We start from the raw sequence: 230,686 nt of genomic DNA on the forward strand, positions 1-230,686 counted from the left end.
CGCGCCAGCGCGCGATTTTGCGCCGTTCTTCGAGGTCGAGATGCAGGTAAGGTTTGGACATGGAGAATACTCCTTGATGCAATGCACTGATTTTACATCAAAGTCGCAGTTCCAACTTGAATCCACCGGTCTGAGGGTAAAACCGAAATAAGCAGAATTATGTGACCCATCCCGAAGATCCCGTCGACGGGATGGGCATTGGTTGCAGTTACTTCGCGGGCAACCCGACGCCGCCAGCGGAAGCGGCGCTTAGCGCGACGAAGTTCAGGGCCTGTTGGCGCACCGCGTTGGCCAGTTCCTGACGCGCCGAGAGAAGCGTGCGCTCGGCGTCGAGAACCGGGAAGAAGCCTGCCTCGCCCAGTTCATACGACGTGCGGGCCAGCGATACGGATTCGCTGGCATTGGCGACCAGACGTTCCTGCGCTGCGACCGAACGGCCATCGCGGTTATAGCCGGCCAGCGCGTTTTCGACCTCTTCGACGGCTTTCAGGACCGAGGCGTGCCAGGCCAGACGCGCCTGTTCGGCGCGCGCCTGTGCCGCCGAAAGCTGCGCGCGGTTCGCGCCGCCGGTGAACAAGGGCACCGAGATCTGCGGACCGAAACCCCAGGTCTTGACGCTGCCGCCGCCCGACAGGTCGATCGGGGTAACCGAACCGGTCAGGGTCAGCTTGGGATAGAAGGCCGCCTCGGCCTCGCCCACCGAGGCCACGGCGGCGGCAAGATTGCGCTCGGCCACGCCGACATCGGGACGGACGCGGACGACATCGGCGGGCACGCCGACGCTGGCACGATAGGCGGCGCGGGGCTGGCCGCTGCCTTTGCGCAGGCGCGCCGCCAGATCGGCGCTGCGCCCGGCGGTCAGTGTCGCCAGCCGGTTCACCGACTGGTCAAAACCAACCTCCAGCGCGGGCAAATCGGCCTCGGCCTGGGTAACCAATTGTTCGGCCTGCAGAACCTCGACCCGGCTGACCGAGCCCAGGAAATCCTGCTCTCGGGTCAGGGCCAAGGTGCGCTTGCGGCTGTCGAGGCTTTGCTTGGTCAGCGTCAGCGCCGTCTGGTAATAGCGCAGGTCGACATAGGCCGAGGCGACGGCACTAGCGACGGTCAGGCGGGCGACCTCGGCCGACAGATAGGCGGCATCGACTTGGGCCGAGGCCCCGCGCCGCGCCGCGCGGTTCGCGCCGAAAATGTCGATCAGCCAGGAAATCCCCAGCGTGGCCGAGCTGTTTTCCGAAATCTGCACGGCGCTTTCGCTGATGCCGCGATTGGCCGAGCCGGTGACATTGATCTGCGGCAGATCATTGGCGCCGACCAGCCGGGCATTGGCCTCGGCCTCGCGGATGACGGCGACGGCGGTTTGCACGTCCAGGTTCCGCGCCAGTCCGGCGGCAACCAGCGTGTCCATGTTCTTGTCGCGGAAGGCGGCCCACCAGGCATTCGCCCCCGCCCGACGCGCCGGGGAATCCGATGCGAAGCGCGTGGAAAGCTCGGCCTTGGGGGCGGTATAGGCGCCGGGTGAACAGGCCGCCAGCGCCAGGGTCGAGGCCAGCCCGCCCAGCATCATGCGGCGGGAGACATTCGGGTATTCGGTCATCAGGATCACTCGGGTGCAAGGAAAAGGAGCGCGGGCGAGGGGAGCCACCCCGCCCGCGCGTCGACAGGGCTTGCCTTAGCCTGCCGAAGTGGTCTGGGTTTTCGCCCCCCGCCGCGACATCTTGCTGAACAGGTTCAGCACGAAGACGAAGAAGACCGGGACAAAGAACACCGCCAGCACGGTGGCCGCGATCATGCCGCCGATGACGCCGGTGCCGATGGCGTTCTGGCTGGCCGCCGAAGGACCGGTGGCAATCGCCAGCGGCACCACGCCCAGCGTGAAGGCCATCGAGGTCATCAGGATCGGGCGGAAGCGCAGGCGCGCGGCCTCGACCGCCGCTTCGATCAGGGTCTTGCCCTCTTCGCGCAATTCCTTGGCGAATTCGACGATCAGGATGGCGTTCTTGGCTGATAGCCCGATGATCGCGATCAGGCCCACCTTGAAGTAGATGTCATTGGGCATGCCGCGCAGCATCACCGCGACAACGCAACCCAAGACCCCCAAGGGCACGACCAGCATCACCGAAAGCGGGATCGACCAGCTTTCATACAGGCCCGACAGCAGCAGGAAGACGAACAGGATGCTCATCCCGAACAGCAGCGTCGATTGCGAACCGGACTGGATTTCCTCAAGAGATTGCCCGGTCCATTCATAGCCGAAGCCCTGCGGCAGGCCCTCGGCCAGACGCTGCATCTCGGCCATGGCGGCGCCGGAACTTTGACCCGGTGCGGCCGCACCCGCGATGCGGATCGAGGGATAGCCGTTATAGCCCACCACCTGCGACGCGCCCTGTTCCCAGGTCACGCTGGCAAAACTGGAGAAGGGCACCATGCCACCGGCCGAATTGCGCACGGTCAGCTTCAGGATGTCCTCGGCCTGCATGCGCGAGCCTTCCTCGGCCTGCAGCATGACGCGCTGCATCTTGCCCGAATTCGGGAAGTCGTTGACATAGGCCGAACCCAGATATTGCGAGATCGTCCCCGAGATGTCGGCAAAGGTCACGCCAAAGGCATTGGCCTTTTCGCGGTCGATGGTGACAAAGACCTGCGCCGCATCCGGCAGACCCTCGATGCGCAACCCGGTGGCGATGCCGCCCTTTTGCGCCTCGGTGATGATCTGCTGGGCTGCGGCCTTCAGCGCCGCCTGCCCCTGCCCGCCACGATCCTGCAGCCGGAAGCTGAAGCCCCCGGTGGTGCCGAAGCCCGGGATAGGCGGCGGCGACAGGGCGAAGGCCTGCGCGTCCTTGTAGGTGAACAGCTCCATATTGGCGCCGCCCGCGATGTCTTGCGCGGAATCGGCGCGATCGGCCCAGTCCTTGAAGGTGACAAAGATCAGGCCCGCATTCGGCCCCTGCCCCGAGAAGCTGAAGCCACGGATGGCGACGACGTTCTCGACGGCATCCTTTTTCAGATACATCTCGGTCGCCGAGGCCAGCACCTCGTCGGTGCGGTTGGAACTGGCGGTCGGCGGGGTCTGGACGTCGGTGATGATGAAGCCCTGATCCTCGTTCGGCAGGAAGCTGGTCGGCAGGCGGACAAAGCCCAGACCGGTCAGCGCCACCAGCACCAGATAAAAGGCCATCATCACCAGCCGCCGCCGCGTGACCAGCGTGACGCTGGCGGCATAGCGGTCGGTCAGGCGGTCAAAGTTGCGGTTGAACCAGCCGAAGAAGCCCTTCTTCTCGTGATGGCCGTTGATCGGCTTCAGGAAGGTCGCGCAAAGCGCAGGCGTCAGCGTCAGCGCAAGGAAGGCCGAGAACAGGATCGCCGTCACCATGGTCAGCGCGAACTGGCGATAGATGATCCCGGATGAGCCGGGGAAGAAGGCCATCGGGATGAACACCGCCGCCAGCACCAGCGTGATGCCGACGATGGCCCCGGAAATCTGGCCCATGGCCTTTTGCGTGGCTTCCTTGGGCGGCAGGCCCTCGGTCGCCATGATCCTTTCGACGTTCTCGATCACCACGATGGCGTCATCGACAAGGATGCCGATGGCCAGCACCATCGCGAACATGGTCAGCACGTTGATCGAGAACCCCGCGACCAGCATGACCGCAATCGTCCCCATCAGCGCGATCGGCACCACGATGGTCGGGATGATGGTGTAGCGGAAGTTCTGCAGGAACAGGAACATCACGACAAAGACCAGAACCATCGCCTCGACCAGCGTATGCAGCACCTTTTCGATCGAAGCCTCGACGAAGGGGGTGGTGTCATAGGGGATCGAATGGCTGATGCCCTGCGGGAAGAAGCGCGACAGCTCTTCCATCTTCTGATGCACCGCTTCCGAGGTGTTCAGCGCGTTGCCGGTGGTCGACAACTGGATGCCGATGGCGGCGGCGGGCTTGCCGTTGATGCGGGAACTGAAGCTGTAGGATTCCGAGCCGATCTCGATCCGGGCCACGTCGCGCAGCAGCACGGTGGAACCGTCGGGATTGGCGCGCAGCACGATCTTGCCGAATTCCTCGGGGTCGTCCAGCTGGCCCTTCATCAGCACGGTCGCGGTCAGCTGCTGGCCGATCGGGTTCGGGTCCGCGCCGACCTTGCCCGCCGCGACCTGCGCGTTCTGGGCGCGGATGGCGGCGACGACCTCGCTTGAGGACAGGTTCAGGCCAGTCATCTTGTCGGGGTCGATCCAGATCCGCAGCGCGCGTTCCGGGGCAAAGACCTGCGCCCGGCCCACGCCCTCGATCCGGCGCAATTCCCCGGCGACGTTGCGGTTGATGTAATCGCCAAGCGCGATGTCGTCGAAGCTGCCATCCTCGGATGTCAGCGCGACCATCATCAGGAAGCCGGAACCGGCCTCTTCGACCAGCACGCCCTGATCGACCACGCTTTGCGGCAGCAGGGGTTCCACGCGGGCGACGGCGTTCTGCACGTCCACCTGCGCGCGGGCAATGTCGGTCCCCGGCTCGAAGGTCGCGGTGATCGACATGGCCCCAGAACTGTCCGAGACGGATTCGTAATAGGCCAGACCCTCGACGCCGTTCAGCTCATCCTCGATGGGCTGGGCGACGGACTGGTTGATCTCGCCGGGGGACGCCCCGGTATAGGCGGTGGAAACCGTGATCTGCGGCCATGCCACCTGCGGATATTGCGCGATCGGGATCGAGGGCAAGGAGATCATCCCCGCGATCACGATAAAGATCGACAGCACCCAGGCCAGCACCGGCCGGGTGATAAAGAACTGTGCCATGATGGATTATCCCTGTTGCCCGCTCTTGGCAGCAGCCTCGGCCGTGGCATTGGCGGGGGTGTCGGCCTGCGCGGCCTTTTCCTTGGGCTCGACCGTTTCGGGAACGACCTTGGCGTCGGGGTAAAGCTTCTGTGCGCCTGCGACGACGACGCGGTCCCCGGCCTTCAGCCCGTCCTCGACCAGCCAATGGCTGTCGGTGGTCTGGCCCAGCCGGACATTGCGGCGCTCGACCGTGTCGGCATCCTTCATCACATAGACATAGGCCTGCCCCGACTGGTCGCGCTGCACCGCCATCTGCGGGATGGTCAGGGCGTTTTCGCGGACCGCCTGTTCGATCCGGGCGCGGACATACAGGCCGGGCAGCAGATCGCCATCGGGGTTCGGGAATTCCGCCCGCAGCGTGATCTGGCCGGTGGTGCTGTCGACGCTGGCTTCCGAGAACAGCAGCTTGCCCGAATGGGCATAGGTGCTGCCATCGTCAAAGATCAGCTGCACGCGGGCCTCGTCCGAGGTCGCCATCAGCAATTCGCCCGCATCCCGTGCGCGCCGCAGCGCAAACAGGTCCGAGGAGGATTGCGTCACGTCGACATAGACCGGGTCCAGCTGCTGGATCGTCGCCATGATGTCGTTCTGGGCATTGACCAGCGCGCCTTCGGTGACCAGCGCCCGCCCGACCACGCCCGAAATCGGCGCGGTCACGTCGGTATAGCCCAGATTCAGCTGCGCTTCCTGCAAGGCGGCGCGGGCAATCGCCACATCGGCATCGGCCTGCGCCATGGTGGTGGTGGCGTTTTCCAGGTCGACCCCGGCGGTGACTTTCCGTTCGCGCAGCGCCTCGGCGCGTTTCAGCTGGTCCTTGGCGTTCTGGCGGGTCGCCTCCGCCCGTGCCAGCGTGGCCTCGGCGCTGGCGACGCGGACGGCATAGGGGGCGGGGTCGATCTTGAACAGGACCTCGCCTTCCTTGATCTGGCTGCCCTGTTCAAAGACCCGGCTGACGACGATGCCGCCGACGCGCGGGCGCACCTCGGCGGTGCGGGTCGCGGCGACGCGGCCCGGCAGCTCGTTCACGATCGGCATGGGTTCGGGTTTCAGGACCTGCACGCTGACGATGGCAGGCGGCAATTGCTGGGCGGAGGCCGGGCCCGCCATCAGGCAAAGCGCAGCCATCAGGCAGGAGAACCTGCCCGGCATTTTGTCGAAAAGCATGTGTCTGACCTTCAGATCAGGAGGGGGGGGAGGGGAGGAGGTAAAATAACTGTCAGTCTTGGAGAGGAGATGCGCCCTTATCGCTTTCCGCGATGGCCATCAGCTCATCCAGCAGCTCATTGCGGGTGGTTTCGTCAAAACGGTGCAGGTCGTAGAATTCAAGGAATGCCATGCCATGCAGCGTCAGCAGCGTGCGCAGCATCTTGTGCGGCTCGGCGGCCTCGGCGCGGATCTGTTCGGCATCGCGGCGCATCTCGTCGCGCATGATGTCGCGGCATTCGGTGCTGGCGCCCATGCCGACGCTGAGCATCAAGGCCATGGCGATGTCTTCATCGGTCGGCGCGGTGCGGAAGGTCTCGATCAGGGTGCGCAGGCAGGCATTGGGCTGGCCTTCGAAACGGGCATGGGCCTCGTCGTATTTGGCGCGGTGATGGGCCAGCTGGTAGCGGGTGAATGCCGCCATCAGCCCGGCCTTGCTTTCGCAATCATAGACGACGCTGGACTTGCTGACCCCGGCCTCCTTGGCCACGGCATCGATGCTGAGCCCGCCGATTCCATCGCGACGCGCGACGGCTTCGACAGCCTTCATCAGCTCATCCCGGTCGATCGTGCGCTTGCGTCCCATGTCGGTTCCATTATTTCAGTACGACCGTTCGTAAATAAATCGCCCGGACCCGTCAAGCGCGATGGACAGGCCGGTGTCACAGTGCCGTGACCGGGCGCCAGTGGCGCAGTGCGGCTTGAAAGCCGGTCATACCGCGCAGCGCATGCGGTTGCGACAAATGGTCGTTTCTTCGACACGGTCGGTCAAGCCAAAGGTCAGACTGCGCGGCCACGCCCGTTAAGACAGCCGCTAGGATCGAAATCAGAGTTTCCTCAATCGCCGGTGGATACATCGCATCCAATGTACATCGCGCAATTGGTGCACGTTGGACGCCGTGGCCCACTCGATTTTGATCGCCGACGGCAAGAAGTCGGCTAGGCTGCGAAAAAATTCTGCAGGCCGTGTCACATTGGCCTGCGCTGTCTCGTCAAGCCTGTGTCAGATGAAACAGGAGATCACCATGACACCCCGCATGACCGACCACATGAAACGCGCCGAAGCCGGGTTCAAGACGCTGTTCGCTCTTGAAAATACGCTCAAGACCGGCCCTCTTGAACCGGGCCTGCTGCATCTGGTGAAGCTGCGCGCCTCGCAGATCAATGGCTGTGCCTTTTGCATCCAGATGCATGTCGCCGAGGCCCTGCGGGACGGCGAGACGCAGCTGCGCCTGCATATGCTGACCGCATGGCGCGAAAGCAGCCTCTATTCCGAGCGCGAGCGTGCTGCCCTGGCATGGACAGAATCCCTGACCCGGCTTTCCGAAACCGGCGCGCCGGATCAGGATTGGCAATTGGTCGAGGCGAACTTCAACCCCGATGAGCGGGCATGGCTGTCGCTGGCGATCGGGGCGATCAACCTGTGGAACCGCGTTCAGGCGGGCTTCCGCGCGCCGCATGCGACCAGCCTGCCCGAGGCCAAGGCCGATGCCGCCTGATCCGGTTGCATTCTTTGAGGCGCAGCGACCCCGCCTGCTGCGCCTCGCCTATCGGATGCTGGGCAGCCATGCCGAGGCCGAGGATGTCGTGCAGGATGCCTTCCTGCGCTGGCATGGCGCGGCGGGTGTCGAAAACCCGCCGGCATGGCTGACCCGGACCGTCTCAAGGCTTTGTCTTGACCAGATGAAATCCGCCCGGATGCGCCGCGAAACCTATCCCGGCACCTGGCTGCCCGAGCCGTTGATCGAGCCCGAGGACGACACGCTTCGCCCCGACAACCTGACCCTGTCCCTGATGATGGCGCTGGAACGCCTGTCACCGCTGGAACGGGCCGCATTCCTTTTGCACGACGTTTTTGGCCAGCCCCTCGACGAGGTTGCAACCACGATCGAGCGCAGCCCCAGCGCCACGCGCCAATTGGCCAGCCGCGCCCGCGCCCATGTGCAGATTGATCGACCCCGTTACGACGTCCCGCGCGACAAGGGCGAGGAACTTGCCCGCGCCTTTTTCGAGGCCTGCCGTTCTGGCGATCCTGCCGTGCTTGGCGCGATGCTGGCCGAGGGGGCGAGCCTTCATGCCGATGGCGGCGGCAAGATCCATTCCTATCCCAATGTCATCACCGGAGCGGACAATCTGCTTCGCCTATTCACAAGCCTCGCGCGCAAATTCGGCGACGGCATGGAGTTTCTGGAGGCGACGATCATCGACGGGCTTCCGGGTTACGTGAGCCGTGTCGGTGGTGTGCTGCAGACCACGGCATTGGAGATCAGCGAAGGCCGGATCACCGCGATCTATATCACCCGAAACCCCGACAAGCTGACCGGTATCACCCGGCACTGAGGTTCCGCAGGCCTCCGAGAAGGTACGCCCCGGGTTCCAGATAAGCAGATGTCAGGTGAGAGGCTCTGCGCGAAACACCCATGTCATGCCCCATTGCGGAACTGGCCGTGCATCGTGCTTTCGATCAGCGCGACGAAGGGTGGCCACAGGGGTCTCGTCGCCGTCGATCTTCCCACCCGGCTGCATGAAGGCAGAGGTTCCGTGTTTCCGGACAAGCAGGGTTGCCCGATCTTCCTGAAGAATTGCGGCTGCGGCTATGCAGATCTCCATAACGGCGTCTCCCGTTGCTTACGTTTCCGACCTGTCCAGAGAGGAGGGCACAAGTTCGACCAATGCGGGACTGTCCGCATAGCGCGACCAGAGGGCCCCGCGACGCCGCCTATCGCTCGGGAGCCCTTTGCATTCGCGGCTGAGAGACGCTGCTCTGCGGCACTATTCGAAGCTTTGCAATCAACCGAGCCGCCGCGAGCTAGCGTCAATAATTGAGAAAACGCGACGGCAGACATCGCGGATGGTTCATTTTCCAACGCTTTCAGTGATCTTGCGACACCGCACTGAAGTTCCCCTCAGATATAATCCAAGAACCGGGGCGGAGGGCCATTTGGCTTTTCCAACCAGTCGAGCTTGCCCTTTAGAAAGGCCAGCATCCCGTCGATTTCGCGGCGCTGCTGTTCCAGGCGGACGATATGATCCCTCAGCAATGCGTCGGTCTGTTCAGGGTTTCCCTCTCCGGCGGCGTATCCGGTTATCATCTCGGCAATTTCTGCCAGTGAACTACCGAGCGCCTGATGCACGCGGATGATGCGTACCAACTCCACATCCTTCTCGCTAAAGATCTGATAGGGGCGTGAGCCCCCCTTGCGGCCCTGTTCGGGGCGCAAAAGACCGCGGCGGACATAATAGCGGACCGTCTCGCGGGGCAGGCCCGTTACGCGGGCGAATTCAGCAATCAGCATGCAGTTTTCCCTGTTGACTGTGGAGTACGCTACGCAGTTATAGACCCTGTTCGTCCCAATCAGGAGATGAAGCATGACGAACACCCCATCGAAAATCCCACAGGTTGCACTAGGTCGAAATGGCCCGCTGGTGGGCATTCAGGGCCTGGGCTGCATGGGGATCAGCGAGTTTTACGGTAGATCCGACCAGGTGCAGGCACGTGCCACGCTGGAACTGGCGCTGGAACTCGGCGTGTCGCATTTCGACACCGCGGACATGTATGGTATTGGCGCGAATGAGGAATTTCTTGCACCCTTTCTGCGTGCAAACCGCGATACGGTCCATATCGCGACGAAATACGGATATCGACGCAGCGCGGCTACACCCGATGACTGGAGTGTGACGAACGACCCCGGCCATATTCGGCGCGCAGCAGAAGCCTCGTTGAAGCGGCTGGGGGTCGAAGTGATCGACCTCTACTATATGCATCGACGCGATCCATCGGTGCCTCTGGCCGAGTCTATCGGCACAATGGCCGATCTTGTGACCGAGGGCAAAGTACGCGCCCTTGGTCTGTGTGAGGTCAGTGCCGCAGAACTGGCCGAGGCACATGCCATCCATCCTATCGCTGCCCTGCAATCAGAGTGGTCGGTTTTCTCGCGCGATATCGAGGCAGAAGTCTCAGGAAAGGCGGCCGAACTTGGGATTGCGATCGTGCCCTTCGCGCCTTTGGGTCGGGGCCTTCTAACGGGGCAACTGGCATTGGCGGATGATGATGCGCGGCGCAATTTCCCCCGCTTTGCCGAGGCAAATCTCTCTGCCAACATGCGCGCTGTCGAAACTGTCATCGGGCTGGCAAGGGCGCGGGGTGTAACGCCTGCACAGATCGCACTGGCATGGCTGTATGATCGCGCGCGGATCTGTGACGTCAGCGTCATTCCGATACCCGGCACCCGCAAACCGGCGCGTCTACGCGAAAATCTTGAGGCGACGGCGGTCGTGCTCACGACGGCGGAACGGGCAGCGCTAGAACCCTTGGCTGGTTTTGTGCAGGGTGCACGGGTCTGAACGACTGCTGGATTTGCTTGACGGCACATAAGCACCAGTTTATTTCCAACCGGTCGGAAATAAACTGGTGCACCCATGCCAAGACCCCGCAAACATGATCAGAACGAAATCCTTGATGCCGTGGAGCGCGTGGTGGCCCGCGACGGCATCCTGAATGTCGAGGCTGTCGCAAAAGAGGCAGGCGTATCCAAGGCCACCGTGCTTTATGAACACCCCAGTAAGCGCGATCTGATTGCGGCGTTGGTCTTGCGCACGATCAAGGCGGACAATGCCTTCAACCAGCAATGTGCCGAATACTTTGCGGCTGAACCCGATGCCCCACTGCGCGGACGTATCGAGGCGGCGCGCCGTAGCCCTCCGGTTCAAGGCGGAAACTCCGCGGTGCTGAGCCTTGTCGCGGCACTCATGCAGGACAGCGCCATGCGCCAAACCTTCCGCGACAATCAAAACAGTCTCGGGCAAGAGCTTCTGGCGACCGCCAGCGCACCGCGTGCCGCCCGTATTGCGTGGCTTGCATTGGAGGGGCTGAAATTTCAGGAGCATATGGAACTGCATGATTGGACAGAGGCCGAGCGCATCGAAATCCTGCAAGACATCGAAGCCCTTGCCCTGACCGGCATTGTGAAACAGGGCGGCCAAAATGACTGATCGCACGATCTTCATAACCGGCGCCAACGGCTATGTCGGACGCAACCTGATCCGTCATTTCATCGGCGCTGGCCGACCCGTCATTGGCATGGTCCGCAGCCAAACAGCAGCGGAACGTGTCGCCGCCCTTGGTGCAAGACCTGTGATCGGCGACATGTTGACCAGCGACCTCACGCCTTTGATGCAAGGCGCAGGTAACCTGATCCATGCGGCCGCAAATCTTGACCACGGTGCGGGTCGGGCTGCGCTTGCTGCGAACCGTGACGGCACGGCCCGCGTCATGGCGTCGGCCCAGCAAGCCGGGATCGGCGCAGTCGTCCATATCAGCACGGATTCCGTGCTTCAGGCTGGCATGCCGCTTCGGGACGTCGATGAAACGGCGCCGTATCCGGCCCGTCCGGCAGGGGCCTATTCGGCCGGCAAGGCCGAGGCCGAGCGCATCGCATTACAGGCCGCCCAAACGATGCGGGTGATGATCCTGCGCCCGCGTATGGTCTGGGGGCGCGATGACGGCACCGCGCTGCCAACGCTTGCGACGATGGTGCGAAATGGGCGCTTTGCTTGGATTTCGAACGGCAATTATTTATCTTCGACGACGCATATCGCCAATCTCTGCCATGCGGTCGATCTGGCGCTGGAAAGAGGCCAAGCTGGCAGGATTTATCATATCACGGACGGGCCGGCCCGACCGTTCCGTGATGTCGTTACCGGCCTTATGGCAACCCAAGATCTGAGCGTGCCCGAGAAGTCCGTCCCTCGGGGGGTCTTGCGCCTGATCGCAAGGTTCGGTGACGCCCTTCACAGGTTCAGCGGGGGGCGCCTGCATGGACCGCTAAGCTTCCAAGAATATGCCACGAGCGCTTTGGAAATCTCGCTGAACACTACCAGAGCGCAGCGTGAACTTGGCTACGCGCCGGTCATATCGTGGGAGGCAGGGCTGGAAGAGTTACACCTGGGCAGTTGGAGCAGCCGCTGACCCCTGTACGGTCTGAATGTTTATATGCAGACCTTTCTACCGCAGTGGCGAATGGCGGCTTCGTCCGCATCGTTGCCATCTAATCGAGGATTTGCAGCGCGGTGTCTGAGCGACCGCTTCGACGCATGCGGCAGTGCGGCACCAGTAGTGTCCGACCGGCGGCAATGGGCCGCCTTGAGTTGCTGGTTTAGGCGCATGCCCGTGGTCCCGGCGCTGCGCTCATGCAAGTCCTGCTCGGGCCCCGGTATGGTCTTTTCTATTTTCCGACGAATGGCTAGGTCATGTTCGTGCAGGGCTTCGCTCCAGCCGTAGTGGGATGAGCCAGTTCCGTTCAACCGGCCAACCGAGATGTAGTGGACGCCGGTCTAAACGAGAGGTCTTCGATCGATGTTTGAAAACCCATTGGTTCCTGTTCTGGAAACCGATCGCCTGATCCTGCGTGGGCATCGTCTTGACGATTTTCGCGACTGCGCGACGATGTGGGCTGATCCAGTGGTGGTCGCGCATATATCCGGCGTACCTTCGACCGAGGAGCAGTCTTGGTCCCGGTTGCTACGATATGCCGGGCATTGGCATCATCTGGGATTCGGATATTGGGCCGTCACCGCCAAATCCGATGCCTCCTATCTGGGAGAGGTCGGCCTTGCAGATTATCACCGCGACACCCAGCCGAGCCTGAAGGGTAAGCCCGAAGCCGGATGGGCGTTCACGGCCAGTTCCCACGGCAAGGGCTACGCAACGGAGGCGGTAACGGCGATGTTGCATTGGGCAGACGCGCATATCGAGTTTCCCCTCACCTCGACCATCATCGACCCCGCCAATGCGGCCTCTCTCAATGTTGCCAGAAAGGTGGGATATTCAAATGATATCATGGGTCGATACGGCGACCACGAGACGCTGTTCATGGAAAGGGCGCGACAGCAGCCCGTAGAACGGTTTCGGGAAGGTGATCCGATTTGATCGCCTGAAGCGCGTTGACGTAGGTATCGCGTGCAAATTTGATCGGCGCGGGGAGGTTCTTGCGTGTCAGGTCGTGGCGTGCTGAAGCTCTGAAATCCAGAAAAATCAGGTCTCTACTTCGTTCGCCTGCGCGGTGACGAACTTATCTCGGTCAATGATAATGATCCGAAGCGCCGCGAGAGAGCATCAGGGTCAATTCGAAATATCGATAAGCCGTCAACCTCCGGGCGCGCTTCGAGAGCTATTGCCGCACATTCGGTCCCGCGCGGTTGCTTCCAAGTGCTCATGCTCGACGACGGGCTGGGTGTGCTCCAGCGTCAGCTGCACGCGCATTTCCGGGGTTCCCGAATGCCGGGTTTGTCGGGCTTGGCAAATGAATGGCTGTTGGGATCCGGAAGCTGCCTTTGCGCAAGCGCTCGCAATTTGCAGAAACAAGATGGCTGTCGGCCCAAGTGCCTCTCTGACACCTGGCCGGCCAGAGCGACCGATTATAGCGTAGGTAAGGCGTCCGGTCGCTGACGTGCTTGGACTCGATGACATTCTCAGGCCGGTATGCTACGTGCAGGACCACGGCATGAGCGAACGGTTACTCGGCTTGCTTCACCACTAGGGCAAACAAAGCTCAAGCAGACTTCGGGCCATTTTTCGGGTCGTGGCAGGCGGGAGATTTGAAGATCTGGTCCGGCTGGCCGTGCGCGGCTCCACATAACACCCCTTAACGGACCAAGTACACGCAGGGGGCGATCTTGGCGCGACAAGCCACTCTGCAGGCAGCATGGTCGACCAAATTTCCCGCTCGCCGGCTTGCGATGATGCCTTTGAACGTGCCGTTCTGCTGATCAGCCGCGCGGATCAGCAGCGTTTTTTCAATCCAAGTTCTCGCAGAGCGGCGACTTGGGTATGATCAACGATGTGGTTTTGCATCAACATGAGTTTCAATCCACATCCCCGTGAAGGGGGCGACCGCCTTGTAACACGACACTGTTGAAAAACGCGAAACTCCTCCCAAAATGCGAACCTTGCGGCGGTATCCTGCCTTTTCTGGATCCGAAGGGGAAATGCCGGACCTTTCATGAGTAAAGGGGGCGAACCTCCCGCCTCCTTTCGACACGCTCCGGGTTCGCAGCCCACAGTTGGCTCAGAGGATCTCGATCAACTCGACACCGGCGGGGATCCCGGCACGTCGATACGGATCTCATAATCGTCGAAGCTCCGGGCGGGCGGAAGGCTGCTGTCCGGGCGCCCCTTCAGGGAGGCGAAATCCCCGTCGATCCTGCGGCCGATCTCGATCAGCCGCAGAAGCTTCTGGGCCGGGGCATTGCCGAACTTGCTGCCATGTTTGAATACAATGAGCTTCTGAGCGTTCATTTCCGCCCGAGCCGCCGTGCGATCATGCTCCAACATATTGGGAAGTGCCTCGGGAAGCAGGTCGAGATCGATCTGGGAGAATCCGGTCCGTCCCGAGAGATTTGCCGAGACGTAGCCATGGCAGCGGTAAAGCCCATAGGGCACGACATGCTTGCGCGCCATCGTGTGCTCCTTCACGGCATCCTTCTCGTTGGTGACGGAATATCTAGTGATAGCGATCTCGTCGGGCTGGATGGGTTCTACCGATTCCGAGAAATTGAACTGCACGGGGCCGCGCACCTGCCCGGCATGGACCTCGGTGTTGATGACCGCACCGAAGGCCCGGATATCGTAGAACTGCTGGCACATCCAGCTTGTGATCGACGGGGCATCTTTTTCCGGCGCCGGTTTTTCCGGTACGTGCTTGACCCCCTTGCTGGCATAAGCCTCAGCGTGGGCGCGGTTGAGGACGGCCTTCTCTCGCATATAGATACGGCTAGGCATCTCGTTCTCTCGCGTCATCTCGACATAGTTACGAATCTTGCGCTTGATCGCGACATCAGTGAGCAGGCCCTTTTTGGTGTCGTCATCCATGGGCGGCATGTTGTCGTTATCGGGGTCCCCGTTCGGATTGCCTGGCAAAGCTCTCGTGAACATGTTCCGAAAATGCCAGCCCTGCCGAGCCGATATCGGGGCTCCTCTGAAGCCTCAGCTGATACGAGCCGATCTCGCCAAAGCCATCCTTCTCTGTCAGTTTACGATGCTGTTCGTTCACCAGGCTGACGGGCAGAGGGGCGATTGCCAGATCCGCCATGACGGCTGCCAGTTGGCCCGCACCGGTCTCGGACGTGTAAGCGATCCGATAGGCATGCCCGCTTCTGTCAAGCGCGGCAAGCGCCGCAGCCCGCCAAGGGCAACCATGAGTGGACATGGCAAGTGGGACCGGTGTTCTGGAGAAGGCGATGCCGTCACGGGCACCGACCCAGACGAGTGGTTCTGAATGGATCAGTTGGTCCGTCGCCGGGTTGGATTGGGCCGAAACGGTAAGGATCATGTCGATCTCGCCTGCCTCGAATTTCCGGGACAGGTTTACGCTCGTTGACAGAAAAACCTCGACCTCGACAAGAGGATGGGTAGAGGCAAAGCGGGACAGGATTGCCGGCAGGTAACGCACCCCGAAATCGTCCGGCGCGCCGAACCGGATCCGTCCCTCAAGCTGGGGCACCCGGAAACGGGACAATGCTTCGTCATTGATGCGCAGAATGTCCTTGGCATGCACAAGGAATGCCTCGCCGTCTGCGGTCAGCGCCACATGCCGAGGATGCCTGACGAACAAGGCCCGCCCTAGCAGTTCCTCAAGGCGCTTGATCTGCATGCTGACCGCCGAGGGCGTCCTGAACACGCGTTTGGCCGCAACGGTGAAATTCCCGGTCTCCGAAATGGTGACAAAGGTCTTCAGCAGATCGGTTTCCAGAAGAGTGTGCTGTTGTGGTTGCATGGCGCCATAGCGTTCAATTTCTCTGAACGATACCATGAAATCTATGCGCTGTATTGACGATTTTCGACATGCGACCTTGGTGCCAGCAATGGAGGTAGCGATGACCAAGGCAACCAGCATCATGAACCCGTCCGCACCGGGCCAGTCGATAAGGGTAGCGTTCCGACCGTTGACGTCACGGTTGCGGGGCGTGTTTGAGGAGCATCGCCGCAACAAGATCAGGCGATATGCGTTCCTGAATTTGCTGCGGCTGGACGACGAGATCTTGGAGGATATCGGGGTGACGCGGGCAGAGGTCGAGGACGCGGCCCGCCTGCCGCTGCACGTGAACGCGTCGCAGGCGCTGGCCGACAAGGCGCTTGCGCGACGCAAGGGGCAGATTGGCTAGCAAAGGACAACTGGGCATTGCGGGGCCATAAGGATCGCACCGCAAGCGGTCTGAAGGGCTGATTTGGCGTTGTTCATTCCGGCAATCCTGCCGTGGCGAGACCGGCAAGCCCGCCCGGCAGGATGGCAGGGTCGGCGTAAACAGTCGCGCCTCGCCAAGCTCCAAGATCAATGCCGGAATCCTCGGCAGGTGCGGCCCTGACTTCGGCCCGAGTCTGGTCGATCTGGCCCAGCCGTACCAAGGTGATGGCATATTGCAGGCGCTGATAGGGCAAAAGCATGCGCGCGGCCTGACTTTCCCGCGCAGACTCCTTCAATCGTCCCTGCATGCGCAGCGCCCATGCCCGCAGCGCATGCTGATAATCGGCATCCGCCGGGTTACGGGCCGCGCCGAAATCGATATTTGCAAGCGCCTGATCATACGCTCCCGCAGGGGCAAGGGTCTCGGCGAGGTCGGTGATCTGGAAGGCATCATAAGGCGCGAGGCTCGCCGTCAATTCCGCCTCGCGCAAAACGCGTCCCCAATCGCCCTCGCGCATGGCAATGTTGCTTAGCAAGCCATGCAGCCCGGTCGCGATGCAAGGCGTCAGGTTGGGCGTTGCCTCGAGCTCACGTGCAAGCCGGGCTATCGAGGAAAAATCCGGCGCCATGTCGTCGCTCCAGAAGTTATAGGCGCGGCGCCAGTCGTTCCAGGCAAGCTTGAGCTTGAGATGGGCGGAACCCGTATATCTGGCCAATCCCTCCTTCAAGATGGCAGTGGCTGCCGCATTACCTTGTGCAGAATTATCGCCAAACATCCGATCATGAGCCTGCATGGCATAGTCATACTCCCCAAGGCTGGCACTGTCCTTACCGCAGACCCGGGCATATTCGGCGCGCGTGAGCTCGCCCTTGGTTACGGCAAGAGCGCTGATGATCCGACCTGCTACGGCATCAGCAAGGGCTTCGGGATCGTTGCCCCGCTCATCGAAACGCGCGGCCCAGACCTGTCGTCCGCTTTGCGTGTCATCCAGTCGGGTCGAGACATGCAATTCATCTCCATCGCGCTGTACGCTGCCTTCCAGCAGGTACCACGCCTGCAATGTCTGGCCAAGCGTGCGGACATCGCCTTCGTTGTCTCGCAGGGAAAAATGAGGATCAGCGGACGATGGTCATGATCTGTGGGGCACGGCTTAGCATCGTGATGATGGTCTCGGCCAAGCTTGCCCCAAGATGATCCGGCTCGATCGCGCCTCGTGTTTCAAAGGGCATGACGGCTATGACGGGCAGCGCAGTTGCAAGGCTCGGCGTTGCCTCCGGTCTCCATTGCACCAGTGAAGCGGCGACCACCCCGATGCTTGCAATTCCCGCCATCGCAAGCGCACCACGTTACGAAACGGCTCTGACGGGTTTGGATGCGATTATTCCTTCGGTACCCGGATCAACCCGAGAACCCCGCCGTGGAATGGTGCGCAACATGACTTGCCCCGCTGGCCCCAGCGCCCGCCGGATGTCATGGATGCATTGCACCAAACTGTCATCCGTGACCGCTATTCCCGGCCAGACGGTCGAGATCAGCTTTTCCTTGCCGACCACCCGACCATTCGCCGCGATAAGGTGACGCAATACCTCGAAGGATTGTCGGCGCAGGGTGACCGGTCGTCCTGCCGTGTCCAAGATCAACCCGGCTTCGAGATCGACCGTGACCTCTCCGATCCGAAACGCCCTCTCGCCCTGTCCGGACATTGCGCCACGACCGAGCCGAAGGCTGTCAGGATAGCGCATTTCGGCTACGAATCGTCGAATTTCGTCCCGGTTTCAGGACTTGGCACCCGGCTCGGATAGAGACTGGTACCGGTCCTGATTGGAGGATGCCTTGTTCATCCAGCTTATCATCGTTGCATGTCTCGTGGATGGAACCACCTGCCGGGATTTTCCACATCTCTACGATGCCCGCGGGGTCTCATTGCTCACCTGTATGATTGCCGCCCACCCCGAACTGGCGCGTTGGCAAGCGGAACATCATAAATGGCAGCTGCAAAAATGGTGCTGCGAGCCCATCGACCCAAGACGCAGCAAAACTTAAGCCATTGGACCCGGTGCCCAGCTGGTTGAATTGCTTGATAGCGCAGGGATGAACGACGCGCCTTAACGCCCGACATAGCTTCAGGCCAAATTTTCGCCGCTCTTGTCAAAGACCTCGCTTTGGGTATCCGCCCTATTGATATTGACCATGCCCGGTGATCCCGGATTGGGAGTTAGCTTAGTATCAGGGCAGAGGATCCTTGATGAGCAAGGGACCACGTTGCCGCTTGACGGCGGAGTTCAAGGTGCAGGTGGTTGCACGCCTCTTGTCTCCTGGTGCCACGCAGGCCCTCGTCGCGCAGGAGCTTGGCATCACCTCGTCACAGCTGAAGGGCTGGCGGCTCCATTTTCCGGCCACGACTCTGCTAGGCAGTGCGGTGCCAGAGGTAGTCGCGGGATTTCAGACCAGTCGCTAAGCTTTAGCGCCTGAGGAAGAACCGACCTCAAAATGACCAAACGCAAGCGCTATTCTGCAGAGTTCAAAGCGAAGGTGGCCCTGAAGGCCATCCGCGAAGAACTCGCGACGGCTGAACTGGCCAAGAAATATCATTATATCCATCCGACGATGATCGGCGGCTGGAAACGCACCGCAATCGAGAACATGGCCGCAGCATTCGGCGGTCCCTCGTCCACCGTGCCGCAGATCTCCGAGAAGGGGATCGAAAGCTGAATGCGAAGATCGGACAGCGCAATGCCAAACCCGCAAGGCGCTTTCTGACAAGGCTGATCGACCGGTTCGGCGAGCCACGTGTCATCATGACGGATCATTCAAACCGATCCGTGACATCGTGCCAGGCACGGAGCATCGCGCGCACAAGGACATGAACAACCGGATCGAGGGATTGGGGCGGTTCAAGTCACTCAGGCAGGCCCAAAGGTTTCTGACAGCCCACGACCAGATCAACACCTTCTTTCGCCAGCGCCGCTATCAAATTTCCGCTGTCTCGGACCGTCATGCCAGAGCCGATGCTTTCGATCTCTGGAGCGGCTATGCGGCCGAAATGAATGCCTGACAAAGCACCCGGCTCAATCATGCTCAAACAACTTGCCTATCCCCGTTGAATTGATGTGCGGCAGCACCCCATGAATAGGTGCGGTCCGGCTCTGAAGAAGTTCGTCGACGAATAGGAAATCAGCGTGATCGGCAGGTCGCCGAGTTCGGGACCGCCGCACCACTGAAGCCTTCTCCAGTGCCCGACCTTTCAGGAAAGCCTGAACATCTGCTCGTGAGCGCCAAATTGGTCGGCTCACTGCTGCTCAATGGGGGCGGTATGCGGCGGGTCATGCCATGGGCAATTCGACCCCACCTGTCGGGAAAGTCACCGTCACGATCAGTCCCGGCTGTGCATCGCCAAGGACCAGACGCGCCCCGTGCAGATCTGCGATAGCCTTCACCATCGCAAGGCCAAGGCCGGAACCCGGCGTGCTGCGGCTTGCCTCAAGCCGGACGAGGCGGCGCAAGACATCCTCTCGCCGCTCGGTCACGATTCCCGGTCCGCTATCCGACACCGACAGCACGGCTCCACGCAACGCCAGATGGATCGGCCCGCCCGGCGCATGACGCAGCGCGTTCTCGACAAGGTTCGCGATCAGGCGCGACAGCAAGTGCCGGTCGCCGATGACAATCGGCGGGTCCTCGATCCGGCAGTCAAGCGTGGCCCCGCTTTCCTCGACCGCTGGCTCGTAGATTTCCGACATGTCGCGCAGCAATCCGGCCAAATCGACAGGGGCGAAATTCTCGCGGCCCTGCCCGCCTTCAAGTTGCGCGATCTGCAGAAGGGACTGGAACGTGCCGATGATCTGCGCGGTCTCGGTCTGCACCGCCTCGACCTCGTCCCGTGTCGTCTGGGGCAGATCGGTTTCGGCCAGCCGCTCCAGCCGCAGGGCGACCCGCTGGATTGGGGTCTTGAGGTCATGCGCGATGTCCGAGCCTATTTGCCGCAACGCATCGGTCGCGGCCTCTTGCGCAGCCGCCATCCGGTTGAGATCGCGCGAGATGTCACCCAGATCCGTGTCAGGATGCGGCGCGCTCACGCGGGCTGAAAGCGTTCCTTCGGTTAGCGCATGCAGGGTGCTGCGGATCGCTTCGACCCGCGCGCTGGTCCGTCGCACGGCGACCATCCCGATCGCGCTGGTCAACAGTAGCGCCGGCAGGACACTGAAACCAAGGATGGCCACAAAGGTCTCGTTCAGCTCGGCAAGGCTGTCTCGTCCGACAAGCACGGTGATCCGGTCGGCGCCAATTTCAGCGGTGCGGACAAGATAGCTGTCCGCCCGCTCATCCTTGAGCCCGGTTGCGGTGCCCTTGACCACGCCCTCATCAAGGGTCAGCGCCGATTGATGGCCGATGCTCCTGCCGTTGATGCGGGCAGCGATCACCATCTCCTCGGGATCCATCGAAGCGGCGAATTCCGCGGCGCGTTCGGCACGTTCTTCCGGCTCGGGGATGGCGCGCAATTCGTCGATCACCTGTTCGGCGCGTGCCTCGATATCGTCTGTCAGGGTCTCATGCATCAGCGCATAGGCTGTGCCCAGTCCGGCGGCAAGAAAGCCGGTAAAGACCAGGATCAGCGCAACCGCCAATCGCAGCGGCGTCGAGCGCAAGGCGATCATTCGACGATCCGGTAGCCAGAACCGCGCAGAGTTTCGATCAGGGCGGTTTCGAAAGGCTTGTCGACCTTGCCGCGCAACCGGCTCATGTGACTTTCCACCACGTTGGTCTGCGGATCGAAATGGATGTCCCAGACCGATTCCAGCAGCATCGTACGGGTCTGCACCCGGCCCTTGCGCCGCAGAAGATGTTCGAGCAGGGCGAATTCGCGCGGTTGCAGATCAATTTCCTGCCCGGCACGAGTGACGCGTCGGGACAGCAGGTTCATCTCAAGGTCACGCGCGCGCAAAATCGTCGGCTCGTCTGACGGGGGCGGACGGCGGCTCAGTGCGTTCAGCCGGGCCGAAAGCTCTCCGAAGGCAAAGGGTTTCACCAGATAGTCGTCGGCACCGGCATTGAGCCCGCCAATCCGGTCCTCGACCCCGTCGAGCGAGGTCAGGAGCAGCACCGGCACCGGTTTCCGCGAGGCACGCAGCGTGCGCAGGATCGACATGCCATCGACGCCCGGCACCATGCGGTCCAACACCATCACGTCATAGCTGCCCGACATGGCCTGCACGAGGCCTTCACGCCCGTCGGCCACAAGATCGACCACATGCCCCTCGGCGCGCAGGCCCGTGGCCACGTAATCCCCGGTGGTCTGATCGTCCTCGATAACGAGGATATGCATGTTTGTCCCGTCCTGTGCTGACGGTCGGCGGATCGTGCCGCCGACCGGTTCCGTGATAGCGCCGCGAGGCGGGCCTGTCAGTCTTTGTCCGCCGCGCCCTTTTCGTGATGGTCGTCATTCTCTTCGGCAAGCTGGGTGATGCTGCCATCCTTGGGGTTGACGAACCAGTTCTGCACCGCCTTCGAGGCATCGGCGATCTCGACTTCGTAGCCCCAGACGCCGGCTTCGTTATCCTCCCAGCCCGCCGAGATCGCGGTGCCGCCCGTCTGCGCCACGGCTTTGTCGATGGCTTGGTTCAGCGTCATGCCGCTTTGCTGCACGGCCTGCACCTCTTCGGCATCGCTCATCTCGGGGCCGGCATGGGCGGCGATGGCCAGACTGGATGCAATCGCGGCGGCGAGCGCCGCACCGGTGGCCAGATGTTTCATGGCTGTTCCTTTCGGTCTGCGGGCCCGGCACTGTACCGTGGCCCTCATGACCCCTGATCTGGCGGCCTCGTCCGACCATCTCGTGACGGCAAGATTGATTATTCGTAATCAGGTTGTCGGCAGACATTACGGATAATCAATCTTGCCGTCAGGCGGGCGCAGGCTGTGCTTTCCAAAAAGGGCACATCAAAACCTGATGAGGCCATATCCATGAAACAGGTCCTTCTTGCCTCGGCGCTGATCCTTCTCCCCATCGCGGTATTTTCGGGGGTCAACCATTACCTTGTCGGGCCGGATCCCGGCCTCGCGGTGACCGCACCGCTTGGCGACGTCTCGCAATTCGCGTCGATTGTCTCGGACACGCAGGCCATTGCGGCGCGCGGGGATCTGACCGCCGCTGAACGCCGCATCACGGATTTGGAAAACCTTTGGGACGATGCCGAGTCCAAACTGCAACCACAGGCCCCGGTCGCATGGGGCAATGTCGATGCCGCGGCCGACGCGGCCTTCGCTGCCCTGCGGGCACCCAACCCGGATGCCGGGCAGGTCAGCACCGTACTGGCTGGGTTGCAGGCGACGCTGGCCGACCCGGCAAAAACCGAGGGCGGCATGACCGAGTCCGTCGCGGGCATCGTCGTGACCGATGCTACAGGTCACCCGCTGCCCTGCGAGATGATGCTGAACGACCTGCGTGACACGCTGCAAGCCGGGCATGCAGCACCGGACTCGACCGACAGGATCAAAGAACTGCGCGAGCGTGCCACCGAACGCTGCAATGCCGATGACGACCGCCGTGCCGACAGCTTCACTGCGCAGGCCCTTGCGCTGGTGACGCCATGAGCCCCATCCCGCAGGAGATCATCGAAATGACCCGAACCCAAACCTCTGCCCGAAACAAGGTTCCCGAAGTCACGGCCGGTTTCTGGCTCATCAAGCTGATGGCGGTGACGATGGGCGAGACTGCAGCGGATTATCTGGCCGTCAATCTCGGCTTCGGCCTGACCGCGACCTCGATGATCATGACGGTGATCCTGCTGGGTACGCTGGCGCTGCAATTCGCGACCGATCGCTATGTTCCCTGGGCCTATTGGCTGAACGTGGTCCTGATCTCGGTGGTGGGCACGCTGCTGACCGACAACCTCGTCGACAATCTGGGCGTCAGCCTTGTGACCTGCACCGCGGGATTCAGCCTGCTGCTGGGTCTTACCTTCCTTGTCTGGTACCGCAGCGAGGGCACGCTTTCGATCCATGCCGTGGATACCCCACGCCGCGAGGGTTTCTACTGGCTGGCGATCCTGTTCACCTTCGCCTTGGGGACCGCCGCCGGAGATCTGGTCGCCGAGCATTATGGCCTGGGCTACGCGGCGACGGGCATCCTGTTCGGTGCGGTGATCCTGAGCCTGTCCCTGGGGTATTTCTTCCTTGGCCTCGACAGCGTACTGGCGTTCTGGCTGGTCTATATCCTGACCCGTCCGCTGGGCGCGAGCTTTGGCGACCTTCTCTCCCAACCGGCAGACTATGGCGGAATGGGGCTTGGCACTGTGTCGACCAGCCTGACCTTCCTTGCGGTCATCGTGATCACCGTCACCGCCATGACCGTCATGGGCCGCGACACGGCGCGACAGATGGACCGGCCGACCCGATAAACTTGACGCTGCGGGCGCGCCGCGCCGCCCGCAGCCCGCCGGGGCCATTCTTGGCGGTGAGGCCAGCTGGCATACGGGGCGCTGGTTGGGCGAGCGCTGGCAGTCTCTGGACAACATGCCTTCCGTCGCGCGCACCAACTGGTGCGCGAGCGCGGTCCGCTCGCCTTGGTCATAGGCCGGTTTTTTTGACCCTGTCGCCAGCCAGCCTTGCCGCGCTTACGGCTGCCTTGTCGGGGATGGGCCGATTAGCGCCCGGATCATCCATAGATGCGGCCCCCGGCGCATCTTCCTGTCGGTCGTGCCTCTGACCGCGCTGGCATCAGTCGGAGTCGGGCTGGGGCATTCCGCCCTGTCGAATGCTGCCTGGGTCGGCGGAATGGCCATTTTCGAAGCCCTCGCCACCGTGGCCTGTCGCAACTATGTCCTGCGCACCACGCCAGCAGGCCAGGACGCCAACGCGATGAGCTCATATCTTTTCGTGATCATCTCCAGCGCATTCTGCGGATCGGTGCTTGGCGGGGTTCTGGCCGACCGGATCGGGGCGGGCCGGACCTTCTTCTTTGGCGCCTTCGTTGCCATTCTGGCCGCAGTGCTGGGGGTAAACACGATCATCGGCGCGACCATGCCAGAACTTGCGCCGAAATCGAGGACCCTGCCCCCAAACCCCGCGCCAAGGTCTTTTTCGGCTCGCCCTTGTCATCGGGATCGCGGTGCCGATGAACCTCGGCATGTCGGTCTTCATCTGGTATCTCGTGCCCGTCGTGCTTGAGGAAGGCGGCGCCCGGTCGGCGGATATCGGGCGGGTTATCATGCTTTCCTGATCCCGCTGCTGATCTGTCCAATGGCGGCGGGGCTGACCGACGGGCGTCTGGGTTGCGTGGCGCTGCTGACCTTCGGGATGGGAATGTCCGGGGCTGGCCGTCTTGGGATTGACCGTCTTTCCCGGCTTCTGGCCTATGGTGGCCGCGGTGGCGGCTCTCGGCTTTGGCGGCGCCCTGTGCGAGGTCGCGCAACACAGCCTCGCCCTGCATATCATCGGGTCGGACGCAGACCCGCCGACGCTCGACGCCAGGTTCTCGGCCCTGTGCCTGATCGAGCGTGTATCTGCCATTTTGGGGGCGGCGCTGGACAAGTCCTATGGCTATCCTGTGGCCATCGCCAGCCTGAGGCCCACGATGCTGACCGGCACCCTGCGGGCGCTGCTTGCGGAAACCGCCAATGCCGTTCTGAAGGCGAAAAAAGCCATGCGCCTGCCCGGATGATCCGGCTGCCGCCATCAGGAGCAGGGAAATGAAGCTTGTCGGTCCAGTTTTGGCATGTACCGCCTTCGCCGCCGGCGCCCCGCTGTCTGCGCCGCCGCTCAGGATCTATGACATCTGGTATGAAGGCTGCGAGGCGACAGGCCCGGGACATGCAGGACGATCTGGTCTCGACCTACGGCACCAGCCATCGGGCTGATCGGCGATGCCGGAGAGTTCATCACCGACATTCCCGTCGTCTTCATGTTCGTCCTCGATCCCATCGGTTCGGGGATCGCAAAAAGCTTCGAGCAGAGTGTGCGCTCCAATATTTGTGAACGGTCCACCTGAGGGTTTCTGTGGCAAGTAACGTCGGCGGCAAACGTCCGAGAGGGGATCCGGGATTTTCGACCAATTTTCCGCTTTGCCCGCGTCGGGACTCGTTGTCGGCTCATAGCCAGAACATGATAGTTGCAGCCAAGGCGACGGCGGAAAGGAAGACTTTCCGGCATCTGTCATAGCGTGTTGCGACCCGACGCCAATCCTTGAGCCAGCCGAACACGATTTCGATCCTGTTTCGGCGTTTGCCGTTTTGGTGGGCGACCCGCGTGACTTACGGCCCGAGATGCAAGGCGTTATGCTTTCGCCCGGCTCGTCGATCTCGCGCTCGTCGTTCGCCCACGAGCCGGCGGGCGAGACGGAGCAGAACCTCGGGTTGATGCGGCTGATCGATCGGCAATTCCTGGACACACCCTTCACCGGCGTCCGGAAGATGACCATCTGCAGAAGTCTGGGGGGTCAGCCTGCAGACGGGCGTGGCGTGAACCAGAAGCGCATCCGGCGGATGCGGCTCATGCCAGATCTGGTGCGCCGACATCACCTCTCTGCCGATGCGGCGCATGCGCCGGGATCGAACCGATGGCGCCGCGATGGCTTATTTCTGTATCCGGTGGTCCTTCACCCGCAAGGTGCTGGTCTGGCGCAAATCGAACACGCTGGAGGCCGAGTGTCTCGCGTTGAGTCGCTGAACGAGTCCATCCACCGCTATGGCGCGCCCGAGATCATGAGGTTCGCAGTTCACATCTTTTGTCTGGACTGATCGGCTGAAGCGGATCGGCATCCGGATATTGAGGGGTGGCAAGCGGCGTTGGATCGACAACATCTGCATCGAGCACCTGTGGCGGCCCCTGAAATATGAACGCGTCGACCTGCACGCCTGGCAGACCGGATCTCAGGCCAAGTACGCCATCAGCGGCTGGATTTTTCGGCCACTCTCTCGGACCGATGGCCTTCGCGGCCTCACCAGCGGCCCCACGCCGCCCACGGCAGCCGCCCGCCGTGGGTTATTGGAACAGCATCGAAACCGACCGGTAGATGCAGGCAGTAGCTGAAATCACCCCGGAAACTGGCCAAGGATGGGAAGCAGCTCACCCTGCGCGGCGAAGTACCGAAACTCGGGTTTCAGCGATAGACAAAGGTTTGCGGCGCTTCGCCCCGACGGACCGCGCCGCGATACATGCCTTCGCAATTGAAGGGCATCGCGATATTGCCCTGCCGGTCCACCGCGATGACCCCGCCCGACCCACCGTTTGGCATCAGGTCCTCCATCACCACTGCCGTCGCCGCTTGATCCAGGCTCTGCCCGGCATGGCGCAGGCGGGCCGCGATCTCGGCGCCGGCGGTCCAGCGGATGAAGATCTCGCCATGGCCCGTGGCCGAGACGGCGCAGGTGGCATTGTCCGCGAAGGTTCCCGCACCGATGACAGGCGTATCGCCGACCCGGCCCGGAAGCTTGGCCGTCATACCGCCGGTCGAGGTCGCGGCGGCGAGGTTGCCTGCAAGGTCCAGCGCCACCGCACCGACCGTACCGTGGCGGCGGGCGGGATCGGTCTCGACCGCGCCGGTGGCGCGCAGGGCCAGCGTCTCTTGCAAGGCGGTCCAGCGGGCCTTGGTGAAGAAATAGTCGCGATCCTCGAAGGGCAGCCCGGCTGCGCGCGCCAAAGCAAGCGCTGGGGGACCGATCATCATCACCTGCGGGCTGTCCATGACCAGCCGCGCGACCCGGATGGGATTGCGCGGGCCAAAGATTCCAGCCACCGCGCCGGCCTGCCGGTCGCGGCCATCCATCACGGCGGCGTCCATTTCCTGCTCACCGGCCGAGGTAAAGACCGCGCCCCGGCCAGCATTGAACAGGGGCTCATCCTCAAGCACCACCACGGCCTCGGTCACCGCGTCGATGGCCAGACCACCGTCGCGCAGGACAGACTGACCCGCCTCCAGCACCCGGCGCAGGGCGGCATGATATGCCGCTTCCTTTTCAGGTGTCATCGTGTCGCGCAGGATGGTGCCCGCGCCGCCATGAATGGCCAATGCCCAGCCCGGTGTCGTCATCCGCGCCGCTCCATTCCATGGTCCTTCGCGCAATGGCGGGCGATGTCGGCATGTGTTGCCACCCAGCAATCGCCCTTTTCAGTGATCCGGCGCAGCAATTCTTCGAGAATGAAGATGCGCGAGCGATAGCCGGTGACATGCGGATGCATGGTCAGCAGAAACAGCCCACCTTCGGCATAGGCCCCCTCAAACTCGCGCAGGAAGATGTCCAGAACGGCGGTCGGCGGGGTATAGGGCCGCTGTCCGCCAAAACGGTTCATCATGAAATAGGGCGCGTCGTCGCGGATCCACTCGACCGGCAGTTCGACAATGCCGGTCGGGCGACCATTGCTGAGGATCTCGTAGGGGTCGTCATCGGCGAAAAGCGAGCTGTCATAGACAAGGCCCAACTCCTCGGCGATGGCGAGGGTGGCGGGGCTGTAATCCCATGACGGCGTGCGCATGCCGACGGGACGAATGCCGGTGACGCGTTCCAGCGTATCAGCGGCGCGCAGCATCAACTCGCGCTCCTGCGCCGGCGGAACCTGAGTGTTCACCTCGTGGATCCAGCCGTGCAGGGCGACCTCATGACCGTCCTCGACAAGTGATTTCTGCTCATCCGGGTAAAGTTCGGCGGCGACGCCGGGCACGAAGAAGCTGGCCTTGGCGCCGAAGCGGTCCAGCACCTCGCGGATGCGGGGAACGCCCCGGCGGTTGCCGTACTGACCCCATGACAAGCGGCCAATCGAGTTGCCGCCATCGCGCAGCTCATTCGTCTCGTGGTCGCTATCAAAGCTGAGGGCGACGGCGCAGCGCGCGCCACCGGGCCAGCTTTTCGGCTTGAGCGAGCGCCCGGCGCGCACGAAATCCACCAGACCACGCCAGGTCGGCTCGTCCCAACTATGGGGCGGGGTGTCGGGCGCAAGGCTCATGGCAGTCTCCAAGGGAAAGGGGGGGGAAGTCCGCGCATGGCCCAGATATGCGGGGCCATGCGCGGACGGGATGGTTTACTTCGCGGGGTGAACGTCCATGGCGACGGTATCTTCGTCGGCGCGCGGATCGTAGGTCACCTTGTCGGCCTTCATGCCCCATGCCGAGACGTTGATCACCAGCGGCAGGTCGGGCCGGTCGGTCGAAACCAGCAGGTTGGCTTCCTCTAGCAAGGCCTTGCGCTTGGCCTCGTCCATCTCGGCGGCCGCGGCTTCGATCAGCTGGTCCATCTTGGGATTGGCATAGCCGCGCACGTTGAAGGCACCCAAGCCCTTATCCGCGTCGTTGCTGTGCATCAGCGACGACAGCGTGTAGTTCGATTCCCCCGTCAGCGTCGCCCAGGACGCCATGTACAGCGAATACTCGCCGCGCGTCTTTGCCGGGTTGAACACCGTCGCGGGCACGCCCTGCACGTCGACCGTCACGTCGATCGCGGCCAGAAGCTGGGCGATGGTCGGTCCAAGCTCGGTCGGCATGCGGTCGCTCGCATAGGCCAGCGCGACCTTGAAGCCTTCCGGATAGCCGGCATCGGCCATCAGCTGGCGCGCCTTGTCGACATCGAAGACCGGCGCGGGGATGTTTGCATTATAGCCGAAGATGTTCGGCGTCACCATCTGGGTCGAGACCTTGCCCATGCCCTCCAGCGCGAACTCGATGATGGTCTCGCGGTCCAGCGCCAGATCGAAGGCCTCGCGGACGCGGGGATCGGCGAAGGGGTTCTTTTCGACCTTGTTGCCGGCATTGTCCCAGACTTGGGGCGTATTTTCGCGGAAGTCGAACTCCAGATAGGGAATGAAGACCGAGGGCGAATTCACCACCTTCAGCGCCTCGTCCTGCTCGACGCTGGCCAGATCGGTCGCCGGGATCTTCGAGATCAGATCGACCTGCCCCGCCTTCAGCTGCGCGACACGCGCGGCGTCATTCGGGATTTCCTTGCGGATGACGTGGTCCCAGGGCTGTGCGCCGCCCCAGTAGCCATCGAATTTCTCAAGCACCAGGTCCTGCGTCGGGGCCCAGCTGACGAATTTGTAGGGGCCGGTGCCGATGGTGGCCTTGCCCGAGTTGAAGCCCTCGGTCGCGGTCTCCTTGGTCGAAAAATCCGCCGCCGCCGTATGCGAGACGATGAACAGGCGGATCAAGTCGTTGGGCAGCGTCGGGGCCGGGCCCTTGGTCTTGATGCGGATGGTGTGGGGATCGACGATCTCGACCCCCGCCACGCGGCGGACATAGATCGTTGTCGGGTTCGGCCCGGTCACGTTCGGAATCCGCTCGATCGAGAACTTGACGTCCTCGGCGGTGAAGTCCGAACCGTCGTGGAATTTCACGCCCTCGCGCAGCTTGAATTCCCAGGTCGTGTCATCGACCAGTTTCCACTCGGTCGCCAGCGAGGGCTCGATCTGCAGGTCGTTGCCCGATTTCAGCAGCGTGTCGAAGACCTGCTTGGTCGCCTCGGCATTGGCCGAGGTCGCGGTGAAATGCGGGTCCATCGAGGCCGGGCCGGACTTGGTCGCGATCACCAGATCGGCGGCCAACACCGGGAACGGCGTGGCAAGCGCGCTCATCAGCAGCGCGGTGCGAAGCATTGGCTTCAGTTTCATGCGGTCCCTCTTGGGCTAAGGTGGGTCTGCCGGTTTCGCGCCGGTCTGTTATGGGATTGCGCGGTCAGGTGTCGTCTCCGGCCGCCTCGCCGCCAAGCGATTGGGGCCATGTCCCCGAAGCCGCGACAAGCTTCGTCAAAATCTCGGAGAGGTTCAGTCTTTCAGCGGGGCTGAGGCAGTCCAGCATCAGCCGCTCATGCCCCAGCATCTCGGCCTTGACCGCCTCGACCCCTGCCCTGCCCCGGTCGGTCAGATGCAGGGTGACGCGTCGCTGATCCATGGCATCGCCCTCGCGGTCGATCATGCCAAGGCCGAAGACCTTGTTGGCGGCGCGACTGAGCGTGTTCTTGGGGAAACCCGATGCGCGGACAAGATCCGTCAGGGTCGAGGGGCCAGCCACGTAGAGCGACCACAGCACCACGAAATCCGGCCTGAGCAGTCCCAGCTTGCCCTGAATGAAGCCATAGACCGGATTGTTGAAGGACAGGGCCAGGTAGTTCAGCCGATACGAGAACCAGCAGGGATTCTCCCACAGGCGGGTCCGCAGCGGGCTGTCCTCGGCAATGCCTTCGACTGTCAGGGGCATCTCGCGACCCGCCCTTCCCTCATAAAGCGACTGACGAATGACGTCATCCATGAACGCGCCTAAGTTTTTGTCACAAGTTCCATTTGAGACGTTATTGTGAGGAATTATCTTGCGTCAATCATAATATTTGTTCCTGATGGAACCAAATTGGGATGATTCAGCGGAACTGCCAAGAAGGCGGCAATCCGCGCGGGGATGGACGGAACGAATGCGGATTCAGGACATGAACTGGGCTCAGGTCGAGGCGAGGGTGGCGCAGGACGACCGCTGCGTGCTGCCGATCGGCTCGGTCGAACAGCACGCCTATCTCAGCCTTGCCACCGACATGATTCTGGCCGAACGCGTCTCGGTCGAGGCGGCCGAGCCGCTGGGCGTGCCGGTCTTTCCGTGCCTGCCCTTTGGCATGGCCGCCGGTTTCACCGCCTATCCGGGCACGATCTCGCTGAAGCTACGGACCTATCTGGCGGTGATCGAGGATATGCTGGACAGCGTCCATCGCGCGGGCTTCCGCCGCATCCTGATCGTCAACGGCCATGGCGGCAATGCGCCGGTCAATCCGCTGATCGGCGAATGGCTGAACGATCACCGCGATGCCTCGGTCAAACTGCATGACTGGTGGCGCGCGCCGAATACCATGGCCAAGGTGCTGGAAATCGACCCCGCGGCCTCGCATGCAAGCTGGATGGAGAACTTCCCCTGGACCCGGCTGGAGGGCGCTCCGGTCCCGGACTTCAGCAAGGAGCGCATCGATTTTTCCGCCGTCAGCCGCGTCGATGCCGGGCGCAAGCGCACCCGCATTGCCGAGGGCAATTACCACGGCGTCTTCCAGCGCCCGGATGCCGAGATGCTGGCCATCTGGCAGGTCGGCGTTGCCGAGACCCGTCACGAAATCGAACACGGCTGGCACTGACGGCCCGGAGCGCGCTATGGCATCCTTCATCATCCGCCGGTTCGCGCAGGCGATGGTCGTCCTGCTGGTCATGTCGCTGCTGGTCTTTGCTGGCGTCTATGTGATCGGCAATCCGATCGACGTGCTGATCTCACCCGACGCGACACAGGCGATCCGGCAGCAGGTGATCGAACAATACGGGTTCGACCTGCCGATCTGGCAGCAATATCTGCATTTCCTGCAACGGCTGCTGACCGGCGATCTGGGCAGTTCCTTCGTCTTCAACATGCCGGTCGCCACGCTGATCGCCCAGAAGCTGCCCGCGACGCTGGAACTGACGCTGATCGCGGTGCTGTTCGCTTCCGCGGTCGGGATCCCGCTGGGTATCTATGCCGGTTACCGGCCCGACAACATTGCGGCGCGCGTGATCATGGCGGCCTCGATCCTTGGATTTTCGGTGCCGACCTTCTGGATCGGGCTGATGCTGATCATGGTCTTCGCGGTGCAATTCGGCATCCTGCCTGCCGGTGGCCGCGGCGAGACGCGGGCGCTGTTCGGGGTGCCCTTTTCATTTCTGACGCTTGACGGCTGGTCGCATCTGATCCTGCCCGCGCTGAACCTGTCGCTGTTCAAGATGTCGATGATGTGCCGGCTGGCCGCCTCGGGCACGCGCGAGGTGATGCTGACCGACACGATCAAATTCGCCCGCGCCGCCGGTATTGCCGAGCGCACGATCCTGCGGCGGCATGTGCTGAAGCTGATCTCGATCCCGCTGGTCACGGTCTTTGGACTCGAGCTTGGCTCGACGCTGGCCTTCGCGCTGGTGACCGAGACGATCTTCAGCTGGCCGGGACTGGGCAAGCTGATCGTGGATTCCATCACCTCGCTCGACCGGCCGGTAATGGTCGCCTACCTGATGCTGGTCTCGGCGCTGTTCGTGGTCATCAACCTGTGCGTGGATCTGGCCTATGCGGCGCTTGATCCCCGACTGCGCCACGGGGGGCAGTAAGATGGCGACAGCAATATCCACCGGGGCCGTTTCCCCCTTCGCCCAGTTCTGGCACGACTTCCGCCGCAACAAGGTCGCGGTGGTGGCGCTGGGTGTCGTGGCGCTGATCGTCTTCGTTGCGATTTTCGCGGCGCTGATCGTGCCGCAGGACCCTTATGACCTGAAGTCGCTGGTGCTGCGCGATGCCCGCAGGCCGCCGGGTTATGTCGGGCGCGACGGGATGCTGCATCTGCTGGGCACCGACAGTCAGGGCCGCGATCTGCTTTCAGCCATCGTCTATGGGCTGCGAATTTCCCTGCAAATGGGCCTGATGGCGGGTGCCATCGCCTTTGCCATCGGAGCCGTGGTCGGCTGCTCGGCCGCCTATATCGGTGGCCGGCTTGAGGCGCTGATCATGCGCATCGTCGATCTGCAACTGTCCTTCCCCGCGATCCTGCTGGCCTTCGTGGTGGCGGCGATCCTGGGGCAGGGGAAACAGCAGCTGATCCTTGCGCTGGTTTTTGCCCAATACGCCTATTTCGTGCGCACCGCCCATGGTGCTGCCGCCGCCGAGCGGCAGAAGGACTACGTTCAGGCCGCGCTTTCCGTGCCGATGGGCGGCTGGTTCGTCATCACCCGCCATATCCTGCCCAATGCCCTGCCGCCGCTGATCGTCGTGGCGACCGTGCAAGTGGCCTCGGCCATCTCGCTTGAGGCCACTCTGTCCTTCCTTGGCGTCGGACTGCCCGCGACCGAGCCATCGCTGGGCATGCTGATCGCGAACGGCTTTCAATACCTGATGTCGGGCCGCTACTGGATCGCGATCTATCCCGGGGTGGCGCTGATCATCCTGATCATGGCGATCAACCTTGTCGGCGACCAGATCCGTGACCAGCTGAACCCGAGGCTGCGCAAATGACCGACCTGCTTGAGGTGCGCGACCTGCGCACATGGTTCCACACCGACCGCGGCATCGTAAAATCGGTCGACGGCATCTCATTCTCGCTGAAACGCGGCGAGATCATGGGCCTTGTCGGCGAATCCGGCTCGGGCAAGTCGATCACCGGATTTTCCCTGATCGGGCTGATCGACAGGCCGGGCCGGATCGAGGATGGCAGTTCCATCCGCCTTGAGGGTCGCGAGCTGGTCGGCCTGCCTGACCGCGACTTGCGCGGCATCCGGGGCAAGGACATCTCGATGGTGTTTCAGGACCCGATGATGACGCTGAACCCGGTGGTCAGGATCATCGACCAGATCGGCATGGCGATCCGCGCGCATGAACAGGCCTCCGACGCCCAGATCCGCCGCCGCGCCGTCGAGGCGCTGGCGCGCGTGCGCATCACCGATCCCGAACGCAAGGTCGATCAATATCCGCATGAGTTTTCCGGCGGCATGCGTCAGCGCGTCGCTATCGCCATCGCGCTTTTGCACCGCCCGCGTCTGGTGATCGCGGATGAGCCGACGACGGCGCTGGATGTCTCGGTGCAGGCGGAAATCCTGAAGGTGGTCAAGGCGCTGGTGTCCGAGATGGGCACCTCGCTGATCTGGATCAGCCATGATCTGGCCACCGTGTCCTCGATTGCCGACAAGATCACGGTGATGCGGCGCGGCCAGATCGTCGAGGCGGGGCCCGTGCGCGCGGTGTTGGACAGGCCGCAGCATCCCTATACGCAGGCGCTGCTGGACGCCCTGCCCTCGCGTTCGCAACCGGGCGAATTGCTGGCCTCGGGCGCGACCGAGGCGGCGGGTAAGCTGGACCCCTCGACGCTTGGCGGATCCGCCGTGGGGGCGCCTGCCGATTCGGGCTTCGTGACCGCGCAGGGCATCGACAAGACATTCGCGCGCCGCGCCGGCAGCCTGCGGCAGCTGGGGGTCCGGCTGGGGCTGGCGTCTGAACCCGCGCAAGTCCATGCGGTCAAGCAGGCCGCGCTGACCATCGCGCGCGGCGAAATTCTGGGTCTGGTCGGCGAATCCGGTTCGGGGAAATCGACGCTGGGGCGCATTCTGTGCGGGATCATTCCGCCAACTGCGGGCACGGTGACGATCGGCGGCGAGCAGGTGATGGACGGCCTGCGCAAACGCAGCACCAAGGTCCAGATGATCTTTCAAGACCCCTTCGCCTCGCTCGATCCCCGGCGCAGCATCTTTCAGACCGTGGCCGAGGGGCCGGTCGCGCATGGTCTTTGCACCCGAGCTGGGGCGCGCGCCTATGTCGATCGCTGGCTGCGCGCCGTCGCCTTCGATCCAGCGCTGGCGAACCGCTATCCGCATCAGTTTTCCGGCGGGCAGCGGCAACGTATCGCGATTGCCCGCGCGCTGGCGATGCAGCCCGAGGTTCTGATCTGCGATGAGCCCGTTGCCTCGCTGGATGTCTCGATTCAGGCGCAGGTCATCAACCTGCTGATGGAGCTGCGCCGTCACCTGAACCTGACGCTGCTGTTCATCAGCCACGACTTGTCGGTGGTGCATCACCTGTGCGACCGCGTGGTGGTGATGCGGCATGGCGAGATCATCGAGGCGGGCACGGCGACCCAGATATTCCACACCCCAAAGCAGCCCTATACCCGGATGCTGCTGGACGCGATCCCGCGATTGCAGCCGTGAACATGTCGTCCCCGCGAGGTCGGACGGGTTGCGGATCAGACATCCCTCTCCGGCAAGACATGTCATGGGATCGTCAGAGCATGCGGTTATTCACACATAATCCGATAAAAGCTTGGTATATGCAGATAACATAGCGTTGTATGGTGAGCGACATTTATAAACGATATGACAGTCATCGCCTATAAGTTCACAGAACTATGACCAATACTCGGATCGGCTCCAGTTGAGAGAACTTTTAGTCGACCCGATATAGATTATAGGGTGACCCGAACGTGTCTGATTATGTTGCGCCACAGTGATTTAAACCGGCGTCAAACGTATCTCCTTCGTGATGCAATCTAAGGGGATATGTATCCGTATAATATCGCATAGCTATTTTCAGATTAATCTCATGCACCGTCAGGAATGTCCGTGAACATGATGTCCAGTAGATGCTGTGGTCACTTTCGGCTTTTGATCAGGTCGGCATTCTGCGTGAGGTAGTTCTGGATAAGTGTCTTTTCGAGATCGCGACATCGACCTGATCGCCCCCTCGCGAATTGCCTGAGCAAGGAGGTATCTACCTTTGGGATAATATTTTTCGTATCCTTGATGAGAAATTGCATTCTCATCACCAAAATATTGGGCCGTGATTTCTTTAATAATAGCAATGGCCTCTGGTGTGCCCGAGAGGCTGGCGGCACCCAACTTTGAGTCTATATAGGATTCAAAACTCGGCCGAGACCTCGTCGGCAGCAGCAGCCTCGCTCCCCTACCCTACTACCACGACCGAGCCCGTCGGCTACCTTCATGGGCTAGCCGCGCCAGACCTACCGGCCTAGACCTTGGCCGCAGCCACCAGCGCCGAACTCACCAGAAGACAGAACCTTGGCAAAGGCCTTCCGGGCAGCATCAGGCTCGCCCTGGTTGGTAAGGTCGACCATAATTCATTGAAATGAACGCCACCCACCCGGCACCCGTCGGGGGCTTACGGGGTTATGTCTCGCTTATCATTAAGTATGATTCAGCGCGTGGAAACCGGTAAGTATTGTTGAGGCCCCTGCCCTGGGAAATGGCCACACACCAACTTTCGGTTGCTTCTTTGATGTCGGCAACTCATGCAAGATCGGTCTGCGAAAAATCGTCACCCTCATGCAACTGTGGAACGTCGAGCACCTTGGCACAGGCATTGGAGAAAGCGTCGCCCTATTGATTTGCGCAGGATGTCCAACCACCTTCCCATACCGCGCAAGAGCTCTGCTCGCAGCTATCCCGACATCGGAACTAATGTCGATTTCGAGTGCTCCGAGCGCCACAATGAGATCATGAACGAGATCGGTGACGATCCTGAAATCATCTTCGCTTGCAGGCTCCTACCCCGCCCCTGAACGCGTATTCGCACTAAGGCAAGCACTGCCTCATGACGCAAGATCGGCGGAAATTGCACGTCAGTCCGCCCCGCCTCAATAGCCCACATGAAATCAAGCAAACACCCCCGGTCCGAACTGCCGTGGAACCATGACGGTTTAGTATCGGCGTGACGAGCGAAGTGCAAAGTTCCGCCTCAACTCGATTGAGTGGCCATCGGACCGGTTCTGATAATGGAGAGGGGGCAGACACGGTCCGCCCCCTCATACTTAACCTTGTAACTCGTTTCGCCTATTAAGCCTCTTCTTCCTGAAAGGCTTCTTCTCGGGTGCGGCGGAAGGAGGGAAGGATCATCAGGGCCAGCAGGATCACCGTGGCGATCAGCATCACCAGGCTGATCGGGCGCTCGACGAAAATACTGGGGTCGCCCTGGGTGATTAGCAACGTCCGGCGCAGGTTCGATTCCAGCAACGGCCCCAGAACAAAGCCCAGAAGCAGCGGCCCCGGCTCGCATTTTGCTTTGCGGAAGGCATAGCCCAGCAGTCCAAAGCCAGCAGCCAGGATCACGTCGAAGATGCGGTTGTTCATCGAATAGACGCCGATGCAGCAAAACAGCAGGATCGCCGGATAGAGCAGCCGGTAGGGCACCGTCAGCAGCTTCACCCACAGCCCGATCATCGGCAGGTTGATGACGACCAGCAGCAGGTTGCCGATCCACATGCTGGCGACGAGGCCCCAGAAGATCTCGGGCTGGTTGGTCAGCACGGTCGGGCCGGGGGTGATGCCGTGGATCATGAAGGCCGACAGCATCATCGCCATCATGTTGTTCGACGGAATTCCCAGCGTCAGCAGCGGGATGAAGGATGATTGCGCGGCGGCATTGTTGGCGGCTTCGGGGGCGGCCACGCCCTCGACCACGCCGGTGCCGAATTTCTCGGGGTGTTTTGAGACCCTCTTTTCCAGCGAATAGGCGCTGAACGAGGCCAGCGTCGCGCCGCCGCCGGGAAGCAGACCCAGAAGCGTGCCGATCCCCGTGCCGCGAAGGACCGCCGCCCAGGAATTGTGGAAATCCTCACGCGTGGGCCACAGGCGTGACAGGGGCGCCAGTTTTACGCCTTCGGAGCCGGTGCGTTCCAGATTGGCGATGATCTCGGAAAAGCCAAAGATGCCGATGGCGATGACGATGAAGTCGATGCCGTCGAACAGTTCGATCGCCCCAAAGGTCAGCCGCTCGGCCCCGGTCGCCTGATCCGTGCCGACCATGCCCAGAAGAAGCCCGATCAGGATCATGCCAATGGCCTTCAGAACCGGCCCGCTGGCCAGGATCGTCGCGGCCAGAAGGCCGAAGACCATCAGCGAGACATATTCGGCAGGGCCGAAGGACAGCGCAAAGCTGGACAGCGTCGGCCCGGCCACGGCGATGGCAAATGTCGCGACGGTGCCCGCAAAGAACGAGCCGAGCGCCGCTACGGCAAGCGCCGCCCCGGCCCGGCCCTGTCGCGCCATCTGATAGCCGTCGAGTGTCGTCACGACCGCCGAAGCCTCGCCCGGCAGGTTGACCAGCACGGCCGTGGTCGATCCCCCGTATTGCGCGCCGTAATAGATGCCCGACAGCATGATGATCCCCGCCAGCGGTGGCAGGAAGAACGTGATCGGCAGCAGAACGGCGATGGTCGCGGTCGGGCCGATGCCGGGCAGGACGCCGATCAGCGTGCCAAGCAGTGCGCCCAACAGGCAGAAGGCCAGGTTCGCGGGCGTGATCGCCTCGCTGAAGCCGAGAAAAAGCAGGTCAACGAATGTCATTCGATCCTCCCCAGGCGATGACGGTTGTCAGAAGGGCCACAGGGGGACTTGCACGCCCAACCCGTAGACAAAGACCAGGGCTCCGAACAGCGTCAGCCCGGCTGCCAAGGACAGCACATGGCGCCATTTGCCACCCGGATCGGCAAGCGAGCCGGCGATGACCAGCCACAGCGAGGCCAGTACGAAGCCCGCATGTGTGGCCGCAAAGGCAAAGCCGACAACGGCGATGGTAATCACCAGAAGTGGCCGCAGCCGGATCGCCTCGATCGCCTGCGCGGGCCGTTTCAGGGCAGGCAGGCCGACGGCCAGACCGACGGCGATCAGCAGCAGGCAGACCACGCGCGGCAGAAAGCCCGGCCCCATCTGCGCAAGCGTGCCGAAGTCGAGGCCCCGGCTCATCCACAGGCCAAGCGCGCCAAAGCCGATGAACAGGCCCGCTGACAGCAGGTCGGGCCCGTCGCCTTTTGCGGTGTCCTGAAGGCGGGCCATTACTGGCCGCCCTCGATCATCTTGAAGATTTCGGTAAAGCGCTCCAGCCGTGCAGGCATGTCGGCCTGCCAGTCCTTGCCGGACTTGAAGGACAGGGGCAGCGCCTGTTGCTTGGCTTTTTCCTGAAACTCGGGGTTGGCCAGCGCGGTATCGACGGCGGTAGCCAGCTTTGCGCGGATATCCTCAGGCACGTCACAGCGCGCGGCAAGGCCACGTTCGGACGACATCAGCACGTCGAAGCCTTGTTCCTTGGCGGTCGGCAGGTCGGGGGCCAAGGTCGAGCGCTGCTCGGCGAATTGTGCCAAGGCGCGGAAGGACGACCGATCGCTGGTGGTGTATTCGCCGACATTCAGGCCGATCATCGCGACATGGCCGCCCAGCAGCGCGGTCTTGGCCTCGTTCGCGCCGCCAAAGGGCACCGCGGTCAGGTCGATCCCGGCAGCCTGCTCCAGTTGCAGCATCGCCAGATGTTCGTCGGTGCCCACACCCGTGGTGCCGACCGAGACGGCGCCGGGGTTCGCCTTGGCAAAGGCCACCAGATCGGTCAGCGACTTATACTCAGAACCCGCCTGGACGATGAACGTGCCGGGGTCTTCGACAATGCGGGCGATCGGGCAGATATCGGCGGGATCATAGCGCAGCTTGCGCCCGATCTGCATGGTCAGGAAGCCCGGCGTATTCAGCGACGACACCGTGTAGCCGTCGGGGCGGGCCTGCGACAGCGCGGTATAGGCGATCTCGCCCGAGGCGCCGGGACGATTCAGCACCGGGAACTGCGCATCCAGCTCGGTCTCAAGGAACGGCGCCAGAGTGCGCAGCATGATGTCCGTGCCGCCGCCGGGTGCAAAGGCCACGATCAGCTCGATCGGGCGGTCTGTCGGCCAATCGGCCAAGGCGGCGCCTGTCCCGGCCGCCAAAAGGGTCGCGGTCAGGACCGCAGTCTTCGTGATCGTCATGATTATCTCCTCCCAGAAATCTCGCCTGCGCTCAGTTGCCCTCGGGCATGGCGCAACCCAGTCGTTTCAACGCGGCATCCACCCATGACCGGTCGTTGGTCCCGGCCTCGATAGCGGCCATCTGTCTGGCCTCGGCATCCTGCTTTGCGGCGGTCTTTGCATAGACCTCTTCGGCCGCGTCAATGGGCACGGCAAGAACACCGTCGCTGTCACCCAGCATCAGATCGCCCGGATGGATCACCATGCCATCCAAGGCAATGGGTACGTTGATCTCTCCGGGGCCGTCCTTGTAGGGGCCGCGATGCGTGATGCCCACGGCAAAAACCGGCAGGTTCATCGCGATGAACTGGTCCGCATCGCGGATCGCACCGTTCAGCACAAAGCCCGCCACGCCGCGCCGGATCGCATAGGCCAGCATCAATTCGCCCATCAGCGAGTTGGTCAGATCGCCGCCGGCATCGACCACGATCACGTCGCCCGGCTGCGCCATGTCGATGGCCTTGTGCAGCATCAGGTTGTCACCCGGCCGCGCCTTGACGGTCAGTGCCGGACCCGCCAACACGCCCTCGCGGTGCATCTTGATCAGCCGAGGCCCGCCGGCAGTCATGCGATGCATGCTGTCGCTGACATTGGCGACGGGCAGTCTGGCGAACTTGGCGACCAGATCGCTTGATACGCTGTGTTCGCGGTTGAGGATGCGAAATCCCGTGGACATGATTTTCCCTCCCAGATGTCAGGCGTCTGATTTGCCGTGCGCCAGCGCCGGGCCGTTGATGATGCGGGCGGGCGGCACCGGGCGACCCGCCAGAATGTCGATGATGCCTTGGGCGGCCTCGACGCCGACGCGGGTATTGGCGGCCTCGGTCACGCCGCCGATATGCGGGGTCAGGACCAGACGCGGTTCGGACCAGAATGGATGGTCGGCAGCGGGCGGTTCCTGAGCAAAGCTGTCGAGACCCGCCCCGGCGATGCGCCCCTCGGCCAGCGCGGCGGACAAGGCAGCCTCATCGATCAATGCGCCGCGGGCGGTATTGATGATGATCGCGCCGGGCTTCATCAGGGTCAGCCGTTCAGCATTGATCATGGCCCGCGTCTCGGGCGTCAGGGGCGCGTGCAGGCTGATGACGTCGCAGCGCGACACCAGATCGTCCAGGCTCTCGATCCGGGTGACGCCGGTTTCCATGAACGCCGCATCGGACGCGAAGGGGTCATAGGCATAGACCTCCATCCCGAAGGCCTTGGCAAAGACCGCCGTCTGCCGCGCGATAGCACCAAAGGCGACCAGCCCGATGCTGGACCCCGCCAGTTCGCGCCCCTTGAAGCCCGGCTTTTCCCAACGGCCAGCGCGCAGTCCCGCATCCAAAGGCACCAGCTTCTTGGCCACCGCGAAAAGCAGCGCCATCGCATGTTCCGCGACCGACACGGCATTGGCGCCCGTCGCGACCAGCACCGGCACGCCATAGCTGCTGGCCAGCGCGATATTGATATTGTCCACGCCGACGCCGTGCTTGGAAATGACGCGCAGATCCGGCGCGGCCTCGAAGACAGGGGCATCGATGCGGCCCATACGTGAGATGATCCCCACGGGACGCGCGCCACGGACGGCGTCGATCAACCCATCGCCCTGACTGTAGGCAGGCACATAGACAGGTTCGAGACCTGCTGCCTCAAGCAACGTGACCGCGGTCGGCGCAAGGCTCGGGCCGGTTATCAGAACTTTGTCGGTCATTTCTCCCCCTTGGTCAGCGCAGGCATGGCCGCGCCGATAGATCAGAGTGAATACCAGTAGATTTTCTGAAAAAAAGCGCTTAATTCTGGATATGATCTTAAGGAAATCTGGAATAGTGGACACGCGTCAGCTTAAGACACTGTTGGCCGTCGTGGAGTTCGGCAGCTTTTCGCGTGCAGCGGATGCCGTTCACCTGACGGTTTCTGCCGTGAGCCAGCAAATCCAGGCCCTCGAGCAGGAAGTCGGGGCGTCCTTGTTCGACCGGACATCGCGGCCCGCAGGTTTGACGGCGGCCGGGCAGCAGATGGCGGAACTGGCCGATCAACTGGTCCGAGCGGCTGAAAACGCCATCGACGCGATCTCGGGTCGCAAGCTGATCGGGACGCTGTCGATCGGTTCGGTGCGCACCAGCGCCCTGTCGCTGCTGCCCCGCGCCATGGTCAAGATGAATGCCACACATCCCGACCTGCACATCAAGCTGCGGGTCGCCTCATCAGAGACGCTGTTGCAGGATGTCCTTGCCGGTCGTATCGACGCGGCCATGATCGCCGAGCACGGAAATTTTCCGTCTGCTCTGCGCTGGCGCCCCTTCATGCGAGAGCCGCTTTGGGTCATCGCGCCCCCGGGATCGCCACCCTTGTCCGCCAAGACGTTCTTGACGACCTATCCGTTCATCCGCTTTCGCGCCAATGTGCCGCTCGCGCATATTGTCGACCTGGAACTTGCCCGCCTCAACCTGACATTGAACGAGGTGGCCGAAATCGACACGATCGCCGCCATCACGTCTTGTGTCGCCAATGGCCTGGGCGTCTCTGTCGTGCCGCAAGTTGCCATCGACGACACCGCCGCGGAACTTGTTCGGACCCCCTTTGGCGATCCGCAAATGTTCCGGCAGATCGGTCTGGTCGAGCGCCGCAGCGCTTCGCGGGTCGTGCTGATCGCGGAACTTCACAGACTGCTGGTCGAGATCTGTGGTCCGAACGGAGTTTCGAGCGACCCCCAGTAACAGCAGCCACTCTGAGATACTGTATGCCCTTCACCCGCGACGGGCATAGCGAACATACTGGACCTAGCAAGCTGCGGTGCTGCGGCCTGATACCTCCCCGACCGGAAACTATGGGTCGCCCTGTTCCGCGCGACCTCCGACTGGCCCAGACGGCCATAACTGGCCGGGCTTCATCTGAACCCTTGAGCATAGCCACGAAGGCTCAGGCCTATGGACGTGCTTAAGTCTGAGAGAGACCTTTACCTAGGGTAGCCGCCGTTCGAGCGCCCCCGAGAAGCTGCGGACCACGGGGTCAGAAACTCGGTGGTTGTGCGTCGCTGGGGCGGGGCACCGGGTCCGCTGCATCGTTGGCGGCGGCTCATGCTCCAAGCATGTTTCGACGGCAAGCTGATCACCATGCGATCCAACCCGCGCTGGTGCTTGGATGGATGCGAGATCATCGGGTGGAACGGTGCCAAGGCCTTCCCAACCCTGAAATATGACTACATTCAGATCACGCATTGCAGGACGCCGGCGTGGTCCTCGGGTTGCTCAGGGGATGGATCGAGGATTACAACGACGTCCACCCGAACTCTGGTGAACGGGGCAGGACCAATAAGGGCTTTTATGGCAATAACGGCATTCGTTTTCGGTGTACTGGCCTTACTGCTTGCGCCTGGTCCGACCAACACCCTCATGGGGCTTGCCGGTGCCCAGGGAGGCCTCTCCCGTGTTGTTCGCCTGCTCCCTGCGGAACTCGCGGGATATGTTACAACTATACTGCCGCTGTCATTTCTTAGTGCCCAGCTTTTCCAAAGCTTTCCGGGCTTCGGCGTAGCCCTCAAGATTATTGCAGCGATCTGGATCGCGCTGCTCGCGATCAGGCTTTGGACTTCGTTATCACTTGGCAAGGGTGAGAGGGAAATCAGTGCCACGCGCGTCTACATCACAACGTGCTTGAATCCCAAGGCGCTTATCTTTGGACTTGTCCTGCTGCCTTCCCCGCAAAGCGCAGAGTTCGTACCTCGATTTGCGCTGTTTGGGGCGATGGTGATTGGTGTTGCGATGATATGGGGCGGCCTTGGCGTGGTGACGCAGCTATCCGCCGCCGGAACCAAAAGACTGGCGATACTGCAACGGGTCGCGTCTGCATGGTTGCTGTTCGTGTCGCTGTCACTCATGTTCAACATCGTACGGACCTGACCGGCAGCTTTGGAACGGCTGACGTGCCGGCGAAGGCCGCTGCAGGGTATCAGTGCTCCATCTTTGCCGTGGCATGCCGCCCGTGACGTCGTGTTGCGCCACTTCTGCAAGGGGTTGCCTTTGCGGCGGAATTGGCCAACCTCAAGCCCGCTCAACAGCGAGGAGATGGATGTGTCACACGAGCGCCCGCCCTCGCCCGTTGAGGATGTCCCAGCCCCGGCTCGGCCGCTTGAGATCGTGGCCGCCCTTGGCACGGGTGGATTGCTGACGCTGATGCTGCTGTCGAACAGCACCATGGCGGCGCATACCACGCCGCTGTTTTCGTCGCTTACGGCGCATGCGGTCGGAAGCATCATCGCCGCGCTGGCCCTTTGCGCAGTCTGGCTTTTGCGGGGGACAGCGCGTGCCCTGCCCCGCCAAAACCGTGCGCCGTTATGGGCCTATCTTGGCGGCCTCTCAGGAGCGCTGACTGTGATGCTGACCTCGACCAGTGCGAACTCGGCGCTGGCATTGACCGGAACGCTGGCCATAGGCCTTGCCGGGCAGGTCGTTCTGGCGCTGGTTTTCGACCTGTTCGGGGCGATGGGGCTGGAAAGGCGGCGACCGCGAAAGCAGGACCTCATCGCGTTGCTGGCCATCATCGCGGGCGCGCTGCTCATCATCCTTGCGCGGGGATTGGGGGCATGAGCGTGATGATCCTGCTGGCCTTTCTGGGTGGGGCGCTGGTGACATTGTCGCGCCAGATCAACGGGCGGCTGGCGGTCGAGACATCGGCACTGCAATCCTCGTTCTGGAACCACTTTGTTGGCTTCGCTGCACTGGCGGCGGTGACAGTTCTTGCAGGCAGCTTCTGGCCCGAGGGAGCGGCCACGGCGCCTTGGCTGGCCTGGATCGGCGGTGCCCTTGGCGTCGCCTTTGTGGCCAGCGGCAGTTGGCTGGTCCCGCGCCTGGGGGCGGCCATGACGGGTGGGCTGCTGGTGGCTGGGCAGATGCTTTCGGGGGTGGTGCTTGACCTTGTCCGGGGGGCGGACGCCATCCTGTGGATGCAACTCGCGGGCGTTGCGCTGATCCTGGCCGGGGTAATTCTCAGCCGCCGATGATCACGGGGCATGGAAAGCGAATGTCGCGAATGCTTCCGGCCAAGGCGGTGGTGCAGGAGGCTGGGCGCGACACCACAACCTGCGGTCAGCTGGAGTTTACACCCGCAGGGTTCGCCGGAAACCACCGGTCGCCTTCAACGCCAAAGGACAGCGCAATGGCGTTGACGGCCGGTTCGGCCAGCGAAATGCCCTCAGGGGCATCGCAACATTGCCGCCAAGCTTCCAAGGGATGACGTGCTGCCGCGTGTAAGTATTTCACATAAAATAATAATTTACGGCATCCTTGATATGCCGCCTTTCACGCGACGCAATGGGATCGAACTCTCGATCGTCGAAACACCGGGAACCCGCGTCAGCCGTCCCGTCAGAAAGCTCTCGAAGTCAGCCAGACTGGCGGTGACCACGCGCAGCAGATAATCGCGGCTGCCGGTCATCAGCCAGCAATCCACAACTTCGGGAAAGGCGCGCACGGCGGTTTCGAACTTGGCCAGCGCCTCATCAACCTGCCGATCAAGCTGGACCGAGACAAAGACCGATACCCCATAGCCAAGGGCGGTCTCATCCAGCAGCGCGGCGTAACCGGTGATGACGCCGCTTTCTTCCAGCGCGCGGATGCGGCGCGCGACTGGCGAAGGGCTTAGGCCCACCTGATCGCTGATCTCCTGCACGGAGGCACGCCCGCTTTTATGCAAATGCCGCAGGATTCTTGCATCAATCCCGTCGATCTGGACGTTTGTCATAAGTCATTTCCATATTTGCACAGCTTTCCGCCAAGAATAGGCGCGGCATTGGCCGGAAACAGCGAAAAAATGCGTGGGCCGGGTGTTAAAGTCGAAGGCATCCGCGAAAGGAACGCCATGGCACAATCACATCTGAAGACCATCGAGCAGCGCCTGCTTTGGCTATCGCATTGGATGATCCATCAGGCCAACCACATCCGGCCCAAGCAGGACGGCATCAAGATCGGCGGCCATCAGGCTTCGTCGGCCTCGATGGTGTCGATCATGACAGCGCTTTACTTCTCGGCACTGCGGCCCGAGGACCGCGTGGCCGTGAAACCCCATGCCGGGCCGGTCTTTCACGCGATGCATTACCTGATGGGCAATATCTCGCGCGAGAAGATGCAGGATTTCCGCGGTTATGGCGGGGTGCAAAGCTATCCCAGCCGGACCAAGGACGTGGATGACGTGGATTTCTCGACCGGCTCGGTGGGCTTGGGGGTGGCGATCACCTCTTTCGCGTCAATGGTGCAGGATTACATTGCGGCGAAGTCATGGGGTCAGGATCGGCCGATGGGCCGGATGATCGCGCTGATGGGCGATGCGGAGCTGGACGAGGGCAATATCCACGAATGCCTGCAAGAAGGCTGGAAGCACGGCCTGCGCAACACTTGGTGGATCGTGGACTACAACCGCCAGTCGCTGGACGGGGTGGTGCATGAGGGGCTTTGGGAGCGGATCGAGGGCGTCTTTTCGGCCTTTGGCTGGGATGTGGTTCGGGTCAAATACGGGCGGCTTCAGCGCGCGGCCTTTGCCGAGCCCGGCGGCGAGCAGTTGCGGCGATGGATCGACGATTGCCCGAACGACCTTTATTCGGCACTGACCTTTCAGGGTGGCGCAGTCTGGCGCGAGCAGTTGATGAACGACCTTGGCGATCAGGGGCCGGTCAGCGCGCTGATCAAGCGGCGCGATGATGATGAGCTTGCGGCCCTGATGGAGAATCTTGGCGGCAATTGCGTCGATACCATGGCCGAAACCTTTGCCGCGATCGACCACGACCGCCCCACCTGCTTTCTTGCTTATACGATCAAGGGCTGGGGCACGCCGATTGCCGGTCACAAGGACAATCACGGCGGCCTGATGACCAAGGCCCAGATGACCGACTGGCAAAGCCGAATGCGCGTTCCGGTGGGTCAGGAGTGGGAGCCGATGGCAGGTGTCGCGGACCCCACCACGCTGCGCGCCTTTCTGGACAAGGTGCCTTTCTTTGCCGCCGGTAATCGCCGCTTTGCCGACGCACGCATTTCCGTTCCTGCGATCGAACCACCTGCCGAGCGCAAGATCTCGACCCAGCAGGCATTCGCCAAGATCCTTGACGATCTGGCCCGTGGCGACAGCGACCTGGCCGAGCGGATCATGACCACGTCACCCGACGTGACCGGCACGACCGGGCTTGGGCCCTGGGTCAACCGCCGCAAGCTGTTCGCAAGGGATGCGCGCAACGACATGTTTCGGGCACGAAACATTGCCTCGACCGCAAAATGGGATTTCGCCCCGCAGGGCCAGCATGTCGAGCTGGGCATTGCCGAGATGAACCTGTTCCTGCTGCTGGCGGCGGCAGGTCTGTCGCATTCGCTGTTTGGCAAACGGCTTCTGCCGGTGGGCACGGTCTATGACCCCTTCGTCTGCCGCGGTCTCGATGCGATGAACTACGCCTGCTATCAGGATGCCCGCTTCATGATCGTGGGGACGCCTTCGGGCATCACGCTTGCCCCCGAGGGCGGCGCGCATCAGTCCATTGCGACGCCGCTGATCGGCATGGCGCAGGACGGGCTTGCGGCCTTTGAGCCGGCCTTTGCCGATGAGTTGGCAGTGATCACCCGCTGGGCCTTCGACTACATGCAGCGCGAGGGCAAGCCGGACCTGTGCGAGCGGACCTGGCTGCGCGACGAAACCGGCGGAGCGGTCTATCTGCGCCTTTCGACCAACCCGATTGAACAGCCGGGTCGCCGCCATGATGACGCCTTTGTTCAGGGTGCGATCGACGGCGCCTATTGGTTGCGCCCGCCCGGACCCAACTGCGAGGTGGTCATTGCATATCAGGGCGTCGTCGCCCCCGAGGCCATCGCCGCCGCCGGCATGATTGCCGAGGCGCGCCGCGATGTGGGCGTGCTGGCCGTCACCTCGGCGGATCGGCTGAATGCGGGCTGGAATGCGGCGCAGCGCGTCCGCGCCCGTGGCAATCCACGCGCCATCAGCCATGTCGAGCGCCTGTTGCGGCCGCTGTCGCGGGATTGCAGCCTTGTCACGGTGATCGACGGTCATCCCGCGACGCTGTCTTGGCTGGGCTCGGTCCATGGGCATCGGACGATCTCGCTTGGGGTCGAGCATTTCGGCCAGACCGGGACCATCGGCGATCTTTATCGCCATTTCGGGATTGATGCGCAAAGCATCGTGGACCGGGTCGCAGGTCTGACGCCGGGGGCATGGATCAGCGCCCGTTCGGCCTGAAGGCATCGAATTTTCCGACCCTGCCAGCCCCGCGCCCATCGGTGCGGGGTTTCGGTTTTCCGGCATCAGGCGCTTGCCTTGGCTTACGCCAGAACAGGGCATTTTCCGGACAGATCTGCATCGAAAACAAGCTTCGGAAAAATCCTGATGGTCTGCTCGCAATTTTCATACCAATTGGTATGATCAAATGGTATGAAAATTGGCAGGACGCCACGAAGCCTGTCTTTCGCGGCGCAGCATGGGGGACAGATGAAACGTTACTGGGCGGACCATTCGAGCCTTGAGTTTTCGCAGCTTGATCGGTCCAGGCTGATCGCCGTGCTGCCTTTGGGCGCAATCGAGCAGCACGGACCGCATCTGCCGATGTCGGTCGATACCTGTTCGGTGGATGGCATCTGCACCCGGCTGGCCCGAGATCTGCCAGAGGAAAGCCCGGTGGTCTTCCTGCCGACCCAGGCTGTCACCAAAAGCAACGAACATCTGGCCTTTCCCGGCACTTTGACGCTGTCGCCTGAAACGCTGATCCGGGTCTGGTCCGAAATCGGCACCTGCGTGGCCCGTGCGGGCGTGCGCAAACTGGTGCTGCTGAACGGGCATGGCGGCAATGTCCCGGCAATGGACATCGTCGCGCGCGAATTGCGTGTGTCGCAGCAGATGATGGTGTTCTCGCTCAACTGGTACGCAGCGGGTATGCCCGAGGGTCTCTATTCGCCCGTCGAACTGGGTCACGGCATCCATGCGGGCGATATGGAAACCTCGGTCATGCTGGCCTTGGACCCCGACAATGTCCGCATGGACCGGGCCCGGAATTTCCGGTCGCGACTGCAGGACCTGCGCGAGACCCATCCCTCGATCGCGCTTTCCGGGCCGGCGCGGCCGGGTTGGATGATTCACGACCTGAATCCGGCCGGTGCCTGCGGCGAGGCGCATCTTGCCAACGCCGACAAGGGCCATGCCACGCTGGACCACGCCACAGGTCGGCTGATCGACATTTTCCACGACATCGACCGGACGCCGCTGTCATGGCTCGATGCTACCCCCGAATGGTGAGCCAATGACACAGCCAGCCCAGATCACCCTGTCCCATGTCGAAAAGCGTTTCGGCAATGGAACGCTGGCCCTGCGCGACATGAACCTGAGCATCCGCGAAGGCGAATTCGTCAGCTTTCTTGGCCCCTCGGGCTGCGGGAAATCCACCGCTTTGCGGATGATTGCGGGACTGCTTGAACCAAGCGGCGGGACGATCACCGTGAATGGCCGCGAGGCAGGCGATGGCGGCGATGTCAGCTTCGTCTTTCAGGACGCGACGTTGATGCCCTGGGCCACGGTCTTCGACAATGTGATGCTGCCTCTCAAGCTGCGGGGCCTGGGCCGGGCCGAGGCGCGCGCGCAGGTCGAAGAGGCGCTTGGAATGGTCGGGCTGACAAAATTTGCCAGCTCCTATCCGCGCGAATTGTCGGGGGGCATGAAAATGCGCGTCTCGATCGCGCGGGCGATGGTGACAAAGCCCCGACTGCTGCTGATGGACGAGCCATTCGCCGCGCTGGACGAAATGACCCGCTTCAAGCTGAACAACGATGTGCTGGAGCTATGGCGCAAGCAGGGTCTGACGGTGGTCTTTGTCACCCATTCGGTATTCGAAAGCGTCTACCTGTCCAGCCGGGTCGTCGTCATGGGCTCGCGTCCGGGCCGGGTCGTCCATGACTTGCCGATGCCCGAGGGGCCGCGGGATGAGCATTACCGAACGACTGCCCGCTATGCCGAGACCTGCCGCATCGTCACCGAGGCACTGGAAGGGACCATGGACCATGTCGACATCAACCACTGAAAGCATGCCCGTCGCGATCACGCCCACGGCCCCGTCCGCCGACCCCGCATTGCGCCGCGCGCGGCAGGAACGCCGTTTGCGACTGCTGCTGCCGGTCTGTGCCATCTCGTTTGCGCTGCTGATGTGGGAGTTTCTGGTCTGGTATAACGAGGTCCCGCATTATCTGATCCCGGCCCCCAGCCTGATCGCCCGGACCCTGGTCGAAAACTTCGGCTCGCTGATGGGCAGCGCCTGGTTCACGGTCAAGCTGACGCTGATGTCCTTGGCGCTGGCCATCTCGGGCGGGGTGGCATTGGGCATGATCTTTGCCCTTTCCCGCCCGATCGAGATGAGCCTGTTCCCCTTTGCCGTGATCCTGCAGGTGACGCCGATCGTGGCCATCGCGCCCCTGATCCTGATCTATGTGCCAGATACGTTCTGGGCATTGTTGATCTGCGCATGGATCGTTGCGTTCTTTCCGATCCTGTCGAACACCGCCATCGGCCTGCGCAGCGCGGATCACAACCTGCGCGATCTGTTCACGCTTTACCGTGCGACGCCGTTGCAGCGCCTGCGCTACCTGCTGATCCCCTCTGCCCTGCCCTATTTCATGGCCGCGTTGAAGATCGCGGGCGGGCTTGCGCTGATTGGCGCGGTGGTGGCGGAGTTTGTCGCGGGCACCGCAGGCCAGAATACCGGTCTTGCCTCGCGCATTCTGGAATCCAGCTTCCGCAACGAAATCCCGCTGATGTTTGCCGCGCTATTTCTGGTCTCGGCACTGGGGATCGTGATTTTTCTGGTCACGTCCTGGTTGTCGACCGCCGTGCTGGGTCACTGGCATGAGAGCGAGATCAAGCGGACGCGATGACCAGCATGCTGCAACGTATCGTCACCGATCTGCAGGGCGTCCGGCTGGCCGGTCGCGCGGGGCACTGGGACCTGAGTGTCGCGGATGGCCGGATCGCGGGGCTACGCCCCTCGGGGCGGAACGGGGGTGGGCTGATCACCCCGCTTTTCGCCGATCCGCATGTGCATCTGGATAAGACCTACACGCTGCAGCGGATGCCGCGCCGCGCCGGATCGTTGCATGACGCGATCGAGATGATGGCCCAGGATGTGCCGAACTGGACGCCCGAGGACATCCGGCAGCGCGCCCAACTGGCCCTGTCCCGTGCCTTTGCCCATGGCACCGGGCGCATGCGCAGCCATATCGACTGGCATGACGACCGCCCCCCCGCCGCATGGCAGGTGCTGGGCGATCTGGCGCAGGAATGGCAGGGGCGGATCAAGCTGGAACTGGCCTCGTTGACACCGCTTGACGCATTCGCCACGCATGGAGAGGCGATTGCCCGCCGGATTGCGACCTCGGGCGGCGTGCTGGGCGCCTTTGTCTATCGCAATGACAATTTGGCCGAGGGCGTGGCGCGGGTCTTCGATCTGGCCGAGCGTTTCGATCTGCCCCTTGATTTCCACGTCGACGAGGGCACCGATCCCTTGGCGCAGGGCTTCGACGCCATCCTGACCGAAACCGAGCGTCGCGGCCTTGCAGGTCGGGTGCTTTGCGGTCATGCCTGCGCATTGTCGGTGCGCCCGGCGGACGAGGTCGGGCAGCTGCTTGACCGTGCGGCGGCGGCTGGTCTGGGGCTGGTCGCCCTGCCTGCCTGCAATGCATGGTTGCAGGACGCAACGGGCGAGCGTACCCCGCGCCTGCGCGGCATCGCCCCGATCCGCGAGGCCCGTGCGGCGGGCATGCAGGTCATGTTCGGCTCGGACAATGTCTGCGATGGCTTTTTCCCGCATGGCGATTACGACCCCGCCGATGCGTGGCGACTGGCCGTGCTGCTGGGCCATCTTGAGCCCGAGGACTGGCTGGACGCCGTGACGACGCTGCCCGCTGGCTGGTCCGGTGGTGCCGCGCCCCTCACTGAGGGCGCAGCCGCAGATTTCATCCATTTCGCCGTCAACAACGCCGATGAACTGGCCAGCCGTCCGACAGCAGGCCGCACGGTCTGGCGCGACGGCAATCCCATTGCCCCCCTGAACGGAGCCATCCCATGCTGACCGAAGCACGCCCGCCGCGCGCCGCCGCCCTTGCCGCGTTCAAGGCCGAAATGGACGGAATCCGCGTCCATGACGATGAAAAGACCCTCGAACTGCGCTCGCGCGATTATTTCTGGTACAGCCCGATCCTGAACGAGCAGCTTGAGGATTGCCGGGGCGAGCTTGTCGTGATCCCGACCTCGCAGGAGGAAGTGTTCCGCGTGGCATCTGCTGCTGCCCGCCACCGTCTGCCCGTGACCATTCGCGGTGGCGGCACCGGCAATTACGGCCAATGCGTGCCGCTGGATGGCGGCGTGATCCTGGACATGACGCGGCTCGACAAGGTGATCGAGATCACGCCGGGCCATGTCCGGGTTGAAGCCGGGGCAAGGATCTCGCGGCTTGACGACGCCGTGCATGAGACCGGGCAGGAACTTCTGATGTATCCCTCGACCCGGACGCTGGCGACCATCGGTGGCTTCATTGCGGGCGGCTCGGGCGGCATCGGATCGTTTCGCAACGGCATGCTGCGCGACAATGACAACGTGACCTATGCCCGGATCGTCACCGTCGAACCCGAGCCGCAGATCATCGAACTGCATGGCGAGGCGATCAACAAGATCCAGCACGCCTATGGCACGAACGGCATCCTGGTCGAGGTCGGCCTTGGCCTGACGCCCGCGACCGAGTGGGTGCATGTCGCGGCCTTGTTCGACGGCTATGACGCCGCCTTGGATTTTGCGACCGGGGTGCAGGATCAGGGTCTGGACCTTTACCTGCTGACCTGTGTCGAGCGCCGTTTCTCGGCCTATTACCGCAAGCTCAAGGATCATTTCCCGGCGGATCGCGACGCGGTCTTCGCCATGGTCGCGCCCGCCGATCTCTCGCGCTTCCGCGCCGAGGTCGAGAACGGCGGCGGCACGGTGACATTTGCCCTGACCAAGGAGGAAATCCACCAGCAGGGCCTGCAACCGGCCTATGAGCTGGGCTGGAACCACACCACGCTGCAAGCGCTGAAGATCGACAAGGGCTGGACCTATCTGCAGGTCGCCTATCCCCACCCCTTCGACCCCGCGCTGGTCCTGCGCCAGATGCAGCGACATGGCGACGAACTGTTCTGGCATCACGAGATGGCCCGCGAACAGGGCCGCGTGCAGATCTTTGCCCTGCCGCTGGTGCGCTATCGCGGCAAGGACGAGATGTACGCGCTGATCCGCGAGCTTGAGGCGGATGGCTGCACCATCTTCGATCCGCATGTCTACACGATCGAGGATGGCGGCATGAAAACCATCGACGACACCCAGATCGCCTTCAAGAAGCAGGCCGATCCTTACGGCCTGATGAACCCCGGCAAAACCCGCGGCTGGACGCCTGAAATGGCGCTGGCCGAATGAACCAATAACCAAGAATACCGACAGGAGAGTCCCATGATCAACGGCAAGACCCTGATGCTGGCGCTGGCAGCCTCGGTCATCTCGACCACCGCATTTGCCCTGGACAAGGTGAAGTTCGGCACCAACTGGTTGGCCCAAGGCGGCCATGGCGGCTATTATCAGGCCGTCGCCGATGGCACTTATGAGAAATATGGCCTTGAGGTCGAAATCGTTCCCGGCGGTCCGCAGGTCAACAACCGGCCCATGCTTCCGGCGGGAAGGCTGGACTTCCTGATGGGCGGCAACCTGCTTCTGTCCTTTGACAACGTGCGCAACGGCATTCCGACAACGGTGGTCGCGGCAATCTATCAGAAGGACCCGCAGGCGCTGATGGCGCATAAGGGCAGCTATGCAAGCTTTGCCGATCTCGCCAAGGCGCCCAGCGTGCTGCTGGCCAAGGACGGGCAGTTTTCGTACTGGAAATGGATGGTCGACGCCCATGGTTTCCGTGACGAGCAGGTCCGCCCCTATAACTACAACCTTGCGCAGTTCCTGCAGGACAAGCAGATGGTCCAGCAATCCTATGCCACAGCCGAGCCGCTTTACGCCGCCGAGCAAGGCGCGCCGGTCGATGTGTTCCTGCTGGCCGATCAGGGTTGGTCGACCTATGCCAGCACCATCGAGACCCGCCAGCAGCTGATCGAGGAAAACCCCGAGCTGGTGGAGCGCTTCGTCAATGCCTCGATCGAGGGCTGGTACAACTTCCTCTATGGCGACCGCAGCAAGGCCTATGACGCGATCATGGCCGCCAACCCGGAGATGACCAAGGCCAAGCTGGATGCCGAGGTGCAACAGATGATCGATCTGGGCATCGTTGACAGTGGCGATACGCTGGAAAAAGGTATCGGCGCGATGAGTGAGGACCGCCTTGCCGCCTTCCAGAAGCTTGCCGTCTCGGCCGGATTGATCGACGAGGGCGCGGTTGACCTTGCCAAGGTCGCCGACCTGCGCTTCGTCAACAAGGGGACCGGTCTGGACATCCGCAAGACGCTGGCCGGTCATTGATTGCCCGCGGGCAGCGACAATCGCTGCCGCCCAGACCATGAACACCATCTGTCGGGACGCTCCCCCGCGTCCCGCAGGTCAGACAGCAGGAGAGCCATGTCCAGCGCGAAACAAAGGCGGGAAGCGATCCACGACAGCATCCGCGATGCGGCTGTGGTCGAATTCGCACGCAATGGCCTTTCGGGGACGTCGACCCAGGCCATTGCTCAGGCCGCCGGTATCACCAAGGCGCAACTGCATTATTACATCACCTCGAAAGAGGATCTTTATCAGCAGGTTCTGGGTGACATCGTGACCCGCTGGAAAGAGATCTTCTTTCTGTCCACCTCGGCGCCGGACGACCCCCGCATCGTCATCGCCGACTATGTCCGGCGCAAGATACGCCATGCATTGCATCACCCCGAAGTCGCGCGCTTCTTCGCGCGCGAGATCGCTCGCGGCGCTCCTGAAATGGCGCGGCATTGGGGTCCGTTGCGACAATCCGTGGATGAGGCCACGGCCATCATTCAGGGTTGGATCGATACCGGACGTATCCGTCCGCTCGATCCCCTGCTGTTTCAGATGAACCTTTGGGCGGTGACCCAGCATTACGCCGAATACGAAACCCAGGTCCGCATGTTGATGGACAGGCCCGCGCCGACGCTTCTGGACGAAACCCGCATCGTCGAAGAGGCAACCGCGCTGTTTCTGGGCCGCTGCGGTCTTCTGGACTGAACCAGTTCCTCACCCCGCAAGACGGAGGACGCCTTGACCCATGTCCTGATCCTTGGTGCCGGTCAGGCCGGCGCCGCACTGGCCGCGCGCTTGCGCAATCTGGGCCATGACGGGCCCATTACGCTGGTCGGGGACGAGGACGCGCCCCCCTATCAGCGCCCGCCGCTGTCGAAGAAATACCTGCTGGGTGAAATGACGCGCGAGAACCTGTTCCTGCGCCCCGAGCGCTTTTACACCGAACAGGGCATCACCTTGCGGCGCGGTCGCCGCGCCGTCGCCATAGACCGTGATCGGCATCGTGTCGATCTGGACGGGGAATGGCTGATTTACGACCATCTTGTCCTGACTACCGGCACGCGCCCGCGACTTCTGCCTGCCGCAGCGGGCGGAGATCTGGCACAGGTCCATGCGCTGCGCGGGCTTGCCGATATCGACCGTCTGGCACCCGAACTGCGCCCCGGACGGCGTGTGCTGATCGTGGGCGGCGGGTATATAGGGCTTGAGGCTGCGGCTGTCTGTCGTCGGCAGGGTCTGGATGTCATCCTGATCGAGGCTGCGCCGCGCATTCTGCAACGCGTCGCGGGCGAAGAAACCGCAGCTTTTTTCCGCGACCTGCATCGCGGCCATGGCGTCGAGATATTGGAGGGGACCGGCCTGACCGCGCTGCATCCCGGTGCGCCCGTTCGCGCGGAACTCTCCGATGGCAGCCACCGTGAGATCGACTTCGTGATTTTGGGTATCGGGGTTCTGGCCAATGACGAATTGGCGTCGGATGCCGGGCTGGCTTGTGATGGCGGCATTGTCGTCGACGCGCAGGGTCGGACCTCGGACCCGCGGATATGGGCTGCAGGCGACTGCACCCGCCTGCCCTGCCATGGCAGGATGATCAGGCTGGAATGCGTCCAGAACGCCATTGATCAGGCCGAGACCGTCGCTGCCAACATTCTGGGGGCCGAGCAGGATTACCATCCCAAGCCTTGGTTCTGGTCGGATCAGCATGACATCAAGCTGCAGATTGCCGGGCTAAGTGACGGCCATGACAGCGTGATCACCCGACCGGGGGCGACAGGGCAATCGCATTGGTATTTCGCAAGCGACAGGCTGATCGCCGTAGACGCGATGAACGACCCCCGCGCCTACATGATCGGCAAGCGCTTGATCGAAGCAGATCGCTCACCCCTGCCCGATCAATTGCGCGACCCCGGTTTCGATCTGAAAACCCTGCTCTGATCCCCATCTCCGCAAGCCAAGGACCGCAATGACCCTGACCCCGCTTCTGCCCGCCTCGATCGCCCCGCCGTTTGGAAACTATTCCCACGGGATCGGAACAGAGACGCTGGTGGTCACATCAGGCCAGCTGGCGCTTGCCGCGGATGGCTCGGTGCCCGCCGGGATCGAGGCGCAGGCCGAACTGTGCTTTACCAATATCGCCGCCATTCTGGCCGAAGCGGGTCTGGATTTCAGCCATGTGCTGCGCTTTTCCACCTATGTCACTCGCCGCGAGGACATGGCGCCCTATATGGCGGTCCGCGACCGCGTGCTGGCTGGGCTGCCGGTAAAGCCTGCCTCGACCCTGCTGATCGTTTCCGGCTTCACCCGCCCCGAATTTCTGATCGAGATCGAAGCGCTCGCCTCTCGCTAAGCCGAATTCACGGCTCCTGAGTCGAAGGTTCATCGCTGGGCGCAAAACCTCCTTCGCTGTTTTCTTGGCCTTCACGCGATGCATTGATCGCGGCTTCAAGCACCGGCCCCCAGGCGGCGAAGAAAGCCTCCGGTGGTGGCATGACCGAGACGACGACCTCGCAGCCGTCATAGGGGGGCGCGTCTGAGGCCGCCGCGAAGGTCACCCGCTGCCACGGCCCCGTTACGTCAAGACCACTGGCCGCAAGGCCGCGGGCGGCGTCGGCGGCAGCCGCCAGCAGCGCAAGGTCACCTGGTTCGTCCTCGACAAGCGTGACGGCAAGAGTGGCCCCTTCCGGGATCACCCCCGCAAAACTACCACCAGCCGGTCGCGTCATGGGGTCCACGTCGAACTGCCGCTCGGGACTGTCACCCAGCGACGGATCGGGCACAGGAAAGACCGCGTAGGGCACTGCCGGTCCCCCCGCATCAAGCTTGGCCCGTCTGAAGCAGACGATCGGAACCGGCCCGTCCCCATCGGCAAAGCGTTCGACCAGATGCAGCGACGGGATTTCGGTTTCCTCGGAATACCCCCCTTTCAGGGCCACCTGGACCGGGATGCCGCCGTCGCCAAGGACCCGTATCGCGGCAGCAACACGGGCGACCAGATCCTTGTAGCCCACTCCGGCCAGAAGTCCGGCCGGCTCGTCACCGCCGCGATAAAGCCGCGCCGCCTCTTTGTCGGACTTGCCCGGCGCGACCTCCAGATCAAGAACAAGCCGTGCAAGGAACAGGTTGTCACAGGGATCGGCAAGCATCGCCATCAATGCGTCGTCGTCGGGCATCGCGGGCAGAAGCGGACCGTTCGGTCCCATGTAGCGCATGGCGGCAGCGGTAACCGCGACCCTCGCCGTCGAAAGACGGATCTGACCGATCCCATAGGACCAGTCTGGCCAGTTTCCCGAAATGTCGCGCCACAATCGGGCGATAGACAGTTCAAGGTCACGCCGCCACGCCGGACGCGCGTAGCCCTCGGCGGTGGCGATGCCGATCGCCAGCGGCGTGCGTCCACAACGGGCAACCGCACCGGTATCGACGAAGGACCAAGGGTCGTCCGGCCCTCCTTCCTCCGGCTCCATCAACCGGACCAACCCGACACGATGCATCGAAACGACCGCAAGGCGTTCGGCCGGAGACAGCGTCATGCCCTTTGCAACCTCATCGGCGTCCGAAGCGCCAAGATACAGAAACGGCGCAAGCGCTATGGCAAGCGCCAGCGCAATCACCACCGGCGCGAACAGACGCCAGAGCGCCCGCCTCACTTCGACCCCGAGATGAGAAACGCGGCCACTCCGGCGGTGAACGCCGCACCGATCGAGCTGAGGATCGGGCGCATCAGCGGGTGATCGGCGACGGTTGCCAAGGTCAAAGGCGGCCATTCTGCCGAACGCGTCATGACGGCTTCGGCCGCCTCCGCGCCCGCCCGCGCGAATAGCGCATAGCCCGCGAAATAGATAAAATAGGCGATGAGAAACAGAAGTCGCTGCGGGGCTAAAGCCGGGTCGATCAGCAGGTCCCACATCAGGATATAGGGCCAGGCCATCAGCAGCGCCGAGAGAAAGGCCGCATATGTCAGGGTCAGGTCCAACTGCTCATCGACCAGCCGGTCGAGCATCGCCGCGGACCCCCGTAATGCAGTCTGGGCGATCCGCGCCTGATAGATCAACGCGGCGAGCGCAAAGGCCACCACAAAGGGCAGCGCAAACTTGATCACGAGCGACTGCAGCCTGAGCACCGAGCGCTCATCGAACAGGAATGACGAGAAGGTGAAATAGAAGCGATCAGGCAGAAGCAGTGCAGCCGTCTTGATCGCCGCCAGATTCAGGAATGTCGCAACCAGAAACAGATGCGGATGGATCGACTTCATTCTGCCCTCTCTGCATATGCAAAGTGCGAATTGTCGTGCCGAGTCGCGCTGATGCGCCGATCAATGCCCGCAGGTTAACACATCTGGCCAACGACCGCGCGGACGATGGCGTCGAGAACCCCGCGCAATGCAGGAGAAGACGGCGTCTGGCGCTGAACCGCCCTTAAGTCGCGTCTGGTGACCCGACGCCGTGCGGACGGCGGCTTTTCCAGTTCACCGCACACAGCGGCTGCGTCGCCGTCATCCCGCTTTGGGCGTCGGTCGCATTTCCGCGAAGCCGAATGACGACAAGCTGTGCAGGTGCAACTGGCGAATTTTTTCACAACACCGCCCCGAGGGCCGAGGAAAGTGAACAGCCCCGCGCGAATGGATGGTGGTGTCTTCAGTTGCCGATGCGAGGGGCCTTTGTTCGGGTCATGCGCACCAGCGTACCATCGCGCGACATCGCCTCGTGGAAGCCCACCATAACGACAATCAGCACGCCGGGCACCCATAGCAATCGCCATGTAACGACCACCAAGTTCGACCAGCCATCCGATATCGGGCGGGCGGGAAAGATATCGAAGCCGAAAGGTGCAAAACCCATTGGCCCGCATCAAGGCGATAACCGGCACCAGCAGTTTAACCAGATACAGCATGCCATGGCCTACGGCTGCCGCCTTGCCCAGCAACCCACCTCGATGGCTCGGTCGATTGCGTCGGTTGGCCAGCGCCCAGATCACCCGCAGTACGATCAGCACCCAAAAGAGGGTTCCGACAGGCTGATGCGATGCCAGCAAGGGCGATAGAAACGGCTGGCGGCCAAAGATCAACCGCAGCCCATCCCGAGAAATTGCCGAGCCAGCGATGCACCTGTGCATTAACCGTGTCGCGCGGCCATAGACTTCGAGCGTATCGAATAGCGATGTTCTTATCTCGGTCATGTCTAACTCACGGCTCTGGCCTGCTCTGGGTTCTAGGCTGTGGGAGCCTGAGAATGGCAGATCGTGTCGGCATGGTTCCGCGCCGCAGCAGGCGGATCTCGACGCGAAGACCATCGTGCCGCCATGGTCACGGAAGACATCCCGGGCGATGGACAGGCCCACTCTCGGTCGAGCAGCTGTCCTCGCCGCGCACGAAAGGCTCGCAGACCTTGGGCAATAATGCGGCTGGAATGCCGGGACCTGTGTCCTCGATGCGGATCAGGGCGACATCTTGGCCGTGCGACAGTCAAGGTCGCGCCTCGGCCCTTGAGAAGGTCTTTCGGTTGCGAGGCATGGCTGACCTTGCCTGACAGTTGGGCGCGGATCGCGGGGGCGGTGGGGAGGACGGCGATCCGCGCCCTTTCCCTCATGCCGCGCGTGTCAGTTTCACGCCGGGAAAATCGACCGGCACGTCCTGCGCGACATTGAGGTAATCGATGAAGAGGTTAAGGGCGACATGGGTGATGATCTCGACCACTTCCTCATCGCCCAATCCCGCAACCCGCAGGGCATCGACATCCGGGGCGGCGATACGTGGGTCGGTCGAGCGACCCGCTTGCGCCTCGACTATCTCGATACTGCTGAAACCGGCCTTGCGGCCGACGCCCTTATGCGTGGCAAGGCAGTAGGTGTAATTGTTGCGGTCGGCGATCTGCTCACCCACCTTCAGAACCAAGCGCAGCAAATGACCCAAAATGCTGCTCGGCGCGGCTGGGGAATTGGCGGCCACCTTGAACATGTCTGGGACCATGCCAAAGGCTCCGCTGATCCGGGTGAGTTGTTCGGCGGTGATACCCATCGCACTGGACGGGTCGATCAGACTGATCCGGCTCATCTGCGGTCCTTTCATCTGGAAATGGTCAGTCCAAGGGCGCCACCTTGCCCGGCAGGCTCAGATTGCCCGAGGCCACCTTGAAGACATTGCTGACGCAAAGCAGGGGCGCGTGCAGGTTGCCATTCACCTTCAACCCCGCCGTGACCCCATCATATGAGGCCCCGGCAATCCCGCCGATCAGTTGCAGGGGGATTTCGACATCCACCGCGTCGCCCTTGAAGGTCGTCGGGTATTCGGGGCTGTCGATCAGCAGCGGCACGCCCGGCCATGTCGCGGGCAGCTTCGGCTTGGCGCCTTCGGGGATGTCGATGACCTTCAGCCCGCCGCCGCAGGCCTTGTCCTCGGCCAAAACGACCCAATGCGGATGCCAGATGTCGCGATTGACGCCGCCATTCGCCGCATCGTCGAAATCGGGGTGAAAGGTCACGGCCAGCGCGACGATGCCCTGCTTGGCCTCGAACCCGATCTCGGCGCTGTCGAGCGAGGTCGGCCACACATAGGCGTAGACATCCGAGCCCTCGAACTTGCCGGTTGCGGCTGGTTTTTGCGCTCCGGCCTCGCCCCGGACGCGGGTCGAGAAAATCGCCGTCTCGTCCTTCATCGAAATCTTGGTCTCGATGATGTCGAAGGCGGCCTGCACGGCCTCGGTCGGCTCGGATTTCACGGAATGGGCATGGACCTGCCCGACCGAGGCAAGCAGCGCAAGCGAGGCGCAAAGATGGATGCGGGTCATCGGGCTTTCTCCGTATGGGTCACTGGTTACGCACGAAACTGGCAATGATATCCGCCGTAAGCTGCGGATGCTGGTGCTGCGGCCCGTGCCCGGCCTGAGGGAAGGTGACCAAGGTGACGCTCGGCAGGACCTCGTTCAGCGCGTACCAGTTCTCGACCGGGAAGATGATGTCGTGATCGCCGCCGATATGCAGGATCGGGACCCGCGTCGATTTCAGCATTTGCAGGACCGGCTCGGCGGGAAATGCCGGGCTTTTCGGACCATGCGCAAGCAAGGGACGTGCGAATTCGACCGGAACCGGGGGCGACAGATCCTCAATTCGGGCCTCGATCCGCGCCTGAGACCGCACCGCAGCCGCGCGGCTTTTCTCGGATTTCGGCTCAAAGAACAGCGCGGTGATATCCTCGATCGAATAGCTGTCCTTGCCAGCGAGGTCATAGAAAAGCTGCTCGGCCAGTTTTACCAGATCGCCCGGCGGCGTGGTGCCAATCAGCGCAAGATGGCTGATCCGGTCGGGATAAAGGGTCAGCGCGGCCTGCGCGGCCATGCCGCCCAGGGACCAGCCGCCCAGGACGACATCGCGCAGACCCAGCCCCGCAATCAGGTCGCGGGGATCGGCGGCCATCTCGATCGGGTTATAGGTCGGGGTTCCGTCCGAAAGCCCCAGCCCGGAATAGTCAAAGACGATGACCTGAAAGCCTTGCCCAACCAAGGCCTCCAGAAAGGCCGGGTCCCAGAGGTCCATCACCCCACGAAAACGGTGGCATAGAATGATCGGCCGCCCCTTGCCCATCGCGCGATAAGCGAGCGTCCGGCCATTGACCGTCAGATAATCGGTGGGCGAGGTCGTTGCGGAAATCTGCTGGATATTCATATCTTTCCTCCGATCGGCGGGGGATTGGGACAGGCAGTTCATCCAAAGCCTAGCTTTTGCCGGTGGGGGCGTATTGTAAGCGATTGCTGCGTCGGATCAGACGCGGCGCGCCCTTAGCCACCTGCCCGGAGGCAGACCGACGATATTGCGGAAGTATCTGGTGAAATGCGCCTGATCGTAGAAACCGACCGCCAGCGCGACATCGGCTAGGGTCGATTCCCGTTCCTGCAACAGCACCTGCGCCACGCGCACCCTTTCGCGGATCTGCCAGATATGGGGCGATACCCCCAGCGAGACCTTGAAGGCGCGGCAGAAATGAAAGGGCGAAAGCTGGACCAGATTGCACAGCTCGCTCAACCGGATGTTCTCGGTCAGGCGGGCGCGCATGTATTCGATGATCAGCCGCCGCTCGGCGGGTGACAGCCCGCGCGGGCGATCCTCATGCGGGCGCTCGATCCGGGCCAGGTTTTGCAGCAGGGCCAGCGCCAGCATGTCGTCCCGCAGGGTCTCGGGCTGTTTGCCACCTTCGCAAGCCGCCTCATATTGACGGGCGATGTGCAGAAGCGCCGGATCATGGAACATGTAGCGGGGGCGGAAATCCGAAGGCTCATAGCCTTCGCCAAGCTGACGGCCCAGATTGGCGACGTCGAATTGCAGGACCAGCCAGCGCAGCGGCCCCGAGGGGTGATCGAAAAATCCCCATTGCCGCGCACCGGGCGCGGCCACGGTCATCTGATGCGGCGTATCATGCGTCGGGACGGGCCTGCGGCGGCCATGCGGGCCGATCATCACGCGCGCATCCGGTTGCGACAGCATGACGATCAGCCGCGAACAATCCGCCTCATCGGAATTGACCGAGGGGCGCAGGCACGAGGCCTCGACCACCTTGGCACTGAGAAAGGTCCATGCCGAGACCGACCTGATCCCATAGGATATCCCCTCATGACGAATCGTCGAGACCTGCTGCCAGGCTTCGGGGCCAAAGCTTGGCTTTGCCTGCGCTGCTCGGGCAAGACTGGGGCGCATGCGATCTGGCCCCGGCTCACGGACCGACTGACGCCAGCCGGTCCCGCGCGGCGTCATCGGCCACGGGATCTAAGGACAGTGCTGCGGTGACGCCTGCGGCATAGGCCGGATCGGCCCGCGCGCAATTCGCGACATGGCGTTGCCTGACCTCAATGCCCACTCCGGCCATGGCGCGGGCGGTGTTCTGGAACAGGCGCTGGCGCTCGTCCAGCGTCATCAGACGGAACAACGCGCCGGGCTGCTCGAAATGGTCGTCAGCCAATCTGTGGTCGTAATGATCCACCGCACCTTCCAGCGGCAGCGCTGGGTCCGCCTGTCCCTGACTGGCCCATTCATCGACCGAGTTCGGCCAATAGGCAATGGTCGATCCCGCATTGCCATCAACCCGCATCTGTCCGTCGCGATGATAGGCATGGACCGGACAGCGCGGTGCGTTGACCGGGATGTTCATGTGATTGACGCCCAGCCGATAGCGCTGCGCATCGCCATATGAGAAAAGCCGCGCCTGCAGCATCCGGTCGGGCGAAAAGCCGATGCCGGGCACGACATTGGCCGGGCTGAAGGCGGCCTGTTCGACCTCGGCAAAGACATTTTCGGGGTTGCGGTTCAACTCCATGACCCCGACCTCGATCAGCGGGTAGTCACGCTTCGACCAGACCTTGGTCAGATCGAAGGGATCGTGGCCATGGCTGCGCGCCTGTGCCTCGGTCATGATCTGCACGCAAAGGGTCCAATACGGGAAATCGCCACTTTCGATGGCGGTATACAGGTCGCGCTGATGGCTTTCGCGGTCTTCGCCGATCAGGGCTGCGGCCTCGTCATCGCGAAGATTTTCGATGCCCTGCCCGCAGCGCCAGTGGAATTTCGTCCAGACCCGTTCATTCGCGGCATTGATCAGGCTGAAGGTGTGGCTGCCGAAACCGTGCATATGACGATAGGAACGCGGGATGCCGCGATCGCTCATCACGATGGTCACCTGATGCAGGGCCTCGGGCAGCAGCGTCCAGAAGTCCCAATTGCTATGGGCGTTGCGCATCCCGGTCCGGGGATCGCGCTTGACCGCGTGGTTCAGGTCGGGAAAGCGCAAGGGATCGCGAAAGAAAAAGACCGGCGTATTGTTCCCGACAAGATCCCAATTGCCCTGTTCGGTATAGAATTTCACCGCGAATCCGCGAATGTCGCGCTCGGCATCCGCTGCGCCGCGTTCCCCCGCGACGGTCGAGAAGCGCGCGAAGACCGGCGTCTGTTTTCCGATCTGCGAAAACAGCGCCGCGCTGGAATGGCGGGTGATGTCGCTGGTCACGGTAAAGGTTCCATATGCGCCCGAACCCTTGGCATGCATGCGGCGCTCGGGGATCACCTCGCGGTCGAAATGGGCCAGTTTCTCGATCAGCCAGATATCTTGCAACAGCGCGGGACCGCGACGGCCAGCAGTCTGGATGTTCAGGTTATCGGCCACCGGTGCGCCATTGGCATGGGTCAGGGGCTTGTCGCTCATGTCATCCGCCCTTTTCTGGGTCGAGGTTCAGACGCTGTCGAGCGCCGCGATGAATTCGTGACTGGTCAGGATCGCATGCGCATAGGTCGGGCCGTTCACATCATGCGCATTGTGCAGCGCCTCGGGGCTGGCGGCGGCGGTCGCATCGCGGATCAGCGTCACGTGATAGCCAAGCTCGGAGGCGAAGCGCCCGGTGGCTTCGATGCAGGTATTGGCGATCAGCCCGATCAGGACGACATGCGTGACCTTGCGCTGTTTCAGCAGCAGATCCAGATCGGTATTGGCAAATCCGCTGGCCCCCCAATGTTCCTTGACGACGATCTCTCCCGCCCGGGGTGCGAAATCGGGAAACCATTCCGCGCCCCAACTGCCCTTGGCAAAGACCTGATGATGCGCGGCCCCCAGCTGATAGGGCGTCGGATGATCCCAGGTCTCGAAATCGCCCTTTTCCCATTGGTGATGCGGGACGATGAAGACATGCAGGTCGGCTGCCCGCGCCGCTGCAAGAACCTTGCGCAGGTTATCGTGCAGACCCAGACCGGTCGCGACCTGTTTTACCAGGGGCCATAGCTTACCGCCCTCGGCCAGAAAATCGTTGTAAGGATCGACGAACAGCAGCGCCGTTCGGCCCGGATCATAGGATGTGGGTTGGGACATCTGCGGCAGTCCTGTACGGCGAAATTTCGGGAAAGTCTGGTCCCGCGCATTGCCAAGGGAAATTCTACGACCGTGTGGCGGGGCCAAACCTTCGGATAGGCCGGATCAGGCGGCCTTGGCGGCTTGGCCCAGATATTCATCGGTCGAAAGGGCCTTGGCATAGGCGAATGACAGCGCCGACATGAAGGCGGCATGGGCCATCGCCGCCGGGACGCGGGTGCCGTTGAATTCCAGATCGCGAGAGGCGCAGGCGTCATGGACCAGCACCACAGCATAGCCGAAATCGGCCGAGGCGCGCGTCGCCGCATCGACGCACATATGGCTCATATTGCCGCAGATCACCACTTCCGAGATGCCGTTCCCGTCAAGATGGGACTTCAGATCCGTGCCCAGATAGGAATTGATCTGGTGTTTCAGCACGACATGCTCGCCCTCAATCGGTGCGACGGACGCGTGGATTGCGGCCCCCTTGCTGCCGGGACGAAAGAAGGGGGCGGCGGCGCTTTCGAATTCGTGGCGGATATGCACGACCAGATCACCCGCTGACCGCGCCGCGGCGATCAGGCGCGCGGTATTCGCGGCAGCCTCTTCGACCCCGACCAGCGGCCAGTCGCCATCGGGGAAATAGTCATTCTGGATGTCTATGACGATCAGGGCTTTGGGCATGACGCGCACCTCGCATTCGGGATGGGTTGATCAGCTTTGGAAGAAGGCAAGCAGGTCGGCATTGATCACGTCGGGATGCGTCGTGCACATGCCGTGATCGAAACCGGGATAGGTCTTGAGCACCCCGTTTTTCAGCAGCTTCGCGGAAAGCGGGGCCGAGTCCGCATAGGGCACGATCTGATCGTCATCGCCATGCATCACAAGGACGGGGACGCTGATCGCCTTCAGGTCCTCGGTGAAGTCGGTTTCGGAAAAGGCCTTGATGCAGTCGTAATGCGCCTTGGCCCCGCCCATCATGCCTTGCCGCCACCAGTTCTCGATCACGCCCTGACTGGGCGTCGCGCCGGGGCGGTTGTAGCCATAGAACGGCCCCGAGGGCACGTCCTTGAAGAATTGCGCCCGATTGGCAAGGAAGGCCGCGCGAAAGCCGTCGAATACCTCGATGGGCAGGCCGCCGGGATTGGCCTCGGTCTTGACCATGAGCGGGGGGACCGCGCCGATCAGCACGGCCTTTGCGACCCGGCCCGGCTTTGCCCTTGCGACATAGCGCGCAACCTCGCCGCCACCGGTCGAGTGGCCGACATGGATTGCACCCTTCAGGTCAAGCTGGTCGGTCAGCGCCGCGACATCGGCGGCATAGGTGTCCATCTCATTGCCAGTAAAGGTCTGGGTCGAGCGGCCATGTCCCCGCCGGTCATGAGCGATGACCCGGAACCCCTTGTCCAGAAAGAACATCATCTGGCTGTCCCAGTCATCCGACGACAGCGGCCAACCGTGATGAAAGACGATCGCCTGAGCCTCTCGCGGGCCCCAGTCCTTGTAGAAGATTTCGGTGCCGTCGGAGGTCGTGACATAGGACATGATGAAATCTCCCTGTTTGGTGGTGGCATCGGCGAGGGCCGGAAAGGGTGGCAGCATAGTTGCGGTCAGCGCCGCGCCACCTGCGATCAGGATACCACGCCGCGTGGCGTCGGGGAAAATCGGTGGATTGCGGGTCATGGGCACCTCGGGGCTGTAGGGCGGTGGGATGCGGCTTGGTCATGCTGGGCAGTAAGGGGCGAACTGACGAGTAAATCGTCGCAAAAAATTGCAAAGCAGGGACATGCCGGGACAAGGCGATAGCTGCCGTCGCGGATGGCCTTGGTGATCGCTACGCGGTTCCAGATGCTCTCAGGGCGCGCGGCCGAGCAGTTTTCGCCGGTTTGCCAGCGCCCGCTTGATGCCAAAGCCGAGATCATCACTCAACAAGAACCGCCGATCCTCGACCGGCAGATTTTCCGGCTTCGCGCTTGGACCAAAGACATGCGGCCGACATCGTCATGGGTAATCGGGTAGCCCCGCTTACAACAATCACCCAAGGTCTCGCCCGACTTGTAGGGCAAAGGCCTGGGTAAGGATGGGCTTGGTGAGATGAACCGGCTCGATCCCGGCCATCTTGAGGTTGTCGGCCAGCCGCCTGATGCGGGGCTGGAAATTCCAGCCCCGCACGGTTGTCGATCAGGACTCCCGCGCGGATCAGCGGGACATTTTCTTGCACGCTCCGAATGCACCGCCCTCAAATGCTGCCGGATTCGGCCCGCTCCTCAGGAGTGGCATTGGGCAGCAGCATCTCGGGTGATAAGTCTAGGAAACGCCCTTAAAGGCCCGAAATTCAGCAAAATTCAAGCCTATCAAACGCCATCCTCCCCTGCGTGAGGTTATCGCCGGCAAGAGGCTGCGGTCGTTGCAGTGGACGATTTGTAATAGCCACGCCATTCCGCGCATTGGCGATCAAGAGGGGCGAATAAAATAGGGCAGCAGGCGATTCCACGCAATATCGTACTTCGGAAGGGCGACAGCGCTGCGCATGGCCATTAGCATTCCACCATCGATCCCTGATTTCGGTAATGAGGTGAGTGGTGGAAGGCGCGTTTCAGTCCTCCGGAACGGGATATGAGGTCCGCTTCGGAGAATATCGTTTCCTTCCCGGCTCGGGCGTCCTGTTGCGGCAAGACAGCCCGGTCAGGATTGGCAGCAGGGCCAGGATGCTCCTGCGGACGCTCGCGCAGAACCCAGGAGAGACGATCGGCTATGCCGAGCTGATTTCCTCGGCCTGGCCCGGAATTCATGTCGATGAAGCGAACTTGCGCGTGCAGATGTCGGCGCTCAGGCGGTTGCTCGACGCCGGGTCGTCGGGGCCGTCCCATATCTCGAACACTCCCGGTCGGGGATATGCGCTGACCTGTCCGCCAGTCCCCAACCCTGAAAATCAGCTTGGGGCTGGCTTGAACGCAATGGGCCTGATCTCGCCCCTGTCCTCGATGATAGGCCGGGGTGAGGATGTTGCCATTGCCCTTGACCGCCTGCAGCGGCATCGTTGCCTGAGCATTGTGGGACCGGGTGGGATCGGCAAGACCCGCCTTGCTGTCGAACTGTGCTGGTGCCTTGCCGATGACGATCAATTTCGGATCTGCTTTGTAGATCTGGCGCCGCTCGCTTCCGCTGATCTCGTGCCGGCAGCCATCGCCGCGACGTTTGGTGGGACGGGCGATCCGCATAACGCGCCTGAACAGCTTATCCTTGCGGCGGTCAGGGCGACCCCGACCCTGCTGGTCCTCGACAATTGCGAACATGTGCTGGACGTGACTGCTGCGCTTGCCGGACGCCTGTTGCTGCAAGCGCCGGACCTGCGCATTCTGGTCACGAGCCGCGAGCCGTTTCTGATCGATGGCGAGGCCGTCCTGCGTCTTGGCGGACTTGAGCTACCCCCCGAAGGCACCATGCCCCCGTCGCTTGTCGAGGCGCTCAACTATCCCGGTATTGAACTGCTGGTCGAACGGGCGATGGCCGCGCAAAGCGTTTCTTTCTCGGATCAGGATGTGCCCGCGCTGGTCCAGATTGCGCGTCGCCTTGACGGCATTCCACTTGCCATCGAACTGGCTGCCGGTCGGATCGAGGCGATCGGCGTCGAGGCCCTTGCCCATGCGCTTGAGGGGCAGATCAGCCTTCTTGACGGCGGCAAGCGCACGGCATTGCCGCGTCATCGCACGCTGGCAGCAACGCTCGAATGGAGTTTTAACCTGCTATCCGAGGATGAGCGGAACCTGCTGGTGATGCTCAGCGTCTTTCAGGGCGAATTTCAACTGGAGGCCGCCGGGCAGGTTTCAAAAAGTGAATTCGAGAGCCTTCTGCGTCTGGTCGCCTCGCTGGTCACGAAATCCTTCGTGATCGTCAGCCGCTCGGGCCAATCGGTGCGCTACCGCCTGCTGGAGACGACGCGCGCCTTTTGCGCCTCGCGGCTGGCGGACAGAGCGGATGCGCCCGAAATCCAGCACCGCCACGCCGCACATCTGGTCACCGAACTGGCGCAGGCCATCCGGATCGGCGGCACCAATGCAGAGGGCAGAGGCGACCACAATGCCGAATTGCGCCGGATCGCGGCCGATATCCGCGCGGCCATCGCCTGGGGGTTGCGCGAGGGCGGAGATGCACGGCTAGCGGTGCAACTGATCGTCGAGAGTGGCCCGATGTGGCTGCGGCTTTCGATGCTCAAGGACTACGCTCTGGTCATCGAACGGGCGATCGACATTTTCTCGAACCATCCCGATCTTGACGAAACCGATCTGGTCTGGCTTGCGCCCAGCCTGCACAAGGCCTGGTACAATTCACTGGGCCTGTCGCCAAAGGTTCAGCCGATGCTGATCAAGGCCATTGATGTGGCACATCGGACGGAAAACCGAAGCTGCCATCTTGACTGTCTCTGGGCGATGTTTGGGACCCGCCTGACCCAAGCCAGATATGGCGATGCCCTGATCTATGCCCGCGAATTCCAGCAGGTCGCGGAGGCCTCGGGCGATACGGCGCAGATCGCGATGGCACATCGCATCGTCGCGCTCAGCATGTGGCGGGACGGGAATCTTGTCGATGCCGCGCGTCATGGACGGGCGGCGTTGCGATCGAATGCGCAGATGACGGCCCATGTCCAACTGGACCTGATGTACAAGCAGGGCGTGACGTCGCGGGCGAACATGTCGAACCTGCTATGGCTGACCGGTCAGGCCGATGCCGCGTTGGACTTGGCACATGAGGCGGTGACGGTCGGGTTGTCGGGCGATCTGCTTGGGCTGGCTTATGGCCTGGGAATGATGATCATTCCGCTGACTTTCTGGGTCGGGGACATCGAGCAGGCCGAGTCGCTTTCCGCCCTGCTGATGAAGATCTCGGCCGAGAACGATTACAGCTATTGGGGGCGCTGGGGTCGAACCTATCAAAGCGCGGTCCACCGCCTCAAGCACGGAGTGGCGGCGCCCGACGATGCCATCATTGCTTACGCGGACGAATTGGACGGGCTGCACCGCCATATCCTTGCTACGATCCTGCCGGGCCTTCCCATGGCATGGATCACGCAGATGGACGGAGAGGAAAAACGGCACCATCCCCATTGGAGCACCGCCGAATTGCAGCGTATCGCAGCGATGCAGCTTCTTTCCGGCGGTGATGCCGAGGGCGCACGCGCGCAGTTGGAATTCGCGTTTGAGACAGCCCGTAGTCAGGGCGCCATGGCCTGGGAGCTTCGCATTGCAACAAACCTGGCCGAACTGGACCTGCATAGCGGGTATCAGACCTTGGCGCGAGACAGACTCTCCGAGAGTCTCAGGCGCATGACCCAAGGCACGAAAACTCAGGATGTAAGGCAGGCGAGGCGGCTGCTGTCGGCCATAAAGTGAAGCTCGGCGGCGTCTTTACTGCTGTTTGGGCAGGAAAGGCTGACCGGATCTTCAAGCATTCCGTGGCCAGAACTGATCATACCCAACTGGTGACCAATTGGGGAATACCGCAGCGCTGCAGGCTTTGATCGCAGATCGTCGGTAGATACCCGCAACGCTTCACTGCCATTGCAAACGGCCAAGATTGACGCGTCGCCAAGGGCTAACAGCCCTCGCTGGTCATGTCCTTCCGCGTGGTGTCATTTTTGGGATGGCCTGAGATCATGGTCAGGCGGTTTGAGCGGTGATGCTGGGAATGGGGATCTCCTCCTTGGCGATCTGGGCCACGGCCTCGTCCATCGATGGCGCGGCGGGCAGCCGCTATAATACCTTCCTGCCCGAGCACCTGCTGAAGATCGCGATCATTGTCACCTGCCCGACGATCAATGGCGCATCGGCGGGGCGCTGCGTCTGCAAAGCACCTCGGGTAGAATGGCGTCTTTGATCCGCGTCTGGCCGAGTCCCCGATCCGTCAGGGCGGTTACGGCACTCTCGACCTGACCGCAGGCGGGAATATCCAGATGAACGCGAACGACGTGTCCGCCCGCGATTACCACGGGGTCGTCGATTCCTATTCTTGTAGCAATCTCGTGGGCGATCCCACGTTCTGATTGGCGAGGGAACGGCATCGAGGTGTGCCGACTGCCGCTACTTTGCTACGCCACTCATGAGCAATGTTTGGGCAGAATTCGCTAGTCCGGCATGCGTGATGGATGACGGAAAGATTGGGCTTCTGCCGACGAATACACCCGTCCAATAGAAAAACCCCGCCCTGCACCTGCAGAACGGGGTGATTTTTGCCGGGTTTCCCGGATCAGGTCACCGGGGCGGGGTTGAAGACCGCCAGCGCGTTATGGATGCCCCAAACATCCGACCACGGCTTCTTGCGACCGCTGGCCACGTCAAGGATCAGCTCGAACAGTTGCTGGCCGACTTCCTCGATGGTGGCCTCGCCGGTGGCGACGGGGCCGGCGTCGAAATCCATCAGGTCGTGCCAGCGTTTCGCCAGATCGGTGCGGGTCGCGACCTTGATGACCGGCGCGGCGGCCAGACCGTAGGGCGTGCCACGACCGGTAGTGAAGACCTGAAGCGTCATGCCCGAGGCCAGCTGCTGCGTGCCGCAGACGAAATCCGAGGCAGGCGTCGCTGCAAAGATCAGGCCCTTTTTCGTCACCCGCTCACCCGGCGCCAGCACCTGAGAGATCTTGCTGCTGCCAGATTTCGCAATCGAACCAAGAGCTTTCTCGACGATGTTCGACAGTCCGCCCTTCTTGTTGCCGGGCGAGGGGTTGGCGCTGCGGTCGGTGCGACCCTGCGCCAGATAATCGTCATACCATTTCATCTCGCGCAGCATGGCGCGGCCGGTTTCCTCATCGGCGCAGCGGGGCGTCAGCAGATGCACCGCATCGCGCACCTCGGTCACTTCCGAGAACATCACCGTGCCGCCTGCCCGCACGATCAGGTCGGCGGCATAGCCAAGCGCCGGGTTCGCGGTCACGCCCGAAAACGCGTCCGAGCCGCCGCATTGCAGGCCAACCACCAATTCGGATGCCGGGACGGTTTCGCGGGTGCGGCGGTTCAACTGCTCCAGCCGTTCCTCGGCCATGGCCAGAATGCCGTCGATCATCGCCTGAAAGCCGGTGAAGCCTTCGTCCTGCAGGCTAAGGACATTGCGCATGGCAAGGTCCGAGGGCAGTTCGGGCATCAGGGTCTCGGGGCGCAGCTTCTCGCAGCCAAGGCCGACGACCAGAATCTCGCCGCCGAAATTCGGGTTCCGGGCCAGGTTCTGCAAGGTGCGGATCGGGACCACGGCCTCGGGGGCGTTGATCGCCACGCCGCAGCCGTAAAGGTGGTTCAGGCCGACCACGTCATCGACATTGGGGTATTTCGGCAGCAGGCGTTCCTTGATGATGCGGACGGCGTGATCGACCACGCCCGCCACGCAATGCACCGAGGTCGAGATGCCCAGCACGTTGCGCGTGCCCACGGTTCCGTCGGCATTGCGGTAGCCCTCGAAGGTATAGCCTTCCAGCGCAGGCAGATCGGCGGGAACCTTGGTCGCCAGCGGCAGGCTTGCCAGTTCCGGCGGCGTGGGCAGTTCCAGCAGCAATTCGTTGACCCAGGACCCGCGCGGCAGGGCCTTGATCGCATAGCCGATGACCTCGCCATAGCGGGTGATCGCGCCGCCTTCGGGGATATCGGCCAGCGTGACCTTATGGGCCTGCGGGACGTGATCGATCAGGGTGATGTCACCCATCTGCGTCCCGGCGGGCAGGCCGCCGGAATTGACGACGATGGCCACGTTGTCGCTGGGGTTCAAACGGATCGAACGGGGGGCTTCCATGGCTACCTGCTGGTTCATCTCGGGCTCCTCGGGTTGCGCCGGAACCGGCGCAGGAATGTCACGTAAATGGCGGCAACCCGAGGGCCGCCGCCAAGACTGTCATCACGCGTTTTGCGCGACCAGCGATTTCTTCAGCTCGACCCGCTCGATACGACCGACAAAGACCAGCATCATGAACAGGGCGACTGCGGCGCTAAGACCGACAAAGACCAGCGCGCTGTTGAACGACCCGCCGCTGGCCTGCACCAGATAGCCGATGACGATCGGCGTCACGATGCCGGCCGAGTTGCCGAAGGTGTTGAACAGGCTGCCCGAGATGCCGCCGGCTTCCTTGGGCGAGGTATCCGACACGATCGCCCAGCCCAGCGAGCCCACGCCCTTGCCGAAGAAGGCCAGCGACATGAAGAAGATGACCAGCGCGTTCGAGTCGACATATTCGCAGGCCAGCATCGACATCGCCAGGAACATGCCGATCACGATCGGCGTCTTGCGGGCGACGGTCAGCGAATAGCCGCGTTTCAGCATCTGGTCCGACAGCCAGCCGCCCAGCAGCGCACCGGCAAAGCCGCACAGCGCCGGCAGCGAGGCGACAAAGCCCGCCTTCAGGATCGACATGCCGCGTTCCTTGACCAGATAGATCGGGAACCAGGTCAGGAAGAAATAGGTCAGGATGTTGATGCAGAACTGGAACATATAGACGCCCAGCAGCATGCGGCTGGCCAGCAGTTCCTTGATGCATTTCATCGTGTCGACGGTCTTGGGCTTCGCCTCGGATGCGGCATAGTCCAGATCGACCAGCGCGCCGCCCTCACGGATATAGTCCAGCTCGGCCTGATTGACGCCCGGATGCAGGCGCGGCGGGAAGATGAACTTGCCCCAGACCGCAGCCAGCACGACGCCAAGCGCGCCGATGATGTAGAACACTGCCTCCCAGCCGAAGGTGTGGACGATGAAGCCCATCAGCGGCGCGAATGCGGCAGTGGCGAAATATTGCGACGAGTTGAAGATCGCCGAGGCAAACCCGCGTTCCTGTTTCGGGAACCAGGCCGAGGTCAGCCGGGCATTGCCGGGGAAGCAGGGCGCTTCAGCGGCACCCACCGCCAGACGCAGGCCGAACAGCAGCGCGACAGCGGCGCCACCGGTCAGGAAGCCGACCAGGCCTTGCGCCATGGTGAAGACCGACCACAGCAGCAGACCCCAGAAATAGACTTTGCGCGAGCCGTGCTTGTCCAGCATCGTGCCCATCGGCAACTGCGCCAGCACATAGGACCAGGCAAAGGCCGACATGATGTAGCCCATCTGGACCGAGGACAGGCCAAGGGCCGCGCTCATGTCCTTGCCCGCCATCGACATGGTCGCGCGGTCGGCATAGTTGATCGTGGTCGCGATGAAGAGCATCGCAAGAATGCCCCAGCGGGCATTGGTGCGCCGGGCCTCTGCCGCAGCAGAGCCCAGATGTGTGGACATATCCAAAGGCTGTTCCTCCCGAGCCTGTATCAGTTCCAGACGACCTGAGCGGCGCGGGTCGCGCATTATCCGCTGGATCAGGGCGCGGGGATTCGTCCCGTCGCAAGCCGTTGAACCGGTTGGATTTTCAGGTCGCCATGCAGTTACATGTCATACAACTATGCGATTCACCGCCGGTTTGACAATACAAATAATACAAGTTGGCGAGACGCCGCCCGCGATCCCTGCCGCAGCCCCCTTGCCACAGACCCTGCCCCGCACAAGGCGCGCCCCTACACATGGGGCGCGCGACGGACTATCTTTCGCCGCGGAGGAGGCGTCGCACCCGTCGCGACGCAAGGAAATACAAGTGGAAAGCAGATTGAGGGACGACAGGACCATCCCGGACGAAAGCGCGCGCGGCGCAGGCGCGGCCACGCTGGCCGACCAGATCTATGACGAGATCCTGCACCTGATCCTGAACAAACCCCTACCCGAAGGCAGCCGTCTGCCGACCGAGGCGCAGTTCTGCCAGATGTATTCGGTATCCCGGACCGTCGTGCGCGAGGCCCTGTCGCGGCTGAAGATCGACGGCATCGTCACCTCGCGTCAGGGTCAGGGCAGCATGGTGCTGCGCAAGCCCAATGCGGGCGTGCTGGATTATCCCGATATCGGCAGCATCGCCACGATGCAGCGGCTGTTCGAATTCCGGCAGGTCATCGAATGCGAGGTCGCGGGTTTTGCGGCGACCCGCCACACGCCCGAACAGCTGGCCCGGATCGAGGCCGCGCATCGCGCCGTGGACGTGGCCCTTGCCGCCGGTGCGCATGGGATCGAGGAAGACCGCCTGCTGCATCTGGCAATTGCCGAGGCAGCGCATAACGCCTTCCTGCTTGCGGCTTTGGCCTCGGCCGGGCCGCAATTCGTCAAAAGCATCGAATTTGCCCGCAGCTTGTCAGGCAGGCTCAGCCCCGGCCGCATCGCATTGGTCAGTCAGGAACATGCTGCCATTGTCGAGGCAATCCGTGCCCGCGATGCGGAAGCCGCGCGGGCCGCGATGGCCGAGCATCTGACCCGCACCCGGACCCGCGTCTTCCTTGAGGAATAGGGCGGTTCAGCCGGCCAAGCTGGCCGCCTTGCGGGTAGCCGCGGCGAAACCTTCCTGAAGCGCGGTGTCAAAGCCCAGCCGCTGCGCCTCAAGCAGGCCAGCGGCGGTGGTCCCGGCGTAATCGACATAGCTTTGCACCATGGCCTCGGCCTCGGCCATGCGGCCCGACAGCAGGCGCGCGGCGTCGCAGATGACGGCCTCGGCGGCGTGTTCGGCGACCGAGCGGGGCAGCCCCTGATCGGTCAGATAGCGCATGATCGCCACCGCCATCAGCGCCGGATAGGCCGGACCGGCACCGGGCACGGCGGTCATCAGGTCCAGTTGCGATTCCTCGGTCAGTTCTTCCTCGCGCCCGATGGCCGACAGAATCGCGGCGATCCGCGCCCGGTCCTGCCGGGTCACGTCCGGCCCCGCCACCCAAGGCGAATAGGACGCCCCGATCTCGGCCGCGGCATTGGGGATGGCGCGGACGGTGCGCGGCCCGATGGCCGCGATCGGCACCCCCGCCATCACCGACAGCACCAGCCGCCCCTGCCCCGCGAAATCCAAGCCCGGCCAGTCCTGCGGGCGCACCGACAGCACGACGACCTCGGAGCGCTCGACCAGATCGCGGCAATCGCGCGCCCATTGGACCTTATGGCCGAAATAATCCTCGCGCGGGCCGGAGCGGTTCAGGATCACCAGATCCTGCGCCTCGACCGTTTCGGTCGCCAGCAGCGCCCGCCCCAGTGCCGCGCCGATCCAGCCGGTGCCGCCAATGATGCCGATGGTCATGAGGCCTCCTCCAGTCCCGCCCGGAACCGCGCCAGTTCCGCCGCATCGGGGCGGCGTCCGGTATAGATTTCGACGTAATGCGGAATGCGTTCAAGCCGCGTGGTCAGGCTTTCGCGCGTCTGCATCGAGATATAGCCGATCTGCACCAGATAGACCGTCCGCGCCCGGACATCGGCGTCCTTCGGGTCATGGCCCCAGCGCATCAGCAGGGATTCGATCGCGGATAGCCGCGCGGCATCGGCTTCCTGCAACCGGACCATCATCGCCCCATCGCTTAGCGCCCAGCTGCGCGCGGCGAATTCCAGCCTTGCGTCGAAACGCTCGCTCAGGAAACAGCCGATCAGGTTCAGCATCGCCTCGGTCTCGGTCGCGGCAAAGGCATGGCTGGCGGCGACCAGCGGCGCGGTGGTGCGTTCCGCCCACAACCCGGCCAAGGCGTCCAGGAGCGCCGCCCGATCCTTGAAAAACCAGTAGAACGAGGTCCGCGACAGCCTCAGCCGCGCCGCCAGGGGCTGGATCTTGACCGCATCGACGCCGTTTTCGATCAGCGCGTCATAGGCCGCACCCAGCCACAAATCGGGCGAGCCGCGCCAGCCTGCATCCTGTTCCTGAACGCTATCCATGCATCCAGACTAGGGCCGCCCGCGTGCTTGGGCAAGAAAATGTTCAGTCATGAACGAAAACTTGACACATATGAACAGTTTTGGAATCCTGCCTTCAGCAACCGGAGGCCGACATGTCCCGCGACCCGCTTCTGCAGCCGTTTCAGCTTCGTCATCTGACGCTGCGCAACCGCATCATGATCACATCCCACGAACCCGCCTATGCCGAGGACGGGATGCCCAAGGAACGCTACCGCGCCTATCACGTCGAACGGGCGCGGGCGGGCGTGGCGATGACCATGACGGCGGGCTCGGCCAGCGTGGCGCGCGACAGCCCGCCCGCCTTCAACAACATCCTTGTCTGGAAGGATGAGGTCGTCGGCTGGATGCGGCAGCTGGTCGACGAATGCCACGACCATGGCGCGGCGGTGATGATCCAGCTGACCCATCTGGGGCGGCGCACCCGCTGGGATACCGGCGACTGGCTGCCCGTCCTTGCCCCCAGCCACGAACGCGAGGCCGCGCATCGCGCCTTTCCCAAACGCATCGAGGATTGGGACATCGCCCGCGTCATCAGCGATTTCACCGATGCCGCCGAGCGGATGAAGGCCGCCGGCGTCGACGGGATCGAGCTTGAGGCTTACGGCCACCTGCTGGAACAATTCTGGTCGCCGCTGACCAATGATCTGGAGGCACCCTATGGCGGATCGCTGGACAATCGGCTGCGCTTTGCGATGCAGGTGCTGGGGTCCATCCGCGACCGCTGCGGGCCGGATTTCATCGTGGGCCTGCGCTATACCGGCGATCAGGATCTGCCCGGCGGCATGGGCAAGGCCGAGGGGCTGGAGGTCAGCCGCAAGCTGCGCGACAGCGGGCTGGTCGATTTCCTGAACGTGGTGCGCGGCCATATCGACACCGATGCCGGCCTGACCGACCTGATCCCGATTCAGGGCATGCGCAACGCCCCGCATCTGGATTTCGCCGGAGAGATCCGCGCCGCGACCGGGATGCCGACCTTTCACGCCGCCAAGATCCCCGATCTTGCCACCGCCCGCCACGCCATCGCCAGCGGGCGGCTGGACATGGTCGGCATGACCCGCGCCCATATGGCCGACCCGCATCTGGTCCGCAAGCTGGTCGAGGGGCATGAGGACGACATCCGCCCCTGCGTCGGCGCGAATTACTGCCTCGACCGTATCTATCAGGGCGGCATGGCCTTGTGCCTGCACAACCCCGCCACGGGCCGCGAACTGACGATGCCACATGTCGTGGCCCCCGCGCCCTCCCCGCGCCGCGTGACGGTGGTCGGTGCCGGACCGGGCGGGCTTGAGGCCGCCCGCGTGGCAGCCGCCCGCGGCCATCAGGTGACGGTGTTCGAGGCCGCGTCCGAGCCCGGCGGCCAGATCCGCCTGACCGCGCAGGATGAAAGACGGCGCGAGATGATCTCGATCATCCGCTGGCGCTATGATCAATGCATCAAAGCGGGTGTCGGATTCCGGTTCAACACCTATGCCGAGACCGACACGGTTCTGGAAAGCGATCCCGATATCGTGGTCATCGCCACCGGCGGCCTGCCCCATACCGAGGTGCTGGCGCAGGGCAATGATCTGGCCTGCTCGGCATGGGATATCCTGTCGGGTGATGTGAAGCCGGGGCGCGAGGTGCTGGTCTTTGACGATGCGGGCGATCATGCCGGGCTGATGGCCGCCGACCTGATCTCGGCCAGCGGGGCGCGGGTGGAAATCGTCACTCCCGACCGCAGCTTCGCCCCCGAGGTGATGGCGATGAATCTGGTGCCCTATATGCGCGCGATGCAGGGCCGCGACACCACCTTTACCGTGACGTGGCGGCTGGTCGGGTTGGCACGCGAAGCCAACCGCATCCTTGCCACGCTGAGCAGCGATTACGGCCCGGTGACCCGCGAAAGGCTGGTCGATCAGGTCGTGATCAACCACGGCACCCGGCCGCTGGACGAGCTGTATTTCGATCTGAAGCCCCTGTCCCGGAACTTGGGTGAAGTCGATTACGAGGCGCTGGTGGCGGGTCAGGCGCAAGGGCTTGCCGCCAATCCGCAGGGCCGCTTCCAGCTGTTCCGCATTGGCGATGCGGTCTCGGCGCGCAATACTCATGCGGCGATCTATGATGCATTGCGGCTGATGAAGGATCTGTAATTTCACTGAAAAGACGACAAAATATAATTTGAATTGCAAATCAATTTAAAGTCGCCATATTGGCGGGATGACACAGGATTCCCCCTCGGCTCGTTCGCGCTTCGGCATTCGTTTTTCGCTTCTGGCCCGGCGCTGGCGGCGTGCCATCGACCTGCGGCTGGCCGCGGCTGGCCTGTCTGACGCCAGCTGGGTGCCGCTGGTCCATCTGCGGGAAACCGGCGGCGGCATCTCGCAAAAGGAACTGGCGGCGCTGGTGGGCGTCGACGGCTCCAGCCTTGTGCGGGTGCTGGATTTCCTGTGCCGCGAAGGTCTGGTCGAACGTCGCCCCGACGCCAGCGATGGCCGCGCCAAGCTGATCCACCTGACCCCCGCCGGTGAGGCCCGCGTCACCGAGATCCGCCGCGAGCTTGGCCGCGCCGAGGACGAATTGCTGGCCGATCTGGCCGATACCGACATTGCCGCGATGCTGGGCCATTTCGACCGGATCGAGGCCCGGATGGTTTCCCCGACCGAGGGCAAGCGATGACCCAGACCCTGTCCCGCCGTGCCGCCACCCGCCATCTGCTGCGGCCCCTGCATCTGCGCGACAGTCTGACGCTGGCGCGGCAGCCGTCTTTGCGCAATGCGGCGCTGGCCGGGTCTCAGGCGGCGCTGACGCTGGCGATTGCCCTGCCGCTGGTGCATCTGTCGCCATGGCACGGGCTGACCGGCTTTGCCGCACTTGGCGCGCTGGTCGCCCTGTTTGGCCGCTTCGCGCCCGAGGGGCAGCGCGCCCGGGTGCTGCTGCAAAGCGGTGCGCTGCAGGTTCTGGCGGTGCTGTCCATGTCGCTGGCGGTCTGGCTGGGCCTTTCGGCCAATGGTCAATTGACCTTGCTGGCGCTGGCCAGCGGGGTGCTGTTCTTTGCCACGACGACATGGCGACTGGGACCGCCGGGGGTGCTGATCTTTGTCTTTGCCGCCGGGGCCGCGATGGGGCATCCGGTCACCCTGCCCGAGATATTCGGCCGGGTCGCGGCGACCGGTCTGGTCGCGGTCCTCGCCTGGGCGGTCTGCACCCTGACCGAGGTGCTGCGCCATGCCGCCGGGCCCGACCGGCCCTTGCCGGTCGAACCGGTCCGCCCGCTGGGACATCGGCTGACGGCCTCGGCACGGGTGGTGCTTGGCGCGGGGATCGCGGCATTTGCCAGCGACATGGCGGGCGCGGCGCATCCGGCCTGGGCGGCGATGGGGGCGATCGTGGTCATTCAGGGCCCGTTCTTGCATGTCAGCATGTCCCGCGCCCTGCAGCGGATGGCGGGAACGGTTGCCGGGGCGCTGCTGGTCTGGCTGATCCTGCAGGCTGACCCTTCGTTCTGGGTGCTGATCGTGGTGCTGGCCATGCTGCAAATCACCACCGAGCTGATCATCGGCACGAATTACGGGCTGGGACAGATCCTTGTGACGCCGATGGCCCTGCTGATGAGCTATCTGGCGATGCCGCAGGCCTCGGGCGCGGCGATGGCGTCGGAACGGGTGCTGGACACGCTGGCGGGCGTGGTGATCGGCATGCTGGTCGCCATCGTCCTTTCGACGCTGGACGACCGGGCGCATCTGGCCCGCCATCACGACGCGCGTATGGCGGGCTGACGCCTAAACCATAAGTCGCAGTTCATCCGCGTTGACAAAATCGTGATCTCTCCCGCACCCTTCCGTTGGTTTCCACCGGGAGAGGAGCCCGCGCGGAAACGCTTCAGGAGGGGGGATCATGACTCGCAAGGGACTTCTTGCCGGGCTTTGCCTTGGCACGCTTCTGTCCGGGCCGCTGGCCGCGCAGGACAACATGGACAAGCTGACCAGCATGAAGCGCACGGATGCGACCTTTACCACCGTGCCGCAGGACGATGACCGCGCGACGGCACTGAAGGACATCGTGCCGTTCATCAAGGTGCCCGACGGGTTCGAGGCCAGCCTTTACGCCGTCGTGCCCGATGCGCGCTCGATGGCGGTGGCGCCGCAGGGCACGGTGACCTTTGTCGGCACGCGCAAGGACAAGGTCTGGTCTGTGGTCGATCGCGACCGCAACCGCATCGCCGATGAGGTCAAGGATTTTGCCCCCTCGGTCACCTTCGACCTGCCGAACGGTCCCTGCTTTTCGCCCGACGGCTTCCTGTTCATCGCCGAGCGCAACCGCGTCCTGACCTTCCCGGCGGCCGAGTTCTTCTTTGAGGGGCCGGACCCCGCTGTCGGCGTCGTGGTGGACAAGGGCAAGCTGATCCCGGCCGAGGAGGAAAGCTTCAACCACACCGCCCGCGTCTGCCGGGTCGGGCCGGAAGGCAAGCTGTATATCTCATTGGGGCAGCCGCATAACATCCAGCCGGTCGACAAGCATCAGATGTATGACGAAACCGGCATCGGCGGCATCATCCGCATGAACAAGGACGGCACCGGGCGCGAGGTCTTTACCCGCGGCATCCGCAACTCGGTCGGGCATGACTTCAACCCGGCCAATGGCGAGCTGTGGTTTACCGACAATCAGGTCGACGGCATGGGCGACGACATCCCGCCCGGAGAGTTGAACCGCCAGACCAAGCCCGGCCAGCATTTCGGCTTTCCCTGGGTGAATGGCGCGGTCGAGATCCCCGAATACAAGGACGTGCCGCGTCCCGAAGGTGTCGAATTCACCGCCCCCGCCGTGGAAATGCAGGCCCATGCCGCCGATCTGGGCATGCGCTTCTATGTCGGCAAATCCTTCCCACAAAAATACCACGGCGGCATCTTCTCGGCCCAGCACGGGTCGTGGAACCGCACCAAGCCGGTCGGCGCAAGGGTGATGTTCACCCCCGTCGATGCCGAGGGCAAGGCCGGCACGCCCGAGGTCTTTGCCGAGGGCTGGCTGGACGAGGAAACCGGCGAATATCGCGGCAGGCCGATGGACATCGCCTTCCTGCCCGATGGCTCGATGCTGGTTTCGGACGATTTCGCCGGGGCAATCTGGCGGATCGCCGCGAAAAAATGAGGGGGATGCTTTCCCTGGCTCTCGGCGGGCTGCTGCTTGCCGGGGGCGCGCTGGCCGATCCGGTGGGCAACCGGGCTGACGGGCGCAAGCTGGCCGGGCAATGCCGGACCTGCCACGGGCTGGACGGCAAGTCCCAGATGCCGGTCGCCCCGAATATCGGCGGCGAATCCGAGACCTATATCCGCGCGCAGCTGACCGCCTTTCGCGATGGCAGGCGGGTGAACGAGATGATGACCATTGTCACCCGCAACCTGAACGACCAGCAGATCGCGGATCTGGCCGCATGGTATGCGGGCCATCGGATCACCGTCACCATGACCGCCGATCCGACGGGCGCGCCCGAGCAATGCGTGACCTGCCACGGCGCGGATGGCATCAGGCTGATCGACGAGGCCCCGAACCTTGCCGGTGAGAACAACATCTATATCGACACCCAGCTCAAGGCCTTTCGCAGCGGCTCTCGTCCCAGCGAGATCATGGCCCCGGTCGCGGCCGAGCTGACCGATGCCCAAATCCGCGCGGTGGCCGATTGGTACGGGGCGACACAGATCGCCATCGAGACGGTCGAATAAGCACCGCTGCGGCCCTGTCCGGGTCGCGGCGGGTGGCGCGGGGCTTGACCCGCTGGGGTCGGGCTGCTTCATGGCGGGGACCACATCGCGAAAGGGGCGGCAATGGCCTTTACCATCAGGCAGTTGCGCTATTTTCTGGCCGCCGCCGAAAGCGCGTCGGTTTCCGGGGCGGCGCAGGCCTTGGCGATTTCGCAATCCGCCGTGACCGAAGCCATCCGTGATCTTGAAGCCGATCTGGGCGTGCAACTTTTCGAACGTCACCCGCGCGGCCTGGACATCACGCCCCGTGGCCATCAGTTCCTGCGCCATGCCCAGACCATCCTCGCCTCGGTCTCGGATGCGCGGCAAGCGATGGTGGCCGAGGCCAAGCAGCTGTCGGGCAAGCTGAATATCGGCGTGACCTCGCTGGTGGCGGGCTATGTCATCTCGGACGTGCTGGCGCGGTTCCGGCGCGCCAATCCGGGCGTCGAGGTCGCGGCGCTGGAGGATTCGGGCGAATATCTGGAACACCTGCTGATCGGGGGCGAACTGGACGCGGCGGTCATGGTCACGTCTAACCTGCGCGACCGGCTGGCCTTGCAGGCCGAGATCCTTGAGGTCTCGCCCTATCAGCTATGGCTGCCGAACGGGCATCCGCTGGCGTCCCAGCCCTCGGTCTCGATCGAGGATCTGGCGCAGGAACCGATGATCATGCTGCGGCTGGACGAAACCGAACAGCCGACCCGGCGCCTGCTGGACGCATTCGGGGCAAGGCCGCGCATCGCCTTTCGCACCCGGTCGGTCGAGGCGGTGCGCTCACTGGTGGCGACCGGCGCGGGGATCGCGCTGCTGCCCGCGCTGATCTATCGCCGCTGGTCGCTGGAGGGCGATCCGATCGTCTCGCGCGATGTGTCCGGCGCGCTGCCGGTGGTGCAGGTGGGCGTGGTCTGGCGCAAGGGCGCACCGCTTTCGCCGGCGGTGCGCGAGTTCATTCGTACCGCCCAATCCCAGCGTTTCCGGCGCTAGAAGCTAGCTATCGGTTTTTCCGATAGCGCCCTTCTGACAATTGAATTTGCGAAAACGCACTTGTGCGCACATGCTTTCCCGCAAGGGGCCCCAAAGGTCTCGGATCAACAGGGAAAACAACATGAACAAGCTGCTGAACGCGCTGGCCTCGGGTCTGGCGCTGGTTGCTGCTGGCGCATTGCCGGTCTCGGCCGAGATGCTGACCAAGCTGGGTGAGCCGGAAGGCGCGCTGTCGATCGTCGCTTGGCCGGGCTATATTGAGCGCGGCGAGACCGACAAGGCCTTTGACTGGGTCACCAAGTTCGAGGAAAAAACCGGCTGCAAGGTCGAGGTCAAGACGGCGGGCACCTCGGACGAAATGGTCTCGCTGATGAACCAGGGCGGCTTCGATCTGGTCACGGCCTCGGGCGATGCCTCGCTGCGGCTGATCGCGGGCGAGAAGGTCCAGCCGATCAATACCGACCTGATCCCCAGCTGGAAAACCGTCGATGACCGCCTGAAGGACGCGCCTTGGCACACGGTCGACGGCACGCATTACGGCACGCCCTTCATGTGGGGCCCGAACGTGCTGATGTACAACACCACCATCTTCAAGGAAGCGCCGAAAAGCTGGGACGTGGTCTTCCACGAACAGACCCTGCCCGATGGCAAGTCGAACAAGGGCCGCGTTCAGGCCTATGACGGCCCGATCTACATTGCCGACGCGGCGCTGTTCCTGATGAAGCACAAGCCGGAACTGGGCATTACCAACCCCTATGAGCTGAACGAGGACCAATATGCGGCAGCGCTGGAGCTGCTGAAGGGTCAGCGCCAGTTGACCTCGCGCTATTGGCATGACGCCATGGTCCAGATCGACGACTTCAAGAACGAAGGCGTCGTGGCATCCAGCACCTGGCCGTTCCAGGTGAACCTGCTGGCTGCCGACAAGGCCCCCGTCGCCAGCACCATCCCCGAGGAAGGCGCGACCGGCTGGGCCGATACGCTGATGCTGCATACCGAATCCAAGCACGCCACCTGCGCCTATCTGTGGATGGAACATTCGCTGGCCTCGAACCTGCAATCGGACCTGTCCGTGTGGTTCGGCGCAGTGCCTTCGGTTCCGGCCGCCTGCACCGATGGCCGTGGCCAGCAGACCGCCGAGGGCTGCAAGACCAACGGTTACGAAGACTTCGACAAGATCTGGTTCTGGCGCACCCCTACCTCGAAATGCGAGGCCGGTGGCTGCGTGCCCTATCATCGCTGGGTGTCTGACTACATTGCCGTCATGGGCAGCTGATACCATCCGGTCCGGGCCACGCGTGCCCGGACCCCCTTCTTCAGGAATACGAGTATGACAGAAGCTGTGAGTTTTCGCGGCGTGTCGCGCTATTTCGGATCGGTCCGCGCCGTGGATGGCGTCGATCTGGACATCCGCGACGGCGAGTTCTTCGCCATGCTGGGGCCGTCCGGCTCGGGCAAAACCACCTGCCTGCGGCTGATCGCCGGGTTCGAGCAACCGACGGCGGGCGACATCAAGATTTACGGCGAACAGGCTGCGGGCGTGCCGCCCTATCGCCGCAACGTGAACACCGTTTTCCAAAGCTACGCGCTGTTTCCGCATATGAATGTGCGCGACAACGTGGCCTTCGGTCTGCGGGTCAAGGGCGCGGGAAAACCCGAACGCCACAAGGCCGCCGAGGACGCCTTGGCCATGGTGGAACTGGCCGGGTTCGGCGACCGCCGCGCTGGCGAGTTGTCGGGCGGCCAGCGTCAGCGCGTGGCCTTGGCCCGGGCGCTGGTCAACAAGCCCAAGGTCCTGCTGCTGGACGAACCGCTTGGCGCGCTGGACCTGAAGCTGCGCGAGCAGATGCAGGAAGAACTGCGCAGCCTTCAGCGCGCGCTTGGCCTGACCTTCGTCTTCGTCACCCATGATCAGGATGAGGCCCTGTCCATGGCCGACCGCGTTGCCGTCTTTGCCAATGGCAAGATGCAGCAGGTCGGCACCGCCGAGGACATCTATCGCCGCCCGAACAGCCGCTTTGTCGCGGATTTCGTCGGCTCCTCGAACGTGGTTCCCGCCGATTTCGTCGGCGCGGGTCCGCATGATCGCTGGGCCAGCCTGCGCCCCGAGGATATCCGTCTGGACCCGCTGGGCCATGAGGCAGTGGTCACCTCGCGCGCTTTCCATGGCCGGGTGATCAAGCTGGGCCTGAAGCTGGGCAATCAAAGCCTGACCGCGCTGATCCCCGCGACCGAGACCCTGCCGCAGCCGGGCGACAAGGTTCGCGTCGGATGGGACCGTGCCCGCGTGCATGTGATGGGGAATGGCGCATGAGCGCCGGGGCCATCCTTCCCGCACGCGGAGGGCTTGCGCCACGCCTTTTGGACTGGATGATGCGCCACCCGGCGATGTTCACCTTCCTGCTGGTGCTGCCGATCGTGCTGTGGCTGGGCATCGTCTATATCGGCTCGCTGATCGCGCTGCTGATGCAAAGCTTCTTTTCCATCGACGAATTCTCGGGCGTGGTGAAGCACGAATTCACCCTGTCGACCTATGCCGAGCTGCTGCGTCCGGCGAATTTCGACATCATCCTGCGCACCGTGGTCATGGCGGCGGCGGTGACGCTGGCCTCGGCCGCGATTGCCTTTCCCATCGCCTATTACGCGGCGCGTTACGCCAAGGGGAAATGGAAGGCGCTGTTCTATATCGGGATCATGCTGCCCCTTTGGTCCAGCTATCTGGTCAAGGTCTATGCCTGGAAACTGGTGTTGGCCAAGGAAGGCATCCTGACCTGGATCTTTGAAAAGCTGCATCTGATGTGGCTGCTTGACGGGCTTCTGGCCCTGCCGGTGGTGGGCGGCAACTCGCTGTCGGTCAGCTATCTGGGGACCTTCATCGTCTTCATCTATATCTGGCTGCCCTATATGATCATCCCGGTCCAAGCCGCACTGGAACGCGTGCCGGGCGCGATGATGGAGGCCGCATCCGATCTGGGCGCGACGCCGGGGCAAAGCTTCCGCATGGTGCTGTTCCCCTTGGCGCTGCCGGGGATCGTCGCGGGCTCGATCTTTACCTTCGCGCTGACCTTGGGCGATTACATCATCCCGCAGATCATCGGCTCGGGTCGGCTGTTCATTGGCCAAGCGGTCTATGTCCAGCAGGGCACCGCCGGAAATATCCCGCTGGCCGCGGCCTTTACCGTCGTCCCCATCGTCATCATGGGCGTCTATCTGTGGGGCGCACGCAAAATGGGGGCATTCGATGCACTCTGATACCCGCACACCCTTGCCCCTGAAGATCGCCGCCATCGGTGGGCTGGTCTTCCTGCTGGCCCCGATTGCGCTGATCTTCGTCTATGCCTTCACGACTGAGGAGAAAAGCTTCCAATGGCCGCCGCCGGGCCTGACGCTTAAATGGTTCGGCGTCACCATGGGCCGCGCGGATGTCTGGGAGGCGCTGTTCCTGTCGCTGCGGGTCGCCGCGATCTCGACCGCGATTGCGCTGGTCTTGGGCACGATGACGGCGGCGGCAGTGGCCCGCACCCGCTTCTTTGGCCGCGAGACGATCTCGCTGCTGGTCATTTTGCCCATCGCTTTGCCGGGGATCATCACCGGGATCTCGTTGCGCTCGGCCTTCTCGCTGCTGGATATTCCCTTCAGCACCTGGACCATCGTCTTGGGTCACGCGACCTTCTGCATCGTCGTCGTCTATAACAACGCGGTCGCGCGGTTCCGCCGCACCTCGGGCGCGCTGATCGAGGCGGCGATGGATCTGGGCGCGGATGGGTTGCAGACCTTCCGGCTGGTGATCCTGCCGAATATCGGGACCGCGCTGCTTGCGGGCGGAATGCTGGCCTTTGCGCTGTCCTTCGATGAGGTCATCGTCACCACCTTTACCGCGGGGAACCAGTCCACCCTGCCGATCTGGATGCTGGAGGAGTTGATCCGCCCGCGCCAACGCCCCGTCACCAATGTCGTCGCCATGCTTGTCGTGCTGGTCACGGTGTTCCCGATCCTTGCGGCCTATTGGCTGACCAAGGAAGGCGAGCACACCGAAGGCGCCGAGAAATAAAGAAATTCAGGGAGAAGAACATGCAAACCCAGATGCTGATCGGAGGCTCGCTGGTTGCGGGCACGGAAACCGAGGAACAGGTCCTGAACCCCCGCACCGGCGAGGTGATCCTGACCCTGCCCGAGGCCTCGATTGCGCAAGTCGAATCCGCCGTCGCCGCTGCCAGCAAGGCTTTCACGACTTGGTCGCGCACCACGCCGGCGCAGCGCTCGGGCTATCTGCTGAAGATCGCCGACCGGATCGAGGCCAAGGCCGCCGAGTTTGCCTCGCTTGAGGCGCTGAACTGCGGCAAGCCCGGCCATTTGGCGCTGAATGACGAATTGCCCGCGATCATTGACTGCTACCGCTTCTTTGCCGGGGCGGTACGCAATATGTCGGGGCCGGTCGCGGGGGAATATCTGCCCGGCCATACCTCGATGATCCGCCGCGATCCGGTGGGGGTCGTGGCCTCTATCGCGCCGTGGAACTATCCGCTGATGATGATGGCATGGAAGATCGCGCCTGCGATTGCGGCGGGCAACACGGTCGTCTTCAAGCCGTCCGAGCAGACCCCGCTGACCGCCCTGAAAATGGCCGAGATCTTTGCCGAGGTGCTGCCCGAGGGCGTCGTCAACATCATCCTTGGCCGTGGCGACACCGTGGGTGCGGCGCTGATCGACCATCCCGCCATCGCCATGATCTCGATCACCGGCGACATCGCGACGGGGCGCAAGATCATGGAGGCCGCGACCAAGACCATCAAGCGCACCCATCTGGAACTGGGCGGCAAGGCCCCGGTCATCGTGCTGGACGATGCCGATCTGTCAGCCGTGGTCTCGGGCCTGCGCGCCTTCGGCTATTACAATGCCGGTCAGGATTGCACCGCCGCCTGCCGGATCTATGCCCATAGCGCGATCTATGACCGGTTCGTCGCCGATCTGACCGATGCCGTGTCCTCGATCGGCTTTGCCAATACCGATGACAGCCTGAATGAGATGGGGCCGCTGATTTCCCCCCGCCAGCGCGACCGCGTCGCCAGCTTTGTCAGCCGCGCGCGGGAATCGAACCATATCGAGGTCACCACCGGCGGCGAGATCCATGACGGCCCCGGCTTCTTCTACAAGCCCACCGTCATCGCCGGTGCCCAGCAGAAGGACGAGATCGTCCAGCGCGAAGTTTTTGGCCCGGTCGTTTCCGTCACCCGCTTCGATGAGGTCGAGACGGCGGTGAAATGGGCCAATGATTCCAATTACGGGCTGGCGTCGTCGGTCTGGACGCGGGATGTGGGTAAGGGCCTCGATCTGTCGTCACGCCTGCAATACGGCTGCACTTGGGTGAACACGCATTTCATGCTGACCAATGAAATGCCGCATGGCGGGATGAAGCATTCCGGTTATGGCAAGGACATGTCGGTCTATGCGCTGGAGGATTACTCGGTCGTCCGCCACGTGATGATCGCGCATTGACCCTTTGGCGCGGCGGTCCTGCCGCCGCGCCTAAACCGGAATCGCGGTCTGGTGCTTCACCCGCCGCAGCACAAAGATCGAGGACGAGCTGGCGATGACCTCATGGTCAAGGATGCCATGCATCAGCACGCGTTCGTAATCGGCCACGTCCTCGGCCACGACATGCAGCAGATAATCCCAGTCGCCGCTGATCGAATAGCATTCGACCACGTTTTCCTGCGCCTCGATAAAGGCCTCGAACGCCGCGCGCTGGGTGCGGCTTTGCGACTTCAGCCGGATCTGGCAGAACACGTCCAGACCCCGGCCCAAGCGCGCCGGATCGACCAGCCGCACCGTCTGTTTCAGGATGCCCGCCTGCTCCAGCGCCTTGACCCTGCGCCAGCAGGATGCGGCGGATGATCCGACCCGATCGGCCAGTTCCTGACTGGACAGCCCGCCATCCTGCTGCAATTCCGCGATGATCTTGCGGTCGATGGAATCGATCTGGGTCATTTTATTCGCCGTGTCTGGATATGTGAAACGTATGTTTCACAATACGCGCAAATCCCGACACGATTGAAAGAAAAATTCGCCGAAAAAGGGTCAGAATCCATTCCAGAAATGGGAGGAATTCATGCCGTCACGCGCCACCGTCACCGCCTTGCGCCACGCGCCTTCGCCCAGCGTGGACTGGACCCGCGTCCTGCGTCACATGGCGCTGAGCCGCGCGCTGGACGAGATGGAGGAGACCCGGCTGGTCCCGGAAAAAAAGGTGCTGTATCAGTTCTCGGCCCGTGGCCATGACATGGCGCAGATCCTGCTGGGGCTGCAACTGGACGGGCCGCATGACGCGGTCTGCGGCTATTACCGCTCCCGTCCCCTGCTGCTGGCGCTGGGGGTCGACCCCGAGGACGCGCTGGGATCGGCAATGGGCCGCGCGGGCGGCTATTCGGACGGGCGCGACATTGGCGTCGTCTTCAACCATCCCAATCCCGGCGGCACGGTCGCCCTGCCGATGAGCGGCGGCGTCGGCGCGCAATATACCCCGACGGCGGGCTGGGCGCAGGGGCTGGATTACCACGCCCGCGTGCTGGGGTCCGACGAACACGCCCGCTCGGTCGCGGTGGTGCTGGGGGGCGATGCCTCGGTTGCTTCGAACGGCTTCTGGTCGGCGCTGACCGTGGCCACGACGCAGAAGCTGCCGATGCTGTTCTATATTGAGGATAACGGCTTTGGCATCTCGGTCCCCTCCACCTTCCAGACGCCGGGCGGCAATATCGCCGCCAATCTGGCCGCGTGGCAGGGCCTGCGGATCATCGCGGGCGACGGCACCGAACCCGCCGAGGCCGCCGCCCTGATCGAGGACGCCGTGGCCCATGTCCGCCACGCCCGCGCCCCGGTGCTGCTGCGCCTGACCGTGCCGCGCCTGCAAGGGCACAGCTTTCAGGACACCCAGACCTACAAGACCCCCGATCAGGTGCAGGCGGAATGGTCGCGCGACCCTTGGGCCAAGCTGAAATCCTATCTGGTCCCCGCCCGGATCAGCGAGGGGGACTGGCAGGCCGAAATCAGCGCCGCCCAAACCCGCGCCGAGGCCGCGTTGACCGCCGCCGAGACCCGTCCGCTTCCCGATCCGGACGCCGTGATGCGCCATGTCTTCTTCGAGGACGAGATGCAGCAGGTCGGTGGCCTCCGGGACAGGCCGACTGCGGAAGTGACCGACCGCCCCGCCCCCGAGGGTCAGCGCATCAACATGGTCACCGCGATCCGCCGTGTGCTGGATCAGGAACTGTCCCTGAACCCGCGCATGGCGATCTTTGGCGAGGATATCGGCGCGAAGGGCGGCGTCCATGCCGTTACTCTGGGCCTGCAGGAAAAATACGGGCCCGACCGGGTCTTTGACACCTCACTCTCCGAGGAAGGCATCATCGGCCGCGCCACCGGCATGGCGCTGGCCGGGCTGCTGCCGGTCCCGGAAATCCAGTTCCGCAAATATGCCGAGCCCGCGACCGAACAGTTGAACGATTGCGGCTCGATGCGCTGGCGGACGAACAACCGCTTTGCCGCGCCGATGGTGGTGCGGATGCCGGTGGGCTTCTTCAAATGCGGCGATCCGTGGCACAGCCAGACCAATGAGGTCGCCTTCCTCCACAGCCCCGGCTGGATGGTCGCGCAGCCCTCGAATGCCGAGGATGCCGTGGGCCTGCTGCGCACGGCGCTTCGCGGCAATGACCCGGTGATCTTTCTGGAACACCGCGCGATGCTGGACCATGCTTGGGCGCGCAGGCCATGGCCCGGCGACGATTTTGCCCTGCCCTTCGGCAAGGCCCGGTTGGTGGCCAAGGGCACGGACGCCACCATCGTCACCTGGGGCGGCATGGTCGAGCGCTGCGAGGCGGCGGCGGCAGGCCTGTCGGTCGATGTGATCGACCTGCGCACGCTGATGCCTTGGGACTGCGAGACGGTGCTGGCTTCGGTCAACCGCACTCATCGCTGCCTGATCGTGCATGAGGACCTGCAGACCGCCGGCTTCGGGGCCGAAATCGCCGCTGTCGTCGCCAAGGACGCCTTCACCGCGCTGGATGCCCCGGTCGAGCGGCTGACCATGCCCGACATTCCCAGCCCGCATAATCCGGTGCTGCTGGACCACGCCGTGCCCTCGGTCGCGGCGATCCGCGCGCGCCTGACCGATCTGCTGGGGTTCTGAGATGACCGATATTCTGGTGCCGCTGGAACAGGAAGGGACCGAGGCCGTGGTCTCAAGCTGGCTATGCGCGGTGGGTGACGTGATCGCGTTGAACGATCCGCTGGTCGAACTTGAAACCGACAAGGTCTCGGTCGAGGTGCCCTCGCCGATTGCCGGGCGGCTGGTCGAGATTCTGGTGCAGCCCGGCGGGCAGGCGCGGCCGGGCATGGTGCTCGGACGGGTCGAGCCGGTCGCCACCGCGCCGGCGGGGCTCGATGCCCCGCTGGGCGCGGCGCCCCCGTCCCCGCCGCAACCTCAGCCGCGGGACATGTCGGATTGGCATTCCCCGGCCGTGCGCAAGGCGCTGGCCGAAAGCGGCCTTGATCCCGCCAGCATCCGTGGCACCGGTCGCGACGGGCGACTGACCCGCGCCGATGTCGACCGCGCCATCGCCGCATGGGCCGACAAACCGAAAGCCGCCTCAGGCATCACAGGCAGATCCATTCCGCATGACCCGATGCGTCTGGCTATCGCCCGCAACATGCTGAAATCCGTGCAAGAGGCCCCACAGGTCACCGCCGTGTTCGAGGCCGATTTCAGCGCCATTGCCGCCCATCGCGCCCGCCACAATCCCGACCTCAAAGCCGAGGGTATCGCTTTGTCCTACACCGCCTATCTGGTCATGGCGGCAGCCCGCGCGATGCAGGCGGTGCCGCAGGTCAACAGCCGCTGGCACGAGGACCGGCTGGAGGTCTTTTCCGACATCAATATCGGCATCGGCACCGCGCTTGGCGACAAGGGGCTGGTCGTCCCCGTCATCCGCGGCGTGCAGGACCTGTCGCTGCGCGGCGTCGCCACGCGCTTGCAGGACCTGACCACCCGCGCGCGCGCGGGCCAGATCACACCTCAGGACATGCGCGGCGGCACGTTCACCATCTCGAACCACGGAGTCTCCGGCTCGCTTCTGGCGGCACCGGTGATCATCAACCAGCCGCAATCGGCGATCCTTGGCGTGGGCAAGCTGGAAAAGCGCGTCGTCGTGCGCGAGGTCGGCGGCATCGACACCATCCAGATCCGCCCCATGGCCTATGTGACTTTGACCATCGACCACCGGGTGCTGGACGGCCACCAGACCAATGGCTGGCTGACCGCCTTTGTCGCCGCGCTGGAAAGCTGGCCCATCGACGCTCCGGCTTAAAGCTTGGCTCGCGCGATCACCGCAAGCCCGGCTTCGAACGGTTGCAGGTCCGCCCCCAGCAGGGCCTGCAACTCGGATTGAAAGGCTTGCGCCAAGGGCGCCAGCCGCGCCATTACCGCGCGGCCCTCGGGCGTCAGCGACAACATGACCAGCCGCCGGTCGCCGGGATTGACCTGCTTGCGGATCAACCCTTGGCTTTCCAACCGGGCGGCGGCGCGGCTGACCTTGGATTTCTCCATATCGGCGCGGGCCTCGATCTCGCGCACGGATACCTCGTCCTGCTGCGACAGATGCGCCAGCACCCGCCATTCCGGGACCGAGATCCCGGCCTCGGCCCGGTAGCGCCGCTCAAAGGCCCGGCTGACCCGCGCGGCAGCGACCGCCAGCCGATAGGGCAGGAATTCGTCAAGCTGGAACGCGGTCATCGGCCACCCGTCGGATCGTCGCAGCCATTCAATCTTGACTTCGTTGCAAATGCAACAATCATGGAGATATCGGAATCGGAGGAGTTCCCGATGACCCAAATCGAGCTACCGCAAGGCCTGATCCGCGCGCCCTCGCTTGACGGGCCGCATGCGGGCTACATGCCCGGCTTCGGCAATGACTTTGAATCCGAGGCCCTGCCGGGCGCGTTGCCACAAGGGATGAACTCGCCCCAGCGCTGCAATTACGGGCTGTATGGCGAACAATTGTCGGGCACCGCCTTTACCGCGCCCGGCCATCAGAACGAACGGACATGGTGCTATCGCATCCGTCCCAGCGTCCGTCATACCCACCGCTTCCAGCGCATCGAGATGCCCTATTGGAAATCCGCGCCCTGCATCGACCCGGAGATCGTCAGCCTTGGACAGTATCGCTGGGACCCGGTCGCGGTGCCGGATGAGGCCCTCGACTGGATCAGCGGCATGCGGACCATGACCACGGCGGGTGATGTGAACATCCAGACCGGCATGGCCAGCCATATCTATCTGGTCACCCGCTCGATGCGGGACGAATATTTCTACTCCGCCGACGGCGAATTGCTGATCGTGCCGCAGGAAGGCCGCCTGCGCTTTTGCACCGAACTGGGCGTCATCGACCTTGAACCGCATGAAATCGCCCTGATCCCGCGCGGGCTGGTCTACCGCGTCGAGGTGCTGGAGGGCCCGGCGCGCGGTTTCGTCTGCGAGAATTACGGCCAGAAATTCGCGCTTCCGGGGCGCGGCCCGATCGGGGCGAATTGCATGGCGAACCGGCGCGATTTCAAGGTGCCGGTGGCGGCCTTTGAGGACCGCGAGGTGCCCTCGACCGTTACCGTCAAATGGTGCGGCCAGTTCCACCGCACCGAGATCGGGCATTCGCCGCTGGACGTGGTGGCCTGGCACGGCAATTACGCGCCGGTGAAATACGATCTGCGCACCTATTGCCCGGTCGGCGCGGTGCTGTTCGACCATCCCGACCCGTCGATCTTTACCGTGCTGACTGCGCCCTCCGGCGTCGAGGGCACGGCGAATATCGATTTCGTGCTGTTTCGCGAACGCTGGCTGGTGGCCGAGAACACCTTCCGCCCGCCTTGGTACCACAAGAACGTCATGTCCGAGCTGATGGGCAATATCTATGGAACCTATGACGCCAAGCCCAAGGGTTTTGCCCCCGGCGGCATGAGCCTGCATAACTGCATGCTGCCGCATGGCCCGGACCGCAATGCGTTCGAGCGGGCCTCGGCGGTGGAGTTGAAGCCCGAGAAGCTGGACGAGACCATGTCCTTCATGTTCGAGACCCGCTTCCCGCAGCATCTGACCCCGTTCGCGGCGCAGGCCGGGCATCTGCAGGAGGATTACATCGATTGCTGGGCCAGCCTTGAGAAGAAATTCGACGGCACGCCCGGAGTGAAGTGATGCCGCCGGGGGCTTCGCGCCCCCGGACCCCCGCGGGGTATTTTCAAAACGGAGAATGAGGCAAGGATGGTCCTGATCAGGTCGTGGCTGCGTTCGGCGAATGCGCCGGGCTGCCCCTTTCCCCTGAACAACCTGCCTTGCGGGGTGTTTTCGGTGGGCGAGGTCGCGCCGCGCTGCGGGGTGGCGATCGGGGACATGATCCTTGATATGGCGGCGGTTGAGGGGCTGCTGGGGTTGACGGGGCCGTTGTTCGACGCGCCAAGCTGGAATGCGGTCATGGCGGCGGGACCGGATGTTTGGGCGGGATTGCGGGCGCGGCTGCTGGATTTGCTGGTCGAGGGCGCGGTTGAGCAGCCCATGATCGCGCCGCATCTGGTGCCACAGGCGGGTGCGCGGCTGCATCTGCCCTTCCGCGTCGCGGAATACACCGATTTCTATGCGGGTCGGCATCACGCGCAGAATGTCGGGACCATGTTTCGCGGGGCCGAGCATGCCCTGCCGCCGAACTGGCTGCATATGCCGATCGGCTATAACGGGCGGGCGTCCTCGGTCGTGGTTTCCGGCGAGGAGGTGCGCCGGCCTTGGGGGCAGGTGAAGCCTGCGGGCGAGGATGCGCCACGCTTTGCCCCCTCGGCGCGTTTTGATTTCGAGCTGGAGTTGGCGGCGGTGGTCGGCACGCCCTCTGACAGGCCGGTGACCGTGGCCGAGGCGGATGCGATGATCTTTGGCTATGTGCTGCTGAACGATTGGTCGGCGCGGGATATTCAGGCCTGGGAATACCAGCCTTTGGGGCCGTTTCAGGCCAAGGCGACGGCGACGACGATCAGCCCGTGGATCGTGACGCGCGCGGCGCTGCAGCCGTTCCGGGTGCCGGGACCGCCGCCGGACCAGCCGCTGCTGCCCTATCTGGCCGAGCCGGGACCGATGAAATACGACATCGCGCTGGAGGTCGCGCTGACCCCGGAAGCCGGGCCCGAGACGGTGATCTGCCGCACCAACGCGGCCCAGCTTTACTATTCCGCCGCCCAGCAACTGGCGCATCACGCCAGTTCCGGCTGCCCGATGAATAGCGGCGACCTGCTAGGCTCGGGCACGATTTCCGGCCCCCTGCGTGACAGCCGTGGCAGCCTGCTGGAGCTGAGCTGGGGCGGGCGTGATCCCTTGGCGATCAAGGGCGGCACCCGGTGTTTTCTGGAGGATGGCGATTGCGTCACCCTGCGCGGCGCGGCGCAGGGCGATGGTTATCTGATCGGTTTCGGCGAATGCAGCGGCAGGCTGCTTCCTGCCCGGCGCGATCCCTACGCCCGGCCCTAGCTGGCGGGTCGGGTCGCGGCAAATTCAGTCCGTCAGCGGATCGAAGCCGCGGGCCAGCACGACCTGGCTATTGGTCGTCGAGCCGTGGCGGAACTGCTTGATCTCGTTCTGATAGGCATCGCTGTTGAAGCACGCCAGTGCCTGTTCCTGCGACGGGAAGCGGATGATGGCATGCATCATATTGCGCTCACCCTCGATCTGCAGCGCCTCGGTGTCCGAGACCAGAAGCTCGCCGCCATGTTCCTGCAACAGGTCCCAGACGCGCGGGGGGTAGTTCTGGAACATATCGAAATCGACGATGTCGTAGCTGATGATGAAATAGGCGGACATGGGCTTCCTTTGCAGTCTGGGTGCCTTGGCGGCGATGCAGGATGCCGGGCGGTCAGGCCCGGCATCATTGATCCCCGAACTAGCCATTCCAACGGCGAAGTTTTAGCCCCTTTGTCGGATTCAAGCCTATGACGCCTTGAGAACGCCACGTTCAATCTGGTCCTGCTCGATGCTTTCGAACAGGGCGCGGAAATTGCCCTCTCCGAAGCCGTCATCGCCCTTGCGCTGGATGAATTCAAAGAAGATCGGGCCGATCACGGTTTTTGAGAAGATTTGCAGCAGGATGCGCGTCTCGCCGCCATCGACCACGCCTTCGCCGTCGATCAGGATGCCGTGTTCCGACATACGATCAACGGGTTCCGCGTGATCCTTCACCCGGTTTCGAGATTGCTCGTAATAGGCCAGCGGGGGCTTGGGCATGAATTTAAGCCCGCGCGCAGCGATGGCATCGGTCGCGGTATAGATGTCATCGGTGCCGACGGCGATATGCTGGATGCCCTCGCCCTTGTAGCGCTTCAGGTATTCGACGATCTGGCCGGTCTCGCCGCGATCCTCGTTGATCGGGATGCGGATGCGGCCGCAGGGGCTGGTCAGGGCACGGCTGAAAAGCCCGGTGAATTTGCCCTCGATGTCAAAGAAGCGGATCTGGCGAAAACCGAAAAGCTTGCCGTAGAAGTTGAACCACTTGTCCATATTGCCCTTGTGGACGTTATGGGTCAGGTGGTCGAGATAGTGGAAACCGACCCCCGCGGGCTTGGGCGGGGCGATGAAGTCGAACGCGTCGGCATAGGGATTGGCGTCCCCGCCGTATCGGTCGGTGAAATAGATCAGCGAGCCGCCGATGCCGACAATCGCCGGCCAATCCAAGGTTTTGCCGGGACCATCATAGGCCTCGGCGCCATTCAGGACCGCATGGTCAAAGGCATGGCGGGCATCCGCCACGCGCCACGCCATCGAGGGGGCGCAGGGGCCGTGCTGATCGACGAAATCGCGGGCATGGCTGCCGGGTTCGTCGTTCAGCACATAGGTGATGTCGCCCTGCTGCCACAATTCGATCGCTTTGGATTTGTGGCGGGCAGTCAGGACATAACCCATCCGGGCGAACAGCGCGCGCAGCTCCTCGGGTTCAGGATGGGCAAATTCGACGAACTCGAACCCGTCGGTTCCGGCGGGATTGCGTTCGGAAATCGTGGCGCGCGGGGCGTCATGTGGAAAGGGGCCCATGTGATCCTCCGTCAACGGCCTGTATGACGATGATCGCACCGCGTCCGGGCGCAAAGCGCGCAAAATTCGGTTCATTTGGGGGCTTCTATGCGTCAGGATGACGCATCAAGCACATCTGACGCGGATTTCACGCATGATCGATCCGACCGATTCCCGCCTGCTGGCCGCGGTCCAGCGCCGGGCCGATATCACCGCGCAGGAACTGGCCGAGGTGCTGAACCTGTCGCCCTCGCAAGCCGCAAGGCGGCGTGCCCGACTGGAGGCCGAGGGGGTCATTCTGGGTTATTCGGCGCGGCTGGATGCGGGCAAGCTGGGGCTGACGGTGCAGGCGTTTGTGCAGGTGCAGATGGCGGCGCATAATGCCGACAATGCGCTGGGTTTCGCGCGGCTGGTCGCCACCCTGCCCGAGGTGGTCAGCTGCTGGACCCTGACCGGAGAGGCCGATTACCTGCTGCGCGTCTGGTGCGCCGACCTGCCCGCATTGAACCGGCTGATCCACCACCGCCTGCTGCCGCATCCCGCCGTGGCGCGGGTGCAAAGCCAGATCGTCATGGACCAGCCCAAGCCCGATGCGGGCCTGCCGTTGTAGGGGGCCAAAACGCTTGGATAGACGGGTGGAGGATACTTCCATGGCGTCTCGACCGAGCATAGGAAGGTGCGACATTCGTCGTCACGGTTAGTCTGTGATCCAGCCTGACGCTGTCATTCAGGCGCTGACAGCTTGACGCCCCGGCACTGAGAAATAACCCCCAAAGACGCGATAGTCCTCGGCATCGAAGTCCAGAAGCGTGTTGATGTCCTGACTGCCCAATGCATCGATACCGATCTTGGGGCCACCGGTCTGCAGGCGCGCCAACGTCAACAGTCGTCCAACGACTGCCGAGATATCGCTGACCATATCGCCGATCGCGAGCATCCTGTAGATGCGGGAATAATATCCTGCGCCCCACCCGCGTAGTCGACGAGAGGACGCGGGTGATGATTGATCGTCTCGACCGCGCGGGCGTATTGCGGCAGCTTGGCGATGAACTCCTGCAGGCTCGGAGTCGGGGCAAGGTCATGCTCGGTCAGCTGCTTTTGCGCCTTTCCCGGGGAACGCTCGTGGTGATGGACGACACGATTGCTGTAGGCCGAAAGGAGCCTCTGCAGAGGGTCGCGAACAAGAATGATCCGACGGCTGATCTCGCCCAATACGACCAAGGGCTTATCGAGGTTGCGCGGCGACAGCGCGGGTTGGGCTTCATCAGAAGGAAGCCGCCCGACAGCAGTGGCCCGCCGCTCCCATTGAACGGGCATTGTCGCATCGCGAAGGGGCGAACCTTTGGCGATGCGACGATGCTTCACTTCGGCAGGTCCTGAACGGCCACGCCGTCAGGCTTGCAGCGGACTATGCTGCGGGAATCCGGAGGCCTTTTCATAGGCATGGGCCAGTTGCAGCACCTGCAGGTCGGCGCGGGCGGGGCCGATGATCTGCAGGCCCATCGGCTGGCTGGCGCCTTTGGGGCCGAAGCCTGCCGGGACCGCGGCGACCGGCAGGCCGGCCAGCGTGGCCGGAATGACGACCTCCATCCAGCGGTGATAGGTATCCATCTGGCGGCCGGCGATCTCTTTGGGCCAGGGCTGTTCGGCGTCGAAGGGGAAGATCTGCGCCGTCGGCAGGATCAGCACGTCGTAGCGCGCAAACAGCGCCAGCATCGCCTGATACAGCGCCGAGCGGTTGGCGCTGGCGGCAAAGACCTGCGCCCCGGACAGCTTCAGGCCATTCTCGATCTCCCACACGGCCTCGGGTTTCAGCAGAGCGCGGGTCTTGTCGTCCTGATATAGCTTGCCCGCGACCCCGGCGATGGAAAAGCCGCGCAGCGTCAGCCAGGTCTGCCAGGCGACATCCATGTCAAAGTCCAGCCGGGCCTCTTCGACGTGACAGCCCAGATCCGTGAAATGGCCAAGCGCGCTGGCGCACAGGTCCATGACCCCCGGCTCGGTCGGCAGGTAGCCGTTCAGATCGCCCAGATAGCCGATCCGCGCGCCCTTGAAATCGCGCGACAGGTCTTGGCGGAACTGCAGCGGGTCCACCTCGCGCGACAGCGGCGCGCGCGGGTCATGGCCCGCCTGCACCGAGAGCAGCCAGGCCGTATCGGCGACGGTGCGGCCCATCGGCCCCTCGATGCCCAGCTGCTGGACAAAGACCTCGGCCGCCGGGCCATAGGGCACCAGCCCCTGTGTCGGCCGGAAGCCCACGACATTGTTCCAGCCCGCAGGGTTGCGCAGCGATCCCATCATGTCGCTGCCATCGGCCACCGGCAGCATGTGCCGGGCCAGCGCTACCGCCGCCCCGCCGCTGGAGCCGCCCGCCGACAGCGCCGGGTCCCATGCGTTGCGCGTCGTGCCGAAGACGGTGTTGTAGCTGTGCGAGCCCAGCCCGAATTCCGGCGTATTGCTGCGACCGACAAAGATCGCGCCTTCGCGGCGCATGCGCTCGGCCATGATGCTGTCGGATTTGGGCACGAAATCCTTGAAGATCGGCGAGCCCTGCGTGGTGGCGATCCCGGCCACGGCGGTCAGGTCCTTGGGGGCCTGCGGAATGCCATGCAGCGCGCCCGTCGCCTGCCCGGCGGCAATCGCGGCATCGGCACGGTCGGCCTGTTCCAGCAGCTTTTCCGGGTCCTGACGCGAAACGATGGCATTATAGGTCGGGTTTTCGGCATCGATGCGGTCAAGACAGGCCTGCATCACCTCGCGGCAGGAAACTTCCTTGCCCCGGATCGCCTTGACCAGATCGACCACCCCCAGCGCCATCGGATCGCTGGCCTGTGCCCCGGCCAGCACCTTGCCCGCACGCAGGCCGATCAGCGAGGCGGCGGCAAGGCCTCCGGTGGTGTTCAGGAAGGTTCTGCGGCTCATGGCGGATTGGCCCTCTCGGTCGTGCTTGGTCATGGATGCTCTTTGTCTGGGGGTGGGACGATGCCTTGGCAAGCAGTCTTGGCCCTGTCCGGGCATCCGTCTTGGACCGTTGCGCCAGAATCACGGACTGCTGCGCCACTTCGCGGCAGGCGGTTGCCTTGGGTGGGGGCGATGCGGCAAGGGACGTAGCACGGTCAGGCGGCGACAGGGGGAACCCAGATGACGGTTTCAGGGCAACCAAAGGGAGGGCCCGGCATCCTGTGGCTCAGCCGCGATTTCCGCTTTCAGGACAATCCCGCGATGCTGGCAGCGCTGCGGCAGGGGCCGCTGCTGCCGGTCTTTGTCCTTGACGGGCAGACGCGGGCGCAGGGCGCGACCAGCCGCTGGCGCCTGCAACAGGCGCTGATCGCCTTTGACGCCGAGCTGCGCCGCCGCAGCGGGCATGGCCTGACCCTGCTCGAGGGCGAGGCCGACCGCGTCCTGCCCGAGCTGATCCGCCAGACCGGCGCGGTCGAGGTCCATCAATCCGACTGGCCCGCCCCGCAGATGCGGCGGGTGCAGGACCGGGTGCGCGCGGCGCTGAAACCTTTGGGCGCGACGCTGGTGCTGCATCCGGGGCACCTGCTGGCCCATCCTGCCAGGGTTCGCACCGGCGCGGGTGGGGCCTATCGCGTCTACACCCCCTTTGCCCGCGCGCTGCGCGCCTTGGGACCGGACCTGCCTGTGGCGGCGGTAGGCGCGCGGATCAGCGTGCGGGACATGCCCGCCATCCCGCTTGATCGGCTGGAACTGGCCCCCGATATGGCGCGGGGTGCGGCGGTGCTGGCGGAACATGCCCTGCCCGCGGGCGAAGCGGCGGCGCTGGCCCGGCTGGAGGATTTCCTTGACCACGCCGCCGATTATGCCACGCAGCGCGACCGGCCCGATCTGGACGCCTGCTCGGGCCTGTCCGAGCATCTGGCGCTTGGCGAGATCAGCCCGCGCACCGTCTGGGCCATGGCCTCGGACCGGCTGCGGGGCGACGCGGGCGGAATCGCGAAATTCCTGTCCGAGCTGATCTGGCGCGAATTCGCATGGCATCTGCTGATCGCCTTTCCGCAGATGGCCGAACGCGCATGGCGGCCGGAATGGGACGGCTTTCCGTGGCGCGGCGCGGGACCGGACCTGACCCGCTGGCAAAGGGCGGAAACCGGGATGGCGCTAGTCGATGCCGGCCTGCGAGAGATGTGGGTGACCGGGCGCATGCATAACCGCGTCCGCATGGTCGTGGCCAGCTACCTGACCAAGCACCTGCTGACGGACTGGCGGCTGGGGCTGGCGCATTTCGAGGATTGCCTGACCGATTGGGACCCGGCCTCGAATGCGATGAACTGGCAATGGGTGGCGGGCTGCGGGCCGGATGCCGCGCCGTTCTTTCGCATCTTCAACCCCGAAAAGCAGGCCGCTCAATATGACCCGCAGGGGACCTATCGCCAGCATTGGCTGAAGGGCGACGGCGCGCAGGCCTATCTGCGGGCCACGCCGCCCCGCTGGAACCTGCCGCCCGACTGGCGCGAAAGCGGCGGGCTAGAGGCCGGGCGTGCCCGCGCGCTGGCGGCCTATGGTGCCTTCCGCGAGGGCTAAAGGATCTCGCCCCCGTCGATCACCAGCGCCAGCCCGGTGACAAAGCTGGACCGGTCCGAGGCCAGATAGACGATGCCATCGGCGATTTCCTCGGGGCTGGCCCAGCGGCCCATCGGGATGGTGTCGGCGACATAGGATTCCAGCGCGCTGCGCCCGCCCATCTGGTTCTCGAAGCCCGCATTGAAGGGGGTGTCGACGAAGCCGGGGCAAAGCGCGTTGAAGCGGATCCTGTCGCGGGCGTAATCCGCCGCCATCTGCCGCACCATCGCCACCGCCGCATGTTTCGTCGTGGCATAGGAAATCATCCCGCGATCATACTGACAGCCCGAATTCGAGGCCGTGATGATGACCGAGCCGCCACCCTGCGCCCGCATCGGCCCGACCACCTCGCGCGCCAGCACGAAATGCGCCCGCACGTTCAATTGCCATGACAGGTCCATCTGCTCGGGCGTGATATCCTCAAGCCGCCCGGCGATCTGGATGCCGGCATGGGAATGCAGGACGTCGATGCGCCCGTGCCGCGCCAGCACCCCCGCCACCAGCGCGGCAATGGCGGCATCATCGCGGGCGTCCAATGCCAGCCCCTCGGCCTGACCACCCGCGTCGGTGATGGCGGCGGCGGTGGCCTTGGCCAGATCGGCACGCAGGTCGGTGACGATGACCGTCGCCCCCTCGGCCGCCATGGCCAGCGCACCGGCGCGTCCGATCCCCGAGCCTGCGCCCGTGACAAGGGCGATCCGCCCCTCAAGACAAGCTGTCATGGTATTCTCCTAGTGACCGGGGGCTTTGCCTCGCCGGAGCGTCAGTTGCGCGATGACCAGCAGCATGAGCGATGCCCCCATCACCATCGTACCGATGGCGTTGATTTCAGGCGTCACCCCCCGCCGGATCGACGAAAAGATGTAGATGGGCAGCGTGGTCTCGGACCCCGCGACAAAGAAGGCGATGATGAAATCGTCAAAGCTGAAGGTGAAACTCAGCAGGAACCCGGCCATGATCGCCGGGGCCAGCATCGGCAGCGTCACCTGCCAGAAGGTGGCCAGCGGCCCTGCCCCCAGATCGCTTGAGGCCTCGATCAGCGCGCGGTCCATGCCCTCGATCCGGGCGCGCACGATGATGATCACCAGCGACATGGTGAACAGCACATGCGCCGCGATCAGGCTGCCATGGCCCATCGACAGCCGCCAGCCGGTCGCGGCCTCCAGCCACGGGTTTACCGCGTCGAATACGGTGACCAGCGCGATCAGCGTGGCGATGCCGATGACGATGCCGGGGATCATCACCGCGATATAGATCAGCGCGTCGAACAGGACGCGGACCCGCCCCTTCATTCCCGACAGGGCCAGCGCGGCCATCGTGCCAAAGACCGATGCCAGAATGGCCGAGATCAGCGCCACCGTGGCCGAGGTCTTCAGCGCGTCGATCACGAAGGGGTTCGACAGCGCCTTCGCATACCATTGCGTGGAAAACCCCTGCATCTGGCTGGCCGAGCGTCCGGCGGAAAAGCTGAACAGCGCGATGATGCCGATGGGCAGGTACAGGAAGACATAGACGGCAAGGGCGTAAATTCTCATGGCTGTCTCACATCAGGCCGACATCGTCGCGCGCCGCACCGATCCGGCTGAGGAAGCGCATGTAAAGCGTCACCGTGACCAGCATGACCGCGACCAGCGTCACCGCCATGGCCGAGCCAAAGGCCCAGTTCCGCGATTGCAGGAACAGGTCGACCAGCGCATTGCCGACGAAGAAGACCTTGCCACCGCCCAGCATCTGCGGGATCAGGTATTCCCCCATCAGCAGGATAAAGACCAACATCGACCCCGTGGCGACGCCCGGCAGCGACAGCGGCAGCGTCACCTGCAGAAAGCTGCGCCAAGGCGGCGCGCCAAGGTCGGATGACGCTTCCAGCAGGCGCTTGTCCAGCCGCTCAAGGCTGACATAGATAGGAAAGACCATCAGCGGCAGGTAGCCATAAACGATGCCCACCAGCACCGCGAAGGGCGTGTTGATCAGGCGGATATCGCCCAAGCCCAGATCGGCCAGCAGCGCCGGGATACCGCGCCCGCCCAGCAGGAAGATCCACGCATAGCTGCGGATCAGGATCGAGGTCCAGAAGGGCACGATGACCAGCACCAGCAGCGCCGTCCGCCAGCGCGGATTGGATTTCACCGCCAGAAAATAGGCCAACGGATAGGCGATCAGCAGCGCCGCCAGCGTGCCCACGGGCGCCAGGACCAGCGTGTTCTGAAAAGCCGTCCAGCGGCTTCCCAGATTGGCATATTGGGCCAGGGTCAACGCCGGGGCATATCCGCCCGCCGGCGCCCTTTCGCCAAGGGAATAGACCAGCACCACGGCCAGCGGCAGCACCAGCAGCGCCGCATACCACAGGCCCGCAGGTCCAAGAAGCAGCCAGCGGGCGCGGGCCTTGGTCATGGTCATCCCCTCCTCAGGCCGATTTGAAGCGCGCCATCAGCTCGGCGCGGTTCGGGTCGGTCAGGGTCGCGGCCGCGCCGAATTCCTGCACGTTCAGCAGATCGGCGGCCGGATACAGGATCGGGTCGGCCAGCACTTCCTTGGGCAGCAGCGCGTTGACGCGGCTGTCGGCCACCGGGAAGCCATGCGCGGTCGCCTCGCGGGCGTTCACCTGCGGGTCGATCAGGAAGTTGATCAGCGCATAGGCCGCCTCGCGATGCGGGGCGTTTTTCGGGATGGCGTAGTAATCCGACCAGATCTCGCCGCCCTCTTTGCCAAGGGCGAAGTGGATTTCCGGGATGTCGCGGTTCATCTGCTTGCCCTCGCCGGTCCAGCACATGGTCATCCACGCATCGCCATTGCGCATCGACGGCTGGTAATCCGAGCTGATCGCGAACAGATGCGGCTTGACCTGCAACAACAGCTTTTCGGCATCGGCCAGTTCCTTCGGGTCGACCGAGTTGAAGGAATAACCGTAATATTTCAAAGCATTGCCGATGGTGGTCAGCTGGTAGTCATGCACCATGGTCCGACCCGAGAAATCGGTCATGGTCAGGTCGAAGAACTCCTTCCAGCTGGTGAAGGGGGCCTTGGCCTTGGTGCTGTCCCAAGCCATCCCGGTGGTGCCCCAGTTCTTGGGCACGGCATAAAGCTTGCCATTGACCGTGCCCGCATCGGCAAAGCGCGCATCAAAGGCCGCCGCGTCGTAATTGGGCAGCTTGGACAGGTCCAGCGGCTCGATCAGGTCGGCATCGACATAGGTGGTGATGGTGTAGTTCGTCGGCACGAACACATCCCAACCCGAGCCGCCTGCCTGCAATTTCGCCAGCATTTCCTCGTTCGAGCCAAAGACGTTGACCTGCGTCGCGACCCCGGTTTCCTTCTGGAAGATCGCGAAGTTTTCCACGTCGTGATAGTTCGGCCATGTCGCCAGCACGGCGCGGTCGCCCAAGTCAGCGGCATGGGCGCCGCGCGGGCGCAGCATCGGCATGGCACCCGCCATCACCGCCATGGCCGTTCCCAGACCCGTCACCCCAAGGAAGTGCCGGCGCGAGACCGAGCCCTTGCGGTAGCGTTCCAGTTCTTCTGCGAATTTCCGACGCGAGATCGGTGCGTTATCGTCCTGCATCTGTCGCTTCCCTTGTTGGAGATGTCAGTCTTGACCAAGGATCAGGCCATTGCCCTGATCCCAAAGGACGTGAAGCTGGGTGCCCACATCCACGCCCGGCAAGGCTCTTTCGGCCTGTCTCGGGACCATGACCTGCAATTCTCCCAAGTCGGGATGGCGCAGCAGGTATTCCACATGTTCGCCAAGGAAGGTCATATGCGCGACCGTGGCGGTGATGTCGGGCAGGCCCGGTTCCGCAGCAGTGCCAAGGCGCAGGGCCTCGGGGCGGATGGCGATGTCGACCTTATCACCGGGGCTGACCGGGCGCGGGGCCTCGACCACGACATCGTGGTTCGAGGCCAGCCGCACCAGCGCATGTTCCCCGATATTGCGGATGACGGTGCCGGGCAGGATGTTCGCGCGCCCGACGAAATCCGCGACATAGCGGTTGGCGGGGCGGTCATAAAGCTCGCGCGGGGTGCCGATCTGGCTGATCCGCCCCTTGCCCATGATGCAGATGCGGTCAGACATCGACAGCGCTTCCTGCTGGTCATGGGTCACAAGGATGAAGGTGATGCCAAGCTTCCTTTGCAAGGACAGCAGTTCCATCTGCATCTGGCCGCGCAGTTTCGCGTCCAGCGCCGCCATCGGTTCGTCCAGCAGCAGGATCTTCGGCTCATTGACGATGGCGCGGGCCAAGGCAACGCGCTGCTGCTGGCCACCCGACATTTCCCAGATGCGACGCGGGCCGAAATCGCCCAGACGCACCGTGTCCAGCGCGCGGGCGACGCGGGCGGCGATGTCATCCTTGGCCAGCTTGGGGCGGCGCTGGCGCAGCCCGTAGCCGACGTTTTCGGCCACCGTCATATGCGGGAACAGCGCGTAATGCTGAAAGACCATATTGACCGGGCGGCGATGCGCGGGTTCCGCGCCGATATCCTGCCCGTCGATCAGGATGCGGCCCTCGGTCGGCGGCTCAAAGCCCGCCAGCATCCGCAAAGCCGTGGTCTTGCCGCAGCCCGAGGGGCCAAGGAAGGACAGAAATTCGCCCTTGCCGATCTTCAGGTTCAGCCGATCCGCGGCCAGCACCTTGCCGAAGCGCTTGGTCGTGTCGACGAATTCGGCGATGGTCTCGCCGCCCTCCGCATATGCCATGCTTACGTCTTTCCCTGACGATAGTCCTTGACGCGGGCTATCCCTTGATTTGAGAAATTCGTAAGAAAACTTGCAGATGCTGTATATACCACAAAAGGCATAGTGCCGCTGTCCCCACTCGAAAGGTGACGAATGAACTGGATCGAGGCAAGCGCGCATGTGGTCGAAACGCTGGGCACGCCCGATTTTGCGGCAGCGCTGGTCGCGGCCCTGCGCTGCGTCGCGCCGTTCGAGCATAGCGTCACCTTTGCCTATTATCAGGACCGCCGCCCGATCGCGCTGCATGACGAATTTCCGGCGTGGAAACGGCAGGTCATGGTCGAGGATTATCAGGCCGGGCCTTACCTTCTGGACCCGTTCTATCTGCACCCGCCCGGCCCCGGTCAGGCCAAACTGGTGCGGCTGCGGGAACTGGCCCCCGACCGCTTCTATCAGGCCGAATATTTCCGCAACTACTATGTCCAGACCGAGCTTGCCGAGGAAATAGGCTTCATGCTGGACATGGGGCAAGGCGTGCATGCGGTGATTTCGGCCATGCGCGCCAGCCGCGCCTTTTCGGCACGCGAGTTCCGCGAACTGGCCGCCGTCCTGCCCTTTGTCGCCGCATCGGCGCGCAAGAACTGGCCCGACCTGCGCCCGCGCTTCGCCGACCAGCCCCAGGCGGCGCAGGGCGCGCTGGCCGGGCGCATCGACGCGGCCTTTCGCAATGTCGGGCGCAACCTGCTGACCCCGCGCGAAACCGAGGTGGTCGAATACACGCTCAAGGGCCATTCAGCCGAGGCGACGGGCCGCGCCCTGGGGATTTCCCCCGGCACGGTCCGCATTCACAAGCGCAATATCTATGCCAAGCTGAGGATCGGCTCGCAGGGTGAGCTGTTTTCCAATTTCATCGCCGCGCTTGAGGATCTGCGCTGACCTGATGCGGTCACCGGCCAGCCCCATGCCTCGATCTGGGTCAGGGCCGGGAAAGGCGACGGATCGTCGGCGCGGGTCAGCTGTTCCAGCCGCAGCCATGTCACCTGTCGCGGCGGAATCGCGAAGGCCTGCCGCTGACCGGTCTTATGCAGCGTGATCCGGGCCTCGGGCCCGTCCGAGAACACGATGGTCGCCCGTTCCCACCAGCTGTCATGGGGAAAATCCGCGCGCAGCCGCAGCGCGATTTCGTCCAGCCACACCGCCCGCCCGAAATCCAAGGTCAGCGAGGCATGCGGGTCGCGGTTGATGCCCCAGCTGGTATAGGGCCAGAAGCCGTGATCGTGATTGGCAATCTCGCCGTCGATGGCATTGCGGGCGGCAAAACCCGCCTCATTCCGTGTTTCCACATTGGCAAAGGCATGAGGGAAAAAGGCGTCATTCAGCGCCGAATCCGCCGGGTTCAGCGCCAGATTGCGCCGGATATGCGCCTCGGACGGCAAGGCGGGCCGGATCGAGATGCGATGCAGCGGCCCGGCAAAGGCCTGCGCCGGATAGGCCACGCGGGCGCTGTCGAAGGGGATGGCAAAGCGATAGATCGGCCCGCCCGCATGGACCAGCGCCGGAGCAATCGCCGCATCCAGTTGAAGGACGGCATCAAAGCCCGCGCCGTCGCAGGCGATCTCGATCATGTCGCCGGGGGCATAGGTCAGGTCATGGACCAGCACGGCCTCGGTTTGGCCAGATTGGCGGGCACGCGTCATGCCCTCGGCGCTGACGATCCTGATTTCCAGATTCACGGCATTCTCCTGATTTGGCGGGGTTGGTCGGCATGGATCTGGCGCAGCAGCGGCTGCCCGCCCCGCCAGACCTGTTGCAGCTGCAGGTCATGGCCCAGATGCACCAGATCGGCGGTCGCGCCGACGCGCAGGCGACCAGCCGCGGAACCGATCAGATCGGCGGGGGTCGCGGTCGCCATGCGCAGCGCCTGAAGCGCATCCACGCCCCATTTCCGCAGATTGGCCAAGGCCTGCGGCAGGGTCAGATCGGCCCCGGCCAGCGTGCCATCGCCCAAGGTCAGCCTCCCGGCACTGCGCCGGATCAGCCGCCCGCCAAGGCGCATGCCCGGCAGCTCGGACCCGGCAAAGGCCATGCAGTCGGAAACCAGATACAGCCCCCGTGGCCGCAAGCGCAGCGCCATCCGCACGATTTCGGGCGCGACATGTTCGCCATCCGCGATCAGCCCCGCGGCCAGATCGCTGTCCAGAACCGCGCCGACCAGCCCCGGTTCTCGGTGACCAAGGGGTGACATGGCGTTGAACAGATGCGTGGCCGAGCGCGCGCCCTCGGCCATGGCGGCGCGGGCCTCGGACAGAGAGCAATCGGCATGGCCAAGGCTGACGGTCACGCCGCCCGCGACCAGCCGCCGGATCTGGCCCGGAGTCACTGCCGCCGGGGCCAGCGTCACCATCAGCGCGGGCAGTTGCGCGCGGGCGGCCAGCAGCGCCTGCAGGTCGGGCTCAAGCATCGGCCGGATCAGGCCGGGGTCATGCGCGCCCTTGCGCCGGGGGTCCAGATGCGGACCTTCCAGATGCAGGCCCAGAAAGCCCGGCACACCCGCCCATGCGCATTTGATCCCGGCGGCGATGACGCGGGCGGTGGTTTCAGGCGTGTCGGTGATCAGCGTCGGCAGGATGCCGGTCGCGCCCAGCCGGGCATGGCTGTCGCAGATCGCGGCCAGATCGGCGGCGGTGGTGCTGGCACCGACCTGCCGCCCGCCGCCGCCATTGACCTGCAGATCCAGCAGCCCCGGCGCAAGAATGCCGCCGGGCAATGCGACGGGCTGGCCAACCGGTCCCCGCCCCGCGGGCAGGATCGCGGTGATGCGGCCATGCGCGACCACCACCGATGCGCCGTCATGCAGGGCCTCGCCATCGAAAACCGAGGCCCCGGTCAGGGTCATGCTCATACTGTCTGGGTCACTTTCTGCAGAAAGGCGGGCTGGTCTGGGTTCAGCCCGCGCTGCCGCGACAGGCGCTCGACCGTGGCGTACCAGATGGCCAGATGCACCAGCGGCGCGACCAGCGGATGCAGGTCGGGGACCACCGGCAGGGTCGTCGCGCCGGGAACCGCGATCCCGGTGACAAAGACATCCGCCCCCTGCCCGGCCAGACGTTCCGTCGTGGCGCGTAGTTGCGGCAGGGATTCGTCATCGACCGCAAAGACCAGCACCGGAAAGCGGTCGCGGGCAATGGCCGAAGGACCGTGCAGGACCTCGGCCGCGGAATAGGCCTCGGCATGCAGGCGGCAGGTTTCCTTGCCCTTCAGCGCGGCCTCGGCGGCGATGGCAGAGGCCGCACCCCGACCCAGAACGAACAGCGATTGCGCGTCAGTCAGTCGGTCCTCGATCACCTGCCAGTCCAGCCGGGCGGCCTGCGCCAGCGCCTCGGGCAGGTCCGTCAGCGCCGCCTGCAGTGCCGGATCGGGCCGCCATTCCGCCACCAGCCACAAGGCCGCCAGCAGCGAGGCGACAAAGGTCTTGGTCGCCGCGACCGAGCGTTCCGGCCCGGCGGCCAGCGGGATGACATGATCGACCGCCCCGGCCAAGGGACTGGCGATGTCATTGGTAAAGGCCAGCGTTCTTGCCCCGCCCGCCGCCGCGCTGCGGATCATCGCCAGAATGTCGGGGCTTTGCCCGGATTGCGAAATCCCGATGCAGGCCGCGCTGTGCAGTCGCAGCTGGCGCGCATAGATCGAGGCGATCGACGGCCCGACCGAGGCCACCGGAATGCCCAGCTGTAATTCGACCAGATATTTCAGGAAACTCGCCGCGTGATCGGATGAGCCGCGTGCCACGGTGACCAGCAGCGCGGGTTCGGTCAGCCGCAGGGCGGTGGCGGCGTCGCGGATCGGGTCGCGGGACTGGCGGATGAATGCGCGTGCGATGTCGGGCAGCTCCGCGATTTCGCGGGCCATATGGGTGGGCTGCAAGGGGTTCTCCTTTATGCGCGGACAGGTCCCGCGTCGCGATCAGTTGAGATGGCCAGCCGCAGCGCGCCATCCAGCGCCGAGCCGATGGGCCGGGCCGTGTTCAGCCGCCCCGAAAGGCGATTGTGATAAATCTCGCCCAAGCCCCCGATGAAGGTCACGGGCAGGGCCGCGCCCGCCTGAAGCGTGGCGATGGCGGTCATGATCTCGGCCTCGGCCTCGGCCATGATGTCGGGATCGGCGGCGGCGATGACCTCGGGGGCAAGGCGAGCGAAATCGGCAGGGCTGGCGGCATAGGCAAAGCCGATGATCCCCGCCGCGCCGCCAAAGCGCGCCAGCAGGTCGCGCAGCCATGGCGTCATCGGGACCAGCCCGTCATCCGCCCGGACCGCCTGCGTCAGCGCCCTGCGGCCCAGCCACGCCCCCGAGGCGCAATCGCCCAAGACCAGCCCGTGCCCGCCGATCTGGCAAAACCGCCCGGCCTGCTGGCGGCCAAAGACCGCGCCGGTGCCGATCACCGCCGCGATCCCGTCGCGGTCGCCCAAGGCCCCCAAGGTCGCGGTCAGGGCGTCGGTTTCGATCCGCACGTGCCGGGCTGGCAGGGCACCCTGCAGCGCCAGATCCGCGCCCGCGGCATTGGCCCCGGCCAGACCCAGCCCGACCGCCGCGGCCTCGGTTGCGCCCAGCCCGGCCAGCAGGCCCTGCACGATGCCGATGATGGTGTCGCGGGCGCCTTTGGGGTCGCTGGCGATATTCGCGGGGCCGGCTTCGGCGCGGGCCAGAATTCGGCCCGCCCTGTCGGCGATGGCGGCGCGGCACCCTGTCCCGCCACCATCTATGCCCAGATACAGCGCCATCTTAGCCCTTGAGGATGGCATTGGCCTGCGAGACCAGTTCCTCGCCAGCTTCAGTGGGGGTGATCTGACCAAAGGCCATCCGGTCGGCCACGGTGCGATAGACGCGGTCCTCGAGTTCCGAGGCGCCGACCGGGACCTGCGCCGGGAAGGGACCGACGACATCCGCAATTCCCTCGACATAATCGAAGGAGCGCTTCTGGGTCTCATCCAGCGCGGGCGCGATGGCGGCGCGCACGTCCAGATTGATCGGGACGCCACGCTCAACCCCAAGGATCTGCCCCGCCGCCAGATCGTTGACGAAGAAATCAAGGAAACGCGCCGCACGCTCGGGATCGGGGCTATTCTTGGCAATGCCGAAATGCAGCCCGGCGCGATAGAACAGCCCCGAGGCCCCGCCCTTTTCCGCAACCGGCAGCGTGGTGATGCCGACCGGGTTCTTTTGCAGCGCCTGATAGCCGACCAGCATGTTGGAAAACGCGATGGCCATGACCGCATTCCCGCGGCTCATCGGGTTGGAATCGATCTGGATCTTGTCCTGCGCCTGCACATCGGCAGGAACGCAGCCGCCCTTCTTGGCCAGGCTTTCCCAATAGCCATACCAGTCGGTCGCGTCCTTGGCATCGAAGCCGATCTGGCCGTCCTCACGATACAGTTTCTTGCCCCGCTGCAGCAGGAAGGCCTCGAACGCATAGGAATAGCGGGCGGCATTGCCGACGGCCCAGACGCCCTTCTTGCCGATGGCCTTGGTCATGTCGGTGCAGAGCCGGGCGAAATCGTCCCATGTGGTGTCGCGGCCCGGCGGGGTCAGCCCGGCCTGCTGGAAGGCGACGGTGTCGTAAAGCAGCGCGAAGGCGTTGTTCGACAGCGGCATCCCCGCCACCTTGCCCTTGACCGTGCCCAGTTCCAGCGCGCCGGGCAGCAGGCGGTCGGTGCGGATGGTTTTGCCCAGATAATCGTCCAGCGGCAGCATCGCGCCCCGGCCCGCGTAATCGGCAAAACGCCCCGGCTCCAGCTGGAAGATGTCGGGCGCATTGCCGCCCGCCAGCATGGTGGTCAGCTTGGACCAGTAGTCATTGCCGCCGACCTCGCCCAGAACGGTGGTGCCGGGATTGGCGGCCTCGAACAGCTTGGCCACGGCCAGCGTGCGTTCCGCCCGACCCGGAGAGCCGAACCAGAACAGCCGCATGTCCGATCCCGAGGCCCGCGCGGCGCGGCCCAGCAAGGGCATGGTGGTCGCGGCCAGCGCACAGGCAAGGCCACTGTTCAGGAATGCGCGTCTGTTGATCATGTCATGTCCGATCTTGAAACGTGAGGGGTTGTTCCCCGACCGCATCCGGGCCGGGGCAATGGTTCGTCGCATGGGCCGGGCTGCGGCCTAGCTTTGCAGGATTTGATTGGCCTGAGCCACCAGCGTCTGCCCGGCCTCGGCAGGGGTGATCTGGCCGAAGGCCAGCTTGTCGGCGATGGCGCGATAGACCCGTTCCTCCAGCTCGCCGGCGCCGACCGGCACTTGCGGCGGATAGTCGCCCGAGATGTCGGCAATCGACTGGATATAGTCGAAGGATCGCTTCTCGACCTCGTTCAGGGTGCCCGCGACGGCGGCGCGGACATCAAGGTTGATCGGCATGCCGCGCTCCAGCCCCAGCGCCTTGCCCGCCGCAATGTCGTTAAGGAAGAAGTCCAGAAACTGGGCCGCAAGCTTGGGGTTTTTCGCAGTCTTGGCGACGCCGAATTGCTGACCCGCCTTGTAGAACAGCCCCGAGGGGCCGCCCTTCTGGGCCACCGGCAGCACGGTCAGCCCGACCGGGTTTTTCTGCAGGGCTTGATAGCCCACCAGCATGTTGGAAAAGGCAATCGCCATCACCGCATGGCCGGTGCTCATCGGGTTGGAATCGATCTGGATCTTGTCCAGCGCCTGCACCTCGGCCGAGACGCAGCCGCCGTTCCGGGCAAGGCTGTCCCAATATCCGTACCAGTCGGTGGCGTCAGTGACATCGAAACCGATCTGGCCGTCCTCGCGGTAAAGCCGCTTGCCGCGCTGCACCAGAAACGCTTCCAGCGCGTAACTGTAGCGGGCGGCATTGCCGATGGCCCAGACGCCCTTCTTGTCGATCGCCTTGCTCATCTCGATGCAAAGCCGGGCGAAATCGTCCCATGTCGTGTCGCGACCCGGCGGGGTCAGTCCGGTCTGCTGGAAAGCCACCGTGTCGTAAAGCAGCGCAAAGGCGTTGATCGACAGCGGCACGCCATAGGTCACGCCCCTGACCTGCCCCAGCCTCATCACCTCGGGCATCATCCGGTCGGTGCGGATCACCGGACCGATATAGTCGTCCAAGGGCAGCATCGCGCCCCGGCCCGCGTAATCGGCATAGCGGCTGGGGACCAGCTGAAAGATGTCGGGGGCATTGCCGCCCGCCAGCATCGTCGTCAGCTTGGACCAGTAGTCATTGCCGCCGACCTCGCCCAGAATCTTGACGCCGGGATTTGCGGCCTCGAACAGGCGGGCCACGGCCAGCGTGCGTTCCGCCCGCGCGGGCGAGCCGAACCAGAACAGCCGCATGTCCGTCGTGGCCGCCGATGCCGGACCGCATAGTGAGGCGGCGGCACCAAGGGCCAGACCGCCCCGGATGAAATCTCTGCGTTTGAGCATGTTATTCCTCCTCCCCAACTTGTGGCCGGTCAGGCGGCGCGTGCCGCCACGCGTCGGCCATCGGCGTCAAAGACATGGCAGCGCGCCAGATCGACCCGCAGCGGCAGTTCCTGACCGGCTTGGACCGATTGCTGGCCGTCCAGCGTCGCCACGATCTGCTGCCCGTCGGACAGGCGGCCGTAAACGATGGTCTGGCCACCCAGTTGTTCGACATGGGTCACGGTCATCGCGCCAAGGTCCGCGCCCTGATCCGAGCCAACCCGCAGATGTTCGGGGCGCACGCCCAGCGAGGCCGTCGCCTCAAGCCCCCTGCCGCCATATCCCGCCAGAGCCACCGACGTTCCGGCAAGATCCAGCGCCAGATCACCGCCCGAGGACAGCACCCGCGCCTCAAGGAAGTTCATCTTGGGTGAGCCGATGAAGCCCGCGACGAAGCGGTTGGCGGGGGCGTTGTAGATCTCCAGCGGGGTGCCCGCCTGCTCGATCCGGCCACCGCGCAGGACGACGATGCGGTCGGCCAGCGTCATCGCCTCGACCTGATCATGGGTCACATAGATCATGGTCGCGCCGATATCGGCATGCAGCTTGGCGATCTCGACGCGGGTCTGCACGCGCAGTTCCGCATCAAGGTTCGACAGCGGCTCATCGAACAGAAACACCGAAGGCTCGCGGACGATGGCGCGGCCAATGGCGACGCGCTGGCGCTGGCCGCCCGACAATTGCTTGGGCTTGCGGTCCAGAAGCTGGGTGATCTGCAGGATCTCGGCGGCCTTGCGGACGCGGCTGTCGATTTCCGCACGCGGCATCCGGGCGGTTTCCAGCCCGAAGGACATGTTCTTGTAGACGGTCATATGCGGATAAAGCGCATAGGACTGGAACACCATGGCAATGCCGCGTTCCGAAGCCGAGCGTTCGTTCATGCGCTGGCCACCGATGCGCAGCTCACCGCTTGAGATCGGCTCCAGCCCGGCGATCATGCGCAGCAGCGTGGATTTCCCGCAGCCCGAGGGGCCGACAAAGACCACCAGCTCGCCGGGTTCGATCTTCAGATCGACGCCCTGGATGATGTCGATATTGCCGTAGCTTTTCTTGATGTCTTGAAGGGTCAGAGAGGTCATGTCGGGCTCGCTTTTCTTGATGGCGGGCAATCAGCGTTTCATTCCGGTGGTCGCGACGCCCTCGATCAGCAGGCGCTGGAACATCACGAACAGGACAAAGATCGGCAGGACGGTCAGGGTGGACATCGCCAACAGCGCGCCCCAGTCGGATTGGGCGGTGGCGTCGACAAAGGTGCGCAGGCCCAGCTGGGCGGTGTATTTCTCGATGTCGTTCAGATAGATCAGCGGGGCGAAGAAATCGTCCCATGTCCAGATGAAGGAAAACACCGCCGCCGTGGCCAGAACCGGGGTCGAAAGCGGCAGGATCACCTTGAGGAAGATCCGCAGCGGACCGGCCCCGTCCATCAGCGCGGCCTCGTCCAGCTCGCGCGGGATGCCGCGGAAGAACTGGATCATCAGGAAGATGAAGAAGGCGTCGATGGCCAGGAATTTCGGCACGACCAGCGGCAGGATGGTGTTCACCCAGCCAAAGTTCAGGAACATCAGGTATTGCGGGATCAGCACCGCATGCTGGGGCAGCATCATCGTGCCCAGCATCAGCGCGAACCAGAACTTGCGGCCCTTGAACTGCAACCGGGTAAAGGCATAGGCCGCCATCGAGCATGAGATCAGGTTGCCCGCCACCGCCAGCACCGAGACCACGGCGGAATTCAGGAACATCCAGCCAAAGCTGACGCTGAGCCCGTTCCACCCGCGTGCATAGGCGTCCGTGGTGAAGTTTTCCGGGATCAGCGAGGTGGTCGAGAAGATCTCGTTTTCCGGCTTGAACGAACTCGAGACCATCCACAGCAGCGGGTAAAGCATCACGAAGCTGATGGCTGCAAGGGCGGCATAGGCAAATGCGCGCTTCAGTCCCTGCGGCATGGTTGCCTCCTTGGTCAGCGGCGGGGCGATTGCGGTCTCAGTCATCGTAATGCACCCAGTATTTGGCCGAGAGGAAGGACAGGGCGGTAAAGCCCGCGATGATCGCCACCAGCACCCAGGCCAGCGCCGAGGCATAGCCGAAGCGGAAGTTGGTGAATGCCTCCTGGTACAGGTACAGCGTGTAGAACAGCGTCGAGTCGATCGGCCCGCCCGAGCCGTCGCTGATGACAAAGGCCGGGGTAAAGGCCTTGAACGCGTCGATGGTCAGGATGACGGCGTTGAAGAAGATCACCGGGGTCAGCAGCGGCAGGGTGATCTTGAAAAACTGCCGGGTGCGGCTGGCCCCGTCGATGCTGGCGGCTTCGTACATGTCTTGCGGGATCTGGCGCAGACCGGCCAGAAAGATGATCATGGACGACCCGAACTGCCACACGGCCAGCGCCACCAGCGTATAGATCGCGGTCGAGGGATTGGCGATCCAGCTGGGGCCTTCGTAACCGAACAGCGTCATCAGCACCTGATTGATCATGCCGTCGCTGGCAAAGACCTGCCGCCACAGCACCGCGATCGCCACCGAGCCGCCGATCAGCGACGGCAGATAGAAGATCGCCCGGAACCAGTTCAGCCCGCGCATCCCCTTGTTCAGCAGGACCGCAACCGCCAGTGCAAAGACCAGCTTCAGCGGCACCGACAGCAGCACATAGGTGAATGTGACATTCATCGCGGCCCGAAAGCGCGGATCGTCGCTGGCGATCTGGGCGTAGTTCGCGCTGCCAACCCAATGGGGCTGCGACATCAGCGAATAATCGGTGAAGGACAGGTACAGCGACGACATCGCCGGACCCAGCGTCAACACAAAGAAACCGATCAGCCAGGGGGACAGGAACCCGTAACCGGCAATCTGGCGGCGCAGGCGTGACCAGATCGGCACGCGAAAGGGCATATCGTCAGTGACGGACATGCGAAACCTCCTCTTTACGCCTTGCTCCGGCGCAACTCTTGATGACGTCAAAATGACAAATCGAAATTTCACCGTCAACTGAAATGTTTCGTGCTTGACGAAAATTGCGAAATACACGAAAACTTAGGGCAACCAGGAGGATGCCCATGAATATCGAGGCCAACAGCTACTTCGCCGCCGCCGAACCGGCCTTTGTGACCCGCCATGCCCAGCGTCATCAGCAGGCGATCGAGCGCTGCGTGGACAAGCTGCGCCAGACGATGCCGGTGATCGGGCTGCGCAATCCCAAGATCGGGACGGCCTCGAATCACTGGACCTATTGCGCGCCCTTTGACTGGGTGGTCAGCTTTCAGGCCGGGCAGCTGTGGCTGGCGCTGCAATTGACGGGGGACCCAATGTTCCTGAACGCGGCGCGGGCGCGGCGGCCGGTGTTTCGTGCGATTCTGGCGCATCGGCAGGCGCAGGATCACGATCTGGGTTTCCAGTTCTCGCTGGGCTGCGTGGCCGACTGGCTGATGACCGGCGACCGCGAATCGCGCGGCATGGCGCTGGAGGCCGCGCGGCTGCTGTTGGACCGCTATCGCCCCGAGGGCCGCTATATTCAGGCATGGAACGCGGTCGCACCGCATGGCCGGGTCGATCCGCATCATGCCGCCGGGCGCATCATCGCCGACACGCTGCAAAACCTTGCGCTGCTGTATTGGGCGCATGGCGAAACCGGGCGCGCCGATTTCCGCCATGCCGCCGATGGCCATGCCGAAACCGCGCTGGCGCATCTGGTCCGCGCGGATGATACCAGCTTTCACACCTTCCTGTTCGATCCGGTGACCGGCGCCCCCCTGCGTGGCGAGACCCATCAGGGCTATGACGACGCCTCGTGCTGGTCGCGCGGGCAGGCCTGGCTGATCCACGGCTATGCGCAAAGTGCGCTGGCGACGGGCAACCGCGCCTATCTGGACGCCGCCCGTCGGCTGGCGGCGCGGGCCGAGGCACTGATGGGCGACGATACCGTCCCGGCATGGGATTATGCCGCCCCCGGCAATGCGGTGCATCGCGACAGCTCGGCCGGTGCGGTGATGGCGGCGGGGGTCTACATGATCGCCCAGCAAATGCCGCTTGAGGCCGGGCGCTGGCGCGATTTCGGCGACCGGCTGCTGGGCGGGCTGCTGGACACCTGCGACCTGACGAATGACCCGCAGGCGCTGGGGATGCTGGCGCATGGCGCGGCGCATGTCGCGTCGGGTTTTGCCGACAACATGCTGCCCTACGGCGATTATTACTTCATGGAGGCCCTGATGCGTTCGTTGGGTCACACGCAATTCTTCTGGTGAGGCCACGCCCCCACAGGGTAACAGTCCAATCTGAAAATGCCGAGGAACCTCATGTCCGACACCCCACCCGCCACTTTGCGCGACATTGCCGATGCTGCTGGCGTCTCGGTCGCCGCCGCCTCGAAGGTGCTCAACAATCGCGGCGGCGTCAGCGAGGAAAACCGCCAGCGCGTTTTGGCGGCGGCGGATCAGCTGGGCTATCAGGGCCGCTCGGCCCGCGCCATCCAGCGCGCGGGCGTGGGGGCCGCGACCATTATCATGCCCGCCGCCTATTACTCGGATTCGCTGTTCTATGAGGACATCGTCAAGGGCGTGCTTGAGGAATGCGCCGCAAGCGGCCTGTCGGTCGAGGTCCGTCTGGTCGCGCCCATCACCGAGGGCGGCCAGGCGGAAATCGAAAGCATCCTTGCCGATCCGGCCAGCGGCGCGATCATCGCCATCGGTCTGGACGATGCCGTTCTGATCGACCGGATCGCGGCGGCTGAAACTCCGGCGGTGCTGATCAACGGCATGGACCGCTCGATGCGGATCGACAGCGTGCTGCCGGACAACTGGTCGGCGGGGTGGCTGGCGACCCAGCGCCTGCTGGCGGCAGGACATCGCCAGATCATGCATGTCACCCTGCCCCACCGCCTGACCATGCGCCGGCGTCTGGACGGCTTCCGCGTGGCCCTGACCGAGGCCGGCTTGGGTTTCGATCCCGACCGGCATGTGCTGGATCTGGGCCAGATGGGCTTTGCCGAGACCCAGACCCGCAACGCCATCATCGCCGCGCATCAGCAGGGCCGCCTTGAGGGCGTGACCGCGTTCTTTTGCAGTTCCGACATGGTGGCCTTCGGGCTGATGCAGGGGCTGCAATCGCTGGGCTTTGCCGTTCCCGACGATTTCTCGGTGATCGGGCTGGACGATGTGGCGCTGGCCGGGAACAGCCGCCCGCCCTTGACCACCATGCGGATCGAGCGCGCCGAACTGGGCCGCAGCGGCGCAAGCCTGCTGCTGGGCCGGATCACCAATCCCGGCCGCAGCGCCATCCGCATGAACATGGGGGTCGAACTGATCGAGCGCGCGACCGTCGCCCCGCCGCGCGGCAATCCCGGCCTTAGATCGGGTCGCGCACAATGAGTGCGCCGCATCTGGTCGTCATCATGGCCGACCAGTTGCGCCATGACCTGATCGGGCCGGAACATACCCCCCATATCGCCGAACTGGCCGGGGAAAGCACGGTCTTTCCCAATGCCTATTGCGCCTCGCCGCTATGCGTGCCGTCGCGCGGGGCGTTCTTTACCGGGCGCTATCCGAACCAGACCGGCTGCCTGATCAACCCATGGGTCCCCGAGGACGCCGCCCATGGCATGGTTGCCGAGGGCACGCCGAACCTTTACGGCCTGCTGGCCGGGCGCTGGGACGGCCACCACGTGGGCAAGCAGCATCTGTGCTATGACCCGCCGCTGGAACGGCGCGGGGGCGGCATCCACTGGCAGACGCTTGAGGACACCTATGCCCCCGCCCTTGCCGCGCGCGGCCATGCCCCGCCGGGCGGGCCGGATTTCCGCGCCGATCTGCCCGAACAGGTCGGCGGACGGCGGACATGGCTGGGCAGCGGCTCGACCCCGGCGACGGGCTGTTATCAGCCGGGCTTCGACAGCTTCTTTGACGGCCATATCCTGAACGGCGCGCTGTCGGCGATCGACGGGCGCGACCGCGCAAAGCCGCTCTTTCTCAGCGCGATGTTTCTGGCCCCGCATCCGCCCTTTCACATCCCCGAGCCGTGGTATTCCATGGTCCGCGACATCCAGATGCCGCGCAATGTCGGGCGCTGGAGCCCCGGCCAAAGCCCGCTGCAGCTTTACAACATGACCGGCATCATCGGCACCCGCTACAGCCGCGACGACTGGCGCGAGGTCTGGCGCGTCTATGCCGGGCTGGTCCGGCTGCTGGATCATTGCGTGGGCCAGATCGTCGCGCGGCTGAAGGCGCAGGGCATCTATGACGATACCGCGATCCTGCTGACCAGCGACCATGGCGAGATGCTGGGCTCGCACCGCTTGTTCCAGAAGATGTGCATGTATGAGGAAGCGATCCGCACCCCCGTCGTGCTGAAGCTGCCCAAGGGCGGCGGTCAAGGCATCGATCCGCGCCTTGTCGGCCATATCGATGTGCTGCCGACGCTATGCGAGGTGCTGAACCTGTCCCCGCCCGCTGGCCTGCCCGGCCTGTCCTTGCTGCATGATACGCCGCCGCGCCCGGTCTTTGTGCAATATGACGGCAATGGCGCGCTGGGGAATGCCTCGCGCGCGGTGATCCGGGGGACCGACAAGCTGATCGTCGACAGCTTCAAGGATGAGCGGTTCTTTGAGCTTTACGACCTTGCCCGCGACCCGCAAGAGGAACACAACCTGATCGCAACCCAGCCCGCGCGGGCCGCAGCCCTGCTGGCGCTGCTGGGCGACCATATGCGGGCGACCGGCGATCACATGGCGCTGGATCAGGGCGATCTGGACCGCTTCCGGCATGAGCACGGGATGCAAGCAGCGGATTAGCACGCCTTTTTCCCTTGCAGGGACGGCGCTTGCCATCAGAAATGATGCGCAATGAATCACGCCAAGAACATTCCCAGCAGGAGACTTCCGACCATGCGGCGCCTTGCCCTTTCCACCGCCTTGATCATGTCGATGCTGCCGCTTGCGGCGCAGGCTCAGGAGCCGCTGAAGATCGGCGTCCTGCTGACCCTGTCCGGCCCGCCCGCCGTTCTGGGCGAACATGCCCGCGACGGCGTGCTGCTGGCCGAAAAGACGCTGGGCGACAAGGTCGGCGGCCGCGAGGTCGAGCTGATCGTCGTCGACGATGAGGGCAAGCCCGACATCGCCGCCCAGAAGGCCCGCGATCTGGTCGAGGCGCAGGGTGCCGATTTCGTCATCGGCCCGATCTTTTCCAACATCATGAACGCCATTGCCGGACCGGTGACCTCGGGCGGTGCGATCCTTGTGTCGCCCAATGCCGGGCCGTCGAATTTCGCGGGCAAGGACTGCAACCCCGACATCTTTGTCGTGTCCTACCAGAACGACCAGATGCCGCGCACCTTGGCCGAGCACATGAACCGTCAGGGCGTGGCCAATGCCTATCTGCTGGCCCCGAACTATCAGGCGGGCAAGGACAGCCTGAACGGCTTCAAATCCGTCTTCAAGGGCGAGGTCGCGGGTGAACTGTTCGTGCCGCTGGGGCAGCTGGATTTCTCGGCCGAGCTGGCGCAGATCGCGGCCAGCCAACCCGCCGCCGTCTATGCCTTCATGCCGGGCGGTATGGGCGTGAACCTGGTCAAGCAATGGAGCCAGGCGGGCCTGGGCTCGATCCCGTTGATGTCGGCATTCACGGTGGATGAGACCACCTTGCCCGCCGAACAGGATGCGGCGGTGGGGATGCTGACCGGATCGAACTGGGCGCCGGACCTGCAGACGCCCGGCAATGCCGAATTTGTCGCCGCCTTCCAAGGGGCTTATGGCCGCGTGCCCTCGCTTTACGCGGTCGGCGGCTATGACGCCCTGATGCTGATCGACAGCGCCGTGAAAAAGGCCGGGACCGAGGACCGCGAGGCCCTGCGCGCCGCCCTGAAACAGGCCGATTTCCAAAGCCTGCGCGGCAGCTTCAAATTCTCGACCAACAACTTCCCGGTGCAGGATTTCTACCTGACCAAGGCGATCAAGGCCGAGGACGGGACCTATCGCACCTCGGTCGTCGAAAAGGTCTTTACCGCCGCCGCCGACAGCTATGTCGGCGAATGCCCGATGAAGTAAGGCCCTGACGGGCTGACACGGCACGACGCCCCTTTTGATCCGTCAAAAGGGGCGTTCCGTTCGACGGAAAGACAAGATGTTCAACCTATTCCTGCTGCAACTGCTCAACGGCGCCCAGTTCGGCATCCTGCTGTTTCTGGTGGCGGCCGGGCTGACGCTGGTTTTCGGCATCATGGACTTCATCAACCTTGCGCATGGCGTGCTGTACATGATCGGCGGCTATGTCATGGCGGCGCTGTCGGCGGCGACAGGCAATTTCTGGCTGTCGCTGGCGCTGGTCCTGCCGGTGACGCTGGCGGTGGGGCTGGTGCTGGAGCTGCTGGTGTTTCGCAGGCTTTACGACCGTTCCCACCTGGATCAGGTGCTGGCGACATTCGGGCTGGTGCTGGTGCTGTCGGAACTGGTCAAGATCCTGTGGGGCGCGGCACCGCTTTCCGTCGCCATGCCCGAGGCACTGGCGGGCTCGATCCCGCTGGCCGGGCTGATGCGCTACCCGGTCTATCGCATCGCGGTGATCGGCGCGGGGTTGGGCGTCGCGCTGGCGCTGTGGTTCGTGATCGCGCGGACGCGGGTGGGCATGCTTCTGCGCGCGGGCGCGGCGAACCGGGCGATGGTCTCGGCGCTGGGGGTGGATATCAACCGGCTGTTCATGCTGGTCTTTGCCGCTGGCGCGATGCTGGCCGGGTTTGCCGGGGCGATCGTCTCGCCGATCCTGTCGGTCGATCCGGGCATGGGGGATTCCATCCTGATCCTGACCTTTGTCGTCATCGTCATCGGCGGCGTCGGATCGGTGAAGGGCGCGTTCCTTGCCGCGCTGCTGGTCGGTATTGTCGACACGATGGGGCGGATGTTCGGGCCGATCCTGCTGAAATCGCTGATGGAGCCCGCCGCCGCCGCGCAGGCCGGGCGCACCATCGCGCCGATGCTGGTCTATATCCTGATGGCGGCGGTGCTGTTCTGGCGACCCTCGGGCCTGTTCGGGCGGAGCGTGGCGCGATGACCGCCATGCCCCCCCGCCTAAGGGCCGCACTGGCGATCTTTGCCCTGCTGGCGCTGGTCCCGCCGCTGGCCCATTGGATCGGCCAGCCCTTTCTGATCGTCATTGCGACGCGGATGGTGGTCTTTGCCATCGCCGCCCTGTCGCTGGACCTGATCCTTGGCTATGGCGCGATGGTGTCCTTTGGCCATGCCGCCTATCTGGGGATCGGGGCCTATGCCGTGGCGGTGCTGTCGCGGGCGGGCGTCACCGATTTGACGCTGCATCTGCTGGCGGCTATCGGAGCAGCCGGGATCTTCGCACTGGTCACCGGGGCGATTTCGCTGCGGACGCGGGGCGTCTATTTCATCATGATCACGCTGGCTTTCGGGCAGATGGCCTATTTCTTTTTCGTCTCCTTCTCGGCGCTGGGGGGCGATGACGGCACCGCGCTGGCGGCGCGCTCCACCGTGCTGGGGCAGGATTGGCTGCGGTCGGAACCGGGGCTGTTCTATGCCACGCTGGGGCTGCTGGTGCTGATCTTTGCCGGGCTGTACCGGCTGACGCTGTCGCGTTTCGGGCGGGTGCTCAGCGGCACGCGGGAAAGCGCGCTGCGCATGCAGGCGGTGGGCTTTCGCCCCTTTCCCTATCAGCTGACCGCCTATGTCATCTCGGGCTGTCTTTGCGCGGTGGCGGGGGTGATGCTGGCCAATCAAAGCGCCTATGTCTCACCGTCCTACATGAGCTGGCACCGCTCGGGTGAGCTGATCGTGATGCTGGTCTTGGGCGGTATCGGCAGCCTGACCGGGGCCATCGCCGGGGCACTGGCCACCGTCGCGCTGGAGGAGGGCCTCGCGAAATATTCCGAGCATTGGCGGCTGGGCTTTGGCCTGATCCTTGTGCTGGTCGCCTTGGCCGCACCGGGCGGGATTGCCGGGCTGATCCGACGGCTGAAAGGCGCGCCCGCATGAGCGCGCCGCTGCTGCAGGTCCGGAACCTGTCGAAATCCTACGCCGCGCTGAAGGTCACCGACGACGTGTCGCTGGACGTGCATCCGGGCGAAATCCACGCCATCATCGGCCCCAATGGCGCGGGCAAGACCACGCTGATCGCCCAGCTTTCAGGGCAGTTGCGGCCCGATTCCGGGCATGTCCATTACATGGGTCAGGACATCACCCGCCTGCCGATGGCGGCGCGGGTGCGGATGGGGCTGGCGCGGTCGTTTCAGCTGACGACGCTGCTGCCGGGCTTCACCGCGCTGGAAAACGTGGCCATCGCGGTGCAGGCGCGCGAGGGGTCGTCCTTCCGCTTCTTTCGCGCCGCCGCGTCGGAACGCGCCCTGAACGATCAGGCGATGGACGCCTTGCGCGATGTCGGGCTGAACAGCCGCGCCACGCAACTGGCCGGATCGCTGAGCCATGGCGAGAAACGGCAGCTGGAACTGGCGGTGGCGCTGGCGACCCGGCCCCGGCTGCTGCTGCTGGACGAACCCCTTGCCGGGACCGGGCATGAGGAAGCGACGCTGCTGATCGCGCTGTTTGCCCGGCTGCGCAGCCGGGTGACGATGATGCTGATCGAACATGACATGGACGCGGTGTTCCGGCTGGCCGACCGGGTGTCGGTGCTGGTCTATGGCCGGATCATCGCCAGCGGCACGCCCGCGGAAATGCGCGCCGACGCCGCGGTCCGCGCCGCCTATCTGGGCGAGGAGGAGGGCTGATGCTGCAGGTCGAAGGGCTGATGGCCTCATACGGGGACAGCCGGGTGCTGTTCGGGATCGACCTGCATGTCGCGCGCGGCGAGGTGGTGACGCTTCTGGGCCGCAACGGCATGGGCAAGACGACGACGGTGCGTTCGGTCTTTGGCCTGCTGCGCCCGCGCGCCGGTCGGGTCAGCATCGACGGGCGCGACCTGACCGGGGCCGCGCCGCATCTGGTCGCCCGCGCCGGGCTGGGGCTGGTCCCCGAGGGGCGGCAGGTCTTTGCCCCCCTGACGGTCGAGGAAAACCTGATCGCCACCGCCCGTGGCGGGCCGCGCGCCAAATGGAGCCTGCCGCAGGTCTATGCCCTTTTCCCGCGCCTGCATGAGCGCAGGCGGAACATGGGCGACCAGCTTTCGGGCGGCGAACAGCAGATGCTGGCCATTGGCCGCGCGCTGATGACCAACCCGGCGCTGCTGGTGCTGGATGAGGCGACCGAGGGGCTGGCCCCGCTGATCCGCGAGGAAATCTGGTCCTGCCTGCGCCATCTCAAGGACCGGGGCGAGGCCATCCTTGTCATCGACAAGAATATCGAGGCCCTGACCCGTCTGGCCGACCGCCATGTCGTCATCGAAAAGGGCCGCGTCGTCTGGACCGGGACCACGCCGGAGCTGATCGCCACGCCCGATGTGAAGACGCGCTTCCTGAACGTCTAGTTCTCGCGGAAGGCGCGGGACAGGCTGTCCTCGATGGGTTTGACCAGATATTCAAAGAAGGTGCGGGCAGAGGTTTCGATCATCACCTCGGCGGGCATGCCGGGGGTGGGGTGAAAGCCCGGAACCCGCTGCAACTCGCTCATCGGCAGCGATACGCGCGCCAGATAGATCTCATGCCGGACGCCATCGGTTTCCGTCGCCAGCGCATCGGCCGAGACATAGACCAGCGTGCCCTGCAGCACCGGCGTCGTGCGCTGATTCAGCGCGGTCAGCCGCACCGCCGCAGGCTGGCCCACCTCGACATCGTCGATATCCCCGCGCGAGATCTGGGATTCGATCACCAGCGGCGCATCCAGCGGCAGGATTTCAAGGATCGGTTTGCCCGCCTCGATCACCCCGCCGGGGGTGTGATAATACAGCCGGACGATGGTGCCCGAGACCGGAGACAGGATTTCCGCCCGTTCCAGAATGTCCTGCGCCTTCATCGACTGTTCGCGCACGCTGTCCAGATCGGCCTCGATCGACTGGCTTTCATCCATCGCGGTCTGCATGTGCTGGTTGCGGGTCTGGGCGATTTCGCGTTCGGCCTTGCGGATGGCTTCCTCGGTCTCGGCGATCTCGGATAGCAGGCGGCCGATCTGGCCATCGGCATCGGCAATGGCGCGGGCCAGCGTGTTCACGTCGCTGCGCCGCACCAGACCGCGCTTGAACAGGTGTTCGCGCGTGGCGTGATCCTCGCGCAGCAACTCGGCCTGAATGCGCACCGCCTCCAATTCCTGCTGAAAGCCTTCGATACGCGAACGACCGGCAGCGATATTGCTTTCCAGCAGCCCGATTTCGCCGTCCAGCTTGGCGCGGGCGGCCCGGAACGCCCCCATCTGTTCGCTCATGATCGCGGCAAAGCTGGGGTCCTCGCTGCGCTGCACCAGCCAGTCGGCAAAGGCCGGCTGCTCGGTATGGTCATATTCGGCGCGCAGCCGGGCGCCAATGGCCTCAAGCCGGGCGCGGCGCAGCTCCAGCTCGCGCTGGTTGGCCTGCGCGGCGGTGCCGTCCAGCCGCAGCAGCACCTGACCTTCGGTGACGCTGTCGCCCTCGCCCACAAGGATTTCATGGATGATGCCGCCTTCAAGGTGCTGGACGATCTTGTTCTTGCCGGTGGCGACGAAAGTGCCGGGCGACATCACCGCCGCAGCCAGCGGCGCACGCAACGCCCATGTGCCGAAGCCGCCAAAGGCCAGCACCAGCAGCACCAGCCCGACCGTCAGGTGCCAGCGGACCGAGCGCGGCACCTGCGCATAGATCTGGTTGTCGGTATGCAGCATCATGGCTTGGCTCCGGTTGGGCCGGGTGCGGGGGGCGCGGGGGGCGCGGGCGGGGCCGGGCGTGCGGCATTGGGCAGCACGTCCTCGGATTGCCGCTGCCGGGCCAGTTTTTCCAGCATCTGGTCGCGCGCGCCGAACATGGCGATCTGCCCGTCGGCCAGCAGCATGATATTGTCGACGTCGCGCAGCACCGCCTGTTTCTGGGTGATGACGATCATGGTGATCCGGTCGCGCTTGGCCAGCGCCATTGCCCGCGACAGCGCCCGGTCGCCCGCCGTATCAAGGTTCGAGTTCGGCTCATCCAGCACCACCAGCCGGGGATTGCCAAAGAACGCCCGCGCCAGCCCGATCCGCTGCTTCTGCCCGCCCGACAACGGCGAGCCATCGGCGGCCACCATTGTCTCATAGCCTTCGGGCAGCTTGGCGATCATGTCATGGACATCGGCCAGCACTGCCGCCTGATAGATGTCCTCATCGGTGGCATCAAAGCGCATGCGCGCGATATTGGCCTTGATCGTGCCGGGGAACAGCTGCACGTCCTGCGGCAGATAGCCGATGGACTGGCCCAATTGCCGCTGATCCCAGTTGCGCAGGTCCATCAGGTCCAGCCGCACGCTGCCCGAGGTGGGCAGGATCGAGCCGACCAGCATCTTGCCCAAGGTGGTCTTGCCCGCGCTGGACTTGCCGACAATCGCCAGCGAGATCCCCGGCTGCAACGAGAAGGTGACCGAATTCAGCACCACCCGCTTGGTCCCGATCGGCACGTAAAGCAGCCGCTCGACATCCAGCCGCCCCTCGGGGCGGGGCAGTTGCAGCCTTTGCTGGTTCAAGGGCGAGGATTTCAGCAGGTTCTGGATGCGCGAATAGGCCGAGCGCGACAGCGAGACGCTGTTCCAGCCCTCGATCGCACCTTCGATCGGGGCCAGCGCCCGGCCCGCGATGATCGAGGCGGCGATGACCATGCCGCCGGTCAGTTGTCCGTGCAGCGTCAGGTTCGCGCCCCAGCCCAGCAGCCCCACCTGCGTCAGCAGCCGCACCCCGCGCGACAGCCCGGCGAAAAAGATGTTGCGGTCCTGCGCCTTGACCTGTGCCGCCATCGAGCCCGCGGCGTCCCGGCCCCAGATCGTCACCGCCTCGGGGATCATCGCCAGGGCATTGATGATCTGCGAATTGCGCGCCATGGAATCCAGATGCAGGTTGGCGCGGCTAAGATGACGGTTCGCCTCGGCAAAGGGTTTGGCGGTGAAGCGCTGGTTGATCAGCGCGATCACCAGCAGCAGGATCGCCGTCGCCAGCACGATGAAGCCCAGCTGCGGATGCACCAGAAAGATCGCAAGGATGAAGACCGGCGTGAAGGGCAGGTCCAGCATCGACAAGAGCGTCCCCGAGACAAGGAAATTGCGCAAAGTCTGCAGATCGCCCAGCGTCTGGTATTCCTGCCCATTGCTTTGCAGCGACGCCCGCGCCGCAGCCGACAGGATCGGTGCCCCCAGCCGGGCCGACAGATCGACCGAACTGCGCAGCAGCATGCCGCGCCGGATGCCGTCAAAGATCACCTGCAGCAGCACCGCGCCGATGATCAGCACCGTCAGCATGATCAGCGTGTCGATCGAGCGGCTGGTCAGCACCCGGTCCGAGATCTGGAACAGATAGATCGGGATCGCCAGAACCAGAACATTGGTGACGCCGCTGAACAGCAGCACGCCAAGGATATTGGCCCAGATCTGGCGCAGGCTGGCCTGCAACGCATGCGAGATGTCGGGCTCGGCCACCCGCTTGTGAAATCCGGCAGACTTGCCGCCCGGACCGGCGGGCAGATCGGGCAGCCGCCCGGCCTGCTGGTCGATGATCGGCCCCTTGCCCAAGGGCGCGCTGCTGGGCGGGCGCGGCGTCTGCTGCTGCCAATCCGGCCCCAAGCCATGCCCCATGTTTTGGGCGGTGTCCTGTCGCTGTCCCTGCCCTGTCTGGGCATTGCGCCCGAAGGGTCCCTGCGTTCTGTCTTGTGTCATGCCAGCACGGTTTCCATGATATCGGCCGGAACGGCCCCGTCATGATGCAGCGGACCGACATCGCGGTCGCCATCATCCTGAGTCAGCATGCCATCGGCCAGAAACAGCACCGCCTCGCTGGCCAATGGCGCGGGCCCGTCACCCATCTGGAGCGGCCGGTCAGTGACCAGCTCGGCCTGATGCAGCAGGGCGTCAGAGTAATAGCCTCCTCCGGAATGGATCGTCGCATCGACGCCGAATTCGGTGATCTGCGCCGTGTTGACCAAGGTGTTCGATCCGGTGACCACGCGGACATCGCCGCCAAGCTGCGCATCCGACAGATAGGTCTCGATCTGGTCGGCATCGCCCAGCACATTGGTCTGGCGGATCATGTTGACCGAAACCAGATCGCCCTTGATATGCAGCACGCGCAGCACATCCAGCCCCTCGAAGGCCGGATCGTTCAGGATCGAGGCCGGCAATATCACCCGCCCGTCCGCCGCCAGACGCATCATCGCGTCATAGGCATCGTTCGATCCGGCGAAATTCTCGCGGCCGATCTGGTTGATGGTCGCGTCATTGACCAGCAGGTTGTCGCCGGAACTGATCCTGCCACCGCCCGCACCCATGCTGATGCTGTCATTGTCCAGCATCACATTGGTCTGCAGGATGGCGTTCAGGTTCAGGATGTAGCCGTCGATGATGATCAGGTCGAATTGCGAGCCCAGCTCGGCCAGCGAGACATGGTTCACCGCGCCATTATCCCCGATCAGCAGCAGGGTCTGATCGCCATGCAGCGTGAACGAGGTGATGTCGTCATCGCTGATGAAATTGTACTGGTCGATCCAGTTGACGCTGACCAGACTGCCTTCAAGCGTCGCGGTCAGCCAAAATTGCGGCGCATCGCCGTCGCCGCCCGCATGCGCAGCCGGATTGGCGGTCAGGCTGTATGAGGCAAAGTTAAGCGCATTGGTCGGGGTCTGGTCCACATTCAGCGCGCCATCGGGCGACAGGATGCGGTCAAGATCGCTCCAGACATTGACCTGGCTGATGATCGTATAGCTGTAGACCCCCTGCGCCGCCGTCAGCACCGGGGCAGCGATCCAGGCCGAGGTGATATTCGCCTCATTGACCAGCATGTTATGGCCAACGACGACCTCATGCTGGGTGGTATTCTCGCGCCAGTCCTCGTCCTGCCGTTCCTGCGAATAGGCAGGCAGCAGCGCGTCCAGATCGGGGCGTTCGTCGACGGCCAGACCGTCCTGATACTTGCCCAGCACATCCTGACCCAGCCGGGTCCAGCTTACTGCGCCTTCGGGCAGGTCGTCCGGGGCCTCGGCGTCGCGAAACAGCTGCGCCATCGCCAGAAAGGCGTCATCTTGCGAGGGCAATTCCAGCGGCAGCGACACGCCCAGCTGCCCCGCCTGATCGTAAAGCACCTGCAAGGGCGCATTCGCGCCATCCACGCCAAAGGGAATGTCGCCCCGCAGCACCAGATCGCCGTCGTAAAGGACCGATTGCTGGAAATTGTACAGCGCCACGGAATCCGGGACCGGCAGCTCCCATTCGTGGGTCGGCGGCTCGGGCGGCTCGGGCCTGGGGGGCGGGGGCGGATCAGGCGGCTCGACAGGCGTCTGGAAGGTCGGGCCGTTCCAGACCGTCGGGGTATAGCTGTCGCTGAAGGGCAGTGACGGCAGGCTGAAGGGGATCGGATCGCGCGCCACATCCACGAACAGATAGGCCGCTTCCGGGGTCAGCCCCTCAAGCGTCGGAACCGGCGGGGTATAGTCCAGGCCGGGCACGAAATCCGGGATCTCGAAGGGATAGACCGTTGCCAGATCCTTGGGGATGATATGGCCGGGATCGAAGTCGGGCCGGTTCGGGTCCAACGCTTCGTAATTGATCCTCAGCCTTACGATTTCGTCGGTGATGTGAAAAATGCCGATGAAATGCCAGATTGCTTCGTCCGCCGCATGTATCAATAGCATGTCGTGATCCTTCCCAGACGAGTCCCTCGGCGGTCGGTCCGAACGGGCTCTCGCTACATGCGTCCTGCGCGAAGGGGCTTCGCGCAGGATATTGTTTCAGATCTTGGCCGCTCAGGCGTCGTCGCCGACCACGCTGGAGTTCAGATCGCCACCGACGACAGTCATGTCGACCGAGTTGCCAAGGATATTGGCACCCATGACGATGCTTTGGTTGAACGCCGTCGTGTCCAGAACGCCATCTGCCGAGGCGGTCGAGGTCCCGGTGACATAGCCGTCATCACCGTTGCCCGAACCCCAGGTGCCCGCATTGGCCGAACCGCCATTGCCGGTCGCGATGTCGCTGATGTCGCCACCATTGCCACTATCGGCATTGGCACCGTCACCGCCACGCGACCAGCCACCGGCAGCTGCGGCCCAACCGCCGTCGCCACCCAGGGCGCCGGCTGCGCCACCCGTGCCGTCGCCGGCTGCCGCGCCACCGAACCCGGCGCCATAGCCACCTGCGTCGCCACCAGCACCACCCGTCGAGTGGGCTGCACCAAGGCCAAGACCAGCCGCATCGCCGGACGTCGCATCGCCGCCAGCGCTTGCCGCTGCTGCCAGCGCCGCGCCAAGGCCATAGCCATCGCCGCCGTCGCCGCCCGCACCGCCATTGCCGCTTTCGCCGCTGGCTCCGCCTGCGCCGCCAGCGCCGCTATTGCCGCTGTCGCCGCCTGCGCCGCTATTGCCGCCATAGCCGCCTTCGCCGCCATAGCCACCTTCGCCGCCATAGCCGCCTGCGCCACCAGCACCGCCGTCGCCGCTGTCGCCGCCGTCACCGGCATCGCCCGAGTCGCCAGCGTCGCCGCTGGTTCCACCCGAGGCCGCGCCGACCCCTAGGCCAAGCAGCGCGCCGATGCCGACGCCAATGCCGCCAAGGGCTGCCGAACTGCCGCCGTCGCCGGTGTCGCCACCGTCGCCTGCGCTGCCGGTGTCGCCGCCGTCGCCGCCATAGCCGCCTTCGCCGCCATAGCCGCCTTCGCCGCCGTCACCGCCATAGCCACCTTCGCCGGTGTCGCCACCGTCGCCGGTATCGCCGCTATCGCCGCCGTCGCCTGCATCGCCGGTATCACCGCTGCTGCCACCGGCAGCACCAGCACCGCCAACACCTGCGCCCAGACCCAGCGCACCCGCACCGGCTGCGCTGTCGCCGCCGTTTGCATCGCCGCTTTGACCCGCGCCAAGTCCGACGCCAAGCGCTGCGGAATCGCCGCCCGAGGCATCACCGCCCTGACCGGCACCAATGCCCACGCCAAGGGCCGAACCGCCGACGCCGATACCGCCAAGTGCAGCAGCACCTCCGCCCGCAGCGCCTGTGGCCGAGCCGCCATAGGACGTCGAGCCACCACCCGCCGCATCGGCATAGCCTTCGCCGCCGACCGCGAGCACATGGCCGCCGTCGCCGCCGGTGCCGCCGGCATCAATGCCGTCGCCCGAATCCGCGTCGCCGCCATTGGCGTTGCCATTCTGGTTGAACTCGGAATTGTTGGTCACGTCCGGGTCGGTCAGGCTGTCTTCGTCATTGATCTCGCCGACCTGATTGTTGACGGTGCCGACACCGTCGCCGATGGTGATGTTGTCAAGCCGCACGTCATGCGTGCCGACATTCACCTCGCCGTCGCGGTTGACCAGCACATCGCCCATCGTGCCATAGGCATTGTCGATATCGACAAAGTCATTGTCCGAAGGTGCCCAGCCATCCAGATCCAGCGACACGTCCACCGTGGTCGTCACATTGGTTTCGACATCGGTGTAGTTGTTGGCTTCGTTCGTCGCGCTGTTGCTGGACGAATTGCTGTTCGAAGCGCTGTTGCTGGCCGCGTTCGCCGCTGAATTGGCGGCGTCGTTCGAGGATTCGTTGCTGGCCGAATTATCGGCCCCGTTCGTTGCGCCGTTTTCCGCGCTGTTATGCGCGCCATTCGCGGCGCCGTTCAGGGCAAGGTTGCCTGCCCCGTTCAGCGCAAGGTTGCCTGCGCCGTTATGGGATTCCGAGTTGCTCTCGTTGCTGTTCGAGTTCTCGTTCCCATTGGTGTTTTCATTGCTTTGGGACTGTTCCTGGCCTTGTCCCTGACCTTGTCCCTGGCCCTGACCCTGCCCTTGCAGGTTCAGCTGGCCCTGGCCCTGGCCTTGACCCTGGCCTTGTCCCTGACCTTGCCCTTGACCCTGCCCTTGGTCCTGATCCTGACTTTGACTGTCGAAGGGCCAGGCGAACAGGTTCGTACTACGGCTGTCAGCCATCGTGCTCACTCCCTACGGGTGGGCGGGTACGGTCGATGCATTCGCAGACACGTCATCCCGTCCGGGTTGGTGGTGAAGTGACAGCAAACCGAGTCCGACCGCTGAGCCCTTGCTCACCGTCTGACGGCGCGACCGTCCGCGTTTTGCTGAGGTTACAAGTCGCCGCCCCTCCACCTCGAGCGACTTCCGATGCGGTCACGGTAACGATGCCCGTGCCAACATCAGCGAAAATACGCCGGTCGCACGGTTGCTTCATAGCCGCTCGAAGGGGCTAGGCCCGGCCCTGCCCGATGGGCCATATCCGCGCCCGGTGGCTATAGCCATTCGCCCGATGGGCCACCCTATCCCATGCGGAAGGCTTAATATTTTCGGCTATAAATCCTGCGGCTATAGGGATGTATGGAACGGCTACTGTCTTTTCGGTCTAGATTCTGTCCAAGCCTTTGGCGAGCCTGCCTAGTTATGCTACATTTCTAGGGCCGAAACCCGCTATCATCTTCTGCGACGCAGCAAAATCCTTGACACGACCTCGGCAGGGATAGCGCCGCACAAGCGACCAGAACGGAGCGCGATGATGATTCCCTATCGTAACGAATCGCCGGCACTCGCCCTTGAGGTTCCTCCTCCTGCGGTCGAGATGGTTTTTGTCGGTAATCACTGCAATTTTTCGGGCTGCCTCATCACCACCACGATTCAGGAACTGGGTGGAATCACCTCGGCGGCCCTGACCACGTTTCCCGAGTTTCAACGTTTCGTAAGCAGCACCGGCGCAGCGCCGGAAGTCCTGCTGCTGGATGAGCCATTGATGCGCGGCCTGACCGATGCCGAACGCGACTGGGTGCTGGATCTGCCCGGCCTGAAGCTGGGCATCGCCTATAGCACGATGGAATTCGCATTGGCCTGCCATGCCGACCCGGCGCTGCGGCAGCGCTCGGCCAGCATATTCCCGCTGAACGTGCGGCTGGATGTGTGGCTGTCCATCGTCAAGCTGATCGTCCATGGCGGCAGCTATGTCTGTCCCGAAGTCATCGCCGCCCGCCCGACCGAGGATCGGGCCGAACCTGCGGGCATCTCGGGGTTGACGCAAAGGCAGCTGGATGTGCTGCAACAGGTCGCCGATGGCCATTCCAACAAGCGCATCGCCGAAAACCTGGGCCTGTCGATCCACACGGTCAAACTGCATCTGCATAATGGCAGCCTCCGGCTGGGCGCGCGCAACCGGACCGAGGCCGCGATGCGCTATCGAGAGATGCATCCGTGACCACACCCTTGCCCGAAACCGACGACATCCCCGGCCCGATCCCGGTCGGAGAGGCCGGGCTGGACGCGATCCTGCTGCGGGTCGGGCGGCTGAACTATGCCTGGAGCAATACCGAAAGCCTGCTGGTCCATCTGATCGCCGGGCTTTCGGGCATGGCCAAGGATGCGGCGGTGGTGGTGTTCCTGTCGCTCAGTTCGACCCGCGCCCGGATCGAGCTGGTCGAAAGGCTGGCCAAGCTGCGGCTGTCATCAGGCCATGAGCGGCACGAGCTTCTGGACCTGATGGCGCGGTTCGGCCGGCTGTCGGCGGTGCGCAACCGCTACAATCACAGCCTGTGGTCGTTTCAGGATGACGGCTCGATCGCCACCATCCTGATGCGGATCGCCGACCGGCGCGACCGTATCCGCATGGGCCAGCGCCAGCCCCTGACCGCCGAGGAAATGGCCCGGCTGGATCAGGATCTGGACGACCTGTCCGAACTGAACCGCGCGATCTGGCGGTTCCTGCAGGACAACGGCTACCCGATCGCCTGATCGGACAGCATCTCGGACATGGAACGCACGGCGGTCGGATAGCCACGCGGGCCCAGACCCGCAATGACCGCCGTGACCACGCCCGACATCAGCGACTTGTGATAGATCGCCTCGCGCCGGTGGATGTTCGAGATATGCAGTTCGATTACCGGGCCGGGGAACATCTTCAGCGCGTCCATCACCGGGACCGAGGTAAAGGTCAGCCCCGCCGGGTTGATGATGATGCCGCGCGCCCCGCTATCGATGGCCTCATGGACCCAGTCGATCAGCTGGTGTTCGGCATTGGTCTGGCGAAAGACCACCTGAATGTCGCCGGCAGCGGCGCGCGACCAAGCCTCGACCTCGGCCAGGGTGGTGTGGCCGTAGATCTCGGGCTCGCGCTTGCCCAGACGGTTCAGGTTCGGGCCGTTCAGGATATGAATGCTCATGTCGCGTTCTCGGGGTTCAGCCGCCATACCCGGCAAGGCGCGGCAGCCACAGGGTCAGGCTGGGGAAAAAGGTGATCAGCCCAAGGCACAGCACCATCCAGCCAAGGAAGGGCAGGCAGTCGCGGATGATCAGCCGCATCGGCGAGCCCGATATATTGGTGACGATGAACAGCAGCAGCCCGTAAGGCGGCGTTACCAGCCCCAGCATGATGTTGACGACGACCACCACCCCGAAATGCACCAGATCGATCCCCAGCGCCTGCGCCGTCGGGATAAAGACCGGGATGATGATCAGCAGGATCGCCGTCCCTTCCAGCACGCAGCCCAGCAGCAGCAGGATCACGTTCACCAGGATCAGGAACTGGATCGGGGTCAGCTCCCATCCGGTCATGATCTGGCGCAGGGTCTCGGGGATGTTCTCGATGGTGACGACATAGTTGAAGACCATGGCACCGCCGATCATCATCCCGATCGAGGCCGAGGTCTTGGCCGACAGGCGCAGCGCGGCATAGCCCTCGCGCCAGCTGAGGCTGCGATAGACGACGGTCGATACCAACACCGCATAGGCGGCGGCCAGCGCGGCGGCCTCGGTCGGCGTGGTGATCCCGCTATAGATGCAGCCCAGCAGGATCACCGGCATCAGCAGCGTCGGAAAGGCCGACATGGTGATGCGCGGCACCTCGCGCAGCGGCACGCGTTCCTCGACCGGGAAATTGTTGCGCCGCGCGTCGATATAGACCTGCACCATCTGCATCGCGGTCATCAGCAGGCCCGGAACCACACCCGCCAAGAACAGGTAGCCGATGGATGCATCAGAGACCAAGGCATAGACCACCATCGGGATCGAGGGCGGCAGGATCGGCCCGATCACCGCGGTCACCGCCGTTAGCGCGGCGGCATAAGACGGGGTGTAGCGGTTTTCCCGCGTCATCATGTTCTGCATCATCCGGCCCGAGCCCGCGGCATCGGCCACGGCGGAACCGGACATGCCGGCAAAGATCAGGCTTTGCACGACGTTGATCTGCGCCAGCCCACCCCGGAAATGCCCGACCAGCACATTGCAAAAGCGCAGCAGCCGTTCGGTCATGGACCCCGAGTTCATGATCTCGGCGGCAAAGATGAACAGCGGCACGGCAAGTATGATGTAATTCGAATACATCCCGTTCAGGAATTGCTCGGCCACCGTGCCCATGTCCATGCCGGTCATGAACAGATAGCCGACCGAGCCGACCATCATCGCCAGACCGATGGGCAGGCCCAGCAGCGCCAAGGCGGTGATGGCGAAGATGGTGATCGAAAAGGGACTGGTCAGGTTCATAGGCCGGAACTCGGTTTCAGGGGATCGGGGGTCTCGGGTCCGGGGCCATAGATGGCGCGGAAGCCGATCCAGATATGGCGCAGGATCATGGCCACGGCGAAAATCACATAGATCGAATAGAGCCAGTCGAACCGGATGCGCAGATAGGCGGATTTCTCGACCTTCATGAAGGTCACGTAATCCCATGTCGCGGGCAAGGCGACGGCAAAGGCGATGACGGTGGCGATGGACGATGCCACCACCATGCCCCGCCGCGTGCGCTCACTGACGCCGCGATAGAACAGGTCGAACCGCATCTCCTCATCATCGCTGATGACGAAGGCGGCGCCGAACAGCACCAGCCAGATCCACAGCATGACGCTGACCTCATGCGTCCAGCCGATGGGCCAGTTCAGCAGGTAGCGCGACACGATCTGCAGCAGAAAGACCAGAAACATCGCGGCCAGCATCGCGACCAGCACGTTTTCGGCCCGGCGGGACAGCCAGCCATAAAGCCTTGCAAGGGCCATGGATCACCTTTGGGAAAAGCGGCCCGCGCGGTCAGGCGCGGGCCTTGTCGAAATCAAAGCGCCGAGATGCGGTCCACAAGACCCTCGGGCCAGTCCTTGGCCAGCGTCGATTCCAGATAGGCTTTCTGGACATGGGCGCGGAAGGCCTCGACATCGGGCTTGTAGACCTGCAAGCCGCGCTCGGCGAAGGATTTGGCCAGCTCTTCCTCGCGCTTGACATGTTCGGCGGTGGAAAACGCGATAGCCTCGTCGGCGGCTTTCTGGACGGTGGCCTTCTGTTCGTCCGACAGCCCCTCCCAGACCTTGCCGGACAGGGTCAGCAGGTCAAAGGCGACCAGATGCGAGGTCATCACGATCTGCTTCATCACCTCGAAGAACTTCATGTTCTCGACGTTCGGAAGCGGGTTGTCCTGACCGTCGATCGCGCCGGTCTGAAGCCCGGTATAGACCTCGGCATAGGCCATCGGCGTCGGGTTCGCGCCAAGCGCCTGACCCAGGAACTGCCACGCCTCGCCGCCCGGCATGCGCAGCTTGATCCCGGCCATGTCGGCGGGGGTGGTGATTTTCTTGTCGTTGTTCAGGCCGACCTGACGCGTGCCATAGAAGGTCGGGCCAAGGATCTTGATGCCCAGCTGGTCTTCGGCCAGCTTCTTCATCTCGGCCCCGACATCGGACGCAAAGAACTTGGTCAGATGCGCGGAATCGCGGAACAGATAGCCCGAGGTCAGTGCCGACCAGGCCGGAACCTGATTGGACACGTCCTGCGGCGCGATGTTGGACAGCTCAAGGTTGCCGCGCTGCAAGGCGACCAGTTCGGTCCCCTGCTTGAACAGCGTGCCGCCGTAGAAGCCTTCATAGGCAAAGCCCGGCCCGATGCCCTCGACGAATTTCTTCATCATCTGGGCGCGGATGTCCTGCTCAGAAAAGACGGCAGAGAAGCGCAGCTTCACCGGGTCTTGCGCATGGGCCATCCGGGCCAGCATGGGCGCGGCCAGCGTGGCGGCGCCCAGAACGGCGAAACCGCGCCGCGTCAATGTGTTGGTCATGTTTTCCCTCCCTGTGGGCAGCGGCGCAACCTCCCCTTCGCGCCGCCGCAAGGGCAGCATGGCATCGGAGCTTTCACCGATCAACAAAGAATTCACCGATCATATGATGAAATTTGTTTTCTAATATGATGTGGCTTGTTTCGGGGATCTTGCGCTTCGTCATCTCCTGCGCTGAAATGGTGGCAAGGGAGGACCAGAATGGATGCGGCGATGCAAATCACCGGCTCGCCGGGCGATGCGACCCATCAGCGGCTGCGCGACGACATCATCTTTGGCAGGCTGCCGCCGGGGCAGAAGCTGCGGCTGGAACGGCTGCGCGACGATTATGCCGTCAGCGTCACCACCCTGCGCGAGGTGCTGGGCCGTCTGGTCGCCGAGGGGCTGATCCTGTTCGAGGCGCAGAAGGGCTTTGAGGTCGCGCCGATCTCGGTCAGCGACCTGCGCGAGATCTCGGACATGCGCGCCCTGCTGGAATGCCACGCCATCGGCCCGTCCTTCGCCGCCGGCGATCTGGAATGGGAGGCGGGCGTCGTCGCCGCCCATCACAAGCTGGCCCGGATGGAGGCGCGGATGCTGGCGGGCGATCGCAGCATCACCGCGACATGGAAACGCTATGACCGCGAATTCCATCTGGCGCTGATCGCGGCCTGCGGCTCTGCCGAGCTTCTGGCGGTGCATCAGCGCATCTTCGACCGCTTCCAGCGTTATCAGGTGCTGCTGGTGATGTTCCGGGGCGAGGGGGCGACCCGCGAACATGACGCCCTGCGCGAAGCCGCGCTGACCCGCGACACCGAAACCGCGCGCAGCATCCTGCGCCGCCATATCGGGGCCTGCATCGACTATACCGTCGCGCATGGCCTGATCCCCACAGCCGAGGCGCCATGACCATGACCGGACCCCAGACCGTCGGCCCGCAGACCGTCGGGGCAGGCATCTATCAGCGGCTGCGGCAGGACATCATCATGGGCCGGTTGCGCCCCGGCCAGCGCCTGCGTCTGGATCAGATGAAGCTGGACTACCCCGCCGGGGCCAGCACGCTGCGCGAGGCGCTGTCGCGGCTGGCCGCCGACGGCTTCGTTCTGGCCGAGGGGCAGCGCGGCTTTCAGGTCGCCCCGGTGTCCCCCGACGGCCTGCGCGAGATCGCCGACCTGCGCCTGTTGATCGAGGAAGCCGCCCTGCGCCTGTCATTCGCCAATGGCACGCTGGATTGGGAGGTCGCGGTCATCGCCGCCCATCACCGTCTGGATGCGCATGAGGAGCAACTGGAGGACGGCGTGACCGACCAGATCGCCGAATGGCGGCTGGCCGACTGGCGCTTTCATCAGGCGTTGATCTCGGCCTGCGGCTCGGCGGTGATGATGCAGACCCATGCCGAGGTTTTCGACAAGTATCTGCGCTATCAGATGGTGGCTTTGGCCTTTCGCCCCGCCGCCTCGCGCCCGGAACATCAGGCGCTGAAGGATGCGGCGATTGCGCGTGACGCCGATGCCGCCGTGGCTTTGCTGCGCCACCACCTGTCGGCGGGCGTGGCGCAGGCGCTGGCCTTGGCCGGGTCTTGGGCCGAGGTCACGCCTTGACGATATGCGCCCCGCTGAAGCCCGCCCGCGCCATGACATTGCGGGTATCGACGACCAGCGCCGCCCCCGCGACCAGCGGGTAATCCACCCCGTCATGGTCGGTGGCGATCAGCACCACATCGACCCCCGCCAGCAGCTCCGCCGTCAGCGGCGCGGATGCACGGCCCTTGAAGGCCCCGTATTCGCGCGTCGCCGGAATCTCAGGGATATGCGGGTCGTGATAGATCACCTTCGCCCCGCGTTCTTCCAGCAGCTCCATCAGCTTCAGCGAGGGGCTTTCGCGCAGGTCCGGCACGTTCTTCTTATAGGCCATGCCAAGGATCAACACGCGCGAGCGGCTTAAAGCCTTGCCCAATTGCCGATCCAGCGCCTCGGCCAGACGGCCGACCACATGGCGCGGCATGGCGGCGTTGATTTCGCCCGCCAGCTCGATGAAGCGGGTCGGCAATTCGTATTCGCGGGATTTCCATGTCAGGTAAAACGGGTCGATCGGGATGCAATGCCCGCCCAGACCCGGCCCCGGATAGAAGGGCATGTAGCCGAAGGGCTTGGTCTTGGCCGCCTCGATCACCTCCCAGATGTCGATGCCCATCGCGTCATAGACCACCTTCAATTCATTGACCAAGGCGATGTTGACGGCGCGAAAGATGTTTTCAGTGATCTTCACCGCCTCGGCGGTGGCATTGGTCGAGACCGGAACGACCCGCGCCACCGCAGGCGCGTAAAAGGCCGCGACCAGCGCCTGCGCAGCCGCCCCGTCGCCCGACACCACCTTGGGGATGGCGGCGGTGGCATAGGCACGGTTGCCAGGGTCCTCGCGCTCGGGCGAGAAGCCAAGAAAGAAGTCCCGCCCCGATTTCAGCCCCGATTCCTCAAGGATCGGGCGCAGCACGGTGTCGGTGGTGCCCGGCCATGTCGTCGATTCCAGCACGATCAGCTGGCCGGGGCGCAGGCTGCGGGCAATGTCGCGGGTGGTCGCCTCGACAAAGCGCAGGTCGGGTTCGCGATGCGCGGTCAGCGGCGTCGGCACGCAGATCGCGATCACGTCGCATTCCGACAGGCGGGTCAGGTCGCAGGTTGCCTCGAACTTCTGGGCCTCCAGGGCTGCCGAGAGGGTGTCGGGCGTCACCGCCTCGATATAGCTATCGCCGCGATGGAGCGCCTGAATCTTGGGCGGGTCGATGTCGAAGCCCAGCACCGGGTAGCCGCCCGCGACCAGCGTCATCGCCAGGGGTAACCCGACATAGCCCAGCCCGATGACGCCCGCTTTCGCCTGTTTTGCGGTGATCCGGGTCATCAGGTCGGCGGCAATTACATCGGACATGGCAAGATCCTTGACTGATTTGCCAGACGGTTGAGAATTGCCCCGATACTGTCAAGCATGCGCTGCAATTTCCCACGTCAAATCAAGCGGAACCAAGCGGGTTCTGCGCAAAGCCCAGCGAGGACCGATGCGACCATCCTGCCTGTGCCTGACCCTGGCCCTGCTTTTGACCCCCGCCACGCTGCTGGCCGACAGCGCGGTGCTGGAGGACGGCTTCGAGGGCACGGATTTCGCCCCCGAAGGCGGGCTGTATTACCGCGAGAATTTCGAACAATCCGCCGGCAGCGTCCGCTTTCAGTCCCGCATCACCCGCAGCGGACAGGGCGCGCTGGAGCTTTCGGTCAAGCCGCTTTGCGCCCCGGATGCCGAGGGTTGCAGCGAAAGGGCCGAGATCTGGGAACGCACCGCCCTGCGCGTACCCTATGACCGGGGCGTCTGGTATGCGTTCTCGCTGCGCTTCGCCAAGCCGGTGCCCGATGACGACCACCGCTATGTCATGGCGCAGTGGAAACGAGAGATCGGCCCCGATGCGGTCGGCGATTTCAGCCCCTTCCTTGCCCTGCGCATGCGTTCTGGCGTGAATTTCGCCACCGCCGAGACGAATTTCGTCGCCCCGCCCGACGATGCCCCCCGCCCCGAAAACGGGCTGTGCCCCGAAGGCTGGACCCCGGTCTGGCTGCGGCCCGAAACCCGGCAGATGCGGATGCTGATTGCGCGCGATGCGAACTGGACGCCCGAGGTCACGTCGGAATTCGACCATTGCACCGATCAGCTGCGGGTCAGCGGGCCGGGCATCCTGCCGGGGGCCGAGGCAGAATGGCACGATTACGCCTTTTACACCCGCCCCGGCCCGGATGGCGACGGGCTGATGTATCTGGTCGCGGATGGGGCGCGGGTCGCCAAGGTCGAAGGCCGCATTGGCCATGACGATACCGGGCTGGGCGCGAACCAGTATTTCAAATTCGGCCCCTACCGCGATGCGGGCGACGGGGAATGGACGCTGTATTACGACAATTTCCGCCGCGCCCCCGATTGCGAGGACGCTCTGGATGCCGGGTTGTGCGGCCTGATCAATTGAGAGTAGCCTTTTACGCACCGCTGAAACCGCCCGATCATCCGACCCCGTCGGGCGACCGGCAGGTGGCGCGGCTGCTGATCGCGGCGCTGACGCGGGCCGGGCATCAGGTGCAGGTCGCGTCAAAACTGCGCGCCTATCTGCCCGATCCCGGCGACGGCGCGGCGCTGTCCGGGATGATGGCCGAGGCGACAGCCGAACGCGACCGGATCGCGACGCTTTGGCAGGTTCAGGGCGCGCCGGACCTGTGGTTCTGCTACCACCCCTATTGCAAATCCCCCGACCTGATCGGCCCCGAACTGGCCCGCCGCTTTGCCCTGCCGTGGTTCAGCGCCGAGGCCTCGTTGTCCTCGCGCCGCAATGTCGGCATCTGGGCGATGACGCAGGCGGCGGTGGCCGATGCGGTGGCGGGGGCTGCGCAGAATTTCGCCATGACCCGGCGCGACCAGCAGGGCTTGCTGACATGGCTGCCCAAGGCGCGGGTGACGGCGCTGCCGCCGTTTCTGGACCTTGACGCCCTGCCCCCTGCCGCGGCGTTGAATGGCAACCGGATCGTCACCGTCGCGATGATGCGGTCCGGCGACAAGATGGACAGCTACCGCGCCCTTGCCGCGACGCTGGCGCGGCTGGAGCATCTGGACTGGCGGCTGGCGATCGCCGGTGACGGTCCGCTGCGTGATCAGGTCAGGTCGCTGTTCCCGGCAGGCCGCGTTGACTGGCTGGGCCAGCTTTCGCCCACCGAGGTCGCGGCGCATCTGGCCCAAGGGTGCCTTTACCTGTGGCCCGGCTGCGGCGAGGCTTACGGGATGACCTATCTTGAGGCCGGGGCGGCGGGCCTGCCGGTGGTGGCATGGGCCACGGCGGGCGTCCCCGAGGTGATGACGGATGGCGAAACCGGGCTGCTCGCCCCCGAGGGCGACACGGCGGCACTGGCCGCGCATGTCGCGCGGTTGCTGGCCGATCCGGCGCTGCGGCAGCGGTTGGGACAGGCGGCGCGGGCGCGGGTGCTGGCGCGGCATGGGTTGGACGGGGCGGCGGCGATATTGGACCGCGCGATGAGGCAGGCATGAGCAAGGCAAGAACCATGGCCGCGCAGGCCTTGGCGCTGCGGGCGGATCAGGGGCAACCGCTGGCGCTGTGGTGGCGCGATGACGATGCGGTGCAGCCCTCGGAACCGCTGGACCGGCTGTTGCAGATGACCGCAGAAGCGGGCGCGGACCTGACTTTGGCGGTCATTCCCGCGCCATGGGACGGGCCGCGAACCGGCAGGGCGCTGGCCGCGCGTCTGGACGATCAGCCGCATGTCCGGGTCGCCGTGCATGGCTGGTCGCATCAGAACCACGCAGCCCCCGGCGCAAAAAGTCAGGAGCTTGCCGCCCACCGCCCCTTGCCGCAGATGCGCGACCAGTTGCGCGACGGGCTGGCCTTGCTGCAGGATTTGCACGGCCCGCGCGCTCTGCCGCTGCTGGTGCCGCCATGGAACCGGATCGCCCCCGATCTGCTGCCGCATCTGGCGCGGGACGGATTTGCGGCACTGTCGACCTTTGGCCCCGAAACACCGGTGCCGGGGCTGGCCATCGTCAACACCCAGCTTGATGTGATCGATTGGCATGGCGGACGCAGCCTGCGCGATCCTGATGCGCTATGGCGTGATCTGGCCCAACTGGCCGGATCGGGGCGCGCTCATGTCGGGCTGCTTACGCATCATCTGGTCCATGACGCGGCGATCTGGGATTTTCTGCAGGACGTCATCGCGCTGGCCGCGCAGAATGGCGGCCAATGGCGCAGCGTCGCGGATCTGATGGAAAAGCCTTAGCTGGTGCTGGGATGCGGCTTGCTGTCGGCCAGCTGCGCCCCCAGCGAACGGATGACGCCTTCGCTGCTTTTGCGGCACGAGGTCATCAGCTGCATGAAACAGCTGCTGTTAATGCACAGCACCTCAACGGGCGTCAGCGCCGTCACCGTGGCCCGGCGCGGCAGGTCGTTCAGCATCGAGGACTGGCCGACAATCGCCACGCCTTCCTCGGAGCCGGTGCGGATTTCATGGCTGTCGTCGGACAGTTCATGGACATCGACCTTGCCCGACAGGATGACATAGGCGCCCGAGCTGGGCTCGCTTTGGTGGAACAGCACCTCACCCGGCTCGAAGCTTTCGCGCGACGAGGCAAAGCACAGCACTTTCAACCGGCATGGATCGACACCGGCGAACAGCGGAAGCTTCCGCAACAGGGCGACTTCATCCTCGAGCAGCATCATGGCCTCATTCAACGTGGATGCCCTTCGATATTGCACCGTTCGTACCATTCCGGCAACGGGGCTCATTCTCCGGCTTTAAGTTCGGTGACGACCTGTTGCACAAGACGCCCTTTCGCGAACTCTGCCGTCTTACTGAAATGGTGGGCGAAGGCCGGATTTGCAAGCACCCAGACCACCCCGGCGGGCTGCGGCTGGGCCGCCAGAAAGCCCAGAATGTTGCCGATGATGCGTTCCTGAAACGCCGGATCGATCCCGCCCAGAGGTTCGTTGAAGACATAGAAATCGGACCGGCGCAGCAATGTCCGGGCCAGTGCCAGCCTTTGACGCTGCAGCAGGCTTAACCTGCGCCCGCCCGCGCCCACGTCATAACCCAGCCCCAGCGACAGCACGTCGTCGCTGAAGGCACGGTTGCCCTTCATCGTCTCGCGCAGCACGCCGCGCACGGTGTCGATGATCCGGTCCTCGGCCCGACCGACGCGGCGGTTGATCTTGCCAAACAGCACGTTCTGCAGGATCGAGGCGCGCTGCATATAGGCGTCGGGATCATAGGGTTGCAGGTGGTCGCGCAGATCCTCGGGCATGCGCTCGGCCAGCACCTTGCGACCCTTGACCAGCAGCGCGCGCAGGTCATCGTCCAGCAGGCTGAAACGGTATTTCGGCTCGATATAGAACATGGCCAGCCGGATCAGCCGGATGCGCTGCTCCAGCGTCGCCTTGCCGATGCCGCCGGGCTGGTAATGGGTCAGGATATGCTCGAATTCGGGCATTTCCTCGGGGGTCATGTAGGTCAGCCATTGCAGCAGGTCGGGATTGTCGGCCAGCCCGCCGAACAGGTCCAGCGTCACCCGCGCGAAACGCCAGCCCAGATCGAACAGCCGATGCGCAAGGCCCAACTCCATCAGCACATCGCGGAAGAACGGATGGGTGACGATGGCGTTGATCGAGGCATCGCGGTCGGTCGGAATGCCGAAAAGCAGGTTTTCCGAAATCGTTGCCTCGGCATTGTAGCCGTCGGGATCAAAGGGCAGAATTGCCCCGGTCAGGTTCTGCGCGGCCAGCCTTTCGCGCAGCTTGCGGCGCATTTCAAGCACCGGCTGTTCGATCTGCGGCACCAGAGTCGAATTGACCGGCGCATGGACGGCAAAGCTGATGACATCGCTGGACAGGCCCACCACCTCAAGGACCTCATGGATCGCGCCCAGCAGGTCGCCATCCTCGCGGCCGGGCTGGATGGCGTTGTAATCGATCCAGTCGGTATCCTTGTCCAGCAGCGGATTACCGGCCAGACGGGCCTCGTGCCAGCGCCATTCCCGGTCGGCGCGCAGCTCGGGCGGCTCATCCTCGGGCGGGTCGCCGGGGCGGCGGCGCAGGGCATAGGTCACGTTTTCCAGAACCGTCCCGCCCAGCAGATGGATCGCCGGACCGGCATAGCCGATGGCGCGGCCGGTGACCCGTTCCGGCAGCTGCGCCAGATCGCGCCCGCCCAGCGTCACCCGCCCCATCGAAGGCGGCATCACCCCGGCCAGCACATCCCCGACCAGCGGCGCCCCGCCCGAGGCATCGCCGATCACCGCCAGCGTCTCGCCGGGGGCCACCTCAAGCGAGACATCCTCAAGCAGCGGCGTGCCCAGATCATTGCGCAGGGACAGGCGATGCAGCGCCAGCGGGCCCAGCACGTCGGGCGGGACCTCGGCATCAAGATCGTGGCGGGCGGGATCAAGCAGCCCTTCGGCCTCGAATTGCTCGATGACCTGTTCGTATTTCACCTGCATGTCCTGCCGCGCCAGATCCCAGTCGATCAGCTCTTTCAGCGGTCCCGGCAATTCCTTGTAGGCGTTGATCACGGCAATCAGCTGGCCCACGTCCAGCGTGCCCTTGATCGTCAGGTATCCGCCGATGGAATAGAACAGAAAGGGCGTCATCTGCGCGATGAAGTTGTTGAGGAACTTCACCAGGAATTTCCACTGGTAGATGTCGTAGCGGATGCGAAAGATCCGACCCAGACGGGCGACGATATCGGCCCTTTCCCAGTTTGTCGTGTCATTGCTGTGGATGGTCTGGATGCCATCGACGATCTCGGCCACGCGGCCGGCCAGTTCGCGGGCGGTGATCTGGCGCTGGCGGCCCAGCACGATCAGCCGTCGCCGCATGCGCGGGATGATCGCGACCTGCACCGCCGCCATGGCTGCCGCGACCATACCCAGCCAGAAATGCTGCATGAAGATGAAGAACATCGCCGTCAGCGCCTGCCCGCCCAGCAGCGCGGGCTGGGTAAAGGCATCGGCGGCGAAACCGCCCAAGGGCTCGATTTCGTCCTTGACCAGACTGGCGATCTCGCCCGACTTGGCCTGCCGGAAGCGCTGGGGCGGAAAGCGCAGCACGCGGTCGACCAGCTCATAGCGGGTGCGGCGCAGCAGGCGTTCGCCAAGGCGGCCTTTCTGGACGTTGATGTAGAACTTGAACAGCCCGTTGACGATGACCAGCGCCAGAAAGGTCAGGCTGAGCGCCAGCAGCAGTTGCAGCCGTTCAAGCTGGATGCCTTCGGTCAGGGTGACATGGCCGAAATAGGGCAGGTCGAAGCCGATCTGCATGAAGGGCTGGGTGTCGCCGGGATTGGTGAAGCCCTGCCCCTGGATGGGGCGGTTCACGATCTGCTTGGGCAGATCGAAGGCCATGTAGAACGGGATCATCGAAACCGCGATGACGAGCACGATGAAGATCTGCTCGCGCCGTGTATGCATCCAGATATATCTGAAGATGTTTGGTTCCATCGGCGGTCAGCTCACTTCCGTCAGGCGGTGATCGGCCAGATGATACAGGATGTCGGCAGTCCGCCCCGCCCCGTCAAGGTCAAGCCCCTGACGACTTGGCACAGGCGCGGCCAGCGCCTGCCTGATCGCGGCGGCCAGTGACGGACCGTCCAGCGCGGATTCCGGCAGAATATCGGCCCAGCCCTTGGCGGCAAGGCGGGTGGCGCGGGTGGTCTGTTCGGTCTCGCCCCCGGTGGCGAAGGGGATCAGGATGGCGCGGCAACCGGCCTGCAGCACGTCGCAGACGGTGTTATAGCCCGCCTGCGACACCGACAGCCGCGACGCCGCCAGCAGCGCCGCGAAATCCGGGCGGAAGGTTTCGACCAGAAGCCGCCCTTGCGGCAGGGCATTGAGCCCCGCCGCAAGGGCCTGCCGCGGCCCCGCGGGCAGGTTCGGTCCGGTGATCAGGCAAAGGCGCAGGTCCGGCAGTTCCGCCGCGGCGGCAAGCGCGGCAGTGGCCAGCCCCTCGCCCACCGCGCCGCCGCCCGCCGACAGCACCACGTCGAAGCCCTGCGCGGCGGGGCGGGGAGCAGGTGGCGCGACCAGTCCGGTATGGACCACCCGATCCGCAATCCGGTCGGCCAGCGGAAAGGTATCGCCCAGCCGCGCAAAGGCCGGATCGCCATGGACCAGCACGCGGTCGTAATGGGCCAGCACCAGATCCACGGTTTCGGCATCGCGGCCGGGCTTGGTCTTTTCCTGCAGGATGTCGCGCAGCGAGCAGCACAGGATCGGTTTGGGCCGCATTACCGCGATGGCCTCAAGCAGCGGCAGCAATTCGAAACGCATCTGCCGGCGGCCGAAGGGAAAGGCCTCGGTGATGACGATATCGGGGGCGGCGCGGTGCAGGGTGGCCAGCAGCAAGTCGCGGCGGCGGTCCAGAAGTTCCGGCGTCGCGGGGTCGCCATGGGCATCGGCAAGGCCCGAGAAGCCCTCGCCCGCGGTTTGCAGCGCGGGCAGCGCGATATGGTCCAGCCCGGGCGGCGGGAAACCCGTCACCGGCAGACCGCCCGTCACCAGCGTCACCCTTGCCCCCCGCGCGATCAGCGCCTGCGCGATGCGGCTGGCGCGGGCCAGATGGCCGATCCCCAGCAAATGCTGGACATAGAACAGGATGCGCGGCGCGGTCATGGCTGGTCCCTCCAGCTTTGGCGGAACAGTCGCGTCAGGTCCGAAATGCTGGCGGCAAAGTCGAATTCCTCGCGCGCCAGCCGCATCGCGCCTTCGCCCAGACGGTCGCGCAGAGCGGGATCGGTGATGGCACGCTGCAGCGCCACGGCCAGCGCCTGCGGGTCGTCGGGGGGGACCAGCAGACCGGTCTGGCCCTCGCGCAGGAATTCGGGAATGCCCGAAAGCGTGGTCGCGATGCAACAAAGGCGCTGGCTGGCGGCCTCGACAATGACGTTGGGCAACCCGTCGCGGTCGCCATCGGGGGTGATGCGGCTGGCCAGCACGAACAGGTCGGCCCGGCGATAGGCGTCCAGCACCTGCCGCTGGTCCAGCGCGCCGCGCCAGTCGATGCGCGCGGCAATGTCCAGCCGCGCCGCCTGCGCCCGCAGACGCGGCAATTCCCCACCGCCGCCGACATGGGTCAGGTGCCAGTTCAGGTTTTTCGGCAGCAAGGCCAGCGCGTCCAGCAACACGCCGAAGCCCTTTTTCGGGACAGCGCGACCGATGGTCAGCAGACGCACCGGATCGTCGGGGCTTCTGCCATCGCGGGGCGGACGCATCAGGTCAGGGGTGGGAAAGCGCGCGTGGTCCAAGCCGTGATAGGACAGATGCACCGCTGCGCCGGGCGCAAGCCCCGCCAGATGATCGCGCCCGGTCGCGGTGCAGGTGACGGTCCAGTCGGCATCGCGCATCTTCTCGGCCAGTTCCCAATCGGGCGAGGTCCAGATGTCCTTGGCATGGGCCGAGACGGTAAAGCTTTGCCCGAGGATCGCCGCGCCGTAGCGCGTGACCGAGGCCGGGGTATGGGCGAAATGCGCGTGCAGCCAGACCGGCCCTTGCGGCATTTCCGCGGCCATGACCAACGCCTGCCCGAAACGGCGGACCCGGTTCGGGGTCGGATCGCGCAGCAGATCGCGCAGGAACAAGCCTCCGGCCCGCCAGAAGCCGCGCCGGGGCAGGCAGGCACCCAGCCCGCGCAGCACCCGCATCGGTTCCTGATACAGGTATTCGGGCAGGTAGCTGACCTTGGCGCGGATCTCGTCATGGACGGGATGGCGGCTTGTGTCGGTCGGATGGCGCAGGGACACGATCCGCAGCCGCAGCCCGGCGCGTTCCAGCCCCAGCAATTCCTGGGCGATGAAGGTCTCGGACAGGCGCGGATAGCCTTTGACGACCACGACCAGCAGGGGATCTTGTGCGACGCTCAGGATTGCACCGCGCGCAAGGCGGGCTGGCGCGGTGCCATCAGCCATTCACCGACATCGCGGGCGATCTGGGCCTGACCGTCCAGCGCCATGAACCCGGCCTTGGCCGCCGCCCGCGACTTGGACGGGCGGGGCGCATCGGGCAGCGCCCGCAGCGCCGCGGCAAAGGCGGCGGGATCGACAGTGTCCTCGGCGGGCATCATCCGCACCAGACCCAGTTCGGCGGCGCGCTCGGCCCGGATTGCCTGTTCCAGCCGGGGCTGGGTGCGCGGCACGATCAGCGCCGGGCGGTCAAAGCTGAGGATCTCGCAGAAGGTATTATAGCCGCCCATACCGACCACGCCCGAGGCCCCGGCGACCAGCTCCTCAAGCCGGTTGTCGAATTCGATCGTCTCGACATTGGGCAGGGTCTCGGCCTCGGCCAGCAGCTCGGCGCGTTCGCGGGCGGGCAGATAGGGGCCCAGCACGGCCAGCGTCCGCCCGATGCCGGGATCGTGGCGATGCGCGGCAAAGACCGCGCGGAACAGGTCGGCCCCGTCGCCGCCACCCCCGGTCGTGACCAGCAGGTAGCCATCCGCAGGACGATGCGCGGGCGTACCCATCTTGGGGATCGCGCGACGCAGAAAGCCGGTATAGCGCACGCGCGCGGTGACGGCCTCGGGGACGATCAGCCCGGCCAGAGGGTCGTGGAACCCCTCGGGGCCATAGACCCAGATGCGGTCGTAATAGGTCTCGATCTTGCGCAGCACGTCCTTGCGCGCCCATTCCGGGCCCAGCAATTCCGGCGCGTCCATCACGTCGCGCAGGCCAAGGACCAGATGCGTGCCCTGCGATTTCAGGAAGGCCAGCGTTTCCTCGATCTCGCCATGCAGGCCCATCGGTTCCTTGTCGGTGATGAAGATGTCGGGGTGAAAGCTTTGCGCGGTCTGGCGGATGATGGCGCGGCGCATTTCCAGCGTGTCCTCAAGCGAGGTGTGCTGTGCCATCGACTGGTATTCGCCGTTGCGCAGCTTGATCACGCTGGGGATTTTCACGAAATCGACGCGGACCCGGTAATCGAAGGCCCCGGCGATGGTGGTGCCGGAAATGATCATCACTGACAGCCCGCGATAGGCCGCGACCAGCGCATGCGCGATCTCGCGGCAGCGGCGCAGATGGCCCAGCCCGAACGTGTCGTGGCTGTACATCAGGATCCGCGCGTCTTCCAGTCTGGGGGTCATGGACGATCCTTTTGGCAAATCTTGATCGGTCATCTATAGGGGTCGGCCGCGTCGCGCAGCCCGTCTCCAAGAAAGTTGAACGCAAGGATCACCAGCACCACCGGCACCATCGGCCATAGCAGCCACGGATACAGCGCGACGATATTGATGCCGCGCGCCTCGGTCAGAAGGATGCCCCAGCTGGTGACCGGGGGGCGCAGGCCAAGGCCAAGGAAGGTCAGCGCGGTTTCGCCCAGGATCATGCCGGGGACAGACAGGCTGGCACTGGCGATCAGATGCGACATGACACCGGGGATCAGGTGACGCGAGATGATTCGAGGGCTGCGCGCACCCATGAGTTCCGCAGCCAGAACATAGTCCTCTTCGCGCAACGCGAAAAGCTTGGATCGCACGGCGCGGGCCTGCCCGGTCCAGTCCAGCATGCCCAAGATCAGGGTGATGCCCAGATAGACCAGAAGCGGGCTCCAGCTAAGGGGGATGATCGCGGCCAGCGTCATCCATAGCGGGATCGAGGGGATCGACTGGATCACCTCGACCATGCGCTGCATCCCGTGGTCGAACCAGCCACCGCGATAACCGGCAATGCCGCCGATGACGATGCCCAGCGTGAAGCTGACCAGCGTGCCCAGCAGCCCGATGGTCAATGAGATCCGCGCCCCGTGCAGAATGCGCGAGAACACGTCCCGCCCCAGCCGGTCGGTGCCCAGCAGGTTGAAGCGTCCGCCTTCGGCCGGGCAGACCAGATGCCGGTCGGCAGGGATCAGCTTCCAGAACAGATAGGGCTCGCCACGACAGAAGAAGCGCAGTTTCTGCGGATCGGTCGGGTCGTCGGTATAGACCCGGCGCAGCTCGGCCATGTCCAGCCGCATGGTCTGGCCATAGACGAAGGGGCCGATGAACTGCCCGTCATGGAACAGATGCACCCGCTGCGGCGGCGCGTGGATGAAATCCAGATTGCGGGTGTCCAGCCGGTAGGGGGCCAGAAACTCGGTGATCAGCAGCGATCCATACATCAGCAGCAGGAAGATCCCCGAGATCAGCGCCACCCGGTGACGGCGGAACTTGATCCAGATCAGCCGCAGCTGGCTGGCATTGCCCAGCCCGAAGGCCGGGCCAGCCGGTTCCCGCGACGGGTCGAACGGCGCATCCGACACGTAATGCGGCAGGGCGGCGCCGGGCGGCGGCAGGGGGTTCGGCTCGCTCATCCCCGCCTCCCCGTCAGGCGGATGCGCGGGTCAAGCAGGCTCAGCGCCACGTCTGACACCAGCACCCCCACCACCGTCAGCGCCGCAAGGAACATCAGGAACGATCCGGCCAGATACATGTCCTGACTTTGCAGCGCGCGGATCAGCATCGGGCCGGTGGTTTCCAAGGACAGGATGATCGCCGTGACCTCGGCCCCCGAAATGATCGCGGGCAGGATCGAGCCGATATCGGCGACAAAGAAGTTCAGCGCCACCCGCAGCGGATATTTCAGCACCACGCGGGCGGGCGACAGGCCCTTGGCGCGGGCGGTGGTGACATATTGCTTGCCCAGCTCGTCCAGCAGGTTGGCGCGCAGCCGCCGCGCCATGCCCGCCGTGCCCGCGGTGCCGATGATCAGCACCGGTATCCAGATATGGCTGAGGACCGAATGGAACTTGGCCCAGCTCATCGGCTGGTCCAGATATTCCAGATCCATGATATGGCCGATCGAGACCCCGAACCAGATATTGGCGAAATACATCAGGATGATCGCCAGCATGAAATGCGGCACGGCAATGCCCATCAGCCCCAGCAGCGTCAGCCCGTAATCGCCCCAGCTGTATTGATGCGTGGCCGAATACAGCCCGATCGGAAAAGCCAGAAGCCAGGTGAATGCGATGGTCACGACGCTTAGCACCACGGTCAGCCACAGCCGGTCGCCCACCACCTCATTGACGGGCATGCGGTATTCGAAGCTGTAGCCGAAATCGCCATGCAGCATGCCGGTGACCCAGTGCCAGTAGCGCACCGGCGCGGGCGCGTCGAAATGGTAGCGCGCCTTCAGCGCCTCGATTTCCTGCAGATCGGTCGGCTCGCCCAGCATCTTCAGTTCCTGGACGTAGCTTTCGAAGTAATCCCCCGGCGGCAATTCGATGATGGCGAAGACCAGCACCGAGATCACGAACAGCGTCGGGATCATGATCAGCAGGCGGCGGAACAGGTAACGCAGCATGCCCTAGCCCTCATCCAGCCAGAAGGTGTCGGGCATGTAGATGCCCAGAACCGAGGTCGGCTGATAGCCGATCAGCCCGGTTTCCGGCAGGTTCTGCAACTTGGCGGCGCGGACGACCGGCTGTTTCGCGCCATTGACCGTGCCGATGGTAAAGACCTGATCGGCATGGATCGCCAGCATCCGGTGCCAGATCGACAGCTTTTCGTCATGGCTTTGGCTGAGCCGCCAGCGGCCGACCAGATCGACCAATTCGCGCGCCTCGGGCAGTTCGGGCGCTTTGCCCTGCTTGCCCTTCGAGGCGTAATACACCCCCCATTGCGACCAATGATACTGGTCCTCATTGGTGGGGGCCAGTTCATAGGGCGGCATCTCGGGGGTGGGCACGGCATTGTCCAGACCCATCCAGACCGCCATGCTGGTCAGCCCGGCCATGGTCCGGCTGCGGAACAGGTCGCGCTGCGACACCCGCACCCACAGCGCGATACCGACGCGGCGGAAGTGATCGGCCACCAGTTCCAGCACGTCGGTTTCCACCGTGCTTTCGCCCGCCGTCTCGGCAAGGATGCCCGCGACCTGACCGTCGGGCAAACGGCGGAAGCCGTCGCGGCGCGGCGCGGACAGGCCCGCCTGATCCAGCAGCGCATTGGCCTGTTCGGGATCGAACTGCGTCCATGCGCGGGCATATTCCTGCCGGAACAGCACGCTTTCGGGCATGATCGTATTCGCGCTTTCGCGGGCAAGGCCAAAGAACAGCGCCTTGTTGATCTCGGTTCGGTCGATGGCCAGAGACAGCGCGCGGCGCACCCGCACATCGCGGTAAAGCGCCCGCCAGACCGGATCGGCGCAGGTCAGGTTCGGATACAGCGCCACGCGCGCGCCTTGGGTCCGCGTCCACAGATGCACCCGGATCGGAAAGCGATGCTCGGCCTCTTTGACCAGCGTGTAATCGGAAAACTCGACCCCCGCCGGTTGCAGATCGCTTTCGCCGGTCGCCACCTTGGCCGGGATCAGGTCGTAGCTGGAGACATTCATCACCACCCGGTCGATATAGGGCAGTTGCAGCCCGTCCTGATCGACGCGGTGAAAGAATGCGTTGCGCTCAAAGACGAATTGCTGCGCCGGAGGCAGAGTGCGCGGCCGCCACGGCTCCAGCGTCGGCAGGTCGGGATTTTCCGGCCGGGTCACGCGGCTCATTTTCTGGTGCAGGCCCTGCCAGTCGTCGACGCGCTGTTCGACCACCAGCCGGGCCAGCGTGTCGGCGGGCGTATAGTCGGCGTGAAAGCCCTTCATGTAATGCGCGGGCATGAAGATGCGCAAAGGCGAGGGCGCGGCCAGCCCCGGCAGGAAATCCGGCAAGGGCGCGTGCCAGCTGTAGCGCAGGGTCAGCTCGTCCAGCATCTCGAATTCGGGGCCCTGCCCGTCCAGCTGCATCTCGGGCGGCATGCCGCCCAGATCGTCGCGCAGCGTCACGTCCTGCCAGCAGTAGCGGAAATCCTCGGCGGTGAAGGGATGGCCGTCCGACCAGCGATGCCCGCGCCGCAGCCGCAGGGTGAATATCCGCCCCTCCTGCACCTCCCATGACTTCAGGATGTCGGCGACAAGGTTCAGCCCAAGGTCAAAGCCCACCAGCCGCGAATAGCCGTTGATCGGCATGTAGCGGATGTCGCGCTGGCCGCCGATCAGCATGCGGATGGTGCCGCCGTGTCGCCCGGCATTGCGGCCAAGCGCGGGCAGGTCCATGACGCGCGGCTCCAGCGGCAGGCGCTCGGCCACGGCGGGCAGCTCACCGGCCAATTCGCGGGGTTCCAGATAGGTGGGGCCGATATAGGTGGGAATGGTCAGCGCGCGGGCAGCATGCGGGGCCGCGATGAACCCCGCGCCCAGCAGCGCCAGCGTATCCCGACGGGTCAAGGGCGTCCTGCTCATCCGCTGGCCCTTTGCTGGAACATCTGTTCGGGATGGGCCAGTTCCTGCATGCGCACCCGGTGCCCGGCCCCCAGATCGACCATGCGCGCTGGCTGGCCCGGCACCTCGCGGAAGACGGCGGGCCATTCGGCCTCGGCCCGCGCGGTGGGGATGCGGGCGCGCGGGTCCAGCGGGCGGGCGGGATCGGGAACCGGGATCGCGGCCAGAAGCGCGCGGGTATAGGGATGGACCGGTGCCTCCATCACCAGATCGCGGGGGCCGATTTCCACCAGACGCCCGCGCCACATCACCGCGATCCGGTCGGCCATGTAATTCACCACCCCCAGATCATGCGAGATGAACAGATAGGTCAGGTGCAGTTCACGCTGCAAATCCTTGAGCAGGTTCAGAATCTGCGCCTGAACCGAGACATCCAGCGCCGAGACCACCTCATCGCAGATGATGAATTCCGGGGTCAGCGCCAAGGCCCGCGCAATGCCGATCCGTTGCCGCTGCCCGCCGGAAAAGCTGTGCGGAAAGCGCGCCGCCGCCCCCTGCCCCAGCCCGATTGCCGACAGCAGCGCCGTGACCAGCCGGCGGCGTTCCTCGGGCGTGCCGCGACGGTGAATCTCCAACGGTTCGGACAGGATGCTTCCGACCGTCATCCGCGGCGACAGCGAGGAAACCGGGTCCTGAAAGATCATCTGCACCCTTGAGCGCAGATCATCCAGCGCCGGGCCTTGCGCCTCGGCGATGTCGATGACCTCGGTGCCGTCGTCAAAGATGATCGTGCCCGCATCCGGGGTCATGGCGCGGACCAGCAGCTTGCCGATCGTGGTCTTGCCCGAGCCGCTTTCGCCGACCAGCCCCAGACATTCGCCGCGCATGATGTCCAGACTGACCCGGTCCACCGCCGTCACCGGCTGCGCATTCGAGGAGATCAGCGACCATGACTGATGGCGCGGTAAAAACGCCTTGCTGACCTCGCGCAGGGATACCAGCGGGCGCAGGCTTGGTTCGTGTCGCCCCTCGGGGCGGCCCAGCCGTGCCAGTTCGCGAATGCCGTCGGGCGGGATTTCGCGCAAGGGGCGCAGCCGGGCGCGGCCGGCATGGCCCAGCACCGGCACCGCCTGCATCAGCCCGCGCAGATACAGGTGCTGCGGGTTGTGAAAGATCGTGGCGGTGTCGCCCGCCTCCATCACCTGACCGCGATGCATCACCACCACCTCATCGGCCAGATTGGCGACCACGCCCAGATCATGGGTGATCAGCAGCACCGCCATCCCCAGTTCCTGCTGCAGATCGCGGATCAGCCCAAGGATCTGCGCCTGAATGGTCACGTCCAGCGCCGTCGTCGGCTCGTCCGCGATCAGCAGGTCCGGGCCGCAGATCGCCGCCATGGCGATCATCGCGCGCTGGCGCATGCCGCCCGACAGCTCGAACGGATACATGTCGAAGACCCGGCCGGGATGGCCGAAACCGACGCGGGCCAGCATCGCTTCGCAGCGCTCGCGGGCCTCGCGCTTGGTCAGGGGGCGGTGCAGGCGCAGGGCCTCGGACAATTGGTTGCCGATGGTGTGCAGCGCCGAGAAGCTGGTCATCGGTTCCTGAAAGATCATCCCGATGCGGTCGCCGCGTATCGCCCGGATCTGCCGCCCGTCTCGCGGCAAGGTCAGCAGGTCCAAGGGCGGGCCGCCGGCCTCACCCTCGCCGGGATTGAACCAGATCCGGCCCGAGACCCGCGCCTGACTGGGCTGCAACCCCATGATGGTCTGGCCGGTGATGCTTTTGCCTGACCCGCTTTCGCCGACCAGCGCCGTGATCCGGCCCGGCAGCACGCGCAGGCTGGCCCCGTCCACTGCCGTCAGGTCACCCCCCAGCAGCGGGAATGAGACCCGCAACCCCTCGACCCGCAACAGGTCCCGCGTCGCCGTCAGCCGGTCTTGCAAGCCTTTCTCCTGACTGGCGGCGCCTGCCGCGTTTGCGCATCCGTCCGCTAGGACAAAAGCATGGAATCACCGTCTTGCGTGAATTATCTTGAACGATCGTAACGGATACGGCCACAAATTGCCGAAAGCGGAGGGCATGATGTCGGCAAAAGACAGGCTGATCGCGGAAATCGACGCGGCGCTGGCGCTGGCACGCGCGGGCGGGATGGATCAGGCCCGATTGAAACAGGCATGGGCGGCGCTGGACCGGATCGCCGCCGATCCGCAGGTCGGATTGCTGGGTCAGCCGACCCAACTGGGCCTGCCGCGCAAGCTGCATTCGGCCCGGCTGCGGCTGGCGAAACTGGCGGGCGATCCGGTTCAGATGACCGGACTGCGCGCCACCGCCGTCCCGCCACAAGATCTGCTGGCCGACCTGTTCCCCGCCGATCCCGCCACCCGCGCCGCCCATGCCCGCGCCGCCGGGCAGCCGGTCACGCGCATGGTGCATCAGCTGTGGGTGGGCGGCCCGGTGCCGCCGAATTGCGGGATCTGGCGGGCCTGGGCCCTGCGGCATGGCTGGGATTACCGGCTGTGGCAGGAAACCGATCTGGCCCGGCTGGGCGTCACCAGCGACCCCCTGTATCTGGCGATGCGGGCGGCGGGCGATCTGCCCGGCGCGGTCGACGTGGCGCGCTATCACGTGCTGGCGCATTGGGGCGGGCTTTATCTGGATTGCGACTGGTACCCGATTCGCCCCGAACTGTCGCCCGAGGACATCCTGCCACCCTATGGCCTTTCGGCGATCCCCGAGGCCGGGCCGCGACTGGTCGGCGGCGCGGGAATGCTGCTGGCCAATGGGACGATCGCCACGCCGCCGCAGCACCCGGCGATTCTGTGGTTGCTGCAGGTGCTGCCGGAATTCGCCGCCCGCCTGCCCGGCACCCCGGCATGGTGGCAGACCGGCCCCCTGCCCTTCACCCTTGCTGCCAGACGCGGCCCGGTCAATGTGCTGGATATCGGATTGCTGGGCGGATCGGTGCCGCGCGGCACGCCCTTGGCCGAGGTGCAGGCCAAAGCGCAGGAACTGGCCGCCGGGCCGGGCGCGGAATTCCTGCTGGAATGGAAAAGCTGGTAGGGGTCAGTCCAGCCGCGTCTCGGACCCATCCGGGCCAAGGGCAAAGACCGCATTCTGCGCCGCATCCAGCAGCAGGGCCTCGGGCAAGGGCAGGTTTCGGTGCAACCCGCGCAGCAGCCGACCGGTGACGCCATGCCCGACAAAGATCACATCCGGCAGGCTGGCGGCATCGGCCAGCAGCGCGCGCAAACGGTCCAACACCTGTTCCAGCCGCTCACCGCCGGGGGCGTGGAACATCCATTGCCGGGGTGGATGGGCCTTGCGGGTGCCGGGCCAGCCGGATTCGATCTCGGCCCGGGTCAGCCCGTCCCAGACCCCCATGGAAATCTCGCGCAGACGCGGATCAAGGCGCAGGTCCAAGGGCGGCAGGGCGCGCGCGACCAAACCTGCCGTCACCTGCGCGCGCGGCTGCGGGCTGCACCAGAGCGGCGGCAGCCGCCCGTCCAGATGCCGCTGAAGGATGCGCCCGCAGGTCAGGGACTGGCCCTGCCCACGCTCGGTCAGGGGCGAATCCGCGGCGCCCTGATAGCGGCCCTCGCGGTTGAACTCGGTCTCTCCGTGCCGCAGCAGATAGATCACGCGACCGCCCTCATGGCGAAGCCACCATCGAATAGCCCGGATGAAAGGCCAGCCGGACCGAGGTGATCGCGCCCTGATCGTTCCATGTCGTCCGCTGCAGGATCAGCAGCGCCGTGCCCTGCCGGGTTTCCAGCAGGCGCGCGTCGCGGGCATCGGCATTCTCGGCGGAAAAGGCGATGTCGCCGCGCAGCCAGGGGAAATTCCGCACCAGCCATTCGTTGGGGTTGATGCGCTGGAAGTCGACATGCTCGGCCCCCGGGGCGGCCTTGGGATTGATCCAGCGGTCCTCGACCTGAAACGGCTTGTCATCGCCGTAATGGACGGTGCGCAGATGGATCATCATCGTGCCCTCGGCCTCGGCCATGCGCGAGGCAATGTCGGCGGGCGCGGGGCCGTGCTTTTGGGCGATGATGCGGTGGCTATAGGCCATGCCCGCACCCTCGATCTGCTCGCGCACGATCGGGATGGTCAGCGTGGCCTTGCGGGCGGGGTTCACGGTGACATGAGTTCCCGCCCGACGCTTGCGGTCCAGCAGCCCCTCTTCGGCCAGCAATTGCAGGGCCTTGTTCACCGTGGCGCGGGCGACGCCGAATTCGACGGCCAGTTCGACCTCATCGGGGATGCGGTCGCCCTGCCGCCATTCGCGCTCGACAATGCGGCGGCGCACCTCGGTCACGATGGCATGGGCCTTGGAAGGGTTGGTGGCGGGTCGGTCGGTCACATGCGATCCTGAACGCGGGCGATGGTCGCCAGATACTCGGCCATGATGCGGTCGCGGTCCAGATGGCGGCCCGATTGCACGACATGGCGTCCCGCCGACCAGACATCGCGGACCAGCCCGTCATGCCCGGCAAAGATCAGGCTGTCCAGCAACTGGTCGTCCTTGCGCCCGGCCATGACCGGATTGTCCGTGTCGATGGCGACCAGATCCGCCCACAGCCCTTGCGCAATCGCCCCGGTCTCGCGGCCCGCCGCCGTCGCGCCGCCGTCCAGACCGGCTTCATAGATGACCCGCCCGGTCGAACGCCCCGGCTGCGCCAGAATCGCCCGGCCCCGGTCGCGCAGGCGCTGGCTGTATTCCAGCGTGCGCAACTCTTCGACCAGCGAGATGCGGATATTGCTGTCCGAGCCAAAGCCCAGCCGCCCGCCGGCCTCGGCCCAGATCGTGCCGTTGAAGATGCCATCCCCCAGCGAGGATTCGGTGATCGGGCACAGACCCGCGACCGCGCCACTGGCAGCAAGGCGGCGGGTCTCGTCCTCGGTCATGTGGGTCAGGTGGATCAGCGTCCAGCGGCGATCGGGGGCGAAATTGTCCAGAACCCATTCGACCGGGCGGCGGCCATAGGCGGCGCTGATCTCGTGGATTTCCGGGATCTGCTCGGCCAGATGCATATGCAGCGGGCGATCCGGGCGCAGTGCCACGCACATCTGCAATGCTTCGGGCGACACGGCGCGCAGCGAATGAGGGGCGATGCCGATGCCGCTATCGCCGTCCAGATGTGCCAGCGTACCCTCGGCCCCTTCCAGCAGGCGCTGGAATTCCTCGGGGGTGGTGCCGAAACGGTCCTGACCGGGGATCAGCGCGCGGCGGTCGGTGCCGCCGAACTGGTAATGCACCGGCAGCAGGGTCAGGCCGATGCCCGTCCGGCTGGCCGCCGCCGCAATCCGCGCCGCCATTTCCGCGATATTGTCGTAATGCCCGCCGCCGACGCCGTGATGCAGGTAATGGAATTCGACATTGGTGGCATAGCCCGCCTCCAGCATCTCCATCTGGACCAGCGCGGCGATGGGTTCGACATCATCCGGGGTCAGATGCTCCAGAAAGCGGTACATGATCTGGCGCCATGTCCAGAAAGTGTCGCGCGGCTCGGGGCCCCTGGCCTCGCTCAGACCGGCCATCGCGCGCTGAAAGGCGTGGCTGTGCAGGTTCGCCATTGCGGGCAGCAGCAGCCCGACGCGATGCCCCTCGGGTGCAGACCCGGCGGTGACCGCGGTGATGCGGCCATCCTCGACCGTCACCGATACGTTTTCCGCCCAACCTTCGGGCAACAAGGCCCGCTCTGCCCAGATCCGAACCATCCGCTTGCCCCTTTTCACGTCAAAATAAGTTTAGACATAGATGCTGATTAAGTTTAGACATAGAACGAAGAAGAAATCAATGACGGAGCGTCGGGATGCTGCTTCTGATGCAGGGGAATTTCGCCGGAATGTCGGCTGAATCAGGTGGTTACGACCTGATCCAGCAGGGCGCGATGGTGCTGGATGGCGACCGAATCGTCTGGGTCGGACCTGAGACCGCGCTGCCCGGCGAATATGCCGATTTGCCGCGCCATGATCTGGGTGGGCGGCTGGTCACGCCGGGGCTGATCGACTGCCATACCCATGTCGTCTTTGGCGGCGACCGTGCCCGCGAATTCGAGATGCGGCTGGAAGGCGCCGGCTATGAGGAAATCGCCCGCGCCGGTGGCGGCATCCTCTCCAGCGTCCGCAATACCCGCGAGGCGGATGAAGAAGCCCTGCTGGCCCAATCCCTGCCCCGCGTCGATGCGCTGCTGGCCGAGGGCGTGACCACGCTGGAAATCAAGTCGGGCTATGGCCTGACAGTTCAGGATGAACTGAAAATGCTGCGCGTCGCGCGTCGCATTGCCGAAGTCCGCGCCGTCACCGTGCGCACCACATGGCTGGCGGCCCATGCCCTGCCCCCCGAATACAAGGACGACCGCGCGGGTTATATCCGCGACGTGGTCATCGCCGGAATGCAGCAAGGCCATGCCGAAGGGCTGATCGACGCGGTCGACGGCTTCTGCGAGGGCATCGCCTTTTCCCGCGAGGAAATGGCCGCGATCTTTGACGCCGCCGCCCAGCTTGGCCTGCCGGTCAAGCTGCATGCCGAACAGCTCTCGGACCTTCACGGTGCCGAAATGGCCGCGCAGCACGGCGCGCTTTCCGCCGATCACCTCGAATGGCTGGGTCAGGACGGCATCGACGCCATGGCCGCATCCGGCACCGTCGCGGTGCTGCTGCCCGGCGCGTTCTATACCCTGCGCGAGACGAAATACCCGCCGCTTCAAGCCCTGCGCGACGCGGGCGTGCCGATTGCGCTGGCGACCGATTGCAACCCCGGCACCTCGCCGCTGACCTCGATCCTGCTGACGATGAACATGGGCGCGACGCTGTTTCGCATGACGCCGGTGGAATGCCTGACCGGCGTCACCCGCCATGCGGCCACCGCCCTTGGCCTGCGTGATCGCGGCCAGCTTTCCCCCGGAATGCGCGCCGATCTGGCCATCTGGGACATCACCCATCCCGCCGAGCTGACCTATCGCATCGGCTTCAATCCCCTTCATGCCCGCATTGTCGGAGGCGAATTTGTCTGAACTGATCCTTACCCCCGGTGAAACCACTCTGGCCCAGCTGGAATCCGTCTGGCGCAAGGGGCTGGCCGTGCGGCTGGCCGACAGCGCCCGCCCCGGCATCGCGGCCTCTGCGGCCCGTATCCAAGCGGCGGCCAATGGCGACGTGCCGGTTTACGGCGTGAACACCGGTTTCGGCAAACTGGCCTCGATCAAGATCCGCTCCGAGGATACCGCCACCCTGCAACGCAACCTGATCCTGTCGCATTGCTGCGGCGTGGGTGAGCCGGTCGAGCCGGAAACCACCCGCCTGATCATGGTGCTGAAGCTGCTGTCGCTGGGTCGCGGCGCTTCGGGCGTCCGCCCCGAGGTCATCGCGCTGATCGAAAACATGCTGGCCCAAGGCGTGCTGCCGGTGATCCCGTCGCAGGGCTCGGTCGGCGCTTCCGGCGATCTGGCGCCGCTGGCGCATATGGCCGCGACCATGCTGGGCGAGGGCCGCGCGACCCATAAGGGCCGCGAGATGGCATCCGCCGAGGCGCTGGCTGCAGCAGGGCTTGCCCCGGTCGTGCTGGCCGCCAAAGAGGGTCTGGCGCTGATCAACGGCACGCAGGCCTCGACCGCCTTTGCGCTGGCCGGGCTGTTCGACGCATTCGCAAGCGCCCGCGCGGCGCTGGTCACCTCGTCGCTGTCGACCGATGCGATCATGGGCTCGACCGCGCCCTTCCTTGAGGAAATCCACACTTTGCGCGGCCATCGCGGCCAGATCCTTGCCGCCCGCGCCATCCGGGGCCTGATGGATGGCAGCGAAATCCGCGAAAGCCACCGGGTCGGCGATACCCGCGTGCAGGACCCCTATTGCATCCGCTGCCAGCCGCAGGTGACCGGGGCCTGCATCGACCTGCTGTGGCAGGCCGCCCGCACGCTGGAAATCGAATCCAATGCCGCGACCGACAACCCGCTGGTGCTGACCAGTCAGGACCTGATCGTCTCGGGCGGGAACTTCCACGCCGAACCCGTGGCCTTTGCCGCCGACCAGATCGCGCTGGCGATCGCGGAAATCGGGGCGATTTCCCAGCGCCGCATCGCGCTGATGGTGGACCCGGCCCTGTCCCATGACCTGCCCCCCTTCCTGACCCCCGATCCGGGTCTGAATTCGGGCCTGATGATCGCCGAAGTCACCAGCGCCGCGCTGATGAGCGAGAACAAGCATCTGGCCAATCCCTGCTCGACCGACTCGACGCCGACCAGCGCCAACCAAGAGGACCACGTGTCCATGGCCGCCCATGGTGCGCGTCGCCTGAAGCGGATGAACGCGAACCTGGCCCATATCATCGGGATCGAGGCGATGTGCGCTGCCGCTGGCGTCGAATTCCGCGCGCCGCTGACCACCTCGGCCCCGCTGCAATCGGTGATCGCCACCCTGCGCGCGACGGTTCCGGCGCTGGATCAGGACCGTTACATGGCCCCCGATCTGACTGAAGCCGCGCGTCTGGTCCGCGAAGGCGCGCTGGTCGCAGCCGTCGCCCCCGAACTGCTGGCCGAGGTGACGGCGTGACCCCGGTCGAAGTCACCCAAGGCGACAGCCCGGTCATCCTTGGCCTGCCCCATACCGGGACTTGGCTGCCCGAGGAAATCCGCGCGCAACTGAACCCGCGCGGGCAGGTTCTGGCCGATACCGACTGGCATATCGAACGGCTTTACGATGGGCTGCTGCCCGGCGCGACCACGGTGCGGGCAACCTTCCACCGCTATGTCATCGACGCCAATCGCGGCGCGGATGATGCAAGCCTGTATCCCGGCCAGAACACCACCGGCCTTGTTCCCGTCACCGATTTCGACGGCGAGCCGATCTGGATCTCTGAGCCCACGGCCGAGGATATCGCCGACCGCAAGGTCCGCTTCCACGCGCCCTATCACGCGGCCTTGGCGGCGGAAATTCAGCGGGTCCGGGCCAAGCATGGCGTGGCGATCCTGTATGATTGCCACTCGATCCGCAGCCACATCCCCTTCCTGTTCGAAGGCACGCTTCCCGACTTCAACATCGGCACGAATAGCGGTGCTGCTTGCGCCCCGCGCATCGAAAAGGCCGTGTTCGACATCTGCGCCGCCACCGGCCAGACCCATGTGCTGAACGGCCGCTTCAAGGGCGGCTGGACCACCCGGCATTACGGCCAGCCGGGCACCGGCGTCCATGCGATCCAGATGGAGCTGGCGCAATCCACCCATCTGGCCACGGAAACCCCACCCTTTGCCTATGACGACGCCAAGGCCGCCGGCCTGCGCGTGACCCTTTCCCATATCCTGCACCAACTCGCGGCGCTTGCCGCCGAACTGAAGGCATGACCCAGATGGACAACCCCCGTCACAATACCCGCGACGTCTATCCCGCCACCGGAACCGAGATCACCGCGAAAAGCTGGCTGACCGAGGCCCCCTTGCGGATGCTGATGAACAACCTGCATCCCGACGTGGCCGAGAACCCGCATGAGCTGGTCGTCTATGGCGGCATCGGCCGCGCCGCCCGGACCTGGAAGGATTTCGACCTGATCGTCGATAGCCTGCGCGCTCTGGAAGAGGACGAGACCCTGCTGGTGCAATCCGGCAAGCCGGTCGGCGTCTTCAAGACCCACAAGGACGCGCCGCGCGTGCTGATCGCCAACTCGAACCTGGTGCCGCATTGGGCGAACTGGGACCATTTCAACGAACTGGACAAGCGCGGACTGGCCATGTACGGCCAGATGACCGCCGGTTCGTGGATCTATATCGGCACGCAGGGCATCGTTCAGGGCACTTATGAAACCTTTGTCGAGGCCGGTCGCCAGCATTACGGCGGCGACCTGAAGGGCAAATGGGTGCTGACCGGTGGTCTTGGCGGCATGGGCGGCGCGCAGCCGCTGGCCGCCGTGATGGCCGGGGCCTGCTGTCTGGCCGTCGAATGCGACGAGACCCGCGCCGATTTCCGTCTGCGCACCCGTTATGTCGATGAAAAGACCCACGATCTGGACGAAGCTCTGGCGATGATCGACCGCTGGACCAAGGCCGGAGAGGCGAAATCCGTGGCGCTGATCGGCAACGCCGCCGATGTCTTCCCGGAACTGGTCAAGCGCGGCGTCCGCCCCGATCTGGTCACCGACCAGACCAGCGCCCATGACCCGGTGCATGGCTACCTGCCGATCGGCTGGACCGTCGCCGAATGGCGCGCGAAACAGGAATCCGACCCGAAAGCGGTCGAAAAAGCCGCTCGTGCCTCGATGCGCGTGCAGGTCGAGGCCATGGTGGCCTTTGCCGATGCCGGGATCCCGACCGTCGATTACGGCAACAACATCCGCCAGATGGCGCTGGAAGAGGGCTTCACCCGCGCCTTTGCCTTCCCGGGTTTTGTCCCCGCCTATATCCGCCCGCTGTTCTGCCGCGGCATCGGTCCCTTCCGCTGGGCGGCGCTTTCGGGCGACCCCGAGGACATCCGCAAGACCGACGCCAAGGTCAAGGAACTGGTCGATGACGCGCATCTGCATAATTGGCTGGACATGGCGCAGGAACGCATCGCGTTCCAGGGTCTGCCCGCGCGGATCTGCTGGGTCGGGCTTGGCATTCGCCACAAGCTGGGCCTTGCCTTCAACGAAATGGTTCGCAATGGCGAGCTGAAGGCCCCGATCGTCATTGGCCGCGACCATCTGGACTCTGGTTCGGTCGCTTCGCCCAACCGGGAAACCGAGGCGATGCAGGACGGCTCGGATGCCGTGTCCGACTGGCCGCTGCTGAACGCGCTGCTGAACACCGCATCCGGCGCGACCTGGGTGTCGCTGCATCACGGCGGCGGCGTCGGCATGGGCTTTTCGCAGCATTCGGGCATGGTCATCTGCTGCGACGGCAGCGAGGATGCCGACCGCCGCATCGCGCGCGTGCTGTGGAATGACCCAGCAACCGGCGTGATGCGTCATGCGGATGCAGGCTATGACATTGCCATCGAATGCGCCAAAGAGCATGGGTTGAACTTGCCGGGCATTCTCTGATTCAAGGGGGCGACGACGCAACGAAACGACGTCGCCCCGTCACCTGTCCAACTAGGAGAAAGACATGAGTTTCCACATGAGCCTGAAGGCCGCATTTGTCAGCCTGATCGCGCTTGGCGCGGGCACGGCCGCCTCGGCCGACCAGCTGGCCGATGTCAAGGCCGCGGGCAAGATCGTCACCGCGACCGACATGCACTATGCTCCCTTCGACATGCTGACCAACGGCACCTATGAGGGGCTGACCAAGGACCTGTTCGACGAAGTGTCGAAGGAAATCGGCGTCGAGCCGCTGTATCAGGACATTCCCTGGACCGCCGAACTGCCGGGCCTTGAGGTCAAGAAATTCGACATCGTCATCGCTCCGGTGACCATCACCCCGGAACGGCTGGAGCGTTACACCTTCACCCTGCCGATCGCCGATGCCACCGTCGCGCTGGTCAAATCTGCGTCCAGCGACCTGAAAAAGCCCGAGGACATCAAGGGCAAGACCGTCGGCGTCCAGCAAGGCACCGCGCAGTTCAAGCAGCTTGAAGCCTATGGCGCCAGCCTTGGCGGCGTGACCATCAAGGAATACGGCACCACCGACGAGGCCTATGCCGATCTGGCCGCCGGTCGTCTGGACGCCGTCGCCGGTTCGCTGCCGAACCTGACCTATCTGGTCAAGAACCGCCCCGAGACCTTTGCCCTGTTCGAACCCGCGAAATTCGGCGAGGCCAAGTATTTCGCCTGGGTCCTGCGCAAGGATGCCGACAGCGAGCCCTTTGCCAAGGCGATCAACGACGCCCTGCTGAAGATGACCGACGATGGCCGCGTCAAGGCGATCCAGGAAAAATGGCTGGGCACCTATACCGAGCTGCCGCGCGAAGTGCCTGCGAAATAAGCCTTTCTTCATAGGCGGGGATATGCAATCCCCGCCTTTTTTTTCGGCCAAGACGAGACCCGCATGTTTTCCCTCCCCGTCTTCCTCGAAAGCTTCGGGCCGCTGATCTGGGCGGCGCGCTACACGCTGCTGATATCCTTTCTGGGCATTGGTCTGGGGCTGGTGATCGGCGCGCTGATCTGCGCTGCGCGCCTGTCGCCCTATATTGCCCTGCGCCGCTTCGCCGCCGTCTGGGTCAGCTTCCTGCGTGGCGTGCCGCTGCTGGTGCAGCTGCTGGTATTCTACTACACCCTGCCCGTGATCGGGATCGACGTTCCGGCGTTTGTCGCCGCTGTGGTGACCGTGGGCATCTGCGCCAGCGCCTATATTTCGGAAATCTGGCGCGGTGCCATCGCCGCCCTGCCGAAAGGCCAGTCCGAGGCCGCCACCGCCATCGGCATGGGCCCGCGCGACATCTGGACCCGCGTGATCCTGCCGCAGGCGGTGACCATGTCCCTGCCCGCGCTGATCAACGAACTGATCCTGCTGGTAAAGGCCAGCTCGCTGGTCTCGGTCGTCGGCATCCTTGAGATCACCCGCGCCAGTCAGGCACAGGCCGCGACCACCTTCCGCCCGCTGGAAGTCTATATCGCCGCCGCCTGCATCTATCTGGCGATCAACCTGTGCCTTGCGGTGCTGGGACGCTACCTTGAACACAGGACGGCCGTGTGATGGATTTCAGCATCTTTCAGCAATACGGCCCCGCCCTGCTCAAGGGCTTTGCCAATACCATCCTGTGCTGGGCACTGGGGACGGTCCTTGGCATGGCGCTGGGACTGGTCATCGCGCTGATCCAGCGCTACGCCCCGCGCCCGGTGCGCTGGATCGTTCAGGCCTATATCGAGATCATCCGTGGCACGCCGTTTCTGGTGCAGCTTTTCGTCCTTTACTATGGCGGCCCGCTGATCGGGCTGCGGCTGGACGCACTGCCTGCGGGCCTGCTGGGCCTGACCATCTATGGCAGCCCCTATTTCGCGGAAATCTTCCGTTCCGGCTTCCGCGCCGTGCCGCATGGCCAGATCGAGGCCGCCCGCGCCATCGGCATGACCGAAATGACCATCGTGCGCCGCATCCTGCTGCCGCTTGGCCTTGTCTCGGCTTTGCCCGCGCTGATCAACTTCTCGATCATCCTGACCAAGGAAACGGTGATCCTGTCGATCATCACCGTGCCGGAACTGATGTATCAGGTGAACCGCATGTCCACGGAAACCTTCCGCTATCTGGAAGCGAACCTCGTGCTGGCACTGTTCTTCTGGGTTCTGGTCGAAACCATCTCGCGCGTTGGCCGCCGGCTTGAGACGCGCATCACGAAACACCTGATCGAAAGGACCTGACGATGCAGGCTTCCTCCGTCGAGATCCGCAAGGTCAACAAGTTCTACGGCCCCTTTCACGCGCTGAAGGACGTGGACCTGAACATCCTGCCGGGCAAGGTCACCTGCCTGATCGGGCCCTCCGGCTCGGGCAAGTCGACGCTACTGCGCTGCGTCAACTTCCTTGAGGAATACGATTCAGGCGAGGTCCGCATCGACGGCCAGCTGATCGGCTATGACGCGCCCGGCAAGAAGATGTCGGGCCGCAAGCTGCGCGAGATGCGCCGTTCCATCGGCATGGTGTTCCAGCAGTTCAACCTGTGGCCGCATATGACTGCGCTGGAAAACGTGGCCGAAGGGCTGATCCGCGTCCGCGGTCTGCCAAAGGCCGAGGCACAAGAGCGCGCGAGCGCCGCCCTGACCAAGGTGGGTTTGGCGGACAAGATGCAGAACCACCCCTCGCGCCTGTCGGGCGGCCAGCAGCAGCGCGTGGCCATTGCCCGCGCCATCGCCATGGAACCGCGGCTGATGCTGTTCGATGAGCCGACCTCGGCGCTTGACCCCGAACTGGTCGGCGAAGTGCTGAACGTGATGAAGACCTTGGCCAGCGAAGGCATGACCATGGTCGTCGTGACCCATGAAATGGGCTTTGCCGCCCATGTCGCCGATCAGGTGGCCTTCATGGAAAAGGGCGAGCTGGTCGGCTGCGACACCCCCTCGCGTATCCTGCACCAGCCCGACGATCCGCGCATCCAGTCCTTCCTGCGCACCTATCATGAGCGCAACAGCTTCTAAGACATGACGACGACGCCCGTGGCTGCGGGCGTCGTCGAACTGATATGGTGGCGGTCAGCCTGCGGCCTGCACCTCGCGCAGCCCCACCAGCCGGTCGCCGGTCGCAACCAGCGCCCGCACCGCATCCGACAGGTCGGTATCGGTGGTGCGGTGATTGCAGATCGCCGCGCGCAGCCCGTGTTCGCCATGCACCACCGTATCCGAGAAGGCGGCGATGCCGTCCTCCTGCAGGCGCATCATGATCTCGGTATTCAGCGCCACCAGCGCATCCGCGTCCATGTCGCCGGGATCGTAGCGGAAGCAGACGATGTCCAGCGTCACCGGGGCCAGCCGGGTCAGCCGAGGCTCGGCGTCGATCCTTGCCGCCATCCGCTGCGCCTGCGCGATATTGCGACCGATGATCCGGCCAAAGCGCTCCGCGCCATGTTCCTTCAGCATCATCCACACCTTCAGCGCCCGGAACCCGCGCGAGGTCTGCAGGCCGTAATCGAACAGCCAGCCCCCGGCGGCGATGCCGCGCTCCATCGGGTCCAGATAATCGGCATGCAGCGCAAAACTGGACAGATGCAGGCTTTCGTCGCGGACCAGCACGCAGCCGACATCGAAGGGCGCGTGCAGGCTTTTATGCGGGTCCAGCGCCACGCTGTCGGCGCGCTCGATGCCCTCCAGCAGCCCGGCATGGCGGGGCGACAGCCGGGTCAGCGCACCGATGCAGCCATCGACATGGAACCACAGCCTCTCATCACGGCAGATCGCGGCCAGCGTTGCCAGATCGTCGACGGCGCCGGTATTGACCGTGCCGGCATTGCCGATCACGCAGATCGGCCGGAACCCCGCCGCGCGATCCTCGGCAATGGCGCGACGCAGCGCGGCAAGGTCGATCCGGCAATCCTCGCCGCTGGGGATGCGGCGCAGGGCATTATTGCCCAGACCCAGCAGCTCGACCGCCTTCTGGTGGCAGCCATGCACCTGATCCGAGGCATAGATCCGCAAGGGCTGCGGCAGCGCCGCCACGCCGTCCTGCCGGATATCCGCGCCCGCCAGATGGTTGCGCGCCACCGCAAGGCCAATCAGGTTCGCGACCGAGCCGCCGCTGGTCAGCGTCCCGCTGGCGGTTTCGGGAAATCCCATCACCTGCTTCAGCCAGTCGATCACCTGCCGCTCGACCAGCACGGCGGCATGATTGCCCCCGCCCAGATTCGAGCCATCGACCGCAGCCAGAAAATCCGCCAGCGCCCCGGTCATGTCCGAGGCCCCCATGTACCACATCCAGAACCGCGGATGGGTATTGCCCATGGGATAGGCCAGAACGGTTTCCCATGTCTCATCGACCACCTGCGCCAAGGGCGTCGGGCCTTGCGGCAGGGGCTGGCGCAAGCGCGCCCGCACCTGATCGGTCATCGGTCGCCAGACGGGACGGTCGCGCAGCCCGGCGGTCGCCGCAATGGCGCGATCGACCGCCTGATGCATCACCCGGCCGTATTCCCCCCAGTCGCCCGGATCGAGCGTTTCGAAATCCTCACACATGGCATGCCCCCGTCAGCTCATCCGGAAGCCGGGGGTGGACATGGACAGGGCCGTTTCTTCTTCGTCCATGTCCTCGGGGATGTCCTGGAACAGCGGCGTCGACAGGTAGCGTTCGCCCGTGTCGGGCAGCATGGCCAGGATCGCGGTGCCCGGCGCGGCCTTCTCGGCCAGCCGCATCGCCACGGCGAATGTCGCCCCGCCCGAGATGCCGGTCAGGATCCCTTCACGCGCGGCCAGTTTTTTCGCCCAAGCCACGCCCTCGGGACCGGGAACCGGGATCAGGTCGTCATAGCCGCCGTGGTCCAGGGCCTCTTGCAGGACCAGCGGAATGAAATCCGGGGTCCAGCCCTGAATCGGATGCGGCTCGAACGCCGGGTGGCTGACGGCGGGGCCGCCATCCGGTCCGCGTTCCTGCGCGACGCCACTGCTGACCAGCGCGGCATTGGCCGGTTCGGTCAGGATGATCTTGGTTTCCGGGCGCTCGCGGCGCAGCACGCGCGACAGGCCGGTGACGGTGCCGCCGGTGCCGTAACCGGTGACCACGAAATCCAGACGGCGCCCGGCGAAATCGCCGATGATTTCACGCGCGGTGGTGCTTTCGTGGATATCGGCATTGGCCGGGGTCTCGAATTGCCGGGCCAGAAACCAGCCGTGCTTTTCGGCCAGCTCGACCGCCTTCATGTACATGCCGGTGCCCTTCTGGGTGCGCGGTGTCAGCACCACCTTGGCCCCCAGCATCCGCATCAGACGCCGCCGTTCGACCGAAAAGCTGTCGGCCATGGTCACCACCAGCGGATAGCCCTTCTGTGCGCAGACCATGGCCAGACCGATCCCGGTATTGCCGCTGGTCGCCTCGACCACGGTCTGACCGGGGGTCAGGGCACCGGAGCGTTCGGCGGCCTCGATGATGTTCAGCGCCAGCCGGTCCTTGACCGAGGCGGCCGGGTTGAAGAACTCGGCCTTGACGAAGACCTCGACGCCATCGGGCGCAAGGTTGTTGACCCGGATCACCGGGGTATCGCCCACGGTGTCGAGGATGCTGCCGAAGATGCGGCCGCGTCCGTTGGTCGTCCGTATCGTTTGCATTGCGATGCCTCTTTTCAACGAAGTCGGGGAGTGTTCGCGCCCCGCCCACACCATCGCATGATTCCGCCCCTCGCGCTTGATCCCCTCATGAAGAAATCATGCAGAGGGCGTGGATTTCGGTTAGATTTGCGCATGATCTGGTGCTGCGGCGATCTTCGTCTGGACGATCAGCGCTTCGAGCTGCTGCGAGGCGGGCAACCGGTTGCGCTTGAACCACAGGTGTTTCTGGTCCTTTGCGCGCTGATGCGGGCGGCGGGACGGCTGGTCAGCAAGGATGAACTGATCGAGGCGGTCTGGCAGGGCCGCGTGGTGTCCGACGCCAGCATCGCCAGCCGCATCCGCGCCGCCCGCGCCGCCATCGGCGATGACGGCGACAGCCAGCGCATCATTTCCACCGTTCATGGCCGGGGTTTCCGCCTGCTGCCGCCGGTCACGCAGGCCATGGACGGCACGCCCGAGCCGGTGCAGATACCGCCGCGCGGGCGGCCATCATTGGCGGTGCTGCCCTTTCGCCCCATCGCCCTGCCCCCCGGTCAGGCGCTGCTGGCCGAGGCGCTGGCCCATGAGGTGCTGCGCGCCCTGTCGCTGATGCGCTGGATGACGGTCATCGCGCGCGGGTCCTCCTTTCGTTTCGCGGGGGCGGGGCAGGATCTGAAGCGCATCGGGGAAATCCTGGCCGTGCGCTATATCCTGACCGGGACGCTGGCGGTCGAGGGCCGCTTGCTGGCCGTCTCGGTCGAGCTGGTCGAGGCAGCGACGGCCCGGCTGCTATGGACCGAGCGGCTGGCGCGGCCCTTGGACGAACTGGCCGGGCTGCAATACGCGATCGTCATGGCCGTCGCCTCGGCGCTGGAACTGCATGTGCCCCTGCACGAGGCCAAGCTGGCCGAGGGCAAGGATATCGAGCGTCTGGATGCTTGGGAAAACTACCATCTGGGCCTGCGCCAGATGTTTCGCTTTTCCGCCGAGGGCAACCAGCGCGCCGCCGGTCATTTCGCCGAGGCCGTCCGGCTGGACCCCAGTTTCGCCCGCGCCCATGCCGGCCTGTCCTTCACCAGCTTTCAGGAGGCCTTTCTGCGCTACGGTCCCGACCGCGACGCTGCCTGCGCGCGGGCGCGGGCACAGGCCGAGACCAGCTTTGATCTGGACCCGATGGACCCGTTTGCGGCCTTCACGCTGGGCCGATCATTCTGGCTGACGGATGAGATGGACAGCGCCTCGGGCTGGCTGGAACGCGCGACCGAGTTGAACCCGAATTACGCGCAGGGCTATTATTCGCGGGCGCTGACTTCGGTCCTGATGACCCAGACGCAGGCCGCCAGCGACGAGGTCGAACAGGCGCTGCGGCTTAGCCCGCTGGACCCGCTGCTTTACGGCATGTACGGGACGCGGGCACTGTCGCTGATCCAGCAGGGGGCTTACGATCAGGCCGCCGACTGGGCCGACCGGGCGGCATCCTCGCCGCATGCGCATTTCCTGATCGGCATGGTGGCGGTCTCGGCCAATCATCTGGCTGGCCGAGAAGAACGCGCGCTGCACTGGCTGCGCCACACCCGCGCCATTCGCCCCGATGCCAGCGCAGGCCTGTTCTTTGCCGCCTTTCCGCTGCGCGACACCCGGACAAGGGCGCGGCTGGAACAGGTTCTGACGGGCTATGGGTTCGGCTGACGCCCCCGCCAGCGCAGCAGCGGACGCCGCAGGCGCAGGTCGAACAGCGTGAACAGGCTGGCGGCCAGCACGCCCACGCACAGCGCCCATTTCGACAGCGGCTCCATCGTGCCTTCGATCTGCAGGGCATGGATGATGGTGGCCAGCACCGCGACCAGCGCCAGCGCGTTATGGGCCATGCGCCAGACCGGCAGGGTCAGCCCCAGACGGCGGCGCAGAAGCACCAGCAGCCCGGTGGCAAGGATCGCCCACATCGCCGTCACGCCATAGACCGAAAACGGCGTCGGCGCGACCAGCAGCAGCGCATCCAGCGTGTCATCCGGGCTGGTCAGGAACAGCCCGCCCACATGCAACGCCGTGCCCAGAACGATCCCGGCACCCAACCAGCGATGCCAGCACCGCGCCCGCGCCAGACCCGGCCCCGGCAGATAGCCCGCCGCCAGCAAGGGTTGCAGCAGCATCAGCGCCAGCGCGCCGATGCCTGCGAAGCTGGCGATGACATAGGCGGGATTGCGATAGGACAGCCAAGGGCTGGTCGCGGCCAAGGCGACCGGCAGCCCAAGCGCCAGCAGCACCGCGCCCCATGCGCAGATCGCGGCAAGGCGCGGGTTCCGCCGCATCCGTCGGCGTCAGGCCGGCGCGAGGACGAATTCGGTCTGCACCGAGCGGTCCTTGGGGCTGCCCAGAACCGGGCGCAGAAACACCGTCTGGAAGCGGCCATCATCATAGGCCAGATGGGCATGGGGCTGGCCGAAATTCGGCACGATCTGTTCCATCTCAAGGCGGAAGCTGCCATCGGCGGCGGTCAGCACGCTGCCGTGGTTGCGCGGCTCGCGCTCGCCTCCCAATGTGGTTGCGGCCCAGATCTGGATGCGCACGCCCTTGAGCGGTGCGCCGTTGCCCGCCTGCCGAACCATGCCCGACACGATGAAACCCGATCCAAGGGCGCTGACCAAAGGCGCATTGGGCCGGTAATTGTTGCTGCCGCCGCGCATCGTCCGGGTCGGCGCAAATCCATTCGCGCGCGCCGGAACCAGCAGCCCCAGCGGGGCCTGCGTCATCGCAAGCCCCGCGACCGAGGCCGCGACCAGAAACGAGCGGCGGGCATAGGTGGCTGGGATCATCTCGGCTTCTCCCTGTTTTCCGCCGGGTCGTCGCCGCCCGCACGCTATAGCCCGGAGACAGGTCGACGCGGGTGACACCCGACGGATCGCCCCGATTATGCCGCAGAAGGGCGGGATCGCGGGCGCACAAATCCGTGACCTCGGACCGGCCTAGACCGTGTCGAACAGCGGCTTGATCGCATTGTGGAAACGGACCGCGCGCCGGGCGATGCCCTCTCCGATCGTGGTGCCGTAGCGGTTCGAGAACAGGTCGCGATCCGCATTGATGATCGAGCGGGCGCGGTAGAAGTCATAGCCGCCCGAGCCCGCATATTTGCCCAAGACCCGGTTCGCCCCGCGAAAGCCGACCTTGGCCATGCCAAGAACAAGGATACGGGCGGCATGTTCGGGATGGGCGGCCAGATCGGGATCGTCCTCAAGCGGCAGCCGCAGCTGGCCGCCAAAGCTGCGGTAGTTCAGCCGCCCGGTCAGCTGGACATAGCCGCGCCCCAGATAGCGCTTGCCGTCGCCGGGACGCAGGTTGAGGCTCATCCGTTCATATTTCAACTGCTGGGCGGAAGGGCCCCATTTCTCGATCATCGAGCGGCCCAGATTGGTCTCGTGCTGGGCGGTGGCAAGGACATAGGCGATCTGGGCCGGATCGCGGATGCCATGTTCGAACAGCGCCCGCACGATCAGCGGCACGGCACGGGCGGCCTCGGGGGCCAGCCCGGCATCGACATGGGGCGCGACCGCCTGCGCGATGCGTTCGGGCAGGTCGTCATCGCTGGGCTCGGGCGGGCCATCGGGGGCCAGCAGCACCTCGCCCACGCGCAGGGCGGCGGCGCGAAGCTGGTCCAGCGCGGTCCCGTCGGGCAGGCGCAGTTCCGTCCAGCGCGAGGGATCGCCCAGTTCGCGCCGGGCAATGGCGATGGCCCCGTCGCCGCGCCGCACCACCACCGGGCGGAAACCGGCGACGCTGACCGAGGGACGCTCGATCCGGCGACCGTCGCCCGGATCGACGGCCAGCACCAGATCCAGCGCCTCGGCCAACTCGCTCAGATCCAGCACGATATTGGGATCGTCGGGGCGCAGCGGGACCGCGATCTCGCGCCCATCGACCAGCAATTCGATGTCGCGACCGGGGGCGGTGTCGGTCCGGCCCCAGCCCAGCGTGGCGATCAGCGGCTGGACCGGGGCCCAGTCCTCGCCATTGCTGGAGAAGCCGCCGCCGGGGATCACCTGCCCCAGCACGGTCAGCGGGAAGGGCTGGATTTCCGGGTCGGGCAGCGCCGCCGGCGGGGCTGTGGGCTGGGTCGGGCGCAGGGCCTCGCCGACCATCTGGCGCAGGGAATCCCCCACCGCCAGGGTGCCAAGCGAGCGGTCCCAGGGCAGCACCAGCGGGTCCCATTTTCCGGCCTGCGGGCGGTTGCAGAAGCGCTCGACCTCGCCATGGGCCAGCACGGTCTGGCGGGTGACGGGGATGCCGTAGCGGCGGCAGATCTGCGCAACCAGCCGCGCCAAGACCTGCACCTGTTCGCGGGTGATCGGGCTGGAGCCGGGAAAGAACGGCCGCTCGCGCGCATTGGCCATGCCGCACAGCGCCACCCCGACCGAGCCGGTGTTGAAGCCGCGGGTATGGGCGGCATAGCGTCCGTCCGAGGTATTGTCGTTATCCGCGATGCTGAAGCGCCCGCGCACCACCGTGCCGTCCTGTTCGACCATGAAGTGATAATGCTGGCGGTCCAGCGCCGAGGCCCTTGCCCCGCCCGCCGTCCAATGCATCACCACCCTTTGCGCCCGCGCATCGGGCAGATCGGCGGGGTTGGCGGGACCGGACAGCGGCGGCCCGGAAACCGGTGCCGCGCCACCCTGAACGGGGGCCGGGGTCACCGCGCCCTGTTGCAGCCGCGTCAGGGTCACCGCATCCACCGTGCCGGTGGGGTTCAGCCTGGCCCGGATCTGGAACGCCTTGACCGCCCGCGCCGTCTGCGGCCCGAACAGCCCGTCCACGCCTTCGCGCGGCAGCAGGTTAAGGGCGGCCAGCGCCGCCTGCACCCGCGTCACATCGGCCCCGCGCCGCATCGGCAGGCCGAAGAACCCAAGGACCGAGGGCGCGTTCATCGGCTGCATCCCTGTGCCGGGGCGGCCAGCCGCGCCGCAAGGCTGCGCGCCGCGCCGCGCTGGTCGGCGGGGGCGCTGGCGGCAGTGGCCGCAGCATTGGCGCGCGATTGCGCCTCGACCAGTTCGGCGCAGGACGGCTTGTCGCTGCCGAATTGCCGCCGCCAATCCACCGCGCTGGCCCAGTAATAGCCCGCCGCCGGGTCAGATACCGCGCCCGCGCGGGCCTGAAGCTGCCGGTTGAATCCTGCCGCCTCGGGACTGCGGGCGGTTTCCCGCTGCAAACGCAGCGCCTCAAGGCCGCGCAACTGCACCGACGCGCCGCTCAGGTCGCGGTAGCGGCTTTCGGCGCAGGCGGCGCGGCGCGCGGCCTCGGCGGTCTGGCGCGCGGCCATCGCCTGCTGGGCAAGGGCCAGACAGGCATCGGCGGTCATCTCATGGACCTGCGGGCAGCCCGGCTGGGCGATCCGGCAGGTGGGCGTGTGATCGGCGATGGCCTGTCGGTCCCCCGCCGCCGCAAGGGTCTGCAATTCAGACAGCTCGGCCACGCCCGGATCGGCGATCTGCGCCACCGGGGCGCAGCCCAGAAGGCCCGCCAGCAACAAGGAAATCAACGGATGACCACGCATACCCCTCTCTCCTATCCCGTCGGGCCGGGCGCCGGGGCGCTGGCGCGGGCCAAGGCCTGATCGAACAATTGCCGGATCTCGGGCGAGGCATCGCGGGTGGCCGAGGCCAGCAGCAGGATGCGCTCGATCTCGGCGCGGGGCTCGATCTGGGCCACCAGCCGGTCGAACAGCGCCAGCAGCGACTGGCCGTCGGGCCTGCCGGTGTCGCGCAGCGCCTCGGGCGGGGTTTCCTCGGCGACCTGCGCGCCAAGCGCCGCCATCCGCACCGCTGCCAGCCCGTCACGCAGCCGCGCCACCGCCTCCAGATAGACCTGCGCTTCGCCCGAGAATTCCGCGCCATAGCGGCTGAGGACCTCGTCCGCCTCCAGATCCAGCGCGGCGCGGCCGAATTCATTGAGCAGCCCCATATCCCCGGCATCGATGCCCAGGGCCTGCCGCGCATCGTCGCCCAGTCCGTTCATCACCTGCAGCACGGCCCCGGCATCGATCGGGTCGACCGCCATCAATTCGGGCGCGTAATCGGCCCCCAGCACGCGGATCTTCCAGCGGCGATAGGCGTCGGCGGCCTCTTGCGTGGCAATGACGACAATCGCTCCGGCCAGTCCGGCGGGGGTCACGCCCAGACCCGAAAGCGGCCCGGCCAGACGGCCAAGGCTTTTCGTCAGCGCCGCCCGCAACGGCCCGCCCACCCCCGAGCTGGCCGCCAGCCGCAGCGCCTCGGCCACGAAATCGCCGTCCTGCGTCAGCCCGTCCAGCCGCCCCAGCCCGTCCGAGATCCGCCCCAGCTCGGCCCGCAGCCCCGGCTGATCGCTTTCGGGCAGCAGATCGACGATCCGGGCAAGGAAATCGGCCCGCGCCCGCAGCGTGGCGATCGCGTCCTGCGCGCCCTCGATCTGCGCGCCGCTGGCAGGCACGGGCATCGCAGGCGCGGGCAGCCCCGCCATCCGCGCCGTCAATGAGGTCAGCACGACCTCGCGTGCTTCCGGGCTGCTTGCGTCGCGCAACTGTGCCAGCAGCGCCACCTGATCGGCAGAGCGCTCCTCGGCCAGACGGTTCAGGCGGGCGGCGGCGGCCTCTTCGGCCTCCTTGGCGGCGCGGGCGATGGCCTGATTGCGGTCCTCCTCAAAGATGCTTTCCAGCGCCGTCACCAGTTTCGACAGCACGTTATAGACCAGCTGACCGCTGAAGCCGCCGACCACGGCCAGAACCGGCCGCCCGATCGCCGTCCATTCGCCGCCATCCTTGGCAGGCAGCACCTGCGACAGCAGGATGCCCGCCATCAGTCCCAGCCCGATGCGGATGCCGTAATTCTGCCCCAGCCGCGGATCGTAGCTGCCCTTGGCGATGTAGCCATGCGCATCGAACAGGACATAGAAACACGCCCCTATTCCGGCCAGCGAGGCGAACAGCGCCAGCAGCGCCGCGATGGTCCCGCGATCCTCGGGGGCGACCGGCGCGACAGCGTTTGCAACTGACGCTACATTGTTGAAGGCGGGCAAGCCCCCAGCGACCTGCTGCATGGTCAGCCCGGAAAAGATGATCACCGCAAAGAAGACGCAAAAGAAAAACAGCGCCATCCAGATCACCTTGCGGACCGCACCGACCGGCGCGACCCAATGGCTAAGACCCAGCATGTTCGGCAGGCGCGTGCCGCCATGGGTCAGGTAGCTGGTCTGGCGTCCCGCCTCCCATAGCAGCAGTTCCAGCGTCTCGGGCAAAGCGGGGCTGACGGCCTGGGCCAAGGCGGCGTGCAGGCGCAGGATCTCGGTCAGGCGGATGTCCTCGATGCCTCCGGCCGTATCCAGCAGCGCGATGCGTCCGGACAGATCGTCGTTCAGCGCCAACCCGCGCGAGGCAAGGCTGGCGGTCATCGCTTCGCATTCCCGATAAAGCCGAGTCTTCAGATCGACCCGCGAAATTCGGGATGCGCGATCAAGTTGCATGACAGCACCGTGGGAAGGACGCGACAGGCACGATGCGGCGGCATAATTCGCGCCACCGCCTTGGATAACCATATGCGGAACTTACACCAATGCGCCAATTCCGACAAACGGAACCGCAGCACTTGTGAATTCTTCACCAAAAGGACAGGCGCGATCTGGTGTTATTCTGGGCAGAATGGAACGCGCCGATTTATCGCCATGAATTTCGTCATATTCAGAGGCTTGGATGAATATGCCTGCTGACGTCCTATTTTCAAATCGAAACCAATTTACCAAATCTGGCGGGACAATTCGCAAGAAACACCACATATGCGATTGAGTGAACGCAGCGCCCGCGACTCGCCTTATGGATTAACAGCGTCTCCGGTTCATGCTAGATTATTCAGACAGATACGGAGGCTCGAAATGAGAATCCTTGTACTTTGCCTGACCATCTTTCTTTCCGCAGGGGCAGCCACGATCCCGGCCGAAGCCGGACCCTGCGACCCTAATCTTCAACGCTGCTGATGGCAGCCGGGCCTGATCCCCAAGGTCGGGCCCGGAGGCATGATTGACGAGTATCGGAGGTTTCATGGAGGACCCATGGCCTGCGGGTGTTCCTTTATCGCTCTGGACCTATAATCAGCTTCGCGCCGAGGAACTGGTCCAGGTTCCGATGATGGGCATAAGATTTGCCCCGGGATTTCTATATACATTCGCATTCGGCTGCATTTTCATCGCGTTCTTCGCGTGGAAACGATTTTCCGTCCAGTCGGACGTGAAATCGGTGTCGCGCGCGCTTAGCGAACTCAGCCCCAGCGACATGGGCGGAAGCGGCGCGTTGATCCGGGCCTATTTCATCTATGCCGGTGCGATCCTGCTGCTTTACGTGTCCTTCACCTTTTTCGGGCGACTGATCCTGCAATCCAGCCAGATGGTGCCGGTGGTCGGCATTCAGGTCGATCTGAACAAGCTGCAATTCGACAGCATGCAATGGCCATTGATGCTGGCATTCGCCTTTGCCGGGCTGGCCGAGATGCTGCCACCGATCAAGATCACCGAAGGCTGGCTGCGCAACCGCGCCTATCGCGCCGTGGGCATTCCGGTGCGGCTGGAGCAGACCATGCGCAACCTGATCGTGACGCTGGACCGGGCCTGCCTTCCCGATCAGCCCGATCCCGGCCCGCTGGCGCAGAAGCTTGCGATCTATCGCGACCGCTGGACCGAGACCGTCGCCAATCACGCCTGGGCCACCGAAAGCGGCACCCAGCGCCGGTCCCGCCAGGACGAGGCCGTGTCGCTGCTGGCCCAGCTGGAATTGCTGGTCTATTGGGCCAAGGCCGCGCGCGGCAGTTGGCCGGGGCACGAGGTCTCGCAATCGGTCCGCCAGCAAGAGCGGAACTATGTCGATGACGCCGTCGCGCTTATGGACGACATCCACAAGCGCATGCTTGAAACCCCGCAAGAGGGCGGCGATGCCGGCTCGATCGCGCGCAAGGCCCGCTTCGGCGAATATCTGGGCGAAACCATCCGCAAGGCCGAGGCGCTGCGCTTTGATCTGGTCGGCATCCTCGCGATCTTTCTGGAACGCGATCTGGACATCCCGACCGAGGCCGTGGCCACCCGCCCCGATCCGCGCAGTCCCGCCACCCCCGCCCAGCCCGAGCGGATCGAACCGGCGCTGAACCAGCTTCTGGCCCTGACCGAGCGGCCCGATACCGCCGGGACCGGACCCGAGGCCGGGATGTTCCTTGCCCTGATCGCGGTGTTCCTGATCTATGCGGCGGCGGCGTGGCGCGGGCTGCAGGAACCGATCGGCCAGTTCATCGAGACCTCGAACATCTACGGCGTTTTCGTCACCGCGCTAGTGGAGACGCTGCGCATCGCCGCGCTGACATGGCTGCCGCTGCTGGCGGCCTTTTCGCTGCGCCAATATCTGTGGGACAATGGCGACTGGGCCAAGGCCACCAAGACGCAGCGCCGCTCGGGCTATGCGATGCAGATCTTCGGCTGCCTGTGCCTTGGGGTGACGGTCTCGATTCTAGCGCTGCTGGGGGTGGCGGCGCTGCGGGCCTTCTTTGTCGCGCCCAATGCCGCCTATTTCTTCAACCTCTATGTCGGGAATGTCGCGCCCTTCGTGATCTATTACCCGACGCAGGCGATCATCCTGCTGGTGCTGATCCCGGTCTCGATCATGTCGGCGGACCTGCGCAAAAGCCCGGCGACGCGGATGTGGTACGGCGTGCTTTGCGCCCTTGGCGTGGCGTTTCTGTCGATCCAGCACCTGAACTACTGGAACGCGTCGCTGGCGCGCGACTGCCCCGGGCTGGTGGTGATTTCCTCGCTGGATTGTGCGCGGCGCTTCGATCTGGTCGGCCATGTCGTGCTGGCCGTGCTGGCCTTTCTGGCCGCAGGGGTGCTGGGCGAGTTGCCCGAACGCACGCGCATGGCCAAGCCCCGCTGGGCCCAACCGCAGACTGCGGCCAGCGCAATCCTGCTGCTGCTGTTGCTGCTGCCCAGCCCGGCAGGCGCGCAGATGGTATCCCAGCCCGCCCCATCCCAGAAACGCATGGTCTATGTCGGATTCCGCGCCGACACCCCGCCGTTTTCCTCGGCCGTCTATGGTGCCGAGAACAAGCAGGCGCGCTCCTATAAAGGCTATCTGGCCGATATGTGCTTCGACATCTTTGCCGGAGATGCCAATTACGAAATCGTCCCAGTGCCGATCACCGCCGACAACCGTTTCCGGCTGCTGCGCAAGGGCAGCAGCCCGTCAAGCCCGACCAGTCTGGACATGCTGTGCGATGCGGTGACGATGCGTTTTTCGGATCTGGAACGGGCGCTGCCCAGTATCTTTTCGCCGGTGGTATTTGCCTCGGGCGTGTCGTTTCTGGAGCGGACCGGCAACAACCTGCATACCGAGATCGGCTATATCGGCAACAGCACCGCCCGCGACATTGCCCGCAAGGCCTGCGAAATCGACTATTTCAAGGCGCTGCTGCCATCCGAACGCAAGGCGCTTTACCAGCGCTGCCGCATGCTGTGGAGCGCCGCCGTCACGAACCATCTGATCCGACGACGGAACACGGAACCGCAATTCATCCTGTCCGCCGCCGAGGAGAAACCGACCGCGATCAAGCAAAGCCTCGTCGATCTCAAGGAGGCCGCGGACAGGCTGAACCAGATCGTCGGGGAAAGCGGGATCACCCGGCTTTTCCCCGAGACCCAGAAGCTGATGGATATCATCGTCGCCAAGCAGCCTGCCCCGCCCGCCCCCGCATTGCCTGCCCTGACCTGCGATGAAAACAACCCGACCGACGATTGCAAAGCGGTTCTGAACATTCTCGAAGACCCGTTCTGCGCGGGGAAACTGCCCCAGCAAAGCAATCTCCCGGTCGAGGACCGGCCTTGGCTGGACTACCATTTCTGCCCGCAGCAATCGCATGACGATCTGGTCGAATGGTTCTGCACCGCGCCGCCCGGCCATCGCCGCATCTATATGGGCGACCGAGAGCTGATCCTTGGCAAGCTGGCGGTCTGGACCCGCGCCAATGGCCCCTGCAACATCGAGCGGCCGCAGGGCTCGGAATACCTGTCCTACGAACCCTATGCCTTTCCGATCTCGATGAGCGATGCCGAACTGATCCAGTTCGTCCAGCGCCGGATCTATGAGATCTTCTCGCATCGGGTCGAGATGATGAGCCGGTTTCAGGCCAGCTTCGGCGGCCACAAGATGTCCCCGGCGCTGGCCTATCTGTTCCTGCTGAACGCGGTGGAAAATGAGGAAAACCTTGGACCACGCCCGCCCTCGCCTGCAGACAAACCCGAAGCAATATCCGCAACCCAATCGGGCCGGTAAGTCCCCGGCGGGGGCGCGGCAATGAAGATCACGGTGCAGGGGGAAAAGCTGCCGCCCGGCGGCTCGGACTCGGCGGCGGTGGCCGGGGTCACGGTTCGCGACAGCGTCGGGCTGACCACGGCACGGGCGGGAACCGGGCCGGTCGGGCTTGACCTTGCCCCCGGCGAGCTGCTGGAAATCGAGACCGCCGACGGCGCGCTTCTTTGGCTGCGCGAGGATGAGCTGGCCGAACAGCTTGGCCCCAGCGGCGCGATGGAGCGCGGCGTCGCCGGGGCCGAGGACAGCCTGTATCTGCGCGGTCTGGTCCTGCCCGCATCAGCCGATGGCGACGGCCCGGCGCGGGGTCTGCTGGACTGGCCGCTGAAGCGCCTGTCGGTGCTGAAGGTCGATGGCGACCTCAAGGCCGTCGCGCGCGACTTCGAGGGCCCCGAGGCAAGGATGGGCCTGCGCCGCTGGGGCATGGATGGCGCGCTGACCCCGATCACCTTGCAGGAAATCACCGCCGGGCGTCCGTGGCTGCTGTTCCTGCATGGCACGGCATCGACGACCCAGCGCTCATTCGGGCGGCTGATGCAGGACCGCCCCGAGATATGGGCCCAGCTTCACGCGATGTATCCCGGCCGGATCATCGCCTATGAACATCGCACCCTGTCGCTGGACCCGGTGCAGAACGCGCAGGACCTGCTGGACCTGCTGCCCGAGCGGGCGCAGCTGCATCTGGTCAGCCACAGCCGCGGCGGCCTTGTCGGGGAACTGATCGCGCTGTCGCAACTGGCCGAGCGGCAGGGCGGCTCGGTCCTTGACCGCGACGATCTGGCGATCTTTGCCCCCGCCGATCAGCCCCGGATCGAGGCGCTCGGCCAAGCGCTGGCCCAGAAGGATCTGTCGATCGCCCGCTTTGTCAGGGTGGCCTGCCCGGCGCGCGGCACCAGCCTTGCCGGGGGGCGGCTGGACCGCTGGCTGAACCTGCTGTTCAACGCCGCCCGCTTCGGGGCGGTGGCAGCGGGCGACGAGGCCCGCGACCTGGTCGACGGGCTGCACCGGCTGGCGCTGGCGGCCTCGGCCAATCGCGACAACCCCGAGGCGCTGCCGGGTATCGCCGCGATGGCACCCGAATATTCGCCGCTGCTGTCGGTGCTGAACCGCCCGCGCAAGCTGCGCGCCAGCGACGGGCTGGTGGTGATCGCGGGCGATATCGAGCCCTCGGGCGTGGCGCAGCGGCTGGGGATCTGGTTCGCGGATGCGTTTTTCGGCAGCGACCACGATCTGGTGGTCAATACCGGTTCGATGACCGGCGGCGTCAACGATCCTGCGATGACGCGCGGCGCGGCGCTGGTCATGGACCGGGGCCAGAATGTCAGTCATTTCCGCTATTTCACCAATGGCCTGACGGCGGGGCGGCTGCTGGCGGGGCTGCGCGATCCGGCCAGCGCCGGGCAATGGCAAAGCCCGGAACTGCGTCTGCGCAGCGCCGAGGAACCGGTGATCCAGCGCTCTCGGGCGGCCCAGCCCGCCGGTGAGACCGCCAATGACGGCGTCGTCGCCATGCCCGGTCCCGCCGTCCAGCGCGGGCGCGGCGCGCCGCTGGCGGTGATCCTGCCCGGCATTTCCGGCAGTCATCTGGGCACGCAGGACCGCCTGATCTGGTGCAATCCGCTGGGCATCTGCACCGGCGGCATCGGTGAGCTGGCGATGGGCAAGCCCATCCGCCCCTATGGCGTGATTGAGACCTATTACGGGGGCCTGCGCGACTATCTGGGCACGACGCACCAGACCCTGACGCTGGCCTATGACTGGCGGCTGCCGATCCAGACCACTGGGGCCGCGGTCGCACGCCTGCTGCTGGACCGGCTGGCCGAGGATGAAAGCCGCCCGATCCATATCGTCGGCCATTCCATGGGCGGGTTGCTGGCGCGCGTGGCGCTGACCAATGCGCGCCTGATGCAGGGTTTCCTTGCCCGGCCCGGCTCAAGGTTCCTGATGCTGGGGACGCCGAATGGCGGATCACTGGCGATGGCGCTGGCGCTGCTGGGGCATGGCACCACCGTCCGGGCGCTGGCCGCGCTGAGCCTGTCGCAAGACCGGTCCCAGATCGCCGCCATCCTGCGGGCCTGGCCGGGCGCGGTGCAGTTGCTGCCGCCGAACCTGCTGGAGCCCTCGGAATGGGCGGCGCTGGCCGGGGATCAGCCGCTGGATTCGGCGGCGCTGACGCAGGCGCGCGAGTTCTGGCGGCTGATGGCCGACCGGGCCGGGCTGCCCGCCGGGCGTTGCCTGTATCTGGCCGGGATGGGATCGACCTGCGACCAGCTTTTCGCGGCGGGACAAAGGCCGGACGGGCCGGACCTGCGCATGACCAGCACGCCGCGCGGCGATGGCACGGTACTTTACAGCACCGGTATCCCCACCGATGTCCCGGTCTGGTTCGCCCCTGCCGCGCATGGCGATCTGCCCAAGGACCGCCGCCTGCACCCCGCCATCGCCGAATTGCTGCTGGAGGGGCGGACCGACCGGCTGGCCCGCCAGCCCGCGACCCGCGATGCGGCGGGAGAGCCGACCGATGCCGCCGCCCCCACGCGCAAGGCCACCGCCCCCGAGACGCTGGCGATGATCCCCTCGCCCCCGGAGCTGCTGGCCATGGTCATGGGCGGCCGCCCCCCTGCCGCCATCGAGGAAGACCGCCCCAGCGCCGTGGTCGTGCGCATGGTCCATGGCGACCTGCGCCATGCCCGCCACCCGATCCTTGTCGGGCATACGCTGGGCGACGGCATCAACGGCGCCGAAAGGACGCTGGACGGGCGGCTGAACGAACGCCTGACCCGGCGCAACCGGCTGGGTCTGCATCCCGGCCTGATCGGCAACAATGACGTGCATCTGCGCTTCATGCCGGGCGGGCCGGTGGCGGGGGCGGATGTGGTCGGGGCCTTTACCGGCGGGATCGTCGTCGGTCTGGGCGTCGCCTCGGGGCTGACCACCGGCGGGCTGACCAGCACCATCCGCAACGGGCTTCTGGCCTATGCCGATGCCGTGGACGACCGCCGCCGCCGCGAGGAAGCCGCCCGCCTTGAGTCCCCGGACGCGACCCCGCCCGACACGCCCAGCCAGACCGCGCTGGCCGCGCCGTTGGGGGTCTCGGCGGTGCTGGTGGGCAGCGGCAACGGCGTCGTCTCGGTCGCGGACAGCGTCTGGGCGCTGCTCAACGCGGTCGAACAGGCCAACCGGCTGCTGGACCCCAGCCTGCAACTGCGCGAGGTCGAGGTCATCGAGGCGGTCGAGCAGGTCGCCGTCACCGCATGGCACGCCGTCCGGAACCGGGTCGACCGCATGCAGGGCACCTTCCAGTTGGCCGGGCGGCTTGAGGAACGCGAGGGCCGCTATCGCCGCACCGGCCCCGAGGCCAATCCCGACAGCTGGATGGAAATCACCATCACCGCCCCCGACCCGTCCGGCCAGCCCGGCGCGCCGCCCTCGGCCATTGGGCCGCTGCATTACCTGCTGGTCGATGGCCGCGCCCGCGTCGAGGCCGAGACCGTCGCCACCAACCGCCGTCTGGTGCGCCATTTCGCCGCCCAGATCCCCAGCCAGCCGGGCAGCGGCGACGCCAGCGGCATGTCGGCGGGGCGCACCCTGTTCGAACTGCTGTGGCCGGCGCGGCTGAAACAGCACAGCCTTGAGGATCGCAACCTGCGGCTGGTGCTGGACCGCCAAAGCGCCGCCATCCCATGGGAGATGCTGGACGACCGCCGCGCGGACGAGGACGGGCTGGTATCGGGGCTGCTGCGCCCGCCCTCGGTCCGTTACGGGGTGCTGCGGCAGCTGGTCTCGCAGATGGGTCGCCCCGCGCCGCCGCGCCGGCATGGCCAGCGCCGCGCGCTGGTCATCGGCGATCCGCGCGGCGGCGGCAGCCCGCTGCCCATGCTGCCCGGTGCGCGGCGCGAGGCCGAGACCGTCGCCTCGCAGCTGGAGGCCAATGGCTATACCGTCCAGCGCCTGATCGGCGAGGCCGCCCAGCCGCAAGACGTGGTCGCGGCGCTGTTCTCGCGCAGCTGGAGCGTGATCCATGTCGCCGGGCACGGCGTCGTCGATTGGCAGCCCCGGACCGATGAGCCGCCGATGACCGGCATCGTGCTGGGCGCGCCGCCGCTGGACGTGCTGGAGGCCCCGCTGCTGGCACAACTGCCCGAGCCGCCCGACCTGTTCTTTCTCAACTGCTGCCATCTGGGCGCAATATCGGAGGCCGACCAGATCTCGGCCGCGCTCAGCCGCGACCGGCCCGGCTTTGCGTCCAGCCTTGCGGTGGGGCTGATCGAGCGTGGCTGCCCGGCGGTCATCGCCTGCGGCTGGCAGGTCGATGACAGCGCCGCCCTGCGCTTTGCCGCGACCTTCTACAGCCTGATCGGCGCGGGGGCGGATCTGGGCGCGGCGCTGAAGGACGCGCGGCAGGCCACCTTCCAGTCCAGCATCGATGCCGGTGGCCGCGACAATACCTGGGGGGCCTATCAATGCTACGGCCATCCCGGCTTCACCCTGACCGACGACCGCCGCGACCCCGACAAGCGCAAGCCCGACCCGGCCTCGGCCAATGAGGCCTTGGCGCTGTTGCAAGCCGAAACCGCCCGCAGCACGCCGATGCTGGACCGGGTGGACGATATCGCCGCCCGGATCCGCGAATATGGCTGGCAGGGCCGCTCGGACCTGATCAGCGCGCTTGGCGATGCCTATGCCGCCAGCGGGCGTCTGGACCTTGCCATCGACAGCTATCGTCAGGCCGCCACGGCCGAGACCCCCTCGATGCCGGTCAGCGCCTTGCAGGAATCGCTGTGGCTGCCCTTGCGGCTGGGCGAGGACGGTCCCGATCTGGGTCCGGCCATCGCCGTGCTTGAGGCGCTCAACCGCAGCAGCGGGGCCAGCCTGCGCCGCCTGATCCTGCTTGCCGACCTGCATCAGCGGCAGGCCAGCCTTGCCACCGCCGCGCCCGAACGCAGAAAGGCGCTGGAGGCGATGCTAATGGTGCTGGATCAGGCCATCGCGCAGGACGCTGGGCGCGACGATGCGGCGCTGGACCAGTTGCGGCTGCGCGCCCTGCTGGGCCGCCTGCTGCTGGCCCGAGCGCCCAATGCCGAACTGTCCGAGGCCGCCATGCGTCAGGCCATGGCCGCAGCATCGCATCCGCTATGGCCGCTGATCCGCGCCCTGTCCGAGGCCGATCCCGCCCTGCTGCCCGGCCCGGCGCAGGTCGCGGGGCTTGATCCCGTCGCCCGGCGCGACCTGCTGGGGGCCATGCGGCTGGCCCATGCCACCTTGCGGGCGAATGCACCGCTGGCCCAGCCGCTGAAAACCTTGCTGGAAACGATGCGCGGGGTGGGGCCATGACACCGCAGGGTTGACTCAAATCCCGGATGTCATATCCTGATTGCGTATCAGGACGATCCACATTTCCGCCCATCGCGCCCGGCCCTTATCGGCCCCGCCCGATCCGGGTCATGGCGGGCGTCTTTGCCCGTCGCTTCTAGGACTTTCCTGCCGCAAGGGCCGCTTTGGCCCCCAGGCCATGCATGTCTGCCCCGGCCACGCGGCCGGACCGGAAGGCCGGACCACCCAAGTTCTTACATCGTCGCAGCCAGCGCGGGCGGGACGGGGCATTCGGCCTCGGCCCCGGCTTCTGTCCCCCGCGATCCGTTGCCGACAGCAGCAAGGATCATGGATCATGACCACCCCCCTGACTCCGGGCGTCTATGTCCGCGAGGCCCCCGGCGGATCGCGTGCCATCGAGGCCGTGCCCACCGCCGTCACGATCTTTGTCGGCGAAACCGAGCGTGGCCCGGCGACGCCCACCGCGATCTCGTCCGAGATCCAGTTCCAGCGCATCTTCGGCGGCTATTTCCGCAATGACGGCGCAAACGGGACGGCGCGGCTGTTCATGCCCTATGCGGTGCGGGGATTCTTCGAAAACGGCGGCCCGCGCGCCTATGTGCTGCGGCTGGTGCCCGGAGTGGGCAATGCCGCCGCGACCGTGGCGCAGCTGGCGCTGGACGCCGAACGCGCGATCAACCTGACCGCCGCCGGGGGGGCAAGGGCGCGGATCGTGCAGGCCCGCGCGCCCGCCGCCAATGAACAGATCCGCATCATCATCGCCAATGCGACCGATGCCGATCCGCAGCATTTCAACCTGACGGTGCGCGTTTCCACCGACAATGGCGCGACCTTTGCCGACCGCGCCGCCAATCCGACCTTCACCAACCTGACCACGGTGGCCGGGGATGCCAACAACGTCCTGACCCGGCTGGCGGCGGACCCGGACATCCGCTGGGCCGGACCCGCGATCCGCCCGACCAATATCGCCGCCGGTCCCGCCGGCACCTTGCTGCCGCCCGCAGGCGCGGCAGGGGGCTCGTCCCTGCGGGCGCGCGGGCCGGGGATCTGGGGCAATGGCTTGCGCGCGGCGCTGACCGACAGCACCGATGGCGACCCGGCGCGCTTCAACCTGACCGTCTATTACCGCCCCGTGGGCGAGACGAACTTCACCGAGGTCGAGCGTTTCGAGGGCCTGTCCCCCGACCCCGCCGATGAGAAATACCTGATCGACCAGATTGCCCGCTCGGCCTATCTGGCCTGGGGCAATGTCGATCCGCCGCTGGCCTTCCGCCCGCGCAATCTGGGCCTGACCACCGGCACCACGCCGGGGGTGGAACTGGCGGGCGCGACCGGCGGCAATGCCGCATTCGGTGCCGCCAATTACCCCGCCGCGCTGTCGCGTCTGGACGGAATCGACGATGCGGCGCTGATCGTCTGCGCCTCGGACGGGTTGCTGAACGCGGCATCCGACGCCGAATATAACGGGCTGGTCAACGCGGTCTTGACCTATGTCGAGGCCCGGCCCCAGCGCGATCTGTTCCTTGTCGCCGACGCGCCACGCTCGAATGCCAGCGCCGACCCGGTCGGCACGGCGGTCGATCACGCAAGGAACGGCATCACCGGCTCGGATTTCCGGGCGCTTTACTGGCCGCGCATCGTGGTGCCCGACCCGGCGGGACTGGGCCGCAACCCGGTCCGCGCCATCCCCTCGGCGGGCCATGTCGCCGGGCTTTACGGGCGCACCGACGGGCGGCGCGGGGTCTGGAAGGTCGCGGCCGGGATCGAGGCCGCCATTTCCGGGACCGTGGGGCTGGATATTCAGGTGCTGGACCGCGATCAGGACCGGATGAACCCGCATGGGCTGAACGCGCTGCGCACCGTGCCGGGCGCGGGCCGCGTGGTCTGGGGCGGGCGCACCGGGCGGCCATCGACCGAATGGCGCTACATCAACGTGCGCCGCACCGCGATGTTCTTGCGCAAGTCGATCTTCAACGGCATCCAATGGGCCGTGTTCGAGGGCAATGACGAAAGGCTGTGGGCGGCGCTGCGGGCCTCGATCGGGGCCTTCATGGAGGCGCAGTTCCGCAACGGCGCCTTTGCCGGCGAAACCTCGCGCGAGGCCTATTTCGTCAAATGCGACGCCGACACCACCACGCCCGACGATCAGGCGGCGGGGGTCGTGAACGTGCAGGTGGGCTTTGCGCCCCTGCGCCCGGCGGAATTCGTCATCGTCACCCTCAGCCAGATCACCCGCCGATAGGAGGCAAGCATGCCGACCTTCAACGTCAACGCGCATCGCATCGACCCCTACAAGAACTTCCGCTTCCGGGTCAGTTGGGACGGGCGCATCGTCGCGGCACTCTCCAAGATGTCGGCGGTCAAGAAGGCGACCGAAGCCATCGAATGGCGCGCCGCCGCCGATGCCGGGATCGTGCGCAAGATGCCCGGCCGCACCAAGTTCGAGCCGGTCACCTTCGAGGCCGGTCTGACGCATGACCGCCAGTTCCTTGAATGGGCCAATCAGGTCAACAACCCGCAGGGCGAGGCCGCCAACAGCCTGCTGAACTACCGCAAATCGGTCCGGGTCGAGGTGCTGAACATGCAGGGCACCCCGGTCATGGCCTTCAACCTGATCCGCGCCTGGGCCAGCGAGTTTCAGGCCCTGCCGGAATTGGACGCCAATGCCAATGCCGTGGCGATCCAGACGCTGAAAGTCGAATACGAGACCTTCGCGCTGGACGAATCCGTCGTCGAGCCGGCCGAAAGCTAGGGCGCGGGGCCCTGCCATGCGCAGCCTTTGCGGACAGGACGAGATCGCCTTTCACGCCCCCGCGCCGGGGATGGGTCCGCATGGGCGGCTGGCCCGGCTGGCGGCGGATCTGGACCATGGGCCGCCGGATCTGGCGGCGCTGGACCTTGCGGCATGGGAGGCGCTGCTACTGGATCTGCGCGCCGCGCTGATCGGCCCGCGCATCGACGCCGAGGCCCGTTGCGAGGCCTGCGGCACCGGCAATGCGCTGATCTTTCCGGCCGCCGATCTGCCGCGCGCGCCCGGTGATCCGCCCGTGCTGGATGGCCGCGCCCTGTCCCTGACCCTTGGCGACCTGCTGGCGCATGAGGCGCGCGGGCTGACGGGCGAGGCCGCCCTGACCGCGCTTCTGGCCGCTGCAATGGGCCTGACGCCCGATGCCGCCGCCCAGCGGCTGGCGCGGCCCGACCGCGGCAGGGTGGTGGCGGCGCTGGAAAGCGCGGCCTCGGGGCTGGGTCTGGAGATTGCCAGCACCTGCACCGCCTGCGGCGCGGCGCTGGTGCTGCCCTTGGATGTCGCGACCTATCTGGACGCCGAGCTGCAATCCCGCGCCGCGCGCCTGCTGGACGAGGTGCATCTGATCGCCCTCACCTATCATTGGTCGCAGGCCGAGATCCTGTCCCTGCCACTGGCCCGCCGTCAGGACTACCTGCGCCGGATCATGGCCAGCCGCACGCTGGGCGATGTGGCGACCGGCTGGCCCGGCATCGGAGGCATGTGATGCTGGGACCGCGTCTTTCGGCCCTGCTGGGGCCAGCACCTGCCGCGCCGATCGGCCTGCGCCCGGCCAGCGCCGCACCTGTCGCCGCCGTGACCGCCGCCGGGGCTGCCGCAGATCCGGTCGAAAGCGCGCCGCCGTCCGAAACCACCCCAAGCGCCGCCCCTGACAGCGCGCCACGGCCCGCGCCCGATCCGGCCCCGAAACGCGCCCCCGCGCCGCCGCGTCCTGCGCCGCCACCCCCGCCCGAGCCCGACTACCAGCCGCCGCCGGTCGAAAAGCCAGTGCCAAGGCCGCCGCAGCGCCGCGAGACCTCTCGCCGCCTTGCCCCGGACCCAAGGCCGACGCCCCCGCCATCGGTCGACAGCACCCCGCCCGCCCGACCCAAGGCCCCGCCCGTGGCCCCCGCTCCGGTCGAAGCCGCGCCGCCCATCGCGCCGCAGACTGTCGCGCTGCCGCCCGTGACCGCCAAGGCCTCTGTCGCGCCCAAGCCGCCCGCCGACCCCAAACCGCCAGCGCCGCCGGCTGCACCCACCGCCACCCGGCCCCGGCCCGCATTCGGCCTGCCCGACGATCCCGCCCGGCTTCAGGCCACCGCCGCGCGGCTGGGGCTGCAGGCGCCGGAACCCCAACCACCCCCGCCGCAAGCCCGGACCAAGCACGAACCCGCAGTGCCCGCGCCGCCGCCTTCGCAGCCTCAGGCGCGCGCGACCCCTGTTGAGCCACCCGCACCCCCGGCCCTGCGCCCCGCTGCGCCGCCCGTTCCCCCCGCGCCGCCCATGCTGCGTCCCGCCCCCGCGCCCGGCCCGGCGCTGCCTGCGCAGCCGCCCCCCGCCCAGCCCCGGCTGCGGGTCAGCATCGGCGCGCTGACCATCGTCACCCGGCCTGAACCCAGCCAACCGGGTGCGCAGACAGCGCCCTCGCGGCTTGGCCCGGTGATGCGGCGCGGACCCCGCACCCATTCCATCCCTCGCCCGGACGGAGGCTAGGCGATGGCGCGCTTTACCAACCTGCACGACGCGGGCCGCGCGCTGGCCGCCCATCTGCGGGCCCGGATTGCCCCTGCCTTGGCCGATATCACCGCCGCCCCGCCGATCGAGAACCCCGCGACGCAGGGCGAGGCGATCCGCATTTCCCTGTTGTGGGTGACGCCCCAGCCCACCCATCGCAACGACCCGTGGTATCTGGCCGAGGATGGCCAGCGCCGGGCACCGCCGCTGTCGCTCTCGGCCTATTTCGTGGTCACCGCCTATGGCAATTCCCCGGCGGGCGAACCGGTGCAGGCGATCAACCGGCTGGGTCAGGCCCTGCAGGTGATCGAGACCGCCCCCGACATCGCCCTGCCGATCCCCGCCGCGCCGAATATCGACCCGGTCCCCGGCTCGGGCCGGATGAGCGTGACGCTGGTCCCCGTCGCCGCCGACCTGATGGAGAAGATCTTTACCCCCCTCCAGATGCGCCACCGCCCTTGGGCCTTGGTCGAGCTGGGCCCGGTGCAGCTGGAACGCCTGCACGCGCCCTTGCCCCCGCCCGATCTGGTCGCGCCGGGCGGCGTCCGGCTGGCCGGGCCTGCGCCCCTTGCCCGCCCCGCGATCACCGCGCTGCACCCCGCGCCGCTGGGGGCGGGACGACGGCTGCGTCTTGACAGCGCGCAGGCAGCGAGTGCTACCGCGCTGCGCATCGGGGCCGAGGTGCTGGTCTTTGCCGATGCCCCCGGACCGGGCCAGATCGCGCGGCCCGACAGTCTGGGGCGGATCTTTGCGACCTATCCCGCCGCCGGGGCGACCGGGGCCGTCGATGTGGCGCTGATCGGGCCGGATGGGGCCTCGGATCCGCATCCGGTCAGCATCACCGCCGGGCTGGCGGCGCTGGACGCGCCCACGGACCCGCTGGCCACCGGCGCGGATCTGGTCCTGACCGGCGCGGGTTTGGCGGCGACGCAGCGGGTGTTCCTGTGGCCCGCGCGGGGCATCCGCTCTCCGCTTGAGGTGATCGACTTGGCCCCCACCACCGCCACCGCAGGGCAGGTCACGCTGGCACGGGCGCTGCTGGACGCGGCGGGCCTGCGCGCGATCCCGCATCTAGTCGCGCTGCGGATCAGTCAGAACCGCTTCACTCCGGCGGTGCTGCTTGAGGTCGCGCCATGACCGAGGCCCGCGCCCTTTGCCCCGGCCCCGCCGCCGCCCCCGCCGCCGACTGGATGCATCAGGCGGCACTGCTGGCAGTCCGACATCATCTGCAGGATTCGCGTGAGGATGCCTTGCCCGACAGCCGCGACGGCTGGTCGAACCGGCGCGCGGATTGGCAGGACTTGGCCGCTCAAGCCGCGCAGATGCCGCTGTCGCCCGCCGCATGGGCCGAGGCCGCGGCGCTGGCATCTGAGCGCTACCCCGATGCTGCGGCGGCGTTTTCGATCCTTGCCGACAACCCCGCGCTGCATCTGCCGACACCCGCGACTTTTGCCCGGATCGCGGTGGCCGGTCTGGGGCTGGATTATGACGCGGCGCTGGCGGCGGTGCTGGCCGCCGCCGAGGAGGGGGGCGCGCTGGAACTGGCCGCGCCGCCCGGCGCGACCCTGCCCGCCGCGCAATGGGGGCTGCGGCTGTCGGCGCTTGGCCGTGCACGCGCCTTTCGCCATGCCCCGCCGCCACGCGGGCGCTTTGTCATCGCGACCCATGCCCCGATCCTTGCGCGTGAGGCCCGCGCCGGGGCCCGCATCCTTGCCAGCGACGGCGTGCTGTGGCTGCGCAGCGCCTCGCGCCGGATGGCCCGGCAACTGGCCTGCGATCTGGCCGCCCTGACCCCCGCCAAAGGCCATGAGCTGATCGAGTTGCGCCCCGGCGAGGACATCCCCCTGCCCGAACCCGGCGCCGCCCCGTTGGTCGTCGATCTGTTCGCGCTGGATGCGGCCCCTCGGTTGCCCACCGTCTCGGGCGGGGATCTGGTGCTGCTGGCCCCCGACCGTTTCGATGCGGGACCGCTGCGGGCCGTGGATGCCCGCCCCTTTACCCCTGCCGAAAACCTTGCCGCATGGCAGGCCGCGGGCATCGACCCCGCCACTGCGGCCACGCTTGCGCCGCGTTTCCAGCTGACCCTGTCGGAACTGATCGCCACCCGGCATGAGGCCGAGATGCTGGACACCCTGTCCGACGCCGCCCCTGACCGCTTTGCCGCCGCCATCTGCGCGGCGGGCGCGCGGCGTATGGGGCCTTTCGTCACCACGCTGCACACCCGTGTCACGCTGACCGATCTGGTCGCGGGGCCTGAACCGATGGGCCAGCTGCGCGACGCCATCGCGTGGCGGCGCAGCCAGAACCGCGTCTGGACCACGATGGGCCTGCCCCGCGACGCGGGCGAGGCGCAGGGGCTGGCCTTGCTGTTTTCCGGCCCACCCGGCGGCGGCAAGACCTTTGCCGCGCGCTGTCTGGCCAATGAGCTGGGCTTGAACCTGTACCGGATCGATCTGTCGCAGGTGGTGTCCAAATATATCGGAGAGACGGAAAAGAACCTGTCGCGCATCTTCGACGATGCCGAGGCGGGCCATGGCATCCTGTTCTTCGATGAGGCCGACGCGGTCTTTGGCAAGCGCTCCGAGGTCAAGGATGCCCATGACCGCTATGCCAATATCGAGGTCGGCTTCCTACTGCAAAGGCTGGAAACCTTTAACGGCATCACCGTTCTGGCCACCAACCTGCGCGCCAATCTGGACCCGGCCTTTACCCGGCGCATGCAGTTCATCGTCGATTTCCCGATGCCCCAGCAGGCCGAGCGCGAGGCCCTGTGGCGTCGCAATCTGCCCCTTCCCGACTGGCGTGAACCCGATCTGGACATCTCCATGCTGGCCGAGCGGTTCCGCTTTGCCGGTGGCAATATCCGCAATGCCGCCGTCGCCGCCACCCATCTGGCCGCTGCCGAGGGCGCACGGCTGGGCCATCGCCATCTGGCCCGCGCCATCCTGCGCGAGCTGGAAAAATCCGGCCTGCCGCGCGGGGCCGAGGATCTGGGCCCGCTGGCCCATTGGCTGGAGCCCGCGCCATGACCCCGGATGTGTCCATCGACATCGCCACCCTGACCGTTGAGGGCGCCAGCCCCCGCGACGCCACCCGCCTGCGCGCCGTGATCGAGGCCGCTTTCGCGCAGGTGGCGCGGCAGCTTGCCGCCCGTCCCGGCAGCGGCCCGGCGCAACTGGACAGCATGCGGCTGGACCTCGGCGAAATCCGCACGCTGCTGGCCCCCGGTGCCGAAACCGAACTGGCCCGCCGTCTGGAATCCGCGATCCGCGCCGCATGGGAGGATGCAAGATGACCGACGCCATCAACTTCACCCGCGGCGCCTTCGCCGTCTACAATCCCGATGACAGCGCCGTCATGTCGGGCTTCATCCCCTTCCGCTTCAACCCCGAAAGCCTGACCCGGCAATTGCAACTGGAACAGGCCAAGTCGGAAACCGGCGGGGCCGCCGCCAGCGGCGGAGCCGCCCAGTCAGGCAGCGGCGAGCAGGGGGCGGATGCCTCATCGGGGACATTGAAGGAAAGCTTCAGCGTGCTGTTGCGCTTCGATCTGGCCGAGAGGGAGGAGGCCAAATCATCCCTGCCGGTCGAATTCGGGGTGCTGCCGGAAATCTCGGCGCTGGAGGAGTTGCTTTACCCCATCGAATCCGAATCCGAGGCCCCCTCGGACGGCAGCGAACCCGTCCGCGCCCGTGGCCGCCGCCCGATCGTCCTGTTCATCTGGGGCGAACGCCGCGTCGTTCCGGTCAAGATCACCGGCATGTCGATCGCGGAAACCTTCTTCAACGGCATGCTCTACCCGGTCCGCGCCGAGGTCGAGGTCGGGCTGGAAGTGCTGGGCGATGCCGAGGCCCGCGACAATGCAAGGGTGAAATCCTCGCTGGGTTTCACCGGCGCGAACCGCCGCAAGATGGCGCGGCTGTATCTGGATACGACCGCCGATCAGGGCACTTCGATCAACCTGCCGCAATAGAAAGGGCAACCGCATGGCCGTGGACCGAAAAAGCCGATACGCCACCGCCCCCCGCGTGCCATGGCAGCGCGCCGACGGATCGCTGGTGGAACTGATCGCGCCGATGCCGCGCCCGGCCCGCGCCGCCGTCTTTGCCGCCACCGCGACCGATATCGACCGGCTGGATACGCTGGCCGCTCGCTATTACCGCGACCCGCTGAAACTGTGGCGCATCGCCGATGCAGCAGCCGCCCTTGACCCGTTCGACGCGGTGGTGCCGGGCATGGCCATCGCCATCCCGCCGGACAAATAGCCATGGCCACACCGCGCTTTTCCATCCAGATCGACGGCAACCGGCTGAATGCGGCGCTGATGGGCCGCATCACCGGCTTTGATCTGACCGAGGCCGATGACGCGCCCGCCCGCCTTGCGTTGCGTCTTGGCCTGCGGCAGGGCGCGGACGGGACCTATGACCTGCTCGATGCCGGCCCGTTCGAGCCGGGGGCGGAAATCCGGCTGGTGCTGGCAGCACCCGGCGGCTCGGATCAGGCGATGTTCACCGGGCATCTGTCGCATCTGCGCCCGCATTTCGAGGAACCCGAGGCGAATTCATGGCTGGAGGTGCTGGCCAGCGACGCCGCCATGCTGCTGGCCGCCGAGGAGCGCGTCGCCAGCTACCCCGATGCGGGCGACAGCGACGCGGCCTCGGAAATCCTTGGGCGCTACGGGTTGCAACTGGATGCGCAGGACACCGATGCGAAACTGGCCGCCGATGACATGCTGCTGATCCAGCGCGCCGATGACTGGTCCTTCCTGCGCCATCTGGCGGGCCGCAACGGCTTTGTCACCTATTTCGAACCCGACCCGCAAAGCGGCGATCCCATCTGCCATTTCCACCCCCGCCGCTTTGATGAACCGCCGCAGCCCGACCTGACCATCCTGCGCGAGAATGCCAATCTGGACTGGATCGACTTTTCCATCGCGCTGGACCGCCCCGAAAAGCGGCTGGCCCATGCCATCGACGGCCCTGCCAAGCGTCTGGTCCATGCCTTGGGCGAGGCCGAGGATGAATTGCTGGGCGAAGCTTTGCTGGCGGGGGATGCGGCGCAGGGCTTGGCGCGGGCCGGGGCCACCGGATCGGTGCGCTTCCTGCGCGGGGGGCTGCCCCGCGACGCCGCGCTGACGGCGCATGCGCGCGGGCGCGGGCAGGCCGATCACCTCAGCGTCGAGGCGCGCGGCCAGTTGGACCCGGCGCGCTATCGCGGGCTGCTGCGCGCGCATCGCTGCGTGCTGATCAAGGGCGTCGGCGACCGGCTGGGCGGCAGCCATTACGTGCGCGAGGTCCAGACCGAACTGGCCGACGGGAACCTGCTGCAACGCTTCACCGCCGTCTCGAACGCGCTGGGACGGCGCGGGGCCGAGGAATTCGGCCAATCCGCAGAAGAGGAGCCGCCAACATGAGTAGCCCGGCATGAGCGGCCCCTCGAACCCCATCAATCCGGGCCGCGGGCTGTCGCCCGAGATCCTGCGCGCGCTGTCCGATCTGATCGGAGAGGCGGGGCGTGCGACATTCTGGGGCAAATATGCGGGCATCGTCACCAATCGCGACGATCCGAAATCCATCGGCCGGTTGCGCGCCCGCGTCCCCGAGGTGTTCGGGATGGATCAGGAGGCCGGTTGGGCCTTGCCCTGCCTGCCTTGGGGCGGCGGCAAGAACCGTGGCTTCTATGCCCTGCCCGAGGTCGGCGACACCGTCTGGATCGAATTCGAGGCGGGCGATCCGATGCGCCCGATCTGGACCGGCACCTTCTGGGGCGCACCCGAAAGCAGCGGCGGTCAGGACGATCTGGGCACGGAAACCGGGGCCGAGACCCCCGAAGGCCCGGATGGCCCGGCCAAGCCCGGCCTGTATATCCTGCGCACCAAATCCGGCCATGTCGTCAGCCTTGATGATGATGGCGGGCTGATCGTCATCGCCGAGGCCTCGGGCGCGGAAATCCGCATCTCGGGTCAGGGAGAGATCACGCTGAAGGCCGACAAGATCACCCTGGGCGATGGCGGCTCCGAGGCACTGATCCTGGGCAACAGCTTCATGCAGATGTTCAACAGCCACACCCATCCGACCGGGGTCGGGCCATCCGGCCCGCCTGCGCAGCCAATGACCTCCAGCCATCTCAGCCAAGTGTCCAAGACGAAATGAGGGTTCCCATGCCGCTGATCCCCGCGCTTTTGTCGCAGTCGCTGCAGGCCGACTGGCTGCCGCGTGATCAGGACGGGCCGTTTGCCGATGACGCGCAGGCCTCGGCCCGCGCGCTTGGCGGGGCGATTGCGGATTGGTTCGGGCAGGCGATGGCGGCGGGCATTCCCTGCGCCACCGCAGCCGCCCGCAAGGGCCAGTTGCAGTCGCAGCTGACCCCGGTGCTGCAATCGGGGGCGGCGGCGGCGATGGGTCAGGGGATCGCGCTGTCCTTCATGGCCTATGTCGCAGGCCAATCCTTTGGTCCCGGCGTCGCCGCGCCCCCCGCCGCCACCGCCGCTGCAGGGGCGGCGATCACGGCGGCGCTGTCGGACCTGCAATCGCCGCAATCGACCCGTGCCGACCTGATCGCGCAGGCCCTGCAATTGCAGGCGCTGTCCGCCATCGTTACATTCCCGCCGCCCATGCCGCCCGCACCTGTGACCTGAAGGGACAGAACATGTCGCCGCGCTTCATCGCCGATCCCTTTTCCCTTGGCCCGCCGCTGGTTCGCGCCGGCACCGGCCTGCGGCGCGAGGGCATCTCCGAGACCGGCGATTTCCGCACCCATGTCCGCGACCGGATCATGGCGGTCTTGTTCACCCGCCCGGCGGAACGGGTCATGCGCCCCCGCTTTGGCGCCGGGCTGGATGCGCAGGTGTTCCAGAACATCTCGCCTTTGGCGCTGTCGGCCATCGAATACCGCATCCGCGAAAGCCTTGAGGCGGTCTTTGGCGACGAGGTGCTGCTGGAGGACCTGACCGTATCCGAGGGCGAGGATCAGGGCAGCATCCTTGTCACCATCGACTATGCCCTGAAACGCGACCGCGCTCCCGAACGGCTTGAGGTGGTGCTATGACCGAACCCGGCGCCTATGGTCTGGAATGGTCCGAGGCCGAGATCACCCCCGGCTGGCAGGGCATTACCGCGCTTGGCTTTGCCGACCCCGCCCCCGCTGGCTATGCCGTGGAACTGCTGGTGACGCTGGCCAAGGCGGCATCGGGGCTGACGGCGGCGGATCTGGCGGTCTTTGCCCCGGATGGCAGCCCCTATCCGGCCGAGGCGCTGCCGGTCTCGAACGGGGACGGGCTGATTGCGGTGCGCTTTGCCGCCCTTGGCCCGCGCGGCGCGATGCAGGTGCGGCTGCTGTCGGGGGGCAACGATCCGCTGAACCCGTTCTTTGCCCGCTCGGATTTCGATTTCTTCATCGCCTGCCCGGCGGGCGATTGTCACGAACCCGACCCACCGCGGCCCCCGCCGGGGCCGCAGCCCGCCATCGACCTTGCGACCAAGGATTACGCGGGCTTTCTGAAGGTGATGCAGGATTGGGCGCTGGCCTCGGACCCGAACTGGGCGGCGGCCAACCCGGCCTCGACCGAGGTGATGCTGTCGGAACTGCTGGCCTATGCCGGGGAATTCCTGTCGCTGCATCAGGACCGGGTGATGCAGGAAGCCTTTATCGACACCGCGCGGGAACGGGTCTCGATCAGTCGCCATGCCCGCGCCTTGGGGCTGGCGCTGGACGAGGGCGACAGCGCCCGCGCCGTGGTCGCCGTCGATCTGCCTGCGGGCCGCGCCGGGTATCTGCCCGCCGGCACCCGTTTCGTCCGCGAGGAAGCCATGGGCCGGATCACCGCCACCTTTGTCAGCGCCGAACCGGCGCTGCTGGATGCGGCGTGGAATCCGGGGCTGGCGCGGGACACGGATCGCGGGCAACTGGCGCTGGCGGCATGGCCGGGCGCGCCCGATGCCGTCCTGCCTGCGGGCACGGCGCGCATCCTGCTGTGGGGCTGGGGCGCGAACCTGCTGCCCGGCCAGCATATCGCCCTGACGCAGGGTCGCGCCGCCCATGTCGCCCGCATCACCGATCTGGCGGAAATCCTGCTGCCCGGCTGGGCGGCCAGTCCCGCTGACCCCGCCCATAGCGCCCCGCGCGAGGTGACCGAGCTGCGGCTGGACCCGCCGCTGGCCCTGCCCTTCCGCCCGTGGTCCGATCCCGCGGGCGCGCCGATGATCCTGACCGCCAATCTGGTCGAGGCGCTGCATGGCGAACCGATCAGCGCCTCGAATGCCGAAGGCGCGGATCTGGGCTTTGGCACCGGGCGCGCCGATCTGGTCACTGCCACCGACCCGCTGACCGGGACGGTGATGATCCGCGCTCTGCGCACGCCGCGACCGCAGGTGCTGTGCGACGCAGGCCAGCCCTCGGTCCGGCTGACGGTCGGCCCCGACATCTGGCAGGCCCAGCCCTCGCTGATGAACTCCGCGGGCTTTGACCGGCATTTCGCGGTCGAAACCGAAGAGGACGGCTCGGTCTGGCTGATGTTCGGGGACGGCACGCGTGGCCATGCTTTGCCTTTGCCGCCCGGCTCGGATGGGGTGGCGCTGGGGGTGCAGCCCGCCGACCGCCGCATCCGTCTGGACTGGCGGCAGGGCGAACCCGAGGCCGGAAATCTGGGGGCCTTTGCCCTGACCGGGCTGCGCCCGCCCGTATCCGATGATGCGGGTGCGGCGGATGATTTCGCGACGCTGGCCCCCTTGGCCGCGACCAACCTCCTGCCCGCGACCGGCGGGCGGGGCCGCGTGCCGCTGGAGGTGGCGCGCGCCCTGATCCCGGAATCGATCCGCCATCCCGACCGCGCCCGCTGCGTCACCGCCAGCGATTACGCCCGCGCCGCCGAGGATGTGCCAGGCGTCGCCCGCGCCGCCGCGACCGCGCTGGGGGGCATCTTCAACACGGTGCTGGTGCTATGCGCCCCGGATCAGGGCGAGGCGCTGGACGGCGCCACCTCGGCCGCTGTTCATGCCCGGCTGGACCGGCTGCGCATGGCCGGGCGCGAACATGTGCTGGGCCAGCCCGATTACGTCGCGCTGGATATCCGCCTGCTGATCTGCCCGCATGGTCAGGCGGGCGCGGCCCTGATCCGCCGCGCGGTGCGCGAGGCGCTGGCGCCGGGTTCGGCCGTTCGGCCCGGCTTCTTTCACCCGTCGCGCCGGGGCTTTGGCGACCCGATCCGCCTGTCGGAACTGCTGGCCCATGTCGCGCGGCTGCCGCAGGTCGGCGCGGTCAAGGCCGAGATCTTTCGCCCGCTGGGCCGCGCCGGTGCGCCCGATGTCGCCCCGGTCATCGCCCTTGGCCCGACCGAGATCGCGCAGTTCCTTGGCGATGAGGCCCGCCCCGAAACCGGCCGCCTGTCCATAGCCGTGCTGGGCACCGACACCATTCCGACCGGCGAGGGCTTCGTCATCGCCGGTCCCGCCCCCGAAACCGCAGGGTGATCCCATGTCACGCCCGCCGATCCATCGCCCCGTCCCCTCGCCCCGCGATCCCGAACATTACTTCGGCCCGGATTTCACCGCCTTGGTCGCGCTGGCCGAAAGTGTCGCCCGCGATGCCCATGGGATCGAGATCCCCGCCAAGGGCCGCGGCCTTGCCCGCACCCTGATCGAGCTGCCCGCCCTGCTGGCCCATATCCTGGGCGAACATCAAAGCCTTTACGCGCGTGAGGCCAGCCCCGGCACCGCGCGTCTGGCCGAGCATCTGACCCGCCACGCAAGAAAGCTGGCCTATGCCCCCGATCCGGGGGTGGCGGCGGTGGGCCTTGCGGCATTCACCGTCAAGCCGGGCCTGTCGGGCAGCCTGCCTGCCGGTTTCGCGCTGATGACCTCGGCCTTGGGCGAAGAAAAGGCGCGGGTGATCGAGACCATCGAGGACACCCGCATCGACGCCGCATGGAACGCCATGCGCCCCGCCGATGCGGCGCTGGTCAATCCGGTGCGAACCGATCGCGGCTATCTGCAATTGCCGCTGAAGAAGCGCCACGGGCTGGCCCGGGACGAGGTGGTGCTGCTGGTGAACATGAACCGCGCGGGCCTGTTTCGCGTCACCGATCCGATGACGGATGCCCCCGCGCCGATGATCGGGCTGACATGGCTGGGGGGCGATTTCTTCAACCGGACGGGAACGCAGCAGGATTGGGATGCCGGCTACCGCCTGCATGTGCGGCCCAAAAAGACCTCACGGCTGTTTGGCTGGAACGCCGCCGCCCTGTGGCCCGCCAGCTCGCTTGCCAATCCCGCAAGTTATGCCGCCCCCGCAACGACGGCGACGGTGGGCACCCGCACCTATGGCTATGAAAGCCCGGCCAGCCCCGGCGCGGGTTTGATGTTGGACGACGCCATTCCCCCCCTGCCCAATGGCGCCTATGTCGCCGTGATCGGCCCCGCAGCCGCCACGCCCTATTGGGTCGAAATGAGTGGTGAAACCGTGGTCAGCTTCGTGCGCGGCGAGGTGACCGAACAGCCGCAGGTCTCGACCAATACGGCGGGCGTGGTCAGCGTCACCGCGATCCGCGTGGTGACGGAAACCCGGCTGTCGGCGCGGGTCAGCACGCTTGCGCTGAACACCATCCCCTTGGCCGCGTCGGCGCGGACATGGACGACATTCCCGCTGGACGCGCAGATCCTGTCCGGCTGGACCGAGGCGCTGGAGCTATTCCCGACCGTGCCGAATCCGGGCCCGCTGCAACCCGACATGACCATCGCCGCCGATCTGTCCGCGATGCGGCCGGGGCGGCCCGCGATCCTGCGCCGCATTTCCACGGGTGAGGCCCGCGCCGCCACCCTTGCCGCGCTGAAGGCGCCGACCAGCGCCGTGGCGCCGTGGCAGGTCAGGCTTGAGGTCGCGGGCGGCTTCCCCTCGGGCTGGGCGCTTGGCGATGTCGAGATCCTTGGCAATGTCACTCGCGTCAGCGACGGCGAGACCAAGACCGAGATCCTTGGCAGTTCCGACGGGGTGACGCCGCATCAGTCCTTTGCGCTGAAGAACGCCCCCGTCACCCGGCTGGCCGGGGCCGAGGGGGCGCAGATCGCGCTGGATGTGCGCGTCGATGGCGTCGCATGGCAGGGGGTGCAGGATTTCCACGGACAGGGCGCGGATGCCCGCATCTATGTCACCCAGACCGATGCCGATGGCCATGTCACCATCCGTTTCGGCGGCGAGGGGCGCGGCGCGATCCCACCCTCGGGGCGGCGCAACCTGACCGCCAGCTATCGGCAGGGTCTGGGGGGCTTGGGCAACGCCGGCAAGGGGCGGCTCAGTCGCATCCGCAAATCCTCGCCGCTGATCGAGGCAGTGACGAACCCGCTGCCGATCCTTGGCGGAACCGACCCCGCCGGGGCCACCGACATTGCCCGGCAGGCGGTGCGGCCGGTGCGGGTCTTTGACCGCGCCGTCTCGGTCGAGGATCACGCCGATCTGGCGCTGCTTTATCCCGGCATCACCCGCGCGCAGGCCCGCTGGCGCGACGGCACCGGGATCGAGCTGGTCGCCGCCGATGCCGAAGGCAACGGCCCCGCCGATCTGGCCGGGTTCATGGGGTTCATGGACGCGCGCCGCGACAGCAGCCTGCCCTTGCAGGTGGTTGCCCCCCAGCCCGTCGACATCACGCTGGCGCTGCGCATCGAACGCGACCCGGCATGGCTGTCCGAGGCCGCCCGCCGCAGCGCCGAGGAAGCCCTGCTGGGCGCGGCGGGGCTGTTCACATTCGCCGGGCGGGAACTATCCGCGCCGCAATCGCTGTCGGGGGTCTATGCGCTGTTGCTGTCGCGCCCCGGCATCGCGGCGGCCATGGCCACGCGATACCGGCTGGCGGGCGACCCCAGCAGCGCGCCGCAGCGGGTCGACATGATCCATGCCTCGACCCGGCAATGGCTGCGCCTGCTGCCCGCCGCGCTGGAGATCCAGATGCTGGACCCCGGCGGGCTGGACCGCGCGGCACTTGGGGGTGCGCCATGACCTATCCCTATGACCGCGATCATCTGGACCGCATGGCCGGGCTGCTTTACGCGCTGATCCCGGAATTTCACAAGCGCCGCGACCGGACCGCCGCCGCCTCGGTCCCGCCCGAGGCGCAGGAGCTGCGCGCCATGGTCGAGGCGCTGGCCGCACCCTTGGCCGCGATCCAGCAATCCATCGAGGAGCTTTACGCCGATTTCTTCGTCGAAACCGCCGGAGAGGCGATGCTGCCCGGCCTTGCCGCCGCCATCGGCCTTGACCCCGCCTTTCGCGACCCCGAGGCCAACCGCCGCGACCTTGCCGCCGCGATGGGCTGGCGCAGGCGCAAGGGCACGCCCGCCATGCTGGAGGAAATGGGCCGCGTGCTGCTGGACCGGCAGGTGGCGCTGGCCGAGGGCTGGAAATCGGTGATGCTGGTGCAGGATCTGAACCTGATCCGCACCAAACGGATCATCGCCGGTCTGCGTCCGGCCTCGGTCGCGGAACGGGCGCAGGGGCCGCTGTCGAACCTGATGCGGCTGATCGATCCGCGGCCCATCGGCCCGGATAGCGGCCATGTCCATCCGCTGCATCTGGTGCATTGGGCCTTTCCGACCCGGCTTTACCCGCTGACCCGCGCCGCCTGCCATGAATTGCCGCCCGGCGCGGGCGACCGCCGCTTTGCCTTTGACGCGGATGATGCGTGGCGGGCGCTGCGGGTGCGGGCCACCGGCTTTGACGACCGCCCCGGCACCGACCGCGTGCCGGACGGGCTGTTTGCCGAAAGCCCCGGCGACTGGTTCGGGCGCGAGGGGCGCTTCAGCATCCGCCTGACCGGGGTTCCGGCGGCGGCCTCGCCCCCCGACGCGCCGATCCTGCGCAATGCCCGCCGCATCCCCGCTGACAACGCCCTTGGCCGCTCTCCGGCCGAGGTGACGCTGATTGCCGCCGATACCGCGCGCTATTCGGGCGAGGTCGCGGTGATGCTGGTTTCGGCCCCGCTGGCAGGCGCGCTGCCCGATCTGGCGCAGGCGGTGGATCGGGGCGGGTTGGGCATTGGCCCGGCCGGGGCAGGCGCGGCACTGCCCGGCGCGGGGAATGTGGCATCAAGCCATGTCATGCTGCTGCGCCTGTCGCCCACGGGCGCGGCATCCAGCCGGATGGTGGGCGAAACCGTCATCAGTGTGGCGGGCTCTGCCGCCATTGCCCGGCGCGCCGCCACCGCTGCCGAGCTGGCGCAATCGGGCTATGCCCGCGGCGCGCTGTATCTGCGCATCCCAGAACGGCGGGTGACCGGGGACGTATATTTCTGGATCGGCGCCGATGGCAGCCTGCATGAACTGCTGGCGCTTGAGGGCGGCGATCTGCCCGCGCGGGCGCTGGTCTCGGCCCCGGTCGGCCCGGTCTGGCCCGAGACGGCGGAAACCGCCGAGCGCCCGCCCTTTGCGCCCTCGCTTGTCGCCCCCGGCGCGGCCCCCGCCTTGCTGCACGGGGCCGAGGTGCTGCGCGCCAATTCCGCCGGGCTGATCGGCGCGGGCGTGCGCAATGCGCTGGTGCTGGCGCTGGGATATTTCGCGGGCCAGCGCCGTTTCTCGCCGATGCTGCGGCTGCGCTGGAACGGGCCGGACCCGCGAACGGCGCAATGGCAGGCGGTGGGGGCGGACGGCGCACCGATTGCCGCAGCGGGCCTTGCCGCGCATCTGGCGGGGCTGGCGCGGCTGGCGGCATCGGGGCCGTCGGATCTGGCGCTGACGCTGCGGTTTGAATCCTCGGTTCCCGGCGCGATCATGGTGCCGGGCGAGCTGGCCTTTACCGCCCATGACGGCAGCGCCGTGCTGGTCCACCTGCCCGAGCTTGCCGCCTCGCAGACACTTGAGGCCGCGCCCGATGGCAGCGGCTTCTGGCCGCGCGGACCGGCCCCCCTGACGCGGCACAGCGTGGCGGTGCAGCTGGGGGCGGATGGCTCGACCTGGCTGGCCGGGACGACGCGGCTGATGCGGCGGGGCTTGGGCAATGCCGCCCCCCTGCTGGACCCGCGACCGCTGCGGCGGCGGCAGGCGGGCTGGCGGCGGCTTTGTCCGTGGCAGAATGAAACCGCCGTGGACAAACTGGAGCCGACCCGGCCCGCGCGGCTGGACATCGACCCGCGCTTTGGCCTGTTCGCGCTGAATGGGGGCGATCAGGTCGTGCCCCATCCCCCCGGCATGGGCGTGCCGCCCCCCGGCCCGGTCAGCGTGGACATGCAGATGGGCGCGACCATGCCCCTTGGCGCGCTGCCGCTTGACCATCGCCGCCATCTGGGCCTGCCGCTGCCGCCGACGCGGCTGGTGTCGAACATGGGGCATCTGGGCCCCGACGCCACGCCCGACCTGCTGGACCTGCCGCTGCACCGATCCCTTCACGCGGCGCTGCAGGCGGCCGGGGCCTCGGGGCTGGAGGACGAGATCATCGAGATCCGCGATTGCGGCTTTTACGGGGCCGAGGCGCTGGACTGGCCCGCGGGCCCCGCGCGGCTGGAAATCCGCGCCGCACCCTTGGTCTGCCCGGTGATCCAGATCGCCTCCAGCACGCCGGGGGCAGCGGGCTATGCGCGGCTGCGGCTGGCGGGGCTGGCCCTGACCCGCGAGGGTCTGGCCGAGGTCACGCTGGACCTGCCCCCCGCCCAGCAGGTCGAGATGGATTTCCTGACCGTCCTGCGCATCGGCATCACCCTGCGCGCGCAGCTGCTGGAAGCCGCCGGTGCCGAGCGCATGACCCTGCGCCGCTGCCTGCTGGGGCCGCTGCGCATCGACGATCCCGGCGAATTGCTGATCGAAGACAGCATCCTGTCGGCCGGAAATGACACCTCGCACGCGCTGGACGCCGCCCTGATCCGCACCGAGACCAGCCGCGTCACCATCGCCGGGCGGCTGGAAGCGCGCGAGGTCGAACTGTCGGACACGATCGTCACCGGCACGGTGCTGGCGCATGAAAGGTTCCGCGGCTGCCTGCGCTACTGCCTGATCGCGCCCGGCAGCCTGACCCCGCGCCGCCACCGGGTTCTGGACGCCGAACCGACGGGCCGTCCGATCCGCGCCCCGTTTGAGTCCCGCGACCGCCGCGATCCGGCCTTTCTGCGGCTGGATGCGGGCGGCGATGCTCGGGTGCTGCACGGGGCCTCGGACGGCGGAGAGATCGGGGCCTTCAACGCCGCGACCTTGGGCGAATTGCAATCCGGGCTGGCCCGGCGGCTGGCCGAACATACGCCCGCGGGCCTTCGAGCGGGAATCGTGACGCGGCCCTGACCGCTGCACAACTGGGACAGAAGAAGGAAAAGGAGAAGCGCCATGGAAGGGGATTTCTCGCGCGGGCACCGGCCCGATGCCAAGCGGGGCCGCAGCTATCGCCGCGTGCTGGCGCGGCAGGGTGCGGCGCTTCTGGACAGCGACCTCAATGCGCTGATGGATCTGGGCGACCGCATCGACCGGCAGGGCATCACCCATCTGGCCTGCGCGGCGGGCTCGACCGATCTGGGCTTTCTGGTCACGCCGGGGCGGATGCTGGCGATTTTCGACCCCGAGCTGGGCCAGCCCTTTACCCCCACCGCGCCTGCGACAGCGGTGCGGGATTTCTCGCGCAAGTATCTGGACCGCTTTCCCGGCCTGCGGATCAATGGCGGCGGCGGCAGCGTCGCGGTGACCCTGCGCGCGCCTCTGACCGCGGCGACCGCCTGCCGGGTCTGGCTGCGCGCCGATCAGCCGGTCAGCGCCACGGTCGGCGGCACGGTCATCGCCCTGCCCGGAGGCGGCAATTTCGCGCCCTATCCGGTCACCCTGAACGGCGCGACCGTGACCCTGCTGCCCGGCCCGCAGCCCTATGCGCTGGCCCTGATCGAGACCGCCGCCCCGGTGACTGGCCCCGCCGTGCTGAACTGGTGTGCGGGCGAATACCAGATCGGCGGCCTGATCGCGCCCGCCACAGACGCGGCATGGCCCGATCTGTCCGGCCCGGCGGGGGCGGCGATGCTGGCGGCATCGGGGGGCGCGGTGGGCGCACGGCTGGTTGCCTATCTGGAACTGTCCGAGCGCGTCGTCACCGCCATCGAGGACCCCGGCCTGCGTGAACAGGCGCTGGGACCGGGACGCGAGACCACCAGCCGCAGCGCCCTGCTGGCGCAGGTCAAGCTGGCGACCGTCAGCGGGTTGACCGACGCGGCGGTGGCGGGCGCGTTTGCGCGGCAGGTCCAGCCCTCGGGGCGGGTGACCTTCGGGACCAGCGCCGGGGCGGATGCGGCGGATCCTTGCGACCTGCCGGTGCCCGGCGGCTATAGCGGCACGGAAAACCGCCTGTATCGGCTGCAGGTGCATGAGGCCTCGGCCGCGATGACCCGGTTCAAATGGTCGCGCGACAATGCGGCGGGGCTGTGGCCCTGCACGCTGATGCCCGACCAGCCGCCCGGCGCGATGGTGACGCATGTGCGGGTCGCCGCCTCGGATCCGCTGCGCGCGGGCGATCTGGTCGAGCTGACCTCCGAGGCAGTGGAACGCGGCGATGCGACCCCGGCCAGCCTTGACGCCGCCGGTCTGCACCGCCCGCTGCGTGCGCAGGGGCGGCTGTTCCGGCTGGAGGGCGGGGAAATCGTCGCCGGTTCACAGCGCGAATTCCAGCTGCTGGACCCAGCGACCGAATTGCCGGTGTCACCCTTCGACCCTGCGCCTTTCGGCACGCTGGGGCTGAAGCTGCGGCAATGGTCGGGGCTGCTGGAACGGCCCGGTACCGGCGCGGCCAGCCTGACGCTGGAATCGGGCCTGATCGCCGATGTCACCGGCGCGTTCGAGCCGGGCGACTGGTGGCAGGCCGAGGCCCGCGTGCTGGCCCCGCAGGCCAATGGCCCCGCCGTCACCACCGCCCACGGCCCCGAACGCCAGTTCGCGCCGCTGGCTTTGCTGGAACGTGGTGCGGCCAATACGCCGCTGATCCTGCTTGCATGGCTGGACACCCGCTCGCGCAAGCTGTGCCAGCAAGAGGCCGATTTCACCGGTTATGACGGCGACCGCGTCGGCTCTGACGCCGATACCGTGCAAGAGGCGCTGGATGAGCTGTTCCTGCGCCTGTCCGACGGCTGCGGCGAAATCGCGGTGCCGCTTGGCGCGCCGGTTCAGGCGGTGATCGACACCATCCCGGCGGGGGGGTCCGCCCGGATCTGCCTGAACGCCGGGACCCGCACCCTGACCGAGACCATCGTGGTTGCCGACAAAGGCGACCTGATCGTCGGCGGCATCGGGCCGGGGACGGTGCTGACCGGCAACCTGCGCCGACTGATCCGGTTTGAGCGCTGCGCCTCGGTCGATCTGCGCGATTTCGCGCTGGCGGCACAGGGGACCGGCCCCGGCGCGGTCGTCGATTTCGTCGATTGCGGCGAGGTGCGGATGGACCAGATCCGCATCACCGCCGCCGGTCCGGTGCCTGCCGGGGCCTCGGCCGTGCGTCAGGTTTCCGGGACGGCGCGACCGACGCGGGGCTTTGCCATGCGGCGCTGCACGCTCTCGCTGGGGATGCATGACACCGGCGTCACCGCCAGCGATCCCGGCCATGCCGAGATCGCGGATAATGACATCCTCATCCGCCCCGAGGCGCTGAACTTCCCCGCCGCACTGCAGGCGGGCGGGCCGGTCCTGCAGGCGGCGGGGGCGGTAATGATGGACCGGCTGCATTTCTATGACGACGATGGCGGCTTTGATTTCGTCGGCGGGCCGTCCTTGGACATCGCCCTGCCGGGCTTCACCATGGCGCGGCACGGCATTGCGCTGAGCAACGCGATGTGGGGCCGCGACACGCTGTCATTCGGCACGCATGTCACGCTGGACGCGCATCTGTGGGAACATATCAGCGAGTTGAACCAGCCGCCGGGCGGCAGTTCCGAGCCGCCCGAATCCATGGATGACTTCCTGCAAGGCTTCCGGCAGCGGCTGGTGCTGACGCTGTTCGGACTGGGCGGCGGCGCGCAGATCCCGGCCGATCTGCTGGGCAATTTCAACACCGTGCGCAGCGGTCTGACCGCCAGCAACCAGACCATCCATGGCAGCGCGGGCATTGTCGTCGCCGCCAGCCGTGGCCCGAAACGCGCCGAGCCGCGCAACCAGCCCATCGCGGAACTGCTGGCGACGCCCGGCCAAAGTGCGCGGATCACCGGCAACCGTGTATCCGGCTTTGCCCAAGGGGTGCGGGTCGCTGCTTCGGGCAATGGCAGCGACCGAAGCAATTTCCTGTTCTTCGAAAGCGTCGAGGTCAGCGAAAACCGCATCTCGCTGCGGCTGCCTTGGCAGGCGCGCCAGCGCGGCGGCATCCGCATCGGCCATGCGCTGGGGCTGCGGGTCATCGGCAACCGGGTGGTCGATCCCTTCTATGTCGCCCGCTCGGATGGCGAGCCGCCGATAGGTCTGGATAGCGAGGGCATCCGCCTGTGGGGCTGGTATGGGCCGATGGTCGAAACCCGCGGCAATTTCAGCCACGGGGTCGCGGTCGGCATCCGCTGGCACCCGCTTGGCCGGACCGAGCCGCTATGGGGCCGCCCCGATGTGTTCATGCGCCGGTTTGACGCCAATGCCTATTCCGGCATGGGCCAGTCCAGCGAACCCGCAATCCTGCCGTGACGGAGAAAGGCTTTGGTCCCGCGCCCCGGAAATGATAGGCTGAAGGCGATGCGAAACCGGGCAACCGCAGACGCATCGACAACGATCATTGGTCGGCTGTTCGCCGTTGGGTTCAAGTCCCTGGGACAGGATCGGTCACAAGCCCGATCCTGTCTCTATTTCGGCGTATCGGGTCGAAGGGGGGCGGGATGAAGACGGCGCAAGGCCCCGTTTCCAGCACCCAATCCGGTCCGCATAGCGCCGCACCCACGCCTGCGCCCGCGCCCGTTTCCACGGCCTCGCCCGGACTGACCGGATTGCGCGGCGGTCTGTCGGGCGGCTCGCCTTTGCCCGCCGATCTGCGCAGCCGGATGGAATCGGGCTTTGGCACCTCATTCGCCGATGTGCGCGTCCATACCGGGGCCGCCGCCGCGCAGGCCACCGGGCAGTTGCGCGCCGAGGCCTTTGCCACCGGCCCCGACATCGCCTTTGCGCCGGGACGCTACCGGCCCGGATCGCAGGCGGGTCAGGGGCTGATCGCGCATGAGCTGGCCCATGTCCTGCAACAGCGCCGTTCGGGCGGGGGCGGCGCGGTGCAGGCGAAATCCTTGGTCTCGACCCCCGGCGACGCCGCCGAGACCGCCGCCGACAGCGCCGCGGCAACGGTGATGGCGGGCGGGCGGGCGCAGGTCGGCGCGGTCGGCCAATCGCTGCGCGGGCGGATCATGCGCCGGGCCATGGCGGGGATGGGGGCGCTGTCCTTGTCGCCCGCCGCGTCACTGGCCCCGGCACGACCCGGCGCGGTGGCCCCCGGCGCAGGTCCGGTGCTGACGCCGATGATGACGGCGCAGGTCTCGGCGGCGGGGGGTGCGATCACCGGGCTGGCCAAGGGAACGACCCGGCCCGGCGATCCGGCCCCCACCGCCAAGGCCCCCGACGACGCCCAGACCGCGCGCGGCGAAAACCCCGCCGAGGCCGCCGCCGCGCCCTCGGTCGGCATTGCCGGGGCCCCTGCCGGAGCAGCCGCCGAACCCGAGGCCGCGCAAGGCGGCAAGAAAAAGGACAAGAAGCGCAAGGGCGAACGCGAGGACAAGGCCAAGGGCGCTGCCTCCGAGGAGGCCGCCGCCCCCGCCCGGATTGGCGGCGGGGGTGGGGGTGGGGGCACCAAGCGCTTTGGCCAGAATCTGGGCGACCGGGGCGAGGCCGCCGCCGATGAGGCCCGCGAGCGCCTGACCCATCGCGCCCATGCCCTGGAAACCAATGAGGGCGCAGGCACCCGGATCGGGGCCGCCCGCGCCGCCGCCGAACCCGCCCCCACCGCCGCCGATGCCGACGGCCAGCGCCAGCAGGCGGGAACCTTGGCCGAAGCCCCCGTGGCCAGCCCCGACACCGCCACCGCCGGGCAGAATGCCAAGGCCGCGCTGAACGGCGTCGCCCCCACCACCATCGAGGAACTGGACGATTTTTCCGGCCCCGCAGGTGCCGCGACCCGCGACGGTCTGGCGCAATCTGTCGCCTCTGAGGCCGCGGGACAGGCCACCCCGGTGCAGACGGCGATGGCCGCGGTGCGTAACCCGCCGCCGGGCGCGGCCCCGCCCGCTGCCATGCCGCAGCCCGACCCGATCCCCGCCCCCGCCAGCGCCGCCCCCGATCTGGCCGCCGCCAGCCCTGCGCCGGTCCCCGAGGAATCGCTGGATGCCAGCGAATTCAAGGACTCGGCCGATACCGCCTTGGCCGAACATGACGTGGATGACGCGACGCTGGCCCGCGCCGACGAAGGCCCGCTGCGCGAGATCGGGACCGACAAGACCAAGCTGAACGAAAACGTCGACGGCGCCGCATCCGATGCCCGCGCGACTGAGTCCGCCGCCACCGGCACCGCTACCGCCGAACTGGCCGCCAGCGATGCCCAATCCGGTGAGGCCATGCAGGGCGGCCGCCATGCCGGGCAAGAGGCCGTCAGCGCCGAACAGCAGGCCACCCGCGGCACCGAGGAAACCGGCAGCCTGACGCTGGCCGAACAGATCAACGCGCTTTATTCCACCGCCGAGGGCGCGGTGAACGAAAAGCTGGCCTCGCTGGAAAGCGACGCCGTGCAGGCGTTCCGCGAAAAGCAGGGCGCGCGGGTCGAGGCCTTCGCGACCAATGTCCGGGCCGAGCTTTCCGCCTTCAAAAGCCGCCGTTACCGGGGCGCGCGGGGCCTTTATCGGCGCGGGCGCGACTGGCTGCTGTCGATCAACAGCCTGCCCGAGGTCAAGGCGCTTTATGAGCGCAACCGGCAGGCCTATATCGCCGATATCGACGCGATGCTGTCCCAGATCAAGGACAGCATCCAGACCACCATCGATGGCTGTAAGACGACCTTGGCCGAGGCGCGGACCGCCATCGACCAGCTGGTCGAAAGCAACAAGGGCCAGCTGGACACGGAAGCGCAGGCCGCCCTGACCCGCGCCCGCCAGCAATTCGGCACGATGGAGGCCCGGATCGAATCCACCCGCCGTTCCGCCCTTGCCGCGCTGGACCGCGAGCGCGAGCGTGCCATTCGTGAAATGGACGCGAAACTGGCCGAGATTCAGGCCGAGAATGCCGGTCTGGTCGACCGCATCGCCGCCGCGATCAAGGCCCTCGCGCAATTGCTGGGGCAGTTCATGGCGCTGCTGGCGCGGGTGACGCGGATGGGGGTCGGCACCTTCCTTGGCGCGGCGGGCAGTCAGGCGCGCGAGGGGGTCAGGAACAACCTGTGGGACCAGTTGCAGGAGGCCTTCAAGCAATGGTTCTTCAACAAGGTTCCCGGCCTGCAACTGATGATGAACTTGCCGCCGAACTGGCTGGAAATGATGGCCGTGCTGGCCACCAGCCTGATCGGCCTGCTGACCGAAAACCTGCCCGCCATGCTGCCCGCCATCGGCATTGCCGCGATGACATGGCTGGCGACGCAACTGGCGCTGAAGCTGATCCCCGGCGCGGGCGCGATCATGGCGGTGATCGACGCGATCCGCGCGGCATGGGGGCTGGTGCAGTCGCTGTTTTCCGCCGCCGGGGCGTTTCTGGAATTCGTCATGCAGGTGGCGGCGCGCGGCAATGGCGCGGTGGCTTTCGCGCGGGCCTTGGCCCATGGCATCGTCGCGGCGGTGGATATGGTCCTAACCTTCCTTGGGGTCGATGCGCTGATCAAGCGGGTGTTGGGCGCGATCCTGCGGCCCTTCCAGCGCATCATCGCGCGTCTTCAGCAGCGTTTCCGCCAGTTCATGCAGCGCCGCCGCAGCCGCAGCGAAAGGGGTGGACGCGACCGCAAGCGGTGGCGCGACGATGGCGACGACCGCGGCGGCGACGCCCATGCCCGGCGCAGCGCCCGTGACCGCGCCGACCGCGACCGCCGCGAGGGGGACCGCCGCCAGCGCGACCGCGAGCGTGGTCAGGACCCCCGCCGCAACCGCCAGACCGAGGCCGAACGCCGCCGCCGCCGCGAAGAGGACGAGGCCCGCCGCCGCCGCGAACGCCGGGACGAGGCCGTGCGCAATATCGGCCCCAGCGTCGACAGCCTGCTGGGGCGCGGCGTCTCGCGTCTGCGGCTGCGGGCGCAGCTGGGGTTGTGGCGGCTGCGCTACCGGCTGCGCAAGCTGGCGCTTGAGGATACCCGCGTGGTCGCCGGAAACAGCGACGACGTGACCGTGCGCCAAGTACTGCGCGACAATCCCGAGGGCGTCTACCGCATGGTCCATGACATTGGCCGCGACCGCTTCCGCCGGGCCGAGGCGCGCAATGCTGCCCGTCCCGCCGCCCGGCGTGGCGCGCTGGATGTGCAGCCCGGCGACGATCCGACCCAGCTGGGCGCGAACCTGCAGAACCGCCCCGCCAGCGCCATCCCCCGCACCGCTGAAAATCCCGAACGTGCGGGCGGCGGCGTGCCCCTGCAGGTCGGCGGCACCACGGTTCCGGCCCAGCAGGGCTTTGGCCCCGCCGCCTCGCCCGCCGTGCAGCGCAACCTGAAGATCCCCGGACTGGGCTCCTACCCCGAGATCACCGCGCAACTGGCCGCCGAAGGGTTGCAGGGCCCCGCCGTCACGCAAGCCATCCAGCAGGCTTTGCGCACCGGGCAGGGCTCGCCCACGATCATGCGGCTGATCGCGCTGATGTTCGGGCGCGAGGTGCTGCAATCGCAAAGCTCGGCCGCGACCTCGGTGCTGGCGCTGCAGGCGATGGGCGGGGGCGCGCCGACCGGGACGATCTTTGGCCAGCCCGGCGCGGGGCCGGTGCAGGGGACGCTGTTCGGCACCGAAAAGGTCGATCCCGAAATCGGCAAGGGCGACAATCGCCGCCATGTCGGCGGCGGCGTCGCGCCGTTTTCACCGGTCGGGGCCGCGGCGGATCAGCGCCGGGCCGAGGCCGCCTTTGACAGCGACAATCCCAGCGCGCTGAACACCAATACCGACCGCGGACGGCGCGCGCAGGCCGAGATGCTGCGCACGGTCGAACTGGTCTATCACGCCGTGCTGCAGATGGAGTTTCGCGACACCACCGGGCTGCGGCGGGAAATCCTGCGGCTGTTCGACATGTTCGACCGCGCCTCGGGGGTGCGGGGATGACGCGATTCCTTGCCGCCATCGGCCCGATGGGCCAGCCGCCGACCACAGCATGGCTGCTGTTTCCGGGCGACCCGGAACAACCCGCCGTCATGGCCCCCAGCCTGACCTCGGCGCTGCCGGAACTGCACCGGATCGCGCGCGGCGGTGCCATCGTGGTGGAACCGGCACTGGCGGCACGCGGCGCGGCCTGCGGGCTGTCAGTGGGGACGTGGCACGAGGACGCGCGGGCCGATTTCACCGCCATCGCGCTGGACATCGCGGGCCGCGCCAGCTTCTCGCGCATCGACGACTCCGCGCTGATCCTGCGCTTTTGCCGGGCGGCGGCGGGCTTTGCCGCACGTCCCCCCGCGCGGGGGCAGCACGGCCCGGTCTTGGTCATCGACGGGCCGGGGCTGGTGCTGCCGGACCGGCCGGGCAAAATCGACGGACTGTCGGTGCAGTTCAACCCCGGCGAAGCGGCGGTGATCGACGCGCTAAGGCGCTCTGTCGGGCTGGACCGCGTGCCCCAGCCCTTCCGCCTGCGGGACGACAACAAGCTGCCGGTGTCGGAGGCCGAATTGATCCTGCTGACCGATACGCTGCTGGCCGTGACGCAGGCCTAGCGATGCGCAACCTGCGGGAAATCGGCGGGCGTCAGGGCGATATCGGCGATGGTGCAGGACCCCAAGGCGGCCAAAAACCCCTCCAACGCCTGCTGAAGCGGCGCGATCAGGCGGCAACTGCCGGTGATGACGCATTGGTTGCCGGTGCGCATGCATTCGACCAGCCCGAAATCCCCCTCCAGATGGCGGACCACCGCGCCGACGCTGATCTGGCCTGCCTCGCGCGACAGCCTGAGCCCGCCCGAGCGTCCACGCTGCGCGGTCAGGAACTGACCCCGCGTCAGTGCATTCACCACCTTCATCACCGTGCTGCGCGGCAGGCGGTAGACGGCGACGATCTCGTCAATCGTGAACAGCCGGTTGCAGGTCGCCGCAAATATCATGATCCGCAACGCGATGTCGGTGCTGTCGTTCAGCCTCATCTTCATGCCCTCGGGGCCGCGGGACAGAATGTCGCAGCCCAATAAGATACCTTTTAATGGAATCTTTTCTCGAATGCATTAAATTCCTGCCCAAGCTACTGCCGAACGTCAGGAGGACGTCATGCCGAAAGCCCTTTCCGAAGATACCCTGAAGCTGATCGAGGCCACCGCCCCCGTCGTCGCGGCGCATGTCGACCAGATCGTGCCGGCCATGTATCGCCGCCTGCTGGCCGATCCCGAAATCCGGGCGCTGTTCAACATGTCCCACCAGCAGGGCAACTCGCCCCAGCACAAGGCGCTGGCGGGCGCGCTGGTCGCCTATGCCACCCATATCCGCAACCCGGCCGTGCTGGGCGCCGCGATCGAGCGCATCGCGCAGAAACATGTCGGCCTGCAGATCCTGCCCGAGCATTACCCGCATGTCGCAACCGCGCTGCTGGGTGCCGTGTCCGAGGTGCTGGGCGATGCCGCCACCCCCGATATCCTTGCCGCCTGGGGCGAGGCCTATTGGTTTTTGGCCGATGTGTTGATCGGGCGCGAGGAACAGATCTATTCCGCATCCGAGGCCGCGCAAGGCGGCTGGCGCGGCTGGCGGCGCTTCAAGGTGGCCGCGAAAACCGTGGAAACGCCCGAGATCACCTCGTTCCGGTTGCAGCCGGTCGATGGCGGCCCGGTCGCCACCCATCGCCCCGGCCAGTATCTGAGCTTTCGTTTCCAGCCCGAAGGCACCGATGAATTCCGCCGCAACTACTCGATTTCCTCGGCCCCGAACGGGCGGGATTACCGCATCACCGTCAAGCGCGAGCCGGGCGGGCGGATCTCGAACTGGCTGCATGACGGGGTCGATATCGGCGCGGAATTCGATGTCTCGGCACCAGCGGGCGAGTTCTTCCTTGATCCGACCGGCAAGCGAGAGGTCGTGCTGCTGTCCGGCGGTGTCGGCCTGACGCCGATGATCTCGATGCTGGAAAGCCATGGCGGCGGCGATCTGCGGATGGTCTATGTCCATGCCACCCGCGACGCCCGCCACCACGCCATGCGTGAACGTCATCAGGAACTGGCCCATGAAAGCCATGTCTTTTATGAAACGCCCGATGCGGCGCTGACCGGGAATGCCCGCGCCGGGCGGGTCAACCCGGACTGGCTGGCCAGCGTCAGCGATCCGCGCATTGCCGATTACTTCATCTGCGGCCCGACCGGCTTCATGGAGGCGATGATCCGCGGGTTGCGCGCCGCCAACGTCCCCGATGACCGGATTCATTACGAATATTTCGGCCCGGCCTCGGCCCAGCTGGGCTGAACCGTCAAGGGCGGGCGGGGGGTCACTTCCCCCGCTCGGCCAGCAGACCCAGAAACGTGCCGCCGACGATCAGCGCCGCCCCGCCAAGACGCAGCGCCGTGACCGGCTCGGCCAGCAACAAGGCGGCCAGCGCAAAGCCAAAGATCGGCTCGGTCCCCAGCAGCAGCGCGACGCGGGTCGGGCTGGCGCGGCGCAGCGCGGCGTTCTGCACATAGAATGCCCCCAGTGTGCAGAACAGCACCAGAAAACCCAGCGCCGCCCAGAAACCGGTCCCGCCGCTGATGCCCAGTCCGGCCCCACCCGCCAGCAGCACCATGCCCGACGCCAGCGTCACCGCGCCCGCCTGCAGCGCGGTCAGCGCCGCCGAACTCAGCACCGTTCCGGCAATGACCCGCCGCGTCGCCACCACCATCACTGCGCGCAGCCCCGCCGCGACCAACACCAGCAGATCGCCCGGCCCCAGCGCGCCCGCGCCCCCGGCCAGCACGCCCACCCCCGCGACCGCGATGCCCGCGCCAAGGATGACGCCCGCAGGCGGCAGCCGCCTTTGCTGCCCGAAATCCAGAAACGGCACCATCACCGTGCAAAGCGAGATGATCAGTGCCGCGTTCGAGGCCGACCCCAGCGCGATGCCCCATGTCTCGGCCAGAAATATCCCGAACAGCACCAGCCCGGTCGCAGCCCCGGCCAGCCGGTCGCGCCGCGGCGCCGCCGCCAGATCGCGCCATGCCACGCCCGCCATGACCAGCGCCGTCGCCAGAAACCGCAGAAAGATCAGCGTGATCACTGGCGCATGGGCCAGCGCGCCCTTGGCGACCGGGTAGCTGGCCCCCCAGACCAGCGCCACACCCAGCACCGCCAATTCCGCCCCCAAGGCCTCGCGCCGCGTGCCCGCCCCAATATCCGTCGCCGTCATTGCCGTCATTCCCCTGTCAGTCGCAGGGCCGGGATCGCATGGGCCGGCGCGGCCGGGATAGAACAAAAGCGCGGTCCCTCAGCCGCGGGCGTAAACACCGGGCGTCACCCCAAGTATGGCGCGGAAATGCCGGGTCAGGTGGCTTTGATCGGCAAAGCCGGTGGCGGCTGCGACCTCGGCCGGGGGCATGCCCTGCGCCAGCAACCGCCTTGCCCGCGCGATGCGCTGCTGGATCTGCCAGGCGTGGGGCGGCAACCCGGTCTGACGGCGAAACGCCTCGATCGTCTGGCGGCGGCGCAGGCCCGCGATTTCCGCCAGACGCGCCAGCGGCACGTTATCCTCGGCATGGGCGGCCAGATATTCGACCGCATCCGCAATCCGCCCGCTGGGACCGGGCCGCCGCGCGGGCAATGCCGCCGGGGCCAGCTGCGCCAGCACCGCGCGCAGCAGCGCGTCCAGCGCCTGATCGCGGGCCAGTGCCTCGCCGCCATGCAGCACCCGGTGCAGCGCCGACAGCTGTCGTGCAAGACTTGGCCGGGCATGGAAGGCCGCCGCGAAATCCAGCACCGCAGGGCCCGACCCACCCGCCACATCCGCGAGCAGTTCCGCCAGCGCAGGCTCGGAGAGGTACACCATGCGCTGGTGCCAGCCCCGATCATCCGCCGCGCCGCCGTGATGGATGTCGCCGGGCCGCATGGTGACCACGGTGCCGGCTGGGGCAAGATGCATCTCGCCGCGGCACCAGACGGCATGGGTCCCGGCATCGATCACGCCAAGGATGTATTCATCATGCGCATGGGGCCGGAAATTCTGCCGCAGGTAGCGGGCCGACAGCGTCTCGATCCCCGGCAAGTCCTGATGCCGCGCCATGCTGGCGCGGTCGGTCATATCCGAAGCAGAGGGCGAATTCGCGGTCGTCATGCCTTGACATTATCGACCTGCGGCGGCTCTGCACACGCCAGAATTGGCGGAAGGGAAGAACCATTGATGAATCTGGATAATCTGGAAAATATTCTGGGTCAGATCGGCGGCATTGTCTGGGGCCCGTATCTGCTGATCCCGCTGCTGCTGGGGACCGGACTTTACCTGACCCTGCGGCTGGGCGGCATCCAGCTGCTGCAACTGGGGGCGGCTTTGCGCCTTGGCCTGCTCAAGCGCAAGGATGACGATGCCGAGGGCGACATCTCGCAGTTTCAGGCGCTGACCACCGCGATGGCCGCGACCGTCGGCACCGGCAATATCGTCGGCGTCGCCACCGCCATCGGCGTCGGCGGCCCTGGCGCGCTGTTCTGGATGTGGGTGACCGCGATCCTTGGCATGGCCTCGAAATATTCCGAGGCGTTTCTGGCCGTGCGCTTCCGCACCACCGACGAGGTCGGCGAAAAGAACGGCGGCCCGCAATATTACCTTGAGCGCGGCATTCCCGGCATCTTCGGCAAGGTGCTGGCCCTGTCCTTTGCGGTTTTCGCGGTCTGTGCCTGCTTCGGCATCGGCAACATGACGCAGGGCAATTCGATCGCCTCGAACCTGCAAAGCAGCTTCGCGATCCCGCATTGGATCACCGGCGCGGTGCTGGCGGCGCTGACGCTGGTCGTGCTGGTCGGCGGCATCAAGTCGATCGGCAAGGTGACGGCGGGCCTCGTGCCGGTGATGATCGTGTTCTACGTTCTGGGGGCGCTTTACATCCTGCTGGTGAACATCACCGCCGTCCCGGCAGCCTTTGCCCAGATCTTTGCCCAGGCCTTTACCGGCACCTCGGCAGTGGGCGGCTTTCTTGGCTCGACCATCATGATCGCGGTGCGCTACGGCGTGGCGCGCGGCATCTTTTCCAATGAATCCGGCATGGGTTCGGCGGCCATCGCGGCGGCTTCGGCCCAGACCACCCATCCGGTGCGCCAGGGGCTGGTGTCGATGACCCAGACCTTTATCGACACGATCATCGTGGTGTCCTGCACCGGTCTGGTCATCATCACCACCGGCGTCTGGAAAGAGGTCGATGCGACGGGCCAGCAGATCTCGGCCTCGATCATGACCGGTCAGGCCTTCAGCCACGGGCTGCCGGGCCATTGGGGCCATTGGATCGTGACCATCGGTCTGGTGATGTTCGCCTATTCGACCATCCTTGGCTGGGCCTATTACGGCGAGCGCAACGTCGAGCGCCTGCTGGGCCACCGCGCCGTCATGCCCTTCCGCGTGCTGTTCTCGCTGGTGGTCTATTTCGGCTGCACGATGCAACTGGGCGTGGTCTGGAACTTCTCGGACGTGATGAACGGGTTGATGGCTATTCCGAACCTGATCGGTCTGCTGATCCTGTCCGGCCTGATCGCGCGCGAGACGCGGCACTACCTGAAGCACGACCCGAAACTGGAAGCCAACCGCGCCCAGATCGAAGCCTTCATGGCCGGTGAGCCCGGCTGGGAGGAATGGAAAGCCAGTGAGCGCGCCCGCTGATCCCCGTGGCCGGGGCGCGCGACTGCGACGCCCCGGCTATCCCTTGGTTTAGTCGCTCCAGCCGATCCGACAATTTTCCGCGCCCGCGCTTCGGTCCATCCTGCCCCTGTCCCGCGACAGGAGGATGCCATGAACGCGCCCACCGCCCCTGACTCTGCCGCCACCACGCCCACCCGCTTCATCGAGGCCAAGGGCCGCACCCTGGCCTACCGCGAGATCGGCTCGGGCCCGCCTCTGATCCTGTGCGTGCGCTTTCGTGGCATCCTCGACAGTTGGGACCCGGCCTTTCTTGACGCGCTGGCGCAAAACTTTCGGGTCATCACCTTTGACTATTCGGGCCTAGGCCAGTCGACCGGCAGCGCCAGCTATCGACCCGAAAGGCTGGCGGCGGATGCCATCGACCTTGCCGATGCGCTGGGGATTGCGGAATTCGTCATTGGCGGCTGGTCGCTGGGCGGACTGGCCGCGCAGGTGGTGACGGTGCAGGTGCCCGACCGGGTGACGCATCTGGTGCTGATCGGCACCTGCCCCCCCGGCCCGCTGGACCCTCCGTCGGAACCGATCTTCCTGCAGACCGCGCTGAAGCCGATCAACGATCTGGCCGATGAGACCATCCTGTTCTTTGAACCCGAATCCGCCGCCAGCCGCGCGGCGGCGGCGCTGTCCCATGACCGGATCAACGCGCGTTCATCCGACCGCAGCCCGCCGATCCCGCCCGAGACCTATCTGGCCTTGCTGCAGGACCGCGCCGGGCAGGACATCTTTGCCGACACGGCCGGTTACGCGGATTTTCTGGCCACCTGCGGCATCCCGATCCTTGTCATCACCGGCGACCATGAAATCGTCTTTCCCGCGCCGAACTGGTTCCGGCTGAACCGGGTCTGGAAAAGCCTGCATCTGCTGGTCCTGCCGCAGATGGGTCATGGCCCCCAGCACGAGGTTCCCGACATGGCCGCCGACCTGATCGCCAGTTTCGTGAAGAACCGCGCCAAGCGCTAAGGAGACCCCATGTCCAACACCATCATGCTGATCCACGGCGCCTGGCTGAACTCGCTAAGCTGGGAGCATTTCAAGGCCCGCTATCAGGCGGCGGGCTTTACCGTCATCGCCCCGGACTGGCCCTATGACGACCGCCCGCCCGCGGAACTGCGCGCGCAGCCCAAGGCCGAACTGGCCAGTCTGAGCCAGCGCCAGATCGTCGATTCCTATGCCGCCAAGATCGCGGCTCTGGCAGAGGAGCCGATCCTGATCGGCCATTCGCTGGGCGGCGTCATCGTCCAGCACCTGCTGGATCGCGGGCTTGGCGTCGCAGGCGTGTCCATCGACCCGGCGCCGACGCCGGGCGTGCCGCTTTATCCGCAGGCCATCCGCTCGGCTTTGCCGGTGTTCATCGACCCGTTCAGCTGGCGCAAGGCCAAGGTGATGTCGCGCGGCTTCTTTGCCAACCGCTTTGCCCAGACCGCGCCCCGCGATCAGGTCGATGCGCTTTACGACCGCTACATCGTGCCAACGCCGGGCCGGGTCTATTGGAACGGCGTGGTCAACCCGATGAAGATCCGCTGGGACAATCCCGCCCGCGCGCCCCTGCTGATGATCGGCGGCGAACTGGACCTGATTGCGGACGCCAAGATGACCGAGGCCATCTATCGCAAGCAAAGCGCCGCGCCATCCCGCACCGATCTGCGGATCTTTCCCGGCCGCTCGCACTGGACCTGCATGGATGAGGGCTGGGAAAAGGTCGCGGATGCGGCGCTGGACTGGGCCACGGCCAATGCCCGCCCCGCCCGTCAGCCCAAGGGCGCAAGGGTCGCCTGACCCCTACCCCGCCAGCGGCAGTTCGAAGTGAAAGACCGCGCCCCCGCCCGGCGCGGTTTCGGCCCAGATGCGCCCGCCATGCGCCTCGATGCAGCTTTTGCAGATGGCCAGACCCATGCCCATCCCGCCCTCACGCGTGGAATAGAAGGGCTGGAATATCGTCTGCAACCGCTCGGGCGCGATGCCGGGTCCCTTGTCGCGGATCGCGACCCCGATGCCGCCCGGCACCGGGCGCAGGGCAATGGTCAGGTCGCGCTGGCCGGGCGCGTCCTCCATCGCCTGCGCGGCGTTCATCATCAGATTGACCATCACCTGCTGGATATTCACCCGGTCGGCCATGACCGGAGCCAGCCCCTCGGGCGCGTCGATATGGGTCGAGACGCCATGCGCGCGCAATTCGCGTTCGATCAGCGTCACCGAATCCCGCGCGATTTCCGCCATGTCCTGCGGCGCGGCCTTTTGCGAGGCATTGCTGAGGAAAGCGCGGGTCTGCTCGACCACCACCCGCGCGCGGCTGGCGGCGGCGACGACATTGCCGATGGCCTCACGCGCTTCCGGCAGGTCGGGCGTGTCGCGGCCCAGCCAGCGAAGGGCTGCCTCGGCGCTGGACATGATCGCGGCAAGGGGGGAATTCACCTCATGCGCGATCGAGGCGGTCAGCGCGCCCATGGTGCTGACCCGCATGGCACGGGCCAGATCCTGTTCGGCCTGCGCCAGCAGCGCCTGCGTCGTCTTATAGGCAGTGATGTCCAGATCGCTGACCAGAATATCCTCGAATTCCCGGTGGTTTCCGGGCAGGCCCGCAGTGAACAGCGTGTCGACCTCTTGCCCGTCGGGCATGGTGATATGGGTTTCCGAGCGATAGAAGCTGTCGCCATTGGCGAAGGCCACCAGCCATTGCACAAAGGTCTGGTCGGTATCGGGCAGCAGATTGTCCAGCGAGCCCAGAAGCTGTTCCTTGCTGTCCGCGCCCGCGCGCAGCACCGCGAAATCGTTCACGTCCTTGATGATGACCCCGCGCCGGATCGCGCGCAGCTGGTCGGGATGGGCGGCGAAATGGGACTGCATGTCGCGCACCCCCTGCCCCAGCAGCTCCAGCACCGCGTCGCGGGCATGCGACCAGTCCTCGCGCCAAAGGGAAATGCCGCTGCGCTGAAACAGCGTGTCGTTCCAGCGCCGGCTGTCTTCCAGCGCCTGTTGCAACGCGGCGATGCGGCGGCGATGCGTGGCAATGGCAAGGGCGGCCAGCCCGATGGCAAGGGCGCAGATCAGGCTGGTGGCGATGGTCAGATGCAGCCCGTCCGCGACCAGCAGCCCCAAGGCCAGCACCGGCAGCGACGCCACCCCCAGAAACAGCCAGTCCTGCCCGGTCCAGCGCGCGGCCTGCGCCGCCGGTCCCTTTTGCCCGGCCCAGCCCGGCATGCCATCGGGGGCAAGATTGCGCCGGGGCGCGGCATGGTCGCCCGTCGGCCAGAGGGTGAAAACCTGACGCATCGACTGGCCCCCATGCACCGCCAAGGGACGGAAATTTCGCGGCTGAACCTAAGTATAATTGCCTGCCGCGCCATTCGACAACAGTTTTGGAATCAGGCCCTTGGCACATGATTGCCCGCAACGGCCGGTCGCAAGCTTGGGGAAGCGGGCGGCCGCGGCCTTGGCGACTGTCCGGGGCCGATTGGAAAGGGGCAAAGTGGGGCAGATGGACCAAGGTCCGCATATAGCCATCGTCGATGACGACGATGCGATCCGGCGTGGCCTGTCCAGCCTGCTGCGCGCGCAAGATTTCCGCGTCGCCCTGTTCGACAGCGCCGAGACCTTTCTGGACAGCCTGCGCATCGGCCTGCCGCAATGCCTGCTGACCGACATCCAGCTGCCGGGCCTGAGCGGGCTGGACCTGCAATTCCGGCTGCGCGCCGAACACCCCGCCCTGCCGGTGCTGGTGATGACCGCCTATCCCGAAACCAGCCTGCGCGATCAGGCGCTGGCGGCGGGGGCTGTCTGTTTCCTGAGCAAACCCTTTGACGACCGCGACTTGCTGCGCTGCCTGCGCCGCGCCGTCGGGGGTGCGGGCCGAAATTGATGTGACTTTATCGGCCGTTGCCCTTATCGTCTGACCCCGGAAGCCGACGGGGAACGGATGTCACAGCAGCTTTCGGCAGTCCATGTCATCGACGATGACGCCCAGCTTTGCGCCGGGATCGACTCGCTTCTGCGCTCGGTCGGGCTGGCCTGCCACAGCTATCCCGGCCCGGATGCGTTTCTGGCGGCCAGCCTGCCGCAGGTCGCCTCCTGCCTGCTGCTGGATGTGCGGCTGCGCGGCGAAAGCGGGCTGGATTTCCAGACCCGGCTGGAACGGCTGGGGATCGGCCTGCCGGTGATCGTGATGACCGGCCATGCCGATGTGCCGATGTCGGTGCGCGCGATGAAGGCCGGCGCGGTTGATTTCCTGACCAAGCCCTTTCGCGATCAGGACCTGCTGGACGCGGTCAGCGCCGCCATCGCCCGCGACCGCCTGCGCCGCGAGGCCGCAGCCGAACACACCGCCCTGACCGCCCGCTTCGACGCCCTGTCCGAACGTGAGCGGCAGGTGATGGAACTGGTCACCGCGGGCCTGCTGAACAAGCAGGCCGCGCATCGGCTGGGCCTGAGCGAGATCACGGTGAAGCTTTACCGCGCCTCGGCCATGAAAAAGATGGAGGCGCGGACGCTGGCCGATCTGGTGCGGATGGCCGGGCGGCTGGGCATCGGGGATTAATGCGGAAAGATCAGTGCCTTGTCGGGGTCGAAGCCGATTTCGACATGCTCGCCGGGCATCAGGTCGGAATGCCCCGGCGCGCTGCAGCGCAGATAGGAGGCATGGCCGGGCAGCTTCAGTTCGATGACGTTTTCGCGGCCAAGGTTCAGCACGCGCAGCACATGCGCCTGACCCGAGGACCGGGTGCCGCGTCGCGCCGCCAGATGTTCGGGGCGGAATGCGGCATGGACGCGCGTGCCCTCGACCACGCCGGGCACCGGCAGGTCACCGATCGGCGTGCCGACATGGCCTTGCAGAACCCGGCCGGAAAACACGTTCAGTTCTGACAGGAACCCGGCCACCGCCAGATCGACCGGGCGGTGATACAGGTCCAGCGGCGCGCCTTCCTGCAGGATGCGGCCCTCGCGCATGATGGCGATGCGGTCGGCCATCATCATCGCCTCATCGGGGTCATGGGTGACCAGCACCACCGCCGCCCCGGCCTCGCGCAGCAGGTCCAGCGCCAGTTCGCGCATCTCGACCCGCAGGCGCTGGTCGAGGCTGGAGAAGGGTTCATCCAGCAGCATGACGCGGGGCTGCGTCGCCAGCGCACGGATCAACGCGATGCGCTGCTGTTCACCGCCCGAAAGCTGATGGGGGTATTTGTCGGCATGTCCGGGCAGGCCCACACGTTCCAGCAGATGCCCGATCTGCGCCGCGCCGCGCCCGCTGCGCGGCAGGCCAAAGCCGACATTCTGCGCGATGGTCATATGCGGAAACAGCGCCAGATCCTGAAACACCATGCCCACGGGCCGCTTTTCCGGCGGAACATCCGTGCGGGCATCGGCAACCACCTGTCCGGCAATGCTGATCTGGCCCGCATCCACCCGCTCGATCCCGGCAATCATCCGCAGCGTCGTGGACTTGCCGCAGCCGGATGGACCTAACAAACATGTGACCTCGCCCGGCCAGACGGTCAGCGAGACACCCTGCACACCCGACGATCCGGCAAAGCGGCGTTCGACCGCGTTGATCTCCAGCATGGGCTGGCCGCGCACATGACGCCCGACCGGCCTCTCGCCCAGAAAATCGGTATGTTCCACGCGGTTCTTCCCTCGTCCTGGCATCTGGCTTGGACCATTAAGTAATCTTTACTTATTCTCTTGGGATAATAGAAGCGTATTAGTCAAAAACGGAGGACGTGGAATGCAGACGAGACTTCTGGGACTGCTGGGTGCGGCATTTCTTGCGCAGGCAGCCGCCGGGGCCGCCGGCGCCGAAGAGCTGAACCTTTACACGACGCGCGAACCCAAGCTGGTCGAGCCGTTGCTGGAAACCTTCACCAAGGATACCGGCATCAAGGTCAACACGATCTTCCTGAAAGACGGCCTGCCCGAGCGTGTGGAACAAGAGGGCGCGGCATCCCCCGCCGATGTGCTGATGACCGTGGATATCGGCAATCTGGTCGATCTGGTCGATCGCGGCCTGACCCAGCCGGTCGATTCCGAGGCGCTGAAGGCCGCGATCCCGGAAAACCTGCGCGACAAGGACGGCAACTGGTTCGCCCTGTCGCTGCGCGCCCGTGCGCTTTACGCGGCCAAGGATCTGGACCTGTCCAGCTTCACCTATGAGGATCTGGCCAAGCCCGAATGGAAGGGCAAGGTCTGCATCCGTTCCGGCCAGCACCCCTATAACGTCGCGCTGACCGCGGCCTATATCACCCATCACGGCGCCGATGACACCAAGGCGTGGCTGGAAGGCGTCAAGGGCAACCTCGCCCGCAAGGCCGGTGGCGGCGACCGCGACGTGGCCCGCGACATCATGGGCGGCATCTGCGATATCGGCATCGCCAACACCTATTACGTCGGGCTGATGCGCAGCGGCGCTGGCGGCCCCGAGCAGGAAGAATGGGCCAAGGCGATCAAGCTGGTCCTGCCGACCTTTGCCGATGGCGGCACGCAGGTGAACGTCTCGGGCGCGGCAGTGGCCAAGAACGCCCCAAACAAGGATCAGGCGGTCAAGCTGCTGGAGTTCCTCGTCTCGGATGAGGCGCAAAAGATCTATGCCGAGGCCAATTTCGAATATCCGGTGAAGCCCGGCATCCCGGTCAGCCCGCTGGTCGGCGAATTCGGTGAACTCAAGGTAGACGCCACCGACCTGACCGCCATTGCGCGCGAACGCAAGGCCGCCAGCGAATTGGCGGAAGCCGTCGGCTTCGACAACTGATCCGTCGCAAGACCGATATATCGCGCCCCCCCGACCCGTCGCGGGGGCGCGACCCTGAGGAGACACCCATGTTCCTGAAAACCGGCACGGGATGGCAGATCGCCGCCATCCTGATCGCGGCCCTTGTTCTTCTGCCGGTCGCCGTGCTGGTCGGATTTGCCCTGCAGGGCAGCATCGGGCTGTGGCCGCATCTGATCCGCAATGTGCTGGCCAATGCCCTGATGCAGACCGCGATCCTGCTGGCCGGGGTGGGCAGCATCGTCGCCGTCATCGGCACGGTGACGGCATGGCTGATTGCGGGCTTCGACTTTCCGGGCCGCCGCCTGCTGGGCTGGGCCTTGCTGCTGCCCCTGGCGGTGCCGACCTATATCATTGCCTATGCCTATCTGGACATCCTGCACCCGGTCGGCCCGGTGCAATCCCTGATCCGCGAGATGCTGGGCTATGCCAGCCCGCGCGATTTCCGCCTGCCCGACATCCGGTCGATGGCGGGCTGCATCCTGCTGCTGGGCTTTGTGCTTTACCCCTATGTCTACCTGCCGGTGCGCGCGCTGTTTGCCACGCAGGCCGCGAACCTGCTGGAGGCCTCGCGCACCTTGGGTGCGGGGCCGGTGCGGGTGTTCTGGCGCATCGTCCTGCCACTGGCCCGCCCGGCCATCGCCGTCGGCATGGCCCTAGCGCTGATGGAGACGCTGAACGACATCGGCGCGGCCGAGTTTCTGGGCGTGCGCACGCTGACCGTTTCCGTCTATTCGACATGGATCAACCGCACCGACCTGCCCGGAGCGGCGCAGATCGCGCTGGTCATGCTGGCGATCGTCGTGGCGCTGGTCATGATCGAGCGTCGGGCCCGGCGCGGGCAGCTTTATGCGGGCAGTTCACGCCGGTTGCTGCCGCTGTCGCGGGTGCGGCTGCGCGGGGCTGCGGCATGGGGCGCGACGCTGTTCTGCGCCCTGCCGGTGCTGATCGGCTTTGCCGCCCCCGCCGCCTATCTGGTCCGGCAGGCGTGGCGGCGCGTGGCCTTTTCCGGCATCCCGTCGCGGATCTGGGTCGAGGCCGGGCAGACCGCCGCGCTGGCGCTGACCGCCACGCTGGTCGCCGTGGGGCTGGGCCTGATCATCAGCGCCGCACCCCGACTGCATCCGAACGCGCTGACCCGCGGGGCGGCGCGGGTATCGACGCTGGGCTATGCGGTGCCGGGCACGATCCTTGCCATCGGGCTGCTGCCGGTCATCACCTTTGCCGACCGCCAGATCAGCGGCGTCCTTGGCTGGTTCATGGACAGCACCCCGCAACTGATCCTGCTGGGCTCGGGCGCGGCGCTGATCCATGCCTATGTCGCGCGCTTCCTTGCCATCGCCAGCGGCGGGATCGAGGCCGGGATGACCCGCATCCCGATCAGCCTTGACCATGCCGCGCGCAGCATGGGCCAGAACCCCTCGGGGGTGTTTCGCAATATCCATGTGCCGCTGTCGCGCGCCTCGATGGCGGCGGCGGGGCTGCTGATCTTTGTCGATTGCGTCAAGGAACTGCCCGCGACCCTGCTGCTGCGCCCGCTGAATGTCGAAACGCTGGCCACGCATCTGTATGGCGAGGCCGCGCGCGGCACCTATGAGGACGCCTCCATCGCGGCCCTGCTGATCGTGCTGATCGGTATGCTGCCCGTGGCGCTGCTGTCGCGCAGCATCCGGGCCTGAAAAACCGGTGATCTGTAAAGCCTTATACTAAAATATATTTGGAAACTCATCAGAATAGGGCAATATTTCCCGTGGGAGATAAGTCCATAATAATCTGGGAGGAATTAAATGGGACTTGCAAGAATGCTGCTGATCGGCGGCACGATACTGGCTGCGGGGGCGGGGGCCGCCGTCGCTGCCGATTGCGAAATCAACCTGCGCTCGGCTGACACCCACCCCGCCGGTTATCCGACGGTCGAGGCCGTGCGCTGGATGGGCGATCAGGTCAAGGAACGCAGTCAGGGCCGCATCTGCCTGGAAGTGTTCCCGGCATCCGTGCTGGGCGAGGAAAAGGACACCATTGAACAGACCCAGTTCGGCGTCATCGACATGGTGCGTGCGTCCTTCGGCCCGTTCAACAACCTTGTGCCGGAAACGCAGATCGTTTCGCTGCCCTATATCTTCCGTTCGCCCCAGCACATGTACAAGGTGATGGACGGCGCGGTTGGTGAGCAGATCGCCGAAGGGTTCGCCCAGCATGACCTGATCGTGCTTGGCTATTACGACGGCGGCGCGCGCAGCTTCTACAACGGGCAGAAGCCGATCAAGTCGATCGACGACCTGAAGG

201 protein-coding genes and 2 pseudogenes (1 of these 203 cut by a window edge) are annotated in these 230,686 nt (G+C 65.5%); 111 read left to right on the plus strand and 92 right to left on the minus strand.

The features are described 5' to 3' along the window. Window positions 1-208 precede the first annotated feature (208 nt). The 4 genes from GL300_RS08725 to GL300_RS08740 form a co-directional block, all read right to left on the minus strand. Window positions 209-1,594, minus strand: coding sequence for an efflux transporter outer membrane subunit (locus GL300_RS08725; RefSeq protein ID WP_155039251.1), 1,386 nt, complete (start codon window positions 1,592-1,594; stop codon window positions 209-211). A gap of 75 nt (window positions 1,595-1,669) precedes the next feature. After that, window positions 1,670-4,789: an efflux RND transporter permease subunit gene (locus tag GL300_RS08730; RefSeq protein ID WP_155039252.1), complete on the minus strand. Its 3,120-nt coding sequence runs from the start codon at window positions 4,787-4,789 to the stop codon at window positions 1,670-1,672. Window positions 4,790-4,795: 6 nt separating this feature from the next. Then, window positions 4,796-5,995, minus strand: coding sequence for an efflux RND transporter periplasmic adaptor subunit (locus GL300_RS08735; protein WP_246195121.1), 1,200 nt, complete (start codon window positions 5,993-5,995; stop codon window positions 4,796-4,798). A gap of 52 nt (window positions 5,996-6,047) precedes the next feature. Then, window positions 6,048-6,620, minus strand: coding sequence for a TetR/AcrR family transcriptional regulator (locus tag GL300_RS08740; protein WP_155039253.1), 573 nt, complete (start codon window positions 6,618-6,620; stop codon window positions 6,048-6,050). Window positions 6,621-7,059: 439 nt separating this feature from the next. On the opposite strand from GL300_RS08740, the gene GL300_RS08745 reads away from it, so the two are divergent. Further along, complete coding sequence (locus GL300_RS08745; protein ID WP_155039254.1) at window positions 7,060-7,533, plus strand: carboxymuconolactone decarboxylase family protein; 474 nt, start codon at window positions 7,060-7,062, stop codon at window positions 7,531-7,533. Further along, window positions 7,523-8,374: a sigma-70 family RNA polymerase sigma factor gene (locus GL300_RS08750; RefSeq protein ID WP_155039255.1), complete on the plus strand. Its 852-nt coding sequence runs from the start codon at window positions 7,523-7,525 to the stop codon at window positions 8,372-8,374. The genes GL300_RS08745 and GL300_RS08750 overlap by 11 nt, the downstream gene beginning before the upstream one ends. Before the next feature lie 566 nt (window positions 8,375-8,940). Here the strand turns inward: GL300_RS08750 and GL300_RS08755 are convergent. Next, on the minus strand, window positions 8,941-9,330 hold the full coding sequence (locus GL300_RS08755; RefSeq protein WP_155039256.1) for a helix-turn-helix domain-containing protein: 390 nt from the start codon (window positions 9,328-9,330) through the stop codon (window positions 8,941-8,943). A gap of 73 nt (window positions 9,331-9,403) precedes the next feature. Here GL300_RS08755 and GL300_RS08760 point away from each other — a divergent pair, with 73 nt between their 5' ends. The 4 genes from GL300_RS08760 to GL300_RS08775 all read left to right on the plus strand — a co-directional run bounded on the left by GL300_RS08760 (window position 9,404) and on the right by GL300_RS08775 (window position 12,962). Beyond that, the gene (locus tag GL300_RS08760; RefSeq protein ID WP_155039257.1) at window positions 9,404-10,378 is read left to right on the plus strand and encodes an aldo/keto reductase; all 975 of its coding nucleotides are present in this window, start codon (window positions 9,404-9,406) and stop codon (window positions 10,376-10,378) included. Between the two features lie 75 nt (window positions 10,379-10,453). Continuing rightward, window positions 10,454-11,026 carry a TetR/AcrR family transcriptional regulator gene (locus GL300_RS08765; protein WP_155039258.1) on the plus strand — a complete coding sequence of 191 codons (573 nt, stop codon included), beginning with the start codon at window positions 10,454-10,456 and terminating at the stop codon, window positions 11,024-11,026. After that, complete coding sequence (locus tag GL300_RS08770; RefSeq protein WP_155039259.1) at window positions 11,019-12,002, plus strand: NAD-dependent epimerase/dehydratase family protein; 984 nt, start codon at window positions 11,019-11,021, stop codon at window positions 12,000-12,002. Before GL300_RS08765 ends, GL300_RS08770 begins: the two co-directional genes overlap by 8 nt. Window positions 12,003-12,389: 387 nt before the next feature. Continuing rightward, on the plus strand, window positions 12,390-12,962 hold the full coding sequence (locus tag GL300_RS08775) for a GNAT family N-acetyltransferase (protein ID WP_155039260.1): 573 nt from the start codon (window positions 12,390-12,392) through the stop codon (window positions 12,960-12,962). A 1,152-nt stretch (window positions 12,963-14,114) separates the two neighbouring features. On the opposite strand, the gene cas7c is transcribed toward GL300_RS08775, so the two are convergent. Beyond that, complete coding sequence (gene cas7c, locus GL300_RS08780) at window positions 14,115-14,903, minus strand: type I-C CRISPR-associated protein Cas7/Csd2 (RefSeq protein WP_246195122.1); 789 nt, start codon at window positions 14,901-14,903, stop codon at window positions 14,115-14,117. A 16-nt stretch (window positions 14,904-14,919) separates the two neighbouring features. Beyond that, window positions 14,920-15,930 carry a LysR substrate-binding domain-containing protein gene (locus GL300_RS08785; protein ID WP_246195123.1) on the minus strand — a complete coding sequence of 337 codons (1,011 nt, stop codon included), beginning with the start codon at window positions 15,928-15,930 and terminating at the stop codon, window positions 14,920-14,922. Between GL300_RS08785 and GL300_RS08790 the strand changes: the two genes are divergently transcribed. After that, a complete protein-coding gene (locus GL300_RS08790; protein ID WP_211594992.1) occupies window positions 15,908-16,195 on the plus strand; it encodes a DUF1127 domain-containing protein in 288 nt (95 codons plus the stop codon). The genes GL300_RS08785 and GL300_RS08790 overlap by 23 nt on opposite strands. A gap of 73 nt (window positions 16,196-16,268) precedes the next feature. Here the strand turns inward: GL300_RS08790 and GL300_RS08795 are convergent, their stop codons facing one another. Both GL300_RS08795 and GL300_RS27395 read right to left on the minus strand, forming a co-directional pair. Beyond that, a complete protein-coding gene (locus GL300_RS08795) occupies window positions 16,269-17,225 on the minus strand; it encodes a hypothetical protein (protein WP_155039261.1) in 957 nt (318 codons plus the stop codon). Between the two features lie 337 nt (window positions 17,226-17,562). Further along, window positions 17,563-17,799, minus strand: coding sequence for a winged helix-turn-helix domain-containing protein (locus GL300_RS27395; protein WP_394206533.1), 237 nt, complete (start codon window positions 17,797-17,799; stop codon window positions 17,563-17,565). On the opposite strand from GL300_RS27395, the gene GL300_RS26625 reads away from it, so the two are divergent. The 5 genes and pseudogenes from GL300_RS26625 to GL300_RS26630 all read left to right on the plus strand — a co-directional run. Next, window positions 17,689-18,018: a hypothetical protein gene (locus GL300_RS26625; protein ID WP_246195124.1), complete on the plus strand. Its 330-nt coding sequence runs from the start codon at window positions 17,689-17,691 to the stop codon at window positions 18,016-18,018. The two genes, GL300_RS27395 and GL300_RS26625, sit on opposite strands and share 111 nt — an antisense overlap. A 31-nt stretch (window positions 18,019-18,049) precedes the next feature. Beyond that, window positions 18,050-18,259, plus strand: a complete 210-nt coding sequence (locus GL300_RS26345; protein ID WP_155039263.1) for a hypothetical protein — start codon at window positions 18,050-18,052, stop codon at window positions 18,257-18,259. 202 nt (window positions 18,260-18,461) lie between these two features. Then, window positions 18,462-18,674 carry a transposase gene (locus GL300_RS08810; RefSeq protein ID WP_155039264.1) on the plus strand — a complete coding sequence of 71 codons (213 nt, stop codon included), beginning with the start codon at window positions 18,462-18,464 and terminating at the stop codon, window positions 18,672-18,674. A gap of 32 nt (window positions 18,675-18,706) precedes the next feature. Next, window positions 18,707-18,928 carry a transposase gene (locus GL300_RS08815; RefSeq protein ID WP_155039265.1) on the plus strand — a complete coding sequence of 74 codons (222 nt, stop codon included), beginning with the start codon at window positions 18,707-18,709 and terminating at the stop codon, window positions 18,926-18,928. Window positions 18,929-18,942: 14 nt separating this feature from the next. Then, window positions 18,943-19,271 (plus strand): annotated as a pseudogene (locus GL300_RS26630) (IS6 family transposase); the annotation flags it as partial. A 268-nt stretch (window positions 19,272-19,539) separates the two neighbouring features. Here the strand turns inward: GL300_RS26630 and GL300_RS08825 are convergent. The 3 genes from GL300_RS08825 to GL300_RS08835 all read right to left on the minus strand — a co-directional run bounded on the left by GL300_RS08825 (window position 19,540) and on the right by GL300_RS08835 (window position 21,967). Next, a complete protein-coding gene (locus GL300_RS08825; protein WP_155039266.1) occupies window positions 19,540-20,871 on the minus strand; it encodes a sensor histidine kinase in 1,332 nt (443 codons plus the stop codon). Next, complete coding sequence (locus GL300_RS08830; RefSeq protein ID WP_155039267.1) at window positions 20,868-21,539, minus strand: winged helix-turn-helix domain-containing protein; 672 nt, start codon at window positions 21,537-21,539, stop codon at window positions 20,868-20,870. The genes GL300_RS08825 and GL300_RS08830 overlap by 4 nt, the downstream gene beginning before the upstream one ends. A 77-nt stretch (window positions 21,540-21,616) precedes the next feature. Further along, window positions 21,617-21,967, minus strand: coding sequence for a PepSY domain-containing protein (locus tag GL300_RS08835; protein ID WP_170297632.1), 351 nt, complete (start codon window positions 21,965-21,967; stop codon window positions 21,617-21,619). A gap of 210 nt (window positions 21,968-22,177) precedes the next feature. Here GL300_RS08835 and GL300_RS08840 point away from each other — a divergent pair, with 210 nt between their 5' ends. From GL300_RS08840 to GL300_RS08855, 4 genes are all read left to right on the plus strand, one after another. Then, the gene (locus tag GL300_RS08840; protein WP_155039269.1) at window positions 22,178-22,807 is read left to right on the plus strand and encodes a hypothetical protein; all 630 of its coding nucleotides are present in this window, start codon (window positions 22,178-22,180) and stop codon (window positions 22,805-22,807) included. Window positions 22,808-22,833: 26 nt separating this feature from the next. Continuing rightward, window positions 22,834-23,613 (plus strand): COG4705 family protein, encoded by a 780-nt coding sequence (locus tag GL300_RS08845; protein WP_155039270.1) that lies wholly within the window; start codon window positions 22,834-22,836, stop codon window positions 23,611-23,613. Window positions 23,614-23,857: 244 nt separating this feature from the next. After that, entirely contained in the window at window positions 23,858-24,382 is a 525-nt protein-coding gene (locus GL300_RS08850) for an MFS transporter (protein WP_343042975.1), read from the plus strand. Between the two features lie 154 nt (window positions 24,383-24,536). Then, window positions 24,537-24,875 carry a hypothetical protein gene (locus GL300_RS08855; protein ID WP_155039272.1) on the plus strand — a complete coding sequence of 113 codons (339 nt, stop codon included), beginning with the start codon at window positions 24,537-24,539 and terminating at the stop codon, window positions 24,873-24,875. A 427-nt stretch (window positions 24,876-25,302) separates the two neighbouring features. Here GL300_RS08855 and GL300_RS08860 read toward each other — a convergent pair. Then, window positions 25,303-25,437, minus strand: a pseudogene (locus tag GL300_RS08860) (transposase); the annotation flags it as partial. A gap of 51 nt (window positions 25,438-25,488) precedes the next feature. Between GL300_RS08860 and GL300_RS08865 the strand changes: the two are divergent. Then, window positions 25,489-25,950, plus strand: a complete 462-nt coding sequence (locus tag GL300_RS08865; protein WP_155039273.1) for a hypothetical protein — start codon at window positions 25,489-25,491, stop codon at window positions 25,948-25,950. A 362-nt stretch (window positions 25,951-26,312) separates the two neighbouring features. Here GL300_RS08865 and GL300_RS08870 read toward each other — a convergent pair whose 3' ends face one another. From GL300_RS08870 to GL300_RS08885, 4 genes are all read right to left on the minus strand, one after another. Beyond that, complete coding sequence (locus GL300_RS08870; RefSeq protein ID WP_155039274.1) at window positions 26,313-27,242, minus strand: isoaspartyl peptidase/L-asparaginase family protein; 930 nt, start codon at window positions 27,240-27,242, stop codon at window positions 26,313-26,315. Beyond that, complete coding sequence (locus GL300_RS08875; protein WP_155039275.1) at window positions 27,239-28,153, minus strand: polysaccharide deacetylase family protein; 915 nt, start codon at window positions 28,151-28,153, stop codon at window positions 27,239-27,241. Before GL300_RS08875 ends, GL300_RS08870 begins: the two co-directional genes overlap by 4 nt. Before the next feature lie 75 nt (window positions 28,154-28,228). Next, window positions 28,229-29,809: an ABC transporter substrate-binding protein gene (locus GL300_RS08880; protein WP_155039276.1), complete on the minus strand. Its 1,581-nt coding sequence runs from the start codon at window positions 29,807-29,809 to the stop codon at window positions 28,229-28,231. A 64-nt stretch (window positions 29,810-29,873) separates the two neighbouring features. Beyond that, window positions 29,874-30,446, minus strand: a complete 573-nt coding sequence (locus GL300_RS08885; RefSeq protein WP_155039277.1) for a MarR family winged helix-turn-helix transcriptional regulator — start codon at window positions 30,444-30,446, stop codon at window positions 29,874-29,876. Between the two features lie 172 nt (window positions 30,447-30,618). Between GL300_RS08885 and GL300_RS08890 the strand changes: the two genes are divergently transcribed. From GL300_RS08890 to GL300_RS08905, 4 genes are read left to right on the plus strand one after another with little or no spacing between them, the layout of a single operon-like run. Then, window positions 30,619-31,305, plus strand: a complete 687-nt coding sequence (locus GL300_RS08890; RefSeq protein ID WP_246195125.1) for a creatininase family protein — start codon at window positions 30,619-30,621, stop codon at window positions 31,303-31,305. 16 nt (window positions 31,306-31,321) lie between these two features. Next, a complete protein-coding gene (locus tag GL300_RS08895; RefSeq protein WP_155039279.1) occupies window positions 31,322-32,293 on the plus strand; it encodes an ABC transporter permease in 972 nt (323 codons plus the stop codon). Window position 32,294: 1 nt separating this feature from the next. Beyond that, window positions 32,295-33,191: an ABC transporter permease gene (locus GL300_RS08900; protein ID WP_155039280.1), complete on the plus strand. Its 897-nt coding sequence runs from the start codon at window positions 32,295-32,297 to the stop codon at window positions 33,189-33,191. Further along, complete coding sequence (locus tag GL300_RS08905) at window positions 33,188-34,876, plus strand: dipeptide ABC transporter ATP-binding protein (protein WP_155039281.1); 1,689 nt, start codon at window positions 33,188-33,190, stop codon at window positions 34,874-34,876. Before GL300_RS08900 ends, GL300_RS08905 begins: the two co-directional genes overlap by 4 nt. 1,641 nt (window positions 34,877-36,517) lie before the next feature. Here GL300_RS08905 and GL300_RS08910 read toward each other — a convergent pair. The 5 genes from GL300_RS08910 to GL300_RS08930 are packed head-to-tail and all read right to left on the minus strand — an operon-like array spanning window position 36,518 to window position 41,200. Then, entirely contained in the window at window positions 36,518-38,026 is a 1,509-nt protein-coding gene (locus GL300_RS08910) for a tripartite tricarboxylate transporter permease (RefSeq protein ID WP_155039282.1), read from the minus strand. A gap of 27 nt (window positions 38,027-38,053) precedes the next feature. Further along, complete coding sequence (locus tag GL300_RS08915; protein ID WP_155039283.1) at window positions 38,054-38,515, minus strand: tripartite tricarboxylate transporter TctB family protein; 462 nt, start codon at window positions 38,513-38,515, stop codon at window positions 38,054-38,056. Next, window positions 38,515-39,471 (minus strand): tripartite tricarboxylate transporter substrate binding protein, encoded by a 957-nt coding sequence (locus GL300_RS08920; protein WP_155039284.1) that lies wholly within the window; start codon window positions 39,469-39,471, stop codon window positions 38,515-38,517. Before GL300_RS08920 ends, GL300_RS08915 begins: the two co-directional genes overlap by 1 nt. A 31-nt stretch (window positions 39,472-39,502) precedes the next feature. Beyond that, complete coding sequence (locus GL300_RS08925) at window positions 39,503-40,186, minus strand: RraA family protein (RefSeq protein ID WP_155039285.1); 684 nt, start codon at window positions 40,184-40,186, stop codon at window positions 39,503-39,505. Window positions 40,187-40,204: 18 nt separating this feature from the next. Next, entirely contained in the window at window positions 40,205-41,200 is a 996-nt protein-coding gene (locus GL300_RS08930) for a hydroxyacid dehydrogenase (protein WP_155039286.1), read from the minus strand. Window positions 41,201-41,291: 91 nt separating this feature from the next. Here GL300_RS08930 and GL300_RS08935 point away from each other — a divergent pair, with 91 nt between their 5' ends. The 4 genes from GL300_RS08935 to GL300_RS08950 all read left to right on the plus strand — a co-directional run bounded on the left by GL300_RS08935 (window position 41,292) and on the right by GL300_RS08950 (window position 44,488). Then, window positions 41,292-42,206 (plus strand): LysR family transcriptional regulator, encoded by a 915-nt coding sequence (locus GL300_RS08935; RefSeq protein ID WP_155039481.1) that lies wholly within the window; start codon window positions 41,292-41,294, stop codon window positions 42,204-42,206. A 606-nt stretch (window positions 42,207-42,812) separates the two neighbouring features. After that, on the plus strand, window positions 42,813-43,388 hold the full coding sequence (locus GL300_RS08940; RefSeq protein WP_155039287.1) for a hypothetical protein: 576 nt from the start codon (window positions 42,813-42,815) through the stop codon (window positions 43,386-43,388). Window positions 43,389-43,559: 171 nt separating this feature from the next. After that, on the plus strand, window positions 43,560-44,075 hold the full coding sequence (locus tag GL300_RS08945) for a DMT family transporter (RefSeq protein WP_343042953.1): 516 nt from the start codon (window positions 43,560-43,562) through the stop codon (window positions 44,073-44,075). After that, entirely contained in the window at window positions 44,072-44,488 is a 417-nt protein-coding gene (locus GL300_RS08950) for a DMT family transporter (RefSeq protein WP_155039289.1), read from the plus strand. The genes GL300_RS08945 and GL300_RS08950 overlap by 4 nt, the downstream gene beginning before the upstream one ends. A 272-nt stretch (window positions 44,489-44,760) precedes the next feature. On the opposite strand, the gene GL300_RS08955 is transcribed toward GL300_RS08950, so the two are convergent. Next, on the minus strand, window positions 44,761-45,228 hold the full coding sequence (locus tag GL300_RS08955; protein WP_155039290.1) for an Lrp/AsnC family transcriptional regulator: 468 nt from the start codon (window positions 45,226-45,228) through the stop codon (window positions 44,761-44,763). Between the two features lie 117 nt (window positions 45,229-45,345). Here GL300_RS08955 and GL300_RS08960 point away from each other — a divergent pair, with 117 nt between their 5' ends. The 10 genes from GL300_RS08960 to GL300_RS09005 all read left to right on the plus strand — a co-directional run bounded on the left by GL300_RS08960 (window position 45,346) and on the right by GL300_RS09005 (window position 56,359). Further along, window positions 45,346-47,718, plus strand: a complete 2,373-nt coding sequence (locus GL300_RS08960) for a transketolase (protein WP_155039291.1) — start codon at window positions 45,346-45,348, stop codon at window positions 47,716-47,718. Between the two features lie 249 nt (window positions 47,719-47,967). After that, window positions 47,968-48,768, plus strand: coding sequence for a creatininase family protein (locus GL300_RS08965; RefSeq protein WP_155039292.1), 801 nt, complete (start codon window positions 47,968-47,970; stop codon window positions 48,766-48,768). A 4-nt stretch (window positions 48,769-48,772) separates the two neighbouring features. Continuing rightward, the gene (locus GL300_RS08970) at window positions 48,773-49,546 is read left to right on the plus strand and encodes an ABC transporter ATP-binding protein (RefSeq protein WP_155039293.1); all 774 of its coding nucleotides are present in this window, start codon (window positions 48,773-48,775) and stop codon (window positions 49,544-49,546) included. Next, window positions 49,527-50,393 (plus strand): ABC transporter permease, encoded by an 867-nt coding sequence (locus tag GL300_RS08975; protein WP_211594998.1) that lies wholly within the window; start codon window positions 49,527-49,529, stop codon window positions 50,391-50,393. Before GL300_RS08970 ends, GL300_RS08975 begins: the two co-directional genes overlap by 20 nt. Window positions 50,394-50,398: 5 nt before the next feature. Beyond that, a complete protein-coding gene (locus GL300_RS08980) occupies window positions 50,399-51,586 on the plus strand; it encodes an amidohydrolase family protein (protein ID WP_155039483.1) in 1,188 nt (395 codons plus the stop codon). Further along, window positions 51,580-52,959 carry an FAD-binding oxidoreductase gene (locus tag GL300_RS08985; RefSeq protein ID WP_155039294.1) on the plus strand — a complete coding sequence of 460 codons (1,380 nt, stop codon included), beginning with the start codon at window positions 51,580-51,582 and terminating at the stop codon, window positions 52,957-52,959. The genes GL300_RS08980 and GL300_RS08985 overlap by 7 nt, the downstream gene beginning before the upstream one ends. Before the next feature lie 33 nt (window positions 52,960-52,992). Next, window positions 52,993-54,003 (plus strand): ABC transporter substrate-binding protein, encoded by a 1,011-nt coding sequence (locus tag GL300_RS08990; RefSeq protein ID WP_155039295.1) that lies wholly within the window; start codon window positions 52,993-52,995, stop codon window positions 54,001-54,003. Between the two features lie 96 nt (window positions 54,004-54,099). Further along, the gene (locus GL300_RS08995) at window positions 54,100-54,717 is read left to right on the plus strand and encodes a TetR family transcriptional regulator C-terminal domain-containing protein (RefSeq protein WP_155039296.1); all 618 of its coding nucleotides are present in this window, start codon (window positions 54,100-54,102) and stop codon (window positions 54,715-54,717) included. Window positions 54,718-54,750: 33 nt separating this feature from the next. After that, window positions 54,751-55,947, plus strand: coding sequence for an NAD(P)/FAD-dependent oxidoreductase (locus GL300_RS09000; protein ID WP_155039297.1), 1,197 nt, complete (start codon window positions 54,751-54,753; stop codon window positions 55,945-55,947). Window positions 55,948-55,975: 28 nt separating this feature from the next. Beyond that, window positions 55,976-56,359 carry a RidA family protein gene (locus GL300_RS09005; RefSeq protein ID WP_155039298.1) on the plus strand — a complete coding sequence of 128 codons (384 nt, stop codon included), beginning with the start codon at window positions 55,976-55,978 and terminating at the stop codon, window positions 56,357-56,359. A 7-nt stretch (window positions 56,360-56,366) separates the two neighbouring features. On the opposite strand, the gene GL300_RS09010 is transcribed toward GL300_RS09005, so the two are convergent. The 11 genes from GL300_RS09010 to GL300_RS09060 all read right to left on the minus strand — a co-directional run bounded on the left by GL300_RS09010 (window position 56,367) and on the right by GL300_RS09060 (window position 66,514). Continuing rightward, a complete protein-coding gene (locus GL300_RS09010) occupies window positions 56,367-57,659 on the minus strand; it encodes a hypothetical protein (protein ID WP_155039299.1) in 1,293 nt (430 codons plus the stop codon). Beyond that, on the minus strand, window positions 57,656-58,264 hold the full coding sequence (locus GL300_RS09015; protein ID WP_155039300.1) for a hypothetical protein: 609 nt from the start codon (window positions 58,262-58,264) through the stop codon (window positions 57,656-57,658). The genes GL300_RS09010 and GL300_RS09015 overlap by 4 nt, the downstream gene beginning before the upstream one ends. 74 nt (window positions 58,265-58,338) lie before the next feature. Next, window positions 58,339-59,187 (minus strand): hypothetical protein, encoded by an 849-nt coding sequence (locus GL300_RS26635; RefSeq protein WP_246195126.1) that lies wholly within the window; start codon window positions 59,185-59,187, stop codon window positions 58,339-58,341. Window positions 59,188-59,593: 406 nt separating this feature from the next. Continuing rightward, window positions 59,594-60,061 (minus strand): carboxymuconolactone decarboxylase family protein, encoded by a 468-nt coding sequence (locus GL300_RS09025; RefSeq protein ID WP_155039301.1) that lies wholly within the window; start codon window positions 60,059-60,061, stop codon window positions 59,594-59,596. 25 nt (window positions 60,062-60,086) lie between these two features. Then, window positions 60,087-60,794: a hypothetical protein gene (locus GL300_RS09030; protein ID WP_155039302.1), complete on the minus strand. Its 708-nt coding sequence runs from the start codon at window positions 60,792-60,794 to the stop codon at window positions 60,087-60,089. A 19-nt stretch (window positions 60,795-60,813) separates the two neighbouring features. Continuing rightward, window positions 60,814-61,668, minus strand: coding sequence for an alpha/beta fold hydrolase (locus GL300_RS09035; protein WP_155039303.1), 855 nt, complete (start codon window positions 61,666-61,668; stop codon window positions 60,814-60,816). 96 nt (window positions 61,669-61,764) lie between these two features. After that, window positions 61,765-62,694, minus strand: coding sequence for a helix-turn-helix domain-containing protein (locus tag GL300_RS09040; protein ID WP_170297633.1), 930 nt, complete (start codon window positions 62,692-62,694; stop codon window positions 61,765-61,767). A 16-nt stretch (window positions 62,695-62,710) separates the two neighbouring features. After that, complete coding sequence (locus GL300_RS09045; protein ID WP_155039305.1) at window positions 62,711-64,192, minus strand: catalase; 1,482 nt, start codon at window positions 64,190-64,192, stop codon at window positions 62,711-62,713. Between the two features lie 27 nt (window positions 64,193-64,219). Further along, window positions 64,220-64,849, minus strand: coding sequence for a cysteine hydrolase family protein (locus GL300_RS09050; RefSeq protein ID WP_155039306.1), 630 nt, complete (start codon window positions 64,847-64,849; stop codon window positions 64,220-64,222). A gap of 105 nt (window positions 64,850-64,954) precedes the next feature. Then, window positions 64,955-65,515 carry a cysteine hydrolase family protein gene (locus GL300_RS09055; protein ID WP_155039307.1) on the minus strand — a complete coding sequence of 187 codons (561 nt, stop codon included), beginning with the start codon at window positions 65,513-65,515 and terminating at the stop codon, window positions 64,955-64,957. Between the two features lie 30 nt (window positions 65,516-65,545). Then, the gene (locus GL300_RS09060; protein WP_155039308.1) at window positions 65,546-66,514 is read right to left on the minus strand and encodes an alpha/beta fold hydrolase; all 969 of its coding nucleotides are present in this window, start codon (window positions 66,512-66,514) and stop codon (window positions 65,546-65,548) included. Window positions 66,515-67,413: 899 nt separating this feature from the next. On the opposite strand from GL300_RS09060, the gene GL300_RS09065 reads away from it, so the two are divergent. Then, the gene (locus tag GL300_RS09065; RefSeq protein ID WP_343042956.1) at window positions 67,414-70,221 is read left to right on the plus strand and encodes an ATP-binding protein; all 2,808 of its coding nucleotides are present in this window, start codon (window positions 67,414-67,416) and stop codon (window positions 70,219-70,221) included. Window positions 70,222-70,516: 295 nt separating this feature from the next. Then, complete coding sequence (locus GL300_RS09070; RefSeq protein ID WP_155039310.1) at window positions 70,517-70,705, plus strand: hypothetical protein; 189 nt, start codon at window positions 70,517-70,519, stop codon at window positions 70,703-70,705. Window positions 70,706-71,074: 369 nt separating this feature from the next. Here GL300_RS09070 and garD read toward each other — a convergent pair whose 3' ends face one another. Both garD and GL300_RS09080 read right to left on the minus strand, forming a co-directional pair. After that, on the minus strand, window positions 71,075-72,622 hold the full coding sequence (gene garD / locus GL300_RS09075; RefSeq protein WP_155039311.1) for a galactarate dehydratase: 1,548 nt from the start codon (window positions 72,620-72,622) through the stop codon (window positions 71,075-71,077). 84 nt (window positions 72,623-72,706) lie between these two features. Continuing rightward, window positions 72,707-74,071: an MFS transporter gene (locus GL300_RS09080; protein WP_155039312.1), complete on the minus strand. Its 1,365-nt coding sequence runs from the start codon at window positions 74,069-74,071 to the stop codon at window positions 72,707-72,709. A gap of 349 nt (window positions 74,072-74,420) precedes the next feature. Here GL300_RS09080 and GL300_RS26155 point away from each other — a divergent pair, with 349 nt between their 5' ends. Next, a complete protein-coding gene (locus GL300_RS26155; RefSeq protein ID WP_170297634.1) occupies window positions 74,421-75,158 on the plus strand; it encodes an FCD domain-containing protein in 738 nt (245 codons plus the stop codon). 6 nt (window positions 75,159-75,164) lie between these two features. On the opposite strand, the gene GL300_RS09090 is transcribed toward GL300_RS26155, so the two are convergent. After that, the gene (locus GL300_RS09090; RefSeq protein WP_155039314.1) at window positions 75,165-75,932 is read right to left on the minus strand and encodes a pyrroline-5-carboxylate reductase family protein; all 768 of its coding nucleotides are present in this window, start codon (window positions 75,930-75,932) and stop codon (window positions 75,165-75,167) included. Next, window positions 75,929-76,555: a TetR/AcrR family transcriptional regulator gene (locus GL300_RS09095; protein ID WP_155039315.1), complete on the minus strand. Its 627-nt coding sequence runs from the start codon at window positions 76,553-76,555 to the stop codon at window positions 75,929-75,931. The genes GL300_RS09090 and GL300_RS09095 overlap by 4 nt, the downstream gene beginning before the upstream one ends. A gap of 113 nt (window positions 76,556-76,668) precedes the next feature. Between GL300_RS09095 and GL300_RS09100 the strand changes: the two genes are divergently transcribed. From GL300_RS09100 to GL300_RS09150, 11 genes are all read left to right on the plus strand, one after another. Beyond that, window positions 76,669-78,705 (plus strand): NADH:flavin oxidoreductase, encoded by a 2,037-nt coding sequence (locus tag GL300_RS09100; protein ID WP_155039316.1) that lies wholly within the window; start codon window positions 76,669-76,671, stop codon window positions 78,703-78,705. A 67-nt stretch (window positions 78,706-78,772) separates the two neighbouring features. Further along, entirely contained in the window at window positions 78,773-79,231 is a 459-nt protein-coding gene (locus GL300_RS09105; RefSeq protein WP_155039317.1) for a MarR family winged helix-turn-helix transcriptional regulator, read from the plus strand. Then, window positions 79,228-80,331 carry an FUSC family protein gene (locus GL300_RS09110; protein WP_155039318.1) on the plus strand — a complete coding sequence of 368 codons (1,104 nt, stop codon included), beginning with the start codon at window positions 79,228-79,230 and terminating at the stop codon, window positions 80,329-80,331. Before GL300_RS09105 ends, GL300_RS09110 begins: the two co-directional genes overlap by 4 nt. Window positions 80,332-80,449: 118 nt before the next feature. Next, complete coding sequence (locus GL300_RS09115; protein WP_155039319.1) at window positions 80,450-81,700, plus strand: PQQ-dependent sugar dehydrogenase; 1,251 nt, start codon at window positions 80,450-80,452, stop codon at window positions 81,698-81,700. Then, on the plus strand, window positions 81,697-82,272 hold the full coding sequence (locus tag GL300_RS09120) for a c-type cytochrome (RefSeq protein WP_155039320.1): 576 nt from the start codon (window positions 81,697-81,699) through the stop codon (window positions 82,270-82,272). Before GL300_RS09115 ends, GL300_RS09120 begins: the two co-directional genes overlap by 4 nt. Before the next feature lie 102 nt (window positions 82,273-82,374). Then, window positions 82,375-83,277: a LysR family transcriptional regulator gene (locus tag GL300_RS09125; protein WP_155039321.1), complete on the plus strand. Its 903-nt coding sequence runs from the start codon at window positions 82,375-82,377 to the stop codon at window positions 83,275-83,277. A 121-nt stretch (window positions 83,278-83,398) separates the two neighbouring features. After that, complete coding sequence (locus GL300_RS09130) at window positions 83,399-84,553, plus strand: ABC transporter substrate-binding protein (RefSeq protein WP_155039322.1); 1,155 nt, start codon at window positions 83,399-83,401, stop codon at window positions 84,551-84,553. Window positions 84,554-84,607: 54 nt separating this feature from the next. Further along, a complete protein-coding gene (locus GL300_RS09135) occupies window positions 84,608-85,591 on the plus strand; it encodes an ABC transporter ATP-binding protein (protein WP_155039323.1) in 984 nt (327 codons plus the stop codon). Next, a complete protein-coding gene (locus GL300_RS09140; protein WP_155039324.1) occupies window positions 85,588-86,529 on the plus strand; it encodes an ABC transporter permease in 942 nt (313 codons plus the stop codon). The genes GL300_RS09135 and GL300_RS09140 overlap by 4 nt, the downstream gene beginning before the upstream one ends. Continuing rightward, window positions 86,519-87,328: an ABC transporter permease gene (locus GL300_RS09145; RefSeq protein ID WP_155039325.1), complete on the plus strand. Its 810-nt coding sequence runs from the start codon at window positions 86,519-86,521 to the stop codon at window positions 87,326-87,328. The genes GL300_RS09140 and GL300_RS09145 overlap by 11 nt, the downstream gene beginning before the upstream one ends. Window positions 87,329-87,348: 20 nt before the next feature. Next, window positions 87,349-88,773 carry a gamma-aminobutyraldehyde dehydrogenase gene (locus GL300_RS09150; protein WP_155039326.1) on the plus strand — a complete coding sequence of 475 codons (1,425 nt, stop codon included), beginning with the start codon at window positions 87,349-87,351 and terminating at the stop codon, window positions 88,771-88,773. A 30-nt stretch (window positions 88,774-88,803) separates the two neighbouring features. On the opposite strand, the gene GL300_RS09155 is transcribed toward GL300_RS09150, so the two are convergent. After that, on the minus strand, window positions 88,804-89,265 hold the full coding sequence (locus tag GL300_RS09155; RefSeq protein ID WP_155039327.1) for an Lrp/AsnC family transcriptional regulator: 462 nt from the start codon (window positions 89,263-89,265) through the stop codon (window positions 88,804-88,806). 121 nt (window positions 89,266-89,386) lie between these two features. Between GL300_RS09155 and GL300_RS09160 the strand changes: the two genes are divergently transcribed. Both GL300_RS09160 and GL300_RS09165 read left to right on the plus strand, forming a co-directional pair. Then, a complete protein-coding gene (locus tag GL300_RS09160) occupies window positions 89,387-91,459 on the plus strand; it encodes an alpha-ketoacid dehydrogenase subunit alpha/beta (RefSeq protein WP_211595000.1) in 2,073 nt (690 codons plus the stop codon). 1 nt (window position 91,460) lies between these two features. Next, window positions 91,461-92,636 carry a dihydrolipoamide acetyltransferase family protein gene (locus GL300_RS09165; protein ID WP_155039328.1) on the plus strand — a complete coding sequence of 392 codons (1,176 nt, stop codon included), beginning with the start codon at window positions 91,461-91,463 and terminating at the stop codon, window positions 92,634-92,636. Here GL300_RS09165 and GL300_RS09170 read toward each other — a convergent pair. Further along, entirely contained in the window at window positions 92,633-93,061 is a 429-nt protein-coding gene (locus GL300_RS09170) for a MarR family winged helix-turn-helix transcriptional regulator (protein WP_155039329.1), read from the minus strand. The genes GL300_RS09165 and GL300_RS09170 overlap by 4 nt on opposite strands. A 90-nt stretch (window positions 93,062-93,151) precedes the next feature. Between GL300_RS09170 and hmgA the strand changes: the two genes are divergently transcribed. After that, entirely contained in the window at window positions 93,152-94,513 is a 1,362-nt protein-coding gene (gene hmgA / locus GL300_RS09175; RefSeq protein WP_155039330.1) for a homogentisate 1,2-dioxygenase, read from the plus strand. A gap of 66 nt (window positions 94,514-94,579) precedes the next feature. Further along, on the plus strand, window positions 94,580-95,827 hold the full coding sequence (gene fahA, locus GL300_RS09180; protein WP_155039331.1) for a fumarylacetoacetase: 1,248 nt from the start codon (window positions 94,580-94,582) through the stop codon (window positions 95,825-95,827). 24 nt (window positions 95,828-95,851) lie between these two features. On the opposite strand, the gene GL300_RS09185 is transcribed toward fahA, so the two are convergent. Next, a complete protein-coding gene (locus tag GL300_RS09185; protein ID WP_170297635.1) occupies window positions 95,852-96,157 on the minus strand; it encodes a DUF1330 domain-containing protein in 306 nt (101 codons plus the stop codon). 126 nt (window positions 96,158-96,283) lie between these two features. Then, window positions 96,284-97,381 carry a 4-hydroxyphenylpyruvate dioxygenase gene (gene hppD / locus GL300_RS09190; protein WP_155039333.1) on the minus strand — a complete coding sequence of 366 codons (1,098 nt, stop codon included), beginning with the start codon at window positions 97,379-97,381 and terminating at the stop codon, window positions 96,284-96,286. Between the two features lie 133 nt (window positions 97,382-97,514). On the opposite strand from hppD, the gene GL300_RS09195 reads away from it, so the two are divergent. Next, window positions 97,515-97,970 carry an Lrp/AsnC family transcriptional regulator gene (locus tag GL300_RS09195; protein WP_155039334.1) on the plus strand — a complete coding sequence of 152 codons (456 nt, stop codon included), beginning with the start codon at window positions 97,515-97,517 and terminating at the stop codon, window positions 97,968-97,970. A gap of 117 nt (window positions 97,971-98,087) precedes the next feature. On the opposite strand, the gene GL300_RS09200 is transcribed toward GL300_RS09195, so the two are convergent. The 3 genes from GL300_RS09200 to GL300_RS09210 all read right to left on the minus strand — a co-directional run bounded on the left by GL300_RS09200 (window position 98,088) and on the right by GL300_RS09210 (window position 100,315). Next, the gene (locus GL300_RS09200; RefSeq protein ID WP_170297631.1) at window positions 98,088-98,297 is read right to left on the minus strand and encodes a hypothetical protein; all 210 of its coding nucleotides are present in this window, start codon (window positions 98,295-98,297) and stop codon (window positions 98,088-98,090) included. After that, window positions 98,240-98,677: a sulfotransferase family 2 domain-containing protein gene (locus GL300_RS27400; protein ID WP_394206534.1), complete on the minus strand. Its 438-nt coding sequence runs from the start codon at window positions 98,675-98,677 to the stop codon at window positions 98,240-98,242. Before GL300_RS27400 ends, GL300_RS09200 begins: the two co-directional genes overlap by 58 nt. 75 nt (window positions 98,678-98,752) lie before the next feature. Further along, complete coding sequence (locus tag GL300_RS09210; protein ID WP_246195129.1) at window positions 98,753-100,315, minus strand: amidase; 1,563 nt, start codon at window positions 100,313-100,315, stop codon at window positions 98,753-98,755. Between the two features lie 186 nt (window positions 100,316-100,501). On the opposite strand from GL300_RS09210, the gene GL300_RS09215 reads away from it, so the two are divergent. Next, complete coding sequence (locus GL300_RS09215) at window positions 100,502-101,905, plus strand: cryptochrome/photolyase family protein (RefSeq protein WP_155039337.1); 1,404 nt, start codon at window positions 100,502-100,504, stop codon at window positions 101,903-101,905. On the opposite strand, the gene GL300_RS09220 is transcribed toward GL300_RS09215, so the two are convergent. The 5 genes from GL300_RS09220 to GL300_RS09240 are packed head-to-tail and all read right to left on the minus strand — an operon-like array spanning window position 101,902 to window position 106,640. Beyond that, window positions 101,902-102,666: an SDR family NAD(P)-dependent oxidoreductase gene (locus GL300_RS09220; protein WP_155039338.1), complete on the minus strand. Its 765-nt coding sequence runs from the start codon at window positions 102,664-102,666 to the stop codon at window positions 101,902-101,904. The genes GL300_RS09215 and GL300_RS09220 overlap by 4 nt on opposite strands. 9 nt (window positions 102,667-102,675) lie before the next feature. After that, window positions 102,676-103,479, minus strand: a complete 804-nt coding sequence (locus tag GL300_RS09225) for an ABC transporter permease (RefSeq protein WP_155039339.1) — start codon at window positions 103,477-103,479, stop codon at window positions 102,676-102,678. Between the two features lie 7 nt (window positions 103,480-103,486). Beyond that, window positions 103,487-104,344: an ABC transporter permease gene (locus tag GL300_RS09230; protein ID WP_170297636.1), complete on the minus strand. Its 858-nt coding sequence runs from the start codon at window positions 104,342-104,344 to the stop codon at window positions 103,487-103,489. A 7-nt stretch (window positions 104,345-104,351) separates the two neighbouring features. After that, window positions 104,352-105,506: an ABC transporter substrate-binding protein gene (locus GL300_RS09235; RefSeq protein WP_155039340.1), complete on the minus strand. Its 1,155-nt coding sequence runs from the start codon at window positions 105,504-105,506 to the stop codon at window positions 104,352-104,354. 24 nt (window positions 105,507-105,530) lie between these two features. Further along, window positions 105,531-106,640 carry an ABC transporter ATP-binding protein gene (locus tag GL300_RS09240; protein ID WP_155039341.1) on the minus strand — a complete coding sequence of 370 codons (1,110 nt, stop codon included), beginning with the start codon at window positions 106,638-106,640 and terminating at the stop codon, window positions 105,531-105,533. Between the two features lie 132 nt (window positions 106,641-106,772). On the opposite strand from GL300_RS09240, the gene GL300_RS09245 reads away from it, so the two are divergent. Beyond that, entirely contained in the window at window positions 106,773-107,555 is a 783-nt protein-coding gene (locus GL300_RS09245; protein WP_155039342.1) for a helix-turn-helix transcriptional regulator, read from the plus strand. Here GL300_RS09245 and GL300_RS09250 read toward each other — a convergent pair. From GL300_RS09250 to GL300_RS09290, 9 genes are all read right to left on the minus strand, one after another. Beyond that, window positions 107,480-108,352 (minus strand): carbohydrate-binding protein, encoded by an 873-nt coding sequence (locus GL300_RS09250; RefSeq protein ID WP_211595002.1) that lies wholly within the window; start codon window positions 108,350-108,352, stop codon window positions 107,480-107,482. The genes GL300_RS09245 and GL300_RS09250 overlap by 76 nt on opposite strands. Continuing rightward, a complete protein-coding gene (gene nagA, locus GL300_RS09255) occupies window positions 108,349-109,521 on the minus strand; it encodes an N-acetylglucosamine-6-phosphate deacetylase (protein WP_155039343.1) in 1,173 nt (390 codons plus the stop codon). The genes GL300_RS09250 and nagA overlap by 4 nt, the downstream gene beginning before the upstream one ends. Then, the gene (locus GL300_RS09260) at window positions 109,518-110,543 is read right to left on the minus strand and encodes an SIS domain-containing protein (protein ID WP_155039344.1); all 1,026 of its coding nucleotides are present in this window, start codon (window positions 110,541-110,543) and stop codon (window positions 109,518-109,520) included. The genes nagA and GL300_RS09260 overlap by 4 nt, the downstream gene beginning before the upstream one ends. A gap of 11 nt (window positions 110,544-110,554) precedes the next feature. Then, window positions 110,555-111,397 carry a glucosamine kinase nucleotide-binding domain-containing protein gene (locus GL300_RS09265; protein ID WP_155039345.1) on the minus strand — a complete coding sequence of 281 codons (843 nt, stop codon included), beginning with the start codon at window positions 111,395-111,397 and terminating at the stop codon, window positions 110,555-110,557. 1 nt (window position 111,398) lies between these two features. Next, window positions 111,399-112,685, minus strand: coding sequence for an ABC transporter substrate-binding protein (locus GL300_RS09270; RefSeq protein WP_170297637.1), 1,287 nt, complete (start codon window positions 112,683-112,685; stop codon window positions 111,399-111,401). An 87-nt stretch (window positions 112,686-112,772) separates the two neighbouring features. Further along, entirely contained in the window at window positions 112,773-114,047 is a 1,275-nt protein-coding gene (locus GL300_RS09275; protein WP_155039347.1) for an ABC transporter substrate-binding protein, read from the minus strand. Window positions 114,048-114,076: 29 nt separating this feature from the next. Further along, window positions 114,077-115,165 carry an ABC transporter ATP-binding protein gene (locus GL300_RS09280; protein ID WP_155039348.1) on the minus strand — a complete coding sequence of 363 codons (1,089 nt, stop codon included), beginning with the start codon at window positions 115,163-115,165 and terminating at the stop codon, window positions 114,077-114,079. A 30-nt stretch (window positions 115,166-115,195) separates the two neighbouring features. Further along, the gene (locus tag GL300_RS09285; RefSeq protein ID WP_155039349.1) at window positions 115,196-116,074 is read right to left on the minus strand and encodes a carbohydrate ABC transporter permease; all 879 of its coding nucleotides are present in this window, start codon (window positions 116,072-116,074) and stop codon (window positions 115,196-115,198) included. Beyond that, a complete protein-coding gene (locus GL300_RS09290) occupies window positions 116,067-116,990 on the minus strand; it encodes a carbohydrate ABC transporter permease (protein ID WP_170297638.1) in 924 nt (307 codons plus the stop codon). Before GL300_RS09290 ends, GL300_RS09285 begins: the two co-directional genes overlap by 8 nt. A gap of 146 nt (window positions 116,991-117,136) precedes the next feature. Between GL300_RS09290 and GL300_RS09295 the strand changes: the two genes are divergently transcribed. The 8 genes from GL300_RS09295 (at window position 117,137) to GL300_RS09330 (ending at window position 125,503) form a co-directional block, all read left to right on the plus strand. Continuing rightward, complete coding sequence (locus GL300_RS09295) at window positions 117,137-118,321, plus strand: glycoside hydrolase family 88 protein (RefSeq protein WP_170297639.1); 1,185 nt, start codon at window positions 117,137-117,139, stop codon at window positions 118,319-118,321. A gap of 51 nt (window positions 118,322-118,372) precedes the next feature. Then, the gene (locus GL300_RS09300; protein WP_170297640.1) at window positions 118,373-119,443 is read left to right on the plus strand and encodes a LacI family DNA-binding transcriptional regulator; all 1,071 of its coding nucleotides are present in this window, start codon (window positions 118,373-118,375) and stop codon (window positions 119,441-119,443) included. Then, on the plus strand, window positions 119,440-120,861 hold the full coding sequence (locus GL300_RS09305; RefSeq protein ID WP_155039352.1) for a sulfatase family protein: 1,422 nt from the start codon (window positions 119,440-119,442) through the stop codon (window positions 120,859-120,861). The genes GL300_RS09300 and GL300_RS09305 overlap by 4 nt, the downstream gene beginning before the upstream one ends. A gap of 93 nt (window positions 120,862-120,954) precedes the next feature. After that, complete coding sequence (locus GL300_RS09310) at window positions 120,955-122,112, plus strand: ABC transporter substrate-binding protein (protein ID WP_155039353.1); 1,158 nt, start codon at window positions 120,955-120,957, stop codon at window positions 122,110-122,112. A 76-nt stretch (window positions 122,113-122,188) separates the two neighbouring features. Continuing rightward, window positions 122,189-123,112, plus strand: a complete 924-nt coding sequence (locus tag GL300_RS09315) for a branched-chain amino acid ABC transporter permease (RefSeq protein WP_155039354.1) — start codon at window positions 122,189-122,191, stop codon at window positions 123,110-123,112. Further along, entirely contained in the window at window positions 123,109-124,059 is a 951-nt protein-coding gene (locus tag GL300_RS09320) for a branched-chain amino acid ABC transporter permease (RefSeq protein ID WP_155039355.1), read from the plus strand. Before GL300_RS09315 ends, GL300_RS09320 begins: the two co-directional genes overlap by 4 nt. Then, on the plus strand, window positions 124,056-124,808 hold the full coding sequence (locus tag GL300_RS09325; protein WP_155039356.1) for an ABC transporter ATP-binding protein: 753 nt from the start codon (window positions 124,056-124,058) through the stop codon (window positions 124,806-124,808). Before GL300_RS09320 ends, GL300_RS09325 begins: the two co-directional genes overlap by 4 nt. Further along, the gene (locus GL300_RS09330; protein WP_155039357.1) at window positions 124,808-125,503 is read left to right on the plus strand and encodes an ABC transporter ATP-binding protein; all 696 of its coding nucleotides are present in this window, start codon (window positions 124,808-124,810) and stop codon (window positions 125,501-125,503) included. The genes GL300_RS09325 and GL300_RS09330 overlap by 1 nt, the downstream gene beginning before the upstream one ends. On the opposite strand, the gene GL300_RS09335 is transcribed toward GL300_RS09330, so the two are convergent. The 4 genes from GL300_RS09335 to GL300_RS26645 all read right to left on the minus strand — a co-directional run bounded on the left by GL300_RS09335 (window position 125,500) and on the right by GL300_RS26645 (window position 133,078). After that, window positions 125,500-126,828 carry an HlyD family type I secretion periplasmic adaptor subunit gene (locus GL300_RS09335; RefSeq protein WP_155039358.1) on the minus strand — a complete coding sequence of 443 codons (1,329 nt, stop codon included), beginning with the start codon at window positions 126,826-126,828 and terminating at the stop codon, window positions 125,500-125,502. The two genes, GL300_RS09330 and GL300_RS09335, sit on opposite strands and share 4 nt — an antisense overlap. Then, window positions 126,825-128,834 carry a type I secretion system permease/ATPase gene (locus GL300_RS09340; protein ID WP_225612163.1) on the minus strand — a complete coding sequence of 670 codons (2,010 nt, stop codon included), beginning with the start codon at window positions 128,832-128,834 and terminating at the stop codon, window positions 126,825-126,827. Before GL300_RS09340 ends, GL300_RS09335 begins: the two co-directional genes overlap by 4 nt. Continuing rightward, the gene (locus GL300_RS09345; protein ID WP_155039359.1) at window positions 128,831-130,801 is read right to left on the minus strand and encodes a hypothetical protein; all 1,971 of its coding nucleotides are present in this window, start codon (window positions 130,799-130,801) and stop codon (window positions 128,831-128,833) included. The genes GL300_RS09340 and GL300_RS09345 overlap by 4 nt, the downstream gene beginning before the upstream one ends. A 111-nt stretch (window positions 130,802-130,912) precedes the next feature. Further along, window positions 130,913-133,078 carry a hypothetical protein gene (locus GL300_RS26645; protein ID WP_155039360.1) on the minus strand — a complete coding sequence of 722 codons (2,166 nt, stop codon included), beginning with the start codon at window positions 133,076-133,078 and terminating at the stop codon, window positions 130,913-130,915. Window positions 133,079-133,649: 571 nt separating this feature from the next. Here GL300_RS26645 and GL300_RS09355 point away from each other — a divergent pair. Beyond that, window positions 133,650-134,339, plus strand: coding sequence for a helix-turn-helix transcriptional regulator (locus GL300_RS09355; RefSeq protein ID WP_155039361.1), 690 nt, complete (start codon window positions 133,650-133,652; stop codon window positions 134,337-134,339). Beyond that, a complete protein-coding gene (locus tag GL300_RS09360; protein ID WP_343042959.1) occupies window positions 134,336-134,872 on the plus strand; it encodes a hypothetical protein in 537 nt (178 codons plus the stop codon). The genes GL300_RS09355 and GL300_RS09360 overlap by 4 nt, the downstream gene beginning before the upstream one ends. On the opposite strand, the gene GL300_RS09365 is transcribed toward GL300_RS09360, so the two are convergent. From GL300_RS09365 to dctP, 4 genes are read right to left on the minus strand one after another with little or no spacing between them, the layout of a single operon-like run. Further along, entirely contained in the window at window positions 134,857-135,300 is a 444-nt protein-coding gene (locus GL300_RS09365; RefSeq protein ID WP_155039362.1) for a type II 3-dehydroquinate dehydratase, read from the minus strand. The two genes, GL300_RS09360 and GL300_RS09365, sit on opposite strands and share 16 nt — an antisense overlap. A 16-nt stretch (window positions 135,301-135,316) precedes the next feature. Then, a complete protein-coding gene (locus tag GL300_RS09370; RefSeq protein ID WP_370576873.1) occupies window positions 135,317-136,612 on the minus strand; it encodes a TRAP transporter large permease in 1,296 nt (431 codons plus the stop codon). A gap of 2 nt (window positions 136,613-136,614) precedes the next feature. Continuing rightward, entirely contained in the window at window positions 136,615-137,127 is a 513-nt protein-coding gene (locus tag GL300_RS09375; protein ID WP_155039364.1) for a TRAP transporter small permease, read from the minus strand. A 53-nt stretch (window positions 137,128-137,180) separates the two neighbouring features. Then, on the minus strand, window positions 137,181-138,173 hold the full coding sequence (dctP, locus tag GL300_RS09380) for a TRAP transporter substrate-binding protein DctP (RefSeq protein ID WP_155039365.1): 993 nt from the start codon (window positions 138,171-138,173) through the stop codon (window positions 137,181-137,183). Between the two features lie 198 nt (window positions 138,174-138,371). Between dctP and GL300_RS09385 the strand changes: the two genes are divergently transcribed. Next, window positions 138,372-139,058 carry a GntR family transcriptional regulator gene (locus GL300_RS09385; protein WP_246195130.1) on the plus strand — a complete coding sequence of 229 codons (687 nt, stop codon included), beginning with the start codon at window positions 138,372-138,374 and terminating at the stop codon, window positions 139,056-139,058. 2 nt (window positions 139,059-139,060) lie between these two features. After that, window positions 139,061-139,750: a GntR family transcriptional regulator gene (locus GL300_RS09390; RefSeq protein WP_155039366.1), complete on the plus strand. Its 690-nt coding sequence runs from the start codon at window positions 139,061-139,063 to the stop codon at window positions 139,748-139,750. Here GL300_RS09390 and GL300_RS09395 read toward each other — a convergent pair. Further along, window positions 139,740-141,074 carry a nucleotide sugar dehydrogenase gene (locus tag GL300_RS09395; RefSeq protein WP_155039367.1) on the minus strand — a complete coding sequence of 445 codons (1,335 nt, stop codon included), beginning with the start codon at window positions 141,072-141,074 and terminating at the stop codon, window positions 139,740-139,742. The two genes, GL300_RS09390 and GL300_RS09395, sit on opposite strands and share 11 nt — an antisense overlap. A gap of 127 nt (window positions 141,075-141,201) precedes the next feature. Here GL300_RS09395 and GL300_RS09400 point away from each other — a divergent pair, with 127 nt between their 5' ends. The 3 genes from GL300_RS09400 to GL300_RS09410 are packed head-to-tail and all read left to right on the plus strand — an operon-like array spanning window position 141,202 to window position 143,965. Beyond that, window positions 141,202-142,152 carry a polysaccharide lyase family 20 protein gene (locus GL300_RS09400; protein ID WP_155039368.1) on the plus strand — a complete coding sequence of 317 codons (951 nt, stop codon included), beginning with the start codon at window positions 141,202-141,204 and terminating at the stop codon, window positions 142,150-142,152. Further along, on the plus strand, window positions 142,149-143,219 hold the full coding sequence (locus GL300_RS09405) for a glycosyltransferase family 4 protein (protein WP_155039369.1): 1,071 nt from the start codon (window positions 142,149-142,151) through the stop codon (window positions 143,217-143,219). Before GL300_RS09400 ends, GL300_RS09405 begins: the two co-directional genes overlap by 4 nt. After that, window positions 143,216-143,965, plus strand: a complete 750-nt coding sequence (locus tag GL300_RS09410) for a polysaccharide deacetylase family protein (RefSeq protein ID WP_155039370.1) — start codon at window positions 143,216-143,218, stop codon at window positions 143,963-143,965. Before GL300_RS09405 ends, GL300_RS09410 begins: the two co-directional genes overlap by 4 nt. Here GL300_RS09410 and GL300_RS09415 read toward each other — a convergent pair. From GL300_RS09415 to GL300_RS09455, 9 genes are all read right to left on the minus strand, one after another. Beyond that, window positions 143,962-144,405, minus strand: a complete 444-nt coding sequence (locus GL300_RS09415; protein WP_170297641.1) for a cyclic nucleotide-binding domain-containing protein — start codon at window positions 144,403-144,405, stop codon at window positions 143,962-143,964. The genes GL300_RS09410 and GL300_RS09415 overlap by 4 nt on opposite strands. A gap of 62 nt (window positions 144,406-144,467) precedes the next feature. Next, the gene (locus GL300_RS09420; protein WP_155039372.1) at window positions 144,468-147,176 is read right to left on the minus strand and encodes an ABC transporter transmembrane domain-containing protein; all 2,709 of its coding nucleotides are present in this window, start codon (window positions 147,174-147,176) and stop codon (window positions 144,468-144,470) included. Between the two features lie 6 nt (window positions 147,177-147,182). After that, a complete protein-coding gene (locus tag GL300_RS09425) occupies window positions 147,183-148,346 on the minus strand; it encodes a glycosyltransferase family protein (protein ID WP_155039373.1) in 1,164 nt (387 codons plus the stop codon). Next, window positions 148,343-149,638 (minus strand): glycosyltransferase family 4 protein, encoded by a 1,296-nt coding sequence (locus tag GL300_RS09430; RefSeq protein WP_155039374.1) that lies wholly within the window; start codon window positions 149,636-149,638, stop codon window positions 148,343-148,345. Before GL300_RS09430 ends, GL300_RS09425 begins: the two co-directional genes overlap by 4 nt. Continuing rightward, the gene (locus GL300_RS09435) at window positions 149,590-150,810 is read right to left on the minus strand and encodes a glycosyltransferase family protein (protein WP_155039375.1); all 1,221 of its coding nucleotides are present in this window, start codon (window positions 150,808-150,810) and stop codon (window positions 149,590-149,592) included. Before GL300_RS09435 ends, GL300_RS09430 begins: the two co-directional genes overlap by 49 nt. Before the next feature lie 29 nt (window positions 150,811-150,839). Continuing rightward, on the minus strand, window positions 150,840-152,015 hold the full coding sequence (locus GL300_RS09440; RefSeq protein ID WP_155039376.1) for an ABC transporter permease: 1,176 nt from the start codon (window positions 152,013-152,015) through the stop codon (window positions 150,840-150,842). Then, a complete protein-coding gene (locus tag GL300_RS09445; protein ID WP_155039377.1) occupies window positions 152,012-153,007 on the minus strand; it encodes an ABC transporter permease in 996 nt (331 codons plus the stop codon). The genes GL300_RS09440 and GL300_RS09445 overlap by 4 nt, the downstream gene beginning before the upstream one ends. A gap of 3 nt (window positions 153,008-153,010) precedes the next feature. Further along, a complete protein-coding gene (locus tag GL300_RS09450; protein ID WP_155039378.1) occupies window positions 153,011-154,933 on the minus strand; it encodes an ABC transporter substrate-binding protein in 1,923 nt (640 codons plus the stop codon). Beyond that, window positions 154,930-156,861 (minus strand): dipeptide ABC transporter ATP-binding protein, encoded by a 1,932-nt coding sequence (locus GL300_RS09455; RefSeq protein ID WP_211595004.1) that lies wholly within the window; start codon window positions 156,859-156,861, stop codon window positions 154,930-154,932. The genes GL300_RS09450 and GL300_RS09455 overlap by 4 nt, the downstream gene beginning before the upstream one ends. A 139-nt stretch (window positions 156,862-157,000) precedes the next feature. Here GL300_RS09455 and GL300_RS09460 point away from each other — a divergent pair, with 139 nt between their 5' ends. Beyond that, the gene (locus GL300_RS09460; protein WP_170297642.1) at window positions 157,001-157,978 is read left to right on the plus strand and encodes a glycosyltransferase family 32 protein; all 978 of its coding nucleotides are present in this window, start codon (window positions 157,001-157,003) and stop codon (window positions 157,976-157,978) included. Between the two features lie 3 nt (window positions 157,979-157,981). Here GL300_RS09460 and GL300_RS09465 read toward each other — a convergent pair whose 3' ends face one another. The 3 genes from GL300_RS09465 to GL300_RS09475 are packed head-to-tail and all read right to left on the minus strand — an operon-like array spanning window position 157,982 to window position 160,636. After that, window positions 157,982-158,557: a histidine phosphatase family protein gene (locus GL300_RS09465; RefSeq protein ID WP_155039380.1), complete on the minus strand. Its 576-nt coding sequence runs from the start codon at window positions 158,555-158,557 to the stop codon at window positions 157,982-157,984. Between the two features lie 10 nt (window positions 158,558-158,567). After that, the gene (locus tag GL300_RS09470; RefSeq protein ID WP_343042962.1) at window positions 158,568-159,278 is read right to left on the minus strand and encodes a histidine utilization transcriptional repressor HutC; all 711 of its coding nucleotides are present in this window, start codon (window positions 159,276-159,278) and stop codon (window positions 158,568-158,570) included. Next, complete coding sequence (locus GL300_RS09475; protein WP_155039382.1) at window positions 159,275-160,636, minus strand: formimidoylglutamate deiminase; 1,362 nt, start codon at window positions 160,634-160,636, stop codon at window positions 159,275-159,277. Before GL300_RS09475 ends, GL300_RS09470 begins: the two co-directional genes overlap by 4 nt. A gap of 95 nt (window positions 160,637-160,731) precedes the next feature. On the opposite strand from GL300_RS09475, the gene hutI reads away from it, so the two are divergent. From hutI to GL300_RS09515, 8 genes are all read left to right on the plus strand, one after another. Continuing rightward, complete coding sequence (gene hutI / locus GL300_RS09480; RefSeq protein WP_155039383.1) at window positions 160,732-161,934, plus strand: imidazolonepropionase; 1,203 nt, start codon at window positions 160,732-160,734, stop codon at window positions 161,932-161,934. Further along, on the plus strand, window positions 161,903-163,468 hold the full coding sequence (gene hutH / locus GL300_RS09485; protein ID WP_211595007.1) for a histidine ammonia-lyase: 1,566 nt from the start codon (window positions 161,903-161,905) through the stop codon (window positions 163,466-163,468). Before hutI ends, hutH begins: the two co-directional genes overlap by 32 nt. Further along, on the plus strand, window positions 163,465-164,256 hold the full coding sequence (gene hutG, locus GL300_RS09490) for an N-formylglutamate deformylase (protein ID WP_343042963.1): 792 nt from the start codon (window positions 163,465-163,467) through the stop codon (window positions 164,254-164,256). Before hutH ends, hutG begins: the two co-directional genes overlap by 4 nt. A 5-nt stretch (window positions 164,257-164,261) precedes the next feature. Further along, window positions 164,262-165,926, plus strand: coding sequence for a urocanate hydratase (gene hutU / locus GL300_RS09495; protein ID WP_155039385.1), 1,665 nt, complete (start codon window positions 164,262-164,264; stop codon window positions 165,924-165,926). A gap of 64 nt (window positions 165,927-165,990) precedes the next feature. Further along, window positions 165,991-166,806, plus strand: a complete 816-nt coding sequence (locus tag GL300_RS09500; protein WP_155039386.1) for a transporter substrate-binding domain-containing protein — start codon at window positions 165,991-165,993, stop codon at window positions 166,804-166,806. 63 nt (window positions 166,807-166,869) lie between these two features. Further along, window positions 166,870-167,517 carry an amino acid ABC transporter permease gene (locus tag GL300_RS09505; RefSeq protein WP_155039387.1) on the plus strand — a complete coding sequence of 216 codons (648 nt, stop codon included), beginning with the start codon at window positions 166,870-166,872 and terminating at the stop codon, window positions 167,515-167,517. After that, window positions 167,517-168,179 carry an amino acid ABC transporter permease gene (locus GL300_RS09510; RefSeq protein WP_155039388.1) on the plus strand — a complete coding sequence of 221 codons (663 nt, stop codon included), beginning with the start codon at window positions 167,517-167,519 and terminating at the stop codon, window positions 168,177-168,179. Before GL300_RS09505 ends, GL300_RS09510 begins: the two co-directional genes overlap by 1 nt. A gap of 2 nt (window positions 168,180-168,181) precedes the next feature. Continuing rightward, window positions 168,182-168,952, plus strand: coding sequence for an amino acid ABC transporter ATP-binding protein (locus GL300_RS09515; protein ID WP_155039389.1), 771 nt, complete (start codon window positions 168,182-168,184; stop codon window positions 168,950-168,952). 54 nt (window positions 168,953-169,006) lie between these two features. Here the strand turns inward: GL300_RS09515 and GL300_RS09520 are convergent, their stop codons facing one another. Together GL300_RS09520 and GL300_RS09525 are read right to left on the minus strand one after the other, a co-directional pair. Continuing rightward, window positions 169,007-170,479 (minus strand): pyridoxal phosphate-dependent decarboxylase family protein, encoded by a 1,473-nt coding sequence (locus GL300_RS09520; protein ID WP_155039390.1) that lies wholly within the window; start codon window positions 170,477-170,479, stop codon window positions 169,007-169,009. Window positions 170,480-170,491: 12 nt separating this feature from the next. After that, on the minus strand, window positions 170,492-171,571 hold the full coding sequence (locus tag GL300_RS09525) for a PLP-dependent cysteine synthase family protein (protein WP_343042976.1): 1,080 nt from the start codon (window positions 171,569-171,571) through the stop codon (window positions 170,492-170,494). A gap of 126 nt (window positions 171,572-171,697) precedes the next feature. Here GL300_RS09525 and GL300_RS09530 point away from each other — a divergent pair, with 126 nt between their 5' ends. Next, window positions 171,698-173,233: a winged helix-turn-helix domain-containing tetratricopeptide repeat protein gene (locus GL300_RS09530; RefSeq protein WP_170297644.1), complete on the plus strand. Its 1,536-nt coding sequence runs from the start codon at window positions 171,698-171,700 to the stop codon at window positions 173,231-173,233. On the opposite strand, the gene GL300_RS09535 is transcribed toward GL300_RS09530, so the two are convergent. The 5 genes from GL300_RS09535 to GL300_RS09555 form a co-directional block, all read right to left on the minus strand. After that, on the minus strand, window positions 173,218-173,853 hold the full coding sequence (locus GL300_RS09535; protein WP_155039393.1) for a ferric reductase-like transmembrane domain-containing protein: 636 nt from the start codon (window positions 173,851-173,853) through the stop codon (window positions 173,218-173,220). The two genes, GL300_RS09530 and GL300_RS09535, sit on opposite strands and share 16 nt — an antisense overlap. Before the next feature lie 9 nt (window positions 173,854-173,862). Further along, window positions 173,863-174,357, minus strand: a complete 495-nt coding sequence (locus GL300_RS09540) for a peptidase associated/transthyretin-like domain-containing protein (RefSeq protein ID WP_155039394.1) — start codon at window positions 174,355-174,357, stop codon at window positions 173,863-173,865. Window positions 174,358-174,507: 150 nt separating this feature from the next. After that, window positions 174,508-176,460 carry an N-acetylmuramoyl-L-alanine amidase gene (locus GL300_RS09545; RefSeq protein WP_211595010.1) on the minus strand — a complete coding sequence of 651 codons (1,953 nt, stop codon included), beginning with the start codon at window positions 176,458-176,460 and terminating at the stop codon, window positions 174,508-174,510. Beyond that, window positions 176,457-177,086: a hypothetical protein gene (locus GL300_RS09550; protein ID WP_155039396.1), complete on the minus strand. Its 630-nt coding sequence runs from the start codon at window positions 177,084-177,086 to the stop codon at window positions 176,457-176,459. The genes GL300_RS09545 and GL300_RS09550 overlap by 4 nt, the downstream gene beginning before the upstream one ends. 11 nt (window positions 177,087-177,097) lie before the next feature. Beyond that, window positions 177,098-178,957: a hypothetical protein gene (locus tag GL300_RS09555; protein ID WP_155039397.1), complete on the minus strand. Its 1,860-nt coding sequence runs from the start codon at window positions 178,955-178,957 to the stop codon at window positions 177,098-177,100. Between the two features lie 643 nt (window positions 178,958-179,600). On the opposite strand from GL300_RS09555, the gene GL300_RS09560 reads away from it, so the two are divergent. The 21 genes from GL300_RS09560 (at window position 179,601) to GL300_RS09655 (ending at window position 216,518) form a co-directional block, all read left to right on the plus strand. After that, entirely contained in the window at window positions 179,601-182,867 is a 3,267-nt protein-coding gene (locus tag GL300_RS09560) for a type 2 periplasmic-binding domain-containing protein (RefSeq protein WP_155039398.1), read from the plus strand. 21 nt (window positions 182,868-182,888) lie between these two features. Continuing rightward, a complete protein-coding gene (locus GL300_RS09565) occupies window positions 182,889-188,237 on the plus strand; it encodes a CHAT domain-containing protein (protein ID WP_155039399.1) in 5,349 nt (1,782 codons plus the stop codon). A 334-nt stretch (window positions 188,238-188,571) separates the two neighbouring features. After that, entirely contained in the window at window positions 188,572-190,479 is a 1,908-nt protein-coding gene (locus GL300_RS09570; protein ID WP_170297645.1) for a phage tail sheath family protein, read from the plus strand. A gap of 9 nt (window positions 190,480-190,488) precedes the next feature. After that, window positions 190,489-190,989, plus strand: a complete 501-nt coding sequence (locus tag GL300_RS09575) for a phage tail protein (protein WP_155039401.1) — start codon at window positions 190,489-190,491, stop codon at window positions 190,987-190,989. 16 nt (window positions 190,990-191,005) lie between these two features. Beyond that, window positions 191,006-191,749: a hypothetical protein gene (locus GL300_RS09580; protein WP_155039402.1), complete on the plus strand. Its 744-nt coding sequence runs from the start codon at window positions 191,006-191,008 to the stop codon at window positions 191,747-191,749. Continuing rightward, on the plus strand, window positions 191,749-192,735 hold the full coding sequence (locus tag GL300_RS09585) for a hypothetical protein (protein ID WP_155039403.1): 987 nt from the start codon (window positions 191,749-191,751) through the stop codon (window positions 192,733-192,735). Before GL300_RS09580 ends, GL300_RS09585 begins: the two co-directional genes overlap by 1 nt. 3 nt (window positions 192,736-192,738) lie before the next feature. Then, window positions 192,739-193,893 carry a Pvc16 family protein gene (locus tag GL300_RS09590; RefSeq protein ID WP_155039404.1) on the plus strand — a complete coding sequence of 385 codons (1,155 nt, stop codon included), beginning with the start codon at window positions 192,739-192,741 and terminating at the stop codon, window positions 193,891-193,893. After that, the gene (locus GL300_RS09595) at window positions 193,890-195,785 is read left to right on the plus strand and encodes an AAA family ATPase (RefSeq protein WP_155039405.1); all 1,896 of its coding nucleotides are present in this window, start codon (window positions 193,890-193,892) and stop codon (window positions 195,783-195,785) included. The genes GL300_RS09590 and GL300_RS09595 overlap by 4 nt, the downstream gene beginning before the upstream one ends. Beyond that, on the plus strand, window positions 195,782-196,051 hold the full coding sequence (locus tag GL300_RS09600) for a hypothetical protein (RefSeq protein WP_155039406.1): 270 nt from the start codon (window positions 195,782-195,784) through the stop codon (window positions 196,049-196,051). The genes GL300_RS09595 and GL300_RS09600 overlap by 4 nt, the downstream gene beginning before the upstream one ends. Further along, window positions 196,048-196,728, plus strand: coding sequence for a hypothetical protein (locus tag GL300_RS09605; protein WP_155039407.1), 681 nt, complete (start codon window positions 196,048-196,050; stop codon window positions 196,726-196,728). The genes GL300_RS09600 and GL300_RS09605 overlap by 4 nt, the downstream gene beginning before the upstream one ends. Window positions 196,729-196,741: 13 nt before the next feature. Next, window positions 196,742-197,020, plus strand: coding sequence for a hypothetical protein (locus GL300_RS09610; RefSeq protein WP_155039408.1), 279 nt, complete (start codon window positions 196,742-196,744; stop codon window positions 197,018-197,020). A 2-nt stretch (window positions 197,021-197,022) separates the two neighbouring features. After that, window positions 197,023-198,168 carry a hypothetical protein gene (locus GL300_RS09615; RefSeq protein ID WP_155039409.1) on the plus strand — a complete coding sequence of 382 codons (1,146 nt, stop codon included), beginning with the start codon at window positions 197,023-197,025 and terminating at the stop codon, window positions 198,166-198,168. Window positions 198,169-198,178: 10 nt separating this feature from the next. After that, complete coding sequence (locus GL300_RS09620) at window positions 198,179-198,907, plus strand: phage baseplate assembly protein V (RefSeq protein ID WP_155039410.1); 729 nt, start codon at window positions 198,179-198,181, stop codon at window positions 198,905-198,907. 8 nt (window positions 198,908-198,915) lie between these two features. Beyond that, window positions 198,916-199,392 carry a hypothetical protein gene (locus GL300_RS09625; RefSeq protein ID WP_155039411.1) on the plus strand — a complete coding sequence of 159 codons (477 nt, stop codon included), beginning with the start codon at window positions 198,916-198,918 and terminating at the stop codon, window positions 199,390-199,392. Between the two features lie 11 nt (window positions 199,393-199,403). Further along, the gene (locus GL300_RS09630; RefSeq protein WP_155039412.1) at window positions 199,404-199,802 is read left to right on the plus strand and encodes a GPW/gp25 family protein; all 399 of its coding nucleotides are present in this window, start codon (window positions 199,404-199,406) and stop codon (window positions 199,800-199,802) included. Next, window positions 199,799-202,222 (plus strand): baseplate J/gp47 family protein, encoded by a 2,424-nt coding sequence (locus GL300_RS09635; RefSeq protein WP_155039413.1) that lies wholly within the window; start codon window positions 199,799-199,801, stop codon window positions 202,220-202,222. The genes GL300_RS09630 and GL300_RS09635 overlap by 4 nt, the downstream gene beginning before the upstream one ends. 4 nt (window positions 202,223-202,226) lie before the next feature. Then, entirely contained in the window at window positions 202,227-204,740 is a 2,514-nt protein-coding gene (locus GL300_RS26160) for a baseplate J/gp47 family protein (RefSeq protein ID WP_170297646.1), read from the plus strand. Further along, window positions 204,737-208,003, plus strand: coding sequence for a phage tail protein (locus GL300_RS09640; protein WP_170297647.1), 3,267 nt, complete (start codon window positions 204,737-204,739; stop codon window positions 208,001-208,003). The genes GL300_RS26160 and GL300_RS09640 overlap by 4 nt, the downstream gene beginning before the upstream one ends. A gap of 42 nt (window positions 208,004-208,045) precedes the next feature. Further along, window positions 208,046-211,351 (plus strand): hypothetical protein, encoded by a 3,306-nt coding sequence (locus tag GL300_RS09645; RefSeq protein WP_155039415.1) that lies wholly within the window; start codon window positions 208,046-208,048, stop codon window positions 211,349-211,351. A 188-nt stretch (window positions 211,352-211,539) separates the two neighbouring features. Then, window positions 211,540-215,916 carry an eCIS core domain-containing protein gene (locus GL300_RS27065; RefSeq protein ID WP_155039416.1) on the plus strand — a complete coding sequence of 1,459 codons (4,377 nt, stop codon included), beginning with the start codon at window positions 211,540-211,542 and terminating at the stop codon, window positions 215,914-215,916. After that, window positions 215,913-216,518: a hypothetical protein gene (locus GL300_RS09655; protein WP_155039417.1), complete on the plus strand. Its 606-nt coding sequence runs from the start codon at window positions 215,913-215,915 to the stop codon at window positions 216,516-216,518. The genes GL300_RS27065 and GL300_RS09655 overlap by 4 nt, the downstream gene beginning before the upstream one ends. Here the strand turns inward: GL300_RS09655 and GL300_RS09660 are convergent. Further along, window positions 216,515-216,940: an RrF2 family transcriptional regulator gene (locus tag GL300_RS09660; RefSeq protein WP_155039418.1), complete on the minus strand. Its 426-nt coding sequence runs from the start codon at window positions 216,938-216,940 to the stop codon at window positions 216,515-216,517. The genes GL300_RS09655 and GL300_RS09660 overlap by 4 nt on opposite strands. Before the next feature lie 121 nt (window positions 216,941-217,061). On the opposite strand from GL300_RS09660, the gene hmpA reads away from it, so the two are divergent. After that, on the plus strand, window positions 217,062-218,240 hold the full coding sequence (gene hmpA / locus GL300_RS09665) for an NO-inducible flavohemoprotein (RefSeq protein WP_155039419.1): 1,179 nt from the start codon (window positions 217,062-217,064) through the stop codon (window positions 218,238-218,240). A 22-nt stretch (window positions 218,241-218,262) separates the two neighbouring features. On the opposite strand, the gene GL300_RS09670 is transcribed toward hmpA, so the two are convergent. Then, complete coding sequence (locus GL300_RS09670) at window positions 218,263-219,165, minus strand: DMT family transporter (protein ID WP_155039420.1); 903 nt, start codon at window positions 219,163-219,165, stop codon at window positions 218,263-218,265. A gap of 69 nt (window positions 219,166-219,234) precedes the next feature. Next, window positions 219,235-220,077, minus strand: coding sequence for an AraC family transcriptional regulator (locus GL300_RS09675; protein WP_211595013.1), 843 nt, complete (start codon window positions 220,075-220,077; stop codon window positions 219,235-219,237). 66 nt (window positions 220,078-220,143) lie between these two features. Here GL300_RS09675 and GL300_RS09680 point away from each other — a divergent pair, with 66 nt between their 5' ends. From GL300_RS09680 to GL300_RS09690, 3 genes are all read left to right on the plus strand, one after another. After that, the gene (locus GL300_RS09680) at window positions 220,144-221,607 is read left to right on the plus strand and encodes an alanine/glycine:cation symporter family protein (protein WP_155039421.1); all 1,464 of its coding nucleotides are present in this window, start codon (window positions 220,144-220,146) and stop codon (window positions 221,605-221,607) included. A 129-nt stretch (window positions 221,608-221,736) separates the two neighbouring features. Next, window positions 221,737-222,606 (plus strand): alpha/beta fold hydrolase, encoded by an 870-nt coding sequence (locus tag GL300_RS09685; RefSeq protein WP_155039422.1) that lies wholly within the window; start codon window positions 221,737-221,739, stop codon window positions 222,604-222,606. 9 nt (window positions 222,607-222,615) lie between these two features. Continuing rightward, entirely contained in the window at window positions 222,616-223,422 is an 807-nt protein-coding gene (locus GL300_RS09690) for an alpha/beta hydrolase (protein WP_155039423.1), read from the plus strand. Window positions 223,423-223,425: 3 nt separating this feature from the next. Here GL300_RS09690 and GL300_RS09695 read toward each other — a convergent pair whose 3' ends face one another. Beyond that, window positions 223,426-224,916 carry a sensor histidine kinase gene (locus tag GL300_RS09695; protein WP_155039424.1) on the minus strand — a complete coding sequence of 497 codons (1,491 nt, stop codon included), beginning with the start codon at window positions 224,914-224,916 and terminating at the stop codon, window positions 223,426-223,428. 205 nt (window positions 224,917-225,121) lie between these two features. On the opposite strand from GL300_RS09695, the gene GL300_RS09700 reads away from it, so the two are divergent. Further along, window positions 225,122-225,502: a response regulator transcription factor gene (locus GL300_RS09700; protein ID WP_155039425.1), complete on the plus strand. Its 381-nt coding sequence runs from the start codon at window positions 225,122-225,124 to the stop codon at window positions 225,500-225,502. Between the two features lie 57 nt (window positions 225,503-225,559). Next, complete coding sequence (locus tag GL300_RS09705) at window positions 225,560-226,177, plus strand: response regulator transcription factor (RefSeq protein ID WP_155039426.1); 618 nt, start codon at window positions 225,560-225,562, stop codon at window positions 226,175-226,177. Here GL300_RS09705 and GL300_RS09710 read toward each other — a convergent pair. Beyond that, window positions 226,174-227,259, minus strand: coding sequence for an ABC transporter ATP-binding protein (locus GL300_RS09710; RefSeq protein WP_343042966.1), 1,086 nt, complete (start codon window positions 227,257-227,259; stop codon window positions 226,174-226,176). The two genes, GL300_RS09705 and GL300_RS09710, sit on opposite strands and share 4 nt — an antisense overlap. A gap of 103 nt (window positions 227,260-227,362) precedes the next feature. Here GL300_RS09710 and GL300_RS09715 point away from each other — a divergent pair, with 103 nt between their 5' ends. The 3 genes from GL300_RS09715 to GL300_RS09725 form a co-directional block, all read left to right on the plus strand. After that, the gene (locus GL300_RS09715) at window positions 227,363-228,382 is read left to right on the plus strand and encodes a Fe(3+) ABC transporter substrate-binding protein (protein WP_155039428.1); all 1,020 of its coding nucleotides are present in this window, start codon (window positions 227,363-227,365) and stop codon (window positions 228,380-228,382) included. Between the two features lie 68 nt (window positions 228,383-228,450). Next, the gene (locus tag GL300_RS09720; RefSeq protein WP_155039429.1) at window positions 228,451-230,079 is read left to right on the plus strand and encodes an ABC transporter permease; all 1,629 of its coding nucleotides are present in this window, start codon (window positions 228,451-228,453) and stop codon (window positions 230,077-230,079) included. Window positions 230,080-230,187: 108 nt separating this feature from the next. Further along, on the plus strand, window positions 230,188-230,686 hold the 5' portion of the coding sequence (locus tag GL300_RS09725; RefSeq protein WP_246195131.1) for a TRAP transporter substrate-binding protein. 488 nt of this gene lie beyond the right edge of the window; 499 of the gene's 987 nt are visible here — the first part of the coding sequence; the start codon lies at window positions 230,188-230,190; its stop codon lies off the right edge, out of view.

It is taken from the genome of Paracoccus litorisediminis (assembly GCF_009711205.1).
GTDB classification, from domain to species: domain Bacteria; phylum Pseudomonadota; class Alphaproteobacteria; order Rhodobacterales; family Rhodobacteraceae; genus Paracoccus; species Paracoccus litorisediminis.

Bases quoted from the DNA above. Each gene is read 5' to 3' on its own strand.
- GL300_RS08725 (WP_155039251.1), bottom strand. From the start codon at position 1,594: ATGACCGAATACCCGAATGTCTCCCGCCGCATGATGCTGGGCGGGCTG.
- GL300_RS08730 (WP_155039252.1), bottom strand. From the start codon at position 4,789: ATGGCACAGTTCTTTATCACCCGGCCGGTGCTGGCCTGGGTGCTGTCG.
- GL300_RS08735 (WP_246195121.1), bottom strand. From the start codon at position 5,995: ATGCTTTTCGACAAAATGCCGGGCAGGTTCTCCTGCCTGATGGCTGCG.
- GL300_RS08740 (WP_155039253.1), bottom strand. From the start codon at position 6,620: ATGGGACGCAAGCGCACGATCGACCGGGATGAGCTGATGAAGGCTGTC.
- GL300_RS08745 (WP_155039254.1), top strand. From the start codon at position 7,060: ATGACACCCCGCATGACCGACCACATGAAACGCGCCGAAGCCGGGTTC.
- GL300_RS08750 (WP_155039255.1), top strand. From the start codon at position 7,523: ATGCCGCCTGATCCGGTTGCATTCTTTGAGGCGCAGCGACCCCGCCTG.
- GL300_RS08755 (WP_155039256.1), bottom strand. From the start codon at position 9,330: ATGCTGATTGCTGAATTCGCCCGCGTAACGGGCCTGCCCCGCGAGACG.
- GL300_RS08760 (WP_155039257.1), top strand. From the start codon at position 9,404: ATGACGAACACCCCATCGAAAATCCCACAGGTTGCACTAGGTCGAAAT.
- GL300_RS08765 (WP_155039258.1), top strand. From the start codon at position 10,454: ATGCCAAGACCCCGCAAACATGATCAGAACGAAATCCTTGATGCCGTG.
- GL300_RS08770 (WP_155039259.1), top strand. From the start codon at position 11,019: ATGACTGATCGCACGATCTTCATAACCGGCGCCAACGGCTATGTCGGA.
- GL300_RS08775 (WP_155039260.1), top strand. From the start codon at position 12,390: ATGTTTGAAAACCCATTGGTTCCTGTTCTGGAAACCGATCGCCTGATC.
- cas7c (WP_246195122.1), bottom strand. From the start codon at position 14,903: ATGGATGACGACACCAAAAAGGGCCTGCTCACTGATGTCGCGATCAAG.
- GL300_RS08790 (WP_211594992.1), top strand. From the start codon at position 15,908: ATGACCAAGGCAACCAGCATCATGAACCCGTCCGCACCGGGCCAGTCG.
- GL300_RS08785 (WP_246195123.1), bottom strand. From the start codon at position 15,930: ATGATGCTGGTTGCCTTGGTCATCGCTACCTCCATTGCTGGCACCAAG.
- GL300_RS26625 (WP_246195124.1), top strand. From the start codon at position 17,689: ATGGATGCATTGCACCAAACTGTCATCCGTGACCGCTATTCCCGGCCA.
- GL300_RS08810 (WP_155039264.1), top strand. From the start codon at position 18,462: ATGAGCAAGGGACCACGTTGCCGCTTGACGGCGGAGTTCAAGGTGCAG.
- GL300_RS08815 (WP_155039265.1), top strand. From the start codon at position 18,707: ATGACCAAACGCAAGCGCTATTCTGCAGAGTTCAAAGCGAAGGTGGCC.
- GL300_RS08825 (WP_155039266.1), bottom strand. From the start codon at position 20,871: ATGATCGCCTTGCGCTCGACGCCGCTGCGATTGGCGGTTGCGCTGATC.
- GL300_RS08830 (WP_155039267.1), bottom strand. From the start codon at position 21,539: ATGCATATCCTCGTTATCGAGGACGATCAGACCACCGGGGATTACGTG.
- GL300_RS08835 (WP_170297632.1), bottom strand. From the start codon at position 21,967: ATGAAACATCTGGCCACCGGTGCGGCGCTCGCCGCCGCGATTGCATCC.
- GL300_RS08840 (WP_155039269.1), top strand. From the start codon at position 22,178: ATGAAACAGGTCCTTCTTGCCTCGGCGCTGATCCTTCTCCCCATCGCG.
- GL300_RS08845 (WP_155039270.1), top strand. From the start codon at position 22,834: ATGACCCGAACCCAAACCTCTGCCCGAAACAAGGTTCCCGAAGTCACG.
- GL300_RS08865 (WP_155039273.1), top strand. From the start codon at position 25,489: ATGCTTTCGCCCGGCTCGTCGATCTCGCGCTCGTCGTTCGCCCACGAG.
- GL300_RS08870 (WP_155039274.1), bottom strand. From the start codon at position 27,242: ATGACGACACCGGGCTGGGCATTGGCCATTCATGGCGGCGCGGGCACC.
- GL300_RS08875 (WP_155039275.1), bottom strand. From the start codon at position 28,153: ATGAGCCTTGCGCCCGACACCCCGCCCCATAGTTGGGACGAGCCGACC.
- GL300_RS08880 (WP_155039276.1), bottom strand. From the start codon at position 29,809: ATGAAACTGAAGCCAATGCTTCGCACCGCGCTGCTGATGAGCGCGCTT.
- GL300_RS08885 (WP_155039277.1), bottom strand. From the start codon at position 30,446: ATGGATGACGTCATTCGTCAGTCGCTTTATGAGGGAAGGGCGGGTCGC.
- GL300_RS08890 (WP_246195125.1), top strand. From the start codon at position 30,619: ATGAACTGGGCTCAGGTCGAGGCGAGGGTGGCGCAGGACGACCGCTGC.
- GL300_RS08895 (WP_155039279.1), top strand. From the start codon at position 31,322: ATGGCATCCTTCATCATCCGCCGGTTCGCGCAGGCGATGGTCGTCCTG.
- GL300_RS08900 (WP_155039280.1), top strand. From the start codon at position 32,295: ATGGCGACAGCAATATCCACCGGGGCCGTTTCCCCCTTCGCCCAGTTC.
- GL300_RS08905 (WP_155039281.1), top strand. From the start codon at position 33,188: ATGACCGACCTGCTTGAGGTGCGCGACCTGCGCACATGGTTCCACACC.
- GL300_RS08910 (WP_155039282.1), bottom strand. From the start codon at position 38,026: ATGACATTCGTTGACCTGCTTTTTCTCGGCTTCAGCGAGGCGATCACG.
- GL300_RS08915 (WP_155039283.1), bottom strand. From the start codon at position 38,515: ATGGCCCGCCTTCAGGACACCGCAAAAGGCGACGGGCCCGACCTGCTG.
- GL300_RS08920 (WP_155039284.1), bottom strand. From the start codon at position 39,471: ATGACGATCACGAAGACTGCGGTCCTGACCGCGACCCTTTTGGCGGCC.
- GL300_RS08925 (WP_155039285.1), bottom strand. From the start codon at position 40,186: ATGTCCACGGGATTTCGCATCCTCAACCGCGAACACAGCGTATCAAGC.
- GL300_RS08930 (WP_155039286.1), bottom strand. From the start codon at position 41,200: ATGACCGACAAAGTTCTGATAACCGGCCCGAGCCTTGCGCCGACCGCG.
- GL300_RS08935 (WP_155039481.1), top strand. From the start codon at position 41,292: ATGATCTTAAGGAAATCTGGAATAGTGGACACGCGTCAGCTTAAGACA.
- GL300_RS08940 (WP_155039287.1), top strand. From the start codon at position 42,813: ATGGCAATAACGGCATTCGTTTTCGGTGTACTGGCCTTACTGCTTGCG.
- GL300_RS08950 (WP_155039289.1), top strand. From the start codon at position 44,072: ATGAGCGTGATGATCCTGCTGGCCTTTCTGGGTGGGGCGCTGGTGACA.
- GL300_RS08955 (WP_155039290.1), bottom strand. From the start codon at position 45,228: ATGACAAACGTCCAGATCGACGGGATTGATGCAAGAATCCTGCGGCAT.
- GL300_RS08960 (WP_155039291.1), top strand. From the start codon at position 45,346: ATGGCACAATCACATCTGAAGACCATCGAGCAGCGCCTGCTTTGGCTA.
- GL300_RS08965 (WP_155039292.1), top strand. From the start codon at position 47,968: ATGAAACGTTACTGGGCGGACCATTCGAGCCTTGAGTTTTCGCAGCTT.
- GL300_RS08970 (WP_155039293.1), top strand. From the start codon at position 48,773: ATGACACAGCCAGCCCAGATCACCCTGTCCCATGTCGAAAAGCGTTTC.
- GL300_RS08975 (WP_211594998.1), top strand. From the start codon at position 49,527: ATGTCGACATCAACCACTGAAAGCATGCCCGTCGCGATCACGCCCACG.
- GL300_RS08980 (WP_155039483.1), top strand. From the start codon at position 50,399: ATGCTGCAACGTATCGTCACCGATCTGCAGGGCGTCCGGCTGGCCGGT.
- GL300_RS08985 (WP_155039294.1), top strand. From the start codon at position 51,580: ATGCTGACCGAAGCACGCCCGCCGCGCGCCGCCGCCCTTGCCGCGTTC.
- GL300_RS08990 (WP_155039295.1), top strand. From the start codon at position 52,993: ATGATCAACGGCAAGACCCTGATGCTGGCGCTGGCAGCCTCGGTCATC.
- GL300_RS08995 (WP_155039296.1), top strand. From the start codon at position 54,100: ATGTCCAGCGCGAAACAAAGGCGGGAAGCGATCCACGACAGCATCCGC.
- GL300_RS09005 (WP_155039298.1), top strand. From the start codon at position 55,976: ATGACCCTGACCCCGCTTCTGCCCGCCTCGATCGCCCCGCCGTTTGGA.
- GL300_RS09015 (WP_155039300.1), bottom strand. From the start codon at position 58,264: ATGAAGTCGATCCATCCGCATCTGTTTCTGGTTGCGACATTCCTGAAT.
- GL300_RS26635 (WP_246195126.1), bottom strand. From the start codon at position 59,187: ATGACCGAGATAAGAACATCGCTATTCGATACGCTCGAAGTCTATGGC.
- GL300_RS09025 (WP_155039301.1), bottom strand. From the start codon at position 60,061: ATGAGCCGGATCAGTCTGATCGACCCGTCCAGTGCGATGGGTATCACC.
- GL300_RS09030 (WP_155039302.1), bottom strand. From the start codon at position 60,794: ATGACCCGCATCCATCTTTGCGCCTCGCTTGCGCTGCTTGCCTCGGTC.
- GL300_RS09035 (WP_155039303.1), bottom strand. From the start codon at position 61,668: ATGAATATCCAGCAGATTTCCGCAACGACCTCGCCCACCGATTATCTG.
- GL300_RS09040 (WP_170297633.1), bottom strand. From the start codon at position 62,694: ATGCGCCCCAGTCTTGCCCGAGCAGCGCAGGCAAAGCCAAGCTTTGGC.
- GL300_RS09045 (WP_155039305.1), bottom strand. From the start codon at position 64,192: ATGAGCGACAAGCCCCTGACCCATGCCAATGGCGCACCGGTGGCCGAT.
- GL300_RS09050 (WP_155039306.1), bottom strand. From the start codon at position 64,849: ATGTCCCAACCCACATCCTATGATCCGGGCCGAACGGCGCTGCTGTTC.
- GL300_RS09055 (WP_155039307.1), bottom strand. From the start codon at position 65,515: ATGCCCAAAGCCCTGATCGTCATAGACATCCAGAATGACTATTTCCCC.
- GL300_RS09060 (WP_155039308.1), bottom strand. From the start codon at position 66,514: ATGACCCGCAATCCACCGATTTTCCCCGACGCCACGCGGCGTGGTATC.
- GL300_RS09070 (WP_155039310.1), top strand. From the start codon at position 70,517: ATGGGGATCTCCTCCTTGGCGATCTGGGCCACGGCCTCGTCCATCGAT.
- garD (WP_155039311.1), bottom strand. From the start codon at position 72,622: ATGAACCAGCAGGTAGCCATGGAAGCCCCCCGTTCGATCCGTTTGAAC.
- GL300_RS09080 (WP_155039312.1), bottom strand. From the start codon at position 74,071: ATGTCCACACATCTGGGCTCTGCTGCGGCAGAGGCCCGGCGCACCAAT.
- GL300_RS09090 (WP_155039314.1), bottom strand. From the start codon at position 75,932: ATGACCATCGGCATCATTGGCGGCACCGGCTGGATCGGCGCGGCACTG.
- GL300_RS09095 (WP_155039315.1), bottom strand. From the start codon at position 76,555: ATGGATAGCGTTCAGGAACAGGATGCAGGCTGGCGCGGCTCGCCCGAT.
- GL300_RS09100 (WP_155039316.1), top strand. From the start codon at position 76,669: ATGTCCCGCGACCCGCTTCTGCAGCCGTTTCAGCTTCGTCATCTGACG.
- GL300_RS09105 (WP_155039317.1), top strand. From the start codon at position 78,773: ATGACACAGGATTCCCCCTCGGCTCGTTCGCGCTTCGGCATTCGTTTT.
- GL300_RS09110 (WP_155039318.1), top strand. From the start codon at position 79,228: ATGACCCAGACCCTGTCCCGCCGTGCCGCCACCCGCCATCTGCTGCGG.
- GL300_RS09115 (WP_155039319.1), top strand. From the start codon at position 80,450: ATGACTCGCAAGGGACTTCTTGCCGGGCTTTGCCTTGGCACGCTTCTG.
- GL300_RS09120 (WP_155039320.1), top strand. From the start codon at position 81,697: ATGAGGGGGATGCTTTCCCTGGCTCTCGGCGGGCTGCTGCTTGCCGGG.
- GL300_RS09125 (WP_155039321.1), top strand. From the start codon at position 82,375: ATGGCCTTTACCATCAGGCAGTTGCGCTATTTTCTGGCCGCCGCCGAA.
- GL300_RS09130 (WP_155039322.1), top strand. From the start codon at position 83,399: ATGAACAAGCTGCTGAACGCGCTGGCCTCGGGTCTGGCGCTGGTTGCT.
- GL300_RS09135 (WP_155039323.1), top strand. From the start codon at position 84,608: ATGACAGAAGCTGTGAGTTTTCGCGGCGTGTCGCGCTATTTCGGATCG.
- GL300_RS09140 (WP_155039324.1), top strand. From the start codon at position 85,588: ATGAGCGCCGGGGCCATCCTTCCCGCACGCGGAGGGCTTGCGCCACGC.
- GL300_RS09145 (WP_155039325.1), top strand. From the start codon at position 86,519: ATGCACTCTGATACCCGCACACCCTTGCCCCTGAAGATCGCCGCCATC.
- GL300_RS09150 (WP_155039326.1), top strand. From the start codon at position 87,349: ATGCAAACCCAGATGCTGATCGGAGGCTCGCTGGTTGCGGGCACGGAA.
- GL300_RS09155 (WP_155039327.1), bottom strand. From the start codon at position 89,265: ATGACCCAGATCGATTCCATCGACCGCAAGATCATCGCGGAATTGCAG.
- GL300_RS09160 (WP_211595000.1), top strand. From the start codon at position 89,387: ATGCCGTCACGCGCCACCGTCACCGCCTTGCGCCACGCGCCTTCGCCC.
- GL300_RS09165 (WP_155039328.1), top strand. From the start codon at position 91,461: ATGACCGATATTCTGGTGCCGCTGGAACAGGAAGGGACCGAGGCCGTG.
- GL300_RS09170 (WP_155039329.1), bottom strand. From the start codon at position 93,061: ATGACCGCGTTCCAGCTTGACGAATTCCTGCCCTATCGGCTGGCGGTC.
- hmgA (WP_155039330.1), top strand. From the start codon at position 93,152: ATGACCCAAATCGAGCTACCGCAAGGCCTGATCCGCGCGCCCTCGCTT.
- fahA (WP_155039331.1), top strand. From the start codon at position 94,580: ATGGTCCTGATCAGGTCGTGGCTGCGTTCGGCGAATGCGCCGGGCTGC.
- GL300_RS09185 (WP_170297635.1), bottom strand. From the start codon at position 96,157: ATGTCCGCCTATTTCATCATCAGCTACGACATCGTCGATTTCGATATG.
- hppD (WP_155039333.1), bottom strand. From the start codon at position 97,381: ATGGGCCCCTTTCCACATGACGCCCCGCGCGCCACGATTTCCGAACGC.
- GL300_RS09195 (WP_155039334.1), top strand. From the start codon at position 97,515: ATGATCGATCCGACCGATTCCCGCCTGCTGGCCGCGGTCCAGCGCCGG.
- GL300_RS09200 (WP_170297631.1), bottom strand. From the start codon at position 98,297: ATGCTCGCGATCGGCGATATGGTCAGCGATATCTCGGCAGTCGTTGGA.
- GL300_RS27400 (WP_394206534.1), bottom strand. From the start codon at position 98,677: ATGCCCGTTCAATGGGAGCGGCGGGCCACTGCTGTCGGGCGGCTTCCT.
- GL300_RS09210 (WP_246195129.1), bottom strand. From the start codon at position 100,315: ATGACCAAGCACGACCGAGAGGGCCAATCCGCCATGAGCCGCAGAACC.
- GL300_RS09215 (WP_155039337.1), top strand. From the start codon at position 100,502: ATGACGGTTTCAGGGCAACCAAAGGGAGGGCCCGGCATCCTGTGGCTC.
- GL300_RS09220 (WP_155039338.1), bottom strand. From the start codon at position 102,666: ATGACAGCTTGTCTTGAGGGGCGGATCGCCCTTGTCACGGGCGCAGGC.
- GL300_RS09225 (WP_155039339.1), bottom strand. From the start codon at position 103,479: ATGAGAATTTACGCCCTTGCCGTCTATGTCTTCCTGTACCTGCCCATC.
- GL300_RS09230 (WP_170297636.1), bottom strand. From the start codon at position 104,344: ATGACCATGACCAAGGCCCGCGCCCGCTGGCTGCTTCTTGGACCTGCG.
- GL300_RS09235 (WP_155039340.1), bottom strand. From the start codon at position 105,506: ATGCAGGACGATAACGCACCGATCTCGCGTCGGAAATTCGCAGAAGAA.
- GL300_RS09240 (WP_155039341.1), bottom strand. From the start codon at position 106,640: ATGGCATATGCGGAGGGCGGCGAGACCATCGCCGAATTCGTCGACACG.
- GL300_RS09245 (WP_155039342.1), top strand. From the start codon at position 106,773: ATGAACTGGATCGAGGCAAGCGCGCATGTGGTCGAAACGCTGGGCACG.
- nagA (WP_155039343.1), bottom strand. From the start codon at position 109,521: ATGAGCATGACCCTGACCGGGGCCTCGGTTTTCGATGGCGAGGCCCTG.
- GL300_RS09265 (WP_155039345.1), bottom strand. From the start codon at position 111,397: ATGGCGCTGTATCTGGGCATAGATGGTGGCGGGACAGGGTGCCGCGCC.
- GL300_RS09270 (WP_170297637.1), bottom strand. From the start codon at position 112,685: ATGATCAACAGACGCGCATTCCTGAACAGTGGCCTTGCCTGTGCGCTG.
- GL300_RS09275 (WP_155039347.1), bottom strand. From the start codon at position 114,047: ATGCTCAAACGCAGAGATTTCATCCGGGGCGGTCTGGCCCTTGGTGCC.
- GL300_RS09280 (WP_155039348.1), bottom strand. From the start codon at position 115,165: ATGACCTCTCTGACCCTTCAAGACATCAAGAAAAGCTACGGCAATATC.
- GL300_RS09285 (WP_155039349.1), bottom strand. From the start codon at position 116,074: ATGACTGAGACCGCAATCGCCCCGCCGCTGACCAAGGAGGCAACCATG.
- GL300_RS09290 (WP_170297638.1), bottom strand. From the start codon at position 116,990: ATGTCCGTCACTGACGATATGCCCTTTCGCGTGCCGATCTGGTCACGC.
- GL300_RS09295 (WP_170297639.1), top strand. From the start codon at position 117,137: ATGAATATCGAGGCCAACAGCTACTTCGCCGCCGCCGAACCGGCCTTT.
- GL300_RS09300 (WP_170297640.1), top strand. From the start codon at position 118,373: ATGTCCGACACCCCACCCGCCACTTTGCGCGACATTGCCGATGCTGCT.
- GL300_RS09305 (WP_155039352.1), top strand. From the start codon at position 119,440: ATGAGTGCGCCGCATCTGGTCGTCATCATGGCCGACCAGTTGCGCCAT.
- GL300_RS09310 (WP_155039353.1), top strand. From the start codon at position 120,955: ATGCGGCGCCTTGCCCTTTCCACCGCCTTGATCATGTCGATGCTGCCG.
- GL300_RS09315 (WP_155039354.1), top strand. From the start codon at position 122,189: ATGTTCAACCTATTCCTGCTGCAACTGCTCAACGGCGCCCAGTTCGGC.
- GL300_RS09320 (WP_155039355.1), top strand. From the start codon at position 123,109: ATGACCGCCATGCCCCCCCGCCTAAGGGCCGCACTGGCGATCTTTGCC.
- GL300_RS09325 (WP_155039356.1), top strand. From the start codon at position 124,056: ATGAGCGCGCCGCTGCTGCAGGTCCGGAACCTGTCGAAATCCTACGCC.
- GL300_RS09330 (WP_155039357.1), top strand. From the start codon at position 124,808: ATGCTGCAGGTCGAAGGGCTGATGGCCTCATACGGGGACAGCCGGGTG.
- GL300_RS09335 (WP_155039358.1), bottom strand. From the start codon at position 126,828: ATGATGCTGCATACCGACAACCAGATCTATGCGCAGGTGCCGCGCTCG.
- GL300_RS09340 (WP_225612163.1), bottom strand. From the start codon at position 128,834: ATGACACAAGACAGAACGCAGGGACCCTTCGGGCGCAATGCCCAGACA.
- GL300_RS09345 (WP_155039359.1), bottom strand. From the start codon at position 130,801: ATGCTATTGATACATGCGGCGGACGAAGCAATCTGGCATTTCATCGGC.
- GL300_RS26645 (WP_155039360.1), bottom strand. From the start codon at position 133,078: ATGGCTGACAGCCGTAGTACGAACCTGTTCGCCTGGCCCTTCGACAGT.
- GL300_RS09355 (WP_155039361.1), top strand. From the start codon at position 133,650: ATGATGATTCCCTATCGTAACGAATCGCCGGCACTCGCCCTTGAGGTT.
- GL300_RS09365 (WP_155039362.1), bottom strand. From the start codon at position 135,300: ATGAGCATTCATATCCTGAACGGCCCGAACCTGAACCGTCTGGGCAAG.
- GL300_RS09375 (WP_155039364.1), bottom strand. From the start codon at position 137,127: ATGGCCCTTGCAAGGCTTTATGGCTGGCTGTCCCGCCGGGCCGAAAAC.
- dctP (WP_155039365.1), bottom strand. From the start codon at position 138,173: ATGACCAACACATTGACGCGGCGCGGTTTCGCCGTTCTGGGCGCCGCC.
- GL300_RS09385 (WP_246195130.1), top strand. From the start codon at position 138,372: ATGGATGCGGCGATGCAAATCACCGGCTCGCCGGGCGATGCGACCCAT.
- GL300_RS09390 (WP_155039366.1), top strand. From the start codon at position 139,061: ATGACCGGACCCCAGACCGTCGGCCCGCAGACCGTCGGGGCAGGCATC.
- GL300_RS09395 (WP_155039367.1), bottom strand. From the start codon at position 141,074: ATGTCCGATGTAATTGCCGCCGACCTGATGACCCGGATCACCGCAAAA.
- GL300_RS09400 (WP_155039368.1), top strand. From the start codon at position 141,202: ATGCGACCATCCTGCCTGTGCCTGACCCTGGCCCTGCTTTTGACCCCC.
- GL300_RS09410 (WP_155039370.1), top strand. From the start codon at position 143,216: ATGAGCAAGGCAAGAACCATGGCCGCGCAGGCCTTGGCGCTGCGGGCG.
- GL300_RS09415 (WP_170297641.1), bottom strand. From the start codon at position 144,405: ATGATGCTGCTCGAGGATGAAGTCGCCCTGTTGCGGAAGCTTCCGCTG.
- GL300_RS09420 (WP_155039372.1), bottom strand. From the start codon at position 147,176: ATGGAACCAAACATCTTCAGATATATCTGGATGCATACACGGCGCGAG.
- GL300_RS09425 (WP_155039373.1), bottom strand. From the start codon at position 148,346: ATGACCGCGCCGCGCATCCTGTTCTATGTCCAGCATTTGCTGGGGATC.
- GL300_RS09430 (WP_155039374.1), bottom strand. From the start codon at position 149,638: ATGGCTGATGGCACCGCGCCAGCCCGCCTTGCGCGCGGTGCAATCCTG.
- GL300_RS09435 (WP_155039375.1), bottom strand. From the start codon at position 150,810: ATGACCCCCAGACTGGAAGACGCGCGGATCCTGATGTACAGCCACGAC.
- GL300_RS09440 (WP_155039376.1), bottom strand. From the start codon at position 152,015: ATGAGCGAGCCGAACCCCCTGCCGCCGCCCGGCGCCGCCCTGCCGCAT.
- GL300_RS09445 (WP_155039377.1), bottom strand. From the start codon at position 153,007: ATGCTGCGTTACCTGTTCCGCCGCCTGCTGATCATGATCCCGACGCTG.
- GL300_RS09450 (WP_155039378.1), bottom strand. From the start codon at position 154,933: ATGAGCAGGACGCCCTTGACCCGTCGGGATACGCTGGCGCTGCTGGGC.
- GL300_RS09460 (WP_170297642.1), top strand. From the start codon at position 157,001: ATGTCGGCAAAAGACAGGCTGATCGCGGAAATCGACGCGGCGCTGGCG.
- GL300_RS09475 (WP_155039382.1), bottom strand. From the start codon at position 160,636: ATGGTTCGGATCTGGGCAGAGCGGGCCTTGTTGCCCGAAGGTTGGGCG.
- hutI (WP_155039383.1), top strand. From the start codon at position 160,732: ATGCTGCTTCTGATGCAGGGGAATTTCGCCGGAATGTCGGCTGAATCA.
- hutH (WP_211595007.1), top strand. From the start codon at position 161,903: ATGCCCGCATTGTCGGAGGCGAATTTGTCTGAACTGATCCTTACCCCC.
- hutU (WP_155039385.1), top strand. From the start codon at position 164,262: ATGGACAACCCCCGTCACAATACCCGCGACGTCTATCCCGCCACCGGA.
- GL300_RS09500 (WP_155039386.1), top strand. From the start codon at position 165,991: ATGAGTTTCCACATGAGCCTGAAGGCCGCATTTGTCAGCCTGATCGCG.
- GL300_RS09505 (WP_155039387.1), top strand. From the start codon at position 166,870: ATGTTTTCCCTCCCCGTCTTCCTCGAAAGCTTCGGGCCGCTGATCTGG.
- GL300_RS09510 (WP_155039388.1), top strand. From the start codon at position 167,517: ATGGATTTCAGCATCTTTCAGCAATACGGCCCCGCCCTGCTCAAGGGC.
- GL300_RS09515 (WP_155039389.1), top strand. From the start codon at position 168,182: ATGCAGGCTTCCTCCGTCGAGATCCGCAAGGTCAACAAGTTCTACGGC.
- GL300_RS09520 (WP_155039390.1), bottom strand. From the start codon at position 170,479: ATGTGTGAGGATTTCGAAACGCTCGATCCGGGCGACTGGGGGGAATAC.
- GL300_RS09530 (WP_170297644.1), top strand. From the start codon at position 171,698: ATGATCTGGTGCTGCGGCGATCTTCGTCTGGACGATCAGCGCTTCGAG.
- GL300_RS09535 (WP_155039393.1), bottom strand. From the start codon at position 173,853: ATGCGGCGGAACCCGCGCCTTGCCGCGATCTGCGCATGGGGCGCGGTG.
- GL300_RS09540 (WP_155039394.1), bottom strand. From the start codon at position 174,357: ATGATCCCAGCCACCTATGCCCGCCGCTCGTTTCTGGTCGCGGCCTCG.
- GL300_RS09545 (WP_211595010.1), bottom strand. From the start codon at position 176,460: ATGAACGCGCCCTCGGTCCTTGGGTTCTTCGGCCTGCCGATGCGGCGC.
- GL300_RS09550 (WP_155039396.1), bottom strand. From the start codon at position 177,086: ATGCGTGGTCATCCGTTGATTTCCTTGTTGCTGGCGGGCCTTCTGGGC.
- GL300_RS09555 (WP_155039397.1), bottom strand. From the start codon at position 178,957: ATGACCGCCAGCCTTGCCTCGCGCGGGTTGGCGCTGAACGACGATCTG.
- GL300_RS09560 (WP_155039398.1), top strand. From the start codon at position 179,601: ATGGAGGACCCATGGCCTGCGGGTGTTCCTTTATCGCTCTGGACCTAT.
- GL300_RS09565 (WP_155039399.1), top strand. From the start codon at position 182,889: ATGAAGATCACGGTGCAGGGGGAAAAGCTGCCGCCCGGCGGCTCGGAC.
- GL300_RS09570 (WP_170297645.1), top strand. From the start codon at position 188,572: ATGACCACCCCCCTGACTCCGGGCGTCTATGTCCGCGAGGCCCCCGGC.
- GL300_RS09575 (WP_155039401.1), top strand. From the start codon at position 190,489: ATGCCGACCTTCAACGTCAACGCGCATCGCATCGACCCCTACAAGAAC.
- GL300_RS09580 (WP_155039402.1), top strand. From the start codon at position 191,006: ATGCGCAGCCTTTGCGGACAGGACGAGATCGCCTTTCACGCCCCCGCG.
- GL300_RS09585 (WP_155039403.1), top strand. From the start codon at position 191,749: ATGCTGGGACCGCGTCTTTCGGCCCTGCTGGGGCCAGCACCTGCCGCG.
- GL300_RS09590 (WP_155039404.1), top strand. From the start codon at position 192,739: ATGGCGCGCTTTACCAACCTGCACGACGCGGGCCGCGCGCTGGCCGCC.
- GL300_RS09595 (WP_155039405.1), top strand. From the start codon at position 193,890: ATGACCGAGGCCCGCGCCCTTTGCCCCGGCCCCGCCGCCGCCCCCGCC.
- GL300_RS09600 (WP_155039406.1), top strand. From the start codon at position 195,782: ATGACCCCGGATGTGTCCATCGACATCGCCACCCTGACCGTTGAGGGC.
- GL300_RS09605 (WP_155039407.1), top strand. From the start codon at position 196,048: ATGACCGACGCCATCAACTTCACCCGCGGCGCCTTCGCCGTCTACAAT.
- GL300_RS09610 (WP_155039408.1), top strand. From the start codon at position 196,742: ATGGCCGTGGACCGAAAAAGCCGATACGCCACCGCCCCCCGCGTGCCA.
- GL300_RS09615 (WP_155039409.1), top strand. From the start codon at position 197,023: ATGGCCACACCGCGCTTTTCCATCCAGATCGACGGCAACCGGCTGAAT.
- GL300_RS09620 (WP_155039410.1), top strand. From the start codon at position 198,179: ATGAGCGGCCCCTCGAACCCCATCAATCCGGGCCGCGGGCTGTCGCCC.
- GL300_RS09625 (WP_155039411.1), top strand. From the start codon at position 198,916: ATGCCGCTGATCCCCGCGCTTTTGTCGCAGTCGCTGCAGGCCGACTGG.
- GL300_RS09630 (WP_155039412.1), top strand. From the start codon at position 199,404: ATGTCGCCGCGCTTCATCGCCGATCCCTTTTCCCTTGGCCCGCCGCTG.
- GL300_RS09635 (WP_155039413.1), top strand. From the start codon at position 199,799: ATGACCGAACCCGGCGCCTATGGTCTGGAATGGTCCGAGGCCGAGATC.
- GL300_RS26160 (WP_170297646.1), top strand. From the start codon at position 202,227: ATGTCACGCCCGCCGATCCATCGCCCCGTCCCCTCGCCCCGCGATCCC.
- GL300_RS09640 (WP_170297647.1), top strand. From the start codon at position 204,737: ATGACCTATCCCTATGACCGCGATCATCTGGACCGCATGGCCGGGCTG.
- GL300_RS09645 (WP_155039415.1), top strand. From the start codon at position 208,046: ATGGAAGGGGATTTCTCGCGCGGGCACCGGCCCGATGCCAAGCGGGGC.
- GL300_RS27065 (WP_155039416.1), top strand. From the start codon at position 211,540: ATGAAGACGGCGCAAGGCCCCGTTTCCAGCACCCAATCCGGTCCGCAT.
- GL300_RS09655 (WP_155039417.1), top strand. From the start codon at position 215,913: ATGACGCGATTCCTTGCCGCCATCGGCCCGATGGGCCAGCCGCCGACC.
- GL300_RS09660 (WP_155039418.1), bottom strand. From the start codon at position 216,940: ATGAGGCTGAACGACAGCACCGACATCGCGTTGCGGATCATGATATTT.
- hmpA (WP_155039419.1), top strand. From the start codon at position 217,062: ATGCCGAAAGCCCTTTCCGAAGATACCCTGAAGCTGATCGAGGCCACC.
- GL300_RS09670 (WP_155039420.1), bottom strand. From the start codon at position 219,165: ATGACGGCAATGACGGCGACGGATATTGGGGCGGGCACGCGGCGCGAG.
- GL300_RS09675 (WP_211595013.1), bottom strand. From the start codon at position 220,077: ATGACGACCGCGAATTCGCCCTCTGCTTCGGATATGACCGACCGCGCC.
- GL300_RS09680 (WP_155039421.1), top strand. From the start codon at position 220,144: ATGAATCTGGATAATCTGGAAAATATTCTGGGTCAGATCGGCGGCATT.
- GL300_RS09685 (WP_155039422.1), top strand. From the start codon at position 221,737: ATGAACGCGCCCACCGCCCCTGACTCTGCCGCCACCACGCCCACCCGC.
- GL300_RS09690 (WP_155039423.1), top strand. From the start codon at position 222,616: ATGTCCAACACCATCATGCTGATCCACGGCGCCTGGCTGAACTCGCTA.
- GL300_RS09695 (WP_155039424.1), bottom strand. From the start codon at position 224,916: ATGCGTCAGGTTTTCACCCTCTGGCCGACGGGCGACCATGCCGCGCCC.
- GL300_RS09700 (WP_155039425.1), top strand. From the start codon at position 225,122: ATGGACCAAGGTCCGCATATAGCCATCGTCGATGACGACGATGCGATC.
- GL300_RS09705 (WP_155039426.1), top strand. From the start codon at position 225,560: ATGTCACAGCAGCTTTCGGCAGTCCATGTCATCGACGATGACGCCCAG.
- GL300_RS09715 (WP_155039428.1), top strand. From the start codon at position 227,363: ATGCAGACGAGACTTCTGGGACTGCTGGGTGCGGCATTTCTTGCGCAG.
- GL300_RS09720 (WP_155039429.1), top strand. From the start codon at position 228,451: ATGTTCCTGAAAACCGGCACGGGATGGCAGATCGCCGCCATCCTGATC.